General features: G+C 70.5%; 145 protein-coding genes, 1 tRNA gene and 3 pseudogenes. 87 read left to right on the top strand and 62 right to left on the bottom strand.

The genetic code is table 11. The annotated features are described in order from the left end of the window. Nucleotides 1-194 precede the first annotated feature (194 nt). From galT to QLQ12_RS07495, 4 genes are all read right to left on the bottom strand, one after another. On the bottom strand, nt 195-1,283 hold the full coding sequence (gene galT, locus QLQ12_RS07510) for a galactose-1-phosphate uridylyltransferase (protein ID WP_282758103.1): 1,089 nt from the start codon (nt 1,281-1,283) through the stop codon (nt 195-197). Further along, on the bottom strand, nt 1,280-2,056 hold the full coding sequence (locus tag QLQ12_RS07505; RefSeq protein WP_282758102.1) for a DeoR/GlpR family DNA-binding transcription regulator: 777 nt from the start codon (nt 2,054-2,056) through the stop codon (nt 1,280-1,282). Before QLQ12_RS07505 ends, galT begins: the two co-directional genes overlap by 4 nt. 106 nt (nt 2,057-2,162) lie before the next feature. Further along, nucleotides 2,163-3,077, bottom strand: coding sequence for a glycosyltransferase family 2 protein (locus tag QLQ12_RS07500; RefSeq protein WP_282758493.1), 915 nt, complete (start codon nt 3,075-3,077; stop codon nt 2,163-2,165). Then, a complete protein-coding gene (locus QLQ12_RS07495) occupies nt 3,077-4,009 on the bottom strand; it encodes a sulfotransferase (protein ID WP_282758101.1) in 933 nt (310 codons plus the stop codon). Before QLQ12_RS07495 ends, QLQ12_RS07500 begins: the two co-directional genes overlap by 1 nt. A 62-nt stretch (nt 4,010-4,071) precedes the next feature. Here QLQ12_RS07495 and QLQ12_RS07490 point away from each other — a divergent pair, with 62 nt between their 5' ends. Next, nucleotides 4,072-5,001, top strand: coding sequence for a WecB/TagA/CpsF family glycosyltransferase (locus QLQ12_RS07490; RefSeq protein ID WP_282758099.1), 930 nt, complete (start codon nt 4,072-4,074; stop codon nt 4,999-5,001). Nucleotides 5,002-5,008: 7 nt separating this feature from the next. Here QLQ12_RS07490 and QLQ12_RS07485 read toward each other — a convergent pair whose 3' ends face one another. Next, on the bottom strand, nt 5,009-5,572 hold the full coding sequence (locus QLQ12_RS07485; RefSeq protein WP_282758091.1) for a DUF4262 domain-containing protein: 564 nt from the start codon (nt 5,570-5,572) through the stop codon (nt 5,009-5,011). 110 nt (nt 5,573-5,682) lie between these two features. On the opposite strand from QLQ12_RS07485, the gene QLQ12_RS07480 reads away from it, so the two are divergent. After that, entirely contained in the window at nt 5,683-6,057 is a 375-nt protein-coding gene (locus tag QLQ12_RS07480; protein ID WP_282758090.1) for a VOC family protein, read from the top strand. Here QLQ12_RS07480 and QLQ12_RS07475 read toward each other — a convergent pair. The 8 genes from QLQ12_RS07475 to cysC form a co-directional block, all read right to left on the bottom strand. Then, nucleotides 6,047-7,039, bottom strand: a complete 993-nt coding sequence (locus tag QLQ12_RS07475) for a glycosyl hydrolase (protein WP_282758491.1) — start codon at nt 7,037-7,039, stop codon at nt 6,047-6,049. The genes QLQ12_RS07480 and QLQ12_RS07475 overlap by 11 nt on opposite strands. After that, nucleotides 7,032-7,766 (bottom strand): class I SAM-dependent methyltransferase, encoded by a 735-nt coding sequence (locus QLQ12_RS07470; protein WP_282758089.1) that lies wholly within the window; start codon nt 7,764-7,766, stop codon nt 7,032-7,034. Before QLQ12_RS07470 ends, QLQ12_RS07475 begins: the two co-directional genes overlap by 8 nt. Then, nucleotides 7,763-9,271, bottom strand: a complete 1,509-nt coding sequence (locus tag QLQ12_RS07465) for a lipopolysaccharide biosynthesis protein (protein ID WP_282758088.1) — start codon at nt 9,269-9,271, stop codon at nt 7,763-7,765. The genes QLQ12_RS07470 and QLQ12_RS07465 overlap by 4 nt, the downstream gene beginning before the upstream one ends. After that, nucleotides 9,268-10,146 (bottom strand): sulfotransferase family protein, encoded by an 879-nt coding sequence (locus QLQ12_RS07460; protein ID WP_282758086.1) that lies wholly within the window; start codon nt 10,144-10,146, stop codon nt 9,268-9,270. The genes QLQ12_RS07465 and QLQ12_RS07460 overlap by 4 nt, the downstream gene beginning before the upstream one ends. 5 nt (nt 10,147-10,151) lie before the next feature. Next, nucleotides 10,152-11,381, bottom strand: a complete 1,230-nt coding sequence (locus tag QLQ12_RS07455; RefSeq protein ID WP_282758084.1) for a hypothetical protein — start codon at nt 11,379-11,381, stop codon at nt 10,152-10,154. Between the two features lie 52 nt (nt 11,382-11,433). Next, a complete protein-coding gene (locus QLQ12_RS07450) occupies nt 11,434-12,798 on the bottom strand; it encodes a hypothetical protein (protein ID WP_282758083.1) in 1,365 nt (454 codons plus the stop codon). Further along, entirely contained in the window at nt 12,795-14,489 is a 1,695-nt protein-coding gene (locus tag QLQ12_RS07445; RefSeq protein WP_282758081.1) for a Wzz/FepE/Etk N-terminal domain-containing protein, read from the bottom strand. Before QLQ12_RS07445 ends, QLQ12_RS07450 begins: the two co-directional genes overlap by 4 nt. Nucleotides 14,490-14,578: 89 nt before the next feature. Beyond that, nucleotides 14,579-16,099: an adenylyl-sulfate kinase gene (gene cysC, locus QLQ12_RS07440; protein WP_282758080.1), complete on the bottom strand. Its 1,521-nt coding sequence runs from the start codon at nt 16,097-16,099 to the stop codon at nt 14,579-14,581. Nucleotides 16,100-16,280: 181 nt separating this feature from the next. Between cysC and QLQ12_RS07435 the strand changes: the two genes are divergently transcribed. The 5 genes from QLQ12_RS07435 to QLQ12_RS07415 all read left to right on the top strand — a co-directional run bounded on the left by QLQ12_RS07435 (nt 16,281) and on the right by QLQ12_RS07415 (nt 21,062). Then, nucleotides 16,281-17,555 (top strand): glycosyl hydrolase, encoded by a 1,275-nt coding sequence (locus QLQ12_RS07435; RefSeq protein ID WP_282758079.1) that lies wholly within the window; start codon nt 16,281-16,283, stop codon nt 17,553-17,555. Nucleotides 17,556-17,634: 79 nt separating this feature from the next. Further along, on the top strand, nt 17,635-18,549 hold the full coding sequence (locus QLQ12_RS07430; protein ID WP_282758077.1) for an ABC transporter ATP-binding protein: 915 nt from the start codon (nt 17,635-17,637) through the stop codon (nt 18,547-18,549). Continuing rightward, complete coding sequence (locus tag QLQ12_RS07425) at nt 18,542-19,405, top strand: ABC transporter permease (RefSeq protein WP_282758075.1); 864 nt, start codon at nt 18,542-18,544, stop codon at nt 19,403-19,405. The genes QLQ12_RS07430 and QLQ12_RS07425 overlap by 8 nt, the downstream gene beginning before the upstream one ends. After that, a complete protein-coding gene (locus tag QLQ12_RS07420) occupies nt 19,402-20,352 on the top strand; it encodes an ABC transporter ATP-binding protein (protein ID WP_282758073.1) in 951 nt (316 codons plus the stop codon). The genes QLQ12_RS07425 and QLQ12_RS07420 overlap by 4 nt, the downstream gene beginning before the upstream one ends. Continuing rightward, entirely contained in the window at nt 20,352-21,062 is a 711-nt protein-coding gene (locus tag QLQ12_RS07415) for an ABC transporter permease (protein WP_282758071.1), read from the top strand. The genes QLQ12_RS07420 and QLQ12_RS07415 overlap by 1 nt, the downstream gene beginning before the upstream one ends. Before the next feature lie 357 nt (nt 21,063-21,419). Here the strand turns inward: QLQ12_RS07415 and QLQ12_RS07410 are convergent, their stop codons facing one another. Next, entirely contained in the window at nt 21,420-22,604 is a 1,185-nt protein-coding gene (locus QLQ12_RS07410; protein WP_282758069.1) for an NAD(P)/FAD-dependent oxidoreductase, read from the bottom strand. 81 nt (nt 22,605-22,685) lie between these two features. Beyond that, nucleotides 22,686-23,630, bottom strand: a complete 945-nt coding sequence (gene sigJ, locus QLQ12_RS07405) for an RNA polymerase sigma factor SigJ (RefSeq protein WP_282758068.1) — start codon at nt 23,628-23,630, stop codon at nt 22,686-22,688. Nucleotides 23,631-23,743: 113 nt separating this feature from the next. Here sigJ and QLQ12_RS47020 point away from each other — a divergent pair. Then, nucleotides 23,744-24,034: pseudogene (locus QLQ12_RS47020) on the top strand (transposase); the annotation flags it as partial. A gap of 141 nt (nt 24,035-24,175) precedes the next feature. Here the strand turns inward: QLQ12_RS47020 and QLQ12_RS47015 are convergent. Next, the gene (locus QLQ12_RS47015; protein ID WP_407651432.1) at nt 24,176-25,342 is read right to left on the bottom strand and encodes a zinc metalloprotease; all 1,167 of its coding nucleotides are present in this window, start codon (nt 25,340-25,342) and stop codon (nt 24,176-24,178) included. Between the two features lie 415 nt (nt 25,343-25,757). Between QLQ12_RS47015 and QLQ12_RS07395 the strand changes: the two genes are divergently transcribed. Continuing rightward, nucleotides 25,758-26,624: an ABC transporter permease gene (locus tag QLQ12_RS07395; RefSeq protein WP_282758067.1), complete on the top strand. Its 867-nt coding sequence runs from the start codon at nt 25,758-25,760 to the stop codon at nt 26,622-26,624. Nucleotides 26,625-26,774: 150 nt separating this feature from the next. After that, complete coding sequence (locus tag QLQ12_RS07390) at nt 26,775-27,632, top strand: MerR family transcriptional regulator (RefSeq protein WP_282758066.1); 858 nt, start codon at nt 26,775-26,777, stop codon at nt 27,630-27,632. 56 nt (nt 27,633-27,688) lie between these two features. On the opposite strand, the gene QLQ12_RS07385 is transcribed toward QLQ12_RS07390, so the two are convergent. Continuing rightward, nucleotides 27,689-28,171 carry a hypothetical protein gene (locus QLQ12_RS07385; protein ID WP_282758065.1) on the bottom strand — a complete coding sequence of 161 codons (483 nt, stop codon included), beginning with the start codon at nt 28,169-28,171 and terminating at the stop codon, nt 27,689-27,691. Nucleotides 28,172-28,390: 219 nt separating this feature from the next. Between QLQ12_RS07385 and QLQ12_RS07380 the strand changes: the two genes are divergently transcribed. The 4 genes from QLQ12_RS07380 (at nt 28,391) to QLQ12_RS07365 (ending at nt 31,267) form a co-directional block, all read left to right on the top strand. Next, complete coding sequence (locus QLQ12_RS07380) at nt 28,391-28,633, top strand: hypothetical protein (RefSeq protein ID WP_282758064.1); 243 nt, start codon at nt 28,391-28,393, stop codon at nt 28,631-28,633. A 470-nt stretch (nt 28,634-29,103) separates the two neighbouring features. Then, nucleotides 29,104-29,484 carry a PadR family transcriptional regulator gene (locus tag QLQ12_RS07375; protein WP_282758063.1) on the top strand — a complete coding sequence of 127 codons (381 nt, stop codon included), beginning with the start codon at nt 29,104-29,106 and terminating at the stop codon, nt 29,482-29,484. Beyond that, nucleotides 29,481-30,380 (top strand): hypothetical protein, encoded by a 900-nt coding sequence (locus tag QLQ12_RS07370; protein WP_282758061.1) that lies wholly within the window; start codon nt 29,481-29,483, stop codon nt 30,378-30,380. Before QLQ12_RS07375 ends, QLQ12_RS07370 begins: the two co-directional genes overlap by 4 nt. A gap of 503 nt (nt 30,381-30,883) precedes the next feature. After that, on the top strand, nt 30,884-31,267 hold the full coding sequence (locus tag QLQ12_RS07365; protein WP_282758059.1) for a hypothetical protein: 384 nt from the start codon (nt 30,884-30,886) through the stop codon (nt 31,265-31,267). Between the two features lie 217 nt (nt 31,268-31,484). On the opposite strand, the gene QLQ12_RS07360 is transcribed toward QLQ12_RS07365, so the two are convergent. The 9 genes and pseudogenes from QLQ12_RS07360 to QLQ12_RS07320 all read right to left on the bottom strand — a co-directional run bounded on the left by QLQ12_RS07360 (nt 31,485) and on the right by QLQ12_RS07320 (nt 43,807). Continuing rightward, complete coding sequence (locus QLQ12_RS07360; protein WP_282758057.1) at nt 31,485-32,462, bottom strand: hypothetical protein; 978 nt, start codon at nt 32,460-32,462, stop codon at nt 31,485-31,487. A 207-nt stretch (nt 32,463-32,669) separates the two neighbouring features. Further along, a pseudogene (locus QLQ12_RS07355) lies at nt 32,670-32,900 on the bottom strand (transposase); the annotation flags it as partial. 221 nt (nt 32,901-33,121) lie between these two features. Further along, nucleotides 33,122-33,415 (bottom strand): hypothetical protein, encoded by a 294-nt coding sequence (locus QLQ12_RS07350; RefSeq protein WP_282758055.1) that lies wholly within the window; start codon nt 33,413-33,415, stop codon nt 33,122-33,124. Between the two features lie 124 nt (nt 33,416-33,539). Beyond that, on the bottom strand, nt 33,540-33,947 hold the full coding sequence (locus tag QLQ12_RS07345) for a transposase (RefSeq protein ID WP_282758488.1): 408 nt from the start codon (nt 33,945-33,947) through the stop codon (nt 33,540-33,542). A gap of 386 nt (nt 33,948-34,333) precedes the next feature. Continuing rightward, nucleotides 34,334-37,129 carry a phosphoenolpyruvate carboxylase gene (gene ppc, locus QLQ12_RS07340; RefSeq protein WP_282758053.1) on the bottom strand — a complete coding sequence of 932 codons (2,796 nt, stop codon included), beginning with the start codon at nt 37,127-37,129 and terminating at the stop codon, nt 34,334-34,336. 99 nt (nt 37,130-37,228) lie between these two features. Beyond that, a complete protein-coding gene (locus tag QLQ12_RS07335) occupies nt 37,229-38,242 on the bottom strand; it encodes a glycoside hydrolase family 6 protein (RefSeq protein WP_282758051.1) in 1,014 nt (337 codons plus the stop codon). A 4-nt stretch (nt 38,243-38,246) separates the two neighbouring features. Beyond that, nucleotides 38,247-40,196 (bottom strand): radical copper oxidase GlxA, encoded by a 1,950-nt coding sequence (glxA, locus tag QLQ12_RS07330; RefSeq protein ID WP_282758050.1) that lies wholly within the window; start codon nt 40,194-40,196, stop codon nt 38,247-38,249. Further along, nucleotides 40,193-42,022 carry a glycosyltransferase family 2 protein gene (locus QLQ12_RS07325; protein WP_282758049.1) on the bottom strand — a complete coding sequence of 610 codons (1,830 nt, stop codon included), beginning with the start codon at nt 42,020-42,022 and terminating at the stop codon, nt 40,193-40,195. Before QLQ12_RS07325 ends, glxA begins: the two co-directional genes overlap by 4 nt. Nucleotides 42,023-42,025: 3 nt before the next feature. Beyond that, nucleotides 42,026-43,807: a hydrogenase maturation protein gene (locus QLQ12_RS07320; RefSeq protein ID WP_282758048.1), complete on the bottom strand. Its 1,782-nt coding sequence runs from the start codon at nt 43,805-43,807 to the stop codon at nt 42,026-42,028. 205 nt (nt 43,808-44,012) lie between these two features. Here QLQ12_RS07320 and mfd point away from each other — a divergent pair, with 205 nt between their 5' ends. The 4 genes from mfd (at nt 44,013) to QLQ12_RS07300 (ending at nt 51,179) form a co-directional block, all read left to right on the top strand. Then, entirely contained in the window at nt 44,013-47,624 is a 3,612-nt protein-coding gene (gene mfd / locus QLQ12_RS07315; RefSeq protein ID WP_282758047.1) for a transcription-repair coupling factor, read from the top strand. Between the two features lie 57 nt (nt 47,625-47,681). Further along, on the top strand, nt 47,682-48,500 hold the full coding sequence (locus QLQ12_RS07310; RefSeq protein ID WP_282758046.1) for a hypothetical protein: 819 nt from the start codon (nt 47,682-47,684) through the stop codon (nt 48,498-48,500). Beyond that, a complete protein-coding gene (locus QLQ12_RS07305; protein ID WP_282758045.1) occupies nt 48,497-49,480 on the top strand; it encodes a nucleoside triphosphate pyrophosphohydrolase in 984 nt (327 codons plus the stop codon). The genes QLQ12_RS07310 and QLQ12_RS07305 overlap by 4 nt, the downstream gene beginning before the upstream one ends. Before the next feature lie 82 nt (nt 49,481-49,562). After that, entirely contained in the window at nt 49,563-51,179 is a 1,617-nt protein-coding gene (locus tag QLQ12_RS07300; protein WP_282758043.1) for a DUF885 domain-containing protein, read from the top strand. 195 nt (nt 51,180-51,374) lie between these two features. On the opposite strand, the gene QLQ12_RS07295 is transcribed toward QLQ12_RS07300, so the two are convergent. Then, a complete protein-coding gene (locus QLQ12_RS07295) occupies nt 51,375-52,055 on the bottom strand; it encodes a hypothetical protein (RefSeq protein WP_282758041.1) in 681 nt (226 codons plus the stop codon). A 171-nt stretch (nt 52,056-52,226) separates the two neighbouring features. Between QLQ12_RS07295 and eno the strand changes: the two genes are divergently transcribed. The 18 genes from eno (at nt 52,227) to QLQ12_RS07205 (ending at nt 66,455) form a co-directional block, all read left to right on the top strand. Continuing rightward, complete coding sequence (eno, locus tag QLQ12_RS07290; protein ID WP_282758040.1) at nt 52,227-53,510, top strand: phosphopyruvate hydratase; 1,284 nt, start codon at nt 52,227-52,229, stop codon at nt 53,508-53,510. 103 nt (nt 53,511-53,613) lie between these two features. Further along, nucleotides 53,614-54,276 (top strand): FtsB family cell division protein, encoded by a 663-nt coding sequence (locus QLQ12_RS07285; RefSeq protein WP_282758038.1) that lies wholly within the window; start codon nt 53,614-53,616, stop codon nt 54,274-54,276. 10 nt (nt 54,277-54,286) lie between these two features. Then, nucleotides 54,287-54,790: a DUF501 domain-containing protein gene (locus QLQ12_RS07280; RefSeq protein WP_282758036.1), complete on the top strand. Its 504-nt coding sequence runs from the start codon at nt 54,287-54,289 to the stop codon at nt 54,788-54,790. Further along, nucleotides 54,787-55,281 (top strand): amino-acid N-acetyltransferase, encoded by a 495-nt coding sequence (locus QLQ12_RS07275; protein ID WP_282758035.1) that lies wholly within the window; start codon nt 54,787-54,789, stop codon nt 55,279-55,281. The genes QLQ12_RS07280 and QLQ12_RS07275 overlap by 4 nt, the downstream gene beginning before the upstream one ends. After that, entirely contained in the window at nt 55,278-56,192 is a 915-nt protein-coding gene (locus tag QLQ12_RS07270) for a Ppx/GppA phosphatase family protein (RefSeq protein WP_282758034.1), read from the top strand. Before QLQ12_RS07275 ends, QLQ12_RS07270 begins: the two co-directional genes overlap by 4 nt. A 76-nt stretch (nt 56,193-56,268) precedes the next feature. After that, nucleotides 56,269-56,598: a PadR family transcriptional regulator gene (locus QLQ12_RS07265; protein ID WP_282758032.1), complete on the top strand. Its 330-nt coding sequence runs from the start codon at nt 56,269-56,271 to the stop codon at nt 56,596-56,598. Then, nucleotides 56,595-57,605 (top strand): HAAS signaling domain-containing protein, encoded by a 1,011-nt coding sequence (locus tag QLQ12_RS07260; RefSeq protein WP_282758031.1) that lies wholly within the window; start codon nt 56,595-56,597, stop codon nt 57,603-57,605. Before QLQ12_RS07265 ends, QLQ12_RS07260 begins: the two co-directional genes overlap by 4 nt. A gap of 98 nt (nt 57,606-57,703) precedes the next feature. Next, nucleotides 57,704-58,204 carry an LppU/SCO3897 family protein gene (locus tag QLQ12_RS07255; protein WP_282758030.1) on the top strand — a complete coding sequence of 167 codons (501 nt, stop codon included), beginning with the start codon at nt 57,704-57,706 and terminating at the stop codon, nt 58,202-58,204. A gap of 110 nt (nt 58,205-58,314) precedes the next feature. Next, nucleotides 58,315-59,067 carry a uracil-DNA glycosylase gene (locus tag QLQ12_RS07250; protein WP_282758029.1) on the top strand — a complete coding sequence of 251 codons (753 nt, stop codon included), beginning with the start codon at nt 58,315-58,317 and terminating at the stop codon, nt 59,065-59,067. A gap of 43 nt (nt 59,068-59,110) precedes the next feature. Continuing rightward, nucleotides 59,111-59,812: a DUF4129 domain-containing protein gene (locus QLQ12_RS07245; protein WP_282758028.1), complete on the top strand. Its 702-nt coding sequence runs from the start codon at nt 59,111-59,113 to the stop codon at nt 59,810-59,812. 73 nt (nt 59,813-59,885) lie between these two features. Next, a complete protein-coding gene (locus tag QLQ12_RS07240; RefSeq protein WP_282758027.1) occupies nt 59,886-60,464 on the top strand; it encodes a hypothetical protein in 579 nt (192 codons plus the stop codon). Nucleotides 60,465-60,477: 13 nt separating this feature from the next. Then, a complete protein-coding gene (locus QLQ12_RS07235) occupies nt 60,478-61,467 on the top strand; it encodes an AAA family ATPase (RefSeq protein WP_282758026.1) in 990 nt (329 codons plus the stop codon). Nucleotides 61,468-61,477: 10 nt separating this feature from the next. After that, entirely contained in the window at nt 61,478-62,812 is a 1,335-nt protein-coding gene (locus QLQ12_RS07230; RefSeq protein WP_407651440.1) for a DUF58 domain-containing protein, read from the top strand. Between the two features lies 1 nt (nt 62,813). Further along, nucleotides 62,814-63,380: a hypothetical protein gene (locus QLQ12_RS07225; RefSeq protein ID WP_282758023.1), complete on the top strand. Its 567-nt coding sequence runs from the start codon at nt 62,814-62,816 to the stop codon at nt 63,378-63,380. An 87-nt stretch (nt 63,381-63,467) separates the two neighbouring features. Continuing rightward, nucleotides 63,468-64,826, top strand: coding sequence for an NAD(P)/FAD-dependent oxidoreductase (locus tag QLQ12_RS07220; protein ID WP_282758022.1), 1,359 nt, complete (start codon nt 63,468-63,470; stop codon nt 64,824-64,826). Between the two features lie 56 nt (nt 64,827-64,882). After that, nucleotides 64,883-64,967 (top strand) — tRNA-Leu (locus QLQ12_RS07215). A gap of 177 nt (nt 64,968-65,144) precedes the next feature. After that, a complete protein-coding gene (locus QLQ12_RS07210; RefSeq protein WP_282758021.1) occupies nt 65,145-65,981 on the top strand; it encodes a Bax inhibitor-1/YccA family protein in 837 nt (278 codons plus the stop codon). Nucleotides 65,982-66,140: 159 nt separating this feature from the next. Continuing rightward, nucleotides 66,141-66,455 carry a hypothetical protein gene (locus QLQ12_RS07205; RefSeq protein ID WP_282758020.1) on the top strand — a complete coding sequence of 105 codons (315 nt, stop codon included), beginning with the start codon at nt 66,141-66,143 and terminating at the stop codon, nt 66,453-66,455. Between the two features lie 325 nt (nt 66,456-66,780). Here the strand turns inward: QLQ12_RS07205 and QLQ12_RS07200 are convergent, their stop codons facing one another. The 4 genes from QLQ12_RS07200 to QLQ12_RS07185 form a co-directional block, all read right to left on the bottom strand. Next, on the bottom strand, nt 66,781-67,257 hold the full coding sequence (locus tag QLQ12_RS07200) for a GNAT family N-acetyltransferase (RefSeq protein ID WP_282758018.1): 477 nt from the start codon (nt 67,255-67,257) through the stop codon (nt 66,781-66,783). Between the two features lie 115 nt (nt 67,258-67,372). Then, a complete protein-coding gene (locus QLQ12_RS07195; protein WP_282758016.1) occupies nt 67,373-68,614 on the bottom strand; it encodes an acetyl-CoA C-acetyltransferase in 1,242 nt (413 codons plus the stop codon). 109 nt (nt 68,615-68,723) lie between these two features. Next, entirely contained in the window at nt 68,724-69,512 is a 789-nt protein-coding gene (locus tag QLQ12_RS07190) for an SGNH/GDSL hydrolase family protein (RefSeq protein WP_282758015.1), read from the bottom strand. A 35-nt stretch (nt 69,513-69,547) separates the two neighbouring features. Next, nucleotides 69,548-70,588: an SGNH/GDSL hydrolase family protein gene (locus QLQ12_RS07185; RefSeq protein ID WP_282758014.1), complete on the bottom strand. Its 1,041-nt coding sequence runs from the start codon at nt 70,586-70,588 to the stop codon at nt 69,548-69,550. A 144-nt stretch (nt 70,589-70,732) separates the two neighbouring features. Here QLQ12_RS07185 and QLQ12_RS07180 point away from each other — a divergent pair, with 144 nt between their 5' ends. Next, entirely contained in the window at nt 70,733-71,077 is a 345-nt protein-coding gene (locus QLQ12_RS07180; RefSeq protein ID WP_282758013.1) for a YkvA family protein, read from the top strand. A gap of 3 nt (nt 71,078-71,080) precedes the next feature. Continuing rightward, nucleotides 71,081-72,439, top strand: coding sequence for a cystathionine beta-synthase (locus tag QLQ12_RS07175; protein WP_282758011.1), 1,359 nt, complete (start codon nt 71,081-71,083; stop codon nt 72,437-72,439). 332 nt (nt 72,440-72,771) lie between these two features. On the opposite strand, the gene QLQ12_RS07170 is transcribed toward QLQ12_RS07175, so the two are convergent. Continuing rightward, nucleotides 72,772-73,713 carry a S1C family serine protease gene (locus QLQ12_RS07170; RefSeq protein WP_282758010.1) on the bottom strand — a complete coding sequence of 314 codons (942 nt, stop codon included), beginning with the start codon at nt 73,711-73,713 and terminating at the stop codon, nt 72,772-72,774. Between the two features lie 315 nt (nt 73,714-74,028). Here QLQ12_RS07170 and QLQ12_RS07165 point away from each other — a divergent pair, with 315 nt between their 5' ends. Beyond that, nucleotides 74,029-74,355, top strand: coding sequence for a hypothetical protein (locus tag QLQ12_RS07165; RefSeq protein WP_282758008.1), 327 nt, complete (start codon nt 74,029-74,031; stop codon nt 74,353-74,355). 463 nt (nt 74,356-74,818) lie between these two features. Then, nucleotides 74,819-75,856: a DUF4034 domain-containing protein gene (locus QLQ12_RS07160; RefSeq protein WP_282758006.1), complete on the top strand. Its 1,038-nt coding sequence runs from the start codon at nt 74,819-74,821 to the stop codon at nt 75,854-75,856. A 36-nt stretch (nt 75,857-75,892) separates the two neighbouring features. Here the strand turns inward: QLQ12_RS07160 and QLQ12_RS07155 are convergent, their stop codons facing one another. The 4 genes from QLQ12_RS07155 to QLQ12_RS07140 all read right to left on the bottom strand — a co-directional run bounded on the left by QLQ12_RS07155 (nt 75,893) and on the right by QLQ12_RS07140 (nt 80,055). Next, nucleotides 75,893-76,396, bottom strand: coding sequence for a GNAT family N-acetyltransferase (locus tag QLQ12_RS07155; protein ID WP_282758004.1), 504 nt, complete (start codon nt 76,394-76,396; stop codon nt 75,893-75,895). 30 nt (nt 76,397-76,426) lie between these two features. After that, nucleotides 76,427-77,320, bottom strand: a complete 894-nt coding sequence (locus QLQ12_RS07150; RefSeq protein ID WP_282758003.1) for a ribonuclease Z — start codon at nt 77,318-77,320, stop codon at nt 76,427-76,429. Between the two features lie 311 nt (nt 77,321-77,631). Further along, nucleotides 77,632-78,579, bottom strand: a complete 948-nt coding sequence (gene ppk2, locus QLQ12_RS07145; RefSeq protein ID WP_282758002.1) for a polyphosphate kinase 2 — start codon at nt 78,577-78,579, stop codon at nt 77,632-77,634. A gap of 45 nt (nt 78,580-78,624) precedes the next feature. After that, nucleotides 78,625-80,055, bottom strand: a complete 1,431-nt coding sequence (locus QLQ12_RS07140; RefSeq protein WP_282758001.1) for a CYTH and CHAD domain-containing protein — start codon at nt 80,053-80,055, stop codon at nt 78,625-78,627. A gap of 170 nt (nt 80,056-80,225) precedes the next feature. Here QLQ12_RS07140 and QLQ12_RS07135 point away from each other — a divergent pair, with 170 nt between their 5' ends. Then, entirely contained in the window at nt 80,226-80,408 is a 183-nt protein-coding gene (locus QLQ12_RS07135; protein WP_282757999.1) for a hypothetical protein, read from the top strand. A gap of 132 nt (nt 80,409-80,540) precedes the next feature. On the opposite strand, the gene QLQ12_RS07130 is transcribed toward QLQ12_RS07135, so the two are convergent. Then, the gene (locus tag QLQ12_RS07130) at nt 80,541-80,897 is read right to left on the bottom strand and encodes a hypothetical protein (RefSeq protein WP_282757997.1); all 357 of its coding nucleotides are present in this window, start codon (nt 80,895-80,897) and stop codon (nt 80,541-80,543) included. A 277-nt stretch (nt 80,898-81,174) separates the two neighbouring features. Next, nucleotides 81,175-81,771, bottom strand: coding sequence for a JmjC domain-containing protein (locus QLQ12_RS07125; protein WP_282757996.1), 597 nt, complete (start codon nt 81,769-81,771; stop codon nt 81,175-81,177). On the opposite strand from QLQ12_RS07125, the gene QLQ12_RS07120 reads away from it, so the two are divergent. Both QLQ12_RS07120 and QLQ12_RS07115 read left to right on the top strand, forming a co-directional pair. Beyond that, complete coding sequence (locus QLQ12_RS07120; RefSeq protein WP_328518265.1) at nt 81,725-82,576, top strand: ISAs1 family transposase; 852 nt, start codon at nt 81,725-81,727, stop codon at nt 82,574-82,576. The two genes, QLQ12_RS07125 and QLQ12_RS07120, sit on opposite strands and share 47 nt — an antisense overlap. Next, nucleotides 82,573-82,767, top strand: coding sequence for a hypothetical protein (locus QLQ12_RS07115; RefSeq protein WP_282757993.1), 195 nt, complete (start codon nt 82,573-82,575; stop codon nt 82,765-82,767). The genes QLQ12_RS07120 and QLQ12_RS07115 overlap by 4 nt, the downstream gene beginning before the upstream one ends. Before the next feature lie 6 nt (nt 82,768-82,773). On the opposite strand, the gene QLQ12_RS07110 is transcribed toward QLQ12_RS07115, so the two are convergent. Beyond that, entirely contained in the window at nt 82,774-83,136 is a 363-nt protein-coding gene (locus tag QLQ12_RS07110; protein ID WP_282757992.1) for a hypothetical protein, read from the bottom strand. Between the two features lie 165 nt (nt 83,137-83,301). Here QLQ12_RS07110 and QLQ12_RS47350 point away from each other — a divergent pair, with 165 nt between their 5' ends. Next, nucleotides 83,302-83,553 carry an Acb2/Tad1 domain-containing protein gene (locus QLQ12_RS47350; protein WP_456049082.1) on the top strand — a complete coding sequence of 84 codons (252 nt, stop codon included), beginning with the start codon at nt 83,302-83,304 and terminating at the stop codon, nt 83,551-83,553. 492 nt (nt 83,554-84,045) lie between these two features. On the opposite strand, the gene msrA is transcribed toward QLQ12_RS47350, so the two are convergent. After that, complete coding sequence (gene msrA, locus QLQ12_RS07105) at nt 84,046-84,708, bottom strand: peptide-methionine (S)-S-oxide reductase MsrA (RefSeq protein WP_282757991.1); 663 nt, start codon at nt 84,706-84,708, stop codon at nt 84,046-84,048. 2 nt (nt 84,709-84,710) lie between these two features. Then, complete coding sequence (locus QLQ12_RS07100) at nt 84,711-85,157, bottom strand: HIT family protein (protein ID WP_282757989.1); 447 nt, start codon at nt 85,155-85,157, stop codon at nt 84,711-84,713. Between the two features lie 24 nt (nt 85,158-85,181). Between QLQ12_RS07100 and QLQ12_RS07095 the strand changes: the two genes are divergently transcribed. From QLQ12_RS07095 to ilvA, 3 genes are read left to right on the top strand one after another with little or no spacing between them, the layout of a single operon-like run. Next, on the top strand, nt 85,182-86,333 hold the full coding sequence (locus QLQ12_RS07095) for a cystathionine gamma-synthase (protein ID WP_282757988.1): 1,152 nt from the start codon (nt 85,182-85,184) through the stop codon (nt 86,331-86,333). A gap of 24 nt (nt 86,334-86,357) precedes the next feature. Continuing rightward, the gene (locus QLQ12_RS07090) at nt 86,358-87,716 is read left to right on the top strand and encodes an amidase (protein ID WP_282757987.1); all 1,359 of its coding nucleotides are present in this window, start codon (nt 86,358-86,360) and stop codon (nt 87,714-87,716) included. A 24-nt stretch (nt 87,717-87,740) separates the two neighbouring features. After that, on the top strand, nt 87,741-88,997 hold the full coding sequence (gene ilvA / locus QLQ12_RS07085) for a threonine ammonia-lyase (RefSeq protein WP_282757985.1): 1,257 nt from the start codon (nt 87,741-87,743) through the stop codon (nt 88,995-88,997). Nucleotides 88,998-89,051: 54 nt separating this feature from the next. Here the strand turns inward: ilvA and greA are convergent, their stop codons facing one another. Next, entirely contained in the window at nt 89,052-89,600 is a 549-nt protein-coding gene (gene greA, locus QLQ12_RS07080) for a transcription elongation factor GreA (protein WP_407651431.1), read from the bottom strand. A gap of 105 nt (nt 89,601-89,705) precedes the next feature. Continuing rightward, the gene (locus QLQ12_RS07075; protein WP_282757982.1) at nt 89,706-90,122 is read right to left on the bottom strand and encodes a DUF4307 domain-containing protein; all 417 of its coding nucleotides are present in this window, start codon (nt 90,120-90,122) and stop codon (nt 89,706-89,708) included. 116 nt (nt 90,123-90,238) lie between these two features. Here QLQ12_RS07075 and mca point away from each other — a divergent pair, with 116 nt between their 5' ends. The 4 genes from mca to QLQ12_RS07055 all read left to right on the top strand — a co-directional run bounded on the left by mca (nt 90,239) and on the right by QLQ12_RS07055 (nt 96,537). Then, complete coding sequence (mca, locus tag QLQ12_RS07070) at nt 90,239-91,120, top strand: mycothiol conjugate amidase Mca (RefSeq protein ID WP_282757981.1); 882 nt, start codon at nt 90,239-90,241, stop codon at nt 91,118-91,120. Between the two features lie 76 nt (nt 91,121-91,196). Further along, nucleotides 91,197-91,487, top strand: a complete 291-nt coding sequence (locus tag QLQ12_RS07065) for a hypothetical protein (RefSeq protein ID WP_282758487.1) — start codon at nt 91,197-91,199, stop codon at nt 91,485-91,487. Nucleotides 91,488-91,719: 232 nt separating this feature from the next. Beyond that, entirely contained in the window at nt 91,720-94,230 is a 2,511-nt protein-coding gene (locus tag QLQ12_RS07060) for a putative bifunctional diguanylate cyclase/phosphodiesterase (RefSeq protein WP_282757979.1), read from the top strand. A gap of 279 nt (nt 94,231-94,509) precedes the next feature. Continuing rightward, entirely contained in the window at nt 94,510-96,537 is a 2,028-nt protein-coding gene (locus QLQ12_RS07055; RefSeq protein WP_282757977.1) for a thioredoxin domain-containing protein, read from the top strand. Here QLQ12_RS07055 and QLQ12_RS07050 read toward each other — a convergent pair. Further along, on the bottom strand, nt 96,502-97,062 hold the full coding sequence (locus tag QLQ12_RS07050) for a Uma2 family endonuclease (protein WP_282757976.1): 561 nt from the start codon (nt 97,060-97,062) through the stop codon (nt 96,502-96,504). The two genes, QLQ12_RS07055 and QLQ12_RS07050, sit on opposite strands and share 36 nt — an antisense overlap. Before the next feature lie 192 nt (nt 97,063-97,254). Here QLQ12_RS07050 and QLQ12_RS07045 point away from each other — a divergent pair, with 192 nt between their 5' ends. Beyond that, nucleotides 97,255-98,397, top strand: a complete 1,143-nt coding sequence (locus QLQ12_RS07045) for a 5-(carboxyamino)imidazole ribonucleotide synthase (RefSeq protein ID WP_282757975.1) — start codon at nt 97,255-97,257, stop codon at nt 98,395-98,397. Continuing rightward, entirely contained in the window at nt 98,397-98,894 is a 498-nt protein-coding gene (purE, locus tag QLQ12_RS07040) for a 5-(carboxyamino)imidazole ribonucleotide mutase (protein WP_282758486.1), read from the top strand. The genes QLQ12_RS07045 and purE overlap by 1 nt, the downstream gene beginning before the upstream one ends. A gap of 37 nt (nt 98,895-98,931) precedes the next feature. Here purE and QLQ12_RS07035 read toward each other — a convergent pair whose 3' ends face one another. Beyond that, nucleotides 98,932-104,037 (bottom strand): SCO7613 C-terminal domain-containing membrane protein, encoded by a 5,106-nt coding sequence (locus tag QLQ12_RS07035; RefSeq protein WP_282757974.1) that lies wholly within the window; start codon nt 104,035-104,037, stop codon nt 98,932-98,934. Between the two features lie 229 nt (nt 104,038-104,266). On the opposite strand from QLQ12_RS07035, the gene QLQ12_RS07030 reads away from it, so the two are divergent. The 6 genes from QLQ12_RS07030 (at nt 104,267) to QLQ12_RS07005 (ending at nt 109,829) form a co-directional block, all read left to right on the top strand. Next, entirely contained in the window at nt 104,267-105,421 is a 1,155-nt protein-coding gene (locus tag QLQ12_RS07030) for an acyl-CoA dehydrogenase family protein (protein WP_282757973.1), read from the top strand. Between the two features lie 352 nt (nt 105,422-105,773). Further along, nucleotides 105,774-106,484 (top strand): creatininase family protein, encoded by a 711-nt coding sequence (locus QLQ12_RS07025; RefSeq protein WP_282757972.1) that lies wholly within the window; start codon nt 105,774-105,776, stop codon nt 106,482-106,484. 236 nt (nt 106,485-106,720) lie between these two features. Further along, nucleotides 106,721-107,014: a hypothetical protein gene (locus QLQ12_RS07020; RefSeq protein WP_282757970.1), complete on the top strand. Its 294-nt coding sequence runs from the start codon at nt 106,721-106,723 to the stop codon at nt 107,012-107,014. 112 nt (nt 107,015-107,126) lie between these two features. Then, nucleotides 107,127-107,870, top strand: a complete 744-nt coding sequence (locus QLQ12_RS07015; protein WP_282757969.1) for an ATP-binding cassette domain-containing protein — start codon at nt 107,127-107,129, stop codon at nt 107,868-107,870. Continuing rightward, nucleotides 107,867-109,141 (top strand): hypothetical protein, encoded by a 1,275-nt coding sequence (locus QLQ12_RS07010; protein WP_282757968.1) that lies wholly within the window; start codon nt 107,867-107,869, stop codon nt 109,139-109,141. Before QLQ12_RS07015 ends, QLQ12_RS07010 begins: the two co-directional genes overlap by 4 nt. Beyond that, nucleotides 109,131-109,829 carry a hypothetical protein gene (locus tag QLQ12_RS07005; RefSeq protein ID WP_282757967.1) on the top strand — a complete coding sequence of 233 codons (699 nt, stop codon included), beginning with the start codon at nt 109,131-109,133 and terminating at the stop codon, nt 109,827-109,829. The genes QLQ12_RS07010 and QLQ12_RS07005 overlap by 11 nt, the downstream gene beginning before the upstream one ends. A gap of 371 nt (nt 109,830-110,200) precedes the next feature. On the opposite strand, the gene QLQ12_RS07000 is transcribed toward QLQ12_RS07005, so the two are convergent. From QLQ12_RS07000 to QLQ12_RS06990, 3 genes are all read right to left on the bottom strand, one after another. After that, nucleotides 110,201-110,671: a hypothetical protein gene (locus tag QLQ12_RS07000; protein ID WP_282757966.1), complete on the bottom strand. Its 471-nt coding sequence runs from the start codon at nt 110,669-110,671 to the stop codon at nt 110,201-110,203. A 137-nt stretch (nt 110,672-110,808) separates the two neighbouring features. Next, on the bottom strand, nt 110,809-111,690 hold the full coding sequence (locus QLQ12_RS06995) for a helix-turn-helix domain-containing protein (protein WP_282757965.1): 882 nt from the start codon (nt 111,688-111,690) through the stop codon (nt 110,809-110,811). A gap of 439 nt (nt 111,691-112,129) precedes the next feature. Next, on the bottom strand, nt 112,130-112,960 hold the full coding sequence (locus QLQ12_RS06990; RefSeq protein ID WP_282757964.1) for an SAM-dependent methyltransferase: 831 nt from the start codon (nt 112,958-112,960) through the stop codon (nt 112,130-112,132). A 287-nt stretch (nt 112,961-113,247) separates the two neighbouring features. Between QLQ12_RS06990 and QLQ12_RS06985 the strand changes: the two genes are divergently transcribed. Both QLQ12_RS06985 and QLQ12_RS06980 read left to right on the top strand, forming a co-directional pair. Further along, nucleotides 113,248-114,066 carry an SAM-dependent methyltransferase gene (locus QLQ12_RS06985; RefSeq protein ID WP_282758485.1) on the top strand — a complete coding sequence of 273 codons (819 nt, stop codon included), beginning with the start codon at nt 113,248-113,250 and terminating at the stop codon, nt 114,064-114,066. Nucleotides 114,067-114,341: 275 nt separating this feature from the next. Continuing rightward, nucleotides 114,342-116,132, top strand: coding sequence for a putative bifunctional diguanylate cyclase/phosphodiesterase (locus QLQ12_RS06980; protein ID WP_282757963.1), 1,791 nt, complete (start codon nt 114,342-114,344; stop codon nt 116,130-116,132). Between the two features lie 38 nt (nt 116,133-116,170). Here QLQ12_RS06980 and QLQ12_RS06975 read toward each other — a convergent pair whose 3' ends face one another. Beyond that, nucleotides 116,171-117,103, bottom strand: coding sequence for a hypothetical protein (locus tag QLQ12_RS06975; protein WP_282757961.1), 933 nt, complete (start codon nt 117,101-117,103; stop codon nt 116,171-116,173). A 69-nt stretch (nt 117,104-117,172) separates the two neighbouring features. Continuing rightward, complete coding sequence (locus QLQ12_RS06970; RefSeq protein ID WP_282757959.1) at nt 117,173-117,607, bottom strand: ribosomal maturation YjgA family protein; 435 nt, start codon at nt 117,605-117,607, stop codon at nt 117,173-117,175. A 210-nt stretch (nt 117,608-117,817) separates the two neighbouring features. Here QLQ12_RS06970 and QLQ12_RS06965 point away from each other — a divergent pair, with 210 nt between their 5' ends. Then, nucleotides 117,818-118,096 (top strand): hypothetical protein, encoded by a 279-nt coding sequence (locus QLQ12_RS06965; protein WP_282757958.1) that lies wholly within the window; start codon nt 117,818-117,820, stop codon nt 118,094-118,096. Here QLQ12_RS06965 and QLQ12_RS06960 read toward each other — a convergent pair. After that, a complete protein-coding gene (locus tag QLQ12_RS06960) occupies nt 118,038-119,123 on the bottom strand; it encodes an FAD-dependent oxidoreductase (protein WP_282757957.1) in 1,086 nt (361 codons plus the stop codon). The genes QLQ12_RS06965 and QLQ12_RS06960 overlap by 59 nt on opposite strands. Before the next feature lie 128 nt (nt 119,124-119,251). Here QLQ12_RS06960 and QLQ12_RS06955 point away from each other — a divergent pair, with 128 nt between their 5' ends. The 3 genes from QLQ12_RS06955 (at nt 119,252) to QLQ12_RS06945 (ending at nt 123,176) form a co-directional block, all read left to right on the top strand. Then, on the top strand, nt 119,252-120,097 hold the full coding sequence (locus QLQ12_RS06955) for a helix-turn-helix domain-containing protein (RefSeq protein ID WP_282757956.1): 846 nt from the start codon (nt 119,252-119,254) through the stop codon (nt 120,095-120,097). Nucleotides 120,098-120,207: 110 nt separating this feature from the next. Next, nucleotides 120,208-121,275, top strand: a complete 1,068-nt coding sequence (locus QLQ12_RS06950; protein ID WP_282757955.1) for a LacI family DNA-binding transcriptional regulator — start codon at nt 120,208-120,210, stop codon at nt 121,273-121,275. Between the two features lie 59 nt (nt 121,276-121,334). Next, entirely contained in the window at nt 121,335-123,176 is a 1,842-nt protein-coding gene (locus tag QLQ12_RS06945; protein WP_282757953.1) for an RICIN domain-containing protein, read from the top strand. Between the two features lie 124 nt (nt 123,177-123,300). Here QLQ12_RS06945 and QLQ12_RS06940 read toward each other — a convergent pair whose 3' ends face one another. Further along, complete coding sequence (locus tag QLQ12_RS06940; protein WP_282757952.1) at nt 123,301-124,602, bottom strand: hypothetical protein; 1,302 nt, start codon at nt 124,600-124,602, stop codon at nt 123,301-123,303. A gap of 59 nt (nt 124,603-124,661) precedes the next feature. Between QLQ12_RS06940 and QLQ12_RS06935 the strand changes: the two genes are divergently transcribed. Together QLQ12_RS06935 and QLQ12_RS06930 are read left to right on the top strand one after the other, a co-directional pair. Then, nucleotides 124,662-125,186: an acyl-CoA thioesterase gene (locus tag QLQ12_RS06935; protein ID WP_282757951.1), complete on the top strand. Its 525-nt coding sequence runs from the start codon at nt 124,662-124,664 to the stop codon at nt 125,184-125,186. A gap of 20 nt (nt 125,187-125,206) precedes the next feature. Continuing rightward, nucleotides 125,207-127,177: an acetoacetate--CoA ligase gene (locus QLQ12_RS06930; RefSeq protein ID WP_282757949.1), complete on the top strand. Its 1,971-nt coding sequence runs from the start codon at nt 125,207-125,209 to the stop codon at nt 127,175-127,177. Here QLQ12_RS06930 and QLQ12_RS06925 read toward each other — a convergent pair. Next, complete coding sequence (locus QLQ12_RS06925; protein ID WP_282757948.1) at nt 127,158-127,883, bottom strand: TIGR03089 family protein; 726 nt, start codon at nt 127,881-127,883, stop codon at nt 127,158-127,160. The genes QLQ12_RS06930 and QLQ12_RS06925 overlap by 20 nt on opposite strands. A 160-nt stretch (nt 127,884-128,043) precedes the next feature. Between QLQ12_RS06925 and QLQ12_RS06920 the strand changes: the two genes are divergently transcribed. Beyond that, nucleotides 128,044-129,189: a glycosyltransferase family 4 protein gene (locus QLQ12_RS06920; RefSeq protein ID WP_282757946.1), complete on the top strand. Its 1,146-nt coding sequence runs from the start codon at nt 128,044-128,046 to the stop codon at nt 129,187-129,189. A gap of 40 nt (nt 129,190-129,229) precedes the next feature. After that, on the top strand, nt 129,230-130,333 hold the full coding sequence (locus QLQ12_RS06915; RefSeq protein ID WP_282758483.1) for a mannose-1-phosphate guanylyltransferase: 1,104 nt from the start codon (nt 129,230-129,232) through the stop codon (nt 130,331-130,333). Between the two features lie 40 nt (nt 130,334-130,373). Here QLQ12_RS06915 and QLQ12_RS06910 read toward each other — a convergent pair whose 3' ends face one another. The 3 genes from QLQ12_RS06910 to cofD are packed head-to-tail and all read right to left on the bottom strand — an operon-like array spanning nt 130,374 to nt 132,882. Beyond that, nucleotides 130,374-130,931 carry an NUDIX hydrolase gene (locus tag QLQ12_RS06910; protein WP_282757945.1) on the bottom strand — a complete coding sequence of 186 codons (558 nt, stop codon included), beginning with the start codon at nt 130,929-130,931 and terminating at the stop codon, nt 130,374-130,376. Further along, nucleotides 130,928-131,935 carry a coenzyme F420-0:L-glutamate ligase gene (locus tag QLQ12_RS06905; protein ID WP_282757944.1) on the bottom strand — a complete coding sequence of 336 codons (1,008 nt, stop codon included), beginning with the start codon at nt 131,933-131,935 and terminating at the stop codon, nt 130,928-130,930. Before QLQ12_RS06905 ends, QLQ12_RS06910 begins: the two co-directional genes overlap by 4 nt. Continuing rightward, on the bottom strand, nt 131,932-132,882 hold the full coding sequence (gene cofD / locus QLQ12_RS06900) for a 2-phospho-L-lactate transferase (RefSeq protein ID WP_282757943.1): 951 nt from the start codon (nt 132,880-132,882) through the stop codon (nt 131,932-131,934). The genes QLQ12_RS06905 and cofD overlap by 4 nt, the downstream gene beginning before the upstream one ends. A 90-nt stretch (nt 132,883-132,972) precedes the next feature. On the opposite strand from cofD, the gene QLQ12_RS06895 reads away from it, so the two are divergent. From QLQ12_RS06895 to QLQ12_RS06885, 3 genes are all read left to right on the top strand, one after another. After that, on the top strand, nt 132,973-133,941 hold the full coding sequence (locus tag QLQ12_RS06895; RefSeq protein ID WP_282757942.1) for a hypothetical protein: 969 nt from the start codon (nt 132,973-132,975) through the stop codon (nt 133,939-133,941). Nucleotides 133,942-134,047: 106 nt separating this feature from the next. Further along, complete coding sequence (locus QLQ12_RS06890; RefSeq protein ID WP_282757941.1) at nt 134,048-136,534, top strand: bifunctional FO biosynthesis protein CofGH; 2,487 nt, start codon at nt 134,048-134,050, stop codon at nt 136,532-136,534. A 357-nt stretch (nt 136,535-136,891) separates the two neighbouring features. Then, nucleotides 136,892-137,149, top strand: a complete 258-nt coding sequence (locus QLQ12_RS06885) for a WhiB family transcriptional regulator (protein ID WP_043522029.1) — start codon at nt 136,892-136,894, stop codon at nt 137,147-137,149. Here QLQ12_RS06885 and QLQ12_RS06880 read toward each other — a convergent pair. After that, nucleotides 137,146-137,622, bottom strand: coding sequence for a metallopeptidase family protein (locus QLQ12_RS06880; RefSeq protein ID WP_407651430.1), 477 nt, complete (start codon nt 137,620-137,622; stop codon nt 137,146-137,148). The two genes, QLQ12_RS06885 and QLQ12_RS06880, sit on opposite strands and share 4 nt — an antisense overlap. A gap of 185 nt (nt 137,623-137,807) precedes the next feature. Between QLQ12_RS06880 and QLQ12_RS06875 the strand changes: the two genes are divergently transcribed. Further along, on the top strand, nt 137,808-138,170 hold the full coding sequence (locus tag QLQ12_RS06875; protein WP_282757937.1) for a DUF3499 domain-containing protein: 363 nt from the start codon (nt 137,808-137,810) through the stop codon (nt 138,168-138,170). A gap of 541 nt (nt 138,171-138,711) precedes the next feature. Here QLQ12_RS06875 and QLQ12_RS06870 read toward each other — a convergent pair. The 4 genes from QLQ12_RS06870 to QLQ12_RS06855 all read right to left on the bottom strand — a co-directional run bounded on the left by QLQ12_RS06870 (nt 138,712) and on the right by QLQ12_RS06855 (nt 142,991). Then, entirely contained in the window at nt 138,712-139,593 is an 882-nt protein-coding gene (locus QLQ12_RS06870; protein WP_282757936.1) for a polysaccharide deacetylase family protein, read from the bottom strand. 190 nt (nt 139,594-139,783) lie between these two features. Next, complete coding sequence (locus QLQ12_RS06865) at nt 139,784-140,161, bottom strand: DUF779 domain-containing protein (RefSeq protein ID WP_407651429.1); 378 nt, start codon at nt 140,159-140,161, stop codon at nt 139,784-139,786. 4 nt (nt 140,162-140,165) lie between these two features. After that, on the bottom strand, nt 140,166-141,689 hold the full coding sequence (gene exaC, locus QLQ12_RS06860) for an acetaldehyde dehydrogenase ExaC (RefSeq protein WP_282757935.1): 1,524 nt from the start codon (nt 141,687-141,689) through the stop codon (nt 140,166-140,168). A gap of 33 nt (nt 141,690-141,722) precedes the next feature. Next, a complete protein-coding gene (locus QLQ12_RS06855; protein ID WP_282758479.1) occupies nt 141,723-142,991 on the bottom strand; it encodes a GAF domain-containing protein in 1,269 nt (422 codons plus the stop codon). Between the two features lie 45 nt (nt 142,992-143,036). Between QLQ12_RS06855 and nfi the strand changes: the two genes are divergently transcribed. The 13 genes and pseudogenes from nfi to hpf all read left to right on the top strand — a co-directional run bounded on the left by nfi (nt 143,037) and on the right by hpf (nt 157,499). Next, nucleotides 143,037-143,702, top strand: a complete 666-nt coding sequence (nfi, locus tag QLQ12_RS06850) for a deoxyribonuclease V (protein ID WP_407651439.1) — start codon at nt 143,037-143,039, stop codon at nt 143,700-143,702. Between the two features lie 98 nt (nt 143,703-143,800). Further along, nucleotides 143,801-145,180, top strand: coding sequence for a phosphomannomutase/phosphoglucomutase (locus tag QLQ12_RS06845; protein ID WP_282757931.1), 1,380 nt, complete (start codon nt 143,801-143,803; stop codon nt 145,178-145,180). A gap of 44 nt (nt 145,181-145,224) precedes the next feature. Then, nucleotides 145,225-145,386 (top strand): annotated as a pseudogene (locus tag QLQ12_RS06840) (Trm112 family protein); the annotation flags it as partial. 203 nt (nt 145,387-145,589) lie between these two features. Further along, complete coding sequence (locus QLQ12_RS06835) at nt 145,590-146,810, top strand: SIS domain-containing protein (RefSeq protein WP_282757929.1); 1,221 nt, start codon at nt 145,590-145,592, stop codon at nt 146,808-146,810. 75 nt (nt 146,811-146,885) lie between these two features. Beyond that, nucleotides 146,886-148,073: a mannose-6-phosphate isomerase, class I gene (gene manA, locus QLQ12_RS06830; RefSeq protein ID WP_407651428.1), complete on the top strand. Its 1,188-nt coding sequence runs from the start codon at nt 146,886-146,888 to the stop codon at nt 148,071-148,073. A gap of 808 nt (nt 148,074-148,881) precedes the next feature. Then, on the top strand, nt 148,882-150,333 hold the full coding sequence (gene ahcY / locus QLQ12_RS06825; RefSeq protein WP_282757928.1) for an adenosylhomocysteinase: 1,452 nt from the start codon (nt 148,882-148,884) through the stop codon (nt 150,331-150,333). Between the two features lie 72 nt (nt 150,334-150,405). Further along, entirely contained in the window at nt 150,406-151,254 is an 849-nt protein-coding gene (locus tag QLQ12_RS06820; protein ID WP_282757927.1) for a helix-turn-helix domain-containing protein, read from the top strand. Nucleotides 151,255-151,305: 51 nt separating this feature from the next. Beyond that, nucleotides 151,306-151,509: a DUF397 domain-containing protein gene (locus tag QLQ12_RS06815; RefSeq protein WP_282757926.1), complete on the top strand. Its 204-nt coding sequence runs from the start codon at nt 151,306-151,308 to the stop codon at nt 151,507-151,509. Between the two features lie 145 nt (nt 151,510-151,654). Further along, the gene (gene mtrA, locus QLQ12_RS06810) at nt 151,655-152,344 is read left to right on the top strand and encodes an MtrAB system response regulator MtrA (RefSeq protein WP_109595320.1); all 690 of its coding nucleotides are present in this window, start codon (nt 151,655-151,657) and stop codon (nt 152,342-152,344) included. Between the two features lie 53 nt (nt 152,345-152,397). Further along, the gene (gene mtrB / locus QLQ12_RS06805) at nt 152,398-154,023 is read left to right on the top strand and encodes an MtrAB system histidine kinase MtrB (protein ID WP_407651427.1); all 1,626 of its coding nucleotides are present in this window, start codon (nt 152,398-152,400) and stop codon (nt 154,021-154,023) included. Further along, nucleotides 154,023-155,849, top strand: a complete 1,827-nt coding sequence (locus QLQ12_RS06800) for an LpqB family beta-propeller domain-containing protein (RefSeq protein WP_282757923.1) — start codon at nt 154,023-154,025, stop codon at nt 155,847-155,849. The genes mtrB and QLQ12_RS06800 overlap by 1 nt, the downstream gene beginning before the upstream one ends. 35 nt (nt 155,850-155,884) lie before the next feature. After that, complete coding sequence (locus QLQ12_RS06795) at nt 155,885-156,595, top strand: ComF family protein (protein ID WP_282757922.1); 711 nt, start codon at nt 155,885-155,887, stop codon at nt 156,593-156,595. A gap of 286 nt (nt 156,596-156,881) precedes the next feature. After that, nucleotides 156,882-157,499 carry a ribosome hibernation-promoting factor, HPF/YfiA family gene (hpf, locus tag QLQ12_RS06790; RefSeq protein WP_282757920.1) on the top strand — a complete coding sequence of 206 codons (618 nt, stop codon included), beginning with the start codon at nt 156,882-156,884 and terminating at the stop codon, nt 157,497-157,499. On the opposite strand, the gene QLQ12_RS06785 is transcribed toward hpf, so the two are convergent. Further along, the gene (locus QLQ12_RS06785; protein ID WP_282757918.1) at nt 157,488-158,516 is read right to left on the bottom strand and encodes a GNAT family N-acetyltransferase; all 1,029 of its coding nucleotides are present in this window, start codon (nt 158,514-158,516) and stop codon (nt 157,488-157,490) included. The genes hpf and QLQ12_RS06785 overlap by 12 nt on opposite strands. Nucleotides 158,517-158,703: 187 nt before the next feature. Between QLQ12_RS06785 and secA the strand changes: the two genes are divergently transcribed. Continuing rightward, nucleotides 158,704-161,610, top strand: coding sequence for a preprotein translocase subunit SecA (secA, locus tag QLQ12_RS06780; protein ID WP_282757917.1), 2,907 nt, complete (start codon nt 158,704-158,706; stop codon nt 161,608-161,610). Nucleotides 161,611-161,649: the final 39 nt, after the last annotated feature.

The raw sequence follows: 161,649 nt of genomic DNA, 5'->3' as shown, positions 1-161,649 counted from the left end.
CCCGCCGCCCCCCCACCCCCCCCCCCGCGGGGTGTGGGCCCCCCCCCCCCCCCCCCCGTCGGCGGCGCAACGCGCTTCGGTTGCGGTTAAAGCAAGTGAGCCGGGTGCGGTCGACGTAGGCGAGCCGCGTAACCCGAGGGGTACGCGGCTCGTTGTGTTCTGCGGGGGGCCTTGTCCCGGGCCTCCCCGCCAGCTCAGATGTCGCGCAGCCGCTGGGCCGCGGCCTCCGGGACGATGTCGTTGACGAAGGCGCCCATCGCCGACTCCGACCCGGCCAGGAACTTCAGCTTGTCCGCCGCGCGGCGGATGCTGAACAGCTGCAGGTGCAGGTAGCCCAGCTCGCGGCCCTCGCCGGTGACCGCCTGATGCCAGGCCGAGATGTACGGCATCGGCTTGCCGAACAGCCCGTCGAATCGGCGCAGCAGGTCGAGGTAGAGCGGCCCGAACGCGTCCCGCTCGGCGTCGGTCAGCGCGGTCAGGTCGGGAACCTGCCGGTGCGGCGCCAGGTGCACCTCGAACGGCCAGCGCGTGGCGGCCGGCACATACGCCGTCCAGTGCTCGTTGGAGGCGACCACCCGTACCTTCGCCTCCTGCTCGGCGGCGAGGACGTCGGCGTACAGATTGCGCCCGCCGGTCTTGTCGGCGTGCCGCCGCGCGGCGCGCAGGTAGGCCGCGGTCTTCGGAGTCACCGTCGGATAGGCGTAGATCTGCCCGTGCGGGTGGTGCAGCGTCACGCCGATCTCGACACCCCGGTTCTCGAACGGGAAGACCTGTGCCACTCCGGGCAGCGCCGACAGCACGGCGGTGCGGTCAGCGAGAACGTCGATCACGGTACGGACGCGCTCCGGCGGGAGGGAGCCGAAGGCGGAGTTGTGGTCGCTGGTGAAGCAGACGACCTCGCAGCGGCCCCGGCCGGGCGCCACCGGCACCAGATCGGTGACCTGCGTGATCTCGTCGGGCACGATCCGGTCGGAGAACGACGGGAACTGGTTCTCGAAGACCACCACGTCGTAGCCGGGTGCCGGGATCTCGCTGGCGAACCGCTCGGTGGTCGGGCAGAGCGGGCACGCGTCCGACGGAGGCAGGAACGTGCGGGTGTTGCGGTGCGCGGCGACCGCGACCCACTCGTCGCTGAGCGGGTCGTAACGCAACTGCGAGGCCGGCGGCGGCGGTGGCAACTGCCGGGTGTCCGGGTACGCCGCTCGGCCGCTGCCCGGGGATTCGTCGAAATAGATCAGTTCGCGGCCGTCGGAGAGTTCGACGGCCGACCGGGTCGGGGTCACTGGGGGTTCACCACCACGAGTTCGGGGACTGTTTCCGAGAGGAGTTCGCGAGCGGCGCCGTCGAGGCCGTCGTCGGTGATCAGGACGTGGGCGCGGGCCAGCGGCACGATCGAGGAGATGCCGACGGTGCCCCACTTGGTGTGGTCGGCGAGCACGACCAGGCGCTCGGCCGCCTCCACCAGGGCCCGGTTGACGTCGGCTTCCATCAGATTAGGCGTGGTGTAGCCGGCCCGTTCGCTCATCCCGTGCACACCCAGGAACAGCATGTCCAGGTGGAGGGCGCCGATCGCGGCGACCGCCACTGGGCCGACGAGAGCGTCCGAGGGGGTACGGGTCCCACCGGTCAGCACCACGGTCTGGTCGGCCCGCCCGGCCCGGTAGAAGACGTCAGCGACCGGGATGGAGTTGGTCACGACGGTCAGTGCCGGGACGTCGACGAGGCGCTGGGCCAGCTCGGCGGTGGTGGTGCCGGCCGAGAGGGCGATGGCGTCGCCGGGGGAGACGAGGGCGGCGGCCCGCATCGCGATCGCCGCTTTCTCGCCGCGCTCGCGCACCGACTTGGCCGTGAAGCCGGGCTCGTGTGCCGAACCCGGACTGACGGTGGTCGCCCCGCCATGTACCTTCGCCAGGAGTCCCCGGTCGGCGAGAGCTTCCAGGTCGCGGCGGATCGTCATGTCGGAGACGCTGAACTCGGCTGCCAGCTCGGTCACCCGGACGCCACCGGCCGCCCGGACCCGGTCGAGGATCGCCGCCTGTCGTTGCTGGGCCAGCATCAGCAGGGCCGCGCCGACGCGATGATCTGCGCCGACTCGCTATACCGCACTAATTCGAACACACTCGAACAGTACCGCGTGACGGGATGAGTTCGAAAGGGTGAGTTCAGATACCCCGGCCCCGCTTGTGCAGCGCTGAAAGCACGTTCTCCACCTTCACCGCGCCGGACATCGCGGCCAAGGCGATCGCGGCCCGTGGCTCACGCCAGTTCGCCCGGACCGCCTCCCGGGTGTAGCGCCAGGCGGCACCGCGGTTGCCGGTCGCCGCCGACCAGCAGGCCAGCTGGCCGTAGACCCGGGCCGCGCCGGGACGGCAGCCGCTGATCTCCGGGTGCCGCTGCATCATCCACCGCAGCGAGGTGATCTTGGTGGTGTACTCGTACGCGTAGTGCGAGGTCCGACCCCAGAGGACCCGGACCAGGGGCTCGTCGAGATGCACGATCGGTGCTCGGCGGGCCGCCCTGAGCAGGATGTCCCAGTCCTCGTTCTGGCTGCCCGGGGCGTCCTCGGCGACCAGTCCGATCCGTTCCGCGTCCAGCGCCTCCCGGCGGATCAGGAACGACGACGAGTGCAGCATCGCCATCCGGGAGCGGGCCAGGTCGTCCACGGTCACCCGGGGGCGGCCGGCCAGCCGTGCGGTGGTGTGGCCCTCGTACTCCACCTCGATCGCGCACGTGGCGAACTCGGCCGCGGGCTCGGCCAGCAGGGCGGCCACCTGGCGGCGCAGCTTGTCCGGCAGCCACCGATCGTCGTCGTCGCAGAACGCCATCAGCTCGGTGTCCAGCGCCAGCAGTCCGGTGTTCCGGGCGCCGGCCAGGCCGGGGGTGCGCCAGTTCGTCAGGACCAGCACCGGCACGCCGTCGGTCGAGGCGAGCAGGTAGTCCGGTTCGGTCTGGTCGTACACCACCACGATCTTCAGCTCGCCCGGATAGCGCTGTTCGCGGACCGCGGCGATCGCGCGGCGAACCAGTTCGGGGCGGTTCCGGGTGGGGATCACGACCCCCACCGACGGCCAGTTCATCATGCCTCCGATGCGATGTTGATCGGGTAGCCGTACGCCCGCAGCAGTGGCCCGCAGACCGCGCCGACCAGCCGGCGCTGTGAGCGGGGCAGGGCGCGCACCCACGCGTCGTCGCGCCGTAGCGGCAGCCGGCCGACGGTGAACCGCATCGGGTTGCCGGCCGCGCTGTGCCCGGCCCGCAGGTCGGCGTGCCCGTTGCGGAGGAAGTCCAGGTCCTCGGGGCGGAGGGTGAGGCCGGCGAAGTCGGCGAGGCGGATCAGCCCGGCCCGCGGGTCGGTGAGGAACTCCTCGTAGCGGATCCGCCGGACCGGTACGCCGCGGCGGGCGAGCAGGCCGAACGCCGCGTTGTGGGCGTTCCACAGCATCGCCGAGCGGCCGGGGGAGTAGCGGGTCATCTGGTCGGAGCCGTCGGTCTCCGGGCGGTCCACGGTCTTGGTCCACGAGTACGCCACCCCGCGGGCGTCCCGCACCACGTGCACCACCCGCAGGTCGACGTCGTCGGCCCAGCGCAGCACATGAGCCAGTGCCGAGTGTTTCGACGAGTCGACGACGACCCGGGCGCCGGCCACCTCGGCGGCGGCGGCGTAGACCCGGGAGTAGAACGAGGCGTACTCGCGGACCTCGGCGGTGGCCGTGGTGGCCGCGGCGAGGCGCGGGATGTGCCGGGTCCGCTCGACCGCCTCGCGGAGAGTGTGCACCCGGTCGACGTCGACGTTCGCCCAGCCATTGAAGGCCAGGTCGCCGACGCGTTGCCAGAAGGTGCAGCGGGAGAACGGTGACCCGCAACCGCACCGCTCGTCGTCGCGGATGTCGCGTTGCCACAGGTGGACGACCTCGCCCAGGGCGCACACCCCGGGCAGTTCGCCGAGCAGACGTTCGACGAGGGTTGTCCCACTACGTCCTAATCCGCCCAAAAAAAGCACCTGTGCCACTTTGGCTCACCTTCGCTCGTTTCGCTCTGGTAACGAGTGAAGCAGGCAGAAGGAGGCGTTAGGTGACTATCGAGGCTTTCGACCGTGTACACCTGGATGGCACCGGAATCGACCGCATCACCGAGGACGAGGTCGTGGCCGTGGTCCGGGAGTCACTGGCGCGCGGACGAGGTGGCCGGATCATCACCCCCAACGTCGATATCCTGCGCCGCGCCTCCGCCGACGCGAGCGTCCGCCGCCACCTCGACGACGCCGACCTGATCGTGGCCGACGGCATGCCGCTGATCTGGGCCAGCCGCCTGGGCGGCGCGCCGCTGCCGGAGCGGGTGGCCGGCAGCAGCCTGATCTGGTCGCTGTCGGAGGGGCTCGGCCGTGACGGCCGCTCGATCTTCGTCATCGGTGGCACCCCGGCCGCGGCCAGGCGGGGCGCCGGGGCCGGCGGGGGCGCTAAGAAGAGCGCGGGTGTGACCGCCGCGAAGAAGAGCACCGGCGTGGCCGCGGTGAAGAGAGCCGCCCGCGCCGCGAAGAAGGGCGCCGGGCGGGGAGCCGTGCGGAGAGGGCCGGACGGCGCGGCGCGGGCCGCCGCCCGGCTTGCCAGAGAGTGCGCCGGGCTGCGGATCGCCGGCACGATCAGCCCCGATTTCGGTTTCGAGGAGGACGAGGCCACATATGCCGAGTTCTGTGCCCGGGTTGTCGCGGCCCGGCCCGACATGGTGTTCGTCGGACTGGGCTTCCCCAAGCAGGAGCTCGTGATCGAACGGCTGCGCCCCCACCTGCCCGAGGCGTGGTTCGTCGGCTGCGGCGCCGCGGTCAACTTCGTCGCCGGCGACGTCGAGCGGGCGCCGCTGTGGATGCAGCGCGCCGGCCTGGAGTGGGCGCACCGCCTCGGCATCGAGCCGCGCCGGCTGGCTGGCCGGTATCTGCGCCACGACGCTCCCTATGCCCTGCGCCTGCTGGCCCGGGCGCCCCGCCACCGCGCGGCCCGGCGCTGAGAGCGTCTCAGGGCTCACGGTTGCCGCCCTCGCCGCCCGCGGCCCGGGTGCGCCGCCGCCGCGGGCCCGGGACTCCCCGGAACGTCCGGCAGCGCAGGCCCGCCCGGGGAAGCGGCGCCCCGATCGTGGGCTGCGGGTAGGTGACCGCGTCATAGCCGCTCTGCCAGGGGAAGCGGTCGCCCGGGTCGGGCCATGCGAGCTGGAGCAGCCGCACCCGGCCGTCGCCGTAACGCATCAGCGCGGCCCCCGGGAACAGCGTCTCGGAGATCTCGCCCGCCACGACGCGCACCTCTTGCCCGTCGATCAGGCCGCGGATGTGATGGCCGTGACGCAGCCGCAGGCCCTCGTCGCAGACCCGCCCGGCCACCTCGTTGAGCAGCGTGTGACCGGCCTCGGGTGGCAGCCCGGCGACGGTCAGCTCGGGGAACCCGTAACCGGTGAGGCCGACCGTGTAGGCGAACGGCGCCGTGTCGGCCGGGTCCTCCTCGGTGGGCAGCACGTGCACCACGGCCCAGCCGAACCGCTCGATGATCTCGCTCTGCTCCTCGAAGAAGTCGTCGAGGTAGGACACCGTGACACCCCCGGTTGGCTCGGCCTGGCTGACTGAGTCAACTATGGAACACACGTACGACATTTTTTCGGGGCTGGTTAACCGTACGCTCGTACTGTTAGGGTTTGGTCATGGGGTTTCGTATCGATGATCTGCACCATGTCCAGCTGTTGATCCCGCCGGGAGGCGAGGGTGAGGCCAGGGCGTTCTACAGCGGCGTGCTCGGCATGGCCGAGATCGTCAAGCCGCCGGTGCTGGCCGCCCGTGGCGGCTGCTGGTTCCGCGCCGGCGGGTGGGAGGTGCACCTGAGCCCCGTCCCCGACTTCGTCCCGGCCCGCAAGTCACACCCCGGTGTGCTGGTCAGCGACCTCGACGCCCTGGCGAAGACGCTGGAGGCCGCCGGCCACCCGGCCGAGTGGGACCCCCACTTCCCGGGCCACCGGCGGCTCTACTCCGCCGACGGCCACGGCAACCGGCTGGAGTTCCTGGAGAAGATCAGGGGTTGAAATAGGGGTCCCGGCCCAGTGACTTGAGGGCCCGGAAAGCCCGCTTGTCCCCGGTGAGCTGGAACTGCTGGTTGGGCCCGTTCCCCTCCGGGTCGGACTCGAAGTAGGCGACCGCCTTGATCTGCCTGTTCGCCTTGAAGGTGCGCTCGGCGTCCTTGAGCCAGGCGGCCCGCTGCTCCGAGCCCCACGCCTTGGCCACCCCGAACTCGCCGATCACGATCGGCTTCGGTCGCTGGGCGGCCCATTCGAGGAACGGTCCCATCAGCGTCCCGATCGGCTGGAAGTCGAACCCGGCGTAGACGTCCACGCAGGTCCAGTCCACCTGGTCGTCGCCGGGATAGAACGCGGGCGCGTCACCGCGGATGAAGCCCTCGGCGGTGGGACACCACACCCAGGAGACGTTCTCGGTCTTCTCCGCCAGGAAGATCTTCCGGACGTGACGCCAGGCCGCGATGTAGTCCTCGCCGGACCACATGGTGGCCCGCAGGTTGGGCCGGTCCATCTCCCAGCGCATCCGCAGCATCACCGGCTTCTTGATCTTCCGGATCGCCTTGGCCTGCTCACGGATCAGGTCGTCGTGCTCACCGGCCAGAATGGACCGGTTGTCGCCGGTGGCCCAACTGATCATCAGCGAGGCGCCGTCGCTGAGGAACGCCTCGTCCGAGGGGGTGCCCATCATCTGCTCGAAACGCCGGTACGTGTTGATGAAGTCGAGCCGCCGCCCCATCGACTCCTCCAGCTCGCCGACCGCGGCCAGCCGGCCCACATGGGTGAGCTGGTCGGGTTTGATCCAGGCACCGAAGTAGGCGCCCTTGGCCGGCGGCTCGAACGGCCCGGCCCGGAACGGCCCCGGGTGGATCGCGACGGCCCGGGGCGGCGAACTCAGATCGGGCGACGGCATCGGCGCGGGCTGATCGTCGTCCGGCGACGAGCAGGCGCCCAGCAGCAGGACGAGGGCCAGAGCGAGGAGTCCCCTACGCATGGACACGCCGGGCGGTGTAAAGCACATTCACCGCATATCCGTGGCTGCCGGGAAGACGACGTGCCGCCGCGTCCGCGATCCGGGCCACCCGGTTGTCGTGCAGCGACGGGGTGAGCATCGAGAAGCCCCGGCGTTCCTCGATCTCGAAGCCGTGCCGGGCCAGCATCCGTTCCACCTGCTCGTGGGAGAGTTCGGCGAACCAGCGTTCCCCGCTGTGCCGCCGCGCCCGCAGATGCCGCACCGACCCGGCGTTGCCGTGGTTCTCCACCACGAGCAGCCCGGACCCACGGTGCGGCAGCACCTTCGCGGCGAACGCCAGAGCCCGGTCGCGGATGCCTTCGTTGACGTTGAGCAGCAGCCGGAAGACGGTGACGATCGCCGGGAAGCCGGCCGCCACCGGCTGCGGCACGGGACCGTCCCCGGCCACCCGGTGCCAGTACGCCCGGGACCCGACGTCAGCCGCCTTCGCCATCATCTCGGCGGACGTGTCGTACCCGTGCGCCTCCCGGACCAGCCCGTGCAGCGCCCGGATCGCCCGCCCGGTGCCGCAGGCGAAGTCGTGATGCACCGGCGGATGTTCGGGGAACTCGCGGCGCACCAGGGTCCGCAGGTAGTCGCGTTGCCGGTCGTTGATCCGTGAGGCGTAGCTGTCCGGGGCGTACGTCACGGTCTCGTACTTCTCGACCGCTTCGGTGTCCCGGAACACCTCGGTGTAGTCGCTGGTCAACTCGTCCTCCTCGGGATGAAGGCGCGGAGCGTCAACCGCTCGCGCAGCAGCCAGGCACCCGCGGCGTAGGCCGGCACGGCCAGCACGGCCGCCGCGGGGCTGTAGATGACAGGGCCGAAGCAGGCCAGCGCCAGCAGCGCGGCCGTGCGGGTGCCGGGCCCGAACGGGTGCAGCCGGGTGCTGTGGTGAACCTGAGCCAGTGGCAGCAGATTGTTCACCACCATCGCCCCGGCCAGACCCACGGCGGCGCCGAGCGCACCCCAGCGTGGGATCAGCAGCACGTCCAGGCCGACCGTCACCACCAGCGCGACCAGCACGTTGCCGAGATTCGCCGAGGTGCGGCCGGCCATGGCGAGAACCATGTCGACCATCCCGCAGCCGGTCGCCACCAGCATCGCGGCGGCCAGCACCAGAACCACCGGGACGCCGGTCGCGTAGCGTTCGCCGAACAGCCGCAGGTACCACGGCGCGAACGCCATCACCAGCAGGCAGATCGGCCAGGTCACCAGCACCAGCCAGCCGGTCGCGGTCTGGTAGAGGCGTTTGGCGCCGGCGGTGTCGCCGGTGCTCAGAGCCTCGGCGAGCCGCGGCTGCACCGACTGCGACAGCCCCTGGTTGGCGAACTGGATCAACACCACGAACCGGCCGGCCACCGCGTAGACCGCGGCCGGCGCCAGCCCGCTCAGCGCCGCCACCAGCAGCACGTCCACCCGCTGCAGCGCGAGCTGCGCGACCGCGGCGACCGCCCGGGGGGCGGTGAAGACCCAGAAATCCCGGCGCAGACGCCGTCGTTCGCCCGGGTGGACCTGCTGAGAGACCCGACCCGCGGTGTACGCCCTGCGCGCCGCGAATCCGGCCAGGACCACGACCGGCAGATACGGCACGGCCCAGGCGAGCGCGAAGACCGGCAGTGTGGCCGACGCCCACATGGCCGCCACCCCGGCCGCGCCGACGGCCAGCAGTTGCAGCCCACTGCGCAGCACCCGGTCCAGCAGCACGGTCGGCCGCATGCTCCGGTAGCCGCGGGTCACGGTGAGCAGCACGTCGGTGAGGGCCTGCAACGGGACGAAGACGGCCAGGACCCGGAGCCCGGCGGTGTGGTGGGCGACCACATGGGGCGTCTCGTGGGCGGTGAGCTGGGCGATCCACGGCGCGGCCAGCCACATCACCACCGCCAGGATCAGGGAGAACACCACCACCGGGGGGATGCCGGCGCGCAGGCAGGCGCCGAGCAGACGGTCTTGGCCGGTGGCCCGCAGCCGGGCCGGCCAGTACACCAGCCCGGTGTTGGTGCCCAGCTTGGCCAGACCTCCGACCAGCACGAACGCGGCCGTGGCGGCGAAGAACGCGCCCGCTTCCTCGGGGCCGAGAGCGCGGGCCACGATCCAGGTGACGGCGACGCCGGTGCCGCCGGCCAGCACCGAACCGGCCATGTTGGCCAGTCCGCCGCGGGCCGTGGCCCGGGTTCCGCTCCCGGCGTCCGGCCGTGTGGTGGCCGCCGTCATCCGCGGCGCCACACGGGGGTGTGCCCCAGCCAGCCGGCCAGCGCCTCGTCGTGCGGGCGGTAGTAGTCGCTCAGATCCCGGCGCAGCGTGGCGTTCATGTCGGCCTGCCGCGGGCGGGCGTTGTGGCGCTCGAAGGCCGGCCGGTCCAGCCCGAGCGGCAGCCCGAGGAACCCGCACACCTCGTCGTAGACCGCCTCCGGGTCGGTGAAGAACCGCTCGCTCTCCACCACGTGGATGCGTTCCCGGCCGACGTGCTGAGCCATCACGCTCAGGTAGCGGGCGTACTCGCCGCGGGCCCGGTACGCGTGGTGCTGGTGGGCGAAGCTGTAGTGCCGCGGGTCGAGCGCGAGACGTTCCTCCTGGCGGTGCAGCCGGGCCGGCTCCAGGGCCAGCGCGGCCCCGAAGTCGCGCTCCGACTCGAAGGCGCGGGCGACCTCGTGATGGTGCTGCGAGTACGCCCGTTCCACCGGATCACGAACCAGGACCACGAGCTTCGCGTACGGCAGGTCGTGCGCGATCCGGGCGGCCGCCTGCGGGTGGTACATGTAGTACGGGCTGGACTCGAAGGTCTGGGCGCGGAACCCGTACCGTTCGGCGATCCGTTCGGCGCTGCGCAGCGTCGGGAAGTGCCCGCGGTACCACTCCGGTCCCCGCCGGTAAGACGTGTCGAAGTAGTGCACACCCTTGTGCAGCACCGCCTTGAGGACCAGCGGATGCGCGGCCAGCGCCCGGTACAGCGACGTGGTCCCGCAGCGCTGCCCGCCGCAGATCAGGAACGACGGCAGCATCCGGCGCTCCGCGGTGAGCCGCCCGTACGAGCGGGAGCCGAGGTGTACCACCCGTTTCACCGGTGTCGGCAGGTTGCGAATTCGCATGGGCACTAAAGCTCCTCCACGCGCCGGATCAGTACCGGCAGCAGCCAGGTCCCGAGCACGCCGAGCCGGGCACCGGCCTCGGCCTGCCGGTCGGTCAGGTAACGGACGGCGAGGTCCACCAGGTAGAGCAGGGCGGTGATCTCGCGGGCCACCGGCGCCACCCCGAACGGGGCGAGCAGTTCGTCGGCCCGGTGCACGGTCCCCTCGACCGCGGCCCGGGCGTCGCCGGTGGACTGGATACGTTTCTGCAGTTCGTGGTGGATGGCGTCGAAGCCGAGCGGCACCCCGGTGGCGAACCGTTCCCAGTCCCAGACCAGCAGGGTGTCGGCGAGGTTCGCCATGTTCCACGGGGCCCAGTCGCCGTGCCAGGCGCCGTACCGCAGCGCGGTCTCGCCGCTGTGCGCGGCCAGCACGTCCACCGCGGCGGCCAGCGCGGCGCCCTCGGGCCGGTCGGCCAGGGCCGCCAGCCGCACGCGGAGCTCGTGCCAGTACCCGCTGCCGGTCAGTGGGCCGGTCGTGTACCCACAGCAGCCGGCGATGTCGAGCATCGCGGCGGTGAGCCGCCGCTGGGTCAGCGGCGCCCGGGGCAGCCAGACCGGCAGCGCCGACTGGACCAGCACCTGCAGGCCCCGCCACTGCCCGGCGTGCAGCACCCGGGGCACGGTCAGTTTGGTCAGGCCGCTGTTGCCGATCGCGATCAGGGCCGCGGTCTCGGCCTTGACCAGGCTACGGGTGAGTGGGCCGGTGCCGAGTTTGCCGAAGGCGAAGGTGTCGCCGTCCGGGCTGAGCAGTTGCAGCACCGGTTTGCGGTTGGCCCGCGCCGGGCCGATGTGGATGCTGACCGCCAGGTCGCGGCGCAGCGCGTCACTCAGGTAGCCGTCGATACCGGCCGAGACCGGTCCGGTCACCCGGATCCGGTCGCGGAACAGCCACCCGGCGGCGCGGGCGTGCACGGCCGCCACCACGGCGTCGCGTTTGAGGCGGGCCATCCGCGACTGCGGCTCGGCGTACCGCCGGACCGCGGCCGCCGAGACGGCGGGGGAGAGCGTCGGGACCAGCAGCCGGGGCCGGTGCGCGTTCGGGACCACCAGGTATTCCGCCACAAGCGTGCCGGGCGTGCCGTCGGTCCGGCACGGCTTCGGGTAGAGAAGGTGGAGCACCTCGGTCATGTACTGGGTCCGCAGCGCGGCGTCGCCGGCGGTCAGTTCCGCGGGGGCGGTCTTGACCGGGCTCATGCCGCCGCGCTCCGGCGTCGCCATGAGTCCGCGGCCGAGCTCACAAGCTCGCTCATTGGGTTTTCCCCTCTGTCCAGTTGCGCCAGAGCAGCGCGTATGCCAGAACCATGAAGGCCAGAGGGGTGACCAGGGAGTTGTACCAGAGCATCGCGGAGAAGGACGTCACGATCGCGGCACTCCCGGCCACCCCGATCGCGCTCCGGTCGCGGCGGAAGCGCCACAGCCCGTACGCGAAGAAGCCCAGATATCCCACGGTGCCCGCCGCGCCGTGCGCATAGATCAGTTGCCAGAGCTGCCCGTTGCCGCCGACGGTGAAGTTGCCGCACCGCTCGCAACTGGAGCTCTCGCCGACGGTGATCGAGTTGCGCCCGCCGAGGGTGTTGCGGGTGCCGCCGTAGCCGATGACCGGCGAGCCGGTGAAGCCGTCCAGAGCCTTGTCGATGAGGAAGGAGCGGACCCCGTTGGACTTGCCGTTGTCCAGGCGGGCCTCGACGGTGCCACCGAGCGGGGTGGCGATCATGGCGATCGTCAGCGCGGCCGCGACGACCGGCAGCAGTGCGAGGATCCAGAGCCGGCCGGCCAGCACGCAACGGACCGCCACGTAGGCCAGCAGCAGGCCGACACCGATCCACAGGCCCCGGTTGAGCGACGCCACCGCCGGCACCACCGAGACGGCCAGGCACACCATGGCCCAGAACTTCCTTCCGGCGCCGCGGCCCGACCAGGCGGCCACCACCAGCCAGGGCGCGAGCAGACAGAAGTTGTTGCCCCAGGTGTTGGTGTAACCCCACGGTGCGGCGGGGCGGGGCTTGTCACCGCCGACGATGTCCATGATCTGCGCGGCGTACGGGTGCACCAGCGACCGCACGAAGCCCTTGTTGCGCACCCCGGACGGCAGCAGCCACTCGATCGGCGAGGTGAACTCGAAGTTCCCGGCCACCATGCCGAGCAGTCCACCCAGCACGGTCAGCACGAACATGCCGCCGAGCAGCCGCACCAGACGGCGGCGGGACAGTTCCGCCTCGGTCAGGTTGCCGGCGTAGAGCAGCAGGACGGTCAGCGACGCGTACATCGACAGCTTGTAGACCACCGCGACCAGCCGCTCGCTCGCGCGCTCGGGAACCGTGCCCGGCGGGTCGGCGCCCAGCGCGGCGATGCTCACCACCACCGCGAGCAGGAAGATCACCCACCAGGCGAAGCCCGGGGGAAGCCGCACCGGCCGTCCCGCCGCGCGCCGGCGCAGCAGCAGGAAGATCATCGGCGCGGTCATCAGCGGGAAGATCAGCACGCCCAGGCCGAGCGCCCACCACAGCGGGTAGAGGAGCAGGATGCCGGCGACCGGCCAGGCCGGCAGCGAGCGGTTCTTGACGGTTCGCGGTGCGGGCCCGGCGTGCGCCACCGCCGCGACCGCGGTCACGTGTCGTCGCCGTCCGCGGCGCCCGCGCTGGAGAGGTCGATGACCGCGGTGGCGTCGCTGTTGTCCGCCCCGCCCGGCCGCTGCCGGCCGGCGAACGACAGTTGCTGGGTCGGTTCCTCGACCGCGTCACCCGGCTCGGTGGGCGGTGGCAGGGAGACCGCCGGAGCCGCGATCTCGCCCGGGCGCATCGCGACGAGCCGGGGCAGCACCACCGCGCCGAGCAGTCTCGTGCCGACCCGCTGCAACTGCTCGGTGGCGTCGAGCAGGGCCGGGCGCTTGGACCGGCGCAGCTCGACCGCGAGGATCGCCGCGTCGGCGAGACTGGCCAGGCTCTGCGCGTCCGCGCTGCTGCTGGTCGACGGCGCCTCGATCACCACGTACCCACCCTGCTCGCGCAGCGTCTGGAGGGTGTCCTTGAGGCGCTGGGACTGCATCAGCCCGGCGGCGGTCGCGGCGCCACCGGTGGTGATCACTCGCAACGACGGGATGCGCGGGGTGCGCTGCAGCGCCCGCGACAGGCTCACCCGTCCGGCGAGCAGGTCGGAGAGGCCCGGCATGGCGGAGACCCCGAACATCCGCGCCAGCGGCGCGGCGTCGATCACGCTGTCCGGCAGGTGCGCCCCGATCAGGGCCACATCACTGCCGGTACGCGCCAGAGCGGCCGCCAGGTTCGCGGCGACCAGGGTGCTGGCCGATCCACGGCTGGTCCCGGTCACCACGATGATCTGGTCGGTGGGGTTCAGGCTGGCCAGCACCTCGTTGCGCAGCCGGTTGAAGACGCGGCCGCCGGGCCCGTACGGCTGGAGCACGTCGTCGATGTGCGGGGTGCTCCGCTCGTCGAGCGCGGCCAGCACCGTGACCCGGCCCCGGTCGCGGACGTCGTTCGGGGTGACCAGCCGCCGGTCGAAGCGTTCCCGCAGATAGGCCAGGCCGAGCCCGAGCAGCAGCCCCAGCATGCCGCCGGTGCCAATGTTCAGCCAGGTGTTCGGGCTGGTCGGCTCCTCCGGCAGCCGGGAGTCGCTGATGATGCTGCCGCCGCCGACCATGGTGGTGGTCAGTTCGTTGAGGCGCCCGGTCAGCGAGTTGAGCTGGTTCTGCGAGTTGTTCCGCAGGCTCTGCAGGTTGCTCTCGGTGGAGCTGCCCTTGGGAGCGACCGCCAGTTTGGTGTTGATCCCGGTGAGCACCGTGGTGAGCTGCTTGACCTTGAGGTTCAGCGAGCGGATCTGCTTGTCCAGCCGGGCCCGGGCGGTCTCCTCCCGGTTGCGCAGGTAGGCCTCGGCGAACGCGTGCGACCCGGCCTGCGCGTTCTGCGGCGTCTGGGCGTGGAAGGTGATCACCAGGACCGTGGTGTTCGCCGGCACCTGCACCGACACCAACTTGGCCAGCTCGATCGGCGACAGGTCGCTGCGCAGCAGGGTGGCCGCCTTCACGGCGACCGCGCCGGAGCCGACGAGCTGTGCCTCGGTGTCGAGGTTGACCGTGCTCTTGGTCCGGCCGCCCTCCGCGTTGGAGTCCTGTTCGAGGGGCTGCACGAGCACCGAGGCCGACGATTCGTAGACCTTGGGCATGGTCTGCGCCAGGACCGCGCCGCCGCCCAGGCCGGCACCCGTGGCCACCAGGGCGATCCACCAGTGCCGGCGGAGCGCACCGAGGTAGTGCGAGAGATCGGACGAGGGGCGGGACGGTTCCATCAGTCTTCGGCGGCCCTTCCGGGAGAGGAGTGTGGTTTGGGCGTTTCGCCCCAGTGGCGTAACGCCACACTCCCGCCGCGAGTGATGGTCTACGACAGTTTCGGCTCCACCCAGCCGTTCTCGATCAGGTGGCTGAGCACCATCTCGACCGCTTCCGGAACGGTCATCGTGGTGGTGTCCACGGTCAACTCGGCGTCCGTGGGCTCCTCGTACGGGTCGTCGATTCCGGTCATGCCGCGGAGCTGGCCGGCGCGCGCCCGGGCGTACAGGCCCTTGCGGTCCCGGCTCTCGCACACCTCCAGCGGCGTGGCCACGTGCACCAGGACGAAGCCGGCGCCGGCCTCCGCCGCCATCTGCCGGGCCGCCGCACGGGCCGCCTCGTAGGGCGCGATCGGGCAGGCCACCGCCATGCCCCGGTGACGGCCCACCTCGGCGGCGACCCAGCCGATCCGGCGCACGTTGCGGTCCCGGTCGGCCTTGCTGAAGCCGAGCCCGGCGGTCAGTTCGCGGCGAACCACGTCACCGTCGAGCAGGGTGATGGTCCGGTCGCCGTTCTCCCGCATGGCGTCGGCCAGGTTGCGGGCGATGGTCGACTTGCCGGAGCCGGAGAGGCCGGTGAAGAAGACGACCAGGCCGCGGTGCCGGCGCGGCGGCCGGATCCGGGACAGCTCCTTGGCCACGGCCGGCGGGGTGTGCCACTCGGGCAGCGGGAAGCCGCGGTCCAGCAGGTCCTCGATCTCGGTCGAGGCCATCGCCAGGCGGCGGTTGCGAGGCGGGACGTCGTCGCGCCAGCGCCACTGGCCGTCCCGGTTGTCGTAGGCGAGTTCGCGGGGGAGCAGCACGCGCAGTCCCGCTCCGGAGAGGGTGTCCCCGGTGGACAGGACGTGGGTCACCCCGTAGGACCGGGCCACCCGGGCGCGCAGCAGCGCGTCGCGCATCTCGTCGCCGCGGGTGTGCAGCGGCACGGCGACGATCGTCGCCGGGGGCATCCGGTCGCGGGCCGCGAAGATCGAGCGGACCAGCGCTTCCGGAGGCAGCCCGTCCGGCCCCGGTCCGCTCACCGGGATGAGGATCAGAAGATGAGCGGCGAGGGTACGGGCGGCGTGCGCGATCTGTGCCAGCTGCGGCCGGTGCAGCGGCCGGTCGGCGATCACGCCCAGCACCCGGCCCGGCGGCAGCAGGGCCTTGACCTCTTCGGGGGTGCGCCGTAGGCGCTGGAACGGGCCGTGGCCGCCGTCGCCCATCCGGCGCACCGGGCCACCGATGCCGTGCCGGTTCTCACCGGTCTGCCAGACGTCGGTGATCTCGATCGCGGCGACCGGCGCGCCTTCCAGATCGGTCAGCACCAGGGTGCGCCGGGCCGGGTCGGCCGGATCCAGCAGGGCCGCCACCTCGCCGGGGACCTCGCACGTCACCGGGGCCGGCCAGTATGTGCCGTCGGCCAGCCGGCCGCGGCGACCGAGGGAGGCCAGGTCGGTCCGGCTCAGGAAACCGGTCAGCGGCGCGTAGGCGCCGGAGAGCAGCAACTCCAGATCGGCCAGCTCGTGGGGGCGCGGGGTGAAGGAGGGAGCGTCCCGGAGCACGTCCTCGGGCAATACCGAACCATTCACTTCGAATCCCCCTGCAGGTATTTGGGGGACAGTTTCCCAGGCCTGATCGAGCGGGTCGAGTCGGGCTCTCGGTCCAATCCTGATCTTCCCTCGGCAGGGATGGAAGTTACAGAGTGCCTAATTCGGTGCAAAACAGCGTGATACTGGACAATCGGGCATGATCCTTTGATACTCGGCCCTTGTGAGACAGACCCGTTCCCGGCTACTGCACCTCGCCGCGCTGACCACCGCCTTCGCCATGTCCGTGACGGCCACGCTCTCGTGGGCGTGGACCGGCGGCCTGGACCAGCTCGGAGTTCCGTACGGCCCGCCCTCCTTCGTGGACCCGATCGTGGCGCCGTCCGCCCCGGCCATCGGAACGTTCGCGCCGCCCGAGTCACCCACGCGGCTGGCGCCGGAGCCGGCGCCACCCACCGGCGCGCCACCGTGGGCGGGCCCGGCCCCGCTTCCCGCGGCCACCGGCCGGCACGGCGACACCCTCGTCGGCTACCCCCGGGGCTCCGGACAGCGGAGCTGCCGCACCGGGTCGAAACTGGTGCCGACGTGCGGCGTGCTGTGGGGGGTGGCTCCGGGCGCGCGCACCGAGGAGCGCGGGGTGCGGGCGCTCGCCGAGTTCGAGCAGAAGACCGGACGGCACCAGGCGATCTTCCACGGGTACCACCGCGGCACCCGCCAGCTCTTCCCCACCGAGCAGGAGATCGCGATCGCCCGGCAGCCCGGCAAGAAGCGGATTCTGCTGCTCAACTGGAAACCCGAGACCACCACCTGGGCCCGGATCGCCCGCGGCGACAGGCGCACCGACGCGTTCCTGGACCGGCTCGCCGTGCACCTGAGGAAGAACTTCCGGGACCGGTTCTTCTTCGCGGTGCACCACGAGGCCGAGGACCAGGTGCGCGAACGGGCCGGCTCCGGCTACACCGCCCGCGACTACGCCGCGATGTTCCGGCACGTGGTGAAGCGGCTGCGGGCCAAGGGCGCCACCAACGTCGTCACCGTCCTGGTGCACATGGCGTACGTCCCGCACACCACCAAGAGCTGGTTCCAGCACATGTACCCGGGCGACGACGTGGTCGACTGGATCGGCTTCGACACCTACTCCTACAGCGAGCCGGGTTACGGGCACGGCGACTTCGCCGAGCTGCTCAACCGCCGGTCGGCGACCAAGCCCGGATGGCCCGGTTTCTACAACTGGGTACGCCAGCGGCACCCCGACAAGCCGTTGATGGTCGCCGAGTGGGGCGTCTGGTTCTCCAAGCGCAACCCCGGGCACATGGCCGAGTTCTACCGCGAGGTCGGCCAGCAGATCAGCCGGTTCCCGGGGATCAAGGCGATGGTGCACTTCGAGACCCCGGCCAACCACAAGGGCCAGGACTCGTCGGTGGACAGCACGCCCGCCGCCCTGCGCGAGTACCGTCGACTGGGAAAGCTCCCCGTCTTTCAGGTCTCCGTAAGCTGAGAGCCGGCTGAGAGACCCTGAGAGCGGCTCAGGGGATTTCCCGATCCATCGAGGTGCGGGTGGTTCTTAGGCTGAGGCCGTGACCATCATCGTTACGGACGGGTTGACCAAGACGTACGGCGGCGGGGTGAACGCCCTCGCGGACCTGACCGTCGCCGTCGACGCCGGCGTCATCGGCCTCGTCGGCGCCAACGGCGCCGGCAAGAGCACCTTCATCAAAATCATGCTCGGGCTGGTGCCGCCCAGCGGCGGCACCGTCCGTGTCTTCGACCTCGACCCGGTCACCGAGACCGACCAGGTCCGCGCGCGGGTCGGCTACATGCCGGAGAACGACTGCCTCCCCGGGGACGTCTCGGCATCGGAGTTCGTCACCCACCTGGGCCGGATGAGCGGGCTGCCCAAGACCGCCGCCCGGGAGCGGGCCTCCGAGGCCCTGCGGCACGTCGGCCTCTACGAGGAGCGGTACCGCCAGATCGGTGGGTACTCCACCGGCATGAAGCAGCGGGTCAAGCTGGCCCAGGCGCTCGTGCACGACCCCGATCTGCTGCTGCTCGACGAGCCCACCAACGGCCTCGACCCGGCCGGCCGCGACGCCATGCTCGCCCTGATCCACCGGATCGGCAACGAGTTCGGCATCTCCGTCGTGGTCTGCTCGCACCTGCTCGGCGAGGTGGAGCGGATCTGCGACTCGCTCATCGCCATCGAAGGCGGCCGTCTGCTGCGCGCCGACCGCATCTCCTCGATGACGGAGGCCTCCGACATCCTGGCGGTCGAGGTCAGCGACGGTACGGACGATCTCGCGGCCGCCCTCACCGGAATGGGCCTGCAGGTCACCCGAGACGGGCGGATGCTGCTGGTGCCGATGGAGTCGGACAGCTCGTACGACCGGATCCTGCGGGCCGTCGCCGACCTCGACCTCAACCTGCACCGCCTCGACCAGCGCCGGCACCGCGTCGCCGAGCTCTTCACCAAGAAGGAGACCGCCGATGTCTGAGGCCGGCGTCATCCATGACATTGGATACCAGCGTTACCGGGGTCCGCGACTGGGCCGTCTGGCCCTGCAGCAGGCGCTCTACGTGCAGGGACTGCGGGCCGCCTTCGGCCTGGGCCGCTCGGCGAAAGCGAAGATCTTCCCGTGGCTGGTGGCGGGCATCATGCTGCTGGTCGCGGTGATCCTGGCCGCCATCCGGTCCCAGACCGGCCAGGTGATCTTCACCTACATGCAGTTCGCCGACCAGATGAGCCTTTTGATCATCTTCTTCGTCGCGATCGTGGCGCCCCAGCTGGTCTCCCGTGATCTGCGGTCCAACACGCTCCCGCTCTACTTCAGCCGGCCGCTGCGCGCCGCCGACTACGTTCTCGCCAAGTACGCCGCCATGACCACGTCGATGTGGCTGCTGCTCGGTGTGCCGCAGTTCATCATGTTCCTCGGCGCGGCGTTCACCACCAAGGACGGCTTCCGCGGCGTGTGGAACGAGCTCGGCGACCTGGTGCCCGGGTTGGGGTACAGCCTGCTCTGGGCGCTGATGTTCGCCGGCATCGGGCTGCTGGTGGCCTCCTTCACCGGCAAGCAGGCGTTCGCGGCCGGCGGCATCGTGGCGGTCTTCATGATGACCACCCCGATCTTCGGCGTGTTCATGTCGCTGCCCTCCACCACGGCCAACAGCCTCGCCGGCCTGACCAGCCCGATGTTCCTGATCGCCGGTGTCGGCCAGTGGCTCGGCGGCGGAGCGGACGCCGAGTGGGATCTGGGCCGGTTCGGCCCGATCTACGGCATCGAGGCGTTCTGCCTGATCGTCTCCTGCGTCCTGCTCCTGCTGGCCCGCTACCGGAAGGTGGCCTCGCTGTGACCACCCAGACCCTCCCGGCCGAGACCGTCGCCACGACCGGCGCCGTCGAACTGACCAACGTCTCCCGCTGGTACGGCAACGTGGTGGCGGTCAACGACATCACCATGTCGCTCCGCCCCGGCGTGACCGGCCTGCTCGGCCCGAACGGCGCCGGCAAGACCACCGTGCTGCACATGATGGCCGGCTTCCTGGCGCCCTCCCGCGGCACGGTGACCATCGACGGCCACCCCACCTGGCGCAACCCGAGCGTCTACAGCACGCTCGGCCTGGTGACCGAGCGGGAGGCGGTGCACGGCTATCTGACCGCCCGCCAGTTCGTGACGGCCTGCGCCAAGATGCAGAAACTGCGCGACCCGGCCGCCGCCGCCCAGCGGGCGCTGGAACTGGTCGAGATGACCGGTGCCGCCGAGCGCCGGATCGAGACGTTCTCCAAAGGCATGCGCCAGCGCACCCGGGTCGCGGCCGCGCTCGTCCACGAGCCGCGCGTCCTGCTGCTGGACGAACCGTTCAACGGCATGGACCCGCGCCAGCGCATGCACATGATGGAGCTGCTGCACTCGCTCGGCGACCGCGGCCACACCATCCTGTTCAGCTCGCACATCCTGGAAGAGGTCGAGCAGGTCGCCGGCCTGGTCCAGGTGATCGTCGCCGGCCGGCTCGCCGCCTCCGGCGACTACCGCAAGATCCGCCGGCTGATGACCAACCGGCCGCACGTCTTCGCCGTGCGCAGCTCCGACGACCGCAGGCTGGCCGTCGCGCTGATCGCGGAGAAGTCCGTGGCCGGCATCGAGATCGAGGCCACCGGACTCACCGTGCGGGCCTCCGATTACGGCAGCTTCACCCGGGCGCTGCCCCGCATCGCTCTCGACCAGGGCATTCGTCTGCACCAGTTGCTGCCGTCCGACGAATCCCTGGAGAGCGTCTTCTCCTACCTGCTGGAGGGCTGATGTCCACGGTCGCTTTCATCACCGCGCGCGGCCTCTTCGGCCGCCGGCGGGCGCTGCTGCTCCTGCCCCTGCCGATCCTGCTGGTCGGCCTGGCCCTGCTCTGCCGGGCGTACGACGTGTCGCCCGACCAGTGGGGCCGCGCCGTGATCGTCGGTCTCGGCCTCACCGTGGTGCTTCCGGTCGTGGCCCTCATCGTCGGCACCGGTGTCCTCGGTTCCGAGGTCGACGACGGCACGATCGTCCACATCCTGACGAAGCCGTTGCCCCGCCGCGACATCATCCTGGCGAAGTACGCGGTGGCGGCCACGGTCACCACCGTGGTGTCGGCCGTGCCGCTGTTCCTCACCGGCCTGCTGGCCGGCTCGGCGAAACTTGGTGCCGCCCTGGCCGTCGCGTCCCTGGTCGGCGCGCTCGCCTACTCCGCGCTGTTCCTGCTGTTCAGCCTGCTCAGCCGCCGCCCGGTGCTGGTCGGCCTGGTCTACATCCTGGTCTGGGAGGGGCTGCTCGGAAACTTCGTCAGCGGCACCAAGGTCCTGGCCGTCGGGCAGTACGTCGTCACCATCACCGACAAGATCGCTCCGACCACGATGATCGAGTCCTCGGTCGGCCTCACCACGGCCCTGGTGATGAGCGCGGTCTTCATCGTTCTCGGCACGATCGCCGCCATCAACCGCCTCGGCTCCTTCAGCCTGGCCGGCGAGACCAGCTGACACCCGCCGAACACGACAGGCCCGCGGACGACCGCGGGCCTGTTCGTTCATGGTCGTCGCGCGACAGGTCCCCGGCCGTGACGGCCTTCGCCGGGCAGGCCGGCCGCGCATGCCGAGCGGCGCTGCGTGGTGGCTGAGGGTGCGCATGACCGTGCTGCCGAGACCGCGGCGGCGGTGGGCGGGAGCGGTCAGTCGGTCGAGGAGCTGTCGGATCTGCGCGCAGGTGAGCCTCGTGACGTCCGCGGCTGGTGGCAGCCGGACCGCGTCGAGCATGGCGGTCCACGAGCCGCGGCCAATCTCCAGGGCGGCCACCACCGCACGGAGGCCGTGCCGGCTACGCCCGTGCGGTGTGGGGTGTCATGCGGTGATCGCGGAAGGCTCCTCGGCGAGGTGGGTGTGGCGGCGACGGCTCGGGAGCATCGATGTCGGGTGGGAGACGCTCCAGGCCGCGCTCTTGCAGATCATCTCCTTGATGCGTGCGGCCGTCTTGCCGGTGACCGCCGACGGTTTGGGCTGGTCGTCCGGGGTCACCCACTGCACGATGGCGTCGCGGCGGCCGAGGCTGATGCACTGACCGAGGTAGCCGATCTTGTTCTGGGGGAGCCGGCGTCCGGTCAGGCGTGCGGCGATGGCGTCGGCTGCCAGGTGGGCCGAGGGGACTCCCGAGGCGCAGGACATCCGCAGTGGTGTGCCGTTCGCGCCCGACGCGAGCGCCGCATCGCCCACGGCGTAGACGTCCCCGTGCGAGACCGACCGCATCGTGTCGTCGACGACGATCTGCCCTGTCGCGGAAACCTCCAGGGTCGTGGCCGCGGCGATGGGGTGGACGGCGAAGCCGGCCGTCCAGACGGTCACCTGGGCCGGGATCGCGCGGCCGTCGGCGGTGACCGCGCCCGCCGGCTCGACAGCCGCGATGTCGGTGTGCTCGTGCACGGTGATGCCGAGCCGGTCGAATGCCGCGCGCAGGTGGCGCCGGGCCTTCTCGCTCAGCCAGTCGCCGAGGCCGCCGCGGGCGGCGAGAGAGACCTCCAGGTCCGGCCGGGCCTCGGCGATCTCGGTGGCGGCTTCGATGCCGGTGAGGCCACCACCGACGACCAGCACGACCGCGCCCGCGGCGAGGTCGGCCAGACGCGCCCGCAGCCGCAGCGCGGACTGCTTTCCGGCGATGTCGTGAGCGTGCTCGGTGACGCCGGGAACTCCATGGTCCGCGGCGGCGCTGCCCAGGGCGTAGACGAGCGTGTCGTAGGCGATCTCGGCGGCGCCGCCGTCCTCGACGATGCTGACGGTCTTGCGCTCGGCGTCAACGGCGGTGACCCACGCCAGCCGCACCCGCACGCCCGTGCCCGCGAGGACGTCGGTCAGCAGGCGAGGCGTGAGGTCCTGACCGGTCGCGAGCTGGTGCATGCGGACGCGCTCCACGAACTCGGGATCGGCGTTGACGAGGGTGATCTCGGTGTCGGCCGGGTGCAGCCGCTTGGCCAGGCGCGTGGCGGCGTTGGCTCCGGCGTATCCGGCCCCGAGAACGACGATCTTGTGCGTCATGGTCTCACTCCTGTCTGGCTGGTGTCGCTTCCTGAACCGGACAGCGGCACGAAACCTGACAGCGGCGAGCTGTGATCCAGGTCACCAGTTGTCGATGAGCGGTTCCCCGTGTTCGGAGGTGGCCCACTGGCGGGTCGCGCGTTCGAGCTTGCCGGGGTTCGCCTGGGTGTGGATGGCCGCGATGCCGTCGTCGGTCACGTCCAGCGAGACGACGGTGGCGACCCGGTCCCCGACCATCAGCACCAGCGCGGGTACGCCGTTGGCGACCGCCGCGAACAGGACGGGTCGACCGCCGATCATCTCCCACTTGGCCGCGCTGGGTTCGAACAGCCCGCGCAGGAACCTCGCCACCCGCAGCGCACCGGTGATCGGCAACGGCAGCGAGAAGACCACGCCCCCGCCGTCGCCCACGTGGACCGCGTCGTCGGTCAGCATCCGCACCAGTGCCTCGGTCCTGCCGCTGAGCGCCGCGGCGAGGAACTCCTCGACGATCTTGCGGGCCGCGGCCGGCGCGACCTCCACCCGGCGGCGGCCGGCGGCCAGGTGCTGCTTGGCACGCCGGTAGATCTGCTGGCAGTTCGACTCGGTGAGGTCGAGCACCTCGGCGATCTCGCCGTGCGAGTAACCGAACGCCTCGCGCAGCACGTACACGACGCGTTCCGTGGCCGAGAGCCGCTCCATCAGCGTGAGCATCGCGATCGAGACCGATTCACGCTGCTCCGCGGTCTCGGCCGGGCCGAGCATCCGGTCCCCGGCGAAGACCGGCTCGGGTAGCCACTGGCCCACATAGGTCTCCCGCCTGGCCCGCGCCGAGGTGAGTCGGTTGAGGCAGAGGTTGGTGAGTACCTTCGTCAGCCATGCCTCGGGCGTCTCGATGAGCTCTCGCTCGACGGACTGCCAACGCAGGAACGTGTCCTGCACCACGTCCTCGGCATCGCTCGCCGACCCCAGCAGGCGGTACGCGATCGCCTCCAACCGCGCCCTGGCGCCCTCGAACACCTCGAGCTCACACACACCGACCGGCATGGCTCGATGTTAATCTCAGCGACCGTCTGTGCGTTGTGGACACGACATCAGACCTTGCGGTGGCCGAGAGCCATGGCGTAGAGCCTGCCCAGTGGCAGCGAACCATCGACCTGGTGACCGACTCGATCGCGGGCCGGTTCTGCCGGGTCGAACCCCGCCGAGCGGCCGCCGGGTTCGTCACCGGCCCGCTCGCCGACCTACAGATCAAGACCTGCTGGCAGTTGGCGGAGCAGGCCGGGCATGGCCGGCCTGATGCGATGCAACGGTTGCTGTACCGGGCGAAGTGGGACGTCGACGCCGTGCGTGACGACGTGCGGCGAGTCGTCGTCGACCGCCTCGCTGATCCCGACGGTGTTCTCGTGGTCGACGAGACCGGTGACCTGAAGAAGAGTGTGCCCACCGTCTCATCGGCGGGGAGTCGATCTGCAGCAAGGACAGAAAGGGTGAGGCCCGGACACGCGATCCGAGCCTCACCCGCTTGCCTTGGTCAGAAGCGCACGCGAACGCCGCGCGACAGACGGCGGACGAGTCGTCGGAGCATGAGATCACCTCCTTGCGGTTGCGGGGTCATCGGTCAGGGCGTGCCGCGACAGCACGACCTCGAGCAGGAGGCCCAGCGTGCTGAACAGGACGCTGGCCACGATCGGGGCGACGAGCAGGACACCCACGACGATCTCGGCGAGGTTGCCGGTGAACAGTGCGATGACGAGGTCGGCGGCGGCCCACCAGAACACCCAGGCGGACGCGGCGAGCAGACCGACGCCGCAGGTCAGGCTGATCGCGCCGTACCAGGGCAGCCAGGCCGGGGTCATAGGGTCGCGTCGTCGTCGTCGTCGGAGGAGGTCGCCGAGGGCGCTGCGGGCGCGGGAGCCGAGGTCGGGCTCGTCGAGCAGGTCGGCGAGCGCCCAGTGGCCGTCCACCCGCAGGATCGGGGCCAGGTTGGCGACGACGTCGACCACCCCGAGCACGGCCAGCCGCCAGGCCACCGCGGTGAGCAGTGTCGACGTGGCCACCTGGGCGATCATCGCGAGCAGGCAGATGGTGACCACGTCGACAGCGAGGCCGGCCAGGGCCTGGATGACCCGGGCACGCCGGGGCAGCGTCATCGCCTCGGTGGAGTCCACATAGAAGGAGACGGCGCCCCAGTAAAAGCCGAACCCGGCCCGCCGGGACCGGCGGCCGTAGTGAGCGAGGGCCACGGAGTGCGCGAACTCGTGCAGCGCCGAGCACCCCAGTCCGATCGCGAAACCGAGCAGGGCGTCCACCCACGGCCGCGCCGACACGGTCGGCCCGGCCGGCCGGCCCATCAACAGCGACCAGATCCCGGATACGACAACCGCGCCGATCAGGATCCGACCCGGCCAGCTCACCAGTAAAGGCAGGACGTGCCGGGCGCACCATTGCGCCGGCCGGTCGATGCCGGTGACCTCGACGCCGGAGCGGGTCACCGTCACCCGTCGAGGCGTCGCGGCGGACGGTGCCTCGACGGCCGGGTCGCGCAGGATGCCGGCCTGGGTCATCTCCTCGACCAGCCGGGTGCTGTTCGGCCCGCCAAGCCGTTCAGCCAGCTCCGTGGCATTTGGGTTAGCAGCGAGCAGACCGGGCAGAACGGCGGCACGCGGATGCTCCAGCAGCATGGCATCACCGTCGACACCAGCGATGACCAGACCGCGTTTACTGACCCGCCATTCCACTCCCAGGGCGAACTGCATGTTGTCCCCCTGGTCGTGAGCTGGTCGCGGTCCGGCTTCAGACAATCCCCCGTGTCCGAGAGTCGGAGAGTCTGTCAGTGCTCAAGCCTTGCCTGTCAAGATCCCGCGGGACGCGTATCCGCAGTTCAGCCGTACCACGGCGGCAATCTGACCGCTCGGTGAGTCCTATCGCTGCCCGCGCCCCACGCGCTGGCCGGCACGCACCGTAGTTGCCCTTGATGACGCAGCGACCTCGTCCGCAGCGACGTCGGGATGGAGCGGGAGGTTGAACGGCACGTTGAGTGGGTGTTTCTCAACCCGTTCTCCGCAGGTAGCGTGAGCGGTGGCCGACGGGCCAGGACCCCGCGTTCGTACTTCCGTCACAGTGACGCCTATACGAACGACGGCTGCCTCTTCACGACGAAGGAGACCGCCGATGTCGGAGACCGGCGTCATCCATGACATCGGGTACCAGCGGTACTCCGGTCCCCGGCTGGGCCGCGTCGCGATGCAGCGGGCCCTCTTCGTGCACGGGTTGCGCGCCGCCTTCGGGCTCGGCCGCTCCGCCACGGCGAAGATCTTCCCCTGGCTGGTGGCCGGCATCATGCTGCTGGTCGCCGTCATCGTGGCGGCCGGCCGCTCGATCACCGGAGAGGTGTTCTTCACCTACTTCGAGTACGCCGACCAGATGAGCTTACTGATCATTTTCTTTGCGGCGATCGTCGCGCCGCAGCTGGTCTCCCGCGACTTGCGGGCCGGGGTGCTGCCGCTCTACTTCAGCCGTCCGTTGCGGGCCGCCGACTACGTGATCGCCAAGCTCGCCGCCATGACGGCCGCGATCTGGCTGCTGCTCGGCGTGCCGCAGTTCATCATGTTCCTCGGCGCCGCGTTCACCACCAAGACCGGCGTCCGCGGGGTGTTCAACGAGCTCGGGGAGCTGCTGCCCGGCTGGGCGTACAGCCTGCTCTGGGCGGTGATGTTCGCCGGTATCAGCCTGCTGATCGCGTCGCTCACCGGAAAGCAGGCGTTCGCCGCCGGTGGCATCGTGGCGGTCTTCATGATGACCGTCCCGGTCGTCGGCGTGCTCGCCTCGCTGCCGTCCACCACGGCCAACGGCCTGTCCGGGCTGGCCAGCCCGACCTTCCTGATCGGAGGCGTCGGCGAGTGGCTCACCGAGAGGGAGAGTCAGCTCGACGTGGGCGTGGGCAGGTTCGGCCCGATCTACGGCATCGAGGCGGCGTGCCTGGTCGCCGCGTGCTTCCTGCTCCTGCTCGCCCGTTACCGGAAAATAGCCTCGCTGTGACCACCCCACGGCAACGCTGGCCACCCGGCTGACGCCAGGAGTGGCATCACCGCGTAGCGCATCGGCTATGACCAGCGTGGTCGTTGGTGTTGCACCTGCCGTAGCGGCACGTGGTCTCCTCGAAGGACCTCAGCACGAAAGGCTCCGTCTGTGACGTACTCCTTCGCCATGCCGCCCCGGCAAGTCAAGATCGGTGATGCTGCCGTCTTCGCGGGGACCACGCCGCGCGCTATTCGCCACTACCACCAGATCGGTCTGCTGCCGGAGCCCGAGCGGGGCGTGGACGGTCGCCGCCGCTATGGCTACGACGACATGATCCGCCTGCTGTGGATCCGCAAGATGGCGGAGGCCGGCATCAGCCTTGACGACGTGCGGGCCGCCTTCGAGGGAACCCGGGACATCGGGGATGTGCTGGGCCGGCTGGAGGAGACCCTGGCCGCCCAGGAGGCCGACATCAAACGCCAACGCGGGGCCGTCCAGCGTCTCCAAGCCGTGGGCAGCCCGCTCGGACTGCTCTCCGAACTGGTCACCGACCGGCTCGGCCACCTGCCCCCGGGAACACTGCGCCCCGCCGACCTGGACGCGCTGCTGGTCACGGAACGCGTCTTCGGCCCGTTGGGCGCCGCGATCCAGGCCAGCGTGTTCATCGTGCTGGCCACCCACCCCGACCTGCGGGCGGAGCAGGACCGTCTGGACGCGGCCGAGGCGGCCCTGGACGACAGTGTGGAGACCGAGGACCCGCGCGTGGAAGAACTCGCCGTACAGCGATACGCCCACCACATGGCCCTGGATCGGGCCGTCGAGGCAGCCGGGCTAGACGTGGCCGAGGAGAAGCTCTTCGAGATCTACGACGCCGACTCGGCAGAGGAGAAGGAGACTCAGATGAGCGCCTTCGAATCAGTCACCAAGATGCCCTACGACTGGTCTCCCGCCCGGAAACGCTGCATGGAACGCACGGCACAACTCCTCGCCACGGACGGAAGTGCGGCCATCACTCGCGGAGATTGATCACGTCCGACGCGGCCGGACACCCGGGAAGGGTGCCCGGCCGGTGACGCGCTAGATCATCCGCAGGCGACACCCGTCTTCAACAGGCGGCCGTTGTAGCTGTACGGCTGGCCGGGGTGCGCCTCGTGGTCGCCGTGTGAGGCGTTGAAGCTCAGGCACATGTTCTTGCCGTAGACCTTGATGGGGCCGGCGTAGTACTTGAAGGCCCCCTGGTCCTGGTCGTAGTTGTTCCGGTAGTTGTCCTCGGCCCACCGCTCGTTGTACATCTCGATGAACAGCGGCGTCTTGTCGCCGTAACGGGCGTGGCCGGGCCGCTTGACGAGGGCCGCGCAGTTCCACCCGGTGCTGGCGTCGTAGTAGACCTTGACGTCACTGCGGTAGTAGGTCGAGCCGTCGAGCATGTCCTTCAACGGCACGGCCCAGGAACCCACCAGGTTTCCGGTACATCCGTACGCCGCCGAGGCCGGTGACGCCACCATCATGCTGCCGGTGACGGCGAGCGCCGCCGCCCCGATGATGGTCATGACCCGCTTGAGCATGTTTCCTCCAGAAGGCGAATGCCGTGTCGGCAACGACTTTCGGCCGGTAGCGGGGGTGTTCGGTAGCGTCTGACAGGTTCTGACAACAGGCAGACGGCCCGCCCGGTCGACCGATCACGTGTTGCTGCAGGAAAAATGCGACGACCGGTCACATGGCCTGCGAACCCCGGCTGCCCCAGGGCCCGGTGAAGTCATCGATGCAGGGAAGCGGGCGACGAATTGAGCAAGCCGTTACGGATCAAGATCAGTGCTGACGAGGACACGTCGTTCACGGTGATGTTCGAGCCGCTCGGCATGGACTACGACCTCGGTCCCGGTGAGTGGATGTATGCCGAGGTCCAGGCGATGGAGGCCGCCGAGATGGAGATCATCCAGTGGGAGGGTGGCATGAGCATCCTCCCGCCGGGCACCGTGCGCACCTTCAACGCGGCCGGGGAGTTCCTGCACGAACTGCACAACTAGCGTGAGCGACGAGGCCCCGCACCGGTTCCGGGACTCTGTTGGCGAATCCGCCCCGTCGTTGTTGGCGGCGGGGCGGACGAGACTGCCGGCCCGCCGCCCCGCCCAGTTGCCTCCCGTGGCCGCTCAGGGACCGCAAGGTTCACCATGACGGGGGTGCCGGTAGGTTCCGGCCCAAAACAACTGCAGTGCTGCTCAGGGCAACTGCTCAGAGTCAAAGGTTCTGGACTTCGACAGCGCTCCTGCCCAGCGCTGAGGTGGGCTTTCGGGCCGGGAACTGCCGGAGGCCTATCAGGCCACGGGTGAGGACTTCGTGCTGACCGCGACCGTCGCAAGCCTCGTGCGGCGAACTCCACAAGCCTGGGCGGCGTGGCCCGAATCCAGGAAGCCGGGACCGGCGCGACGCCGCGTGGTGATGCCGGGAAGAGGAGCGCGGCGTTGCTGTATATACACACTACTTGTATATTGCTGCCATGCGATCAAGCTCGCGTGGCTCCTTGAGGGAGCCCTCCTACTTCGTTCTCGCCGCGCTCCTCGATGGGCGGCTCCATGGATATGCCGTAATCAAGCGCGTGGAGGAACTTTCCGGCGGCCGGGTGAAGCTCGCGGCTGGATCCCTGTACTCGGTGGTTGATCGGCTCCTCGGTGAGGGCCTCATCGTCGCGGACGGTGAGGAGATCATCAACGGACGAGCCCGGCGCTACTACCGCCTCACCGAGGAGGGTCGCGCGGTGCTCACTGAGGCGGCGGACCGACTCGCCGAGGCGGCGCGCGTCGTGCACGCCAGACTCCTCGACTCCCTTTTCCCACCGTCGGCAGGCGCACAATTCTCCTGGAGGACATCGCCGGCATGAACAACGACACCCTTGAGCGCCGCTATCGGACTCTGCTGCGGTCGTATCCGGCCGGCTACCGCCGCGAACGTGCGGATGAGCTGCTCGAAATCCTGATCGGCGAGGCCGCCCACCGCCGGTGGCCGCAGCCACGACAGGCAGCCGCCCTGGTACGTGGTGGACTACGAGTTCGCGCGGGCAGCGCGGCGGGCCGCCCGAAGGTGGTCCTGCTCTGGCAGGGCATGCATCTGGCAGCCATGGGCCTACTGGCCTTGGGCGCACTGAAGACGATCTTCATCCTCGCCGCGGCCCTCACCCACGGCGGAGGCGATCTACTCCGGCCCGTGCTGCACGAACACGGACCGGCCCTGGCTCTGGGCATCGCGGCCTTTGCGGCTCTGGCCCTGGACCGACAACGCCTGGCGACCGGCCTGGTGCTCGCTGCGATCGCCGCCCAGGCGGTCGTTCCCGACTACCCGTACGGCCATGGAATGCCACAGTGGTGGGCTGCGGTGGTGGCGGCTCCGCTGGTGATCGCCGGTCTTCGCCGCCCCGCTGATGTTCCCCGGGTCGGGCCCCGCACCGCCGTCGCCGTCTCGGTGAGCGTGCTCGCGCTCGTACTCGTGCTCGGCCTGGCCCGGATCGAGCAACTGGCGTTCGATGATGACGCGACGCCGACCTGGCTGGTGGTTGCAAAGATCGCGACAGCGGCTGCTTTCCTGTGGGTCGCCACGGCGGACCGGCGGATGCTGATCGCCGTCGCCCCCATGTTCGTCCTCATGACACTGGCGCAGATCACCTTCGACGGACTGAGGACGGACCTCCCGCGAGTCGACGCCATGGCGTCAGTGGCCCTCGGTGTTGCCATAGCGGCCGGCATGGTCGCGGCAGCGCAATGGCGACACGTTCGCCTCTGAACGTGCGACACCGTCAATCGGCCAGCTCATCAACGCTGCGGACTGCTGCCGCCAGCATCACCAGGTTGCCGTACTTGAAAATGCCGGGCCGCTCGGCGGCCGCGCTCACCACGGTCGCAACCCGCGCCGCCGCAGTACCGCCGCCAGCGTTGGGAACCGCGCCGGCTGTCTCCGGCCACTGCGGCAGATCAGCAAGCTGAGCCAGCCGGTGCCGATGCCGAAACGCTGGTCCGGTGCCCCGCGGCACCGCGTCGAAGGCCTCCGGTAGGTTCCGGCCCCAAAGGCCAACCTCAGCGCTGGCCAGGAGCGCTTTCGAAGTCGAGAACCTTGACTCTGAGCAGCTGCTCTGAGCAGCACTGCAGTTGTTTTTGGGCCGGAACTACCAGCACCCCATGACATTGCGTTACGCGGTTACGGGTCCAGCGCGCGTTATCGGCGGCAGTTCAGTGCATGTGATCATCGTTAGCATTGGCCGTCATCCGAGGCGTGGCGGGAGTGTGGAAATGAGCATAGACATTGCGGTGTGGGTGCCGGACGACGAGGCTTATGCCGGCCGGAACATTGTTGAGGCCCCGCCGGGTACCAGTACGGGGACCGGAGGTGAACGGTCCCGTTATGGGCTGTGGGGAGCGTCGGCAGTTCGGCGCCTCGGCGCGTCGCTCTTGCCGCAACTCGCAGACATTACAGCCGAGAACCGCGGCAACCTCCAGGTCCTGCCCGGCCAACTCGACGCCTTCCAGCAGGAATGCGTACTCCTGGCAGAGAACGTCGAGCAACTCTCCGCCGCGACTGGCTACGACACGGATCGCATCCTCCATTACCTCTCCAACATGCGGCACGCTGCAGAACGCGCCAAGGCGGTACAGGGCGGCGTCATCATCTGGTAGCAGCGTGAGGGGCACTGGCCGGGCAGCAGCACCATCCACCTCGGTCTCGCACTGAAGCCGTCAGGTCTTCGGCCATGTCTTCGGCCATTCAGCACGTCGGCAGCGGCCCGCGGGCTGGCCACCGAGCGTGATAGGCCGCCGCTGGTCGGTGTGCACCATCGGCGGCAGATGTGCGCATAGAACAGGGCGGCCGGGACGGCTAGACGGGTGCTGCGAGTCAATGCCTGCCCAGGAGCTCGCGGGCTCTCATTGTTCGGTCAGTCGGAAGGCCTTCGACGCTAAGGGCTTGTTCGATCAGTCCGTTCCGGTATCCCTGGTGAGGAAGTGCTGGTGCCAACTCGAGCAGTAGATCTAGATCGGCAAGGGAGCCGCCAGCGAGTAGGCGGTATGTAGCTCCAGCAGCCCTTAGCGTGACGTCTTCAGCTTCGTGCTTAAGGCCCTGGCTTACCAAGTTGGCGGCCGTGTTGAAGTCACCGTCTGCCGCTGCGAGGTCGGCCAGATCGAGATAGAGCGACCAGTTGGCCGGGTCCAGCTGAAGTGCTCGTCGCAGTGCTGCTGAGCGCTCGCGCTGATGGCCGAGGAATCCCCAGGTCCCGGCACGGACGACTTCAGTTAGCATCACCCTTTCCACGGCGTCCGCACGGTTGCACAGGGCCAAAGACTCGTCTGTTTGCCCGCAGAATCGCAGCAGGATCGCCATGCGAGCCATCTGCGTGGCCACCGGATCCCGCTCGCAGACGACGTTGACTGCCTGTAGCCATGGCCGCAGATTCATCCGTACCGCGTCGTTGTCAAGGTCGGTGCCGTAGTCGGTGATGTTCACGGCGGCATCGGCGAGTCCGTGGGCAGTGACCGTCGCGAGGAACCGCTCGCTGTTAAACCATGGCGCTGTGGCCCAGCCGATGTCAGGTCGGTAACCCGTCACTGAGCCCAACCATCGCGCGGCTTGGTCTGTGTCTCCGTCTAGGAAGTACAGGTAAGACCCGACCACGAATTGCCACAGGTTGGCCGGTGCGGCGACAGCGGCAGCTGTTTCCGTTGGCGATTGTCGACGCAGCTCGGCTATCACCTCATAGGGTTCCGGGTCAGCAGGCTTCTCCCTGATCGCTGCGGCCACGTATGCCATGGCCTCGGCGGGCGAGCCGCCGCAGTGGGCCATGACCCGCGCGAGCGCAAGTGCTGCGGAATTCGACACGGTCAGGCACGCTACCCGACATCAACCGACCGTCGCGCCCTCCATTGCCTGCGTCCGCTTCTCGGCAGTTGAGCACGTTCAAAGAATGGGCGAGTCGGCAGCCGATGCAACTCTCGGTTACTCAGAGCTGGACTCCTCTGCCTCCCCGAGGGCGGCCGGCTGGCGCCGTTCGGGTAGGCCGTCTCAGATCCTCAGATCCTCAGATCCTCAGATCCTCAGATCCTCAGATCCGGGGCGCAGGGCGGCGAAGTGGGACGTGCAGCGGCGGAGGTTGCAGCTGCGGACGCCCTGCGAGATGGTGGCCTCGATGCCGGCCCGGGGTTGGTAGCGGCGCTTCCACTCGACCGTGGACTGGTCAGCTCGGGCCATCTGGAGCGCTTCATGCTCCTCCCGCGGGCGCAGGGTGAGGTTGCGGGAACGTGACGTGGTGCACTGACTGCGGACCGGGCAGGGGCTGGCACTGGGTCTTCAGGAATCGGATCCGGCTGAGGGGTGTTCCTCGATGGCTGGTTGCCTCTCGCCAGTTCGTCGTGGTCTGGCCGCCGGGACAAGTGGCGGTGCGGGTGTCCCAGTCGATGGTGAAGGCGGAAGGGCTGAACCCGCTGTCGGCCCGGCGCACCGTGGACGCTTGCACCGGGCCGATCAGCGTGACGTCGTGGTCACGGCGAGCGGACACCAGATGCGGCGCCGGCGTCGGCCAGATGCACCGAGGGCAACAGGTCGCGTTGGGCGAGGTCGCGGTGAACCACAGCGATCATGCCGGTGTCCGGGGTCGTGGCGACGGTGGTGGCCACGTGGGTGATCAGGTAGACCTGCTCGGGGTCGCAGGTTTCGGTGAGGTGGACCTTGTAGCCGGACCAGGAGGTGTCCCGCTTGACGGCGTTGCGCGCATCGGTGTCGTAGGGGCTGGCCAGGCGCACCACACCCGGCGGGCAGTCCTTCGGGGCCGCCACACAATCCGTTCCTGCCCGTCGTCGGTGGAGGCGATGGCGTACTCCTGGACCCAGGTCTGCCGCAGGACCTCTACGGCCTCCACCTGGCGCAGGTGTGTGGGTGCGTCGCAGGCGAACACCGCCATCATGAGCGTGAAGCCGTCCGCGCCGACCTGTTCGGCAAGCGCGATCCGCTTGCGGGCAGGCGGTACTGCTTCGGGCGGTCGCTGTAGCGGTCGAACCACCCGGCGTCCGCCAGCGCCGCCACCCAGGTCGGCGCCAGCACCGACAGCGCGTTCAACGCGGCGCGCATCGTCTCGATACAGCGTTCCAGCCTGTTGATCTCACGCACCGCCGTGATGACGTGGGTCGAGTCGGTGCGCTGCTTCCCCCTGGTCTTCACCAGGCCGGACGCTCGTGCCGCGTCGACGACAGCAGTGAACACGGCCCGCTCCAGGCCGCCGTTGATCAACCGCGAGCGGAACTCCGAGAGCACCGAGTAGTCGAAGCCCGGATCGGTCAACTCCAGACCGAGGGCGTACTTCCAGTCGATGCGGGCCGTACGGCGTCCGCGGCCTGCCGATCCGCCAGGCCCTCCGCGAACTGCAACACCGACACCAAGGCCAACCGGGCAGGAGACAGCGCCGGTTTGCCGCGCGAAGGGAAGGCGTCGCGGAACATGTCGTCAGTAAGGATCGGCCCCAGGAAGTCCCGTACCCCGCATCGCGGCAGTCCCAGACGGGAACGCGGTCCGGGCAATCCGAGCAGTCAATTCCGGAACCTCGCACAGGCCCATCGGACGCAGCGACACCCCAATCTCCACGACGAACGCCCCGAACATGATCAGCGGAGATCATGCCGGGGCGGGCGTCTACTTCGGAATTCGCCAACAGAGTCCCGGTTCCGATGCGGGGCCTCGTTCTGGTCGCGGCGGAATGCTCAGCCGGTGTTGCGCATGCCGGCGGCGATGCCGTTGACCGTGGTCAGCAGGGCGCGCTCCAGGGCCGTCGAGTCCGACGGGCCGCGGCGGGCGCCCGGGGCGGTCGGCATCTGGCGGCCCGCGTCGCCCAGTTCGCGGTACTGGCGCAGCAGTGCGACCTGGAGGTGGTGCAGCGGCTCCAGGTAGGTGTCCCGGACGCTGAGCGTGCGGTTGAGCTCAGGCTGCGAGGACAGCAGTTCCGAGCCCTTGGTGATGGCCAGAACCTCTTGGACGGTCAGCTCGTACTCGCGCTCGATCTTGGTGAAGATCGGCCGCAGCTCCTCGGGGACCAGGGTCTCCACGTAGCGGCGGGCGATCGAGAGGTCGGTCTTGGCGAGCATCATCTCGACGTTCGACAGGAACGTGCGGAAGAACTGCCAGTTCTCGTGCATCGCGTCGAGTTCGGCGCCCTGGCCGGCGGCGCGGACCGCGGCGAGGCCGGAGCCGACGCCGAACCAGCCGGGGACGATCTGGCGGGTCTGGGTCCAGCCGAACACCCACGGGATGGCCCGCAGGCCGCTCAGGCCGGCGTCGGCGTTGGGACGCTTGGCCGGGCGGGAGCCGATGTTGAGGGCGCCGAGCAGTTCGGTGGGGGTGGCGGCCCAGAAGTAGGCGGCCAGGTCGGGGTCCTCGACCAGCGACCGGTACGCCGTGAACGCCGCGTCCGAGGCGGTGTCCATGGTGGCGTCCCAGACCTTCAGCCGGACCGGGTCGACCGAGATGTTGGTGTGCAGCAGGGTGGCCTGGAGCACCGCGGCGACGGTCAGTTCCAGGTTCTCCCGGGCCAGGGCGGGCACCGTGTACTTGTCGGAGATGACCTCGCCCTGCTCGGTGACCTTGATCGCGCCGTCGAGGGTGCCGTACGGCTGGGCCAGGATCGCCTCGTGGGTGGGGCCGCCACCACGGCCGACGGTGCCGCCGCGGCCGTGGAAGAGCCGCAGCCGCACGCCGTGCCGGGCCGCGACGTCACGCAGCGAACGCTGCGCCTTGTGGATGCGCCACTGGCTGGTGGTGATGCCGGCTTCCTTGTTGGAGTCCGAGTAGCCGAGCATGACCTCCTGGAGGTCGCCGCGGGCGCGGACGATCTCCCGGTAGGCCGGCAGGGAGAGCATCTCGTCGAGCAGGTCACCGCCGGCGTCCAGCTCGGCCGGGGTCTCCAGCAGCGGCACGATGCCGACCTGGGCCCGCCCGGTGTGGATGTCGACGAGGCCGGCCTCGCGGGCCAGCACGGCCGCGGCGAGGACGTCGTCGACGCCGAGGGTCATCGAGATGATGTACGACTCGATGACGTCCTCACCGAACCGGGCCTGCGACTCCCGGATCGTGTTGAACACGTCGAAGGTCTTGCGCGCCGAGTCGGTCAGCGGAGTGTCGTTGTTGGACAGCGGCCGCCGCCCGGTCAGTTCGGCGGCGAGCAGCTTGGTCCGGGAGACCCGGTCCAGGGTGGCGTAGTCGTCGACCTCGCCGACCTGCGCGTACATCTGCTGGAGCACCTCGTGGTGCTTCTCGGCGTGCTCGCGCACGTCGAGGGTGGCCAGCTGGAGACCGAACGCGGACGCCTGGCGGATCGCCGTCGCCACCACGCCGATCGCGGAGAGCTGGCCGGAGTTGCGGGCCAGCGACGCGCGCATCAGTTCCAGGTCGGCGATCAGTTCCTCGCTGCCCAGATAGTCGCGGCCGGCCACGTGCGGGGTGTTGTTCTGCAGCCGGGCCCGGGTGTTGGCCAGTTTCGCCTTGATCGCCCGGACCTTCAGGCGGTACGGCTCCTCGGCGTTGACCCGGCGGAACCGCTGCTGGACCTCCGGCAGGTTGTCCAGGTCCTGGGCGAGGCTGGCGGACAGGTCGAGGGAGACGCCGCGCAGCCGCCGCGAGACGGACAGCTCGTCGATCAGCTTGTCCATCGCCTTCTCGGTGGCCTGGATGCCGTGCTCATGCTGGATGAGCAGGACCTCGCGGGTGACCTTCGGCGTGACGAACGGGTTGCCGTCGCGGTCGCCGCCGATCCACGTGCCGAAGGTGAGCGGCTTCGCGGTGGGCGCGGTCTCCACGCCGAGCCGGCGCAGCGTCTCGGCCAGGTCGTCGAGCACCTGCGGGGCGGCCTCGGCGTAGAGGTCCTTGAGGTAGTAGACGGCGTTGCGGGCCTCGTCGGTCGGGTCCGGCCGGTCGAGGCGCAGCTCGTCGGTCTGCCAGAGCAGGTCGATCAGCTCGGCGAACCGCTTGGTGGAGACGGTGGTGTCGGTGGCGCCGTACAGCGCGGCGGCGGCGGACTCGGCGTCGAGCGAGTCGGCGACCTGGCGCAGCTTCGACAGGATCGAACGGCGGGCGGCCTCGGTGGGGTGGGCGGTGAAGACCGGGCGCACCGCGAGGCGGCGGGCGGCCGCGGCGATCTCCTGCTCTCCGATGCCCTGCTCGGCGATCCGCTTGGCGGCCTGGTCGAGCCAGCCGCCGTCCCGGGCGCGGCGGCGCCGCAGGTCACGGGCCCGGTGCACCTGCTCGGTGATGTTGGCCAGGTGGAAGTAGGTGGAGAAGGCCCGGGCCAGCTTGGTGCCGGTGGTGATGTCCATCGCCGAGAGGCGGTCGGCGGCGGCGCGGGCGTCCTGCCGGACCAGGGCGCGGATCTCCTCGACCAGGTCCAGGAGGGGCCGGCCTTCCTGGCGGGCCAGGGTCTGGCCGAGCAGCGTGCCGATGCGTCGGATATCGGCGCGGAGGGCGGCGTCGGGACCCTCCGGGTCGAGGTGGGCAGGCTCGTCGGACATCGGGCGCTCCTTCGCTCGGATGGCTCCAGGACGGCGCTGTCCCGACTTCGCCGATGTTATCGGCGTACCCCGGTCAGGGGGCGAATTGAGTCAAGAGTCTCATGACCCGGTCAGAGCACGTGCATAGGCCGGGTACCACTGGCCGGCGGGCGGGGCTCCGGCGCCGCACGCGCCATCGGACTCCCCGGGACGTTTCACCCAGAGGTACGCGTCGGCGAGCGGCTGTCCGGTCCGCAGCGTCGGCGCCGCGCCGAGCCGCCGGCCGGGCGGATTGCACCAGTGCCGGTCGCCCGCGCCGCGGCGGGCCGGCCCGTTGCCGTTGCGGCTGGTGTCGACCACGAAATGCTTTCCGGCGAGGAGACGGGACAGCGCTGTCCCGTACCGCAGATTGTCGGTGGTGGTCTCGAAGTTGGCGACGTTGAGCGCGAAGCCGCGGGCGCGGGTGGCGCCGGCCCGTCGCAACGCCGGCGCCATCTGAGCGGTGGGGATCCATCCGGGGTTCCCGGCGTCCAGGTAGACGGCGACGCCGGGTTCCGCCCGGAGCGTGTCCACGGCGTGCGCGAGCAGCGCGTACCGGATCGCGGCGGCGCGCGGCCCGAGGCATCCCCGCACCGCCTGGGCCACCGCGTCCGGTTCGAGGATCACCAGGGCGCGGTGCCCGCGCATCGCGGCGGCCATCGAGGAGATCCAGTTCCGGTACGCCTGAGCGTTGCGCGCACCGCCCGCCGAGTACTGCCGGCAGTCCCGGTGCGGGATGAAGTAGAGCGCCAGCACCGGCAGTTCCCCGGCCGCGCCCGCCGCGGTGACCAGCCGCCGGGCCCGGTCGGCGAACCCGGGCCGGGCGTCGGTGAACCAGGTGGCGGCCGGCCGGTCGGCGATCCGCCGGATGGCCGCCGCCTCGGCGTGCCGCCCGGACTGCCGGAGATTGCGCAGGTAACGCGGGGCCAGCCCGCCGGGGTCGACGTAGAGCCCGGAACTCTGGACCACGGCCGGCGTCCGGAGCGGCGCGGGCGTCGCCGGGCCGCTCGCGGTCATGCCTCCGGCGGTGACGCCGAGCAGCGCGGCGAGCAGCAGCGCCCGCCGGCGGCCGCCCGGGGAGAGGTGCCGTGCCATCTCGTCAGCGCACCCGCACCCATCGGGCGACCGACGGCACACCTTTGTCATCCACAAGAAACAGCATGTACCACCCAGACGGTACGAGACCAGACTTTTCCGGCACTGTCACCTCGACGGCGCTGCCGGTCCTTCGCAGACCCAGCGCGACCGACCGCTGGTCGACGTCGGTGACGTGGGTGACGGCGCTGGGCCGGACCAGCCGGGCCGAGGCGATCCGGGCCGCGTCCGGCGACTCGAACACGGCGGTCGCGCCCCGGTCCAGCGCGGCTGGACCGCCGCTGATCACCGGCCGTTCGCCACGGAACAGATAGGGCGGGCTGTAGATCTCGATCCGCTTCTCGAACGTTCCGGCGTTCTTCCCGGTCCGGTCGTAGAGCGGGTCGCCGCCCATGGTGATCACCCGGCCGTCGGGCAGCAGAATGGCCTCGGCGTGATAGTTGCGGCCGACCGTCGAGTCGGCCGCCGTCTCGAAGGCGTTGCGCCCCGGGTGGTAGATCTGCGAGTTGAGCAGGTCGCTGCGCGGCTCACCCCGGTACGGCCCGCCTCGGTACCCGGACGAGCCGCCGGTCGTGAACACGGTGTCGTCCGGCAACACCACGGTGGACAGGTACCGGGCCGGTTTCGGCAGATCCGGGCCCGGCCGGTATCGCGGCTTCCGCTCGTCCAGGTCGGCGATGTCGGTGCGGGCCGTCGAGTGCTCCGACTCGCCGACCCCACCGCCGCCGAGGATCATCACCTTCTGGTCCTGGGCCGGTGGCAGCAGTACCGACGAGCTGGTCTCGTTCATGTGGGCGTCCCGCAGCCCGGGCACCACGTCGAAGGTGTTGCGCTCGACGTTCCAGAGGCCCGGCGCACGGCCCTCGGTGTCCGAGCCGTACCCGGAGTTGGAGCCGGAGTAGAAGACCCGCCCGTCGGCCGCCAGGTGCAGGCCGGGATAGGTGGGGAAGTAGCGCTTGAGCTCGGGTGCGGCCACCCAGCGGCGCTCGGCCGGAAGGTACCGCTCGTTGCGCCCGGGCAGGATCCGGCCGAACTGGTCCAGGCCGGAGACCGCGATGACGTCCCCGCCGGTCAGGCCGATCAGGGTCGGGTACCACCGGTGGTCGCGCATGTCGCCGGTGCGGACGTAGCGCTCGGTCAGCGGGTCGAACTCGTACGACGTCTTGTCGCCGCCGTACTCCTGCTTCTCGCGGGTGATCTTCTCGGCGACGCCGTAGAGGTTGCGGGCGGCGGCGCCGGTCAGCCCGTCGATCGAGTACTGGGCGGGGGTCTTCACCACCGGGCGGTCGCCCTCGGCCACCGCGTCCACCCAGACCTCGGCCTCGCCGGCGTGCACCGTGGTGGTGGCGCCGTGGGTCGCCTTGTGCGCGGCCGGCACCGTGACCTTGGACCGGGTCCGGTAGACCTCGCCGGTGGCGGACAGCAGCCGGGTGCCCTTCGGGAGGGGTCGCGGACCGCCGTCCGGCGACTCGTTCTTGATCTTCATGACGCCGGCGGCGTGCTCGACGTCCTTCGCCAGCACCTCGTACGACTTGGTGCCCCCGGCGACCAGCAGTTTGCCGTCCGGCAGGAAGGTGTGTCCGGCGCAGAACACGTCGGTCGGCGTCGGCACCTCGGTGAACTCGTCGTCGCGGGGGTCGTAGAGGACGGTCCGGAACGACTGTTCCTCGAACGCGTCCCGGTCGTTGCCGCTGCCCGCGATGATCAGCATCTTGCCGGTGTGCAGCAGGGCCGCGTGGATCGCGTTGACCTTGAAATCGCGGGGCACCGGCAGCCGCGCCCAGTGCCCGTAACGTTCCTTGTAGGACTGGCGGTTGATCTGGAACGTGTGCAGCGCCTCGCCGGCGGCGGCCACCATCGGGCGGTTCGCCATCGCCACGACGGCCAGCACCACCAGCGTGACCAGACCGCTCACCAGACGGCGGGCGAGGGTGGGACGCGAGCGGGGCTTCATACCGGCGACTCCTTCTTCTTGCTCTTCGTGCTCTTGCGCGCGCTGAGCCACAGCACGACCGGGGTGAGACAGATGGCGAGGTTGACGGCGGGCCAGGCGTACATGGCCGGGTCGACGTTGCCGACGAACGGCGCGACGGCCAGCAGCACGGCGTAGAGGGCGGCCCAGCGCAGACCGGGCGCGAACGTGGCGAACCGGTCCGGGCTGGTCGAGTCGCCCTTCGGGGTCACCACGAAACCGGTGTTCCGGCGCAGCACCGCCGACAGGAACGAGGACACGTACACCGGGGTGCAGAGCGTGGACGCGAGCATCCCGGCCAGCCCCGACGACCCGGACTTCTCGTGCGGGCTGACGTTGTGCCGCCGGTTGAACAGGTAGAGCCCGACCTGGAACAGCGCGGCGTCCACATAGAGCATCAGCCAGACCTCACCCGGCACCTGTACGCCCTTCGCGCCGAGCAGCAGGAAACAGGCCGCGTTCACCGCGCCGAGCAGCCACGCCGCCGCGGTCAGCGGGTAGTACGACACCAGCAGCCCGTAGTGCAGCGCCCGGGCCGGGCCGAGCCGCCACAGCATCGCGGCGAAGCGGCGCACCACCACCTCGTCGGTGCCGCGCGACCAGCGGTGCTGCTGTGTGAAGAAGTCGGTCCAGGACGACGGGCCCTCACCGACGGCCAGCACATCAGGCGTGTAGACCGAGGCCCAGCGGCGGCCGGTCGCGGGATTGCGGGTGGCGTGCAGTTCCAGGCTGGTGGCCATGTCCTCGGTGATCGAGTCCTGGAGGCCGCCGATCTGCTGGAGCGCGGAGATGCGGACCGCGTTGTTGGTGCCGACCAGCATGGCGATGCCGCGCCGGTTGCCGGCCCGCTGCAGCAGCGAGTGGAACAGGTACTGCTGCGACTCGGCCCAGCGGGTCACCCGGTTGTCGTAGTTGCCGTAGATCTGCGGCCCGACGACGAACGCGACATCGGCGTCACGGAAATAGCCGAGCAGCCGCTCGCACAGGTTCGGCGCCGGGACGTGATCCGGATCGACCGAGACGAACACGTCGTACGCGTCGCCGTGCGCGGTCAGCCACGAGTTGTAGTTGCCGTGCTTGGTTTTCGTCTTGTACCGGCCACGCGCGGTGTTGAACTCCTCGACGCCGCGGCGGGTGAAGTGCTTCACGCCGAGCCGCCGGCACATCAGCTTGACCACCGGGTCGTCGCCCTCGTCGAGCAGCCACACGTCGTAGTGCCCGGCGTAACGGACCTTCCGGGCGGCGCGCAGCGTCTTCTCCACCATCTCGACCGGCTCCTTGCCGGGGACGATCGTGGTGAGGAACGCGACCCGGAGCGAGGTGTCCGGCACCACCGGCTGCGGGTCCCGCGCCCAGAACGTCGCCAGGCACAACGTCACCACGTTGACCAGCCGGAACAGTTCGATCGCGGCGGTCGCCACGATCATGAAGCCGGTGGCCAGGTAGAGGATCGTGTGCAACCGCTGGTCCGGCATCTCGATCGAGGTGACCAGCCAGCCGAAGAACGTGCTCTCGAAGGCGAAGGCGAACAGTGTGATCAGCAGTGTCCGGATCGGACGCCGGCGGGCCATCCGCCGCATCCGCACCCGGTAGGGGCCGTCCTCCGGCGCCTGGTCGGCCGGGCCGGCCAGCACGCTGTACGCGCTGTAGTCGTACTGCCGGGGGAGCATGAGAGTGCTGCCGAGCAGGTCGCTCGGCATCGGCGCACGGCCGGCGGGCGGCCGCTGCGCGGGAATCGACTGATCGTGAGCGGGCTCGGAGCGGACAGGCTGGGTCGCCCCCGGGTCGGGGGTGTGCAGGATGCTCATCGGTCAGGCCGTCACCGGGACGGCGGGACGCAACGTGGTGAGCCGGTCGGCGGGCGCCGCGTTGCCGGCGCGGATCCGTCCGGTCACCGCCGGGCCGGAGTCGGCGGCCGGCAGCAGGCGCCTCGGCGTGCCGGCGGGCCGCACCTTGTGGACGAACGCGTGGCGGGCGATCGCGAACCCGGATCGGTCGGTCCAGAGATCGCGGCTCATCTCGGCGAGCTCGCGTGTCTCGTACACCTCGAGGGGGATCCGCTCGGCGGCGAGCCGCCTCGCCTTCGCCGCGCGCCGCTTGCGTGCGGTCCGCACGTCGCTGTGGTGCTCGGCCAGGGCCGCGAGCCACTGGGCGTACGCTTCCGGATGTCGTGGCCCGACCTCGTCCACCAGGCCGATCCGGGCCGCGTGCGCGCTGCTCACCGGCAGTCTGTCGTCGATCAGCCGCTGCGCGTGGTCGGCGCCTACCCGCCGGGGCAGCGTGTAGGTGTGCAACTCCGACCCGAACAGGCCGATGTCGTAGTACGGGTTGAGCACGATCCCGTCCCGGGCGGCGACGATGTCCGCGCCCAGGCCGAGCATCGCCCCACCGGCTCCGGCGCTGCCCGCGTACGCCGCCACGATCACCTGCCGGGTGCAGGTGATGATCTCCCGGCACACCTGGTTGATCGCCCGGATCGCGGCCCAGCCGGCCGCCGCCGGATCGGGCGCCGCGTCGATGACGTTGAGGTGGATGCCGTTGCTGAACGCCTCGGTGCCGCCGCGCAGCACCAGCACCCGGGTGTCCTGGGCGACCCCGTGGCGCAGCGCGGCCAGCAGCCGCCGTGAGTGCCCGGCCGCCATCGCGCCGTTGTAGAAGTCGAAGTGCAGCCAGCCCACCGCCCCGGTGCGCCGGTACCGGATCTGCCGGTAGGCGCCCGGCGCCTCCGGTTCGGCCTCCGCCGCGACCGGTGAGTGCGGCACGCCGTGCAGCCGGCGGCCGAGCGCGGTGGTGGCCGGCAGCTTGATCCCGCCCTCGGCGGCGGGCCGCAGGTGCCCGATCCACAGGCTGCCGTCCCCGGTCGTCACGAGCACGGCGCCCTGCCGGCGGCTCAGGATCGTGCCGGGCCGGTCGCCGCGGGCGAGGCCGGGGTGCGCGTCGTAGGCGTACACGGTGAGCCCGCCCACCTCGGTGCGCACGCCGGGCGTGCCGTCCGCGGCCCGGATGCGCCGCAGGATGGTCTCGGTCGGTTCGGCCCAGTCGAAGGACCGGTCGGCCTGCCGCATCCGCGGCCGGAGCCGGGCCCCGGGCGTGGCGGTCGGCGCGTCGTCGGCCGGCGTCGGGACGAATCCGGGGTCGGCGGCCTTCGCCACGACCTCGAAGACGCACTCCAGCACGGCGTCGGCGACCGGGCCGGCGTAGAGGGCCGACTTGCGGGGTGGCGCGGCCGGCATCCCGAAGGTGCGGGTGGCCCAGATCGGTCCGGCGTCCAGTTCCCGCACCGCCTGCAGCGCGGTCACGCCCCAGGTGCGCATGCCGTCGGTGATCGCCCAATCCAGAGAGGACGGTCCGCGGTCGCCGACCGGGCCGGGATGCAGGATGATCGTGCGCCAGCGCTGCCAGACCTCGGCCGGGACGCGATCTTTGAGGAACGGGCCGACCACGAGGTCCGGGCCGGCCGCCCGCACCCCGTCGATCATGTCTTGCTCGCTCGTCGCCAGCAGCACCCCGATGTCGTGCCCGGCATCGCGCAGAGCGCACCAGACGCGCTGGCTCAGGCCGTTGAACGCCGAGCAGAGCAGCAGGATCCGCACGTTGCCTCCCCCAGATTGCCGTGCAACGTTCGGGCACTCTTCCACGGCGGCTCCGCCCGCATGTCGGACATGCTGTGCGATAAGGCTCGACGTTGGAATCCGCGCGGGTACGGGATCTGTCGGTGTGTCGGACTAAGCTGGTGGCACACCCCCGCCCTTCTTCCGGTCCGGGGTCGTTCGTCGTGCCCTCGGGGGGTCACTCGTCATGCAACTGTCCGGTCTGATTCCCGCCGCCCTGCGCGATCGCGGTCTCGCCCGCGCCCGCGACCTGGCCGCCAAAGGCTTCGTCGATTCGGACTCACTCGACCTGACCGCTCCGGTCTCGTTGCGGCCGTTCGTGGTGGCCACGGTCGCCGGCTCCGCCGACATCGGCGGCGCCCAGCGGCCGGTCCTCGCGGTCACCGCCACCTCGCGCGAGGCCGACGACCTGGCCGAGGCCCTCGGCTGTCTGATGGACCCCGCCCTGGTCGCCGTCTACCCGTCGTGGGAGACGCTGCCGCACGAGCGCCTGTCGCCCCGGTCCGACACGGTCGGGCGCCGCCTCGCCGTGCTGCGCCGCCTCGCCCACCCCGCCGAGGACCCGCTGCGCGTCGTCGTCGCCCCGGTCCGGTCGCTGTTGCAGCCGCAGCTCAAGGGCCTCGGCGACCTCGACCCGGTGGAACTGATCGCCGGCCGGGAAGCGGAGCTGGAAACCGTCGCGCGGCGGCTCTCCGACATGGCGTACGCCCGCGTCGACCTGGTCACCAAGCGCGGCGAGTTCGCGGTCCGGGGCGGCATCCTGGACGTCTTCCCACCCACCGACGAGCACCCGTCCCGGGTCGAGTTCTGGGGTGACGAGGTGGAGGAGATCCGCACCTTCGCCGTCGCCGACCAGCGGACCATCGACCAGGTGCAGCGGCTGTGGGCGCCGCCGTGCCGCGAGCTGCTGCTCACCCCGGCGGTCCGCGCCAAGGCCGCCGATCTCGCCGCCCAGCACCCGGAGCTGGCCGAGATCCTCGACAAACTCGCCGAGGGCATCCCGGTCGAGGGCATGGAGTCGCTGGCGCCGGCCCTGCTGAGCGGCACCGACAGCATGGAGCTGATGATCGACTGCATGCCGGCGGGTACCCACGTGCTGCTCTGCGACCCGGAGCGGATCCGCACCCGGGCGCACGACCTCACCCGTACCTCGGACGAATTCCTCGAGGCCTCCTGGGCCGCGGCCGCCGTCGGCGGCCAGGCGCCGATCGACGTGGGCGCCGTGGCTTTCAAGACCCTCGCCGACGTCCGCGCGCACGCGGCCGTTCTCAAGCAACCCTGGTGGACCGTCTCGCCGTTCGGCCTGGCCACCGCCGACCCGTCGCCGGAGGCCCTGCCCTGGGAGGACTCCGCGGTCGTCGAGGTCACGCCGGACGCCGGTGACGCGATCGCGCTGGCCGCGCAGCCGGTCCCGCTCTATCACGGCGACACCGCCCGGCTCGCCTCCGACCTGGCCGGCTGGACCGGGCAGGGCTGGGCGGTCGCGCTGGTCTTCGAGGGCAAGGGCACCGCGCAGCGCGCGACCGAGCTGCTCCGCGACGCCGGCCTTGGCATCACCCCGGTCGACGCGATCGCCTCCGCTGTCGAAGCCGGCCAGTTGCTGGTCACCTGCGGCGGCCTGAACCACGGGTTCGTCGACGAGGCGTCCCGGCTCGCGGTGATCACCGGCAACGACATCTCCGGCGGCCGGGGCGCGTCCACGAAGGACATGCGCAAGATGCCGGCCCGCCGCCGCAACACCATCGACCCGCTGGAACTCAAGACCGGCGACTTCGTGGTGCACGAGCAGCACGGCATCGGCCGCTACATCGAGCTGGTGCAGCGCACCGTCAACGGCGCCGACCGGGAATACCTGGTCATCGAGTACGCCGCCTCCAAGCGGGGCCAGCCCGGCGACCGGCTCTACGTGCCCACCGACCAGCTCGACCAGCTCTCCCGCTACGTCGGTGGCGAGTCGCCCACGCTGCACAAGATGGGCGGCGCCGACTGGCAGAAGAGCAAGGCCCGGGCCAAGAAGGCGGTCAAGGAGATCGCCGCCCAGCTCATCCAGCTCTACGCGGCCCGGCAGGCCTCCACCGGTCACGCGTTCGGCCCGGACACCCCGTGGCAGCGCGAGCTGGAGGACGCGTTCCCGTTCACCGAGACGCCCGACCAGATGGCCGCCATCATCGACGTCAAGCACGACATGGAACTGCAGGTCCCGATGGACAGGCTGATCTGCGGCGACGTCGGCTACGGCAAGACCGAGATCGCGGTCCGGGCGGCGTTCAAGGCGGTCCAGGACGGCAAGCAGGTGGCCGTGCTGGTGCCCACCACGCTGCTGGCCCAGCAGCACTTCAACACGTTCACCGACCGGATGAGCCAGTTCCCGGTGCAGATCAAGCAGCTGTCCCGGTTCCAGACGCCGAAGGAGGCCGCTCTCACCCTGGAGGAGGCCGCCGCCGGCACCGCCGACATCGTCATCGGCACGCACCGGCTGATCGCCAAGTCGACCCGGTTCAAGAACCTCGGCCTGATCATCGTCGACGAGGAGCAGCGCTTCGGCGTCGAGCACAAGGAGCAGCTCAAGGCGCTGCGCGCGTCGGTGGACGTGCTGACCATGTCGGCCACCCCGATCCCGCGGACCCTGGAGATGGCGATCACCGGCATCCGCGAGATGTCGACCATCGCGACCCCGCCGGAGGAGCGGCACCCGGTCCTCACCTACGTCGGCGCCTACGACGAGAAGCAGGTCGCCGCGGCCATCCACCGCGAGCTTCTCCGCGACGGCCAGGTCTTCTACCTGCACAACCGGGTCGAGTCGATCGACCGGGCCGCCCGCAGGCTGCGCGAGCTGGTCCCCGAGGCGCGGGTCGCGATCGCGCACGGCCAGATGAGCGAGGAGCAGCTGGAGAAGGTGATGGTCGGCTTCTGGGAGAAGGAGTTCGACGTCCTGGTCTGCACCACGATCGTCGAGTCCGGCATCGACATCCCGAACGCCAACACCCTCATCCTGGAGCGCGCCGACCTGCTCGGCCTCGCCCAGCTGCACCAGATCCGCGGCCGGGTCGGCCGGGGCCGCGAGCGGGCGTACGCCTACTTCCTCTACCCCCGCGAGAAGCCGCTCACCGAGCACGCCCACGAGCGCCTGGCCACCATCGCCCAGCACACCGAGCTCGGTGCCGGCATGTATGTGGCGATGAAGGACCTGGAGATCCGTGGCGCCGGCAACCTGCTCGGCGGCGAGCAGTCCGGCCACATCGAGGGCGTCGGGTTCGACCTCTACGTGCGGATGGTCGGCGAGGCGGTGGCCCAGTTCAAGGGTGAGCGCCCGGAGGAGGAGACCGAGGTCAAGATCGACCTGCCGATCGACGCGCACCTGCCCACCGACTACATCGCGGTGGAGCGTCTCCGCCTGGAGGTCTACCGCAAACTGGCCGAGGCCCGCGACGACGCCCGGCTCACCGAGGTGGTCGCCGAGATGACCGACCGCTACGGCAAACCGCCGGCCCAGGTCGAGAACCTCATCGCGGTCGCTCGGTTCCGCCAGCTGGCCCGGGCGTACGGCCTCACCGACGTCTCCATGCAGGGCAAGCACATCCGGTTCTCCCCGCTGCCGCTGCCCGACTCCAAGCAGATGCGGCTCAAGCGCTACCACCCGGACTCCGTCTACAAGACCGGCTCCGACCAGGTCAGCGTCCCTCGTCCCAGCACCCGCCGGATCGGCGGCGAGCAACTGCGTGACCAGGCCCTCCTGCAGTGGTGCGCCCAGCTCCTGAAGGACGTCCTCGGCGAGGTCCCCGTCCCGGCGAAAGTCTGAGAAACGGTGTGGGGGCGGGGCGACGCAGATCACAATGCGCGTGAGAGAGTGTTGACCATGCTGCGTGCTCGCCGACTCGCCTCCACCGTTGTCGCCGCGTCCCTCGCCGTCGGAGGACTCTCCGCCTGCCGCTCGGAGCCGTCCGTGGCCGCCTATCTCGGTGCCGCCGGACAGGTCTCCGAGCGCGAGGTCCAGGAGATCTGGGACGAGGCGCACGACGCCCTGACCACCCAGGCGCGTGCCGAAGCGGCGGCCGCCGAAACGGCGCAGCGCGACAAGGAGGAGAAGGCCCGGCAGGCCGGTGAGAAGGTCAAGCCGGCGCCCACCATCACGGCGAAACCGGTGCGGATGCCGTTCAGCCGGGCCGACATCGTGCACGCGCTGGTCACTCACGAGCTCTACGAGCGCGTCGCGGAGCAGCGCCGGGTAAACCTGCCCGCCGATGTGCCGTACGCCGAAGCCGCCGCCGAGGCGAAACTGCCCACCGACTCCGCGTACGTGCGCCTCTCCGTCGAGAACGTGTACTTCTACCGGTCGCTGATGCAGTCGGTCGGCGCGTCCGCCGCGGCGCCGGCCGACGCGGATGTGCGCCGCGTCTACGACAAACTGGCCGCCGCCGGTGGCGTCGCGCCCGGCCAGGACTACACCGCATGGAAGGCCGCGCTGTCGCCGCAGAACCAGCAGGCGGTCGCCGCCGCGGGGCTGATCCGCGACGCGGTCCAGACGGCAGCCGCGGACCTGCGGGTCAAGGTCAATCCGCGCTACCACCCCTTCGAGGTGAGCGTGCTCGGCACCCAGACCGAGACCGCCACCCTGCACCTGCTCACCACCGACTTCGGCGACGACCAGTCGGTTCCGGTGGCCGACGTCTCTTGAGCACCAGGATCGTCCTTCTCGTCACCTCGCCCCGGCTGCCGGCGGGGCTGCTGACCGCCGAGGCGTGGGACGCCGTCCGGGCGTACCCCGTCTTCGCCGTCGCGGAGAACAACCAGACCCAGGCGCTGCGGGTGACCGGTGTCCCGGTGACCATCCTGGACACCGACGCGCAGGGGTTCCTCGACGCGATCGCCGGGCAGCCGGCCGCGGTCTGGCTCGCCGGCCCCGACGGAGACCAGTCCTTCGCCCGCCAGCTCGGCCTGCGCCTGGCCCGCGAGCCCGGCCTGGCCGAGCTGGAGCTGATGTACGGGTCGTGGGACCCGCCCGGCGCCCGCCTGCTCGACGCGGTGGCGGTGATGGACCGGCTCGTCTCGCCCGGCGGCGACCCGTGGAAACGGGAGCAGACCCACCGGACGCTCGCCCCCTACCTGCTGGAGGAGAGCTACGAGGCGTACGACGCGATCACCGGCGGTGACACCGACGCGCTCCGCGAGGAACTCGGTGACGTGCTGCTGCAGGTGGTGCTGCACGCCCGGCTCGCCGAGGAGCGCGAGGAGAGCGACCGGTGGAGCATCGACGACGTGGCCGCCGGCCTGGTCGACAAGATGATCCGGCGCAATCCGCACGTCTTCGCCGGCGAGCGGGTCGCGGACCTGGAGGAGATCACCGCCAACTGGGAGCGGATCAAGCGGGAGGAGAAGGCGCGCGACTCCGTGCTGGACGGGATCGCGCTCAGCCAGCCCGCGCTCGCGCTGGCCGCGAAGATCCTGCACCGGATCGAGCGGGGCGGGATCGACGTGCCCCTGCCGGTAGGCGACGACCTCGGAGGCCTGCTGCTGCGGGTGGTCGCCGAGGCCCGGGCCGCGGGCCTCGACGCCGAGGCGGAACTGCGGGCGGCCGCGCTGAGTTTCGCCGAAACGGTGCGGGCGGCGGAAGACGCCCGCATCACCGGTGCTCCGGGTGAACCTCCCGCCCGATGACGAGAGGGCGGTCCGGTACCGATCAGCGGATCGGGTGGCCACTCCCCATGCGGGGTTGAAAAAGGTTCAGTAGGTTCACGGCATGCCGGAGTTCGTACCGCTTGCCGAACGGATCGTCGACGCTCTCCTGGAGAGCGACCCCACGACCGCGTCGTACGCGGGTGACCACCGCTTCGACGACCGCCTTCCCGACCACTCCACGTCCGGTGTGTCCGGCCGGGCCGCGATGCTGCGCGACGCCGCCGACACGCTCACCGGCGTCGACCCCGACGGTCTCGCCCCCGAGGACCAGGTCGACCACGCGATCCTGACCGCCCAGGTGGAGCGGGCGCTGTTCGAGCTGACCGAGGTCCGCGAGCACGAGTGGAACCCGCTGGAGCACAATCCCGGCCCACTGCTGCACGGCCTGATCGCCCGCCCGTTCGCGCCGCTCGACGAGCGCCTGGGCAGCCTCGCAGGCCGGCTCGCCGCGATCCCCGACGCCCTCGCCACCGCCCGCGCGGTGCTGCGTGACGTGCCCCGCATCCACACCGAGACGGCGATCGGCCAGTTCGCCGGCACGGCCGGGCTGATCCGTGACGAGGTTCCGGCCATGCTCGCCCGCGAGCCCGGTATGCGCGCGACCGTGGAGCCGGCGGCCGCCGCCGCGCTGGCCGCCCTCGGCGAGTTCGACGGCTGGCTGCGGGCCCGGCTGGAGGGTGACGATCCCGGCCGCGACCCGCGTCTGGGCCGCCGCCTGTGGGAGGCCCGGCTCTGGCACACCCTCGACACCGAGCTGCCGGCCGCCGACATCCTCTCCCGGGCCTGGGACAACCTCGACCGGGTCGGCGGGGCCCTGCGGGCGGCCGCCTCCGAACTGGCCGGTGGCCCGGCCACCGACGAGACCGTGCGCCGCGCGCTCGCCTCCATCGCCGAGAGCCACCCGGACAACACCACCATCGTCGGGCTGGCCAAGGTGACCATGGACGAGGCGACCGAGTTCGTCCGCCGGCACGACATCGTGTCCCTGGTGGACGATCCGTGCGTCATCGAGGAGATGCCGGAGTTCGCCCGGGGCGTCGCGGTGGCCTACTGCGATCCGCCCGGCCCGCTGGAGACCGCCGACGTGCCCACGTTCTACTGCATCGCGCCCGCTCCCGCCGACTGGCCGGCCGAGCGGATCGCCAGCTTCTACCGCGAGTACAACGACGAGATGCTGCGCAATCTCACCGTCCACGAGGCGATGCCCGGCCACTTCCTGCAGATCGCCCACTCACGACGGTTCCGGGCCGCCACCCGGGCGCGCTCGCTGGGCTTGTCCGGCCCGTTCGTGGAGGGCTGGGCGGTCTACGCCGAGGAGCTGATGGCCGGCCTGGGCTTCGGTGGCCCGCCGGTCCGGGTGCAGCAGCTCAAGATGCAGCTCCGGATGAGCCTCAACGCCATCATCGACCAGCTGACCCACTGCGAGGACATGCCCGAGGCCGAGGCGATGGCGCTGATGACCGGCCGCGGCTTCCAGGAGGAGGGCGAGGCGGCCGGCAAGTGGCGGCGGGCGCTGCTCACCTCGACCCAGCTCTCCACCTATTTCGTCGGTTACACCGAGGTGGCGGCGATCGCGGCGGCCCGCCCGTTCGGCGCCACCCCGAAAGCCTGGCACGACGCGATGCTGGCCCACGGCTCCCCGCCGCCGCGCCACCTGCGCACCCTGCTGGGCGTCTGACCCGCCTCGCCGCCCGTCGCGGGCCGCCCGGGGAGCGGGACCGGCGGAGAGGGCGTATGCGGCGCGCTCCACACAAATCGGGTGTCCGGCGACGTACGTCGATGATGCGAGGGCGAATCGTACGACGATCAACCGGCCGAGAGCCCTCCATTCATGAGGTCTTCCGGCCGGTTCTCGAATGCGTTTTCTCCCGGCTTATCGAGCGGCCATGGCGGCGGCCTCGGCCAGAGTGTCGTCCGCCAGCTCGGTGACGGCCGCGGCCTCGCGCCGGGCGATCAGCTGGAGGCGCAGCACGTACCGCCGAATGATCTTCGCCTGTCGCTCGTCCTGTTCGAAGAGCGCGACCATCTCGGTCACCAGCGGCCCGCGGACCGGCACCTGCTGGCGGATCTGCGCGACCCGGTACGCGATGGCCGGGAACTCGACGACCTCGTTGTCGAGTTCCACCCGGAGCAGCATCTCCTCCCCGGGCCGCAGGTCGACGTCGCCGAAGTGGGCTCGCACCGCGCGCTCGCTGATGTCGTGCACCTGCCCGACGCTCTGCGGCTCGCCGGCCCGGACCAGGTGGATGCTCTCGCCGCCGCCGCCGCGCACGTAGTTGCGCAACTGCTCGATCGCCGGCTCGCCGGCGAGGGCGATGTCGATCCGGTTCTCGTCGACTTTCAACACGGCCCCGCGCTGGACGAAGCGGCCTCTGGGGCCGGCCGGCCAGCGCGTGGTCACCGCCGCCCCGGTGGTGAAGGCGGCGTCCGCGAGTGGCAGGGACAGCGTCACGGTGGTATCGGTGACCCGGACGACCCGGACTTCCGGGAGGTTTCGGCCCTCGATGTCCACCTCGACGCGCGACCCGTCGGGAGGAAACAGGCTACTGGTCATAGTGCCTAGACGTTCGGCAGGAACGCCGCAGGTTTGAGGCGATCCGGCGGGGGAGTTCACCGGCCGCGCGAACGCGTCATGGCCGGACTCGATACGCTCTGCGGTGTGGTCGGCCCGCAGGGTCGCGGACCGAAACTGTTTACGCACAAACGTTAGGGAGCGACACGACTAATGGCCACCATTGAAGCGATCGTCGCCCGCGAGATCCTCGATTCCCGGGGCAACCCGACCGTTGAGGTCGAGGTCGGCCTGGACGACGGGTCGGTCGGTCGCGCCGCGGTGCCGTCCGGCGCCTCCACCGGTGCTTTCGAGGCACTCGAGCTCCGCGACGGTGACAAGAGCCGCTACCTCGGCAAGGGTGTTCTCAAAGCGGTCGAGAACATCGAAGAGAAGCTGATCGACGAGCTGGTCGGCTACGAGGCCTCGGACCAGCGCCTGATCGACCAGAAGATGCTCGACCTCGACGGCACCGCCGAAAAGTCGGAGCTCGGCGCCAACGCCATCCTCGGCGTCTCGCTCGCCGTGGCGAAGGCCGCTGCCGCCTCCGCCGAGCTGCCGCTGTTCCGCTACCTGGGCGGCCCGAACGCGGCTCTGCTGCCGGTGCCGATGATGAACATCCTGAACGGTGGGTCGCACGCCGACTCCAACGTCGATGTCCAGGAGTTCATGATCGCCCCGATCGGCGCGCCGACCTTCCGCGAGGCGGTCCGGGCCGGTGCCGAGGTCTACCACGCGCTCAAGTCGGTGCTGAAGAAGAAGGGCCTGTCGACCGGTCTCGGCGACGAGGGCGGCTTCGCGCCCGACCTGCCGACCAACGCCGCCGCCCTGGACCTGATCGCGGAGGCCGTCCAGGCCGCCGGCTACAACTTGGGCAGCGACATCGTGCTGGCCATGGACGTCGCCGCGACCGAGTTCCACAAGGACGGATCGTACGTCTTCGAGGGCTCCCCGAAGTCGACCGACGAGATGATCGCGTACTACGCGAAGCTGGCCGCCGAGTACCCGATCGTCTCCATCGAGGACCCGCTGGACGAGGAGGACTGGGCCGGCTGGAGCGCGCTGACCGCTCAGCTCGGCGACAAGGTCCAGATCGTCGGCGACGACCTGTTCGTCACCAACCCGCAGCGCCTGGCCCGCGGCATCGCCGAGAAGGCCGCCAACGCCCTGCTGGTCAAGGTGAACCAGATCGGCTCGCTCACCGAGACGCTGGACGCCGTGGACCTGGCCCACCGGGCCGGCTTCAAGACGATGATGAGCCACCGGTCCGGCGAGACCGAGGACGTCACCATCGCCGACCTGGCCGTCGCGGTCGGCTCCGGCCAGATCAAGACCGGCGCCCCGGCGCGTTCCGACCGGGTCGCCAAGTACAACCAGCTCCTGCGCATCGAGGAGCAGCTGGAGAACGCCGCCCGGTACGCCGGTGCGGGCGCTTTCCCGCGTTACCGCGTCAGCTGACCTGGTAACGGCAGATCATCGAGTTTGTGGTATCCGTCCCGGGAGACATAGATTTCTCGGGGCGGGTGCCATGACAGGTGACGGCTAGCGGGGGAGGTCGGAGATGACGGAACGCCGCACGCCGAGCGGTCAGGGCCCGAGCCGCCGCCGCACCGGCGCCGGTGGCCGCCCCGCCCCGGTCCGCACCAGGGACACCACCGCCCGCGCCAGAGTCGCCTCGTCCCGCACGAGGAACACCGGCCCGGTCCGCGCGCCGTCGGCCCGCCGTGCCGCCGGTGGCTCCTCCGGTGGCGGCACGTCCGCCGAGCGCACCGACGCTCCCCGGCCGAGCGCACTGACCAGCCGGGCCACCGTCGTGTTCGCGCTCCTCATCACCTTGGCGCTCGCCTACACGTACCCCCTGCGGGTGTACCTGGAGCAGGAGTCGCGGATCGCCGAGATGAAACAGGCGGCGGCCGACCAGCGGGCGCGGATCGCCGAGGCGGCGAAGGAACTGGAGAACTGGAACGATCCCGAGTACCTGCGCATCCAGGCCCGGGAACGACAGCAATACGTGCGTCCCGGCGAGGCGCCGCTGGTCGTCGTGGAGTATGACGAGGAGAGGGCCGGCAGCACCGCGGCGCCTGCCCCGGCGGCCGCGCCCGACCGCTGGTACGACACGCTGTGGAGCAGTGTGCAAGCCGCCGGCACAGAGTCTCCCGGCACAGAGTCTCCCGGTACAGAGTCTTCCGATACAGAGCCGTCCACCGCGAAGCCCCAGGACTGATTTCTCACTGATGGAACAACCCACACCCGCCGACCTCGACATCGTGGCGGCCCAGCTAGGCCGCCGGCCCCGCGGCACCCGCGCGGTCGCGCACCGCTGCCCGTGCGGCAATCCCGACGTGGTGGAGACCTCCCCACGGCTGGACGACGGCACGCCGTTCCCGACCCTGTTCTATCTGACGTGCCCGCACGCCACCGCCGCGTGCAGCCGGCTGGAGTCGGCCGGCGTCATGCGGGACATGCAGGACCGTCTCAGCACCGACCCGGAGCTGGCCCAGAAGTATGCGGCCGCCCACCAGGACTATCTGGACCGGCGGACCGCCATCGACGACGTGCCGGAGATCAAGGACGTCTCGGCCGGTGGCATGCCGGACCGGGTCAAGTGCCTGCACGTCCACCTCGGGCACGCGCTGGCCGCCGGGCGGGGCGTCAACCCGTTCGGCGACGAGGTGCGGGACGCGATCGAGCCGTACTGGGCCGGTGGTCCCTGCGTCCGCGTCGCGGCCGACGAGTGAGGATCCGTCGCGCGAAGACCAGGGACATCCGGGCGATCCGATCCCTGGTGGACGCCTACACCTCCGACCGGCGGCTGCTCAGCAAGGCCACCGTCACGCTGTACGAGCAGGTGCAGGAGTTCTGGGTGGCGGCCGACGAGCAGGACCAGGTGGTGGGCTGCGGCGCGCTGCACGTGATGTGGGAGGACCTGGCGGAGATCCGCACGGTCGCCGTGGACCCGGCGCAGCGCGGCCGGAAGATCGGCCACCGGATCGTCGCGGCGCTCATCGACCAGGCGCGTGAGCTCGGCGTGCGGCGGGTCTTCTGCCTCACCTTCGAGACCCGGTTCTTCGGGTCGTTCGGGTTCACCGAGATCGACGGGGCACCGGTGCCGCACGGCGTCTACGAGCAGTTGCTGCGCTCGTACGACGAGGGTGTGGCCGAATTCCTGGACCTGGAACGGGTCAAGCCGAACACGCTGGGGAACACGAGAATGCTGTTGCACCTATGAGTGTGCGGGTCGCCGCCATCGACTGCGGCACCAACGCCATCCGCCTGCTGATCGCCGACGTGGACTCCGACAAACTCGTCGACGTGTCCCGCCGGATGGAGATCGTGCGGCTGGGGGAAGGCGTCGACCGTACCGGGATGCTCGCCGCCGCCGCGATCGAGCGGACCCGGCAGGCGTTGCTCGGCTACGCCGCCGAGATCGCCGAGTTGGGCGTCACCCGGGTGCGGATGTGCGCCACCTCGGCCAGCCGGGACGCCTCCAACGCGCAGGACTTCCGTGGCATGGTCCGGGGGGTGCTGGGCATCGAGCCCGAGGTGATCACCGGTGAGCAGGAGGCCGCGCTGTCCTTCACCGGGGCGGTGCGGGGCCTCGACGCCGAGGGCCCCTACCTGGTCTTCGACCTGGGAGGTGGCTCCACCGAGTTCGTCACCGGCACGGCCGGCGTCGAGCACGCGATCTCGATGGACATCGGCTGTGTCCGGATGACCGAGCGGCACCTGCACACCGACCCGCCGACCCCGTCCGAGCTGGCGGCGGCAGAGGCGGACATCGCCAAGGCCGTCGACACGGCCTTGGCGGCCGTCTCCGGCCACGACGCGAAGACGCTGGTCGGGCTGGCCGGGACGGTCACCACCGTGGCCGCTCTCGCGCACGACCTCGAGGTGTACGACTCCACGCGCATCCACCACAGCAGGATCGACGCCCCGGTCGTCGCCCGGGTGACCGGCGAGTTGCTGGCGATGACCGTCGCCGAGCGGCTGGCCCTGCCCGTGATGCATCCCGGTCGCGCCGACGTGATCGGCGGCGGCGCCCTGATCATGAAGTCGATCATCGAGCGCTCCGGCCACGACTTCGTGATCGCTTCCGAGCACGACATCCTCGACGGCATCGCGTTCGGCCTGGCCGTCTGACCGTCCCTTTTCCGCACTGCCCGTCCGGGTAGTGCGCTGTTGACGGTACTTCGGATTGCGCAGTAGTGTGCTCCGCGTGGATCCGACACAGCTGCTCAAGGGCGTGCTCGATTTGGCGGTCCTCGCCGTGTTGCGCGACGAGGACGGTTACGGCTATGACATCCTGCGCCGCCTGCGCGCCTCCGGTCTGGAGGACGTGGGCGACGCCTCGGTCTACGGCACCCTGCGCCGGCTCTTCAACGGCGGCCTGCTCAACAGCTACGTGGTGCCCAGTGACGAGGGCCCGCACCGGAAGTACTACGCACTCAACGAAGCCGGCCGTGCCGAGTTGCAGCGTTCCGGCAAGGTCTGGCACGGATTCGCATCGATCATGGAAGATCTGCTTCGCGAGCGGGGGAAGGCGTGAACCTCACGGCACAGGACGAGATCGCCGTCTACGTGGAGGGCGTCCGGCAGGCACTCGCCGGCCTGCCCGCCGCCACCCGTGACGAGCTGCTCGAAGACCTGCCCGAACACCTGGCCGAGGTGCTGGCCGAGGGCGGTGGGTCGCTCTACGAGCGGCTCGGCCCGCCGGACGCCTACGCGGCCGAGCTCAGCGCCAGCGCCGGTGTCGCGGCCGGCCCGCAGCCACCGGGTGAGCAGTCCCGCATCGCCGAGACCGCGGCCCGGCATCGCGCCCGGATCGCCGGGTTGCTGCACCGCGCCGACGCGCGGGTCGGGCCCGTTCTGGGCTACCCGAGGGCCAGTGAGTTCCTCGTGCTGCTGCGGCCCGCCTGGTGGATTCTCCGGGGCTATCTGGCAGCCATGACGGTCGCCTTCATGCTGCACGACTCCAGCGAACCGCTGGGCCTGCTGCCCCGGATCGACGGCGACGGTTTCGCGGCCGTCATCCTGCTCGCCCTCGGCATCCTCGGCTCGATCTGGCTGGGCCGCCGGGGGGTTCCGGCCCGGCGCTGGCCGCGGCGCTTCCTCCGCCTCGGCACGGCGTTCCTGGTGCTCTTCGCGGTGGTCGGCTTCTTCGAGGTCGACTCCGCCGCCCAGCGTGACTACTACGACCAGGTGAGCTACACCGACGGGGGAAGCCGCTACGACGAGGTCCGTGACGTCTTCGTCTATGACGGGCAGGGCCGGCTTCTGCAGGGCGTGCAGCTCTACGACCAGAACGGGCACCCCATCCAGTTGGGTGAGGCCTCCTGCTACGACGCGGACGGCAACTGGACGCAGGTGCGCAGCGGCACCTATCCGTACTGCCTCGCCCAGGCGCCGTTCCCGGCTGACGGCACCCGGGCCGGCGAATCGGCGGCGCCGTCGGCCGTCCCGTCGGTGCCTCAGGGGAGCGGGGCCCCGGCTTCGTCCACAGGTTCGTCCACAGGCCCGGCCGCGACCACGCCGGCGCCGACCGTGTCGAGGTGACGAATACGGGCTGCTAGGGGGATCGCGAGCACGCGAGGGAGATCGCTATCCTCGCGTGCCGGCCGGCAACGCCGGCCGCCCCCTGAGAGGAAAGCCCGATGACTGACCCGGCTGTGCCGCCCCAGGCCGGCGGCGCCGTCCCGCCGTCCTTCCCGCCGCCGAACGCCGGGGCACAGGGCTTCCCGCCGCCGCCCGGCGTGCAGTTCCCCGGTGCGCCGGAGGTCAAGCCGAAGAAGAAGTTCCTCGCCAAGGCACTCGGCATCCTGGGCACTCTCGCGGTCATCGCGATCGTCGTGGTGATCAAGATCGGCATCGGCAGCGCTTTCGCCGAGGACGCGACCAAGGACGCCAAGGCCGGTGACTGCATCGGCTCCAAGAGCGAGCTGGCGGAGACCGCCAGCGAGATCAAGGCGGAGATCGTCGACTGCTCCTCCTCCGCCGCCAAGTACACCGTGCTGGACCGTGTCGAAGGGGTCAAGGACGTCAACAGCCCCGCCTGCGACGCGATCCTCAAGGAGAAGCTGAAAGACGGCGAGAAGGGGAACATCATCGCCAGCGCCGAGGGCGAGGGTTACCTGCTCTGCGTGAAGACGAACTGATCCGCGCGGCCTGAGATCCGAAAAGTCCGGCCGAGGACGTCTGCTCGACGTCCGCGACACCGGGCCGACCCGGGTTCGTTTCCTCCGCGCCGGGATGCTGTGCTGGACGGGTGCTCCCGTCCGGCGCGTCCGCGCGTACCCCCGAGGAAGTCGCCGCACAGGCGGCCGAAACCGCCTCGCTGACCGTGCTCGACGCCCACATCGCGGACTGTTTCGCCTGTCCGCGCCTGGTCGCCTGGCGCACCGACATCGCCGTGGCGCGCCGTGCCGCTTTCCGTGACCAGGTGTACTGGGGCCGCCCGGTCCCGGGGTTCGGTCCCGCCGACGCCGAGATCGCCGTCCTCGGCCTGGCGCCGGCCGCGCACGGCGGCAACCGCACCGGGCGGATATTCACCGGCGACCGCTCCGGCGACGTGCTGTTCGCCGCGCTGCACCGGGCCGGGCTGGCCAACCAGCCGACCAGTGTCTCCGCCGACGACGGCCTCGCGCTGCGGCACACCCGGATCTTCGCTGCCGTGCGCTGCGCCCCACCCGACAACAAACCGCTGCCCGGCGAACGCGACACCTGCGCGCCCTGGTTCCGCCGTGAGCTGGAGCTGGTCCGGCCCACGCTGCGGGTGGTGGTCGCTCTCGGCGCCTTCGCCTGGGCGGCCTGGTGGCCGGCGATGACCGCCGCCTACGGGGTCCGGCCGCCGGTGCCGCGCCCGAAATTCGGGCACGGCGCCCAGGTCGCCGTGCCCGGCGCACCGGTTCTCCTGGGCAGTTTCCACGTCAGCCAGCAGAACACCTTCACCGGCCGGCTGACCCCGGCGATGCTGGACGAGGTGTTCGGCCGTGCGAAGGAACTGGCGGGCCTGGCATGATGCGAGCGCCGACAACCCTCGAGTCACGGATCTGAGCCCTCGCATGGACTTCGCCTCACTGCGCCGATGGTGGCCCCTCGCCGCCGTTCTCGGGCTGCTCTTCGCGATCTCGTTGGCCGCCACCAGGTCCGCTCCGCAGCTTGAGCAGATCCAGCAGGACGCGCCCCCCACCCGGGCGCCGCTGCTGCCGCCCCGCCCGTCGGTGACCCCCAGCATTCAGGAGAGGGTCCCCGAGCCGGCCCGCGGCCTGCCCGACTGGGTGGGCGACGCCACCCTGATCGTGCTCATCATCGGCGCGTTCCTGATGGTCCTCGGCCTCTCCTGGGCGCTGATCCGCGACTACCTGCGCCGCCGCCCGGCTCGCACCGGCCGCCGGCGTCAGCCGCAGCGGGCCCCGCGGACCGCTGACGACCTGGTCGCCGCGCTCGACGCGGGCCTGGAGGAGCTCTCCGACACCGACCGTGACCCGCGCCGGGCGGTGATCGCGTGCTGGGTGCGGCTGGAGGACGCGGCCGCCGCCGCCGGCACCCCCCGGCATCCCGGCGACAGCCCCACCGACTACGTCGGCCGGCTGCTGGCCGAGCAGCAGGTCGACGCCGGCGTGCTGGCCGCGCTCCTCGAGGTCTACCGCGAGGCCCGGTACGCCACCCACACCGTCGACGACCAGATGCGGCAGCAGGCCCGGTCCGCCCTGGAACGGCTGCGCGCCGACCTGGGCGCCGCCCGGAGCGGAGCGCAGGCATGAGCGAGCTTGCGAGCGAATCAGCCGGCGCAGTTCAAGACTCATGCCGACACCGGAGCGAAGCGGAGGTGGCGGCATGAGCGACGGGGGGCTGGACGACCTCTTCGGCATCGCCGAGAGCCGGCACACGGTCGAGGAGCCCGAGACCGTCGTCAAGCGACGGACACTCGGCGTGACGCTCGCCATCAACGTCGCCATCATCGCCGCGGCCACAGTGGTCGTGACCGCGGGCCTGCGCTCGGTCGGCATGAGCATCTCGCTGTTGCTGCTGGTCGCCTTGCTGACCGGCCTCCGGCTGGTGATCCACGCCGTCTCGATGGTGGCCCCGCCACCCCCGCCCCGGCTGCGCTCCCGGATCGGATCCGACGCCGCGCCGGCCGCCGACGCGCTCCGGGCGGCCGTCCGCCGGTGGGAGCAGAACCTGGACCGGGCGCACTCGGATCCGGATCTCCACTCGCGTAACGTTCTGCCGGTGCTCGCGGAGATGACCGACGAACGGCTGCGCCTGCGGCACGGCATCACCCGGGCCAGCGACCCGCGCCGGGCCCGGGAACTTCTCGGCGACGATCTCTGGTCGGCGTTGTCCGGGCCGACGCGGCGCTCGTTGAAGCCCCGGGACGTCGAAACCTACCTAGACACCATGGAACGACTGTGAGAAAGGTGCGCCGGTGACGCAGGCTCTTCCCCCGTACGAGGTCGGGCGGCTGGCCGGGGCGGTCCTCGACTCCGTCGGCACGGTCCTGGTGGGCAAGCGAGACTCGCTGGAACTCGTGCTGGCCGGGATCCTGGCCGGCGGCCACGTGCTGTTGGAGGACATGCCAGGCCTCGGCAAGACGCTGACCGCCCGGTCCTTCGCGCAGGCGCTCGGGCTCGACTTCCGCCGGCTGCAGTTCACCCCCGACCTGCTGCCCGCCGACGTCACCGGCTCGTTCCTCTACGACCAGCGCAAGGGCGACTTCGCCTTCCGAGCCGGCCCGGTCTTCACCAACATGCTGCTGGCCGACGAGATCAACCGGACGCCGCCGAAGACCCAGTCCGCCCTGCTCGAAGCGATGCAGGAGAAGCAGGTCTCGGTCGAGGGCGTCACCTACCGGCTGGACCCGCCGTTCCACGTGATCGCGACGGCCAACCCGATCGAGTACGAGGGGACGTACCCGCTGCCCGAGGCCCAGCTGGACCGGTTCCTGCTGCGGGTCTCGTTCGGCTACCCGACCGCCGAGGAGGAGTGGACGGTGCTCCAGCGGCGGATGTCGCGGCGCCAGGAGGAGTCCACCCTCACCCCCGTCGTGGACGCCCGGACGCTGCAGATGATGCAGGCCGCGCTGGAATCGGTCGCGGTCGAGGACTCGATCGGCCGCTACATCGTGTCGCTCGCCTCGGCCACCCGGGACCACAGCGCCGTGCTGGTCGGCTCGTCGCCCCGTGGCTCGCTCGCCCTGCTCCTGCTGGCCCGGGCCCGTGCGGCGATGGCCGGCCGCGACTACGTCGTGCCGGAGGACGTGAAGGACGTCGCCATTCCGGCGCTCGCCCACCGGATCACCCTGCGCCCGGAGATGTGGCTGCGCCAGGTGAACCCGTCCTTCGTGGTCCAGGAGGTGCTCTCCGCGGTGCCCGCCCCGGCCAGTGGGGCGCTCCCGACGTACGCCCGGCATGACTGACCTGTTGCGCCTGCGTCCGGCCGTGCCCGCCGCGGGCACGGCCGACCAGTCCGGCCCGGTCTGGGTGCCCACCCGGGCGCTCGGCCGGACGGTCCTGCTCACCGGCCTGCTCCTGCTGCTGGGCGTGGCCCTGGGCCGGGTCGACCTGGTGCTGCTCGCGGCGCCGTTCGCGATCGGCGCGGCGATCAACCTGCGCCGGGTGCCCGCCGCGGCGCCCGAGGTCACCATCAGCGCCGACGAGTCGTACCTGGTCGAGGGCGGTGAGGTGGACGCGGGGGTGACCGTCGCCAACCCGGACGCGGTCGGCTACGACCTGGTCGTGGTCCGCGCCCGCACCTCCCCGTGGCTGCGGCTGGAACACTCGGACCGGCCGTTCGCCCTCACCGTGGCCGCTGACGGCTGGGCCACGATCGACCTGCCCGGCGAGGCCCTGCGCTGGGGCCGGCAGGACGTCGGCCCGGCCGCCGCCCGGGCCGCCGCCTGCGGTGGCCTGCTGGCCAGCCGCCCGGTGGTCACCCATGCCCGGGGCGTGCGGGTCTACCCGATCACGGAGCCGTTCAAGGCGACCGAGGCGATGCCGGCCGCGGCCGGCCTGGTCGGCGCGCACCGCTCCCGCCGCCCCGGCGAGGGCGGCGAACTGGCCGGCGTCCGGCAGTTCGCCCCCGGCGACCGGTTGCGCCGCATCGACTGGCGGGTCTCGCTGCGGACCCGTGACCTGCACGTGGCGTCCACCCTGTCGGACCGGGACGCCGAGGTGCTGCTCCTGCTCGACGTGCTCGGCGAGGTCGGTCTCTCCGGCGGTGTCCGCGGCGGCTCGTCGGTGCTGGACACCACGGTCCGGGCGGCGGCCGCGATCGCCGAGCACTACCTGCACCGCGGCGACCGGGTCTCGCTGCTGGAGTACGGCTCGACCGCCCGCCGGCTGCGTCCCGCCTCCGGCCGCCGGCAGTACCTGACCGTGCTCGAATGGCTGCTCGACGTCCGCCCCGATCCGGTCGAGACCGAGCAGTACGAGAACGTCTTCGGCGCCCACCACGTGTCCTCGTCGGCGCTGGTCGTGGTGCTCACCCCGCTGGTCGACCCGCGGGCCGCCGACATGCTCGCCCAGCTCACCCAGTCCGGCCGCTACGTGGTCGCGGTCGACACCCTGCCCCCGCAGGCCGCCCCGCCGGTGAAGAACCAGTGGACGCCGCTGGCCACCCGGCTGTGGCGGATGGAGCGGGAGAACGTGTTGGGACGGCTGCGCGAGCACGGCGTGCCGGTGGTGGCGTGGGCCGGCGCCGGCAGCCTCGACCTGGTGTTGCGTGACGTGGCCCGGCTGGCTTCGGTTCCGAGGGGGCACTGACGTGCTGACCGCGATCACACGGCGGGTCGAGCGGCTGAAGAGCGCGGCCGGGCGGGCCACGGCCGTACCGTTCACGGTCCGCTGCGGCATCCTGCTCACCGGCCTGCTCGCGATGGGCGTCGCTTGGCCGGCCGAATTGCTGTCCTCGCCCCGGTTCCTGATCATGCTGGTCGCGCTCGCGTTCTGGCCGGCGATGGCCCCGCAGGGCCGCGGCGGCACGGCCGTGGCGCTGGCCGTGATCGCCGGCTGGCTCCTCGACACCGCCGGGTGGGGGTCGCCGGTCACGCTCCTGCGTGTGCTGGCTCTCGCCACACTGCTCTATCTCGGTCACACGCTGACCGCTCTGGCCGCCGTTCTGCCGTACGACGCGATGGTCAACATGGATGTGCCGGCCCTCTGGCTGGGCCGCGCTCTGGTCGTGGTGCTGACATCGGCCGTGGTGATCGTGCTGGCGCTCGGGCTGACCGCGGACCTCGGTGGCGACGCCTTTCAGCTGGCCACGCTCGTCGGCCTGGCCGCAGCGACGGCTGTGACAATGGTCCTAGCGCGGATGACCCATCGTGAGTGAATTCTGAGTGTTACGTCACTTGACTTCCGCCGTTGTGATCGTCACAGAACGACGCATGAGAAGGCCGGCGCGCGCGACAATAGGGGTGTGAATCCGCCGCGCATAGTCGTCGTAGGAGCAGGTCACGTCGGGCTTTACGCCGCCCTCCGCCTGTCCAAGAAGCTGAATCGCAACCGGGCCGAGGTCGTCGTCATCGACCCTGTTCCTCACATGACTTACCAGCCGTTCCTGCCCGAGGCAGCGGCCGGTAACATTTCGCCGCGACACGCTGTGGTGCCGCTGCGCCAGGAGTTGAAGAAGTGCCGCATCGTCTCCGGTGAGGTGACCCGGGTCGAGCACGCGCGCAAGACCGTGACCGTCCAGCCGATCGACGGCCCGGCGTACGAGATGGAGTACGACCACATCATCGTGGCGCCCGGCTCGGTCTCCCGGACCCTGCCGATCCCCGGCCTCCGGGACATGGGCATCGGCCTGAAGACCATCGGCGAGGCCATCTACCTGCGCAACCACATCCTCGACCGGCTCGACGTCGCCGCGGTGACGCCCGACGAGGAAGTGCGCAAGGCCTCGCTGAACTTCGTGTTCGTCGGCGGTGGCTTCGCCGGCATCGAAGCGCTCGCCGAGATGCAGGACGTGGTCTCCGACGCGCTGAAGTACTACCCGGAGCTGGACCCGAAGGAGGTCCACTTCATCCTGGTCGAGGCCACCAACCGGATCCTGCCCGAGGTGGGCCCCGAGATGGGCGCCTACACGGCCCGCCAGCTCGCCGCCCGCGGCATCGACCTGCGCCTGAGCACCTTCCTGCAGTCCTGCGTCGACGGCAAGATCGAGCTCTCCGACGGAGACTCGTTCCGCGCCGAGACGCTGGTCTGGACGGCCGGTGTCAAGCCGTCGCCGATGCTGGCCAACACCGACCTGCCGCTCGGCCCGAAGGGCCACGTCAACTGCCTGCCCACGCTGCAGGTCGCTGACACCACCACCGGCGAGGTCTGGGAGGGCGCCTGGTCCGCGGGCGACTGCGCGCAGGTCCCCGACCTCACCAACCCCGGTGGCTGGTGCTCGCCGAGCGCCCAGCACGCCGTCCGCCAGGCCAAGGTGCTCGCCGACAACATCGCTCAGGTGATCCTGGGCGGCGCGCCGAAGGACTACCGCCACAAGCACGTCGGCGGCGTCGCCGGTCTCGGCATCAACAAGGGTGTCGCGCACGTCTACGGCATCAAGGTCAAGGGCTACCCGGCGTGGCTGATGCACCGCTTCTACCACGTCAGCCGGATCCCCTCGACGAACCGCAAGGTCCGGGTGCTCGCCGACTGGGTGCTCGCGTTCCTGTTCAAGCGGGAGACCGTGGCCCTCGGTCAGCTGCACCACCCCCGTGAGGAGTTCACCGAGGTGACCCCGCCGGTGGCGCTGCCGACGGAGACGAAGGTGCCCGCCGGGACCCGCTGATCCGGCCAACGCCGTTTCCACCGCCTGGGCGGCACCAGATACGGTGTTCGCAGGCCGCCCGGGTGGTGGAATGGCAGACACGGCCGCCTTAAAAGCGGCTGCCCAAAAGGCGTGCGGGTTCGAGACCCGCCCCGGGCACCATCGTCAGCGGTCGCGGCTGTCCTGCCGCGGCCGCATTTCGCCTGCATGGGCTTGCTGACCTGCGCGGACAGGATCATTTTCAGCCTGCTCACAGTTTTTGGGTGCGGCGATATCCGCTGCCAGCGCTTACCCTTGAACACAGGCATCGTGCCGACACCTCAAGGGAGGCTGGAAACAGTGAAGACATCTAACCCGGTGCTCTCGCGCCTCGGCCAGGCGGCCGAGCGGGAGCGAGCGGCCGGATACGGGCCACACGGGCCGACCGCGCAGCCGGGTTACGGTCAGCCGGCTTACGGCGACCCTTACCCCACTGCGACGGGCTACCCCTCCGCTCCTCCGGCCGTCCAGCCGATGACCATCGACGACGTCGTCGTCAAGACGGTCACGCTGCTCGGCATCACCGGCGCCTCCGCGGTCGCCGCGTGGACGCTCGTCCCGGACGCCCTGATCGGTCCCGTCTGGATGGGCGCGGCCCTGACCGGCCTGGTGCTGGGCCTGGTCATCTCCTTCATGCGGATGGCGAACCCAGCCCTCGTCGTGGCCTACGCGGTCATCGAGGGCGCCTTCGTCGGCCTGGTCAGCAAGTTCTTCCAGGAAATCATGGGTTTCCAGGGGATCGTGCTACAGGCGGTGATCGCCACGTTCGGCGTCTTCTTCGTGATGGCGGGGCTCTACAAGGCCCGTGTCATCCGGGCCACGCCGAAGTTCACCCGAGCCATCATCTCGATCATGGCCGGGCTCTTCGCGGTCATGCTGATCAACTTCGTCCTGTCGATGTTCGGCTTCAACACCGGCCTGCGTGACAACGGCGCGCTGGGCATCGGGTTCAGCCTGATCTGCATCGTGGTCGCCTCGCTGAGCTTCATCCTGAACTTCGCGGAGATCGAGGAGGGCGTGCGGATGGGTCTTCCGCAGCGCTACTCCTGGACGGCGGCGTTCGGCATCCTGGTCGGTCTCGTCTGGCTCTACATCGAGATCCTCCGCCTGCTGAGCTTCTTCCAGGGCGACGACTGACGGTTCGTCCGTCGTCAACCGAGCAGCGCCCGGCCCGTCTCCCCGCGGCCCGGGCGTTGCTCCCGAACCAACCGGAACCCGTCCGGCGCACCCGCGCCGGGCGGGTTCCGCCGTTCTGCCGGCGGCGCCGGTCGCAGCCGGGCCGGGTATCGTCGCCGGGTGCCAGACTTCGCCACCTCCATCGAGCGGCTGCTCACGCAGATCCACCACTGGGACGAGCCCCGGTGGCGGGCAGTGCCGGCGAACGCCGCGACCGGCACCCGCTCTCAGCTCGTCCAGGGCCTCGTTCAGCGTCTCGCCGACCTGGGGGCCGAGGCCGAGGGCCGTGCGGCCCGCCCGGTCCCGCACATCCATGATCTGGTGCTGCGCGACCAGCTCCGGGTTCTCGCCGACGACATCGTCGCCGCGGCTCCGTCCGCCGAGCTTCTGGACCGCGCGAACGCCGCTGTGGCCGAGGTCCGCCGGGCCCTCTGACCGGCGCCGGGTCACCGCGGGCGGCGGTGAAACTCTCCAACCTTTCCGGTACGGGCGTCGCCGCCCTGCCGTAACCATCCGGTCCCGGGGCTCCGACGCGAAGTGGGCGCCGCACCGGGCCGCGGCGCGACCGCCGGGCTGAGGCGGCCGGTCACCGGCTGTGGCGGCCGCCGGCCAGCACGGGCGCCCGTCTGATGGCCACCGGGGTGTGGCGCCCGCAGGACAGCACGGGCGCCGTTTGATGATGGCCACCGGGTGTGGGAACTCCGGCCCACCCGTACCACGATCGGGGTGCCGGCGTCCGGGAGCCGGGACCACAGGATCGTCAGAGGCCGGTGGTGAGGGGAAGGCTGAGCAGGTCCAGGTCGGGGACCGGGCGGAAGCCGGCGGCGGCGTACAGCGCCTGCGCGGAGGTGTTGCCGGGCTCGGTCTGCAGCGAGACGCGCAGCGCGCCGGCGGCACGGGCCCCGGCCACGGCGTGGCCGAGGAGCGCCCGGGCGACGCCGCCGCGCCGGTGGGCCGCTGCGACGTAGAGGTCACGGACGGACCAGAAAGTGCCCAGCCGTAGCGAGGCGGGGAGCTCCACGACGCTGATCAGCCCGAGCGGTTGCCCGGCAGGCGTGTCACGCAGGGCCACGAACATGCGGAAGGCGCCGGTGAGCTGCCGGGCCAGCCAGGCCACGGTGCCGTCCGGGTCGGCGGGGTGGCCGTAGTGGACGCGATAGTCGTCGAACAGTGCCGCGGCCGGGGCGAGGAGCGCCGATCCGGGGCTGACAGCGACGATCCGGCAGGTTGCGGGCATGTCCGGCCTCCGAGGTGGGCTGGGCGTTGTGCCCTCCCATCCGATCAGACGGTCCCCGCTGGACATGGAGCGGGCCCAGCACGTGGTGCGACGTGCCGGGCCCGGGCGGGAAAGGTCAGCTGAGGCGCTCGATGATCAGGGCCATGCCCTGGCCGCCGCCGACACACATGGTCTCCAGACCGATGCTCTTGTCGTGCCAGTCGAGCGAGTTGAGCAGGGTGCCGGTGATCCGGGCGCCGGTCATGCCGAACGGGTGGCCGACGGCGATGGCGCCACCGTTGACGTTCAGCTTGTCCAGCGGGATGCCCAGCTCCTTGTAGGAGGGGATCACCTGGGCGGCGAAGGCCTCGTTGATCTCGACGAGGTCGACGTCGCCGATGGTCATGCCGGCGCGCTTGAGGGCCTGCTTCGACGCCTCGACCGGGCCGAGACCCATGATCTCGGGGGAGAGGGCGGTGACGCCGGTGGAGACGATCCGGGCGAGCGGGGTGATGCCGAGCTCGCGGGCCTTGGTGTCGCTCATGATGACGAGCGCGGCGGCGCCGTCGTTGAGCGGGCAGCAGTTGCCGGCGGTGACCCGGCCGTCGGGACGGAAGACCGGCTTCAGCTGGGAGACCGCGTCGAGGCTGACGCCGGGACGGGGGCCGTCGTCCTTCGACACGACGGTGCCGTCGGGGAGGGTCACCGGGGTGATCTCACGCTCCCAGAACCCGTTGGCGATGGCCTTCTCGGCAAGGTTCTGGCTACGTACGCCGAACTCGTCCATCTCCTCGCGGGAGACGTTCTTGATCTGGGCGAGGTTTTCCGCGGTGTAGCCCATCCCGATGTAGACGTCGGGAACCAGGCCGTCCTCGCGGGGGTCGTGCCAGACGCCGCCGTTCTGAGCCGTGGCCACCGTGCGGGCCTGCGCCTCGTCGAAGAACGGGTTGGTCCAGCGGCCCACCGCCTCCTGCGCGGCTGACGGCAGGCCGTCGGAGCTGCCGCGCGTGAAGCGGGAGACGGTCTCGACACCGGCCGAGACGAAGACGTCGCCCTCACCGGCCTTGATGGCGTGGAAGGCCATCCGGGTGGTCTGCAGCGAGGACGAGCAGTAACGCGTGACGGTGGCGCCGGGCAGGCCGTCCAGGCCCAGCTTGGTGGCGATCACGCGGGCCATGTTGAAGCCCTGCTCACCGCCCGGCAGACCGCAACCGAGGTAGAGGTCCTCGATGAGGGTGCGATCGAGCTGCGGCACCTTGTTCAGCGCGGCGTCGACGATCGTGGTGGCGAGATCGTCGGCGCGCAGATCCTTGAGGGAGCCCTTGTGGGCGCGGCCGATGGGGGAGCGGGCAGTGGCGACGATGACAGCTTCCGGCATGCGCCCAGTTTACTTACCGGTAACATGGTCGGAAGCGCGAATTTGTCACATGCTGCCCACCGCGACCCGGAAATGCCGCCACGGGCCGCCCAGCCTGGCCCGGAAACGGTCAGACGCCGGTCATCGCGGCTTTCACCACCGCCGGGTAGAGGGCGTGGGCCCAGACCCGGTAGCCGTCGGCCGACGGGTGGAAGCCGTCGTAACAGAGGGTCCCGGAGTCGGCTCGGAACACCGCGCCCGTCTCGCCGGCCAGGTCGACCACCACGCCCCCGGCCTCGGTCACCGCTTTGGCCTGCGCTTTCGCCAGCCGTCGGCCGACCAGCCCGGCGATCTGCCGCAACGGCGGGGCCAGGGACCGGGAGGCGCCGAGGTCGGGGCAGGTGCCGACGACCACCTGGACGCCGGCCGAACGCAACCGGCGGACGGCCTGGCCGAGATGGCCGGCGGCGTCCTCGGGGCTGCGCCCGGAGGCGGCGTCATAGGAGCCGATGAGGACGACGGCCACGTCGGGACGGTCACCGAGCAGGGACCGGGCCACCTGGGTGGCGAGGTCGGTGGACCGGGAACCGGCCACACCGACGCTGGAGAGCAGCACGTGCCGCTGCCCGGTGTCGGGGGAGCCGTCGGCCAGCAGCCGGGCGAGCTGGCCGCCGACCGTGTCGGACAGCCACTCCACGCCGACGCCGACCGCGGCCGAGTCGCCGAGCAGGACCAGCCGCAGCGGCGGCGCGTTCTGCGGGCCCATCGAGGTGCGCAGAGCCAGGCCCATGGTGGGTTTGGCATAGCGACGGGCCTTGGCGGCGAGCAGCTCACCGGCGAGCAGGGCGACTCCGCCCACCGCACCCGCCAGCAGGCTCGTGGCCGCGGTCCTGGTCAGTCGTTCCGGCAGCCCGGCCATGTTTCGCCTCCCTGCATTAGCCGACCCGATGAGCATCAGCCGACCTGATGATCCTCTGGGGTATACCCTACGGCCCCTGTCGTGGGGTCACCGCCGGGAATCGATGCCGTGGTCGCCGGGCGCGAACTGAACCAACGGTAGCGCCGCATCCGGGCCCACCGGCCGGCCGGTGCGACCTCGGTGCCGGGCGCGCGGACCGCCTCGTCGGCCGCCTCGGGCAGGGCACGGACGTCCTCGGCGACGGGGGTGGGCGCCCGGTCGTCCGTGGCGAGCACGGTCATCACCGTCGGCATCATCACGGCTGCCGCTCTGGCGTACCCCTCGGCGGACGGGTGGAAACGATCGGAGCTGTACATCCGCACCGGATCGGCCTCGAACATCGGGCCGAGCAGGTTGCCGAGCGACACGGTGCGGCCACCCTCCCGCACCACCGCGATGGTCTGCGCGGCGGCCAGCTGACGGCTCCACCGGCGGGCCAGCCAGCGCAGCGGCGGCTTGATCGGCTTGATCGCGCCGAGGTCGGGACAGGTGCCGACGACCACGCGGCAGTCGGCGGCGCGCAGCCTGCGCACCGCGTCACCCAGGTGGCGGACCGCCGCCGGGCGGGCCGAGACGTGGGTGACGTCGTTCCCCCCGATCAGAATGATCGCCAGGTCCGGTGCGTACTCCAGGGCGGCGTCCACCTGGTACGGCAGGCCTGCCGAGACGGAGCCGACGACGGCCAGCCGGTACAGCCGGACCGGGCGGCGCAGGCGGCGGGAGACACCGGTGGCGAAGAGCGCGCCGAGGGTCTCCCGGGGGCGGTGTACGCCGTACCCCGCGGCGATGGAATCCCCGAGGACCACCATGGTGAGGGGCTTCCCGCCGAACTTCGCGCCGTAGACGCCGTCGCCGCGCGGCGGTGGCGCCTCGGCCATCGGGATCACCCGGCGCGCGTCGGCGGCCTGGCGGTACAGCAGCCCGACGGAGAGCGCGGTCAGCCCGGCGACGGCTCCGGCGACCCGTCCGGCCGTTCTGATCCACCGCCAGTCGGTGGCGGGGGACCCGTGGATCCTGGGTGCATCGATGGTGCTCATAGTCTCCCTCGCTGTCGCTCGAAGGGAACCATCCGGCTCGCCCATGATCGGCGTGTGGGGTCGGGATTCGAGGCTAACTCGCGATGGCGAGAGGCAATTCTGGCGTCCCCAGGTCATGCTTGAGTAGCGGAAAGGGGAACAGGGATGGCCAAATCGTTGAAACGTGCGGCGGCGTTCACCGCGCTGGCCCGTGCGCTCACCGCGGGCAGCCGTGGTGGCCCGACGCTGGCAGAGCGGCTCGGGGCGCTGCCCCGGATGCTCCTGGCGACCACCAGGGGGGAGTACGACGGCGGCGTGCGGCTGGCGCTGATGACGGCCGCCACGGTCTACGTCGTGTCCCCGATCGACGCGGTCCCGGAGATGTTCGTCTTCCTCTTCGGCCTGATCGACGACGCCGTGGCGGTGACCTGGCTGGCCGGTGCGATCCTCGCGGAGACGGAGCGGTTCCTGGAGTGGGAGAAGACCAGGCCGCGTCTGGTCGTAAAGTAAAGCGTGCGCTATTACGACAACGTGGTCGAGATCATCGGTAACACGCCGCTGGTCAGGCTCAACAGTGTGACCGAAGGTATCAGCGCCACCGTGCTGGCCAAGGTCGAATACATGAATCCGGGTGGCTCGGTCAAAGACCGGATCGCGTTGCGGATGGTCGAGGATGCCGAGAAGGCGGGCCTGCTCAAGCCCGGCGGAACCATCGTCGAGCCGACCAGCGGCAACACCGGCGTCGGCTTGGCCCTGGTGGCCCAGCGGCGCGGTTACAAGTGCGTCTTCGTCTGCCCCGACAAGGTCAGCGAGGACAAGCAGAACGTGCTCCGGGCGTACGGCGCGGAGGTGGTGGTCTGCCCGACCGCCGTCGCCCCTGAGGACCCCCGTTCCTACTACAACGTGTCCGACCAGCTGACCCGGGACATTCCGGGCGCCTGGAAACCGGACCAGTACAGCAATCCGGCCAACCCCCGCTCGCACTATGAGCAGACCGGCCCCGAGTTGTGGGACCAGACCGCCGGCAAGATCACCCACTTCGTGGCGGGTGTCGGCACCGGCGGCACGATCAGTGGCGTCGGGCGCTATCTCAAGGAGCAGGGGTCGGTGCGGGTCATCGGCGCCGACCCGGAAGGCTCCGTCTACTCCGGCGGCACCGGGCGGCCCTACCTGGTCGAGGGCGTGGGCGAGGACTTCTGGCCCACGGCGTACGACCGCTCGGTCACCGACGAGGTGATCGAGGTGAGCGACTCGGACTCCTTCGAGATGACCCGCCGCCTGGCCCGCGAAGAGGGCCTGCTGGTCGGCGGCTCGTGCGGGATGGCGGTGGTGGCCGCGCTCGAGGTCGCCCGCAAGGCCGGACCGGACGACGTCATCGTGGTGCTGCTGCCCGACGGCGGCCGTGGCTACCTGTCGAAGATCTTCAACGACAAATGGATGGCGAGGTACGGGTTCCTGCGTACCCAGGAGGGCACCCCCACGGTGGCCGACGCCCTGGCGAGCAAGGCCTCCGAGATCCCGCCGCTGATCCACGTGCACCCGACCGAGACGGTGCGCGACGCCATCGACTACATGCGGGAATACGGCGTCAGCCAACTCCCGGTCCTCAAGGCCGAACCGCCGGTCGTCACCGGTGAGGTGGCCGGCTCCATCTCGGAGAAAGCGCTGCTGGACGCGCTCTTCACCGGACAGGCCCACCTGCACGACACGATCGAGCGGCACATGGGCGAATCGCTGCCGATGATCGGTGGCGGCGAGCCGGTGGCCGAGGCGGTCGTCCTGCTGGAGAAATCGGACGCCGCGATGGTTCTGGTCGACGGCAAGCCTGCCGGCGTCCTCACCCGCCAGGATCTGCTGGCTCATCTGAGCTGAGTTGGGTTTTGGCTTCGGGCTGAGCTTGCTGGCTTCGGGCTGAGCTTGCTGGCTTCGCTGCTGAGCTTGCTGGCTTCGCTTCGCTCCGCGGCAAAACGCCTTTTAACCGGTGAGGAGGCAGGCGATTTCCCGCCGCCCGCAAAGAGCGCGGGCGTCGGCAAATCGTCTGCCTCCTCACCGGCGGCGTTTTGCGGCCGTTCTGTGGCTACGTCCTCGCGAAGATTATGTGGTGCCCAAGACGTTCGAAGGGCGCGGTGGGGCGCGGTGGGGCGCGGCGGGGCGGGGCGGGGTGCGGCGCGGCGCGGCGGCGGTGTGAGTGGTGGGTGGGGTGGTTACGTTAGTTCGGTGGGGCGGGTTACTACGTCTACCAGGGCGTTTCGGCGTAGCAAGGTCATGGGGAGGTCCCTGTCGATGGCCGGGCCCAGCATCAGGCGCTGCAGGGACTGCACCGCCTGGAGAGGGCGTCCGCCGGCGGTGATCAGGACGTCGCCGAGGTAGATTCCGGCCGTGCCGGCGGGGCTGCCCGGCACGACCTCGACGACTCGTAGGCCCAGTTTCTGGCCCAGGCGGGTGGCGAGCGCGGGTGGCAGGGGGACCGGCAGCCCGGCCACGCCCAGCCAGGCCCGGCGGACGCGGCCGGCGGAGGTCAGCTCGCCGATGATCGTGCGGGTGGTGGTGTTGACCGGGACGGCGAGGCCGAGACCGTACCCGGCCACCGCGGTGTTGATCCCGACGACCGTGCCGGTCGAATCGGCCAGCGCGCCGCCGGAGTTGCCCGGGTTGAGGGCCGCGTCGGTCTGGATGACGTCGTCGATGATCCGGATTCGGCGGCCGTCCCGGGCCGGCAGCGACCTGCCCAGCCCCGACACGACGCCGGCGGTCACCGAACCGGCCAGGCCCATCGGGTTGCCGACCGCCACCACCAGCTGACCGATTCGCAGACCGTCTGCGTCGCCGAGCGGGGCCGCCGGGGCGCCGGGGCGGTGCACCCGGACCACGGCGAGATCGGAGAGTGGGTCGGCGCCGACCACGTCGAACGGTGTCTCGCTGCCGTCGGCGAACGCGGCCGAACCGCCCCTCGCGCCGGCGACCACATGGGCGTTGGTGAGAAGGAATCCGTCATCGGTGAAGGTGACGGCCGAGCCGGCGCCGCCGCGGGGCGAGCGGATCGTCAGCGCGGCCACCGAGGGCAGCAGGCGTTCGGCGACGCCGGTCACGATCCGGCTGTACGCGTCGAGCGCTTCCGAGCCGGGCGCGGTGTGTTCGGTGTCCATGCAGACATCAACCGCCGCCGACACCCATCGATGCCCGTCTGTTCTGCGCCCATGGCGAAATACCGCCGGGGAGTATGCGGACGATTTCCCGCCACCGCGAACCCCGCGGCATCGAAGAGTCGCCGCACCCACCCCCGTTCACCAGGCGTTTCTCTGGAGAGCGCGGCGAAGGCGGCAGGCTCAGCACGGAGTTCCCACATGGATCGTCACGGATAGTCGCCGCAATCGCACAGACAGTCCGACCGGCTGATGGCCCGCTGCGGTTGTATGTGTCGGGACGGAGCTATGAGCCACTCCCGGATGGAGGGGTAGGGAATGGTCGACGTCGATGAGGCGGCAACCGGCGACATCGTGGACCGCCTGCTGTGGCGGGACGCGCAGCACATGCTCGGCCGGCACGTGGCGACCGGTGTGGACGGTGACTGCGTCTGGTGCGGATGGCGCTGGCCGTGTTCGGCCCGCCGGCTCGCCGAACGCGCCGCCGCCGTCGCACGCCGGCCCTGGCGCGAGGCGTGGACACTGCGGCACGACCTGAACAGCATGCGGGATCTGCCCGGCCGTCGAGCCGGGCTGGAGGAGATCGGTCGGTACACCACCGGCCCGTACCACCGCAATGACGACCACCGGAGGTATCAGGCCTGACCCTAGGACCCCGACGTCGCCGAAAACACTTGACCGTCCCCCGGCAAGTACGGCTTCCCGGCCCGGTCGACGTCGCTCAGCGGTGACACCGGCACGCCCCGCCAGCGTTTCGGTGTCCCGCGCCCAGAAACCGCCCTTGAACTGGATTCCAGATCGGCACGCCTCCGCTGATCGAGCGCCTCCGGCCAGGCGCATCCGGTTCGGGCGGGCGGTGGGCGGGAGCACGTGACTACAGGTTCCCCCGCATTCACTCGGTCACGTGTTCCCGCCCAACCATCAAGATCACGGAACGCCCGTCGCACCCCACCGCGGCGGGCGTTCCGTGTGTCCGCCGGCCCCGCTCACAGCGGCATGAGGAGCGCGGGAGCACTCACGGCGGCCGGCGGCGCCCAGACCGCGCGTAAGGGCATCGAGTCCTGCACCCGGCTCGGCCGGCATCGCTACGACGCTATGATCGGCGATCGTGATTTCCACCGTGTGGCGGGTCCTCACCAACCAGATCGACCCCACTGAAGCACAGGACGACGCCGCACTGCGCGAGGCGTGCAAGCAGGCGCGCCAAGGCTTCGACGAGTTGGCCCGGCAGGCTGTCGCTCGCACCCGGGACGACTACGACCGACGGGCCCGGTACGTCCGTGTGCTGGCGGAATCGACCACCGGCGGGTTCGGGTCTCCGATTGACCGCACGACCGGCCAGGTCGACACCTCGGCCGACTGGACCGACCGGTGGGCAGCACGCTGTCCTACCGACCCAGACGCCCAGGTCGTCCGCGCCCGGTCTCTGATCGCACGAGCTTGGGAGGTCCGCGGTAGCGGTTGGGCCAGCACCGTCCGTCCGGAGCAGTGGGCCGAGTTTCACCGCCTGCTGCACTTGGCTGAGCAGGTGAACGACCTCGCGACCCGGCTGGCGCCCGCAGACCCCACACCGTGGGTCAACCGGCTGCAGATGCAGATCGGCTACAGCGCGCCACGCGACGACGTTGAGCAGACGTGGCGGCAACTGACCTACCGGGACCCTTGGCACCTGGGAGGACACGTCCTCAAGCTGACCTACCACTGCCACAAATGGAGTGGCTCGCACGACGAGATGTTCGGCTTCGCCCGTTCCGTCGTTGCCGCGGCGCCAGTCGGCTCGCCGCTGCATGTGTTGCCGGTACGAGCCGCCGCCGAATGGGCGCTGTGGGAGGAGGAACGCGTTTCCCCGGATCGGCCCGCCGACGAGATCGCCGAGCGGTGGCGACAGGACTCGGCCATGCAGGCAGAACTCGACAGCGCGCTGTCTCGCTGGTTCCATCAACCCGCGGCCCGTCACGGCGCGTGGCTGGACGACGCGAACTTTCTGGCGTACGGGCTGGCGCGTACCGGCCGCGACGCCGACGCGGCACCGGTCTTCGCGGCGATCGGCAAGTACATGACCCTCGTACCGTGGAACTGGTGGGGCGACGCGCGTGCTGACATCAACTTCGTCCGAGCCCGCCGCCGAGCCCGTCGAGCCACCTGAAGCTTCCCACTTCCGCTCACTGCGGCTCGGGGCGCTTCACAGCGGGCGGGAATAGCGGAGCTGGGGCAACGGCTGGTCGTTGACCGCCTCGACCCGGGTGACGCCGTCCGCGGCCCAGCCGCCGCGCTCGTAGAAACGCCGCGCCACCGGGTTGTCCGCCAGCACCCAGAGCACCGCCCGGCCGGCCCCGAACCCGGCCAGCTCGCCGAGCGCGTGGACCATCAACTCCCGGCCCACGCCGGTGCCGACCCGGCGCGGGTCGACGTGGATCGCGTACAGCTCGGCGGCGTCCGGGGTCTCACTCGGGCCGGTGTAGGTGAAACCGGCCAACACCCCGTCCACCTCGGCGAGGGTCATCCGGTGGGTCTCCCGCTCCCACCGCCAGCGCTCCACCCACCAGGCGCTGAGCGCCTCAGGCCCCCGGGCGGCGAACGTCTCGGGCGCGATCAGGTGGGCGTAGGCGTCGGCGCGCGAGCGATGGTGCAGCGCGCCGACGGCGGCCACGTCGGTGTCGTCGGCCGGGCGTAGCAGAACGGTCATGCGCCGACGGTAGCCGCACGCGACCGGCGGTCACCGCCGGCGTGGCACCGGCACCCGCATCAGGTCCTCCGCGATCACCACCGGGCCGTCGAACTCCTTGCGCGCCTCCTCCAGGAAGCGGTTCGGTTCCGCATAGCGCTGGGAGAAATGCGTCAGGACCAGGGTTCGTACGCCGCACTCACGCGCCACCGCGGCGGCCTGACCCGCTGTCAGATGCCCGACCTGGGCCGCGAGCTCCGCGTCCTCGGCCAGGAACGTCGACTCGATCACCAGCATGTCGACGCCCTGGGCCAGCTCGAACACGCTGTCACACAGGCCGGTGTCCATCACGAAGGCGAAACTCTGGCCGGGACGGGGCTCACTCACCTGTGCCACGGTGACGTCGCCGACCCGGCCGGCGCGCTGGAGTTCCCCGACGGCCGGTCCGCTGATGCCGTGTGCGGCCAGCAGGGCGGGAACCATCCGCCGCGAGTCCGGTTCGGTCAGGCGGTACCCGTACGTCTCGATGGGGTGTCGCAGGGGAAGCGCGGTGAGGCGCCCCGCCGGCGTCTCCACCGCGAAGCCGGCGCCGACCGGGCCCGGCACGATGTCGGCGTTGTCCCAGTAGCTGGTGGCGTGCCGGAGGCGGTCGTAGAACTCCTGCCCACCGGCCGGGTAGTGGACGGCGACCGGGTGCGGCACCCGGTCCAGCGATATGCGCTGGAGCACGCCGGGCAGGCCGAGGCTGTGATCGCCGTGGAAGTGGGTGATGCAGATCCGCCGGATCGGCGTGACCGGCAGGCCGGCCATCAGCAGCTGGCGCTGAGTCCCCTCGCCCGGGTCGAAGAGGATCACCTCGTCGTCCCAGCGCAGCAGATAACCGTTGTGATTGCGGTGCCGGGTGGGCACCTGGCTCGCCGAGCCGAGAACGACCAGCTCGCGCATTTCCGCCCCCCGGCTGTCTTTCAGCGACGCTGTCTTCAGAGACACCGCATGAAGCGACCCCTGGGGACTTCCTCGCTCGCGGACGAGCGAGGTCCGGTCGGACTAAACCGGATCCCCAGGGGTCGGGTGGCTGTCTGGTATTCGCCGCGGCCGCTGCCACACGGTCTCGACGCAGTACAAGCTGTCAAGGACAGCGGCTAGCGGACAGCCACCTCACGAGTCCCAGTGCTACACAACTTTGGACCACCTCCCTTCACGTGTACGGCCACGTTATCCAGCCGCCGCGGGGAGCGCCAACGATTTTGAATCACTCAGAGCCGAGGGAATACCAGCGGGGACTCATTGGGGTTCTCCATCTCCACCAGAAGCGAGGCCGGGCCGACGATCTGCGGGTCCGGGGTCCCGACGACCTCCGGGTCTTTGCCCTCGTAGTCGAAGCGGTGCAGCACGTGCCGCATCGCCGCCAGGCGGGCCCGCTTCTTGTCGTTGCTCCGCACCACGGTCCACGGCGCGTCGGCGGTGTCGGTCCAGAAGAACATCGCCTCCTTCGCCTCGGTGTAGTCGTCCCACTTGTCCAGCGACTGCAGATCCATCGGCGACAGCTTCCACTGGCGCACCGGGTCGACCTGGCGGATCGCGAACCGGGTGCGCTGCTCGCCCCGCGTCACCGAGAACCAGAACTTCACCAGGTGAACGCCGGAGCGGACGAGCATCCGCTCCAGCTCCGGGGTCTGGCGGAGGAACTCCAGGTACTCCTTGCGATCACAGAAACCCATCACCCGCTCCACACCGGCGCGGTTGTACCAGGACCGGTCGAAGAGCACGATCTCGCCGCCGGCCGGCAGGTGCTTGATGTATCGCTGGTAGAACCACTGGGTGCTCTCCCGCTGGTTCGGTTTCTCCAGGGCCACCACCCGGGCGCCCCGCGGGTTCAGATGCTCCATGAACCGCTTGATCGTGCCGCCCTTGCCGGCCGCGTCGCGCCCCTCGAAGAGGATCAGCATCCGCTCGCCGGTGTCCTTGCACCAGTTCTGCAGTTTCAGCAGCTCGATCTGGAGTAGGCGCTTGTCGTGGTCGTACTCGGCGCGGGACAGCCGTTCGTCGTACGGATAGTCCTCCCGCCAGGTGTCCACCGGCTGGCCGTCGGCATTGACCAGGCGGGGGTCGTCGTCCTCGTCGTCGATGACGCGGTAGCCACTCAACTCGGCGATCGGCCCGTCATAGGGATGAGTGGCCGCGAGGTCCTGCTCGGATTGCATGACACGGATTCATACCCCGGTTCGGCAAGACCACAACTGACTAGATCAGAACACTCGCCGAACTCTCCGCCGCCGGGCCGCTCGCACCAGAGCCGGCACCCGGGCCAGCGCCTCTTCGCCGACCTGCTCCTGGCGCCCGTAGAGCACCCCGAGATGAAAACTGTCCGAACCCAGCTCGCGCAGCACTCCACGGGCGATGTTCGAGTCCTGGTACTCGCCCAGCCCGTCCTGCAGCTCGGTCAACCTTTTGATCAGGCGCTTCGCCGGCTTGCCGAGGTCCGGCGCGACCAGCTCGACCGCGTACCGCGCCTGCTTGAAGCCTTTCCGGGAGTCGTGGATCTCCTCCTCCACGCGGCTCTCCAGCGCTTCGTCCAATTTCCGGTCCGCCTTGGCCAGCACCTTGCGGGCCCGCGTGACCGGGTCGGGAACGGTCAGCTCCGGAGTGTCGGCCAGTTCGTCGATGCGGTCCAGAAGCGTCAGATAGCGGTCCGAATCGAGTGCCTCGGCCAGCTCCGCCCGGCCCCGCTCGACCCGGTGCTCCAGATGTGCCCGGACCCGCCGCGCTGCCGGGGCGAACTCGGGGCCCGCCTGCGCCACCTGCGCCAGGAGGGCGTCCTCCAGCACCTGCGGGTCACGGACCGCGCCCAGCACACCGGCCAGCCAGCGCAACTCGTCACGCAGATCAGACTCGGGGAACGAGCGCTTGTACGTCTTCAGCGTGCTGCGCAGGCGGCGGGTGGCGACCCGCATCCGGTGCACGGCCCGCGGCTCGCCACGTCGGGCCGCCGGATCATGACCGACTATGGCGTCGCGTTGCTCGCGCGCGTACCGCAGAACGGGGTTGACCTTGGTCTTGGTCTTGGTCTTGCCGGACCCGGACGCCGCGGCGAGCCGGCCGGCCAAGGCGCGCGCCACCTTGGAAGGGCCCCGCGCCGGGCGGGCGCCCGCCGCGAACAGCCGTCGCTCCACCTCGTCGAGCAGCTCGGGGCCGCCGTCGACCAGCTCGACCTCGACCTCCTGCCAGACGCTCTCGGCGCCCGCCGACTCGGCAAGGACCCGGTCCTGCGCCACCAGGGCGAGGGTCCGGCCGTCCGCGTCCCGCAGCGGCGTCTCCACCCGATGTGTGCGCAACCGCGCCACCGGGCCCAGCGGACGGCGGCGGACGATCGCCCGCACCAGGCCGGTCAGCTCGTCGGGCACCTCGTCGGAGTCGCTCGCCGGCAGGCGGTGCTCGGTGCGCCCGTCACCGTCACCGGGCGTCTTCAGATGCCAGCCCGCGTCGTTGCCGCCGCTGCGCCGCCGAAGTGTCCGGCGATTTCTCATCAAGCGGAGGTCTTCGGTGTCGAAGTACGTGGCGTCGAGATCATGTGTCTCGGCGCCGTCGACAGCGGTGACGGCTCCCACCCCGGCCAGGTCAGGAAGCTCGAACGTCTCGGGGACATCGTATTTGCGCTCGGTTTCGGTGGCGGTCTCCACCTGCCCATGGTGCCTGGCGCGGGGCTCGGTGCACAGCGGTGTCTCAGGTTCGCCTGGCATCGTGGTGGCCCGGCCCGCCGCATCGTCGTGGTCTCGGCAGCTCTGCCATGGCCCGGCGGTTTCAGCCGAGCCCGGCGCGTTCGCCGTGGCCCGGCAGTAAGGAGTGCTGCATGGAGAAGTCCGAACGCCGCCCCATCACTCTCGCCGCCTCGCTCGCCGGCCTGCGCCTCATGGGCGCCGGCGCGGTCCTCGGCCTGGCGCTCGCGGTCCCCGCGTCACCGGCCCAGGCCGACCCACCCCGGCCGCCGGCGGGGCCGAGTGCGCTCGCCGACCACGACGAACCCGAAAGCTGAGCCGGGCGCCGTCACCCGCCGACCCGGGGGTCACCGCCGAACATCGTTACCCGCAGGCCTAAGGTCACCGCCGGGCGTCGCCCCTCGCCGGCCTGGGTTCACCGCCGGGCGTCGTCGCTCGCCGGCCTGGGTTCACCGCCGGGCGTCGTCGCTCGCCGGCCAGGGCGATCCCGGGGCCTGGATCCGGGTGTGCAGGTAGAGGGCTCGGGCGTAGTTCGCCGTCGCCGCGTTGTAGTACATCGTCGCGAGACCGACGTGGAAGCCGTTGTTGGTCAGCGCGTTCTTCGCGTTGGCCGATGCCGACCAGCGGATCTCCGCGTCCGAGGTGCTGATGCCCCGCCGTGCGCAGCGCAGCCGGTTCATCTCCTTGCCCGTCCGCCAGGTGTCGAGCGCGCCCTCGGCCTCCCGCATCATCGCGCGGGCCTGTTCGAGCAGGATCTCGGCAAGATCCCAGGCGTCCCGTTCCTCGTTGTGGTAAATCGGCGACATCGTCCACCTCCGCTTTCACACTCGATTCGAGTGTGAGTGAGATGTCCGGACATGTCGACTTTATTCGATCGACAGCGTGAATCAACCAGGCTCCGGTGGACGACGCTCCTGAGGAGCGTTAAACGCGGTGATCGGGTGGCGCCGCCCGGAAAGCCCGGTGGGTGGGAGGCAGCGGGTGGGAGGCTGGGTCCCGATCCGAGGTCGACGAGACGCCGGAGGACGATTCCAAGGTCGTCGCTGTCCAGCCCTCATGCCGTCGCCGGTCGCGATGACGCCGTCAACGGAGACCAGCGTGTCCCTGATCATGATGTGAACCGGCTCGTTCGCCTGACACCTTCGACCCGGAGGACCCGCAAGACACCGAGGTCGGAGACATCCTCGCCGAAGCCGCACGCCGGTACGCGGTAGCGCACAGCAACCCGGCCACGGTCGCTTGGTGCTGGCCGATCTGGCTCGGCGCGTGGGAGACGTAGTCGACGTTCGGTTCGGCGCGCGCCGTCCGGCGTAGCTCGACGGTCAGAGCGCTGGCATCAGCGCCAGCGAGCCAGTCCGTCAACAGGTCGCGCGTTTTGACGACCTGTTCGGCGAAGGCGGCGGGGTCGACGACGCTGGCGGGCGGGATCACTCGCCGCAGGGCGGTCGAGGTGAGCGCGGCCTGGGCCAGCTTCATGGCGATCCAGTAGCCGGTGCGTTCGCGGGCTACGAAGGTGACGTGAACGCTTTCCTGCGTCTGGCTACGAGCGTGCGGGTTGTGCATCCAGCCACGCGGGAGCACCAGGATCTGACCGGGCCCGAGGTCGAACTCGAAGTCGGGACGCATCGACTTCATGCGATCGCCGGTCATGGGCGGTGCATCGTCGTTCGCGGCGATCACCGATTGGCTTCAGGACCTCGACGAACACGCCCGCACCCGGCTCGGTTTCGGTGACGTCGTGCCGGCCGGCACGACGATGTGGCGGCTGTTGATCCGTCTCGATCCGGCGCTGCTGGCCACCGTTCTTGCTGGCTGGCTGCACACCCGCGCCCACCAGTCGGGCCCGCCGATGCCGCACCGGTATCGACGGGTGATCGCTGTCGACGGCAAGACCCTGCGCGGCGCCCGCCTGGGAAGCAGCCGTCAGGTTCATCTGCTGTCGGCCCTGGACACCGCCACCGGGATCGTGATCGCCCAGGTCACCGTGGACACGAAGTCGAATGAGATCACGTCGTTCGCGCCGCTGCTCGATGCCGTCGAGAAGGTGCTCGGCACCCTCGCCGGAGTGCTGTTCATCGCCGACGCCCTGCATACCCAGACCGGGCACGCCGACGAGGTCACTGCCCGCCGAGCGCACCTTTTGGTACAGGTGAAAGGCAACCAGCCAACCCTGTTCAAGCAGCTCAAACGGCTACCCTGGGCGCAGATTCCCGTCGGGGACCGGACCCGCGACCACGGTCACGGCCGCCGCGAGACCCGCACCGTCAAAGCCGTCACCGTGCAAACGCCCGGCGGTATCGGATTCCCGCACGCCAAGCAGGCCGCCCGGATCACCCGAACCCGCATTGCCGCTGGCAAGACCAGCCGCGAGACGGCCTACCTGACCGTGTCACTACCCGCCGGCCAGGCCCTGCCCGCGATCTGCAGACCTGGATCCGCCGCCACTGGCACATCGAGAACAAGCTCCACCATGTCCGCGACGTGACATTCCGTGAAGACCTGCACCAAGCCCGGACCGGCAACGGACCCGCCGTCCTCGCGACCCTGCGTAACACCGCGATCGGCTGGCACCGCACCAACGGCGCGACCAACATCGCCCGAGCCACCCGCCAAGCCAACCGCCGCTCACACGACCTGATCACCGCCGTGACCAGCAGCTACCCGAGAACGCAATGACCCTGGCTAGCAGCCCCAGAACCGTCCGGCCCAAAAGCTCAAGATCGCCACCACAACCGCCCAGGCTTGGCTCACCCAGAAATAGATCTTCTGCGTCTTCTCACCAGCTAGTTGCCGCTCAAGGAGCGCTTCCGGTGTAGCCGTAGGAGGTACAGGTTTCGGTCTCTGTGCTCGAAGAGATAGAGCCAAGAAGCCATTGGCCGCACCGCTTAGCAGCAGCATCAGCAAGGCACCGAACAGGAAGACCCAATAGTTCAAGTGCTCTTCGCTCGAAGCCTCGATCATCAACGCAACCAGGACAAGTCCTGCCGCGAGTAGTAGCAGGCTCCCCAGCAGCAGGCAGGCTCCCGCCCAGATCTTCTTAAGCACTGCTACGAGGCTAGCTAGCAGTTCACTTCGACGAGTCGCGAACGCGGAAGAGTGCCTGTAACTCTCCGTGAGGCGCCCTGGGGGGTGGCCCCCTCCCGGTCCGCCCCGGCACCGAAGCGGCATAGCAGCGCGGGCCGCGTACGGGCATAGAGGTCGCCGGCCCGGCTGGCCACGTCACTATACGTAACTCCCGACTGGACCCCCTTTGCTAACACCTGGCCTGGCTACCGCTTCCAATACCGCCTGCCGCCTCCACCCGAGCGCATTGCCGAACACGAGGCGGTGCGTGCGTCCTGCCGCGAGAGGGCTGAAATGCCGAACGGCCTCCTCCCGGAAGGACGAGAGAAGGCCGTGGCGCTAACCAAGGTCGAAGAGGTCAAGTTCTGGGCGAACGCTGCCGTCGCTCGGCAGCATTGAGCCGCCGCTTACGGAGCCGAGTCGTCACGTTGTGGCTACCTGACTTGCAAAGGTCGTAGGCCAGGTTTCCCACCACGCCGCCCAGCAAGGCAGCCCCTAGCCATCCAACAGCTTCCACCAACAGGGACAACGAATCCTTCTTTCACTCATACGCAGGCGTCCCCCTGTTCGTGGCTGTCTTTATAAACACGCTACTCAGCCGCTCCAAACCCATCACTCGAAAGGAGGATCGATGGCCCGCGGCACCATGCACGCCCCGAAGCCCGACGAGCAGCGCCGCCGCCGCAACGCCGACGCACGGCGAAACGGTCCCTCGTGACGACGAAGTGCGCGGCCCCGAGTTGGCCTGATGTGACGTACAAACATCCAATAGGAGAAGGCCCCGCCGCTGAACATTCCCGGGCGGGGCCTTCGTTGTATCTGTCTGGTCAAGCGCCGATTAGAGCTGCTGGAGTCCGTCTCTCGGGTGGGTTCGGACTCGCGGGGGTATGCCTACTCGGCGGTCCGGGCCACCCCGACGGGGCATGTCATCCCGTTGTGGCCAATACCACAATATCCGCTGGGGTTCTTCGCGTCGGACAGGTATTGCTGGTGGTAGTCCTCCGCGTAGTAGTACGTGGTCAGCGGCCTGATCTCGGTCGTGATCGTGCCGTGGCCGGCGGCCGTGACCACCGGCTGGAAGGCGTCCCGCGAGGCCACTGCCGTCGCCGCCTGGGCGTCCGTCGTCGTGTAGATCGCGGAACGGTACTGCGTGCCGACGTCGTTGCCCTGGCGCATGCCCTGGGTGGGGTCGTGGTTCTCCCAGAACGACTTCAGCAGGTCCTCGTAGCTGATCTTCGCGGGGTCGTACACGACCTGGAGCACCTCGGCGTGCCCGGTCGTCCCGGAGCAGGTCTCCTCGTAGGTCGGGTTGGCGGTGAAACCGCCGGCGTAGCCGACCGACGTCGAGTACACGCCCGGCAGTTGCCAGAAGATCCGCTCCGCGCCCCAGAAACAGCCCATCCCGAAGACGGCGACCTCGAGCCCGGCGGGCCACGGGCCCTTCAGCGGGGTGCCCAGCACGGTGTGGGTGCCGGCGACCGGCATCTCGGCGTCGCGACCCGGCAGGGCGGTCTCGGCGGTGGGCAGGTCAAGCTTCTTGTGCCGCAGGAACACGGTCACTCCCTTCGTCCGGTCTCTGCAACGCTGAGACGCAGGTATTCCTTACCCACCGCGGCGGCGATCCCGGTCGCCTCGTCGTCGCTCTCGTATTTCCCGCGCGGCCAGAAGAACCCGCGGAGGCCGTCGCCCTTGGTGCGGGGGACGACGTGGGTGTGCAGGTGGGGCACCGATTGGGAAACGATGTTGTTCATCGCCACGAAGGTGCCCCGCGCTTGCGTCGCGGCGGGCACGGCGGCGGTGATCAGCTGGACGAACCGGAAATACTCTCCGAGGTCCGCCGGCGGCATGTCGGGAAGCGTGACGATGTGCGGGCGCGGGATCACCAGGACGTGCCCTTTGAAGACCGGGCGGATGTCGAGGAACGCGAGGCCGGCGGGGGACGAGGCGACCATGAAAGCCGGGATCGATCCCGCCACGATGCCGCAGAACACGCAGTCCGCCATCAGGTGAGACTAGCCTTGCGCAACATGACGGCTAACAGCTACGGGTTCGACACCCTCGCCATCCACGCCGGCCAGGAGCCGGATCCGCGGACCGGTGCGGTGGTGCCGCCCATCTATCAGACGAGCACCTATGCCCAGGACGCCGTCGGCGCCCCTCGCCTGGGCTACGAGTACAGCCGCTCCGGCAATCCGACCAGGGATTCCCTGCAGGAGTGCCTCGCGGCGATCGAGGGCGGGCGGCGGGGGCTGGCCTTCGCCAGCGGCCTCGCGGCCGAGGACACCCTTCTGCGTACGGTGTGCCGGCCCGGTGACCACGTGGTCATCCCGAACGACGCGTACGGCGGCACCTTCCGCCTCTTCAGCAAGGTCGCCGAGCGCTGGGGCCTGGACTGGACCGCCGCCCCGCTGGACGACATCGACTCGGTGCGGGCCGCCTTCCGCCCCGGGCACACCCGGCTGATCTGGTCCGAGACGCCGACCAACCCGCTGCTCAACGTCAACGACGTCGCCCAGCTGGCCGGCCTCGCCCACGAGTACGACGCGATGCTCGCCGTGGACAACACGTTCGCGTCGCCGTACCTGCAGCAGCCGATCGCTCTCGGCGCCGACGTGGTGATCCACTCCACCACGAAGTACCTGGGCGGCCACTCCGACGTGGTCGGCGGCGCGCTGGTCACCGCGGACGAAGGGCTCGGCGAGGAGCTGGCCTTCCACCAGAACGCGATGGGTGGGGTCAACGGTCCCTTCGACGCCTGGCTCACCCTCCGCGGGATCAAGACCCTCGGCGTACGGATGGACCGGCACTGTGACAACGCCGAGCGGATCGTCGGGTATCTGCTCGATCACCCGGCCGTGGCGAGCGTCCTCTACCCGGGTCTGGAGACGCACCCGGGCCACGAGGTCGCGGCGAAGCAGATGAGCCGGTTCGGCGGCATGGTCTCGTTCCGTGCGTCCGGGGGCCCTGAGCAGGCCATCGCCATCTGCAACCGGGCGAAGCTGTTCGTGCTCGCCGAGTCTCTCGGCGGTGTGGAGTCGCTGATCGAGCACCCGGGTCAGATGACACATCTGTCAGCTGCGGGCTCAGCGCTTGAAGTTCCCGCCGATCTCGTGCGACTGTCTGTCGGCATCGAAACCGTTGACGATCTGCTCGCCGACCTCGAGCAGGCACTCGGATAAGACCGACGCTGGAGATACTGCGCGATGGAATCGACGACCTGGGTGGGCGCCACCGCCAAACAGATCGCCCGGGCGGTTCGCCGCGGCGACGCGACCGCCACCCAGGTCGTGGCCGACCACCTGGAGCAGATCGGCATCTCCGATCCGGCGCTCGGCGCGTTTCGGGTGGTCCGTGAGCTGGAGGCGATCACCGAGGCGGAGAAGGTCGACGACCAGGAGGATCTGGCGAACCTGCCGCTCGCCGGGGTGCCGGTGGCGGTGAAGGAGAACACCGCGGTCGCGGGCCTGCCCACCTGGCACGGTTCGGCCGCGGCCCGGACCGCCGAGGTCGCCGACGAGGACCACGAGGTGGTCCGCCGGTTGCGGGGCGCGGGCGCGGTGGTGGTCGGTGTGACCAAGATGCCAGAAATGGGTCTTTGGGCGGTCACCGATGACGAGAACGGTCCTACCCGTAACCCGTGGGACCTGGAGCGGACCCCGGGCGGCTCGTCCGGCGGCTCGGCGGCGGCGGTGGCGGCCGGCCTGGTGCCGATCGCGCAGGGCAACGACGGGCTCGGCTCGATCCGGATTCCGGCCGCTTGCTGCGGCCTGGTCGGGCTCAAGCCGGGCCGCGGCGTCGTTCCGGTCGGCTTCGGCGACAAGGACTGGTTCGGCCTGACCGAGAACGGTGTGCTGACCACCACGGTGGCCGACGCGGCGCTGGGCTTCTCCGTGCTGGCCGGGCAACCGCCGGCCAAGCTGGTGGAACCGGCGAAACTGCGGATCGGCGTCTCGCTGCGGTCCCCGGCCGCCGGCGTCAAACCGGACGAGCCGAACGTCTCGGCCGTCGTCACGGCCTCGAAGCTTCTGGTCGGGGCCGGGCACGACACGATCACCGCGGACCCGGTCTATCCCACCGGGGTGGCTCTGGGGGTGCTGGCGACCTGGTTCGCCGGGGCGTACGTGAACTCCGAGGGCCTTCCGCTGGAGCTGCTGCAACCGCGTACCCGCCGCCACATCGCCCTGGGCAAGGCCGCGATGCGGGCCGGGCTGGTCCGGGAGAAGCAGCGTGCCGCCTGGCGGGAGCGGTCCATCCAGTTCTTCGCCGACCGGTCGATCGATCTGCTGCTCACTCCGGCGCTGGCCACCGCGCCGCCGCCGGCCGAGCGGTACTCGGCGTCGCCCTGGCGCAAGAACATGTGGGCCAACGCCTCCTACGCGCCCTACGCGGCGCCGTGGAACTATGCCGGGCTGCCGGCGATCGTGATCCCGGTCGGCTTCCGGCCGGACGGCCTGCCGCTCGCGGTGCAGCTGGTCGGACCGCCCGGCTCGGAGTTGCTGATGCTGTCGGTGGCCGGCCAGTTCGAGGTCGCCAACCCCTGGCAGCGGCACGCGCTGGTGTAGGACGAGGTGGCACGATTGGTGCCCATGACGGCCCCTGAATCGCCCGGCACGCCTCTCGACCTGCTCACCCTCGCCGACGTCGAGGCCGCCCGCGACCTGCTGGACGGGGTGGTCAAGAAGACCCCGCTGATCCCGTCCCGGCCGTTCGGCGAGATCACCGGGGTGCCGGTCTGGCTCAAGTGCGAGAACCAGCAGCGGGCCGGGTCGTACAAGGTGCGTGGGGCGTACACCCGCATCTCGCGCCTGTCGCCCGCGGAGCGCGCCCGCGGCGTGGTCGCCGCGAGCGCCGGCAACCACGCCCAGGGCGTCGCGCTCGCCGCCGGCCTGCTCGGCACCCGGGCCACCGTCTTCATGCCGGAGGGCGCGCCGCTGCCCAAGGTCACCGCCACCAAGGGGTACGGCGCGTCGGTCGAGTACGCCGGTACGAGCGTGGACGACGCGCTGGAGGTGGCCGCCGACTTCGCCCGGTCGACCGGGGCGGTGCTGATCCACCCGTTCGACCACCCGGACGTGATCGCCGGGCAGGGCACGGTCGCGCTGGAGATCCTGGAGCAGTGCCCGGAGGCGGCGACGATCGTGACCGCTGTCGGCGGCGGCGGGCTGATCTCCGGTCTGGCGGTGGCGGCCAAGGCGCTGCGGCCGGACATCCGGATCGTCGGCGTGCAGGCCAGCGGCGCGGCGGCGTACCCCCTCTCGCTCGCCGCCGGAGCGCCCCGCAAGCTGGAGTCGTGCGCGACCATCGCGGACGGCATCGCCGTCATGCGTCCCGGGGATCTCACCTTCGCGCATGTCGCGAAGCTGGTCGACGAGGTCGTCACGGTGAACGACGAAGACCTCTCGGCGGCCCTGCTGGTGCTGCTCGAACGGCACAAGACGGTGGTCGAGCCGGCCGGGGCGGCGGCCGCCGCGGCACTGCTGACCGGCGCTTACGTGCCGCACGGCGGCCCGGTGGTGGCGATCCTGTCGGGCGGCAACATCGACCCGATGCTGCTGCTGCGGGTGATCGAGCACGGCCTGGCCTCGGCCGGGCGGTTCCTGCGGCTGGCGGTGCGCTGCGCGGACCGGCCGGGGCAACTGGCCCGGCTGCTGCGGGAGATCGCCGAGCAGCGGGCGAACGTCGTCGATGTGAACCACTCGCGGCAGAGCCCGCGGCTGAGTTTCGGCGAGGTGGAGGTGGCGCTCTCGGTGGAGACGCGTGGCCCGGCCCACTCGTCGGCGCTGATCAGCGCCCTGCGCGATGCCGGTTACCGGGTGGCGTTGCTGGCCGACACGACTCCCTGACCGACGCGAACGGGCCCGCGGCATCTTTCGCCACGGGCCCGGGCCACACCGCTGTCAGCCCTCGAAGGGGCCGAACTCGACCACGGTGACCTTGATGTCGGCGCCGCTGGGAGCCGTGTAGGTGACCGTCTGGCCGTTCCGCGAGCCGAGGATGGCCTTGCCCAGCGCCGACTCGGGGCTGTAGACCTTCAGCTTGGTGGTGGAGGAGATCTCCCGCGAGCCGAGCAGGAACGTCTCGGTGTCGGACTGGTCGTCGTCGAAGTAGATCGTCACGACCGAGCCCGGGGCGACCGAGTCGGTGGCCTGCACTTCGCCGATCTCCGAGTTCCGCAGGAACTCCTTCAGGTAGAGGATCCGGCCTTCCTCACGGCTCTGCTCCTCGCGGGCGGCGTGGTAGCCGCCGTTCTCGCGAAGGTCGCCTTCCTCGCGCCGGGCGTTGATCTCCGCGGATATCGCCGGCCGGTTGGCGATCAACTCGTCGAGCTCGGCCTGCAGCCGGTCGTAAGCGTCCTGGGAGAGCCAGGTCTTCGGCGCCTCGGAACTGGACACGGTCGATCTCCTTGCTGGAACTGGGCAATGACACTGCACGTGGGGCGGGAACATGCCACCGCGCGGGGGACATGCTGAACGCAGCGAATCACCAAGCTTACCAGCGGTAGGCATCCGGCTCAGAAGCCGAAACTCTGTCAGATCTTGTGACGGCCGGTGTCAGCCGGTCGCGCGGCAGCCCATCACGTCGCCCACCGAGCCCCGCGACTTGGTCGGCACCGACTCGCGCACCTCGACCGAGCCGCCGCCCTCGGGGGCCGGCACCGTCACCGCCCGGCGGCCCACCTCGAAGCCGTCGTAGTCGCGGGCCCGCAGCATGCAGGTCGCCGCGCCGCCCTCGGGGACCCGCACCCGGAACTCGATCACCATCTCGGTGCTGGCGGGCTGCCAGCCGATGATGTCGGCCTTGTAGTCGGTCTGCCCGAACTTCTCGTAGTAGGCGAAGGTGAGCCCGGCCAGGCCGAGCCCGAAGACCGCCGCGGTGAGAATCGGCAGCCAGCGCCGCTGTCCGCCCTCGCGGCGCCGGCCGTACCGGCCGGGCGGGAAGACCGGAGTTGTGGCGTGCGTCTCGCTCACCTGTCGACCTCTCGTGCGTTTGTTGTCGGGGGGATCGGCCAGAATGGCAGGGTTCCATCTTCGCAGCCGATCCCGGCCCGCCAGAGGCAGGCCTGGTCGAGAGGATCTCAACAACCGTGGCCGAGCAATTGCGTCTCATGACCGTGCATGCGCATCCCGACGACGAGTCGAGCAAGGGTGCCGCCACCATGGCGAAATACATCGCCGAGGGTGTGAAAGTGCTGGTCGCGACCTGTACGGGCGGGGAGCGGGGCAGCGTCCTGAACCCCAAGATGGACCGGCCGGAAGTGCTCGCCGACATCACCAACATCCGCCGCGCCGAGATGGACCGGGCGCGCGAGATCCTCGGTGTCGACCAGGCCTGGCTCGGTTTCGTCGACTCCGGTCTGCCCGAGGGCGACCCGCTGCCGCCGCTGCCGGAGGGCTGCTTCGGCCTTCAGGACCCCCAGGAGGCGGCCAAGCCGCTGATCAAGCTGATCCGCGAGTTCCGGCCGCACGTCATGACCACCTATGACGAGAACGGCGGATATCCCCACCCCGACCACATCATGTGCCACAAGGTGTCGGTGGCGGCGTTCGAGGCGGCCGGCGACCCGGAGCGTCACCCCGAGCTCGGCGAGCCGTGGCAGCCGTCGAAGCTGTACTACAACTCCGGCTGGACCCGGGCGCGGATGCTCGCCCTGCACGAGGGGATGCTGACGGCCGGGCTGGAGTCGCCGTACGCGGAGTGGTTGGAGAAGTGGTCGGACCGCGACGACCGGAGCGACAAGATCACCACGCGGATCGAGTGCGGCGACTACTTCGGGATCCGCGACGACGCGCTTCGGGCGCACGCCACCCAGGTCGACCCGGACGGGTTCTGGTTCCACATCCCGCTGGAGCTTCAGCAGAAGGTGTGGCCCACCGAGGACTTCGAGCTGGCCCGGTCGCTCGTCGACAGCCCGGTTCCCGAGTCCGACCTGTTCGCGGGCATCCGGGAGAAGGTCGGCACGTACTGAGCAGTACCCTGGGTTCGTGGACTTCATCGCGGTCAACAACTTCGGCGACACCCGATCGGGCGGCCTGGCCGGCCCGATGGGGTTGTTCCTCATCGTCCTCATGTGTGTGGCGACGGTCCTGTTGATCCGCAACATGAACAAGCGAATTCGTCGGCTTCCCGACAGTTTTCCGGTTGCGAACGAGCGCGATCGTGTGGTTGGGCTGGCCCGGGACGCCTCCGGTGCCGAGCGATCCGATGCCTCAGTGGCCGCCGACGTCGAAGCTGATCGATCTGTTCCCGCTGCCGCGACCGAGGAACCCGAGGTGGCGGCCGTGGGCGACGAGCAGAGTGGGGCCGGACCACGCGGTGGCGCGGAGCGTGCCTGATCATCAGGCCGTTCCGCCACGTCGTGTGGTTCCGCCCGTGCCCCGCCGAGTGTGCCCGTCCGGGCCCCGTCAAGCCCTGTTGCGTTTAACAGGATTGATTTAGCCTTCCGCCGGGGGCCGCCACGGCCCCTGGACCCTGCGCGGAAGGGGGCGCCGACATGACCACTGTCCGGCGCCGACTCTCGGTAACCGATCTGCACGTGCATCCGGTCGTGCACTGTCCGGTGTCGCCGTGAGAACCCTCCAAGGCTCACTGGCGAGTGCCGTGAGCCGGCCCCGCCCGGTGCGGCTCCTCACCACCGTCGTCGTGATCGCCGCCGCGGCGGCCGTGGTCCTCGGCGCTCTCCAGCCCGTACCGCTCGCCGCCGGCCGTCCGCTGTCCCCGGTCCACGGTGTCTGCGTGGCCGCGGTGCTGGCCGCCATCGCCCAGTTGGCGGGCCTGCGGTTCCGGCTCGGCCCGGACGCGGTCTCGGTCAGCTGGGCCGAGGCCGCCGTGGTGGTCGGCTTCGTGGTGGCCCCGGCCGGCTGGCTCCCGGCCGCGACCCTGGCCGGCACCGGCGCCGCCTGGCTGCTGCTCGCCTGGTTCACCGGCCTGCGCAACGCCGCCGAGATAGTCCACCTGGTCGCCTCGATGACGCTCGGCGTCGCCGGAGCCGCCCTGGTCACCGCGCTGCTGGCCGGAGACGTACCGGTGCACAGCGCCCGGCTGCCGCTGGCCCTGGTCGCCGGCGCCGGCACCTATCTGCTGATCACGTTCGGCCTGGTCGTGCTCACCCTGATGTTGCACCGCGACGCCCAGCCGGGCCAGATCGCGACCCGGGTGCTCTACGCGAAGCTCCCGATGTCGGTCGGCAACGTCATCGTCGGCATCTGCGCGGTCTACGCGCTCATCCGCGAACCGCTCTGGTTGCTCGCCTTCGGCCCCGTCCTGTGGCTGCTGCACCGCACATACCGCTTCCACCTGCGCGCCGCCGAGGAGCGCCGGATGTGGGAGGCCTTCGCGGCCGCCACCGCCCGGCTGCCCGGCACCAGCGAGGCCGAAGTGGCCCGGGCCGGCCTGCGCGGCGCGCTCGACGTCTTCGGCGCCCGGCGGGCGGAACTCGAGGTCCACACCGGGCACGGCCAGCGCCGGTACGCCCAGGACGGTCCCGGCCTGGAAGGCGTCGCCGGCACCCGGTCCGGTCCGGCCGTCACCCGCAGCATGGTCGTGTCCGGCCGTCCGGTCGGGGAACTCACCGTCTGGCTCGGCGAGCCGGGACTGCCCCGGCCCCGCGACGAGGCGGCGATCGCGGCCTACGGGGAGGCGCTGGCCGGAGCCTTGCACGACGCGGCGGCCCATCAGCGGATCGTCGAACTGGACGCCCGGGTCACGCACGAGCGCCTGCACGACCCGCTCACCGGGCTCCTCAACCGCGCGGCACTGGCCGCCCAGGGCGACCCGCGTCTGCGCTCGCTCGACCGCGACCAGCAGGTGGCCATGCTTCTGCTCGACGTCGTGGACTTCCGCCAGGTGAACAGCACGCTCGGGCACGGCGGCGGCGACGAGGTGCTCCGGCTGACCGGCGGGCGGCTCACCGGCCTGACCCGGACCGCGGAACTGGTGGCGCGCACCGGGGACGACGAGTTCGCGCTGCTCATCCCGGTGACGACGCTGGCCGATTCGGCGATGTGGTCGCACGGCGAGCCCAGCCCTCTGCCGACCGCTCTGCGCCGGGCCCGTGAGCTGGTCGAGCAGTTACGCCTGCCGCTGACGGTGGCCGGGGTCCGGCTCTCCGTCGAGGTGACCGTCGGGGTGGCGGTGGCCCGCGCCGACGAGTGCGAAGTGGCCGAGCTGCTGCGCCGGGCCTCACTGGCGGTCGATCGGGCCAAGGAACTGGGTGTCACCGTCGGCACGTACGACAGCGGGCAGGACGCCAGCAGCACCGACCAGTTGGCCCTGCTCGCCGACCTGCAGGACGCCTTCGTCGCCGACGACCAGATCATCCTGCATCTCCAGCCCGCGGTGGACCTGGTCACCTCCGAGCCGACCGGGGTGGAGGCGCTGGTCCGCTGGCACCACCCGCGCCGTGGCTATCTCTCCCCGGCCGAGTTCCTGCCCGCGGTGGAGCGCAGTGAGCTGCTCATTCCGTTCACCCGGCGGGTGCTCGACCTGGCCCTGGCCGCGGCGGCGGACTGGACGGCGAGCGGCATCGACGTGCCCGTCTCGGTGAACGTGTCGGCCCGCAGCCTCACCGACCCGACCTTCCCGGCCCAGGTCACCGAGGTGCTCCGGCGGCACCGGACCCCGGCGTCCCGGCTGGTCCTGGAGATCACCGAGTCGGTGGCGGTGAGCGAGCAGGAGATCGTCGACGAGGTGCTGGCCCGGCTGCGTTCGTCGGGTGTGCAGGTGTCGCTCGACGACTTCGGCACCGGCTTCTCGTCGCTGGCCTCGGTCACCCGGATGCCGATCGACGAGATCAAGATCGACCGGTCGTTCGTGGACGAGATGATCGACTCGGCGGCGGCCGGCGCGGTCGTCCGGGGCGCGGTGGAACTCGGGTCCCGGCTGGGCGTCCGGGTCGTCGCCGAGGGCATCGAGACGATCGAGCAGCGGGCCGCGCTGATCGCGGTGGGCTGTCCGACCGCGCAGGGCTACCACTTCTGCAAGCCGATGCCGGCCGACAAGATCGTGCAGGCCCTGTCCCAGCTGGCCCGCTCCGCTCCCACGAACGTCACGCAGTTGAGAGCCGACGACTCGGCCTGAGCCCCGGTGCGGGGCGCCTCGCCTGGCTCCGCCTCACTTCGCAGGTCCGGCTACGGCCGCTCACCGGGGTGCTGCCGGTCCCGGCTCGGCCGATCGACGTGATCCGGATGTCGGCGACCCTGCTCCCGATGACGATGTCCGCGTGGGCCGACCAGGGCTCCTATGGCTGCCAGCGGTGACGCATGAACGACGCGAACCGGGGCACACCACCGAATGTGCCAGACTCGTCTGGCACGTGACGATCCGTGACACACAGGTGTAGAGGTCAGGAGTGACAGGATGGCCAATCGCCTCGCCGGCGCGATGTCGCCCTATCTGTTGCAGCACAGGGACAACCCGGTCGACTGGTGGCAGTGGTCCGCCGAGGCGTTCGCGGAGGCCCGCCGCCGGGACGTGCCGGTGCTGATCTCGGTGGGCTACGCGGCCTGCCACTGGTGTCACGTGATGGCTCACGAGACCTTCGAGGACGAGGCGATCGCGCGCCGGCTCAACGAGGGCTTCGTCTCGATCAAGGTGGACCGTGAGGAACGGCCCGACGTCGACGCCGTCTACATGACCGCCACCCAGGCGATGACCGGCCAGGGCGGCTGGCCGATGACCGTCTTCGCCACCCCCGACGGCGAGCCGTTCTTCTGCGGCACCTACTTTCCCAAGCAGACCTTCGACCGACTGCTCACCTCGGTCACGGACGCCTGGCGCGATCAGCGCGACGGGGTGATCCAGCAGGGCGCGGCGGTGGTCCAGGCGGTCGGCGGCGCGCAACTCGCCGGCGGTCCGACGGCGCCGATCTCGGCGGACCTGCTCGCGGCCGCGGCCTCCGGCCTCGCCAAGGAGCACGACGATAGGTCCGGGGGTTTCGGCTCCGCCCCGAAATTCCCGCCGCACATGAACCTGCTGTTCCTGCTCCGGCACCACGAGCGCACCGGCTCGGCGGAGGCGCTGGAGATCGTCCGGCACGCCTGCGAGCAGATGGGCCGCGGCGGCATCTACGACCAGCTCGCCGGCGGGTTCGCGCGCTACTCGGTCGACGCCACCTGGACCGTGCCGCACTTCGAGAAGATGTTGTACGACAACGCGCTGCTGCTCCGGGCCTACACCCAGCTGTGGCGGCTCACCGGTGACGTGTTCGCCCGCCGGATCGCCGACGAGACCGCCGCCTTCCTGCTGCGTGACCTCGGCACACCCACGGGCGGGCTGGCGTCGGCGCTGGACGCCGACACCGACGGCGTCGAGGGCCTGACCTACGCGTGGACGCCCGCCCAACTGGACGAGGTGCTCGGCGCCGAGGACGGGAAATGGGCCGCCGACCTGTTCCGGGTCACTCCCTCCGGCACTTTCGAGCACGGCCAGAGCGTGCTGGTGCTGGCGCGCGACATCGACGAGGCCGATCCGGCGCTGGTCGAGCGCTGGCGCGACGTCCGGCAGCGCCTGCTGGCCGCCCGCGCCGCCCGCCCGCAGCCGGCCCGCGACGACAAGGTGGTCGCCTCCTGGAACGGCCTGGCGATCACCGCTCTCGCCGAACACGGCGTTCTCACCGGCGCTGACGCGTCCCGCGAGGCGGCGATCACGCTCGCCGGGGTGCTGGCCGACCGGCACCTGGTCGACGGCCGTCTGCGCCGCGTCTCCCGCGACGGCGTGGCTGGGGAGCCGGCCGGTGTGCTCGACGATTACGGCTGCGTGGCCGAGGCGTTCCTGGCCGTCCACCAGGTCACCGCCGAGCCGCACTGGCTCGATCTGGCCCGGCGGTTGCTCGATGTGGCGCTGGCCCGGTTCGGCGCCGGCGGGGGCGGCTTCTACGACACCGCCGACGACGCGGAGAAGCTCCTCACCCGCCCGGCCGACCCGACCGACAACGCCACCCCGTCAGGCGTCTCGGCGATCTGCGCGGCCCTGGTCTCCTATGCGGCGCTCACCGGTGAGACGTCCTACCGTGAGGCGGCCGACGCGGCGCTGGCCACGCTCGGCCCGCTGATCGAGGGGCACCCACGCTTCGCCGGTTATGCCGCGATGGTGGCCGAGGCGGCGCTCACCGGCCCCTACGAGGTCGCGGTGGCCACCACCGACCCGGCGGATCCCCTGGTGGAAGCCGCTTTCCGGCACGCACCCGGCGGTTCGGTGGTCGTGGCCGGCGAGCCGGACCGCCCCGGCGTCGCGCTCCTGGCCGACCGCCCGCTGATCAACGGCGCACCGACGGCCTACGTCTGCCGCGGCTTCGTCTGCGACCGTCCGGTCACCACGGAGGCGGATTTGGCGGCCAGGGTCGCGTCAGCCCTAGACCGAGAGGTGATCCGAGGCCGAGGTCTGTAACAGCCAGGCGAGAGGCACCTTGGCGCTCACCTCGTAGTCGCCGCCCTCGGGGCTGAGTCGGTGGAGCGTCACGGTGTTCGCGGCGTCCCGGGCGACCGTCCAGTACTGCGGTACGCCGGCGATCGCATACTCCTCGACTTTGGTGATGCGATCCGTTGCCTCGGACCCGGGGGAGATGATCTCGATGATCAGCAGGAGGCCGTCGAGGTCATACCAGACCTTGTCGCCTGGATCGTGAGCCCAAACGATGAGGTCAGGAATCCGCCCGGCGTCTCCGTTCGGACCTGGAATCTTGAGGCCGGCCGCCTGCATGATCTGATCACCCGACCATCCAGCCTTGCCGAGCCACAATGTCAGATGAGTGGCGATCTTGGCGTGTTTCCCGTTGGGGGGCGGAACCACAGAGAGCACTCCCTGGGTGCTTGTCTCATATCGGTGTCCGTGCGTGTCGGCCTCGTTCATGGCGGCCAGATCGTCGAGCGTGATGGTGGAAGGCATCAGCCTGCCGATCGCCTCTGCGCTCATGCGCCCGATATTACCGGCGGACGGCGGCGCCATCGGTCCGGTGACGGGGTGAATTCCGGCTGGGCGGCCGGGAAACCGGCGGCAGCGCCCGGAGGGCGGGGGCGGTCTCGTGCGTTTGCGGGAGGTGTGGCCGTACCACGAAATGGGGTTGATTTTGGGGTTGAACTGGGGCGTCGCTAGGCTGGCCTGGCGATGGATACCCGAACCGGTCTGCCAGTAGTCGGCATGGTGGGGGGCGGGCAACTGGCCCGGATGACCCACCAGGCCGCCATTTCTCTCGGCCAGTCACTGCGTGTGCTCAGTGAGAAGCCTCATGACAGCGCCGCGCTGGTCGCGGCCGACGTGCCGATCGGCACACACACTGACCTCGCCACGCTGCGTGATTTCGCGAAGGGGTGCGACGCCGTCACCTTCGACCACGAGCATGTGCCGACGGAGCACGTCGAGGCGCTTGAGGCCGAGGGCGTGAAGATCTTCCCAGGGTCGAAGGCGCTGATCTTCGCCCAGGACAAGGGCCTGATGCGGGAGCGTCTCGCCGCGCTGGGTGCGCCGGTGCCGCGCTGGGCGCGGGTCGGCGGCGGCGACGACATCGAGGCGTTCGCGGCCGGCTCCTGGCCGGTGGTGGCCAAGGCCACCCGCGGGGGGTACGACGGTCGCGGCGTCTGGATGGTCGGTTCCCGCGAGGCCGCCGACGATCTCGTGTCGACCGGCATCCCGCTGATCGTCGAGGAGAAGGTGCCGCTGCGGCGCGAGCTCGCCGCCCTGGTGGCCCGGTCCCCGTTCGGGCAGGTCGCGGCCTATCCGGTGGTGGAGACCGTGCAGCGGGACGGCATCTGTGTCGAGGTGATCGCACCCGCGCCGGGCCTCTCCGAGGACCTCGCTCTCGAAGCGCAGCAGCTCGCCATCGACCTGGCCACCGAGCTGGGCGTGGTCGGACTGCTCGCCGTCGAGCTGTTCGAGACCGACACCGGCATCGTCGTGAACGAGCTGGCCATGCGCCCGCACAACTCCGGCCACTGGACCATCGAGGGAGCCCGGACCTCACAGTTCGAGCAGCACCTGCGGGCCGTGCTCGACTATCCGATGGGCTCGACAGCGCTGGCCGCCCCGGTCGTCGTGATGGCCAATGTGCTCGGCGGCGAGCCGGGCGGCATCTCGATCGACGAGCGCCTGCACCACCTCTTCGCCGAGGTGCCGGACGCACGGGTGCACCTCTACGGCAAGCAGGTCCGACCCGGCCGCAAGATCGGCCACGTGACCGTGCTCGGCGACTCGTTGGAGACGGTGCGTGCCCGAGCGGCACGCGCCGCGAAATGGCTTCAGGAAGGCGAATGATGACCCCCGTCGTCGGCATCATCATGGGTAGCGACTCGGACTGGCCCACCATGGAGGCGGCCGCGGTCGCGCTCGCCGAGTTCGAGGTGCCGTTCGAGGTGGGCGTGGTCTCCGCGCACCGCACGGTGCGGAAAATGGTCGACTACGCCGAGTCGGCCGCCGACCGCGGCATCCGCACGATCATCGCCGGGGCCGGCGGCGCGGCGCACCTGCCGGGCATGGTGGCCGCGCTGACGCCGTTGCCGGTGATCGGTGTGCCGGTGCCGTTGAAGCACCTGGACGGCATGGACTCGCTGCTGTCGATCGTGCAGATGCCGGCCGGGGTGCCGGTGGCCACCGTGTCGATCGGTGGGGCGCGCAACGCCGGCCTGCTCGCGATCCGCATCCTCGGCGCCTCGGACCCGGCGCTGCGGCAGCGGATGGCCGACTTCCAGACCGGGTTGGAGAAGCTGGTCGCCGAGAAGGACGAGGCGCTCCGCACCAAGCTGATGAGCTAGAAACCCCTGCGCCGGCCGCCTGCGCGGCCGGCGCCGCTCACCGCATCTTGGAGAGCACCTCGCGGAACTCCTGGGTGCGCCGGCGGTTCTCGCTGGAGGCGCCCAGGAAGAGCAGCACCACACCGACCGGGATCAGCATCAGCCACGGGCCGCCGACGGTGAACGCGAATGCCAGCGCGGCGACCACCGTGGCGGCGGTGCCGATCACCACCGGCGCCTGCTGCCGGCTCCGCGAGCCGACGATCAGCGTGGCCACCGCCCCGAGCAGGAGCAGCACCGCCCGCAGGTCGCCGCCGTTGCCGGTCAGCACGATCCCGATCGTCGGCACGAACGCGGCCAGCAGCGCCGGCCCGTACGCCGCCCAACTGCTCAGGTCGGGCCGGTGATGCGCCTCGACCACCCCGACCGCCAGCGCCAGGGCCGCGAACGGCAGCGTGTAAGCCTCCGGCAGCCCCACTTCGGCCAGCGTGATGAACAGCCACCAGCCGGCGATCTCGAAGCCGACGGCCACCCAGAACAGGGTGCGCCGCTGACTCGGGGTGCGGTCCGGCCGGGACGCCGCCAGGCCCAGCACCGCGCCCCAGGCCGCGAGCAGCGCCGCCAGGTGGGTGGGGGAGTGGATGGCCAGCGCGCCGGCGACGGCGGCCGAGGCGTACCCGCTCCACTCGACGGTGATCGCCTCGGACCGGTACTGCGGCAGGCCCAGCCTGGGCAGCGCCGCCTCCAGCGACAGCAGCACCGCGCCGACGGCCAGCACACCGAACGCCGCCCAGTGCCGCTCCAGTCCCGCCGAGATCGCGACGGTCATCACGAACATCTGGCCCATCACCGCGGCGAACAGCCAGCCCAGCAGCCGGGCCGTCTGGTTGCGGCCGCCGAGCGCCGCGACCAGACCGACCCCGACCGCACTGCCCAGTGTGAACAGGGTCAGCGGCTCGCGGGCCAGGCTGCCGGCCAGGCCCGCGCCACCGGCCAGCAGGCCGATCGCGAAGACGATGGCACGGGTGACGCGCAGCAGTGGCGCCCGATGGGCGACCGGCGGCGGGGTGAGCGCCAGCCCGAGCATCGAGATGGTGAAGACCACCAGCGCCGCCCCGGTGGCCGCCGGGAACGCGGCGTGCATGGCGATCGGGGTGATCAGCAGGGTGAGCGCGAGCCCGGGCAGGATGACCGGGACCGCCTCGGACGTCTTGCCGCCGAAGCCGATCGCGGCGAGCGCCGCGGCCCCGGTGAGCAGGACCGCGGCCAGGGCGCTGGTGCCGTCGACGTGACCGGTGGCCGGGTCGACCAGGGCCGGGATCGGGCCGTCCCAGATCGCCCGCAATTGCCCAAGCGGGTCGAGCAGCGCCGCCCGCAAGGCCGGGGCCAGCGAGAACAATGCCAGCACGGTGGGCAGAAGGGCCAGCATGGCGGCGCCGGCGGCCGGGTCGGCGAGCCAGCGGTCGATCCAGCTGACGCGCCGGATTCGCGCGTACCGCATGGCGGCCGGGCTGTCGTCGAACGGTGCGACCCGTGGCATCTGCTCTGTCGCGGGTGGTGGGACCGCGCCGCGCAGCATCTCGGCGAGCACCCCGACCAGGGCCGCCGCGGCCGCGTAGAGCGCGGTCGGGTAGTCGGTCGGCACACAGGCCAGCGCCGTGATCGAGGCGCCCAGCACCACGCCGATGGTCGCCCACGGCAGGTACTCCGGCAGGTATCGGCCGAGCGCGGCGAGGATCGCCAGGCCCAGGGTGGAACCGGCCAGCGCCGCGGTGAGCACCACCTGGATGGTGTGCCCCTGGTCGGCGGCGAGCGCGGCCAGGAAACCCGGCATGGCCAGCAACACCGAGCCGGTGGCGGCGCCGCCGATCTGCGACCGGTGCGGTGACAGGACCCGCTCGGTGGGCTGGTCCGGGCCGGTCTCCTCGAAATCGGTCGGTGGCGCCTTGACCGGGATCCGCGCGGCCGCCGCGACCAGCACACCCAGCAGCACGATCACCAGCAGCGCCAGCGCGGTCGACCAGGGCCGGGCCAGACCGGCCGAGGCGGCGTGCAGCAGCACGACCGCGGCGACACCGGCGCGGGCCCGGGCCGTGTGCGCCTCCGCCGCGGCGACGGCGGCCAGCGCGTAGGCGACCGCCACCGCGGTGCCCACCAGCAGCGGAGACCACCAGGGCATCCCGAGCGCGTGCGGGACACCGATCGTGGCCAGGGCCGCCGCCAGGCCGGAGGCATACGGCGACCAGGGCGGCGGCATCGCGATCGCGGCCGTGATCGCGACCATGACCAGCGCGAACGGCGCCTGCCACGCGCCCTCCGGCGGAGCGGCCGGATAGGCGCTCAGCTCGGCGGCCCACAGCGGGCCGGGCAGCGACAGCACCTTCAGGCCGCCGACCACCGCCTGCCAACCGGCGAGCGCGCCGACCAACAGGGCGGCGAGCCCCAGCCCGCGGGCCGGGCCCGGTCGCCAGTCGGACGGCAGGATGGTGACACCCATGCCGACCAGCAGCACCATCACGGCGGCGACGGCGAGGGGCGCGGCCGGGAACGCCAGCGCGGCGACCCGGGCCAGGGCCCCGCAGATCGCCACGGTGGCGGCCGCGGCGGCGAGATCGGGGCCGTCCAGCACCCGGTCCGTACGCCCCCGGTTGTCGATCGACTTGGCGAAGAAGAGCAGGCCCGCCGCGCCGAGCAGCAGCGCGCCGACCCACACGTCGGGTGCGGTGGCGCCGGGGGCGAAGAGCGCGGCCAGTGCCAGCGCCACCGCGCCGAGCCCGGTGCCGACGGTCATCGGCAGGCTGATCTCGCGGCGGGCCACCTGGAAGACGGCCGCATAGCTGAGCGTGCCGGCGACCGCGAGGAAGCCGGCGGCGAGCGCCGGAACCGTGGATCCCGCGTTCGGCGGCGGGCCGCCACCGGGGTCGGAGACGGCCAGCGCGGCGGTGACCGCGGCGCCCGGGATGGCGAGCGCGGCGGCGCCCGAGGCCCAGTCGCCGATCACCCAGGCGAAGAGCCGGACCGGGATCTGCCGGGCCGCGATCGCGACCATCACACCGGCCCCGGCCAGCGCGGTCAGGACGGCCGCGGTCAGCCAGGACGCGCTCAGCGCGGCGCCCGCGCCGAACAGGCCGACCACTCCGGCCGCGGCCACGTGCGTGACGGCGGTCCGCCAGGTGTTCGCCCACAGACCGGCCGCGCCCAGGCCGATCGCGGCCAGCACCAGCGGCCACGGCGCCTCCGACCAGGGCAGGCCCAGCGAGGCGGGCACGGCCAGCGCGGTCAGGGCGATACCGACGACGGCGCCCTCGTGCCGGATCGTGGCGGGCAGCGCCAATGCCGCGGCGACCGTCATCAGCAGCGCGCTGAACGCGAGCAGCCAGCCCGACGGTCCGACGGCCTCGGCGAGTCGCTGGGCGTACGCCGAGGTGTCCGCGTCCCAGATCGGCCGGGCCGCGGCGACCGGGGCGATCGCCGCGCGGAGCGCGTCCACCGCGACGACCAGGCCGAGCAGCACCAGGGCGCCGGTCGAGGCGTACTGCGGGCCGCGGCGCACCGGCTCGGCCAGCATGCCGATCACCGCGCCGGTGACGGCCACGGTCGCGGCGGCGGCCACCACGCTCCAGTTCGGCGACACCACACCGGCGATCCGCGCCACCGCGCCGATCACCGCGAGGGTGAGCACGGCGCCCGCCACGTTCATCGCCATCGGGTTCTTCAGCAGGCGGGCCGCGGCCACGGCGGTGCCCGCGGCGGCGACCAGGATCAGACCGGACCGCAGCGCGTCCGTCACCGCCTGGGCCTGCAGCAACGCCACCGAGGAATAGAGCAGGGCGCCCGCGGACGCGAAGCAGAGCAGCGCGAACGTCAGCTCCCGCAGCCAGTCCGCGGACGGCGGGGTGGCCGGTGGGGCCAGCGGCATCGAACCGGCGGGCGGCGCGCCCTCCGGCCGGGGCCCCGGGAAGATCCGGGTCGGCATCCAGCGGCGCCGTGGCCGGTTCAGGCCGGAGATGATCAGGTCCGGTTCCTCCGGGCGGGACTCCGGGCGGGGCGGGGCGTCCGCCGCGTACGCCGCCGGGTCCGCCGGATCGGGCGCGCCTTCGCGGCGCGCGAACCGCTCACCGTCGGCGTCCGCCTCCGCCAGCGACTCGCGGTCGGCGGCCACCGGCCGCCCCAGCGGCCAGCGCGGCACCAGCCGCCCGGTGCGGATCACCGTGGTGAGAAGCAGCAGGTCGAGCACGGCGACAGCGGTCAGGGCCAGGCCCCAGCCGGCCGCGCTCTCGATCATCGGGTACGCCAGAAGCGGCGCGACCGGCTGTGCGGCGATGACCGTCGCATAGCGTGGCGCGGCGAGCCGGGTGGCCCCGGCGTAGATGAACGAGCCCACCGCGGAGATCGCGAAGGTGATGCCGAGGTAGAGCGCGGTCGGCACGTCGCCGCCGGTCAGCGGGCTGTCGTGCAACGCGTACAGCGTCATCGGCAGCAGCACCAGGCCGATCGCGGCGACCGTCTCCCCGGTCGAGGAGAGCCCCCGCTTGGCGACCCCGGGCGCCGCCGACAGGGTGATCCCGGTGGCCAGGGCCAGGATCAGCGCCCGCGCGAACGGGTTGGAGACCGCCACCCCCGCGAAGACCACGGCCGCCACGCCGAGCAGCAGAGCGCCCAGGACGAGCAGAATGTTCTGTACCGACTGGGTCGAGGCCTCCGGCGGGTGCTCCATCGTCGCCAGGGGCGGCCGGCGCGGCGACGGCGGCGCGACGACCCGCTCGCTCGGCGGCGGATCGTCGACCAGCAACGCCACGCCGTCGGTGGCGACACCGGGCGGCCCGGAGTGCGCGGTGCCGGGCTCGGCCCAGTCCGGCGGCGGCGTCTGGCGCCGGGGTGGCCGCTGCTCGTCCGGCTGGGCCGTGTGCGGCGAGCCGGGCGGGGGCGGTGGCGGGAAGTCCTCCGGAGGCTTGCGGCGTGTGGTGCGCCGGGTCTTCGTGCCCTTCTGCTGTTTCTGGGCGTGCGAGAGGATGTCGCGCTGGAAGAGGGCGGCCTGAAGCTTGCTCGCGATCTTGGTCCGCTCGGAGGCGGCCTGCATGTCGCGAATCTTCAGGTCCGCTATGGAGGCGTCGATGCGAGCCAGTTGTTCGTCGACGTAGTCGGGCTCGTCAGCCTGCGCCACATGACCTCCTCGACCACCCGGCCGCTGCCTGTAGTTAGAGCATGCCTTTCCGGCACCTCATTAGAACAGTCTCAAGCGGGTGGAGATCTGTGGAAACGACCCCGAACCCGGCGGTTTCCCAGCATGCCCCGGATCGGGCGGCGATATTCGGCACAGGGGGGCGGTGTTGCCCCGCCCACGCTACGCGCCGGTAACATTGCCCGGGACCGGCTTAGGGAAGGTTAAGGGCATGGCTGACTTCGACGTCTACCGTCTTCCGGAGGACCACGAGACGATCCGCGCCGCTGTGCGCGAGGTCTGTGACGCGCGGGTCGCCCCGCACGCCGCCGAGGCCGACGAGACGAGTGAGTTCCCCAAGGCGTCGTACGACGCCCTCCGCTCCTCCGACTTTCACGCCCCGCACATCCCGGTGGAGTACGGCGGCGCCGGCGCGGACGCCCTCGCCACCGCGATCGTGATCGAGGAGGTGGCCCGCGCCTGCGCGTCCTCCTCGCTGATCCCCGCGGTCAACAAGCTCGGCACCATGCCGCTGCTGATCGCCGCCTCCGAGGAGCTCAAGCACAAGTACCTTTCGAAGGTGGCGTCCGGCGAGGCGATGTTCTCCTACTGCCTGTCGGAGCCGGAGGCCGGCTCGGACGCCGCGTCGATGACCACGCGGGCCGTGCGCGATGGCGACCACTGGGTCCTCAACGGCGTCAAGCGCTGGATCACCAACGCCGGCGTCTCGGAGTACTACACGGTCTTCGCGGTCACCGACCCCGCCGCCCGCTCCCGTGGCATCTCCGCCTTCGTGGTGGAGAAGTCCGACGAGGGTGTCAGCTTCGGCGCGCCGGAGAAGAAGCTCGGCATCAAGGGTTCGCCGACCCGCGAGGTCTACTTCGACAACGTGCGCATCCCCGCCGACCGGATGATCGGCGACGAGGGCACCGGCTTCGCCACCGCCATGCAGACCCTCGACCACACCCGGGTCACCATCGCCGCGCAGGCCATCGGCATCGCCCAGGGCGCGCTCGACTTCGCCCTGGGGTACGCCAAGGAGCGCAAGCAGTTCGGCAAGTCGATCGCCGACTTCCAGGGCCTGCAGTTCATGCTCGCCGACATGGGCATGAAGCTGGAGGCGGCCCGTCAGCTGACCTATGCGGCGGCCGGCAAGAGCGAGCGCGGCGACGCCGACCTGACCTACTTCGGCGCGGCGGCGAAGTGCTTCGCCTCGGACGTCGCCATGGAGATCACCACGGACGCGGTCCAGATCCTCGGCGGTTACGGCTACACGCGCGACTACCCGGTCGAGCGCATGATGCGCGACGCCAAGATCACCCAGATCTACGAGGGCACCAACCAGGTGCAGCGGATCGTGATGGCAAGGCAGCTTCTAAAGGGCTAAAAGCGGCTGTTTCGCAGCTCAGAGGCACTGTGGCCGGGCGTATACGCCCGGCCACTTTCGTATCAGGTCGATTGCATTGCGTGTTGTTTGCGGTCATTCTCGGTTGACATGCCGGGGGCACTGCATCGATGGGAGTGGATGCGGCGCTGACGCCAGTCCGCACGGGACGGACTAAAGCTCCTGGCGGGCTGGGTGGGCGCGTCCGGCACGACGAAGCCAGCCTGCGGGCGATGCGGGCCCTCGCCGAGGCCACGACATCAGCTCGAGCCATGCGCGTACTCGAGATCTTCCGGCAGTACGACATCACGTTCTCCCTCGGCGACGGGCTCCCGTGCGTGCCACGATTGACGCCGTGGAATTGATCACCGCCACGACCAGCGTGGAGGAACGCGACCGGGCCGCCTCGGTAGCCGTGCTGCCCGTCGGAAGCTTCGAACAACACGGCGAGCACCTGCCCTTGATCACTGACACAGTCGTCGCTTGTACGATCGCCGCCGGCATCGCCGAGCGCTACCAGCTCATGCTGCTACCTCCGGTCACCATCGCCTGCTCGCAGGAACACGCTGCCTGGCCCGGCACCGTCAGTATCAGCGCTGTCACCCTGACCGCCGTCATCAGCGACATCGCGGCGTCACTGCAACGCTCGGGGGTCCGGCACCTTGCGATTGTCAATGGCCACGGCGGCAACTACGTACTCAGCAACATCGTCCAGGAAGCAAACGAGAGTGAACCCCGGATGACGCTGTTCCCGACTCGTACCGACTGGGACACCGCCCGCGCAGCCGCCGGGATGACCAGCGACGGCCACGACGACATGCACGCCGGCGAACTCGAAGTCTCCTTGCTGCTCCACGCAGCCCCGCACCTCGTCCACGAAGACTTCGCCAAAGGCGACCACGCCGCCCCCGACCGCCCCCACCTGCTGCTGCACGGCATGGCCGCCTATACCACGAGCGGTGTCATCGGCTTTCCCTCTCGTGCAACCGCCGCGAAAGGCGCCGCGCTCCTTGACAGCCTCGTCGGGGCCTTCAAGAACCACCTCACCGGGCTTCAGCCCAGCTGACCACCGCCGTAGCCCTGGGACAGGTTAGCCACCGTCCGGTTGCGGGCAGAAATCAGTCGACGTCGATGGTACGTTCCTCCGGCATCCGCTGCATCGTTGCTTGTGGATAGTCGAAACGCCTGCGTTCTGGAGGACGCTTTGGAACCTGTGCGGGCGTAACGCTCTGGCTCATTTCACGGGAGGAACGCAGGTCTGAGCGATTCAGGGTAAGACGCGGGCTGGTACACGCTGGTCTGGTGCTCGGCTTGGCCGGTGCCGCCGCTGGTGTGCTGGTCGCCCCGGCCTTTGGTGCGAGTACGGGCAACAAGGTGAACAACTGCTACGGCATCTGGTGGACCCGGGACTGGAACCAGGAATGCGGCGGCGGCGGAGCCTCACAGGAGGGCTACTACAAGACCACCGCTGACTGTACGGCGCCGCAGGCTCCCGACAAGAGCATGACCAAGTACCGATTCAAGGGCAATGCCGAGCCCTACGACGGTGCCGACTGCCGGTACGGCATCAACTTCGTTAACACCGTGTACTGGTAGATCTAATTTCATGAGTTAAGCGCAACAACGTGCCGGCCGGGCCTGTCCTCGAGACAGACCCGGCCGGTCCGGCAGGTCGGCGTTGGTACGGTTTCGCGAGAGGGGTGTCAGGTTGCTTTCGGCTCAGCAGCTCAGCCAGGGGTACGGGCGCACCATCGTGTTTCAGGATCTGGATGTCGAGTTCGGTCCCGGTGTGACAGCCCTACTCGGGCCGAACGGCGCTGGTAAGACGACGTTGCTGCGGACCTTGGCCACCGTGCAGCCGCCTCGCGAAGGGCAGGTGGTCATCGACGGACGGCAGGTGTCGTCGGAGGCCGAAGCACGAACGGCGCGCCGTCAGATCGGGTTCCTGCCGCAGCGGTTCGGTTTCGAGCCGGCGATGCGGGTGCGGGATTTCGTGCGATACGGGGCTTGGCTGCGTGGCTTGCCGCCGCGGGAGTGGGCCCATGCGTCAGCGGAAGCGCTGGCGCATGTGGGTCTCGCCGGCGAGACTGGTCAAAAGATGAAGAGCCTGTCGGGTGGGATGCGGCAGCGTGCCGGGATCGCCTGGGCCATCGTGGGCCGACCGCGGATCGTGCTGCTCGATGAGCCGACAGTGGGTCTCGACCCGCAACAGCGGCTGCGGTTCCGGGCGATCATCGCCGGGTTGCCGGATACCACGGTTCTGCTGAGTACTCATCTGATCGATGATGTGGATGCTGTCTGCGATCGGGTCGTGGTGATGAATCAGGGCGAGATCCGCTTCGCCGGCGCCACCAGCGAGCTGAAAGCGTTGGACGAGCCGTCGCTACCGGGCCACACGCCGCTGGAACGCGCCTACATGAGCTTGCTGCCCGCGGAGGACCGCGACCGATGACCGCGTTCCTCCTGCATCTGCGCTCCAGCGTCGCCCGTTGGGCACTGGTTCCCCTGACTGTTCTCGGGGTGGCCGTCGTGTTCGGCGGCACCCGTTTCTGGGTGGGTATCTGGCCCGAGACCGGCGCTGCCGCCCAGGTCAGTGCCTCTTTCCTGAGCATTTTCGCGGCCGGGGTGACGGCTTGGATCGCCGCCACCGTGGAGGTTCGTGGCATGCGTGAGCAGGCGGCCGCGGCCGCGCTGCGGCCGTTGACCGTTGAGCTCACCCGATTCGCCGCGGCCCTGACCTGGCTGCTGGCGCCGTACCTGCTCGTCTCGGCCGCCGCGTTCACGTACACCGCGGTCTCGATCTCCGCCCCCGGCATCAGATCGTTCGTCGCCTACATCATGCTCGGGGTGGTGTTGATGGTGTTCGCGACGGCGTGGGGCTGGCTCGCCGGCCGGCTGTTCCCGCCGCTGATCGCCGCGCTGTGCGCCGCCCTCAGCTGGTTCCTGCTCGCCTCGGTACTCGGCGACAGTACGGGGGCAGCACCGCTGTCCGGACCGCCGTGGCTGGAGGTTCCCTTCCCGGCTGTCGGATTGCGACTGGTCGCGGTGCTGGTGTTCGCGGTGGCGGTCTGCGGGATCGGCTGGCGGGCCGGGCGGCCGGGTCGGTTCGAACGCCAGATCGCGGGCGCGCTCGCGGCACTGCTCGGGGTGGCTGTCGTGCACGTGGCCACGACCGTGCCCGATCGGCGCACGCCGGTCGCGCAACCGCTCTGCGTTCAAGGAACAATCGAATACTGCCTCTGGCCCGAACACGCCAAATACCGATCCATGGTCGCGGAGGTGGATGCCCAAGTGGCTGCCCTCCCCGTCACGCTGCCCCTGCCCCGGCGGATCGTGGACTACCGCCTGTCCGGTTCCACTCGCTGGGTCGACGACATCGAAATGGACATTCCCGGCGACTTCGACCCCGAATTCGATATCTCAGAGGAAAGCCGGTGGGCGCTCGCCCGGGCCGTGGGGAGAGCGATCACCCAGAAGGTGTTCGACGGGTGCGACCCCGCGGTGGAGGATCCGCAGGAACGCTGGGAACAACTGTCCGCCTGGCTGGAGTGGCGCCTGGCCGGCGGCGGTACGCCGGACTACCGCACCAACGCCGCCGATGACACGCAAGCGGCCTGGGCGACCGGCCGCCGCATCGCCGCCGAACGCAGCGAACAAGATCAGAGCGTATGGGTGACGAATCTGATCGCGGAAAAGAAGGCAGACTACTGCCGTGCCGGATGAGCGCCAGCAGTATCTGCAAGTAGTCCGTACGTATCTGCTGGCTCGCCGGGCATGGTGGCTGCTGGCCGTGATGGTCACGATCGGGGGCATCGTCGGCGTCTGGGGATCTCTGGAGGCTCCCACCCCCACCGCAGCGGGCAGTGCTGGGGCGACCGTGCAGTTCTGGCGACTCCTCGCCGTTGGAGCAGGCTCACTTCCTGTGCTGACCCTGGCCAGCCCGCTGGCCAACCTCGAAGCCGCCGGTGCAGGACCGTTCCACCGGCTGCGGAGCATCGTGCTGGGACTGGCGTTCCTGCTCTCGAGCGCAAGCATCCTCACCGCCACGGCGATCGGCGTCGACGGCGCCGCGATGCTGCTGATCGCCCGAGCGCTACCCGCCTGGTTCGGCCTGGCACTGCTGTCCGGACGGATCCTCGGCTGGACGCACTCCTGGATCCTGCCATGGGCGACACTCTGCGTGATGATCTACTGGGGACACAGCGGCAACCCCGGCCAATACCACTGGTGGGAATTCACCGCACAACCCCTCCACCACTTGCCCAGCGCCCTACTCGCCGGATCGCTGTTCGCCGCAGGCCTCCTCGCCTACACCCTGTCGTCCTGGCGACTCCACCGCCTCAGACACACCTCGGACGATCGTCTCACTGAGTCCGATCCTTCTAAGACTGGTCCCCACTCCATCGTGTAGCGGCCAGCGCCCGCACGAACACTTCCGGGCGTCGGCCCACCCGGCATCACCTCCCACAGACCGCGAGAGGAACAGCCTGCCCGAAACGTGCTCAGAACCGAAGGATTACACGGCCAAGATCCAAAGAGGAGGCACTAGGTTGATCGCGAGGAATCGGGCTTGGTATTCGGTGTGCAGCGGTACTCCCTGCGGCCGGGTTGCGATGATCAAACCCATGCGGTGAACGTGCTCCGCAAGCTGTTCTACGTGCGGCGCCTCGACGAAATACGGGGTGTGAGTTTCCCAGTCGATCCGCCAATCGGGAAGGAACGCGCGAATGCGCCCCCCGGATAGGTGATGTTCGATGGCGAACTGGGGCGGCTCGACGGGCATCATGTGTTCCGCGCCCAACACGCCTCCGCCGGGCCGGCACAACCGATTTCCACGAGGTGGCTGAGCCCTTTGTCGGCCACCCGCTTGCGAAGACCGGGCAGGGTGCCCTTGATAGGGCCGGGCAGGGTGATCGGTCCGCCGTTGACGGCGGACTTGTCGGGCTCGATGGCGACGACGCGGATACCGTTACGAGCCGGTGGGAGCACGAATGTGCCGTCCGATGCGTCGACCACGCAGACGGTCTGCACGTCGCGTTCGCGGATGAGAGCCTGGAACAGTGGGAAGAACGTTCTGGTGTCCTCCCACAGGTTGCGGGTATGGGTCATGTTCAACTCAACCCCGGTGGTCTGGTAGATCACGTCGGGGGTGCCGAGGGCGAAACCGTCGTTGGCGCGGGGCTCGTAGAAGGACTGAGAGCGGCCGTTCCGGCAGCTCACAGGCGCGGTGGCCGAGCGCATGCGCCCGGCCACTCCCTTTCTACTGTTCTCGGTCGGCAGAAACTGAGATCGGAAAATCTCGTTCCGGGCCGGGACGGAGCGGAAACTCCGTCTTCCCGGACAGGGCCGCGACGCGGGTCGCCGGGCGAGGCGTCACGCCGATCGGCCGGTCACCGCGCGAGGGTGCGCAGCACGTCTTCCAGGGTCTGGCGCGTCTGCTCGGGCGCGTCCGCAGCGTTGCCGATCATGGAGATGGCGTGCCTGTACGGCTCCGACCGCTCGGGCCCGTCGAGGAAGTGGGCGCTCTCCAGGTTCTCGAGGTAGACGACGTCCGCCAGGTTGCTGCTGCGGAATCTGAGGATGGAGAAGGAGTCGTTCCTCAGAGCACACAGACCGGGCCGGGGCCGGAGCACCTGAATGCACACACCCGGGAACTGGGTGGCCTCGATCAGGAATTCGATCTGTTGTCGCATGATGGCGGTGTCGTCGACTCCGTCGGTGAGCGCGCTGAGATCCACGATCGCCCACAGCCTCGGCCCACCGGCCTCGAACACCATGTTCTGCCGTCGCATGCGCACCTCGACGAGACGGCGGACATGCTCGTCGTCCGAGTACCGAGTCCGGATGATCGACTCTGCGTAGGCTTGCGTCTGCAGCAGCCCGGGAACGAGCGAGCACTCGTAGGTCCGGATGTACTCGGCGGCCGATTCCAGGACGAGGTAGGAACAGAACCAGTCGGCGAACGAGTCGCTGTAGGAGTCCCACCAGTTCTTTCCGTTGAGGCGGCGGTTGAGCTCCAGCCACGCGGACCGTTCGTTGGGGTCGGCTACGCCATAGCGGTTGAGCAGCGCCTCGAAATCGTTGTCTTTGATGCGGGACCGGCCTCGCTCGATCCGGCTCATCTTGGACGCGGAACAGGAGATGTGCTTCTCGGCAGTGGGACGGTCGATGCCGGCCGCTTCCCTGAAGGCCTGCAGGCGGCGCCCGAGGATTTCGTGGACATGGTTCGGGCGGCCTTTGTCGCCCGGCGGGGACAGGATGGTTGGCCTCATTTGAGCTCTCCGTCAAACGGATGGGGAGACGATGAGAACAGGCCGTGCGGGCCCGTCTATTTGCGGCTGAACGGCCCTGGGGGAACGGTGCTTTCAGCTCAGCGGGCAGCCGGCGACCGGAAGTGGTCGGACGAGGAGCCAGGTGACCTGGGGTGGACGTCCACGAGAGGGGGACGCCGGAGCCTTTTCTTTTTCACGTATCGAATCGTGCCTCGTCAATCGAAAACGCGGCAAGTCGTGATGCGCTCACGGCGCCGAAAAATTGCATTCCGCCGAAAATTTGCCCTGTTTTCAGCGTACGATGACGCGCATTTGGGACAAACGTTCGGAGAAATGTACTCCGTTAGAGTGATATCGCTATCGTGACGGTCAGTGGCGTCGCCGGCGGCGGCCGGCCGGATCTGAGGACCGACCCGGCGCCGCGCCGGCGGTCAGGGCGTCACGGTTTCCGGGCCAATCCCGCCCAGTAGTAGGCGGCGTGCGGGTCGGCCGGGGACGGGCCGTCGGGATACCACGTCATGACCGGGACCACGCCGGGGTCGACGAGTTCCCAGTCGGCGAAGAAACGCCGCACGTCGGCGCGCTGGCGGGGGGCCAGGGTCATGCCGGACGCGGTAGCGGCCCGCACGACCGCTTCCATCGCGGCGGGGTCGAAGTCTTGGCCGGGGTGGGTGATCGCGAGATAGCTGCCCGAGGGCAGTTCGTCCATCAGGGTCCGGACCGCGGTCCACGGGTCGTCGCTGTCGCGGGCCAGCATGAGCACGGCGATCATCAGCAGGCCGACCGGCTGGTCGAGGTCCAGTACCGCCCGCAGTTGCGGGTTACGGAGGATCTTGTGTGGCTGGGTGAAGTCCGCGTCGATGTAGGCGGTCCGGCCGGCGGGATCACTGACCATCAGCGCCCGGGCGTGGGTCAGCACGAGCGGGTCGTTGTCGACGTAGACGACGCGGCTGTCCGCGGCGATGCCCTGGGCGATCTCGTGCACGTTCGGGCTGGTCGGGATGCCGGTGCCGATATCCAGGAACTGGCGGATGCCCGCCTGGCCGGCCAGGTAGCGCACCACCCGGTGCATGAAGTTGCGGTTCTCCCGCGCCATCGCCGGGATGCTCGGGATCGCCTGCGCGAACCGTTCGCCCAACTCCCGGTCGGCGGCGAAGTTGTCCTTGCCGCCGATCCACCAGTCGTACATGCGCGCCGAGTGCGGGACGCTGGTGTCCAGCTCCGGCGGTGCTTGCTCGCCTTCGTCGCCGACCTCGTTACCGCTCGACATGTGACGCCCCATTCATGCCCGTCTCGAACCGTCTGTCCGTGCACCCTACCGGTGTGAAAGGCCGTCGGGAGGGCTGGCCGGGCCGGAGCGCGGTGGCCGCGGTCGATCGATGCTATCTATCGATGCAAGTTTGCACTCCTGTCTTCCCTTCGGACCCCCTGGGATACATAGGATGTGAGAATGACCGCCAGTGATCAATGTGTCGCGTTCGGTCGACAGGCGGCTGCGCCCAGCGCGGGGCGACCGGTGCCAGAAGTCCCGATCCCACCGGAACGGAGGTAGCGGTGATGGAGCCGAACACGTGGGTGCCGGAGGGTGTGGACATCACCGTGCCGAACGCCTCGCGGGTGTACGACTACGCGCTGGGTGGAATGCACAACTTCACCGTCGACCGGGCGTTCTGGCATCAGGTCCAGGAGCTGTTCCCGGAAGCGCACCTGGTGGCCCGGGCGAATCGCGCCTACCTCGGGCGGGCGGTGCGGTGGCTGGTCGAGGAGCAGGGTGTCACCCAGTTCCTGGACATCGGCTCGGGGATCCCGACCCTGGGCAATGTGCACGAGGTGGCGCAGGAGGTGGACCCGCGGGCACGGGTGGTGTATGTCGACATCGACCCGATCGCGGTGGAGCAGAGCCGCAGCCTGTTGCGCGACAACCCGAACGCACACGCGATCCGTGGTGACCTGCGCGATCCGGACGCCATCGTGTGGCACGACCAGGTGATCTCCTTTCTCGACTTCTCTCGGCCGATCGCCGTGCTGATGGTGGCGGTTCTGCACTTCATCCCGGACGAGGCCGATCCTCGCTCGCTCATCTCCCGGATCGGAATGGCGCTGATGCCGGGTAGTTTCCTGGTGCTGTCGCACGCCGGCCCCGAGGTCACCGAGGAGGGTCTGCAACGGCAGGAGACCGCCCGCCAGCTGTACGAGAAGACGCCGACACCGGTGGTGATCCGCGACGGCCGGCAGTTGCTGGATCTGGTCGACGACTCGTTCGAGGTGTTGGAGCCGGGCGTCGTCGCCGCCGATCAGTGGCGGCCGGATCCGGAGGAGACCGCTGAGATCCCGCCGCAGCCGACCGCGCTGGTCGCGGTCGCCCGACGACGGTAGAGGCACGCTGCATTGCCGGGCTTACCAGCTTGTCACCCTGGGGAGTGGAACCTGGCGCGGCCGGTTTTCACGTTTGGTGGACAAATGGTGCCGGTCTATGACTGCACTTTTGCACACGGGGCTGTGACCTGGGAAAATACCCCTGTCGGATCTTGAAGGTATACCCGACGGAAAAGGCTCCTTCAAGAGTGGCAATGCCGGTTGTCCACGGTGCACAGTTTCGACGCCGGTCACATTGCGTGCGCGGCCGTCAACCGTGTGAAAGGACTCTCGCCATGACCCATCCGGTCCGGAGCGCTGACGAGTCATCACTGAACGCGCTGGCCCAGCGGTGGCTGCGCGAGGTCGCAGCGGTCGGCTATGTGCCCGGCCGGCGCGCGAAACCGCTCCAGGAGATCAAGGAGCTGCTCCTGGAGCTCGTGTCCGCGGTCACCGCCGAGCCGTTCGAGCTGGAGCCCGGCTGGCGGGTCGGGGCGAGGCTGGTCGAGTTACGCATGGCCGACCCGAAGGTGATCGGCGTGACCGTCCGGTTGCTCACCGCCCACCTGCCTCAGCTCTTCGACGGTGATCCCGATGTGGTCGGTGATCGGGTGCCGCGGGTTCTCGAACAGGTGAACAACGGGTTCGCGGCGGCGCTGCGCGACACCGCGATGGCGATCGGCGAAGACATCAACCGTGCGATGCGGGTGACCTGGCAAGCCGACAAGTCCGTGCTTCAACACCGGCTGCAGTACGCCCGTCTGCACGACCCGGTCACCGGCCTGCCGAACCGGGCCTACCTGCGCGAGGCGTTACGCCGGCTCACCGCCGGTGGTGGGCGCGGGCGGCTCGGAGTATGCCTGCTGCGCGTCGACGGTTTCGCTGACCTCAACGATGCCCTCGGTCACAGCCACGGTGACGGCCTGCTGGAGGCGATCGGCTCCCGTTTGCGCGATCTCGTCCGGTCCTGGCAGGACACGGCCCGTGATCAGAGCACCGGCCCGGAAGACGACGACCGTTACCTGTTGGCCCACCTCGGCGGCGAACAGTTCGTGCTGGTGGTGACCGGTACGGCCAACGCACACCAGATGGTGAAGGTGGCGAAACTGGCAAGGCTGGCGTTGCGCACGGTGGTGTTGCCGTCGGTGGACGGTTACGTGCCGCGCGTGAAGACCAGCGCCGGGATCGTGGAGGCGCAGGCCGGGTCGCGCACCGAGCCGGATGAGTGGCTGCGCGATGTGCATCGGGCGCTGGCGTGGGCTCGTGCGGATCCCGGCGGGGTGATGGTGTTCGAGCAGGCACGGGCACGGGCGGACATCGTCCGGCACCGGCTGGCCGCGGCGATGCCGGCCGCGCTGGAACGCGGTGAGTTCGAGCCGTATTTCCAGCCGATTCTGGCGCTGGCCGACCGGCGTGTCGTCGGCGTGGAGGCGCTGGCCCGGTGGCGGCACCCCCGGGCGGGTCTGCTGGTTCCTGCCGAGTTCATCATGCTGGCCGAGCAGACCGGTCTCATCCGTCAGTTGGGACACACGCTGCTGGAACAGGCCTGCCGCCACGGCGCCGCCTGGCGTTCCCATGGCCACGAGTTGCTGATCAACGTGAATCTGGCCGCCGCGCAACTGGCCGATCCCGGTCTCGTCGCCGTGGTCGCCGACGTGCTGTACCGGACGAAACTGCCGGCCGAGTGGCTGCAACTGGAGATCACCGAAACCGCCGCTGTCGACCAGTACCGTCAGGTGCTGCACGACCTGGTGGAACTCGGCGTCCGGCTGGCCCTCGACGATTACGGCACCGGTTACGCCAGCCTGAGGTCGCTGTCGCGGCTGCCGGTGACGACGGTCAAACTGGCGGCCGAGCTCGTGGCCGATCTGGAGGACGGCGACGACGCGGCCGCGGCCGCGATAGTGCGGCACACCATCGGCATGTGTCACGACCTCAACATCACCGTCATCGCCGAAGGCATCGAGACCGAGACGCAGTACCGGCGACTCAGCCGGCTGGGCTGCGACCTCGGCCAGGGATTCCTGTTCGCCAGGCCGACCTCGGCAAGCACCCTCCCGCTGCCCGAGGATCCGTTCCCCGTCTGAGACACAAGCGGCCGTAGGGGCCGGTGACCGCCGGCGGGTCATGGCTCGTCCGGTTCCGGCGTCAGGGACTCGGCAGCCAGTGCTGGCTGCGGGGCGCCGTAGTCGGCGTCGCCGGTCAGCTTGGCGAGGAAGACGCGGCGGACCTGGGTGAACGAGCGCCGTCGGCTGCCGGGCCGGGGCCGGCCGATCTCAGGGCCGGTGTTGGCGCATCGGCTGCGGTGCCGGTTGATCGCGGCCGGGCAGCCGAGCAGGATCAGCGCCAGCGCGGCGACGGCATCACGGGTGACGCCGTCGGCCGGCAGCAGCGACGTGTGGGTGTGCAGAGTGCTGCGGGCCTCGTCGACGCGGCCGCACGCGTCGAGCATCCGCAGCGTGTGCAGCAGGAGCACCGGCCCGAGCTCGGGCCGGCTGCTGTGGTGTGGCCGCCACTCGCGGAGCACGCTCTCGGCAGTGGCGTGGGCCTGCTGGCACGCGCCGTGGTCGTGCAGGGCGTCGGCCAGGGCGAGTGCGATGCGGGCGTGCTCGTCGTGCCGCCCCCGGCGCTGATAGTGCCCGGTCAGGCCGCGGTAAAGGCTGATCGCGGCGGGGGCGCACTCGTGATGGCCCAGGACCTGCGCGAGCAGTTCCGCGGCGGCCAGTGTCCGGGGATGGTTGCTGCCGTAGACGGCTGCCGCGGTGCGCCAGGCGTAGAGCCCCCAGTCCATCACGGCCAGGTCGGCGCCCTCACCGGCCACCGCCGTGGGGAGGTAGAGCAGGACGGCGTGCAGCAGCACCTCGTCGTCGGGTGCGGTATGTGGATCGAAGCGCTGAAGACAGCGGCGCAGAAGAGCGAACGCCTGCGTGTCGCGGTGCCCGCCGTCGCGCCACAGCCGCTCACACACCTGATGCAGCGCCGTCATGTCGCTGGCCGCGGGATGCCGGATCGGGCGGATCTCGGGCACGCCCATGAGGCGGAACGACTTCACCGACATGCCAGTGACTATAGCTCAACGACTAGCTGTATGGCGACTAGTGTCATCGCAGTTCGACCGGCCCACCGGTTACCGGCAGTCCGGACTGCCGTGATGACCGGGCCCGGCGCCGGGCGTTCCGGGTGTGCGGCGCAGCTGGTGCACGACCACCAGCGGGATGACGCCGAGCGGGTACCGGAGCAGGTCGGCGGGATCGAAGGCGGCGCCGAGGATCATGCGGGCCGCCAGGCTCTCCGCGGAGAGGGCGGCCGGGATGCCGGTGAGCTGGCCGAGTTCCACGCCCCAGCACCAGGTCAGGGTAATCGCGCCGGCCTTGACCGGGGAGAGGCGTGGCGCCAGGAACAGCACACCGGCGTAGACCATCGAGGCGTAGAGGGCCGTCCCGGAGGACTGCTCCAGCCATCCGCCGATCGGCGCCACCGCCCGGATCGCCAGGGCGACGGTCACGACCGCGGCGGCGGCCCCGAGCATCGCCAGCCGGAACCGCGCATGGCTGATCGACATGCCGCGATCGTAGGGCGGCCCGGCCACCACCGACTGGTGGACCGGCTCAGCCGGCTACGGCCGGGAGCGAAGCGACCTGGGCCGCACCCCGTTCATCCGCGCCGCCGTCTCGATCACGAGTCTCGCCGACTCCGGCAACCGACGTGCTTACGGGCCGTATCGGGGATCATCCTGATGCGGCCCTCCGCACGGTCTCCTAGCGTCGAAGACATGAAGCGTTTCGGATTCGGCCTGCTCAGGGTGCTCGGCGTGCTCCTCGCGATGTACCTCGTCGTGCGTGCGGTGGCCGAGCCGTTCGTCATTGACATGACCGACCCGTCCACCTACCGCGACGACTGGGGCGGCCCGAGCCTGGCCGGAGTGCTGGCCGTTCACTGCGGGCCGGGAGTGCTGGCCGCCATGTTCCTTTACGGGCAGGTGGTGCGGCGGATCACCGGGCGGGAGCTCCGAGCGTCTCCAGAATCCGTTCCAGGTGGAAGGTCCGCTTGATCTGAGCGGTCACCTCGGCGCCGAGCACGCCGGCCTCCGGATCGTAGGTGGCGCCACCGGCCGGCCCGAGCGGCAGCACGATGGCGTCGTCAGCCGGCCGGTAACGGGAGAGACCCGGGCCGCCCTCGATCACGGAGCGGATGTTGGCGGCCGCCACTTCCGCCTGCTGCATGGCGTTGCGTGCCATCTTCAGCTCCGGAACGGCGGTGACGTCACCCACCGCGAAGACCCGCTCGTGCCCGGTCAGCCGCAGGTTCCCGGTCACCGCGAGGCGGCCGTCCGGCTCACGTTCGGCAGCCAGGCCGGAGCCCAGGTAGGTGGTGTCCACCCCGGTGCCGAAGCAGGGGAACCAGAGATCCGCGGCGAGCACCTGCCCGTCATCGGTGGTGACGGTGAACGGGCGCAGCTCTCCCGGGCCCGGCTGCGGCAGGGCGCGCAGCGAGGCGCCGAGCAGCAGCCGGACGCCCATGGCGCCGAGCTGCTCACGGAGCTCCTGCCGGAACTCACCGGAGAACCGGCCACCCAACAGGTCGGCGGCCGGGTCGACCAGGGTCACCGCGGTGCCCGGCCACTCCGCCTTGATCTCCCCGGCCAGTTCCAGGCCGATCGGGCCGGCCCCGAGCAGCAGCACGTGCGACGCCCGGGTCAGGGTGTCGCGCACGGCCCGCATCCGGGCCGCGCCGGCGGCCCGGCCGGTGTCCTCCAACTGAGCCGGGAACGGGGCCGTCGACCCGGTCGCCAGCACGACGAAGTCGGCCGGCAGCACCGTACCCGAGGTGAGCTCCACCTCGTCCGCCGATACCCGGACGGCCCGCTCCTGCCACACCTTCCCGTGGCGCAGCAGGTCGTCGTACGGAATGAACATCCGCTCGGTCCACTCCGGACTGACCGCCGCGCGCAGGGCGGCGACGTTGTGCACGAAGGTCTCGCGCGGTTCGACCAGGGTGACGTGGGCGATGTCGTCGAGTGCCCGCGCCACCGTGATGCCGCCGTATCCACCGCCGACCACCACGACGTTCGCTGTCATGTCATCCGCCTCTCTGAAAGTCGATCGCCATCGACTCTGGTCCGGCCGGGCGGCGGCCGGGGAGACCTTGCTGAGGGTGGTAGCGGCGGGGCCACCCTCGGACCACTCGGCCTTGTTACGGTCGGTGGGTGAGCGACAACGAACTCGGCCTCTTCCTGCGGACCCGCCGTGAGGCGCTCACTCCGGCGGAGGCGGGGCTGCCGGCGGGGACGCGACGGCGCACTCCCGGTCTGCGCCGCGCCGAGGTCGCCATGCTCGCCGGCGTCAGCGTGGAATATCTGATCCGGCTGGAGCAGGGACGTGACCGCCGGCCCTCGGCGCAGGTGCTGTCCGCGCTCGCCGGGGTGCTGCACCTCACCCCGTCCGAGCGGGTTCACCTGCACCGGCTGGTCAAGTCGGCCGACAGCGGGTTCCTCTGCCGTGGCGACGCCGGCCCGGGCCGGGAGGTGCGTCCGCCGGTCCGGGCTCTGCTCGATCACCTCGAGCCGGCCGCGGCCGTGCTGATCAATCAGCTCAGCGACGTGCTGGCGTGGACCTCCGGGTTCGACCGGCTCGCCCGGCCGGTCGGGCTGCTCGACGGCACGCCGCCCAACCTGGCGCGATATGTCTTCACCGACTCCCGGGCCCGATCGGCGTTCCCCGACTGGCGGCATGTGGCGGACGAGCAGGTCGCCGGGCTGAAGCAGGGGCCGTTCCGAGCCGATCCGCACCTCGCCGCGCTGGCCGACGAGCTCACCCTGCTGGCGGGCGAGGAGTTCTCCGACCGGGTGGGCAGCGTTCCCGGGCTGGCCCGTGCGGCCGGGACGCTGCGGATGGCGCATCCGGAGGCGGGGGCGCTGCGGCTGTCGTACGAGACGCTCGATCTGTCCGCCGACGACGACCAGCGCCTGATGGTCTACCTGCCGGCCGACGAGACGACGACCGCCGCGCTGCACCGCCTCACCGAGCCGCTACGCCTGATCAGGGCCGGCTGAAATAGGGCCGGCTAAGACAGGCCCGGCAGAGACGCCGTCCACTGCAGACACTGCGGCCGAGCCGGGTGAGGTGGCTGGCCGATCGGCGACGTGAGCGATAGAAACACGTCATGAAACAGGGCGATGAGGCGAGGGTGACGGTACGGGACGTCGCCGCCCGGACCGGCCTCTCCATCGCGACGGTGTCCCGGGTGCTCAACGGCCGGGCCAATGTCGCCCCGCACACCCGGGAACGGGTGCTGGCCGTGATGGGGGAGCTGGGCCGGCAGGCGCCGCGGCGGCGCGGAAAGCGGGCCACCGGCGTTTTCGTCCGCTGTCCCTACCTGCTGACCGACTACTTCGGACTGATCGTCTCCGCGGTCGCCGAGGCGTGTGAGTCGCACGGCCTCCAGGTGATCCTCAACGCGGGCGTGGCCGCCCAGCAGGACCACGTGCTCACCACGCTGACCGGGCGGCGGGACGTGGCCGGCGCGGTGCTGATCCTGCCGCCGGAACCGGGCGCCGAGCTGGTCCGCCTGCGGGATCGCGGATTCCCGTTCGTGGTGGTCGATCCGCGTACCGCGCCGCCCCGGAACCTGGCGGCGGTATCCGCGGCGCACTTCGCCGGAGCCCGCCGGCTCACCGTCCACCTGATCGGCCTGGGGCACCGGCGGATCGGCATCATCGGCGGTCCGCGCGATTGGCTGGCCAGTGAGAACAGGTTCGCCGGGTACCTCTCACCGCTGGCGGACGCGGGCGTGCTGCCCGCGCCGGAGCTGATCCGGTTCGTCGCCGAGCCGACCACCGAGCTGGGGCGCCGGGCGGCCGGCGAGCTGCTGGACCTGCCGGAGCGGCCGACCGCGCTGGTCGCCTTCAACGACAAGATGGCGATCGGGGCGCTGCGCGCGGCCGCCGAGCGGGACCTGCGGGTGCCCGGCGACCTGTCGGTGGCCGGATTCGACGACATCGAGCTGGGGCAGGCGTGCCGGCCGATGCTGACCACGGTCCGGCAGCCGCTCGGCGAGATGGGCCGGATGGCGGTGCATCTGCTGCTGCGGATGCTCGGCGGGCACCGGCTGGACGCCTTGCACGTGGAACTCGCTACCGAGTTGGTGGTCCGCGAGTCGACCGGGCCGGTTCCTGACGTGTTTCACGGTTCCGGAACCGGAACACGGCATTCCGGAACCCGACCTCATTGACCCATTCGAATTAACAAAGGTTTCCTTCCTGTTACATCCCCCGTGTAGCAGGAGTCCTCATGAAGAGAAGCGGCTTGTTGCTCGCCGCCATGGTCGGTGCCACATTCCTGAGCACCCCGGCCCACGCCGCAGGCGAGACCGTCGACGTCCACCTCACCACCACCTCGGACACCGGCGGCCGGGTGGTGACCCGCGGCCTGCAGCGGCAGGCCGCCATCGCCTTCGGCCCGGCCGGCGGCACCGCGAACCAGACCATCACCGTCGACGAGGGCACCACCTATCAGACCTTCGAGGGCGGCGGCGCGTCGATCACCGACACCACCGCCCACCTGCTGCGCGGCGGCCCGGTCAGCGCCGCCACCCGGGACGAGGTGATGACCCGGCTGTTCAGCCCCACCGGCGGCATCGGCCTCTCCTTCGTCCGTAACCCGATCGGCGCCTCCGACCTCTCCCGGCCCGGCCACGTCTCGCTCGACGACACCTGCTGCGACCTGGGCGATTTCAACGCCAACGGGTACGACACGAACGTCCGCCTGCTCACGCGACAGGCTCGTTCCCTGAACCCGGCGCTGCGCGTGAAAGGCGTGCCGTGGAGCGCCCCCGGCTGGATGAAGGACAACGGCCGGATGGACCAGATGGGCTGGCTCAAGTGGGAGCATTACTCCACGTATGCCCAGTACCTGGTCAAGTACGTGCAGAGCTACCAGGCCGCGGGCGTGCCGATCAACTACATCTCGGTGCAGAACGAACCGAACTGCTGTCAGGCGGCGAACCCGGCCGCCATGAACTACCCGGGCATGAGCTGGAACCCGTCCGGCCTGGTCGAGTTCACCAAGAACCACGTCTACCCGGCGTTCCGGGCGGCCGGGATCACCACGAAGGTGCTGATCCACGACTGGAACTACGGCGACTACGCGAACTTCGGTGCGGCCATCCTCGGCGACGCCGGTGTCCGCAACGATCCGCTGTTCGGCGGCATCGCCTGGCACGGGTACTTCGGTGACCCGGTGGTCGGCGCCCAGGTCCACGACGCCTACCCGTCGGTCAGGCAGTTCAGCACCGAGCACTCCGGCGGCACCTGGATCGCCAACCAGCACAACGAGGACCTGGCCGACATCGTCAACTACGCCCGGAACCACAGCAGCAGCCTGGTCAAGTGGAGCCTGGCGCTCAACCAGAACATGGGCCCGCACAACGGCGGCTGCGGCACCTGCACCGGGCTGATCACCGTGCAGGAGGGCGGCAGCCGGGCCGGGCAGGTCGACTACACCGTCGAGTACTACACGACCGGGCACCTCACCAAGTTCGTCAAGCCGGGCGCGGTGCGGATCGCCTCCAACAACACCGCCGTGCAGAACGTCGCCTGGCGCAATCCGGACGGTTCCAAGGCCCTGATCGCGCACAACGGTGGCAGCGGCGGTCAGTCGGTGCGGGTCGACTGGAGCGGACAGTCCTTCGTGTACACGCTCCCCGCCCGTACCACCGCGACCTTCACCTGGTCGGGAACCGGAAGCCCGCAGCCCACCGGAACCGTCGCCGGCCTCGCCGGGAAGTGCGCCGACGTGGCCGGCGCCGGTACCGCCAACGGGACCGCCGTGCAGCTCTACACGTGCAACGGCACCGCCGCGCAGCAGTGGACCCGGCCGGGAGACGGCACGCTGCGGTCGCTCGGCAAGTGCCTCGACATCAGCGGCCCGAGCAACGCCGACGGCACGGTCGCGCACCTCTGGGACTGCCACGCGGGCAGCTCGCAGCGGTGGACGCCGGACAGCTCACAACGGCTGGTCAACGCGTACTCCGGTAAGTGCCTCGACGTGTCCGGCAACAACTCCGCGGACGGCACGCGCCTGCAGATCTGGACCTGCGGAGCCGGCGCTGCCCAGAGGTGGACGCTCACGTAGATCCGGCCACAGCGCTCGCGGCGGGCGGGGCGCCGGCCTCGCCCGCTCACACGGGGGAAAGCGCGACGGCGGCGGCCAGGCCGCCGCCGTCAGGTTCACGGCTCGGGGAGGGTGCGCCGAGCTCTCAGGACTCGATGGCCGGTGGGCGGCGTTGCGCCGGGATCACGACGGTCGGCTCGGTCGGCAGCCGCAGCGGCTCGGTCTCCTGCTCGGGCGGCGTCACCGGTTCGCCCGGCACGGTGGGTTCGTCGGCCGCGGCCGACGGCCCGGCTTTCGCCGGAAGGAGAAGAGGCCGGGTCGGATCGGCGTCGGCGACCGATGCCTGGGTACGGTCCTCGCGCGGCCCGGCCAGAACGAAGGTGTCCTCGTCCTTCTCGACGGGAGAAACCGGCTCGACGGAAGCGGCCGGCTCGGGTGCGGCTGCCACGGGTGCGGCCGGCTCAGGAGCGGCTGCCACGGGAGCGGCCGGTTCGGGAGCGGCCGGGGTGACGGCCTCGGGCTTCCCCGCCGTGGCCGCCTTGTCGGACACGATCGCGAGGACCGTGGTCGGCTCGGACCCCGGGGCCGGCTTCGACGCCGACGGCGGAGCGAGCACCGTGACCGGCTCGGGCTCGGGGGCCGGTTTCGGGGCGGCCGGCGGGATCCGGGGCGCGGTCGGCTCGGACTCGGCGGCCGGGGCCGGCCGGAGGGGCGCCGGGGCCGGCGAAGGCGCCGCGGGCGGCTGGACCACGAACACCGTGCGGTCGTTGTCGGCCACGACGGCCGTGCGGTTGTTGTCGGCCACGACCATGGTCGGTTCCGCGCTCGCGATGACGGCCGTCCGGTCGGAGCCCGCACCGGCGTGGAAGGCGATCGTGCGATCCGAGCCCCCGTTGAAGGCGACCGTGCGGTCCGCGTCGACGGTGGCGGGCATGCCCGGCGCACCGGTGCGGATCACCGTGGTCTGCTCGGCGGCGACCGGCGTGCCGACCACTTTCGCCGCGCCCCGGAACCGGCCGATCTCACCGATGATCGGCAGCACCGGAGGCTCGTAACGGGCCCAGCGCCGAGCGCTCAGCGCTGTCCCGAGCAGGGGGATCGCGAGCACGGCGGCCAGGCCGTACCCGGGCCGGCTCAGGTCGAAGTTCTCTTTCGCGATCTCCGGAGCCCAGAGCGACGCGTACGCCTGCGGCGAGTTCCACGCCCAGAAGGTCACACCGAGATAGACGGCGCCGGCCAGCACCGGACCGACCGGGGAGACCGGTGCGAAGGTGAGGATCGCGAACAGGATGCCGCCGAAGAGCAGGAGCAGCAGGCCACTGAACGACTCGGGAGCGAACAACTCGCGGCCGCGACTGCTCAGGTCGCGGGTGAAGCCGACGCCGCAGAGCACCCAGATGGAGGGGCCCAGCACGAGTGCGTAGAAGATCGACCTGACGTGGCGCATGGTCCGGCACGGTACCTGGCCCCGGCAACAGCCGCGAACGCCGTCGTACCGTATCGATCATGGAAGAACAACACCCTGGCCGGTCCACCGCGCTGTCGCGTGTCACCCTCAGCCGGATCATGACCGCGGTCGACGTGAATCTGTACGGGACCGTGCACGGCGGCGTCCTGATGAAGTTCGTCGACGACGTGGCCGGAGCCGCCGCGGCCCGGCACAGCGGGGGCACCGCGGTGACCGCCGCGATCGACGAGATCGTCTTTCTGGAGCCGGTCCGGGTGGGTGACCTGGTGCACGCGTACGCGCAGGTCAATTGGACCGGCACCAGCTCGATGGAGGTCGGCGTGAAGCTGGCCGCGGAGCGCTGGGACGCGGTCGGCCCGGCGCCCACCCCGGTGGCGACCGCCTACCTGGTGTTCGTGGCCGTGGACGTGGCCGGCAACCCGCGCCGGGTGCCGCCGGTGCTGCCCGAGGGCGACGAGGACAAGCGGCGGTTCACCGAGGCGATGATCCGCCGTGACCACCGCCTGGCCCGCCGCGCGGCGATCCTGAAGGCCCGAGCGGAACATCACACGGCGGCCGGATGACGCGCCGTTAAGGTGTGGTGATGACGACAGGTGTGGTGACGGCGGGCACAGTGCTGTGGGAGCCGCCGGCGGACATCCGGGACACCTCCCGGGTCGGGCGCTATCTGGCGTGGCTGGAGTCCGAGCGAGGGCTCTCGTTCGCCGACTACGCGGCGCTGTGGGAGTGGTCCGTCACCGATCTGACCGCCTTCTGGCAGTCCATCTGGGACTACTTCGGGGTGGTGGCGCACGAGCCGGCGACGGCTGTGCTGGCCGGCGACGCCATGCCGGGAGCGCGCTGGTTCCCCGGAGCGACGCTCAACTACGCCGAGAACGTGCTCCGGATGCCCGGCCTGGCCGATGACGAGACGGTCGTCCAGGCGTACTCGCAAAGTCGTCCGCCGGTCACCCTGACCGCCGGTGAGCTGCGGGACGAGGTCCGGAGGGTCCGTGCCGGGCTGAAAGCCCGCGGGGTGCGCAAAGGCGACCGCGTCGCCGCCTACGCGCCGAACATCCCGGAGACCTATGTGCTGATGCTGGCGACCGCCAGCCTCGGCGCGACCTTCTCGTCCTGCGCGCCGGAGTTCGGCGCCCGCAGCGTGATCGACCGCTGGAGCCAGATCGGGCCGAAGGTGCTGGTCGCGACGGACGGCTACCGGTACGGCGACAAGCCCGTCGACCGGCGCGCCGAGATCGCCGCGATCCGGGAGGCGATCGGTTCCATCGAGCACGTCATCACCATCGGATATCTCGACGGCGACGGCGGTGACTGGCACGAGCTGGGCGGCTCCCCGGGCGACGAGCCGCTGGAGTTCGAGCCGGTGCCGTTCGACCACCCGCTCTACGTGCTCTACAGCTCCGGCACGACCGGCCTGCCCAAGCCGATCGTCCACGGCCACGGCGGCATCCTGCTGGAACACCTCAAGATCCTCGCGCTGCACCACGACCTCGGGCCCGGCGACCGGTTCTTCTGGTTCACCACCACCGGCTGGATGATGTGGAACTACCTGGCCAGCGGCCCGGCCGTGGGAGCCGCGATCGTGCTCTTCGACGGCAACCCGGGCTGGCCCTCGATGGAGGCCCTGTGGGAGCTGGTCGACACTGCGGGGATCACCTATTTCGGCACGTCGGCGCCGTTCCTGATGGCCTGCCGCAAGGCCGGGCTCACCCCGCGCAAGCGGCTGAAGGGCCTCGGCTCGACCGGCGCGCCGCTGCCTCCCGAGGGCTGGGGCTGGGTCTACGAGGCGGTCGCCGATGACGTCCAGTTGCTCTCGCTCTCCGGTGGCACCGACGTGTGCACCGGTTTCGTCGGCGGGGTGCCGCTGCTGCCGGTCCGCGCCGGGGTGATCACCTGCCGCAGCCTCGGCGCCCGGGTGGAGGCCTACGATCCCGAGGGCAAGCCGGTCATCGGTGAGCTGGGCGAACTGGTGATCACCGCGCCGATGCCGAGCATGCCGGTCGGCTTCTGGAACGACCACGACGGCTCCCGGTACCGCGAGGCCTACTTCGACGTCTTCCCCGGTGTCTGGCGGCACGGCGACTGGATCACCATCGCCCCGGACGGCAGCTGCGTGATCACCGGCCGCTCCGACGCCACCCTCAACCGCGGCGGCGTACGGCTGGGGACGGCCGAGTTCTACTCGGTGGTCGAGGCGCTGCCGGAGATCGCCGACTCGCTCGTGGTGCACCTCGACAAGCCCGACGACCCGAACGGCGAACTGCTGCTCTTCGTCGTGCTCACCGAGGGCACCGAACTCGACGACGCCCTGCGCGGGCGCATCGCCCGGGAACTGCGCGGTTCGCTGTCGCCCCGGCACGTCCCCGACGCCGCCTATCAGGTCCGCGCTCTGCCGCGCACCCTCTCCGGCAAGAAGCTGGAGGTGCCGGTGAAACGGATCCTCACCGGCACCCCGGTGGAGTCGGCGGCGGCCAAGGGCGCCCTGGCCAACCCCGATTCCCTCAACGCTTTCGCCGACCTCGCCCGGGAACGGGCTACGCCAGGATCACGCTGACCTTCTCGGTGGAGGCCCGCGCCGCGGTCTTCGCCGTGTCCAGGTTGGCGCAGAGGACGATCGAGGCGCCGGCCACCAGCGGGGCCAGCAGCCAGTCGGCCGGATCCGGGTAACCGGCGGTGTCGATCAGCACCCGGGCTCCGGCGGTGATGCCGAGTTCGGCGGCCCGGCCGGCGGCCTCGGCGATGACGTCGTGATGGCTCAACTCGACCGGGCCGGCCAGGGCCCGGTCGGCGGGCGCGACCGGCTCGCCGCGGAAGTGGTCGCCGTGGTTGCGGACCTCGGCGACGTAGTCGATGTAGCCCGCGGGCGGGGTGCGCAGCGGCATGGCCAGAGGGAGCAGGCCGGTCGCGTACCGGTCGAGGGTGCGCCAGCCCGCGGCCGCCTCGACCCGGTCCGGGGTGGTGAACAGGGCCTCCACCGGCTGCGGGTCGCCGCCCAGGTCGGCGGCCAGGCCGGCGGCCGACACGCCGAGCAGCAGCGCCGCCGTCTGCCAGTGTGGCGGCAGCAGCAGGGCCACCGCGTCGCCGTGGCCCAGACCGACTCCGTCGACCAGCAGATTGGCGGTTTTCGCCACCCAGTTGTCCAGGGTCGTCCCGGACAGCTCGGTGCGGTCGCCGGTGGCATCGTCGTACCAGGTCAGCAGAGGCGCGGCCGGATCGCGCCGGACCGCCTCGGTGAACACCTGCGGGATCGTCGTCTTCATCGCCTCACACCATAGGCGGATCACACACAGTAGTTGCCGTGACAGGACCGCAACGATCGGCGGTGTCGCGGGCACGTGCTCGAAGTGTTCCAGGCGTACGCTCGACGGTGATGTACCAAACCGCAGCATCGGTCCGTCAGAGCCGCCAAGGAGATGCCTCGTGACCCCCGGTCGCCCCCCGCGAGTGCTCGTCGACGCCACTAGTGTCCCCGCCGATCGCGGCGGTGTGGGCAGATACGTCGATGGACTGCTCGGAGCCCTCGGGCAGTCGAGTCCCGATCGTGTCGACCTCGTCGTCGTTTCGCAGCGTTCAGATGCGGAGCGTTACCGCCGCATGCTTCCGAGTGCTGAAGTGATCCCCGGTCCGGCCGCGATCGTGCACCGGCCCGCCCGTCTCGCCTGGGAGCAGACGGGCCTGCCGCTGCTCGCTCAGCAGACCGGGGCGGACGTGCTGCACTCGCCGTTCTACACCTGCCCCCTACGGACCGGGTGCCCGGTCACCGTCACCGTTCACGATGCCACCTTCTTCACCGAGCCGGAGCACTACGAGCACACCAAGCGGACCTTCTTCCGCAGCGCGATCAAGACGTCGCTGCGCCGGGCCGCCCGGGTGATCGTGCCCAGCAAGGCCACCCGTGACGAGCTGATCCGGCTGCTCGACGCCGACCCGACCCGGATCGACGTGGCTTATCACGGTGTCGACCAGTCGGCCTTCCACGCGCCGGCCGAGGACGAGAAGGCCCGGGTCCGGGCCCGCCTCGGCCTGGGTGACGCCGGTTACGTCGCGTTCCTCGGCGCCAAGGAGCCGCGTAAGAACGTGCCCAACCTGATCCGCGGCTGGGCCCGCGCGGTCGCCGACTGGCCGCACCCGCCGGCCCTGGTCATCGCCGGTGGTCAGGGCCACGACGACGACATCGACCGGGCGGTCGCCGAGGTGCCACCGCACCTGCGGCTGCTGCGACCAGGCTATCTGCGATACACGGATCTGCCCGGTTTCCTCGGTGGCGCCCTGGTGGCCTGCTACCCGTCGTTCGGTGAGGGGTTCGGCCTGCCGATCCTGGAGGCGATGGCCTGCGGCACTCCGGTGCTGACCACGCCGCGGCTCTCCCTGCCCGAGGTCGGCGGTGACGCTGTCGCATATACGACGGAGGCGCCGGAACGGATCGCCGAGGACCTCGCCGACCTGCTCCACGACGAGGAGCGTCGCCGCACGTTGGCCAAGGCGGGCTTCGACCGGGCGAAGGAATTCACCTGGGAGTCGAGCGCCGAGGTTCATGTGGCTACGTGGAATCGGGTCTCGTCTTGATCGTCTATTAAACTTTCCCCGCATGAGCGACGAACAGGCTGTGCTGTACGGAGTGGTTCTGGCCGGGGGCACCGGAACCCGTCTCTGGCCCCTGTCCCGCGCCGGTCATCCCAAGTTTCTGCACCCTCTGACCGGCACCGAGGCCTCCTTGTTGCAGGCCACGGTTGACCGGCTGGACACTCTTACCTCCCCCGATCGGGTCTTCGTGGTGACCGGCGTGGCGCATGCCGCGGCAGTCTCCCGGCAACTCGCCGCGATGCCCGAGGAGAACGTGCTCGTCGAGCCGTCCCCCCGAGACTCGTGTGCGGCGATCGCCCTGGCGGCCGCGGTGATCGCCCGGCGCGATCCGGACGCGATCATGGGCTCCTTCGCGTCCGACCACCTGATCGCCGACAAGGAGGCTTTCGCCGACGTCATCCGGTCGGCCATGAAGGGTGCACAGCAGGGCCTGCTGATGACCCTGGGGATCACCCCGACCCGGCCCGAGACCGGTTACGGCTACCTCCAGTGCGGTGACGCGGTGGGCGACGGCCCGCTGATGAAGGTCGAGGAGTTCAAGGAGAAGCCGACGTACGACGTGGCCGAGGGCTACGTGAAGTCCGGCACCTATCTGTGGAACGCCGGCATGTTCGTCTGGCGGGCCGACGCCTTCCTGGCCGAGTTGCACCGCCAGCAGCCGCAGCTCGCGGCCGGGATCAACCGGATCGCCCAGGCGTGGGGGACGGCCGAGCAGGAAGAGGTCATGGGTGACGTCTGGCCGACGCTGCCGAAGATCTCGGTGGACTACGCGGTGATGGAGGGCGCGGCCGCGGTGGGCCGGGTCGGAACGGTGCCGGGCGACTTCGGCTGGAACGACGTCGGCGACTTCCACACCCTCGGTGAGGTCCTCACCGCGGACCAGGCCGGCAACGTGGTCGTGGGCCGCGGCGGCGCGCCGGAGCAGCTGCCCACCGTGCTGCTGCGGGAGACCCAGGGCCTCGTCGTCGTCCCGTCGTCGGGCCGCCTCGTCGCCGCCATGGGCGTGCGTGACCTGGTCATCGTCGACACTCCGGACGCCGTCCTGGTGTGCCCGCGTGAGCGCGCCCAAGAGGTCAAGCAGCTCGTGGACCACCTCAAGGAGCTCGGCCAGCACGGTTACATCTAGCGCCGGGAGGTTCCGGGGCCACGGCCCCGGAACCCGTCGGTCACGTCAGCCGGGCCAGAGCCGGCGCGATCTGCTGGATCGTGCCGGAGGCCAGCGGCGACGGCAGGGCGTCCCGGTGGAACCACGCCAGGTCCGACGACTCGTCGCTGATCCGCTCGACGCTGCCGGTCGGGGCCCGCAGCAGGAAACGCACGTCGTAATGGACCGACGGCTCGGCCGGAGCGCCGTCCTGAGCGCCGCAGCGGACCTCGTGGATGTCGATGTCGATCGGCGCCGGGTCGATGATCAGCCCCGGGATGCCGGACTCCTCGGTCGCCTCACGGAACGCGGCCGCCGCCAGGGTCTCGTCGCCTGCCTCGCAGTGGCCGCCCAGTTGCATCCAGAGACCCAGCCGGCCGTGCAGACAGAGCAGGACCCGGGCCGCGTCGTCGACGATCAGGGCGCTGGCGGTGACGTGGCCGAGCCGGTGCGCGCGGGTCATCGCGGCCGGCCCGTCGGCCAGCAGGTCGAGGGTCCGCTTACGGGCCCGCTCGGCGTCCTCCGAGGTGGCGGTCCAGGTGGAGAGCACGTCCACGGCGTTCTCGTACAGGGTGGTCATGCGGGTGCTCCGAGGGTGAGGGTGACGCCACCGTCGTCGAGGTCGGCGGTGCTGGCCAGGCCGGCGGCCGCGAGCGTGACGCGTACCCGATGGGTGTCGGCGCCGAGCCGCAGTAGGTCGGCCGGCGCCGGGCCGGCGGGGGTGAGGCGCAGCGTGCCGGGGCCGTACGAGGTGATGCCGGTGCCCGGTGTGAGCACGCCCGCGACCAGTTCCGTCGCGTGGCCGGAGGCCGTCGCGCCGGTCACCGGAACGTCGGCGAGGAGGGCCGCGTCGCGGAGGCCGAGTGCGCGGGCCTCGGCGGTGCCCAGGCTGAACATGTCGCTCTCGGCGTCCCGGATCAGCACCTTCGCCCCGGAGTCCGCGGGCCGGTAGGGATAGCCGCGGACGACCGCCACCGGGACGCCGTCGCACTTGCCCTTGACCAGCTCGGCGGCGGCGGCCAGTTCGTCCGCCACGGCCATTTGGGTGAGGCTCAGCTCGTTGCCGTAGGGGTCGACCTGCCCGCGGTGGTCGAGCAGCGCCTCGATGCCGGCCGCGCCGAGGGCCACGTCGGTCAGCCCGTTGCGCCAGGCCCGGCCCATCGTGTCGGAGACGATGATCGCCACGTCCAGGCCGCGGGCGAGCAGGTCGGCGCGGAGCCGCCGGGCCGACGCGTCGGGGTCTTCCGGGAGCAGCACCAGATGGGTCTTGTCGACGTTCGAGGCGTCGATGCCGGCGGCCGCCATCACGAAACCGTGGTGGGTCTGCACGATCGTGGTGGGGCCGCGGCGGGCCACCACCCGGGCGGTCTCACCGGCGAGCGTCCGCTGCCGGGCCTCCTCGCGCTCCGGGCCGTCGGCCGGGACCTCGACCAGTCGGCCCTCCGCCTTGGAGACGATCTTGCTGGTCACCACGAGGACGTCGCCGTCGGCGAGCCACGGGGCCGCGGCCGTGATCAGCAGCGCCAGGTCGTCGCCCGCGGTGATCTCCCCGATGCCGTGCACCGGAAGGATCTCCAGGCTCATCGGGCCAGCTCCAGCGCCTCGGCGACCATCCGGGCCGTGAGACTCTCGTCCTTCATCCACAGCGGCACCGCCCGGGTGCGCACACCCGGCACCTGAGCCTCGGCGTCCGAGGTGTCGACCAGCCAGCCGTCCAGCAGGCCGCCCTCGGCGCGGGGGCCGTACATCCGGCCCACGCCGGCCGCGCTCACCTCGACCTCCAGGGTGGCCAGGCACTTGTCGGCCATCCCGCGGACCGGCGAGCCGCCGATGATCGGCGAGACCCCCACCACGGGCGCCGAGCCGTTCGCCACGGCGTCCTTCAGCGCTGGTACGGCCAGCACGGGCGCGATGCTGACCACCGGATTGCTCGGGGCGACCAAAATCACATCGGCGGCCGCGATCGCGTCGAGCACGCCGGCGGCCGGTTTCGCGGCCTCGGCGCCACGGAAGACGAACCGGTGCGTCGGCAGGTCTCCCCGGTAACGCACCCACCACTCCTGGAAGTGGATCGCCTTGCGCTCGCCCTCGACGTCGACGACCACGTGGGTCTCCAGCCGGTCGTCGGTGGCCGGGAGCATGGTGATGCCCGGCTGCCAGCGCTCGCACAGGGCCCGGGTCACCGCGGACAGCGGATATCCGGCGTTCAGCATGGTGGTCCGCACCAGGTGGGTGGCGGTGTCCTTGTCGCCGAGCCCGAACCAGGACGGCTCCACGCCGTACTTCGCCAGCTCCTCCTTGACCACCCAGGTCTCACCGACCCGGCCCCAGCCACGCTCCGGGTCGGCGGCGCCGCCCAGGGTGTACATGACGCTGTCCAGGTCGGGACAGATCTGCAGGCCGTGCATGCGCACGTCGTCACCCACATTGACGATCGCCGTGACGTCGGCGCCGATGGCACGGGCATGAGCACGCACGCCGAGAAGGAAACGGGCACCGCCGATGCCCCCGGTCAGGACCACGATCCGCATTCCCTCATCCTCCCGCACCCGCGTCATCGCACCGGTCGGTGGGTCTGGCGTTTACTCTGGGCCGACTCGATCACCGCACCGGGAGCAATCGTGACCACATCACCGCAGCCGGAGCCGGCCGCCGAGAAGCCCCTCGGGCAGTTCCTGCGCCCCCTGCGCGACCTGGCGGTGTACGCCCTGCTCGGCGCGCCCGCCGTGTTCCTCTTCGTGGCCGTCGTCAACCTGCTCGGGGCCGACTTCGCGGGCCGGGCCCAGGGCAGCTTCGGCGGTTTCGTCAACCTGGAGACGGTCTTCTTCCCGCTCGCCGCGGTGCTCCTCGCGCTCGGCGTCACACCGGTGCACCCGAAGGCCCGGCTGATCACCCTGGTCGCCGTCGTCGAGTACGGGGTCGCGTCGTTCTTCGGAGTGATCTTCGGAGTGCTCTTCGGGGTGAGTCACCTCGCCGCGTCGAGCGCCGTCGCCGCCCTCGGGGCGCTGCTGGCGCGGGTCGCCTGGCTCGGGTTGCTCGCCCTGGCGGGTTACGCGGTCCTGCAGATCTGGCTCGGCGTCTTCTCGGTGCCCCGGCCGAAGCCTCAGCCGGGGGTCTACGGCCAGCCCTATGGCCAGGCGCCGTACGGTCAGCCGTCGTACGGCCAGCCGCCCTTCGGCCAGGCCGCCCCCTACGGCCAGCCGCCTTTCGGCGCGCCGAGCCCCGGCCAGCAGCAGTTCGGGGCGCCGGTTTCCGGCCAGCAGCAGTTTGGGGCGCCGGGCACCGCCCAGCCGCAGTGGGGCTCGCCCGGTTCGGCCCCGCCGCAGTTCGGCGCTCCCGGGCCCGTTCCGCCGCCGGTGGCGACCCAGCCGTTCAACGTGCCGTCGCCGGCGACCTACGGCCAGTACCCGGCCGTGCCGCCGCCCGGCTGGGGCCAGCCGCCGGTCCCGCCCGCCGAGCCGACACAGCAGGTGCCGAAGCCCGTCTCCACCCCGCCCGCGGCTTCGCCGCCGCCGATCGACCGCACCGCGGTGCTGCCCGAGGACCGGCCCGGTTTCGGCCCGGCCGCCGAGGATCCGCCCCGCCAATGAGCATCGCGGCCCGCCGATGGTGGCACAGGACACTTCGGCGGGCCTGTGACCACAGCGGCAGGCGAAACGATTCCGGCCTAGGCTGCTTTGCGTGGTAGAGGTCAACGTGGAACCGGTACCGACCGAGGCGAGCATCCGCCGCGCACTGCGCCGCGCCGCCGACGGCAAAGCGATCGACATCGACGAGGCGACCGCGCTCCTCGCGGCCACTGGAGAACAGTTCGACCAGCTGCTGGCGATCGCCGGTGGCATCCGTGACGCGGGACTGCGCGAGGCCGGGCGGCCGGGCGTGGTCACGTACTCCCGCAAGGTCTTCATTCCGCTGACCCGGCTCTGTCAGGACCGGTGTCACTACTGCACGTTCGCCACCGTGCCGCACAAGCTGCCGGCCGCGTTCCTGGAGCGCGACGAGGTTCTGGAGATCGCCCGCCAGGGCGCGGCTCAGGGCTGCAAGGAGGCGTTGTTCACCCTCGGCGACCGGCCGGAGGAGCGTTGGCCCGCCGCCCGCCAGTGGCTGGACGAGCGGGGTTACGACTCCACCCTCGACTATGTGCGGGCCTGCGCGATCGCCGTGCTGGAGGAGACCGGCCTGCTGCCGCACCTCAATCCCGGGGTGATGAGCTGGGCCGAGTTGCAGCGCCTCAAGCCGGTGGCGCCGAGCATGGGGATGATGCTGGAGACCACCGCCACCCGGCTGTGGTCGGAGAAGGGCGGCCCGCACTACGGCTCGCCCGACAAGGAGCCCGCGGTCCGGCTGCGGGTGCTCGACGACGCCGGCCGGGTCGGTGTCCCGTTCACCACCGGCATCCTGATCGGCATCGGCGAGACCGTCACCGAGCGGGCCGATTCGCTGTTCGCGATCCGCCGGGCGGCCCGGGAGTTCGGGCACATCCAGGAGGTCATCGTCCAGAACTTCCGCGCCAAGCCGGACACGGCGATGCGCGGAATGCCCGACGCGGAACTGCGCGAGCTGGCGGCGACCGTGGCCGTGGCGCGGATCATCATGGGCCCGCGGGCCCGGCTTCAGGCCCCGCCGAACCTGATCGACGACGAGTTCTCGCTGCTGCTGCGGGCCGGCATCGACGACTGGGGCGGCGTTTCGCCGGTCACCCCGGACCACGTCAACCCGGAACGCCCGTGGCCGCAGATCGACCTCCTTGCCGAGAAGACCGAGAAGGCCGGCTTCACGCTGAAAGAGCGGCTCACGATCTACCCGGAGTATGTCCGCCGGGGTGACGAGGGCTGGCTGGACCCGCGCGTCAAGGCGCACGTGAGCGCGCTGTCCGGGGCGGACGGGATGGCACTCGACAAGAGCCCGGTGGGCCTGCCCTGGCAGGAGCCCGACGAGGCCTTCGGCAGCGGCCGCACCGACCTTCACCAGAGCATCGACTCGGAGGGCCGCACCGACGACCGCCGCTCCGACTTCGACCACGTCTACGGCGACTGGGACGAGGTCGCCGCCCACGTCCGCAGCGCTCCGGCGACCATGCCGACCGACGTGGTGGCCGCGCTGAAGCTGGCTTCCGAGGATCCGGCCGCTCTCCTCCTGGAGAAGAACGAGGACAAGGCGATGGCGTTGTTCAACGCCGACGGCCCGGCCCTCGACGAGCTCGCCCGGATCGCTGACGACCTGCGCAGACAGGTCAACGGCGACGACATCACGTATGTGGTGAACCGCAACATCAACTTCTCCAACGTCTGTTACGTCGGCTGCCGGTTCTGTGCGTTCGCCCAGCGCGAGAAGGACGCCGACGCGTACCGCCTGTCGGTCGAGCAGGTCGCCGACCGGGCCGAGGAGGCGTGGCGCGACGGCGCGTCCGAGGTGTGCATGCAGGGCGGCATCGATCCCAAGATGCCGGTCACCGCGTACGCCGATCTGGTCCGTGCCGTGAAGCGCCGGGTGCCGGGGATGCACGTCCACGCGTACTCGCCGATGGAGATCGTCACCGCCTCCGCGAAAGCGGGCGTCTCGCTGCGTGACTGGCTGACCGATCTGAAGGAAGCGGGTCTCGGCACCATCCCGGGCACCGCGGCCGAGATCCTCGACGACGACGTGCGCTGGGTGCTGACCAAGGGCAAGCTGCCCGCCTCCGCCTGGATCGACGTGGTCACCACGGCGCACCAGGTCGGCATCCGGTCCAGCTCGACCATGATGTACGGCCACGTCGACCACCCCCGTCAGTGGCTCGGCCACTTCCGGGTGCTGGCCGGCATCCAGGACGTCACGGGTGGCTTCACCGAGTTTGTCGGGCTGCCGTTCATCCACACGAACGCCCCGATCTATCTGGCTGGCATCGCCCGTCCGGGTCCGACCTGGAGGGAGAACCGGGTTGTGCACGCGATGGCCCGTGTCCTGCTGCACGGCCGGATCGACAACATCCAGTGCTCGTGGGTGAAACTCGGCGACGAGGGCACCCGGGTGATGCTCAACAGCGGTTGCAACGACCTGGGCGGCACTCTCATGGAGGAGACGATCTCCCGCATGGCCGGGTCGGAGCACGGTTCGGCTCGGACGGTGGCCGAGCTGAAGGAGCTGGCCGCGGCGGCCGGGCGCCCCGCTGTGGAACGAACCACGGTCTACGGACGACGTTGACGAACCCCGGTTGAAAAATATTCAACCGGGGCATGATCCATTCGGCGGACCCGGGTCGGGGGACCCCCTGCCCCTAGATTACAAAACGGGTTAAATTGGACGCGAAGACCCGGGTTCGCGTTACCTTCCGGCGGCGCGGACAGATATGGCAGGAACGGGACCGTGATCCGCTCTCCAGCGTGGGGGAAACGGGCCCATTTATCAGGTTCGGCTTGACGACGCACGTCTTACACGCGTGTAATTTCTGTGGGGTTGTGGGGACGATGTGGCACAAAGGCGTCGAACCCACAGAAACACGCCGCGTGCGTGGGGGGTCAGCGCCGACTTCATGTCGGCGCAGAATTTGGAGGCACGCCGATGGAAGCGCAGGTTGAAGGGGTAGACCTGCTCGGGGACGCGCCCGAGTGGCAGGAGCGGGCGCTGTGTTCGCAGACCGATCCGGAGGCTTTTTTTCCCGAGAAGGGCGGCTCGACGCGCGAGGCGAAGCGCATCTGCGGCCGCTGTGATGTGAAAACCGAGTGCCTGGAGTACGCACTCGGCCACGACGAGCGTTTCGGAATCTGGGGTGGACTGTCCGAACGTGAACGTCGCAAGTTGAAGCGGCGGGTCGCCTAAGCCAACTCGTCGGGATCCACTCCGAGCAGGTTGGCAACCTGCTCGATGATCACATCGTGGACGAGGTCGGCGAGGTCTTCCCGGTCCATCGCCCGGAACTCCAGCGGGCGCCGGTAGAGCACGATCCGCGGCGGCAGCTCGTGCCGCCCCGGACGCCCCGGCAGCAACCGGGCCAGGGGCACCTCGCCGTCCTCGAGCACGTCGGAGTCGTAGACGTTCAGCTCCGGTGGCACGTCCTCGACCGCGAACTCCACGCCGGCCAGTTCCTTGGCATAGCGGCGCTCCAGGCTCTCGACGGTGTCCAGCACCAGGTCGTCGAAGATCTCGGCCTTGGTGCGGGCCAGAGGCACGGTCGCCGGCACCAGGCGGCCACGCAGACCGCGCCCGTGCCGATCCCGGCGTGCGGGATGGCCCGGACCGGGCTTGCGGGGCGCCTTGCCATCGGTCCGGCGGCGTTCGGGACTGGTGGTCACGCGGCCAGCGTATCCCCACCCGGGCGGCGTACGTGGTCAGCCCGTTCGCGTCGTGTGTCCGCGCCGTTAATTCGCCCCAACGGGGCGGCATTTCTAACGACCCTCGCCGAATCGTGATGCGCCCCGGTCGGCGTGTCGCGCGGCAACACGACCCATAATCGTGAACGGGGAGATAAGTTGCCGCCGTGAGGTCACCACGGCGCTGCTCCCGGAACGGCTGTCCCCGACAGGCGGTCGCCACCCTGACCTACGTCTACGGCGATTCGACGGCTGTCGTCGGCCCTCTCGCCGCGTTCGCCGAGCCCCACACGTACGACCTGTGCGAGACGCACGCCCGCAGCCTCACCGCCCCCCGAGGCTGGGAACTCGTCCGCCACGACGGCGACTTCGCGCCTCCGCCCCCCACCACCGACGACCTCGTCGCTCTCGCCGAGGCCGTCCGCGAAGCCGCTCGTCCCGTGCACCCCCGCCCCGACGAGGCGGACCACGCGCCCGGCCACCAGACCGGGCGCCGCGGCCACCTCAGGGTGATTCCCCCCTCCCACTGACGTCCTCTCCCTGACGTCCTCCCGCTGCCCTTCGAACGACCTCTCCGTCACGCTGATCCGCTCACCGTGACCCGGGGATGCGGCGGCTTTCAGAACCACTCATCTCGTACGGCCACCCCGCCCCGCCGAACCATGCCGTCCCGGACTACAACGCGACGTGGACCCGGCTCCAGCCCCCAGCGCGCCCATCGGGCTGAACCCCCGCGCACCACCCGACCCGCTCAGCCGCCCTGTGCGATCGAGCCCCGGCTTGTGTGGTCGCGCCCCGACCCGCCGCCTGTCCCGCCCCAGCCCGCCGCCTGTCCCGCTCGGCCCCGGCCCGGCCCGGGCTGCTCGCGGTCCGTCCGGCCGTAGCCCAGGCGCGTGTTGTCCGCGGTGCGGTGAGCGGGGTCGCGTCCGGTGAGTGGGGGCGTGCCCGTTGGTCGCGTGGCGGCCTTGCGCCGGGTCTACGTCGCGGGGGGAGCCACGGGACGGTCCCGGTGCGGTCGGGGGCCGGCTGGCCGTACCGGAGAAGGCTCTGGAACGAGCCGGCGGTGAGGTGTCAGGGGAGGGCGACTAGCTCGAACCGCTTGCGCAGCCAGGGCAGCAGCACGCGGTAGGCCTCGACGGTCTCGGGCTGGGCGTAGTCGTGGGAGAGGACGATCGAGCCCGCCCGGGTGTTGCTCTTGACGATCCGGATGACCTTGTTGCGGTGGGCGGCGTCGGTCTCGGTCTCGGGCTGCTCCCAGTCGCGCGGGTCGACCTTCCAGTAGATCGAGCGCATGCCCAGTTCGGTGGAGGCGTTCACCAGCGGCGGGGTGAAGTTGCCACCGGGCGCCCGCATGTACCGGATCTGGGCGCCGGGGACCGCGGCGCGGATGGCGGCGTTGGTGCGCTCCAGATCCTCGCGGATCGCGTTGTGGGGTTTCTTGCCCAGTTTGAGATCGTGGTTCCAGGAGTGGTTGCAGAAGCTGTGGCCGTCCTGGGCGATGGCGCGGACCAGGTCGGGATGACGCCGCGCCTGGGTGCCGACCAGACAGAACGTCGCCTTGACCTTCTCCTTGGCGAGGAGCTGCAGCAGCTTCGGGGTGTAGTCGGGATCGGGGCCGTCGTCGAAGGTCAGCGCGACCGCCTTGGAGCCGGTGGTCATCAGGCTGCCGGCGGGACCGGTCTTGCCGGTGCGCCCGGGGTCCACGAAGGCCTTCTCGGTGCGTTCCGGCCCGGCGGGGGCGGGGGCGGGTTCGGCCGTCGAGGAGCCGCCGGGCGCGGGAGTCGGTGCTGGTGCGGAGGACTGTGGAGTCCCTGAGGCGACCACGGCCGAAGGGTCTGGCGCCGGTTTCGGCTGGGCGGTGGTGGTCGCCGCGGTCGCTTGACCGAGCAGACCCAGCATGATCAGCAGAAAGCTGATCGCGAAGGCCTTCCGGGTGTGCGACAGCCGTGTCAAAAGAGACCTCCCCAGGTCGGTTGAGCGACCGCCGAGGATGCCTCGCATATCGACCGGTCGCCAGTCCGGAACAGGTTAAGTCTCGCTCGCAAGGCATAGCGGGTTGCCGATGGGGGTGGTCAAGGTGGTAAATGTCCCGAAACGTCTACCCGGCGGGGTGGGGATGCCGTCACCCCACCCCCGCTCGGGATCAGTCCAGTTCGGCCAGTTCCCGCTCGGTCAGCAGGCGGGAGCGGATCAGGAACCGTACGCCCTCCGGCGCCTCCAGCGAGAAGCCTGAACCGCGGCCGGGGACCACGTCCACCGTCAGGTGCGTGTGCTTCCAGAGCGCGAACTGCGAGGCCGACATCCAGAACGTGATCGGTTCCGGCACCCCTTCGACCGCCAGGGACTGCAGCAGCACATCGGAGCCACCGGTGCGGAACTCGCCCTCCAAGTAGCACATCGGTGAGCTGCCGTCGCAGCAGCCGCCGGACTGGTGGAACATCAGCGGACCGTGCTGCTCCCGCAGCTGCCGCATGAGCGCGGCGGCCGCGGGAGTCACGTCGACTCTCGTCGCCACAGCCATCGGCCTAGAAGAAGCCCATGGCTTTGGGCGAGTAGCTGACCAGCAGGTTCTTGGTCTGCTGGTAGTGGTCGAGCATCATCTTGTGGTTCTCCCGCCCGATGCCGGACTGCTTGTAGCCACCGAACGCGGCGTGCGCCGGGTAGAGGTGGTAGCAGTTCGTCCACACCCGCCCGGCCTTGATCGCCCGGCCGGCCCGGTACGCCTGGTTCCCGTCCCGCGTCCAGACTCCGGCGCCGAGGCCGTACAGCGTGTCGTTGGCGATCGCGATGGCGTCGTCGAAGTCGGTGAACGAGGTGACCGACACCACCGGCCCGAAGATCTCCTCCTGGAAGATCCGCATGCTGTTGCGGCCCTCGAAGATCGTCGGCTGTACGTAGTAGCCACCGGCCAGGTCGCCGGGCATCTCCGCGCGCGCCCCGCCGGTCAGCACGCGGGCACCCTCCCGGCGGCCGGTGTCCAGGTACGACAGGATCTTCTCCAGCTGGTCGTTCGAGGCCTGCGCCCCGACCTGGGTGTCGGTATCGAGCGGGTTGCCCTGCCTGAGGTTCTCCACCCTTTTCACGCCGGCCGCGAGGAAGTCCGAGTAATGGCTCTGCTGGATCAGCGCGCGGGACGGGCAGGTGCACACCTCGCCCTGGTTGAGGGCGAACATCGCGAAGCCTTCGAGGGCCTTGTCGAGGAAGTCGTCGTCGGCCCGGCTCACGTCGTCGAAGAAGATGTTCGGGCTCTTGCCGCCGAGCTCCAGGGTGACCGGGATCAGGTTCTCCGAGGCATACTGCATGATCAGGCGGCCGGTGGTGGTCTCGCCGGTGAACGCGACCTTGGCCACCCGGCTCGACGACGCGAGCGGCTTGCCGGCCTCCACGCCGAAGCCGTTGACGATGTTCACCACGCCGGCCGGGATCAGGTCGCCGATCAGCGAGAACAGATAGTGGATCGAGGCCGGGGTCTGCTCGGCCGGCTTGAGCACGACCGCGTTGCCGGCGGCCAGGGCCGGCGCCAGTTTCCAGACGGCCATCAGGATCGGGAAGTTCCACGGGATGATCTGCGCGACCACGCCGAGCGGCTCGTGGAAGTGATAGGCGACGGTGTCGGAGTCGAGTTCGCCGGCGCTGCCCTCCTGAGCCCGGATCGCACCGGCGAAGTAGCGGAAGTGGTCGATCGCGAGCGGGATGTCGGCGGCCAGGGTCTCGCGGACCGCCTTGCCGTTCTCCCAGGCCTCGGCGACGGCCAGCTTCTCCAGGTTCTGTTCCATCCGGTCGGCGATCCGGTTGAGGATGTCGGCGCGTTCGGCGGGAGAGGTGCGGCCCCACGCGGGAGCGGCGGCGTGGGCCGCGTCCAGGGCCTTCTCCACGTCGTCGGCGGTGCCCCGGGCGACCTCGGTGAAGATCTGGCCGGTCACCGGGGACGGGTTGGTGAAGTACTGGCCCTTGGCCGGCGGGACGTACTCGCCGCCGATGTAGTGGTCGTAGCGCGACTGGTAGCCGACGATGGCGCCGTCAGAACCGGGCGGGGTGTAGATGGTCACGAGCCTGCCTCCCTCTTTAGGGGCGGAGGCTAGTTACGGCCACGTTGCAGCAACGTTGCACGCGTATTCCCGGGTGAGCGCGGCGACCCGGCGGGCGGCGACCGGATCGGCGGGACAGAGCGTGGCGTAGGCCTCCCACATCTCCAGATCGTCGCCACCCCACGGCCGGTCCAGCCAGGTCTGCACCAGCCGCCGGTCAGCGGCGGCGAGCACGGCGGCACGCAGACGATCATCGAGGCGGCGTCGCAGCCGCGCGATGCCGGGCGCGTCCGAGGCCGGCAACAACCCTCCGGGGTACGCCGCCAGAGCCTCCGCCGTGCGCCCCTGCTCCAGCAGCCGGCGCACCGTGCCGAAGTCGGTCACCAGGCCGGTGCGCAGCCGGTACGGCCGGGAGTCCAGCAACTCGGGGCCGAGGATGCGGCGCAGCCGGGACAGCTCGGCGCGGACCGTCACCGGGTTCACGTCGTCGCCGTACAGGTCGACGGCGAGCTGATCGCCGGTGCGCCCCTCCGGATGCGCCGTGAGCAGGACCAGCAGCTCCGAGTGCCGCCTGCCGAGCCGTGCCCGGCGGCCGTCCCACGCCAGCACCGCCTCGTCCCGGCCGAGTGCCGCGACCTGTGGTCTCCGCTGGGCCGGGGCGACACCGCGGAGGTACGCCTCAGCGGCCAGCGCCGTGGCCCGGACCAGGGCCAGACTGTGCGGGTTCGCCAGATGATCCCCGCCGGTGACGTCGATGGCGCCGAGCAGGCGCCCGGTGCCGGGATCGTGGACCGGGGCCGCGGCGCACGTCCACCGCTGCACCGGGTGACTGAAGTGCTCGGTCGCGAAGATCTGCAACGCGTGGTCGACGGCGAGCGCGGTGCCCGGCGCGTTGGTGCCGGCGTGCGCCTCGTCCCAGCGGGCGCCCGGCACGAAGTTCATCGACTCGGCGCCGCGCAGGGTGGCCGGATGCCCCTCGACCCAGAGCAGCCGGCCGTGTTCGTCGCAGACCGCCATCATGTGATCGCCGTCCTCGGCCAGACCGCCCAGCAGGTCCCGGAAGATCGGCATGACCTGCGCCAGCGGATGCGCCGAGCGGTACGCCTCCAGGTCGTCGTCGGCCAGCTCGATCGGAGGAGTGCTGTCCGCTTGCAGGAACGCCGCCGACCGCGCCCAGGAATCGGCGACCACGGACCGCATCCGCTCGGGCCGGCGATCGCCCGCCAGGAACCGCTCATGGGCACGGCCGACCTGGCGGATCCGTTCGGCCGGATCGTCTCCAGGAGCCAGCGCGAGCCACGGGTTCACCGGCAGCACCTCCAGACCCACCCATCGTGACCCTTGTCACCTCAGGTGACAACCGTGCCTATGCTGCGGGCCGTGCAACCGTGGCCCCGTACCGAAGAAGAAGCCCTCGCCGTGCAGGACGCCCTCCGCTCCCGCCTGGTCTTCGATGAAGGGCCGGCGTCCCCAGCCACCGTGGCCGGGCTGGACGTCGCCTACTCCGAGGGCGACGAGCGGCTGGCCGCCGCGGTCGTGGTGCTGAGCACCGCTGACCTCTCGGTCGTGGACACCGCGGTGGTACGTGGCCGGCCGGCCTTCCCGTACGTGCCCGGCCTGTTCGCCTTCCGCGAGGTTCCGGCCCTGCTGGACGCGCTCGACCGGCTCACCGTGCGGCCGGAGGTGCTGATCTGCGACGGGCACGGGCTGGCCCACCCACGCCGGTTCGGCCTCGCCGCCCACCTGGGGGTCCTCACCGATCTCCCGGCGTTCGGCGTCGGGAAGACCCGGCTGGTGGGAGACTGGGAGCCGGTCGGCGAGCGGCGGGGCGCGAGATCGCCGCTGATCGACGCGGGGGAGACGGTCGGCGCGGTGCTGCGTACCCAGAACGGGGTGAAGCCGGTCTTCGTCTCCGTCGGACACCGGATCGATCTGGACCGTGCCTGCGCGCTGACACTGGCCCTGACCCCGCGATACCGGCTGCCGGAGACGACGCGGGCGGCGGACCGCGCATGCCGGGATTTACTCAGTTGATCGCGGTTGACCGCGCAGACGTGCGGTTAGAACCTTGGGGCACCAGGCACTCCGCTACCCTCGGCCCCAAAGGGGACCATCGGCTACAGGGGTGAGCAGTGTTCGATCTGTCGCAGATCATCAAGGCGTACGACGTACGGGGCACCGTGCCGGACCAGTTCAACGAGACGGTGGCTCGGGCGATCGGCACGGCGTTCGTCGAGATGTTGCGCGAGTCCGGTGACGAGCCGGACCAGATCGTGATCGGCCATGACATGCGTGAGTCCGGCCCGGGGCTGGCCGCCGCCTTCGCCCGTGGCGTCAACGCGGCCGGTACCGCGGTCATCAACATCGGTCTGGCTTCGACCGACCAGCTCTACTACGCCTCCGGCGCGCTGAACCTGCCCGGGGCGATGTTCACCGCGAGCCACAACCCGGCTCAGTACAACGGCATCAAACTGTGCCGGTCCGGCGCCCGCCCGGTCGGCCAGGACAGCGGCCTGGCCGTGGTCCGGCAGCGCGCCCAGCAGCTGCTCGGCGACCTGAACGCCGAGGCCGACGGCCCGGTCCGGGTCGAGCACCGTGACGTGCTCAAGGACTACGGGACGCACCTGCGGTCGCTGGTGGACCTGTCCGGCATCCGGCCGCTCAAGGTGATCGTGGACGCCGGCAACGGCATGGGCGGCTACACGGTTCCGGCCGTCCTCGGCGACCAGGTGCTGCCGGCCCTGCCGCTGTCCATCGTGCCGCTCTTCTTCGAGCTGGACGGCTCGTTCCCCAACCATGAGGCGAACCCGCTCGACCCGAAGAACCTCGAGGACCTCCAGAAGGCGGTCCGTGAGCAGGGCGCCGACATCGGCCTCGCGTTCGACGGCGACGCCGACCGCTGCTTCGTGATCGACGAGAACGGCGACCCGGTCTCGCCGTCGGCGATCACCGCGCTGGTGGCGGCCCGTGAGCTGGCCAAGTTCCCGGGCAGCACGATCATCCACAACCTGATCACCTCGGCCGCGGTGCCGGAGATCATCGTGGAGAACGGCGGCAAGCCGGTGCGCAGCCGGGTCGGCCACTCCTTCATCAAGGCGGAGATGGCGGCGACCAACGCGGTCTTCGGTGGCGAGCACTCGGCGCACTACTACTTCCGTGACTTCTGGTTCGCCGACACCGGCATGCTCGCCGCCATGCACGTGCTCGCCGCGTTCGGCAGCCAGCCGCTGCCGCTGTCGGAGTTCGCCGCCGAGTACGAGCGGTACGCCGCCTCAGGTGAGATCAATTCCACGGTGGCCGACTCCGCTGCCAAGATCGCTGAGGTGCGGGCCGCGTTCCCCGGCGCCGAGGTGGACGAGCTGGACGGCATGACCGTGCAGGTCGGTGACGGCGCCTGGTTCAACCTGCGGGCATCCAACACGGAGCCGCTGCTGCGGCTCAACGTCGAGGCCCGCGACGCGGATCGGATGGCGCAACTGCGTGACGAGGTTCTGGCGATCGTTCGCGGATAGGATCGCCTCGACCCAGTACTTTCGCGGCGATTAGGAGTAGCTCGGTGGCGCTCGATCAGCAGTTGCTGGAGATTCTGGCCTGCCCGGACACCCATCATGCGCCCCTGGAGCACGACGTGGCGGCGCAGACGCTGACGTGCACCGAGTGCGGCCGGATCTTCGAGATCCGCGACGATATCCCGATCCTGCTCCTCGACGAGGCACGCGAGCCGTCGGCTTCGGCCGACGGCTCGGCCTCGTCGCCGGCTTCGGCCGGTGGTTCGGCTTCGGTCGACGGTTCGGCTTCGTCGTCGGCTTCGGCTGGTGGTTCGGCTTCGGCCGGTGGTCCGGCTTCAGTTGATGGTTCGGCTTCGGTTGACGGCTCGGTGTCGTCGCCGGCCGACGACGCCGCGGACAAGGGGGCGAAGTGATGGCCGGGCCCTTGAGCGGATCCTCCGGGGTCAACGGGCATCGCGTCGCCAACGAGTCGTTGCTCAACGACGAGAAGTCGATGCTCGCCAACGACCCCGGCGGCATGCTGCGGGCCACCGCCTCGGCCGGCGCACAGGTGCGCGAGTCGGCGGCTCTGGCCGCCGAGGTCGACCTGAGCATGCTCGCCGACGAGGGCCGGCCGCGCGCCGTCGTGGTCGCAGGCATCGGCACCGCCGGGCTCACCGGCAGCATCCTGTCCACCGTCGCGGGCCCGCGCTGCCCGGTGCCGATCATCGGGCACCGCAGCGCGGGGGTGCCCGGCTGGGTCGGCGCGGCCGACGTGGTGATCGCGGTCTCGGCGTCCGGCCGCAGTCCGGAAGCCCTGGCGGCGGCCGAGGCCGCCGCCCGGCGAGGTGCTCGCCTGGTCGCCATCGGAAACCCGGACTCCGAGTTGGAGGCGCTGGCCGAGCGAGCCCGCGCCCCGTTCATCGGCGTCCCCCGGCGCGCCCCGGCCCGGGCCACCATCTGGGGCCTCACCATCCCGGTGCTGTTCGCCGGCCGTGCGCTCGGCCTGGCCAAGCTGGCCGAGGCCGACATCGCGGAGACCGCCATCCGGCTCGACGCCGACGCGGAGCGGTGCCGAGTCGGCGCCGACTCGTTCGTCAACCCGGCCAAGGAGCTCGCACTCGGGCTGGCCGGCTCGGTGCCGATCGTCTGGGGCTCCTCGCCGCTGGCCACGGTCGCGGCCCGGCGCTTCGCCGACACCCTGGCCGCCAATGCCCGCTATCCGGTGATGGCCGGCGCGCTCGGCGAGGCCGGCCGGGGCCGGGTGGGTCTGCTCGACGGCGTCTTCGGCGGCCTGGCCGAGGGTTCGCGGGACATCTTCGCCGACCCGAACGAGGCCGACGAGAACGTGACCCGGCTGCGACTGGTCGTCTTCCGGGACGGTGGCCTGAACCCTGAGGACGACGCCGACGAGCCGGTCGCCGTCGAGGAACGGCGTGCCGACGCCATCCAGACCCTCGCCGACCGGCGTGGCGTGCGCTGCGACGTGCTGACCGCCGAGGGCGGCTCCACGCTGGAGCGGCTGGCGTCCCTGGTCGCGGTGCCCGACTTCGCCTCGCTCTACCTGGCCCTCGCCCACGGTCTCGACCCGATGGCGGTGCCGGCGATCAGCGAGATGAAGGAACTCTCCAATCTGATCCCGGACGGGATGTAGTCAGCGCCGGGGAGATGGCAAAATGATCATCACCGTGCCCCCCGTTATCACTGGATAACTGCTAATTTGCCGAGTATGACCGTGTATCCCCTGACCGGAATCATCCGGCCCTATGCCTGGGGCTCCCGCACCGCGATCGCCGAGCTTCAGGGCCGTCCCACCCCCGCCGAGGGGCCGGAGGCGGAGCTGTGGCTCGGCGCGCACCCCGGTGATCCATCCACCGTGCCGGGCCCGGACGGGCCGGTCGATCTGATCGGGCTCATCGCCGCCGATCCGGGTGGCCAGCTCGGCGACGAAGTCGTGCGGACGTTCGGGGCCCGGCTGCCGTACCTGCTGAAGGTGCTCGCGGCCGGCGCCCCGCTGTCCCTGCAGGCGCACCCCGACGCCGATTACGCGAAGGTGGCGTACGCCCGGCAGGAAGCCGACCCGGACGCACCGAAGAACTACACCGACGCACACCACAAGCCCGAGATGCTGGTCGCGCTCACGCCGTTCGAGGCGCTCTGCGGCTTCCGCCGGCCGGCCGTCGCGGCCGAGGTGATCGGTGAGTTCCAGATCGCCCGGCTGGAGCCGGTGGTGACCGCGCTGCGCGCCGGCGATCTCGCCGAGGCGGTGCGACTGCTGCTGACGTGGCCCGCCGACGACCGGAACGCCCTGATCGACGAAGTGGTTGCCGCGGCCCGCGCGATCCCCGCCGGCCACGAGCACGCCGACTCGTTCCGGCTCGCCATCGACCTGGCCGCCCACTACCCGGGCGACCCGGGCGTGCTGGTCGCGCTTCTGCTCAACCTGGTGCGGCTGGAGCCCGGCGAGGCGATCTGGATGCCCGCCGGCAACCTGCACGCCTACCTGAACGGGCTCGGCGTCGAACTGATGGCGGCCAGCGACAACGTGCTCCGCGGCGGCCTGACACCCAAGCGCGTCGACGTGGACGAGTTGCTGCGGGTGCTGCGTTTCGAGGTGCTCGACGATCCGCTGCTGCCGGCCACCCCGATCGAGCCGGGCGTCGACACCTGGACGGTTCCGGTGAACGACTTCGCCCTCTACCGCATCGAACTGGACGGCGCCCGCCCGCCCGTCGAGGTGCCGGCGCACGGGCCGCGCATCATCCTGTGCACCGCCGGGACGGTCTTCGCCGGCCAGAGCGAGGACGGGACGCCGGTCGAACTCCAGCCCGGGACAGCGGCCTACGTGCCGGCCGGCGCCGGAGCGATCAAGGTGGCCGGCACCGGCCGCGTCTTCGTCGCCGCCGTGCCCGTCTAGACCCCTCCCGTCCCCTCCTCGTCCGAGCTCACGCGCCACCGGCTCCAGCAACCCCGGGCCGGTGGCGCGCGGCGTTCCGCCCTACCTCCCCACAGCGTCGCCCCGAGGCGTCGCGCCCACCGCGCGCGTGGGGTTGCGTCTCCCCGTGCGCGTGGCATTGCGCCCACCCGTGCGCGTGGTGTTCCGTCCGGCCCCGGCGTGGCGTTCCGCCCAGCCTCCGCGCGGCGTCGCGTCCGCCACTGGTGTCGCCCGGTGCGGCGTTGCGTCCACTCATCGAGGACACGCCCGAAATTTCTGCAAATAACTTGACATTACGGTTGCGGAGTGTGAATCTAAGAGCACGCAGCGTCATTGGTGATCGGGGGGTCCCACGGACGCGCGCGGTACCAAACCGGGGGGATGAACGGGGCGGCGGGCTTAGGCCTGTCGCCCCGTTCGCTATTCCACCCCGGCTCCCTCGGCCGTAGTCCCCACGCGCCATCCGCTCGCGACGGCACCCACGAGCTACGGCTGGGCGCGTGCCCGGAGGTCGAAGCCGTAGCTGGGGCGTGCTAATTACGGGCTCTGACGTGGGTGGGCTACGGCTGAGGCGTTCCGGCGTGCGCCCGCCGTTGGGGGGCGTGGTGTCGGCTCGCCCGATGGGGCGAGGTTTGCTCCTGGGGTGGCGTGAGGGAGGGGGCCGGCGGGACGGGATGGGTGGATCGGGGCGATTTGGTCGTACGAAATAAGGGGTTTCGGGGTAAAGATCTTCATGTTCTCGGCATAAAGTGAACCGCTGCGTTCGGACGTCGAGACCGAGGAGCCTGGGATGACCGGCACGCTCGCCGAGGGCGATTTCAAGGTCGCTGACCTGTCCCTGGCCGCCTTCGGCCGCAAGGAGATCGAGCTGGCCGAGCACGAGATGCCCGGTCTGATGGCGTTGCGCGCGGAGTTCGGGCCGAGCCGGCCGCTGCGCGGGGCGCGGATCACCGGATCGCTGCACATGACGATCCAGACCGCGGTGCTGATCGAGACACTGACGGCGCTGGGCGCGCAGGTGCGCTGGGCCTCCTGCAACATCTTCTCGACGCAGGATCACGCGGCGGCGGCGATCGTGGTGGGGCGGGACGGTACGCCGGAGAGCCCGCGCGGAGTGCCGGTCTACGCGTGGAAGGGCGAGACGCTCGACGAGTACTGGTGGTGCACCGAGAAGGTGCTGCTCTGGCCGGACGGCGAGGCGCCCAACATGATCCTCGACGACGGTGGCGACGCCACTCTGCTGGTGCACAAGGGCGCCGAGTTCGAGCGGGCCGGTGTGGTTCCGCCGCCGGAGAGCGCCGACTCGGAGGAGTACGCGGTGATCCTGAGGCTGCTGGCGCGCAGCCTGACGGAGGACGGCAGGCGCTGGACCCGGACGGCGGCCGGCATCAAGGGCGTCACCGAGGAGACCACCACCGGCGTGCACCGGCTCTACGAGATGCGGCAGGCGGGGACGCTGCTGTTCCCGGCGATCAACGTGAACGACTCGGTGACCAAGTCGAAGTTCGACAACAAGTACGGCTGCCGGCACTCGCTGATCGACGGCATCAACCGGGCCACCGACGTGCTGATCGGCGGCAAGGTGGCGGTCGTCTTCGGGTACGGCGACGTGGGCAAGGGCTGCGCGGAGTCGCTGCGCGGCCAGGGCGCCCGGGTGATCGTGACCGAGGTGGACCCGATCTGCGCGCTGCAGGCGGCGATGGACGGCTACCAGGTGGCGACGATGGAGGACGTCGTGAGGGACGCGGACATCTTCATCACCGCGACCGGTTGCTTCGATGTGATCACCCACGAGCACATGGCGCGGATGAAGCACCAGGCCATCGTCGGAAACATCGGACATTTCGATAATGAAATCGACATGGCCGGCCTGCAGAAGCGCCCGGACGTGCAGAGGACCACCATCAAGCCTCAGGTCGACGAGTGGCGCTTCGCCGACGGGCACTCGATCATCGTGCTCTCCGAGGGCCGGCTGCTGAACCTGGGCAACGCGACCGGGCACCCGTCCTTCGTGATGAGCAACAGCTTCTCCAACCAGACGATCGCGCAGATCGAGCTCTTCACCAAGACCGGGGAGTACCCCGTCGGGGTGTATGTGCTGCCGAAGAATCTGGACGAGAAAGTGGCCCGGCTGCACCTCGGCGCGCTCGGCGTGAAGCTGACGGAACTGACCAAGGAGCAGGCAGCTTATCTGGGAATCGCCGTCGAGGGGCCGTACAAACCGGAGCACTACCGCTACTGACGGCCAGGTTGCAAGTGCATCCCTGGCCGTGCAAGTTGCAATGAAGGCCGGATGCGTCGATATGGTGGCCTCGTGGCGAGGCCGACATCGACAGCGCGCCGGGAGCTCGGCGGTGAACTGCGCCGGCTCCGTGGTGAACGCCGGGCAGTCGACGTGGCGACCGCCCTGGGGTGGTCGGAATCGAAACTGAGCCGGATCGAGACGGCGCACACCGGGATCACCGAGCCGGACCTGGACCGGCTGCTCACCCTCTACGGGGTGGCGGTCGAGGATCGCGGGCGGCTGCGTGACCTGGCTCAGCGGGGACGGGCGCGGGCGTGGTGGACGCCGTACCGGTCGTCGGTGCCGGACCCGTACGACGAATATCTCGCCCTCGAGTCCGAGGCGGTGCGGATCTTCGAGTGGGAGGCCCAGGTGGTGCCGGGCTTGCTGCAAACCGATGAGTACGCCCGTGCGGTGATCGAGACCGGCGCCGACATCGACGACTCGGCGATCATCCAGCGCCGTCTCGCTCTGCGGATGGGCCGGCAGAACACGCTGAGCCGGGTGCCGCCGCCCCGGTTGCGGATGGTCATCGACGAGGGCGTCCTGCTGCGCCAGATCGGCGGGCCCGATGTGCAGCGCCGCCAGTTGAGCCGGCTGTACGAGGCGAGCAGCCGGCCATGGATGGAGCTGCTGATCCTGCCGTTCCAGGCCGGCGCGCACGCGGGCCTCATCGAGTCGTTCATGGTGCTGGAGTTCGCGCCGGGCACCCGGGCCCCGGTCGTGCACATCGAAGGGCTGACCGGCGGCCTCTTCCGAGTGAAGCCGGAAGAGATCGACGTGTACCGGGATGCCTTCGATGACCTGCAGGAACGCTCTTTGTCGGCAGAACAGAGCCGAACGGTCATCGCTGAGACGAGGGATCGTTTGGGTCGTTGAGGTCTCCGGGTGGGGTCCAATGGAGAAGCGTTCCACGGAAGGAGACAATCAATGCAAGACACCACACTGACCTGGCGCAAGAGCAGCCGCAGTGGCGCTGCCGGGCACTGCGTCGAGGTCGCCGAAGCGCCGGCCACGGTGCTGGTGCGCGACTCGAAGGACGTAACCGGCCCGGTGCTGAGATTCGGCAACGGGGACTGGACCGGCTTCATCGCCGGCGTCCGCGCAGGGGAGTTCGACCGGCCCGGCGTGTGATCCCGGAGTTCTCCTGAACTCCGCGCGCGCCACGGGCGGTCCCGGTCCGGGACCGCCCGTTTTGCTGTCTTTGCAGACATGCTCGCGGGCAAGATCGGCCCCCAGGTAACGCGTGGATCGGGAGGACAGTGCAATATTGGACCGCATGAGAGCCCGGGTACTGGTCGTCGATGACGACCCAGCGTTGGCCGAGATGCTCGGCATCGTCCTGCGCAGCGAAGGCTTCCTGCCCTCCTTCGTAGCCGATGGTGAACGGGCGCTGGCCGCCTTCCGGGAGAATCGCCCCGACATAGTCCTCCTCGACCTGATGTTGCCGGGGATGAGCGGGATAGACGTGGCCCGGGCGATCCGCGCCGAGTCGGGTGTCCCGATCGTCATGCTGACCGCCAAGAGCGACACCGTCGACGTGGTGCTCGGTCTGGAGTCCGGCGCCGACGACTACGTGGTCAAGCCGTTCAAGCCCAAGGAGCTGGTGGCCCGGATGCGGGCCCGGCTGCGCCGGGGCGAGGACGCCGCGCCGGAGATGCTGACCATCGGCCCGCCCGGCAACCAGATCACCATCGACGTGCCGGCGCACACCGTGTCCCGGGACGGCGAGGAGGTGAAGCTGACGCCGCTGGAGTTCGACCTCCTGGTCGCGCTGGCCCGCAAGCCGCGTCAGGTCTTCACCCGCGAGGTGCTGCTGGAGCAGGTCTGGGGCTATCGGCACGCGGCCGACACCCGGTTGGTGAACGTGCACGTCCAGCGACTGCGCGCCAAGATCGAACCAGACCCCGAGCGGCCGGAGATCATCCTGACGGTCCGTGGCGTCGGCTACAAGGCGGGCACCGGCTGATCGCTCTGAGCGGCTAACCTTGCCGCGAGATGCGTGCTCCTGCCTTGCTTCCCATGCCCCTTCGCCGTGCCCTCCGGGTGGTGCGGCGTTACTGGCGCGTGCTCGCCCGCCACCTGATGCGGTACACCGCACCGGTGCGGCGGGCGTGGCGCCGCTCGTTGCAGCTGCGGGTGGTGGCGATCACGCTGGTCGCCTCCAGCCTGCTGGTCGGCACGTTCGGTGGTTACATCGCCGACCGCAGCGCCGAGATCCTGCTGAGCCGTGCGCAGGACGAGGCGTCCGCGGCGTTGAACAACAAGGTGGAGTACGCCCGCCGTCAGCTCACCCTCTATCCGGAGGCCCGTGATCCAGGGCTGCCCCGGAGGCTGAACGTCCTGGTGAACGAACTTTTCGACGGCAATTCGACCGACCGCGGCAGATCGGTGATCTCGATCCGCGCCGAGCGCTACCCGGCGCTGCCGGCGGTCGCCGTGCCGGACGTGGGCACCGACGACCTGATCACCGCCGAGATGATCCGGGCGGTCTCGGGCGATCAGGGTGGGGTCAGACGCCAGATCCGGACCGCCGAGATCAACGGCCAGACCACCAAATATCTGGTGTACGGCTCTCCGGTGCCGACCAGGTTCGGCCAGGTCGAGCTCTACTACATGGTCCCGCTGACCGCCGAGGACCAGGACGCCAACCAGATGCGGACCACCGTGCTGGCCACCGGTCTGGCCCTGGTGGTCCTGCTCGGCGTGGTGGCGGGCCTGGTCACCCGGCTGGTGGTCACGCCGGTCCGGGTCGCCGCCCGCACCGCCCAGCGGCTTTCGGCCGGCCTGCTCGACCAGCGGATGAAGGTGAACGGCGAGGACGACCTGGCCCTGCTGGCGGCCGCCTTCAACCAGATGGCGGCGAACCTGCAGCGGCAGATCGTCCGTCTGGAGGAGATGTCCCGTCTCCAGCGGCGGTTCACCTCGGACGTGTCGCACGAGCTGCGGACGCCGTTGACGACCGTGCGGATGGCCGCCGACCTGATCTTCTCCGAGCGTGAGGACTTCGACCCGGCGGTGGCCCGCAGCGCCGAGCTGCTCCAGGCCGAACTGGACCGCTTCGAGGAGCTGCTCACCGACCTGCTGGAGATCAGCCGGTTCGACGCCGGGTTCGCCGCGCTCGACGCCGAGCACTCCGACCTGGTCCCGATCGTGGAGCGGGTGGCCGAGCGGCTCACCAGCCTGGCCGACCGGGCCGGCGTCGAGTTGCAGCTGCGCCTGCCGGACACCCCGGTGATCGCCGAGGTCGACCCTCGGCGGGTCGAGCGGGTGCTGCGTAATCTCGTGGGGAACGCGGTCGAGCACGGCGAGGGGAAACCGGTGCAGATCACCATGGCGACCGACGACGCGGCGGTGGCGATCACCGTCCGCGATCACGGGATCGGCCTGAAACCCGGCGAGGAGCGCCTGGTGTTCAACCGGTTCTGGCGGGCCGACCCGTCCCGGGCCCGGCAGACCGGCGGCACCGGCCTGGGGCTCTCCATCAGCGTCGAGGACGCGCGGCTGCACGGCGGCTGGCTGGAGGCGTGGGGGTCGCCGGGCGAGGGCGCCCAGTTCCGCCTGACCCTGCCGGTCCGCGCCGGTGACCGCCTGGTTGCCGCGCCGCTGCCCCTGATTCCCCGGGACCGTGCGGTGGAGGTGAGCTGATGGTCCGTCGTGTGCTGGCCGGCGCGGCCGTGGCGGCGGTGCTGCTGAGCGGCTGCGGCATCCCGGACGAGTCCGGGATCACCGTGGTCGGGCCCGGCCCGTCCACCGGCACCTCCTCCGGCGACGGCAGCATGCGCAGCCGGATCACCCGGGACTCCACCAGCGACCGTGCCCAGTTCGTCCTCAACTACCTGAAGGCGGCGGCCGGCGACTACGACACCGCCCTCGACCGGGTCAAGCAGTTCATGTCCTCGACGGCGCGGGCCGAGTTCAACGCCCCCGCCACGCCGCGGGTGATCCGGCTGACCTCCCCGCCGCTGGTCAAACCCGCCGAGGACTCGGTGGAGATCTCGTACCAACTGGTCGGGACGCTCGGCAAGAACGGTGTGCTCGAACCGGCCGCCGAGGCCGCCGAGGGAAAGTACGACCTGGTGCTCAGCGAGGCCGCCGGCGACGGGCTCTATGTGCGGCAGGCGCCGCCGTTCCTGCTGCTCAGCGATACCGCGCTGCAGGAGTTCTACGACGAGCGGACGATCTATTTCTGGAACACCGAGCACACCGGCCTGGTCCCGGACGTCCGTCACCTGCTCACCGCGGTGCCGGTGGAGCAGGAACCGACGATCCTGCTGAACTGGCTGATCGGTGGCCCGGCACCCTGGCTGCAGGACGCGGTGGAGCCCTTGCCGGAAGGCACCAAGCTGGAAGGCAACATCCCCGCGAAAAGCGCGGACCGGTTGCAGATCAAGTTGAGCGCCCAGGCGCTGCCGACGGAGAACGCCGACGATGCGCTGGACTGGCTGCGCCGCCAACTGCAGTGGTCGCTGCGCCGCCTGCTTCCGAAGTTCCTGGAGCTGACCGTCGGTCATCAGGAGACCCGCAGCTACTCCGGCTTCGACTTCATGGAGAGCAATCCGGCGAACCGTCTGGGTTCCAACCCGGAGCGCTACGTCGTCTACGACCGTGTCATCCGGCGGGTGGTGGACCAGGGGTCCAGCGAGCCGGACCGTCCGGCCGTCGCCTCGGTTCCGGGCCTCTCCGCGGAGACGAACCGGGACGTCTCCCGGGCCGCCCTCAGCGCGACCAGGACGCATACGCTGGCGGCGCTGGTCACCGGCTCGGGAAAGAACGAGAGACTGCGTGTGGGCAGCGCGCCGGTCGGCGGCGAGGCCTCCTTGCAGGAGATCCCCGGCCTGCCCACCGGCATGGGCCACCCGATCTGGGCGATCACCCCGGAGTCCGGCGCCGACGGCGCGATCGGGCTGATCGTCGCGGACGGCCAGCTCTGGCGCTTCGCGGTGCAGGGCGGGCCGGCTCAGCCGGTCTCCTGGCCGGGGCTCGGCGGCCCGATCACCGCTATCACGGTCGCGCCGGACGGGCACCGGGTGGCGCTCACCGCCGGCGGCCGCCTCTACCGGGCGGTGCTCACCGTCAGCGGTGACGGGCTGGCGCTCACCGGGCTGCAGCAGCTCGCCACGCCGTTCAGCTCGGTGTCCGCGGTCGACTTCAGCAGCGAGGGCTGGCTCACCGTGGCCGGCGTGCGCCGCGACACCGAACGGGTCTCGATCATGGGCGTGTCGGTCGACGGGGGTCTGCGCTCGGAGGTGCTGCCGGACATGGGCAAGGAACCGGTCACCTACGTCACCTCGTACCCGGCGCACCCGGTCACCGGCCGGCAGAACAGCGGCGCGGTGCTCTACTCGACCGGGCGGCGGGACGCCTGGGAGGCGCTCTCCACCGCGGTGCCGATCGACGCGGGTGATCTGGCCGGGACGACCGGTGAGCCGCGGCCCGACGTGGTGCCCGAGGCGCCGTTCTTCCTCAACTGACACCGACATGGCCCTCTCCGAAAACTGACACCGACATGGTTCTCGCCGAGCTCGCCGACCTCGTGCTGCCGGGCGCCTGCGCGGGGTGCGGGGCGGAACGGCTCCGGCTCACCTACGGCACGTGTGCGGCCTGTGTGGCGCAGCTGGAGTCGTTGCGGCCGCGGGCGGCCTCGCCCACCCCGCCGCCGGCCGGCTTTCCCGCCTGCGTCGCGGTCGGGCCCTACGCGGGGCCGCTGCGGGGCGCGCTGCTGGCGTACAAGGAGAGGGGCCGGCACCGACTCGCCCGGCCGCTCGGCACGCTGTTGGCCGGCGCGGTCGCGGCGATCGCGCCGCGCGATCGGCCGGTGACGCTGGTGCCGGTTCCGTCCACCGCGGCGGCCCGCCGGGAGCGGTACGGCGACCACATGGCCCGTCTCGCGGAGCACGCGGCGGCACGGTTACGAGCCGCCGGCTTCCGGGTGGACGTCGTGCAGCCGCTCCGTGCACTGCCGCGCCCTGACTCAACGTCACTGGATGCATCCGAACGGGCGACCGTAGCTGTCAATTCGCTGCGAATGGCGCCCCGAATCGGCGTTCTGCGGCGCGACGAGAGATCGCGAGGCACGCTTGTGGTGGCGGACGACATCGTCACCACCGGTGCCACGCTGGCAGCGGTGTCACGCCGGCTTGAGGAGGCGGACATGCAGGTCAGAGGCGCTGCGGTGCTCGCGGCGACAGAACTCCGCAAAACTCGCCCCGGCATTTGACTGTGACCGCGCCCCGGGTTGCCGATAGAGGCGAAGGTAAGCCTTCCGGTATCCCGAACGAGGGGTGACTGGCGGGCAGAGGCAGGTTAGCGTCTAGGTGACGAGGGTAAGCGCACACACTTATCCGCCACCGGGGGCGCCGCGATCAGACCTGTTCGCCGCACCGGAAAGGAGTCGTCTCACCCACGAAGCCGCGTCTGGTGGTCAGCCGCGCGGCATTGTCACCCAGTAGCCGGATGTGCCGTGAATCGGCGTCCGCAAGCACGAACGTTGGGGGAGGTCACGAGTGGACATTGTCGTCAAGGGCCGCAACGTAGAGGTTCCCGACCACTATCGAGAGCATGTCGCCGACAAGCTGAGCAAGGTCGAGCGTTACGACCAGAAGCTGATGAGGGCGGACGTGGAGTTGTTCCACGAACGCAATCCGCGACAGTCCGACATCTGCCAGCGGGTCGAGATCACCGTCGTGACCAAGGGTCCGGTGGTCCGCGCCGAAGCTCAAGCGCAGGATTTCTACGCAGCCCTGGACTGCGCGATCAACAAACTCGATGGCCGGCTGCGCCGCTCCGCCGATCGGCGCCGAGTGCACCGCGGAAGGCACACGCCGGTATCCGTCGCCGCGGCCACCGCGAATCTCCCCACCGACCTGACCAGCGGGCGGACCGCCACGCTGACCGAGCCGGTCCTCGACAACGAGCCGACCGAGCACGACGAGGATCAGCCGTGGCGCATCGTGCGGGAGAAAGAGCACCCGGCCGAGCCGATGACCGTCGACGACGCCCTTTTCCAGATGGAGCTCGTCGGCCACGACTTCTACCTGTTCCATGACAAGGAGAGCGGCCGGCCCAGTGTGGTCTATCGCCGCCGCGGCTACGACTACGGCATTCTCAGCCTAGGCATGTGAGCTCTCCGCGCCGGAGACCTGCACGAGCAGGTCTCCGGCCAGCAGGACGTACTGCACGTCGTCGAGACGGGCGCCGTCCGGGCCCGGCAGGCGTGACCGCAGGTAGGCCTCGCGGGTGAAACCCGCCTTCTCCAGGACCCGCTGCGAGCCGGTGTTGGTGGGCAGCGTGCCGGCGATCAGCCGCGCGATGTCCGTCTCGGCGAAGACCCACAGCGCGACCAACTGTGCGGCCCGGGGAGCGAAACCCCTTCCCCGGTACGCCGGGAGCACGCTGTACCCGATCATCGCCTGCGCCGTCGGCGGCTCCTGGTAGTAGAGCGAGATCTCGCCCGCCGGGATGCCGGTCGCCTCCTCCACGATCACCAGTTCGGCCCTGGTCCCGGCCAGCCAGTGCGCCTCCGAGTGGAAGCAGCGCTCGTGGATGACGGCCGGGCTCGGCGGCACCGGCGGCACGCTGGTGTTCACCACCTCGGGCAGGTTCTGCAGTTCGGTGTGGAAGTCGACGTCCGCCGGGCCGAGCGGGCGCAGGATGATGACCCCGTCGGACAGTTCGCCGCCCGGCAGATCGGGCAGCAGGCGCGGCGCCGGCTCTTCCGGGTCGCCGGCCAGGCGGGAGTAGACGATCAGCTCAGGGGCGCCGCGGCGGACCCCCTCACGTGTGTAACCGGCGGACAGGGCGACCCGTTGGGCGGCCGGGTTGTCCCAGGGGATCAGTAGCTCCAGCCGGTCCAGGCGGCCGGCAAGGGCGTGCCGGCCGAACTCGCGCAGCGCCGTGGTGGCCACCCCGCGGCGGCGTGCCCGTGGCAGGACCCGGAAGGTCACCTCGGCCGAGCGCCGGCGGGTGTCCTCGTGCGCGGCGCCGATGCCGCCGAGGAGTTCGCCGGTCTGCTCGTCGACGATGGCGTACGGCTCGCCGGATGTGGCGATCGTCGCGTCGTCCCCGGGCCGGAACTCCCGGAAGCGGACGCCGCTGCCGGTGCCCGCGTCCTCAAGCCGCATTTCGGTGTTCTGATCCACAGGGACATCCTCTCCGGGACGCGCCCGGGCCGCCAAACAGCTTTCCAAGAAGTCGCAGGGCTGCGCTGTCAGCGAACTTCCGGGCACCTTTCGCCCTCTTTGCAACTTTCACCGGAGGCCAGGGTCACAGGTCCCGGGTGAAGGTGCCTACGATGGTTCGGCAGACTGTCTAGGGGAGCGTTGACCCGTGTCGATATTGGAAAAGATCCTCCGCGCCGGCGAAGGCCGCATGGTGCGCCGGCTCAAGGCGATCGCGGACGCGGTCAACTCGATCGAGGACGACTACGTCGACCTGACCGATGACGAGTTGCGCGGATGCACCCAGCAGTTCAAGGAGCGTTATGAGGAGGGCGAGTCACTGGACTCGCTACTGCCCGAAGCCTTCGCGGTGGCACGCGAGGGCGCCAAGCGGGTGCTGGGCCAGCGGGCGTATGACGTCCAGCTGATGGGCGGCGCCGCGCTGCACTTCGGCAACATCCCGGAGATGAAGACCGGTGAGGGCAAGACCCTGACCGGTGTGTTCCCCGCCTACCTCAACGCGTTGAGCGGCAAGGGCGTGCACATCATCACGGTCAACGACTACCTCGCTCAGCGTGACGCCGAGTGGGTCGGCCAGGTGCACGTGTTCCTCGGCCTGACCGTCGGCGTCATCCTGCCGAACCGGCCGTCCGCCGAGCACCGTGCCGCCTACGAGTGCGACATCACGTACGGCACGAACAACGAGTTCGGCTTCGACTACCTGCGCGACAACATGGCGTGGTCGAAGGCAGAACTGGTGCAGCGTGGGCACAACTTCGCGATCGTCGACGAGGTGGACTCCATCCTCATCGACGAGGCGCGGACCCCGCTGATCATCTCCGGTCCGGCCGAGCACTCCGCCCGGTGGTACGGCGAGTTCGCCCAGATCGTCGCCCGGCTCCAGCCCGGCAAGGACGGCGAGGGCGACTACGAGGTCGACCCCGCCAAGCGCACCATCGCGGTCACCGAGCGCGGCGTCGCCAAGGTCGAGGACCGGATCGGCATCGACAACCTGTACGAGTCGGTGAACACCCCGCTGGTCGGCTACCTGAACAACGCCATCAAGGCCAAGGAGCTCTACAAGCGGGACAAGGACTACATCGTCAGCCCCGAGGGCGAGGTGATGATCGTCGACGAGTTCACCGGCCGCATCCTGCACGGCCGCCGCTACAACGAGGGCATGCACCAGGCCATCGAGGCGAAAGAGGGGGTGGAGGTCAAGCAGGAGAACCAGACCCTGGCGACCGTCACCCTGCAGAACTACTTCCGCCTCTACGACAAGCTCGGCGGCATGACCGGTACCGCGCAGACCGAGGCCGGCGAGTTCAACAGCGTCTACAAGGTCGGCGTCGTGTCCATCCCGACACACCGCCCGATGATCCGGATCGACCACCCGGACGTCATCTACAAGACCGAGCGGGCCAAGTTCAACGCCGTCATCGAGGACATCGCCGAGCGGCACGCCACCGGCCAGCCGGTCCTGGTCGGCACGGTCTCGGTGGAGAACTCCGAGATCCTGTCCCAGCTGCTGCGCCGCCGCGGCATCCCGCACAGCGTGCTGAACGCGAAGTTCCACGCCCAGGAGGCGACGATCATCGCGCAGGCCGGCCGTAAGGGCGCGGTCACCGTGGCGACCAACATGGCCGGTCGTGGCACCGACATCCTGCTCGGCGGCAACCCGGACTACACCGCCGCGGCCGAGCTGCGGCAGCGCGGCCTCGACCCGGTGGAGAGCCCGGAGGAGTACGCGAAGGCGCTGGAGGAGATCCTCCCGCTCGTCAAGGAGGCCACCGCAGCGGAAGCCGCCGAGGTTCAGGCGGCCGGCGGTCTCTACGTTCTCGGCACCGAGCGGCACGACTCCCGCCGCATCGACAACCAGCTCCGCGGCCGGTCCGGCCGGCAGGGCGACCCGGGTGAGTCCCGGTTCTACCTGTCGCTGCAGGACGACCTGATGAAGCGGTTCCGGGCGGGCGCCGTCGAAGCGGTCATGGAGCGCTTCAACATCCCCGAGGACGTTCCCATCGAGTCGAAGATGGTGAGCAAGCAGATCCGCAACGCGCAGACCCAGATCGAGGGCCAGAACGCGGAGATCCGCAAGAACGTCCTCAAGTACGACGAGGTCATGAACAAGCAGCGGCAGGTCGTCTACGCCGAGCGCAAGCGCGTGCTCGACGGCGAGGACATGCACGACCAGGTCACCCACATGATCGACGACGTGATCGCCGACATGGTCATGGCGGCGACCGCTGACGGCTTCGCCGAGGACTGGGACCTGGACCAGCTCTGGACCAACCTGAAGCGGCTCTACCCGGTCGGCGTCACCATCGACGACATCGCCGAGGAGTCCGGCGGCGAGCGGAACGCCATCGACCAGGAGTTCCTGGCCGCGCAGCTGAAGCTGGACGCCCGGGCGGCCTACCAGGCACGCGAGGAGGAGCTCGGCGCCGAGGCGCTGCGCGAGCTGGAGCGCCAGGTGCTGCTCGCGGTCATCGACCGCAAGTGGCGTGAGCACCTCTACGAGATGGACTACCTGCAGGAGGGCATCTCCCTGCGGGCCTACGCGCAGCGCGACCCGGTGGTCGAGTACCAGCGCGAGGGCTTCGACATGTTCAACCAGATGATGGAGGGCATCAAGGAGGAGGCGGTCGGTTTCGTCTTCAACCTGGAGGTCCAGGTCGAGGAGGCGCCCTCCGTCACCGTCGACCCGAGCCAGGCCTTCGCACTGCCGAAGGTCGGCGAGGTGCCCGACGACGACGTGGTCGAGCCCGAGCGGGTCGAGGTGCACGCCAAGGGTCTCGGCGGCCCCGGTCGCCCGCAGAACCTGCAGTACACCGCTCCGACGATCGACGGCGAGGCCGGCTCCGGCCGCCCGGCGATCCAGCAGGAGTCGGCCCCGGCGACGATCAGCCCCGGCGGCTCGCCCGTCCCGGCGAGCCCGGCCCACACGGCCGCCGGCTCGGGCGCGCACCGTGCCGGTGGCCAGTCCGAGTCCAACGGCCCGTCGCGGAACGCGCCGTGTTACTGCGGCTCGGGCCGTAAGTACAAGCGCTGCCACGGGGCGCCCGGGGCGGCCTGACCGCAGGGGTTTCGTAACAGCTCGTCCCGACGGCCCGCG

It is taken from the genome of Actinoplanes sandaracinus (assembly GCF_030009775.1).
In the GTDB taxonomy this organism is placed as follows: Bacteria; Actinomycetota; Actinomycetes; order Mycobacteriales; family Micromonosporaceae; genus Actinoplanes; species Actinoplanes sandaracinus.
Note: the sequence above shows the minus strand (reverse complement) of the source record. Positions and strands in the feature narration are given on the sequence as shown.

What these genes read in the sequence shown, in the direction of transcription:
- QLQ12_RS07385 (WP_282758065.1), bottom strand. Translation starts at nt 28,171, where the DNA reads ATGCTCAAGCGGGTCATGACCATCATCGGGGCGGCGGCGCTCGCCGTC.
- QLQ12_RS06885 (WP_043522029.1), top strand. Translation starts at nt 136,892, where the DNA reads ATGGAAGCGCAGGTTGAAGGGGTAGACCTGCTCGGGGACGCGCCCGAG.
- QLQ12_RS07365 (WP_282758059.1), top strand. Translation starts at nt 30,884, where the DNA reads ATGAGCATAGACATTGCGGTGTGGGTGCCGGACGACGAGGCTTATGCC.
- QLQ12_RS07180 (WP_282758013.1), top strand. Translation starts at nt 70,733, where the DNA reads ATGGCCAAATCGTTGAAACGTGCGGCGGCGTTCACCGCGCTGGCCCGT.
- QLQ12_RS06960 (WP_282757957.1), bottom strand. Translation starts at nt 119,123, where the DNA reads ATGACAGCGAACGTCGTGGTGGTCGGCGGTGGATACGGCGGCATCACG.
- ppk2 (WP_282758002.1), bottom strand. Translation starts at nt 78,579, where the DNA reads ATGCAATCCGAGCAGGACCTCGCGGCCACTCATCCCTATGACGGGCCG.
- QLQ12_RS07475 (WP_282758491.1), bottom strand. Translation starts at nt 7,039, where the DNA reads ATGCGTAGGGGACTCCTCGCTCTGGCCCTCGTCCTGCTGCTGGGCGCC.
- QLQ12_RS07310 (WP_282758046.1), top strand. Translation starts at nt 47,682, where the DNA reads ATGCTGCGTGCTCGCCGACTCGCCTCCACCGTTGTCGCCGCGTCCCTC.
- QLQ12_RS06800 (WP_282757923.1), top strand. Translation starts at nt 154,023, where the DNA reads ATGGTCCGTCGTGTGCTGGCCGGCGCGGCCGTGGCGGCGGTGCTGCTG.
- QLQ12_RS06835 (WP_282757929.1), top strand. Translation starts at nt 145,590, where the DNA reads ATGGCCGGGCCCTTGAGCGGATCCTCCGGGGTCAACGGGCATCGCGTC.
- QLQ12_RS07150 (WP_282758003.1), bottom strand. Translation starts at nt 77,320, where the DNA reads ATGCGCGAGCTGGTCGTTCTCGGCTCGGCGAGCCAGGTGCCCACCCGG.
- QLQ12_RS07480 (WP_282758090.1), top strand. Translation starts at nt 5,683, where the DNA reads ATGGGGTTTCGTATCGATGATCTGCACCATGTCCAGCTGTTGATCCCG.
- QLQ12_RS07325 (WP_282758049.1), bottom strand. Translation starts at nt 42,022, where the DNA reads ATGAGCATCCTGCACACCCCCGACCCGGGGGCGACCCAGCCTGTCCGC.
- QLQ12_RS07280 (WP_282758036.1), top strand. Translation starts at nt 54,287, where the DNA reads ATGGAACAACCCACACCCGCCGACCTCGACATCGTGGCGGCCCAGCTA.
- QLQ12_RS06865 (WP_407651429.1), bottom strand. Translation starts at nt 140,161, where the DNA reads ATGGCTGTGGCGACGAGAGTCGACGTGACTCCCGCGGCCGCCGCGCTC.
- QLQ12_RS06980 (WP_282757963.1), top strand. Translation starts at nt 114,342, where the DNA reads ATGACCCATCCGGTCCGGAGCGCTGACGAGTCATCACTGAACGCGCTG.
- QLQ12_RS07155 (WP_282758004.1), bottom strand. Translation starts at nt 76,396, where the DNA reads ATGACCGTTCTGCTACGCCCGGCCGACGACACCGACGTGGCCGCCGTC.
- QLQ12_RS06940 (WP_282757952.1), bottom strand. Translation starts at nt 124,602, where the DNA reads ATGCGCCACGTCAGGTCGATCTTCTACGCACTCGTGCTGGGCCCCTCC.
- QLQ12_RS07090 (WP_282757987.1), top strand. Translation starts at nt 86,358, where the DNA reads ATGGAATCGACGACCTGGGTGGGCGCCACCGCCAAACAGATCGCCCGG.
- QLQ12_RS07240 (WP_282758027.1), top strand. Translation starts at nt 59,886, where the DNA reads ATGAGCGACGGGGGGCTGGACGACCTCTTCGGCATCGCCGAGAGCCGG.
- greA (WP_407651431.1), bottom strand. Translation starts at nt 89,600, where the DNA reads ATGTTCCCGCCCCACGTGCAGTGTCATTGCCCAGTTCCAGCAAGGAGA.
- QLQ12_RS07255 (WP_282758030.1), top strand. Translation starts at nt 57,704, where the DNA reads ATGACTGACCCGGCTGTGCCGCCCCAGGCCGGCGGCGCCGTCCCGCCG.
- cofD (WP_282757943.1), bottom strand. Translation starts at nt 132,882, where the DNA reads ATGCGGATCGTGGTCCTGACCGGGGGCATCGGCGGTGCCCGTTTCCTT.
- QLQ12_RS07410 (WP_282758069.1), bottom strand. Translation starts at nt 22,604, where the DNA reads ATGACGCACAAGATCGTCGTTCTCGGGGCCGGATACGCCGGAGCCAAC.
- QLQ12_RS07375 (WP_282758063.1), top strand. Translation starts at nt 29,104, where the DNA reads ATGCGATCAAGCTCGCGTGGCTCCTTGAGGGAGCCCTCCTACTTCGTT.
- QLQ12_RS07500 (WP_282758493.1), bottom strand. Translation starts at nt 3,077, where the DNA reads ATGAACTGGCCGTCGGTGGGGGTCGTGATCCCCACCCGGAACCGCCCC.
- QLQ12_RS07120 (WP_328518265.1), top strand. Translation starts at nt 81,725, where the DNA reads ATGCGATCGCCGGTCATGGGCGGTGCATCGTCGTTCGCGGCGATCACC.
- QLQ12_RS07245 (WP_282758028.1), top strand. Translation starts at nt 59,111, where the DNA reads ATGGACTTCGCCTCACTGCGCCGATGGTGGCCCCTCGCCGCCGTTCTC.
- QLQ12_RS07300 (WP_282758043.1), top strand. Translation starts at nt 49,563, where the DNA reads ATGCCGGAGTTCGTACCGCTTGCCGAACGGATCGTCGACGCTCTCCTG.
- QLQ12_RS06930 (WP_282757949.1), top strand. Translation starts at nt 125,207, where the DNA reads ATGACGACAGGTGTGGTGACGGCGGGCACAGTGCTGTGGGAGCCGCCG.
- mtrB (WP_407651427.1), top strand. Translation starts at nt 152,398, where the DNA reads ATGCCCCTTCGCCGTGCCCTCCGGGTGGTGCGGCGTTACTGGCGCGTG.
- QLQ12_RS07065 (WP_282758487.1), top strand. Translation starts at nt 91,197, where the DNA reads ATGGGGTTGTTCCTCATCGTCCTCATGTGTGTGGCGACGGTCCTGTTG.
- QLQ12_RS06970 (WP_282757959.1), bottom strand. Translation starts at nt 117,607, where the DNA reads ATGTCGATCAGCCATGCGCGGTTCCGGCTGGCGATGCTCGGGGCCGCC.
- QLQ12_RS06950 (WP_282757955.1), top strand. Translation starts at nt 120,208, where the DNA reads ATGAAACAGGGCGATGAGGCGAGGGTGACGGTACGGGACGTCGCCGCC.
- QLQ12_RS07370 (WP_282758061.1), top strand. Translation starts at nt 29,481, where the DNA reads ATGAACAACGACACCCTTGAGCGCCGCTATCGGACTCTGCTGCGGTCG.
- QLQ12_RS06945 (WP_282757953.1), top strand. Translation starts at nt 121,335, where the DNA reads ATGAAGAGAAGCGGCTTGTTGCTCGCCGCCATGGTCGGTGCCACATTC.
- ilvA (WP_282757985.1), top strand. Translation starts at nt 87,741, where the DNA reads ATGACGGCCCCTGAATCGCCCGGCACGCCTCTCGACCTGCTCACCCTC.
- QLQ12_RS06935 (WP_282757951.1), top strand. Translation starts at nt 124,662, where the DNA reads ATGGAAGAACAACACCCTGGCCGGTCCACCGCGCTGTCGCGTGTCACC.
- QLQ12_RS06795 (WP_282757922.1), top strand. Translation starts at nt 155,885, where the DNA reads ATGGTTCTCGCCGAGCTCGCCGACCTCGTGCTGCCGGGCGCCTGCGCG.
- QLQ12_RS06925 (WP_282757948.1), bottom strand. Translation starts at nt 127,883, where the DNA reads ATGAAGACGACGATCCCGCAGGTGTTCACCGAGGCGGTCCGGCGCGAT.
- QLQ12_RS07130 (WP_282757997.1), bottom strand. Translation starts at nt 80,897, where the DNA reads ATGTCGCCGATTTACCACAACGAGGAACGGGACGCCTGGGATCTTGCC.
- QLQ12_RS07465 (WP_282758088.1), bottom strand. Translation starts at nt 9,271, where the DNA reads ATGACGGCGGCCACCACACGGCCGGACGCCGGGAGCGGAACCCGGGCC.
- eno (WP_282758040.1), top strand. Translation starts at nt 52,227, where the DNA reads ATGGCCACCATTGAAGCGATCGTCGCCCGCGAGATCCTCGATTCCCGG.
- QLQ12_RS06815 (WP_282757926.1), top strand. Translation starts at nt 151,306, where the DNA reads ATGCAAGACACCACACTGACCTGGCGCAAGAGCAGCCGCAGTGGCGCT.
- QLQ12_RS07445 (WP_282758081.1), bottom strand. Translation starts at nt 14,489, where the DNA reads ATGGAACCGTCCCGCCCCTCGTCCGATCTCTCGCACTACCTCGGTGCG.
- QLQ12_RS07455 (WP_282758084.1), bottom strand. Translation starts at nt 11,381, where the DNA reads ATGAGCCCGGTCAAGACCGCCCCCGCGGAACTGACCGCCGGCGACGCC.
- QLQ12_RS07170 (WP_282758010.1), bottom strand. Translation starts at nt 73,713, where the DNA reads ATGGACACCGAACACACCGCGCCCGGCTCGGAAGCGCTCGACGCGTAC.
- QLQ12_RS07165 (WP_282758008.1), top strand. Translation starts at nt 74,029, where the DNA reads ATGGTCGACGTCGATGAGGCGGCAACCGGCGACATCGTGGACCGCCTG.
- QLQ12_RS07095 (WP_282757988.1), top strand. Translation starts at nt 85,182, where the DNA reads ATGACGGCTAACAGCTACGGGTTCGACACCCTCGCCATCCACGCCGGC.
- QLQ12_RS07200 (WP_282758018.1), bottom strand. Translation starts at nt 67,257, where the DNA reads ATGCCCGCAACCTGCCGGATCGTCGCTGTCAGCCCCGGATCGGCGCTC.
- QLQ12_RS47015 (WP_407651432.1), bottom strand. Translation starts at nt 25,342, where the DNA reads ATGCAGTTCGCCCTGGGAGTGGAATGGCGGGTCAGTAAACGCGGTCTG.
- QLQ12_RS06905 (WP_282757944.1), bottom strand. Translation starts at nt 131,935, where the DNA reads ATGAGCCTGGAGATCCTTCCGGTGCACGGCATCGGGGAGATCACCGCG.
- glxA (WP_282758050.1), bottom strand. Translation starts at nt 40,196, where the DNA reads ATGAAGCCCCGCTCGCGTCCCACCCTCGCCCGCCGTCTGGTGAGCGGT.
- sigJ (WP_282758068.1), bottom strand. Translation starts at nt 23,630, where the DNA reads ATGCCGGTCGGTGTGTGTGAGCTCGAGGTGTTCGAGGGCGCCAGGGCG.
- QLQ12_RS06975 (WP_282757961.1), bottom strand. Translation starts at nt 117,103, where the DNA reads ATGTCGGTGAAGTCGTTCCGCCTCATGGGCGTGCCCGAGATCCGCCCG.
- mtrA (WP_109595320.1), top strand. Translation starts at nt 151,655, where the DNA reads ATGAGAGCCCGGGTACTGGTCGTCGATGACGACCCAGCGTTGGCCGAG.
- QLQ12_RS07030 (WP_282757973.1), top strand. Translation starts at nt 104,267, where the DNA reads ATGGCTGACTTCGACGTCTACCGTCTTCCGGAGGACCACGAGACGATC.
- manA (WP_407651428.1), top strand. Translation starts at nt 146,886, where the DNA reads ATGACCGTGTATCCCCTGACCGGAATCATCCGGCCCTATGCCTGGGGC.
- QLQ12_RS07100 (WP_282757989.1), bottom strand. Translation starts at nt 85,157, where the DNA reads ATGGCGGACTGCGTGTTCTGCGGCATCGTGGCGGGATCGATCCCGGCT.
- QLQ12_RS07415 (WP_282758071.1), top strand. Translation starts at nt 20,352, where the DNA reads ATGTCCACGGTCGCTTTCATCACCGCGCGCGGCCTCTTCGGCCGCCGG.
- QLQ12_RS07335 (WP_282758051.1), bottom strand. Translation starts at nt 38,242, where the DNA reads ATGGCACGGCACCTCTCCCCGGGCGGCCGCCGGCGGGCGCTGCTGCTC.
- ppc (WP_282758053.1), bottom strand. Translation starts at nt 37,129, where the DNA reads ATGTCCGACGAGCCTGCCCACCTCGACCCGGAGGGTCCCGACGCCGCC.
- QLQ12_RS07285 (WP_282758038.1), top strand. Translation starts at nt 53,614, where the DNA reads ATGACGGAACGCCGCACGCCGAGCGGTCAGGGCCCGAGCCGCCGCCGC.
- QLQ12_RS07190 (WP_282758015.1), bottom strand. Translation starts at nt 69,512, where the DNA reads ATGGCCGGGCTGCCGGAACGACTGACCAGGACCGCGGCCACGAGCCTG.
- QLQ12_RS07425 (WP_282758075.1), top strand. Translation starts at nt 18,542, where the DNA reads ATGTCTGAGGCCGGCGTCATCCATGACATTGGATACCAGCGTTACCGG.
- QLQ12_RS07050 (WP_282757976.1), bottom strand. Translation starts at nt 97,062, where the DNA reads ATGAGCGCAGAGGCGATCGGCAGGCTGATGCCTTCCACCATCACGCTC.
- QLQ12_RS06910 (WP_282757945.1), bottom strand. Translation starts at nt 130,931, where the DNA reads ATGACCACCCTGTACGAGAACGCCGTGGACGTGCTCTCCACCTGGACC.
- mfd (WP_282758047.1), top strand. Translation starts at nt 44,013, where the DNA reads ATGCAACTGTCCGGTCTGATTCCCGCCGCCCTGCGCGATCGCGGTCTC.
- QLQ12_RS07045 (WP_282757975.1), top strand. Translation starts at nt 97,255, where the DNA reads ATGGATACCCGAACCGGTCTGCCAGTAGTCGGCATGGTGGGGGGCGGG.
- ahcY (WP_282757928.1), top strand. Translation starts at nt 148,882, where the DNA reads ATGACCGGCACGCTCGCCGAGGGCGATTTCAAGGTCGCTGACCTGTCC.
- QLQ12_RS07135 (WP_282757999.1), top strand. Translation starts at nt 80,226, where the DNA reads ATGGAGAAGTCCGAACGCCGCCCCATCACTCTCGCCGCCTCGCTCGCC.
- QLQ12_RS07395 (WP_282758067.1), top strand. Translation starts at nt 25,758, where the DNA reads ATGTCGGAGACCGGCGTCATCCATGACATCGGGTACCAGCGGTACTCC.
- QLQ12_RS07460 (WP_282758086.1), bottom strand. Translation starts at nt 10,146, where the DNA reads ATGCGAATTCGCAACCTGCCGACACCGGTGAAACGGGTGGTACACCTC.
- QLQ12_RS07195 (WP_282758016.1), bottom strand. Translation starts at nt 68,614, where the DNA reads ATGCCGGAAGCTGTCATCGTCGCCACTGCCCGCTCCCCCATCGGCCGC.
- QLQ12_RS07010 (WP_282757968.1), top strand. Translation starts at nt 107,867, where the DNA reads ATGACCGCGTTCCTCCTGCATCTGCGCTCCAGCGTCGCCCGTTGGGCA.
- QLQ12_RS06990 (WP_282757964.1), bottom strand. Translation starts at nt 112,960, where the DNA reads ATGTCGAGCGGTAACGAGGTCGGCGACGAAGGCGAGCAAGCACCGCCG.
- purE (WP_282758486.1), top strand. Translation starts at nt 98,397, where the DNA reads ATGACCCCCGTCGTCGGCATCATCATGGGTAGCGACTCGGACTGGCCC.
- QLQ12_RS07055 (WP_282757977.1), top strand. Translation starts at nt 94,510, where the DNA reads ATGGCCAATCGCCTCGCCGGCGCGATGTCGCCCTATCTGTTGCAGCAC.
- QLQ12_RS06985 (WP_282758485.1), top strand. Translation starts at nt 113,248, where the DNA reads ATGGAGCCGAACACGTGGGTGCCGGAGGGTGTGGACATCACCGTGCCG.
- nfi (WP_407651439.1), top strand. Translation starts at nt 143,037, where the DNA reads ATGCTGCGGGCCGTGCAACCGTGGCCCCGTACCGAAGAAGAAGCCCTC.
- QLQ12_RS07505 (WP_282758102.1), bottom strand. Translation starts at nt 2,056, where the DNA reads ATGCTGGCCCAGCAACGACAGGCGGCGATCCTCGACCGGGTCCGGGCG.
- QLQ12_RS06995 (WP_282757965.1), bottom strand. Translation starts at nt 111,690, where the DNA reads ATGAGGCCAACCATCCTGTCCCCGCCGGGCGACAAAGGCCGCCCGAAC.
- QLQ12_RS07185 (WP_282758014.1), bottom strand. Translation starts at nt 70,588, where the DNA reads ATGAGCACCATCGATGCACCCAGGATCCACGGGTCCCCCGCCACCGAC.
- QLQ12_RS07270 (WP_282758034.1), top strand. Translation starts at nt 55,278, where the DNA reads ATGAGTGTGCGGGTCGCCGCCATCGACTGCGGCACCAACGCCATCCGC.
- QLQ12_RS07295 (WP_282758041.1), bottom strand. Translation starts at nt 52,055, where the DNA reads ATGACCAGTAGCCTGTTTCCTCCCGACGGGTCGCGCGTCGAGGTGGAC.
- QLQ12_RS06965 (WP_282757958.1), top strand. Translation starts at nt 117,818, where the DNA reads ATGAAGCGTTTCGGATTCGGCCTGCTCAGGGTGCTCGGCGTGCTCCTC.